Genomic DNA, 227,628 nt, shown 5'->3' with positions numbered 1-227,628 from the left:
GGTGCAGGTGGGGCTGCACCAGGAGTCGCCACCCCCGCCCCACTGCGGGTACCGGCCGGCGTGCAGCCGCTGCGAGTAGCGGGGGACGTCCAGCACCCGCCCACGGGCGGCGGACGAGGCGGGCGCCGACGCGTCGGTCGGGCCGGTCAGCGCGGGGCCGGTGGCGACCGCGCCGAAGCTGCGCAGCACCGGTCCGGTCGGGGCGCCGACCGGTCGGCACCGGGTCACCCGCGCCTGCCAACCGGTGACCATCGCACCGGCCACGACCAGCGTGTCGGTGTCGACGGCGGCGTCTCCGTCGCGCTGCCCGGGTATCGAGGTGCGTCGTACCGCCCGGTCGTCGGCGGCCCAGCGGGCCAGCCGATACCAGCCGGTGGCGGGGGCGTCGTCGTGCCAGCCGCGCAGCTCGACCTCGATCCAGCAGCCGTCCGGGGTGTCGGCGGTCCAGGACGGCACGACCTCGGCGACGGTGAAGCCCACCGGCACCGGAGGTGACGTCCAGGTGCTCCGCCCGTCGACACCGCCCTCGTCGCCGTCGAACGCGCCGTCGGCCGGCAGGTGGAAGACCCGGTACACGATGTCCCGCCGGGTGGGTGGTGCCGCGATCGTCATTCCAGGTCCGTCCGTCGCTCGGTGCCGCCGGACAGCATCGCGTACGCCGAGATGGTCCGCAACGCCGACCGGTGCGGGCGGCGAGGGACGATGGTTGCCGACCGGCACTAGGTTGTCGGTGGTCAGCAGCGAGGAGGCCGGGATGCGGGTACTGGTGGTGGAGGACGAGCGCAACCTCGCCGACGCGATCGCACGCGGGTTGCGCAAGCGGGGGATGGCCGTCGACGTGGCGTACGACGGAGACGCCGGGCATGAGGCGGCGTTCGTCACGCGGTACGACGTGGTGGTGCTCGACCGCGACCTGCCGGGAGTGCACGGTGACCAGATCTGCGCCGACCTGGCCGCCTCCGGCGCGCTGACCCGGGTGTTGATGCTGACCGCGAGTGGCACGGTGGCGGACCGGGTGGAGGGGTTGCAGCTCGGCGCGGACGACTACCTGCCCAAACCGTTCGCCTTCGACGAGTTGGTCGCCCGGGTGCAGGCGTTGGGCCGCCGGGCCACTCCGGCCGCTCCGCCGGTGCTCGAACTGGCCGACCTGGTGCTCGACCCGGCCCGTCGGGTGGCCACCCGCGCCGGCCTGCCGGTCGACCTCACCAACAAGGAGTTCGGGGTGCTCAGCGAGCTGCTCAAGGCTCGTGGCGCGGTGGTCTCCAGCGAGGAGCTGCTGGAACGGGTCTGGGACGCGAACACCGACCCGTTCACCACGATCGTCCGGGTCACCGTGATGACGCTGCGCAAGAAGCTCGGCGACCCGCCGCTGATCGAGACGGTGGTCGGCGCGGGTTACCGCACCGCCGAGGTGAGCTCGTGAGCGCGAGGAGTGAGCCGGGTCTGCGAGCCCCGCAGTCGCGAACGGAGGGCGCACGGTGAGCGCGAGGAGTGAGCCGGGTCTGCGAGCCCCGCAGTCGCGAACGGAGGGCGCACGGTGAGCCGCCGGTTGCGGCCCACCCTGCGACTGCGGCTGACACTGCTCAACGGGGTGCTGCTGATCGGGGCGGGGGCGATCCTGGTCGTGCTGGCGTGGCTGCTGGTCCGGGACGCGCTGCGGCCCACCGACGAGTTGCTGCCCGGCACGACGGTGGTGCTCGCCGACGGCGAGTCGATGGACGCGGCCCAGTGGCAGCGGCAACTCGTCGACGCCGCCTCCGGGGAGCTGCTGGCCAAGGGACTGGTCGCGCTGTTGGCGGTCAGTGTGGTCGGGGTGGCCGGCGCGTACGCGGTGGCTGGTCGGGCGCTGCGCCCGTTGCACCAGGTCACCGCGACCGCGCAGCGGCTCGGTGAGGCGACCCTGGACCAGCGGATCGGCTACTCGGGCGCCGACGACGAGGTGGCCGAGCTGGCCAAGACGTTCGACGCCATGTTGGACCGGATCGCGTCCGCCTTCGAGGCGCAGAAACGTTTCGTGGCGAACGCCTCGCACGAGCTGCGTACCCCGCTCGCCGTCATGCGGACCGAGATCGACGTGACGCTCAGCGACGACGACGCGGACGCCGCCGAATACCGTCGGATGGCGACAGTGGTCCGGGACGCCTCGGAACGCGCCAACGGCCTGGTGGACGCGCTGCTGGTGCTGGCCCGCAGCGAGGCGCAGGCCGGGCGGCAACTGGGTCGGCGTACCGAGTGTGACCTCGCCGCAGGGACCGTCAACGCCTTGTCGGCGATGCGCCGCGAGGTGGAACGGATCGGCCTGCGGGTGCAGACGTCACTGGAGTCCGCGCCCGTCGTCGGCGACCCGGGGTTGCTCGACCGGCTGGCCGGGAACCTCATCGAGAACGCGGTCCGCTACAACCACCTGCACGGCCGGCTCTGGGTGCGTACCGGCACCGACGGCGCCCGGTCCTGGCTGGTGGTGGGCAACACCGGGTTCGAGGTGGACCAGGCCGACGTGCCGGGCCTGTTCGAGCCGTTCCGGCGCGGTGGCCGGGAGCGCACCGGCGCCCGTGGTTCCGGCCTGGGGCTGTCCATCGTCCGGGCGGTCTGCACGGCGCACGGCGGGACGGTGAAGGTGATCGCGCAGCCCGGCGGTGGCCTGGAGGTGACCGTCACACTGCCGTCGGCGGACGCCCCGGCGGTGTCCGGGCCGGTGCCGACGGTCGGCTGAACGGGGTTGCGGGCGGCGCTCGGCCGATGGCAAGATCACCGGGTCGGCTCGGAGAGTGAAAGGGGGTGCGTCGATGTCCACCAGTCATGACTCCGCACCCCGGGTCTTCGCAGGCTGACCCCGGGCGGCGGAGCGTCCTCATCCGAAAGTGGAGGGACCACCCGTGTATCCACGGATCCGCAACATCAGTTTCGACTGTCACGACACGTACACCCTGGCCGGTTTCTGGTCGGCGGTGTTCGCCGGGTGCTGCGTGCTCCGCAGCGCCGGGGAACGTGTCGGCAGCACCACTGTGGAGGACCAGCCGTGAGTTCGATCATCCATAACATCAGCATCGACTGTCACGACACGTACGCCCTCGCGGGCTTCTGGGCGCAGGTCTTCGACTGCCCCCGGCAGCCCGACGACTTCCCCGGCGACCCGGAGGCGATGCTCCTGCCGCCGGGCGGCCCGGAGGTGCTGTTCATCGCGGTGCCGGAGGGCAAGACGGTGAAGAACCGGCTGCACCTCGACCTGCAACCCGCCGACCGCACCCGGGCCGAGGAGGTCGAGCGGCTGCTGGGGATCGGCGCGACGCTGGTGGACGACCGGGTCAGCCCGACCGGCGGCGGCTGGGTGGTGCTCGCCGACCCGGAGGGCAACGAGTTCTGCGTACTCGGCAACGAGGCCGAGCGGGCGGCGGCAGCGACGGCACGGGCCGCGGCGCACGGCCACGAGCCGGCCTGATCGTCGGCACGGGGCCCCGGCCACCCTCGGGTGGTCGGGGCCCCGGTCGTCGACGGCTCAGGAGCGCTGCTCGACCTGGCCCCGGATCGTGACGAACTCGGCCTTCGTCTGCTCGGCGGTCTTGAAGTACATGACCACCATGCCCAGGCTGCCCCGGTCGGCCCACACGCACACACCGAGCGGCACGCTCTCGGCCTTGCCGTCACCGCACTTCGCATCACCGCCGAGCGGACCAGGATCGACGGTCGCCAGGTTGGTCAGCGTCAGCTCGGTGGAGAGCCCGTTGATCGCGTCGTCCAGCTCCTTCTTCGGGTCCGTCAGCAGGCCGGACGCACCCGCGATCATTACGAGGTCCTGCTTGGCCGGGTCGCCGTAGAAGGCGCCGACGGTGCTGGTCTCGTTCTGCACCTCCGCCTTCATCTCGGTGACCAACTGGTCGGCGGCCGCCTGCAGGTCCGGCTCCGTGATCTTCGGCCGGCCGGCGAGGGTGGCCGGTGCGACCAGCCGGGTCTTGGTGGCGTCGACGACGTCGCCCACGTCGTCCTTGACCGTGAACCAGATGGCCGCCACGCCGCCGAGGCAGACCACCAGCAGCACGGCCAGCACGATCAAGATGATCTTGCCGACGTGCGACTTCTTCGCCGGCGGCGGGCCCGCGAACTGGCTGGGGTCACCGTACGGCTGACCCGGCTGTGCGGGCGGGAACCCCTGCTGCTGCGGAGGCGGCCAGCCACCGGGCTGCTGGGGCTGGCCCGGCTGCTGGGGCTGGCCCGGTTGACCGGGGTGCTGCGGCGGGTTGGAGGAATCGTGCGGCGGGCCGTAGGGACTGGCCGGCGGCTGGGACATTCAGTCAGCTCCAAGATGGGGGTGCGAAACGCGTGATCCTAACCCGTTGTGGAACACGGCGTTGTCCCTGCTGGAGGGCCCTTCCGGCGGTGAGCTGATCACAAACGGTCGCGGTGGTCGGGCCGCCCACGATGGACGGTCCGACCACCGCGACCGGTGGTGTGGCGTTCGGTCAGGCCGGCAGGCTCGCCGCCCCACGCGGCAGGAACCGCTGACCGGTGACCCGCTCGGCGGTGCCGGTCCGGTCCAGGTACGGCGTGACGCCGCCCAGGTGGAACGGCCAACCGGCGCCCAGGATCAGGCACAGGTCGATGTCCTGCGCCTCGGCGACGACACCCTCGTCCAGCATCAGCCGGATCTCCTGCGCGAGGGCGTCGAGCGCGTTCTGCCGTACCTGCTCGGCGGTCAACGGCTGGTCACCGACGACGAGCAGCTTGGCCACCTCGTCGTTGACCTGGTCGTCGACCACGATCGGCTGGCCCGAGTCGGCGATCCGCTTGAGGTTCTCGCTGGCGGAGAACCGGTCCGGGTACGCGGCGTGCAGCGTGCCGCCCACGTGGTACGCGACCCCCGGCCCGACCAGTTGGAGCAGGGCGAGCGGGCGCATCGGCAGGCCCAGCGGGTCCAGGGCGCTGTTCGCCACGTCCAGCGGGGTGCCGGCGTCGACGGCGGCGAAGACGGTGCCCAGGAACCGGGTGAGCAGGCGGTTCACCACGAACGCCGGAGCGTCCTTCACCAGCACGCTCGACTTCTTGAGCTGCTTGCCCACCACGAACGCGGTCGCGAGGGTGACGTCGTCGGTGCGCTCGCCCCGGACGATCTCCAACAGCGGCAGCACCGCCACCGGGTTGAAGAAGTGGAAGCCGACCACCCGCTCCGGGTGCTCCAGCTCGGCGGCCATCTCGGTGATCGACAACGAACTGGTGTTGGTGGCGAGCACCGCCTCCGGGGAGACGATCTTCTCCAGCTCGGCCCAGACCTGCTTCTTGACTCCCAGGTCCTCGAAGACCGCCTCGATGACGAAGTCCGCGTCCGCGAAGGCGCTCTTGTCGACCGAGCCGCTGACCAGGCCGTACAGCTTGGCGGCGGTGTTCTTGTCCATCCGGCCCTTGGTGACGGCCTTCTCGATCTGGGTGTGCACGTAGCCCACACCCTTGTCCACCCGGGACTGGTCGAGGTCGGTCATCACCACCGGCACCTGGAGGCGGCGGGCGAACAGCAGCGCCAACTGGCTGGCCATCAGGCCGGCGCCGACGATGCCGACCTTGGTGATCGTGCGGGCCAGGCCCTTGTCCGGCGCGCCGGCCGGGCGCTTGGCCCGCCGCTGCACCAGGTCGAACGCGTACAGGCCGCTGCGCAGCTCCTCCGAGAAGACCAGGTCCGCGAGGGCCTCGTCCTCGGCGGCGGTGCCGGCGGTGAAGTCGCCGTCCTTCGCCGTCTCCAGCAGGTCGAGAGCCTTGTACGCGGCCGGGACCGCGCCGTGCAGCCGCTGGTTGAGGGTCTCCCGGGCGAAGTAGAGCACGCCCGCCCACATGTCCTTGTCGACCTCCGGCCGGGTCACCGTGACCTGACCCCGGACCACCCCGGCGGCCCATTCCAGGGAGCGCTCCAGGAAGTCGACCGGCTCCAACAGGATGTCCGCGATGCCCAGCTCGGCGGCCTGCTTCGGCTTGAGCATCTTGTTCTGCATCAGCGGGTTCTGGATGATCACCTGGGTGGCGGCGGGGATGCCGATCAGGTTCGGCAGCAGTTGCGTGCCGCCCCAGCCGGGCACCAGACCGAGGGAGACCTCGGGCAGCGCCAGCGCCGCAGCGCCACCGGAGAGCGTCCGGTAGTGGCAGTGCAACGCCAACTCCAGGCCGCCGCCCATCGCCGCGCCGTTGACGAAGGCGAACGTGGGCACGGCGCTGTCCTTGAGTCGGGCGAAGACCCGGTGGCCGAGCCGGCCGATCTCCAGCGCCTGCGCCCGGTCGGCGAGCTGCGGCAGGCCGACGATGTCCGCACCCACGCAGAAGACGTACGGCTTGCCGGTCACCGCGATGAACGCCGGGTCGGCGGCGAGCGCGGCGGTGATCGCCTCGTCCAGACTGGCCAACCCGCCGGGGCCGAAGGTGTTCGGCTTGGTGTGGTCGAAGCCGTTGTCCAGGGTGATCAGGGCTGCGGGACGGTCCAGCCCCGGCACGTTCACCTGACGCAGCAGCGCCCTGGTGACGACCTCGTTCGGTGCCTTCACTTGTCGCCACCTTCCCAGTTCGGGTTCTCCCAGATGACAGTGCCGCCCATTCCGATGCCGATGCACATCGCGGTGAGGCCGTAGCGGACCTCGGGGTGCTCGGCGAACTGGCGGGCCAGCTGGGTCATCAGCCGTACGCCGGAGGAGGCCAGCGGGTGGCCGATGGCGATCGCGCCGCCCCACTTGTTGACCCGCGCGTCGTCGTCGGCGATGCCGAAGTGGTCGAGGAAGGCGAGCACCTGCACGGCGAACGCCTCGTTCAGCTCGAACAGGCCGATGTCGTCGATGCTGAGCCCGGCGAGGCGCAGAGCCTTCTCCGTCGAGGGGATCGGGCCGACACCCATCACCTCCGGCTCCACCCCGACGAACCCGAACGACACCAGCCGCATGGCGATCGGCAGACCCAGCTCGCGGGCGGTGGCCTCGTCGGCGAGCAGGCTCGCGGTGGCGCCGTCGTTCAGGCCGGCCGCGTTGCCCGCGGTCACCTTGCCGTGTGGGCGGAACGGGGTCTTGAGGGTGGCGAGCTTCTCCAGCGAGGTGTCCCGCGGGGCCTCGTCCACGGTGGCCAGACCCCAGCCGCCCTCGGCGTCGCGGATCGACATCGGCACCAGGTCGTCCTGGAGCTTGCCGTTGGCGTACGCCTTGGCGGTCTTCTGCTGCGAGGCGAGCGCGAACGCGTCGGTGCGTGCCTTGGTGATGTGCGGGACCAGGTCGTGCAGGTTCTCCGCGGTGGCACCCATGACCAGCGCGGACGGGTCGACCAGCTTCTCGGCGATGATACGCGGGTTGGGGTCGACGCCCTCGCCCATCGGGTGCCGGCCCATGTGCTCGACGCCACCGGCGATGGCGACGTCGTACGCGCCCATCGCGATGCCGCTGGCCACGGTGGTCACCGCGGTCATCGCACCGGCGCACATCCGGTCGATGGCGAAGCCGGGAACGGTCTTCGGCAGACCGGCCAGCAGGGCGGCGGTGCGGCCGATGGTGAGGCCCTGGTCGCCGATCTGGGTGGTGGCCGCGACGGCGACCTCCTCGACCCGCTCCGGCGGCAGCTGCGGGTTGCGCCGCAGCAGTTCCCGGATGCAGCGGATCACCAGGTCGTCGGCGCGGGTGTTGGCGTACATGCCACCCGCCTTGCCGAACGGGGTACGGACGCCGTCGACGAAGACGACATCCCGAACTTCACGGGGCACTTGAGCCTCCTTTTCGACCATGATTCGGCCTCAGCGCCGTCAGGCGGCACTCCGGACCGAATGAGGGTCGGCCGGCGCGGGCACGTTCCTCAGAATGCTACTTGCCAGTAACCAACCCCGTCCCGACCCCCCGCTGTGGCCCACCCCACACCGCAGGGAGTGCCCGACGCCGCGTTGATCATGAAGTTGTCGCCACCGGGTCGGCATGTCCCGACAACAACTTCATGATCAACGAGAGGGGAGTGGGGCGGGGGTGGGATGGGTCAGAGGGTGGGGGTCAGGGCCTTGGTCAGGTCCTGGATGAGGAGACCGATCTGCCACTCCCGGGCGTTGAGGCCGCGTAGGGTCTGCGCGACCGACTCCTCGGTCACCACCTCGGGCGGGGTCCACGCCAACCGGCGGATCGAATCCGGCGTGATCAGGTTTTCCGGCGGCAGGTTGTGCTCACCGGCGATGCGGATGACCACCTCCCGGCAGCGAGCCAGTCGACCGGCGGCCACCGGGTCCCGCTCGGCCCACCGGTGCGGCGGGGGCGGGCCCTCCACCGTCGGCGTGACCGGCAGCGAATCCTCCGCGAGCTGCCGGGCGTCGTCGAGGGCGGCGAGCCAGGTGCGGGCCAGTCGACGCACCGACCGACCGCCGAAACCGGGCAGGGTCAACAGGGTCTTCTCGTCCTTGGGGTCCAGCTCGGCCGCGGCGATGATCGCCGAGTCGGGCAACACCCGACCGGGCGCGGCGTCCCGCCGGGCCGCGATCTGGTCCCGGGCGTACCACATCGAGCGGACGCGGGCCTGGGCACGCGCGCCGCGCAGCCGGTGGATGCCGGACGTGCGGCGCCACGGCTCGGCGCGGACCCGCGGCGGGCGCGCCCCGGTGCGGACCAGCGCGGCGAACTCCTCGGCGGCCCACTCCGACTTGCCCTGCCGGGTCAGCTCGGCGTCGAGCGCGTCGCGCAGGTCGGTGAGCAGCTCCACGTCGAGAGCGGCGTACGTCAACCACGACTCGGGCAGCGGTCGACTCGACCAGTCGGCGGCCGAATGGTGCTTCTCCAGGGTGTAGCCGAGCAACTGCTCGGTCAGCGCGGCCAGCCCGACCCGCTCGAAACCAGCCAGCCGGGCGGCCAACTCGGTGTCGAACAGCCGGCGTGGCCGCAGCCCCACCTCGGCCAGGCAGGGCAGATCCTGACTGGCCGCGTGGAGCACCCACTCGGCGTCGCCGATCGCCGCGTCCAGCGTGCTGAGGTCCGGCAGCGGCAGCGGGTCGATCAGCGCCGTGCCCGCTCCGGCGCGACGCAGTTGCACCAGGTACGCGCGTTGGCTGTAGCGGTAACCGGAGGCCCGTTCGGCGTCCAGGGCGACCGGGCCGGTGCCCGCCGCGAAGCGGGCCACCACCTCGGCCAACTCGGCCGGGGCGGCCACCGGTTCGGGGGTGCCGTCACGCGGGGCGATCAGCGGAACGGGCCCACCGTCGGCCGGGGTGGCCCCCTCGCCTGCCAGCTGCGGCTGGGCCGACGGCGGGTGCTCGGGTGCGTTTCCCGGAAGGTCTTCGGCGGGCCGACGGCGCAGGGGTGGTTCGTCGGTCACCTGTCAACCCTAGTGCGCGTGGAGATCGAGCGGGTGCAGCCGGTCCGGCGTGTGTCGATCACGTGTCCAGAGGATGTCCGAGCGCAGTCGCCCCGACGCAGTCGATCATGGAGTCGTGGTGCCTCACAAATGCCGCGTCGAGGAGCAATCCACCCACCACAACATCATGATCAACCCCTCAGGCGGCGCCGGCGGGGCGGCGGTTGGGTAGCGCCGTCACACCGGGTGGGGGGAGGCCGGCCGTGTCGGCCAGGAGCACACACCAGCCGAGCAGGTGTGCGGTGAGGTTGTCGTCGACAGGCGTCCAGGAGGCGCGAATCTCGATGTCGCCGACCGTCGGTGGGCCCGCGAGGTCGCCGAACCGGGTCGACATGGTCTGCGTCACCGTGCCGCCGATCGCCCGGTGACGTGCGTCCTGGGCGTCCAGCGCGTCGGTCAGCCACGTCCAGCCGACCCCGGGCAGCAGCGGGTCGGCGGCCAGGTCGACCTCCAATTCGGCGGTCACATAGGTGACCAACCGCAGGGTGCCCTGCCACGCCTCGTGCCCGGCCGGGTCGTGCAGCAGGATCAGTCGCCCGGTCGCCACCTCGTCGCCGTCGCGCAGCACGGTGGCGGCGAGCGCGAACGCGTACGGGGCGAGTCGTTGGGGCGCCCCGACCTCCTCCAACGTGATCTCCGGCCGGGGTGTCGCCGATCGCAGCCCGGCGACCGCGCGGGCGAACGTCTCCGGGAGCGCGATCGGGGGGGCCATGTCGGCAGCCTATGCCGCCGTCCGTCGCCCGCTTCGACGGCGCGCCGACGCTCGTGAAGGGCACCGGGCGTAAGGAACGGTGCCCTTCCTCTCACCCCCACCCGGTCAGGGGTGGTGGGCGTGGCACGATTGCGGCGATGACCACGGACACCACGGGCACTGTCGCCCGAGACGGAGAATCCCGCCCCGGCGGACCTGCCGACTCGCCCTTCATCCGGGCCTGCCGACGCCGGCCCGGCCCGCACACCCCGGTCTGGTTCATGCGCCAGGCCGGTCGCTCCCTGCCGGAGTACCGGGAGATCCGGGCGACCGTGCCGATGCTGGAGTCGTGCCGCCGTCCGGACCTGGTCACCGAGATCACCCTCCAGCCGGTGCGTCGACACGGCGTGGACGCGGCCATCCTGTTCAGCGACATCGTGGTGCCGGTGGCCGCGGCCGGGATCGACCTGGACATCGTGCCGGGCACCGGCCCGGTCGTCGCCGAGCCGGTCCGCGCCGCCGCCGACGTGCAGCGGATCCGCCAGATCACCCGCGACGACGTGTCGTACGTCGACGAGGCCGTCCGGCAGTTGGTGGCCGAGCTGGGCGACACCCCGCTGATCGGTTTCGCCGGCGCGCCGTTCACCCTGGCCAGCTACCTGGTCGAGGGTGGGCCGTCGCGGACCCACGCGAAGACCAAGGCCCTGATGTACGGCGACCCCGAGCTGTGGCACGCGCTCTGCGGTCGGTTGGCCGAGGTGACGCTGGCCTTCCTGCGGGTGCAGATCGACGCGGGCGTGTCCGCCGTGCAGCTGTTCGACTCGTGGGCCGGTGCGCTCTCCGAGGCCGACTACCGCCGTTTCGTGCTGCCGCACTCGACCGCCGTGCTGAGCGGGCTCGCTTCCGCCGGGGTGCCGCGCATCCACTTCGGGGTGGGCACCGCCGAGCTGCTCGGCGCGATGGGCGAGGCCGGCGCGGACGTGGTCGGTGTCGACTGGCGTACCCCGCTGGACGTGGCCACCGGTCGGATCGGTCCGGACAAGGCGGTGCAGGGCAACCTGGACCCGACGGTGCTGCTCGCGCCCTGGCCGGTGGTGGAGGCCGAGGTACGCCGGATCCTGGAGCAGGGCAAGGCGGCCCCCGGGCACGTGTTCAACCTCGGCCACGGGGTGCTGCCGGAGACCGACCCGGAGGTGCTGACCCGGGTGGTCGCGCTGGTGCACGAGCTGTCCAGCCGCCGGGCCGACCAGGGCTGATCGGTGATGCGGCGGCCCTGGCGGGTGGCGGTGGTCGGCGGCGGGATCGCCGGGCTGGCCGCCGCGGTCCGCCTGCGCGACGGGGCGCCGACGGGCACCGAGATCACGGTGTACGAGCAGTCCGGCGCGCTGGGCGGCAAGCTGCGTACGGGTGAGTTGGCCGGTCAGCCGGTGGAGTTCGGCGCCGAATCGTTCCTGATGCGTGACCCGACGGGCGCCGAGAGCGCGGCGGTGGCCCTGATCCGTCGGCTCGGGCTGGCCGAGAGGATCGTGCACCCCACGGTGGGGCAGGCCGCGCTCGTCGTCGACGGAGGGCTGCGCCCCATCCCGGGCGGCACGCTGGTGGGCGTACCCGGGGATCTGGACCGGGTGACCACTGTCGCCCGCCCGCTCGCGGACGCCGACACCGACGGTGGTCGGCCGCTGGTCGGGCCGGACGCGGATGTGTCGGTGGGTGCCCTGGTCCGGTCCCGCTTCGGTGACGAGGTGGTCGAGCGGCTGGTCGACCCGATGCTCGGCGGCGTGTACGCGGGCCGTGCCGACGACCTGTCCCTGGTCACCACGATGCCGGCGCTGGCCCGCACGGCCCGGGTGGAGCACACCCTCGTCGGCGCGGTCCGGGCCGCGCAGGCCGCCGCGCCGCGCGCTCCCGGCGCGCCCGTCTTCGGCACCCTGGTCGGTGGGCTGAGCACCCTCGTCGAGGCCGCGGTGACGGCCGGCGGCGCGACGATCCGCCGCGACGCGGCCGTGCGCGAGCTGACCCCGACCGGCTCCGGCTCCGGCTGGCGGCTCACCGTCGGTCCGACCCGCGACCCGGAGTTCGTGGACGTGGACGCCGTGGTGCTGGCGGTGCCCGCACGCCCGGCGGCCCGGCTGCTCTCCGGCCCGGCCCCGCAGGCCGCGGTGGGTGTCGGCGAGTTGGACTACGCGAGCGTCGCGCTCGTCACCCTGGCGGTGCCGCAGCCCCGGCTGCCCGAGCTGTCCGGCTTCCTGGTGCCCAGCACCGAGGGCCTGCTGACCAAGGCGGCCACGTTCTTCACCACCAAGTGGGGGCACCTGCGCCGGTCGGACGGAGTGGCGTTGCTGCGCGCCTCGGTGGGCCGCTACGGCGAGGAGGCGCATCTCCAGCGCCCCGACGAGGACCTCGCGGCCACCGTGCACCGGGAGTTGTCGGCAGTGCTCGGCACCCCGCTGCCCGCCCCGGTCGACGGGCACGTGCAACGGTGGGGCGGGGCGCTGCCCCAGTACGCCCCGGGGCACGCCGACCGGGTCGCCGCCGCACGCGCGGCGTTGCGGGCCGCGTACCCCACAGTGGCCCTCGCGGGCGCCGGCTACGACGGCGTCGGCATCCCGGTCTGCGTCCGCTCCGGCGAGACGGCGGCCGAGGAGATCATCACAGCACTGGGAGGATCGGCGAGATGACCGAGCAGACCAACGCGGCCCGGTTGCGGGAGCTGAACGACAGCATCCGCTACACCATGTGGTCGGTGTTCCGGGCCGGCTCCCCGCTGCCGTCGCTGCGGGACAACGTCACCGGTGAGGTCGTCGCCCTCTTCGACGAGCTGGCCGGCAAGGACGTCGTGGTCCGGGGCGTGTACGACGTCTCCGGTCTGCGCGCCGACGCCGACGTGATGATCTGGTGGCACTCCGCGTCCAGCGACGCGTTGCAGGACGCGTACCTGCGGTTCCGCCGCACCACACTGGGTCGGGCGATGACCCCGGTCTGGTCGCAGATGGCGCTGCACCGACCGGCGGAGTTCAACAAGAGCCACATCCCGGCGTTCCTGGCCGGCGAGGAGGCCCGTCCCTACATCTGCGTGTACCCGTTCGTCCGCTCGTACGAGTGGTACCTGCTGCCCGACGCCGAGCGGCGCGAGATGCTCGCCGAGCACGGGAAGATGGCCCGGGGCTACCCGGACGTACGGGCCAACACGGTGGCCTCGTTCGCGCTCGGCGACTACGAGTGGATGCTCGCCTTCGAGGCCGACGAGCTGCACCGGATCGTGGACCTGATGCGGGACCTGCGCGCGTCCGGCGCCCGCCGGCACGTCCGCGAGGAGGTGCCCTTCTACACGGGCCGCCGCCGCTCGGTGGCGGAGATCGTCAACTGCCTGGTCTGAGCCGACCGTCTCGTCTGAGCCCCGCCGTCCGGCGCCGCACCCCCGCCCGGGTGCGGCGCCGGACGGGGATCAACTGGTCGTCGTGCAGGTGACCAGCGGAACCGGGTTGCTGCCGTTCCACGAGCCGAGGAACCCGAAGGTCGTGCTCGCTCCGGCGGCGAGACTGCCGTTGTTATTGGTGTTACGCGCGGTGACCAACGTTCCGCTGGTGCTGACCGTGGCGTTCCAGGACGACGTGACCTGTTGGCCGTTGCCGTAGTTCCAGCTCACCGACCAGCCCCGGGTCGCTGACCCGCCCGCGGTCACCTTCACCTCGGCCTGGAAGCCGCCGGGCCACTGACCGGTGACCTGGTAGGTAGCCGTGCACGCCCCGGCCGGCGGCGGCGTCGTCGGGGGCGGGGTGGTGGGTGGGGGAGTGGTGGGCGGCGGGGTGGTCGGTGGCGGCGTGGTCGGAGGCGGGGTGCTGGTTCCGCCGAAGTCGACGTCGCTGCACAGGTAGTACGACTGGTCCAGGTGGCTGGCCTGCCAGACGGTGTAGACGATGTGCCGTCCGCTGCGCCCCGGCGCGCTGACCGGAATCTGGATCGAGACGCCACCGCTGTCCTGGTTCCACTGCGAGGCCGGGGTGTTGCCGATCTGACCGGCCAACTCCAGGTCGCTCCAGCGCAGCGGCTGGGTGGCCGCGTCGAAGCCCTGCTTGGTCACGTACACCCGGATGTAGTCGGCGCCGTGGCGGGCCTGGTCGAGGAAGCGCAGCCGGAAGCTGCTCGCCACCGACGTGGTCTTCCAGGCGCCGATGGTGTCCATCGCGTTGTAGCGGGGGCTCTGGGTGCGTCCGCCGCTGCAGAGTTGACCGTCGGGCACGGCCGCCTGGTGGTTGCCCGCGACGCCCTCGCGGTACAGCCCGTTCCAGTTCCACATGGCGGACGGGTCGGACTGCCAGGCCTGCCAGCACATCGGGTCCTCGGTGGCCATCCGGGGGTTCTGGAAGTCGCTGCCCCAGCGCTGCCAGCAGCCGTAGTTACGCGACGCCGGGTCGACGACCGACCCGTGCGCCGAGGCGGGACGGGTCAGGGTGGTGGTGAGCGCGGTCGTCACCAGGAGCGCGGCGGTCGCCACGACGGCGAACAACCAGAGCGCACGTCGTGATCGGGTGAGGGTGGACATGGAGCCCCCGGGGGATGAGGTCGGACGACGACAACCGGACCGACGGGAGTTGCCCACTCCCGTCCCCACTCGCTGGCTCCTGCGATGGCTCTACCCGGCACCATGCCAGGTCGATCGTCAGGCGTCAATGGTTGGCGTCGTCGGCGCGGGGCCGCCCGGTGCGCCGCATCGGCGTGTGCGGGATGCCGTCCTCGACGTACTCCGGGCCGCTGACCGTGAAGCCGAAGCGCTGGTAGAAGCCGACCAGGTGCGACTGGGCGTCCAGCACGCTGGGCCGGTCGCCCACCACCTCCAGCGCCGCGGTCATCAACCGGCCGGCGTGCCCACCGCCGCGCGCCTCCGGCGCCACCACCACCCGACCGATCCGCGCGGTGCCGTCGGGGTCGGCCAGGATCCGCAGGTACGCCAGCGGCGCGCCGCGGTCGGTCAGCCACAGATGCCGGGTGCCGTCCTCGACGTCGCGGCCGTCGAGTTCCGGGTACGGGCAGTTCTGCTCCACCACGAACACGTCGATGCGCAGCTTGAGCAGGTCGTGGAAGGTGCGGGCGTCCAGGTCGGCGAAGGAGGCGGTCTGGATCTCGGTGGTCTGCGAGGGCACCCGACGATGGTAGGCCGCATCACCGGGTGCCCGGCCGAGGTGCCAGGTAGCTGACGGCCACCGCGCTGAGCAGCAGCACCCCGCCGACGATCACCGGAAGCGGCAGCGGCTCGTGCAGCAGCGCCACCGCCAGCGCCGCGGCGGTGAGCGGTTCGAGCAGGGTCAGTACGGCGGCCACGCTCCCCGGGGTGGTGCGCAGCCCGGCGTAGAACAATGCGTACGCCACCGCCGTGGTGATCACGCCGAGGTGCAGCAGCAGTGCCACGGTGTCGGGGCGTACCGGCACGCCGATCCCGGAGACCAGGGCGAACGGCGCCAGGGTGAGCGCGCCGATCACGGTGGAGATGGTGGTCAGTGTCATCGGCGCGGTGTGCTGTGACACCTGACGGCTGATCAGGGTGGTCACCGCGTACCCGAGGCCGGAGCCGGCCGCCGCGAGCACGCCGAGCAGGGGGGCGGGCGTCGCCGCGCCGGGATCCGCCGTCGCGGTGGTGATCAGAACGAGGCCGGTGACGGCCGCGACCAGCGTGCCGAGCCGCAGCGGGCCGGGGACCTGTCGGGCGCGGGCCGACTCCCAGGCCACGGCGAGCACCGGCGCCAGCCCCAGGCTGACGACGGTGGCCACGCTGACCCCGGCCCACGCCACGGCGGCGAAGTAGAGCGCCTGGTAGACGCCGAGGCCGACACCGGTGAGCAGTAGCGGTACGGGGGTCGCGCGCAGGGCGGCCAGGATGGCGCGGAGGTGACCGGCGGCGCACACCAGCAGGACGAGCGCGGCGATCGCGAGGCGGTGGAAGCCGATGCTCACCGGGCTGAGCCCGGTGCTGTCGTGCAGGAGTTGCACCGCCACGCCGGTCGTGCCCCACAGCACGCCGGTGACGGTGATCTGGATCAGGCCGGTGCGGGCCTGGTGGACGGCCGGCGCCGGGGCGGCCGGGCGCGCGGTACGGGAGAGGGACACGGATGCGCTCCGAAGGGTGAGCCGTTGACGGGGACGACGTCGACGGAGCGCGTACGGCGAGATGGCCGAGCGGGTCGGTCACCCGGTCGGCGAGGGGCGCGGCGCTCCGTTCAGGAGCGCGGCGGGGGAAGGACGCCCAGCAGTGGCCGCATGGGGACGACCGTACCGCAGGATCGTGCTCAGGCCGGGCGGGCGCCGACGGCGTCGCGGATCTCGGCGCCGACCTCGCCCTCGACTGCGCGGGCGCAGTGGCCGCAGCAGAAGAAGCGGCCGTTGACCTCGACGCCGTGCCCGACGATCTTGATTTGGCAGTGCTCGCAGATCGGTGCCAGCCGGTGGATCGCGCACTCGAACGAGTCGAAGGTGTGCACGTCGCCGCTGACCGTGCGCACCTCGAACGCCATCCAGTAGTCGTTGCCGCAGACCTCGCAGGTTGCCACGAGAACCTCCCATATCAGGACATGTACCCACAGACTGCTCTCGATCCGGTGGGCTGTGCGGCGGATTGCCGATGTTCGGGCCGGTGGGCGGCGTGTCGGCCTCGGCGTGTTGTCCGTTGTGCCGGGTGAACGGCCCGCGACCCCGGGAGGATGACAGTGATCAAGCGCAACCGGCTCTTCGGCACCCAGACCCGGGTCACCTTCTGCCTGCCCCGTGATGTTCCGCCCGGGCCGGTCAGTGTCGTCGGCTCCTTCAACGACTGGCAGCCGGGTCGGCACGAGTTGGTGGCCCGCCGTGACGGCACCCGGACGGTGACGGTGCGGCTGCCGCCGGGCGAGCACCGGTTCCGGTACCTCGGCAGCGGCGGAGTGTGGTTGGACGACGAGTCGGCCGACGAGGTCGACGACCGGGGCAGCCTGCTGCGACTCTGACGAAGAAAACCGTCAGCATCAATGTATTTATCGATCAGAGTCTTTACTGTTAACAATGTTTAAATTACCTTGAGGGCACCCCGCCGGACCCCGGAGAAGGAGCTGCCCCGATGCGTCGAAGAATCACCATCCCGCTGGTGGCGGCAGGTGCCGTCGCCGCCACCCTCACCGTCGCCGCCCCCGCGCAGGCGCACGGCTACGTCTCCGCCCCGCCGAGCCGCCAGGCGCTCTGCGCGCAGGGCCGGGTCCCCGACTGCGGGCAGATCAAGTACGAGCCGCAGAGCGTCGAAGGGCCCAAGGGCCTGCGCAGCTGCAACGCCGGAATCTCCCACTTCGCCGTCCTCAACGACGACAGCCGCGGCTGGCCGGCCACCTCGGTCGGCAGCTCACTGACCTTCACCTGGGTCAACACCGCCCGGCACGCCACCGCCAACTGGGAGTACTGGATCGGCGACACCCGCGTCGGCGTGGTCAACGGCAACGGTCAGCAGCCGGGCGCCACCGTCTCGCACACCGTCAACCTCGGTGGCTTCACCGGCCGGCAGAAGATCCTCGCGGTGTGGAACATCTCCGACACGGCGAACGCCTTCTACTCCTGCGTCGACGTGCAGATCGGCGGTGGAGGCTCGAACCCCACCCCGACGCCCACCCCGACGCCCACCCCGCGACCCACCCCGACCCCCACGCCGACCACTCCGCCCACCCAGGGCGGCACCTGGGCGAGCGGCCGCGCGTACCAGGTCGGCGACCAGGTCACCTACGGCGGAGCCACCTACCGCTGCCGGCAGGCGCACACCGCGATCCCCGGCTGGGAGCCGCCGAACGTACCGGCGCTCTGGCAACAGGTCTGACCGCGCGGGTGCGGCCCCCTCGGGTCGCACCCGTCGCCGCCCCCTCGCCTGAACGGAGCACCGGCATGCCCCGTACCCCTCTGGTGTCAGTGCTCGCGGCAGTGCTGCTCACCAGCGCCTGCGCCGGGTCGCCCGACCCGGGCGGGCCGCAACCGGCCCCCGCGCCCCCGGCCGGCTCCACGGTCTCCGTGGGTTCGGCCTCCGTGGGTGAGCTGAGCGGCATCGACCTGGTGTTCCTCGGCACGATGGTCGGGCACAGCGAACGCACCCTGCAGATCGTGCGGTTGTCCCGGGACCGGGTGCGCGACGACGCGCTGCGCACCCTGGCCGCCGCCATCGAGGCCACCGAGGCCGACGAGCTGGCCGCGATGCGGAGCTGGTTGCCCACCACCGGGCCGGGCGCCAGCGCGACCGCACACCATCACGGGCACGGCGACGACGCGGCGCTCGACCGGCTGCGCACCGCGCCCGCCCCGGACGTCGACCGGGTGCTGCGCGAGGTGCTCGCGGACCACCAGCGGTCGGCCGCCGACCTGGCCCGGGCCCAGGTCGGCGTCGGCCGCAACGAGCGGGTCCGCGACCTGGCCCGGCGCATCGAGCAGTCCCGGACCGCCGAGGTCGAACTACTCCGGGGTACGCCCTGAGCGGCCCTTCGGTTTTCTCGGGCCTTCTTGCTTGCGCCCTTGCCGCCTGCCCTTGCTGCTTGTTCCTTGCTCAGCGGGGTTCGAGGCGGACCGAGATGGAGTTGACGCAGTGCCGGGTGTCCTTCGGGGTGAAACCCTCACCGTGGAAGACGTGCCCGAGGTGACTGTCGCAGCGGGCGCACCGGATCTCCGTACGCGCCATGCCGAGACTGCGGTCCTCGATCTCCTTGACCCGGCCCGGGATGGCGTCGTCGAAGCTCGGCCAGCCGCAGTGCGAGTCGAACTTGGTGTCGCTGGAGAACAGCTCCAGACCGCAGGCGCGACAGTGGTAGACCCCCTGGGTCTTCGTGTCCACGTACTCGCCCGTCCACGGGCGCTCCGTGCCGGCCTCCCGCAGGACGTGGAACTCCTCGGGGGTCAGCCGGACCCGCCACTCTTCCTCGGTGCGGGGCAGATCGTTGTCGTCAAGACTCACCCCCCAACGGTACGTCGAACGTCGGGGGCGTGGCATATGGTCGCGAGATGGCGGGCACCAAGGCGGCGGTCACCGAGGTCGAGGTGGCCGGGCACAGCGTACGGCTGAGCAGTCCCGATCGGGTGATCTTCCCCGAGCGGGGGTTCACCAAGGCGGATGTCTTCCACTACTACCTCGCGGTCGGCGACGGCATCATGCGCGCCCTGCGGCAGCGGCCCACCACGCTGCAACGCTTCCCCGAGGGCATCGAGGGTGAGGCGTTCTTCCAGAAGCGGGTGCCCACCCGGGGGGTGCCGCCGTGGGTCACCACCGCGGAGATCACCTTTCCGAGCGGTCGGAGCGCGGCGGAGCTGTGCCCGGCCGACCTGGCCCACGTGGCCTGGGCGGCGCAGATGGGCACCATCGTCTTCCACCCCTGGCCGGTGCGGGCCGCCGACGCCGACCGCCCCGACGAGCTGCGCATCGACCTGGACCCGCAGCCCGGCACCGACTTCGCCGACGCGGCCCGGGCCGCCGGCGAGGTCCGGGCGCTCCTCGACGAGCTGGGCGTGACCGGTTGGCCGAAGACCTCCGGCGGTCGGGGCGTGCACGTCTACCTGCGCATCCAGCCCCGCTGGACGTTCACCGAGGTACGCCGGGCCACCATCGCGCTGGCCCGGGAGGTGGAACGCCGCCACCCCGACCTGGTGACCACCGCCTGGTGGAAGGAGGAGCGCGGCAGCCGCGTCTTCGTCGACTTCAACCAGATGGCCCGGGACCGCACCATCGCCTGCGCGTACTCACTGCGGGCCAACGCCCGGGCCACCGTCTCCACCCCGGTCACCTGGGACGAGCTGCCCGACGTCGACCCGGACGACTTCGACCTGCGCAGCGTCCCGGCCCGACTCGCCGAACATGGCGACCCGCACGCCGGCATCGACGACGCCCCCTGGGACATCACCCCGCTGCTCGAATGGGCCGACCGCGACGCCGCCGCCGGTCAGGGTGACCTGCCGTACCCGCCGGACCATCCCAAGATGCCCGGCGAACCCAAGCGCGTGCAGCCCAGCCGCGCCAAGCGCACCCCCGACGGTCCCTGACCTTCTGCGATCACGGGCACGGCTGGGCCGTCCGCGCGTTCACGGGCATGGCTGGGTTGTCCGCGCGTTCACGGCTGGCACGGCAACGGCGCTAGGCGAGTCACGCGCCCCACGCCCCACGCCCAAGATTCGGGCAAACTCCCCGATGTTGCTGCCTCTGATGCGTGCGAGGCAGCAACATCGCTGATGTTGTGCGGATCTTGGCGGCCCTCGGGGGGTGGTCGTTTCGGCTCCTTCGCGCGGCCGGTTTCTGTCGTACACCTGTTCTAGAATTTGCCTGTGATCGATGAGCTGGCGCGGATGGAGAGTGCGGTGGCGAGCTGCGCCGACGCCGCTGCCTGGGCCCTCTCCGAGCGCGATCTGATCGCGGCGCTCGACGCCACCCACCGGTTGCAACAGCGGCTGGCGGCAGTGCAGTTGGCGGTGGTCCGGGAGTTGGACGGGCGGGGCACCGCGGTCGCGCAGGGCGCGTCCTCGACGACAGTGTGGTTGCGCGATCGTCTGCGCCTCGACGTCGCCGCCGCGCGTCGCCTGGTCGGCCTCGCGGCCTCGGTCGACGTCGCACCGCCTGCGGTGCGGGAGGCGCTGGCGAGCGGGGTGGTCAGCGTGGAGCAGGCGCGGGTCATCGCCGACACGGCCACCACCGTGACGGTGACGGCGGGCGCCGAGGTGGCCGAGAAGGCCGTCGGCGTGCTGGTCGAGTGGGCCGGGCAGTTCGACCCCACCCTGCTGCGTCGGATGGGCACCCGCATCCTCGACCACGTCGCCCCCGACCTCGCCGACGCCGCCGCCAAAGCTGCCCTCGCCGCCGAGGACGCCCGCGCCACCCGCGACCGACACCTCACCCTGTCCGAGCAGACCGACGGGCGGCTGCGGCTCACCGGCATCCTCGACGCGGAGGCCGCCGGTCTGCTGCGCGCCGCGATCGACCCACTCAGCGCACCCGCCGGACCCGACGACGCCCGCAGCCCGGGGCAACGCCGCCACGACGCCCTCGCCGACGTCTGCCGACTCGCCCTGCGCACCGGCGACCTACCCGAGCACGGCGGCGACCCCGCCCAGATCGTCGTCACCACCGACTACGACACACTGACCCGGCAACTAGGCTCCGGGACGCTCGACATCGGTGTGCGGCTCACCCCCGACACCGTGCGCCGGCTCGCCTGCGACGCCACCATCCTGCCCGCCGTCCTCGGCGGCACGAGCCAGGTCCTCGACGTGGGTCGACAACGCCGACTCATCACCGGCCCACTGCGACGAGCCCTCGTGCTACGCGACGGCGGATGTGCCTTCCCCGGCTGCGACCGCCCACCACGCTGGTGCGCCGCCCACCACATCCACCACTGGGCCGACGGCGGCCCCACCAACCTCGACAACGCCGTCCTGCTCTGCGGCCACCACCACCGACACCTCCACCACAGCCAGTGGACAGTCCGCCTCGGCGACGACAGTCACCCCGAGTTCATCCCGCCCGCCTGGCTCGACCCCGACCAACTACCGCGCCGCAACCACTACCACCGACGGACGTAGGCCGACTCATGCCGGTTGCTCGGCATCACTCAGGTCGTGGCCTCGGCCCTCGCGCGCCTCTCGGTGTTCCGCCACCTCAGAGGCCAGCGGTGAGCAGCGGTGACCGGCAGTGACCAGACCCCGACCAGACCCCGACCAGACCCCGACGAGAGCCCGACCTCGTGTCGCTCGCCGTGGAGCGGGAAGGCCTGCCGTGGAGCGGGGGAAGGCCTGCCATGGAGCGCCGCCGCGGCGCATGCCGATCCGTCGCGCCACCGCCTGGCCGCGTTGGTCGCCGGGACGGTCTGGCGCTCGCGATGATCGATGTCGTTGACTTTCTCGATACTCTGCGGGGGTCGGTCGGGGGAGAGGTCGCTGATGCTCAAGGACGTCACGTCGGTACGGGTGGTCGCCTACTTCCCGTGTCAGCTGTCCGCCGAGGCCGGCTCCCGACGTGACGTGCCGGCGGGTTGGCGCGTCACTGACGGCCTCGACGACCTCGCGTTGCAGCCCTACGGTCAACGGCTTCTCGACGAGTTGCTCGGCAGCATGCCGCGGCCGACCATGGAGATCAGCGGTGGCCCGGAGGTCCTGCGGGCGGCCGGGGAGGAGATCGATCCCTCGCTGGTGCCCACCACCGCCTCAGGCGTGTGGCAGGTGGTCTCGGCCCGGGTCAGCCTCTGGAACGTCGACTGTGGCCTCGTGTGCGTCACGTACCAACTGCCGGACGGCATCGCCGGTGGCACCGGCGACGTGGTCGCCGAAGTCGCCCCGCCGGTGCAGCGGATGCTGCCCGCGGTGACCCGGCTCCTGCGGGCCGTCCTGCCGGCGCCGGCCGGTGCGGACGAGGTGTTCGTCCTCTGGGCCAACACCACCTTCGCCGTCCGGGTGGACCCGGACTGCGATCCGGTGCGCAGGCGCGCCATCGCCGAGCAGTTCACCCCGGACGGCGTGGACTGCACGCCCGACGGAGCCCGGGGTGGCGTGTTGCGGGTCGGCTCGCACACCACGGCGGTGGTCAACGACTTCGGGTCGCGCCCGGCCCTGCTGCTGGCGCGGTTGACCGGCGTGCACCACGTCTGCTGGGCTGCGGCCCTGCGCTACGACGCGGTGCTCTCGGCGGAGCTGTCCCAGATCGACCCGGGGCGCGCGGACCTGTCGATGAGTGCTCTCGAAGACCAGGCCAAGCGCATCCTGGGCGGCTACCACCGCATCCGCCTGTTCCGGCTCGGCTACTCGTCGGTGGAGGCGCACCTCGACGCGGCCGGCGGCACCGTCTGGAACGCGCTGGAGCAGCAGTGGAAGTTCCGGCTCGTCCTCACCACGCTGGACGAGCGGCTCGACTTCGTCCGAACGCTGCACCAGCAACTCGTCGGTCGACTCCAGGACCGTCGGTCCCGGCTGCTCAACGAGCTGGTGCTGGGTTTCACCTTCCTCAACATCTTCGCCATCGTGCTCGCCGCACTGACCTTCGTGGCACTACCGAGCCTGGACGTGGGACTCCTGGCCTCGGTGATCGGGTTGGTGATGCTGCTGGTGAACCTGAGCGCGTACCTCGCCTTCCGGCGTCAGATCAACGACCCGGGCCGCGACCGGAGCGCGTCCGCCGGCCCGTGACCGGCCGTCGGCGTGGAGAGCGTGCGGGTACGTCGGGTCACTGCGTCACCAGGCGGTGGACGAGCGCTCCCGAGAAGAGCGCATGAACAGCACGGCCGGTCAGGTGGGCGCTTCCGGCCCGGCCGATGTAGATCATCTCGTACTACTGGCTGCCGCATGGCCTTGCGACCGGACGACTTCTACGACCACGCGCTCGCCGCCGCGGACGGCGAGCGCCGCCTTCCCCTGGCACGGATGACGGGATGGGACATCAGCCCGTTCGACCCGGACGGACTTCGGGTGGCGCCGTTGCGGCCGCCGGTGCTGCCGGAGCCGGCCCGGCACGGCGAGGACCCGTCGGACTGCGATGCCTGCCGCGACCGGGACGAGGGGATCTGGTTCAACGAGCGCTGGCGGCTGACCCGGATCAAGGGGGTGGGCGTCCCGCTGGTGCTCATGCTGATGCCGCTCGAGCACCACGACATGGAGGATCTGCCCGACGAGCTGGCCGCCGAGCTGGGGTTGTTGAGCACCCGCATCGCTCGCCACGTGCAGGCGCTGCCGCACATCTCACGGGCCCACGTCTACCGCTTCGGCGACGGTGGCGCACACCTGCACATCTGGTTCTTCGCGCGGCCGGAGGGGCAGGCTCAGATGTTCGGGTCGTGGTTGGTCGCCTGGGACGACCTGCTGCCGGAGTACCCGGCGGACGTGGCCGACGCGGACGCCGACGCCGTGGCGGACGCGTTGATCGAGTCTCACGGTGGCCGCCGGTTGTCGTACCCGGGGGATAGCGTGCCGGCATGACGAGTGCCGAGCTGGCTGAGTTGGTCGTCGCGGACGCCGACGCGTTGCGGGCCTGGTTGTCGACCAACCACGCCTCGTCACCCGGCGTCTGGCTCGCTCTGACCAGGAAGGGCGGCACGGTCACGACGCTGACCTGGCAGCAGGCGGTGGACGAAGCCCTGTGTTTCGGCTGGATCGACGGGCAGGCCCGCAAACGGGACGAGGAGTCCTCGTGGATCCGGTTCACTCCGCGCCGGTCGCGCAGTTCCTGGTCGCAACGCAACGTGGCGAACGTGGCCCGGCTGGAGGAGCAGGGGCGGATGCGGCCGGCGGGTCGGGCCGCGGTGGAGGCGGCGAAGGCGGACGGGCGGTGGGCGGTGGCCTACGCCCCACCGTCGGAGGCGGAGGTGCCGGCCGATCTCCTCGCCGCCATCGCCGCCGAGCCCGCCGCGCAGGCGATGCTCGACGTGCTCACCAAGGCCAACCGGTTCGCCCTCATCCACCGCCTCAACGCGGTCAAGCGGGCGGAGACCCGCGAGCGGAAGATCGTCGAGTTCGTCGCCATGCTGGCCCGACACGAGACGTTCTACCCGCAGAAGGCCAGGCCGTTACCGGTGGACGACGGGGCCAAGGCCGGAGGCGCTAGCTCACGAGTCGATTGACTTTCGATAGCTAACGAGCGAAACTCGATGCATGGTTACGGAGCATCGAGCGGTAGCCGCTCTCAGGGTCTTTCTCGTGGTGCTGTTCGGGGTGCTGGTCGTGTTCCAGACCCTCTCGCTGCCCGGTCAGTTCGCGTACATGGCGCAGCAGTCGCCGGAGGACGCCCACCTCCGCTGGCCGGCGACCGCCGTGACGGTGTTCTGGGTGCTGTGCGTCCAGGTGGTCATCGTCGCGACGTGGCAGTTGCTCAGCCTGGTCAAGAACGACCGCATCTTCACCGAGGCGTCCCTCAAGTGGGTGGACGCGATCGTCTGGGCCATCGCCGCCGCCTGGGTGGTGCTCGTGGCCGTCTTCCTCTGGGTCGGCTTCAACGCGGACGACCCGGGAGTGCCCCTCCTGCTGTTCCTCCTGACGGTGGGCGTCACCGTTCTGGGGCTCCTCATGGTGGTGATGCGTGCGCTGCTGCGGCAGGCCACCACGCTGCGCAGCGACCTGGAAGCGGTGATCTGATGCCCATCGTCGTCCGCATCGACGTCGAGTTGGCCAAGCGCAAGATGAGCGTCGGCGAGTTCGCCGAGCGCGTCGGGCTCACGCCGGCCAACGTGGCGGTGCTCAAGAACGGCCGCGCCAAGGCCGTCCGCTTCAGCACCCTGGAGGCCATGTGCCGGGTGCTCGGCTGCCAGCCGGGAGACCTGCTGGAGTGGGTGGAGGAGGAGAGCCCATGAGGTACGCCCTGATCGCCGTCGCCCTCCTCGGGGTGGCGCTCGGCGTCGCCGCCGTCGTGCTCGGAGGGGCCGACGACTCCCCGGGCCTACAGGGCATCGGCGTCCTGCTGGTGATCGGCTCGGTGGTGTTCGGCATCCGCAACCTCCGACGCGGCACCTAGCCGCCCGGCTTCGACCGCACCTTCCCCGCAATAACGATCATGTAACGGGCGCGAACCTTTCCCCGGGGATGGCCTGTCTTGATGGTCGTCGGCCCGCCAGGGCCAGGGGAGGCATCGGATGAAGCTGGTGTGGAGGCGGGCCCGCGAGGCGCGAGGGCTGCTGGTTGCCGCGGTGATCGCCGCCCTCGTCGCCGTCGCGTTGGTCACCGGGCTGTCCGACTACAACCGCCGGGCGGTGGACGCCGGGCAGCGCGCCCTGGTCGCCGCCTCGCCGGCCGAGGAGCGTGGCCTCCTGGTCAGCGGCTCCGGTGGACGTGACGAGGCCGAGTTCGCCACCCGGGACAAGGCGGTCCGCGCGGAGTTCGCCGACGGGCTGGCCGGTGCCCCGGTCACCGTCGCCGCCGCCCGCTACGGCACCGGCCGGGAGCTGACCGGCGACCTCGGCCAGATTCCCCGCCCGGACGACGAACCGGTCTTCGCGAACCTGGCCACGCTCGAAGACCTCGCCGACCACGCCGAGCTGACCGGCGGCGCCTGGCCCCGCCCCGGCGCGCACCCCGTCGAGGTGAGCCTGCCGGAGCGGGTCGCGGGCGCGCTGGGCCTCACCGTGGGGGAACGCATCCCGGTGCGTGACCGGGCCACCGAACGACGCGGTGAGCTGGTGCTCGCCGGCACGTGGCGGCCCCGCGACGCCACCGACGCGTACTGGTTGCTCGCCCCCGGGGTGGGAACGGGCAGCGCCGGTTCCGGCACCTCGTACGGGCCGTTCACGCTCGACCCGGCGGACTTCGTCAGCACGTTCCCCGGCTCGGTGTCGGCGTCCTGGCTGGCCCGACCGGACCTCGGTGCCGTCGACACCGCCGACCTCACCGCCGTGCGGAAAGCCCTCACCGAGGCGGCGTCGGCGGTGCCCGAGGCCGCTCAGCTCGGCAGCTCCGGGCGGGTGGTGACCAAGATGGAGACGTTGCTGGACCGGATCGGCCGTGCCGACCTGGTGGGTCGTTCCTCGCTGGCCACTCCGCTGTTGCTGATCCTGGTGCTCGGCGGGTACGCGCTGGTGCTGGTCGCCGCGCTCCTGCACGAGGACCGCCGCCCGCAGACCGCGCTGCTGCGGGCCCGTGGAGCCGCCCGCCGGCAGTTGGCCGGCCTGGCCGCCCGGGAGGCGACCCTGGTGGTCGCCCCGGCCGCCGTGCTCGGTCCGCTGATCGCCGGTGAGGCGCTGCGGTTCGTCCGACCCGGCGGGTCGGCGTCCCTCTCCACCGCCGGCGGCAACACCACACTGGTCTGGGCGGCAGCGGCGGCCACCGCAGCCGGCTGCCTGGTCGCCATGGTCCTCCCGACGCTGCGCGGCGCCGGTACGTACGTGGCCGACATGGCCGCCCGATCCCGGCCGAACCGGGCGGCGAGCGTCCAACGCGCGAGCGTCGACCTGGTGCTCGTGGCGCTCGCCGTGCTCGCCTGGGTGCAGCTCCGCCGGTACGCCTCACCGTTGGCCGGCTCGGGTGGCCGGCTCGGGCTCGACCCACTGCTGGTCGCCGCCCCGACGCTCGGCGTGCTGGCCGGTGCGGTGCTGGTGCTGCGGATCCTTCCGCCGCTCACCCGGTTCGCCGAGCGGTTCGTCGACCGGCGGCCCTGGACGGCCACCATGTTCGGCATGTGGCAGGCCGGTCGGCGTCCCCACGCCGGCCCGGTGCTGCTGCTCGCCCTCGCCGTCGGCGGCAGCACCCTGGCCTGGTCTCTGATCAGCACCGGCGAGCGGTCCCAGGTCGAGCAGGCCGGGCACACGGTCGGCGCCGACGTCCGGGTCACCGAACGGGCCGGGGCCGCCCCGCCGACCCGAGCCGGTCAGCTCGCCGCGCTGCCGAGCGTGGACCGGGTGCTGCCGGTGTGGCGGGACGAGATCCGGGTCGGCCGCGAGGATCTGTCCGCCACGGTGATCGGCATCGACCCGGCCAGCGCCCCGGGTGTCGTCCGGCTCGCCGACCGCCTGGGCGACGGCTCGGCCGCGGAGCAGTACCGGAAGATGGTCGATGCGCGGGGAGTACCTGCCGGCGTCGAACTGCCCGACGGGGCGCGCGCGATCACCGGCACGATCCGTACCCCGGTGAGCAACGCCGCCCGGTCGGTGAAGGTTGCGGTGACGCTGCTGGTCACCACCCCCGACGGGCTCGCTCTGCGGCTGTCGGCGGCCGACGCCGACGGCGACGGCCGAGCCACCCCGTTCACCGTGCAACTGCCCGACCTGAGCCAGGGGCAGCTGCGGCTGACCGGCTTCGAGGCCGACGGCGGGCTGGCCGCGGGCGACTCCTACCGGCTTCAGGTGGACGGGCTGACGGTGGTGACGGCCGACGGCACGAGACAACCGGCCGACCTGAGCGGCGACTGGGCGATGACCGCGCAGGGGGCGAGAACCACACCGGTGTCGACCACCGCCACCGGCTTCGCCGCGGTCCGCGCGGTTGAGGTGATTCCCGGCGGGCAGTTCGCGTACCAGCCGTCGACCCGGTTCACCGTCGTGCCCGGCGGAGAGAACAAGCCCGTACCGGTGTTGATGACCCCCGGAGTCGTCAAAGCGCTGAGCCTGCGCGTCGGCGACACCATCGACCTGACCCTCTCCGGGGCCACGCTGCCGGTGCGCCTGGTCGGCGAGCTGGCCGCCGTGCCGGCCACCACCGGGGACGGTGTCCTGCTGGACCTCCCGGCCGCCGTCGACGCGATGATCCGCAGCAGCGGCGCGGTACGGCCCGTGCCGGAATGGTGGATCGGCGCCGACGACGCGAACGCCGCAGCCCAGGAGGCCGGTGCACTCCCAGGCGTCACCGTGCTCGACCGGGAGGCGGTGTACGAGGCGGCCGCCGACGACCCGTACTGGCAGGGCTCGCGTACCGGAATGCTCGCCGCCGCGCTCGGCGCGGTGCTGCTCGCCATCGTCGGCCTGATGGTGGACGTGTGGGCCACCGCCCGGCGGCGGCTCGGCGAGTTCGCGGTGCTGCACACCCTCGGCGCGACGCCCCGGCTGATGGCCCGGGCGCTCCTGGCCGAGCAGGCGTTCCTCGCCGGCATCGGCGTGGGAGTCGGGTTACTCCTCGGCGCCGCGGTCGGCGCGACCATGGCCCCACTGGTCATCCTCACCCCGGCCGCCGGCCGACCGGTACCCCCGGCGGCGTTCGCGTTGCCCTGGGTTCCGATCGGCCTGACCGCGGTCGGTCTGTTGCTGGCGGCGCTCGCCTTCAGCGCGTTCATCGCCACCGGCATCCGTCAGCGGGTGGCGGCGGTGCAGCTGCGAATCGGGGGAGAACGATGAGCGTCGGCGCGGCCGTCCGGCGGGTCCGGACGTACGGCGGGCAGTTCCTGCTCCTGGCGGTGTTGACCCTGGTGGTCACCCTGCTGATCAGCGGGGTGCCCCGGTTGGTGAACCGTCTCGCCGAACAGGGTTTGCGGGCGCAGTTGAGCAGCGGGACGGCCGAGAGCCGGGACATCTCCTACACCACCGGCAGGCAGGCCGCGACGTTCAGAAACACGGCCACGGGTGACGCGATGGCACGCTTCGACGCCCTGGCCGCCGACATGCCGCCGCAGGTGCGCTCGGCGGTGGCCGAGCGGTGGTACACCATCGAGACCCCGGCGGCCCGCGTGGTCGGGCCGGACCTCGCGGCCCGCAACCTGCTCGTCGACCTGGGCCTACGGGCCGTGCCCGACATCCAGGGCGCCAGCACCCTCGTCGAGGGGGCGTGGCCGAGCGAGACGTACGTGCCGGACCGGCCGATCGAGGTGGCGCTCGACGTCGACGTGGCCCGCAAGCTCAACCTGCGGGCCGGCAGCCGACTGCGGATCGGCAACGCCGACGACAAGGGCGACCTGACCGACGCCGCCCCGATGGTGGTGTCCGGGCTGTTCCGCCCGATCGACCGCGCGAACGGCATCTGGGACGGACTGCCACAGCTTCTGCAGATCATCGAACCGCTGGGGGACGGCCAGCCGTTCGTCATCGTCGGCGTCGTCGCCCCGTCGCCGCTGAACAAGCGGGTCGCCGCCGGTTGGCCGGTCCAGTCCACCTGGCGGTACCGGCTCGGCGCCGACACCATCGACGCACGCCACCTGGACGGGATGATCGACGGCCTGCAGGAACTGCAACGCCGCAAGCCGTCGGACCTCGCGGTGACGGTGGGCGTCGACGTTCCGTTGCGCGCGTTCGCCGCCCAGATCAACGCCGCCCGGACCCTGCTCGCGGTGATCGCGGCCGGCGTACTGGCCACCCTGGCGGGGCTCATCGTGCTCGCGGCCGGCCTCGCCATCCGCCGACGCCGCTCCGAGTTCGTGCTGCTGCGCGCCCGTGGTGGCGCGGCCACCGCCGGCGCCCGGCGCAGCTTCACCGAATCCGTGCTGGTGGTGCCCGTCGCCGCCGCGCTCGGCTGGTGGCTGGGCACGCTGTTCCCCGGCGAGCCCGACCCGACCGCGCCGTACGTCATCGCGGCGACAGTGCCCGTCACGCTGGCGCTGCCGCTGGCGACGATGGCCGTACCGGCCGGCGGGGCGGCCCGGCGGGACCTGATCCGGGTACGCCCGTCGGCTCGTCGGCTCACCGTCGAGGTCTCCCTGCTGCTGCTGGCCGGGCTCGCCGCGGTGCTGCTGCGCCGACGTGGCCTCACCCTGGGCGAGGTGGACCCGCTGTTGGTGTCGGTGCCGGTGCTCGTCGCGATCGCCGCCGCGGTGCTCGCGCTGCGCGCGTACCCCTGGCCGTTGTTGTTGGTCAGCCGGCTTGCCGCGCGGACCCGGGGCAGCGTCGCCTTCCTCGGCACGGCGCGAGCCGGTCGCGCTGCGGTCGCCGCCCCGCTGGTCGTGGTGGTGCTGGCGATCGGCACCGCCGCGTTCTGCGCGGTCGTCGCCGCCGGCGTCGACGCGAGCCGGGCACAGGCCGCCGAGCGGATCGTGCCCGCCGACGCGGTGATCCGGGGGGAGCGCTTCGCCCCCGACACCCTGGACGAGCTGGGTGGCCTGCCGGGTGTCCGGGCCGTCACGCGGGTGCTGGCCCAACCCGACGAGCGGCTGGCCGTCGACGAGTTCGGCACCGACGCCCGGATCGGGCAGGCGGACGTGCTGCTGGTCGACGGCTCGGGGTTGGACACCGTGGCCCGCGAATCCGGGGTGAACCTGCCGGTGCCGGCCGCGTTGCGCACCGCCCGGCCCGAGTCGGGGGCGCTGCCGGCGATCGTCTCCCCGGCGGTCGCCGCCGACCTGGCCAAGGCCGGCCTGGACGGCTCCGCCTTCATCTCCGTGCAGGGCGAGCGCTACGAGTTCCGGGTCGCGGGCACCGAGGAGAGCTTCCCGCTGGTGCCGACGGACAGCGGCCGGTTCGTGATCCTGCCCTGGCAGGCGCTGCCGAAGCGGAACACCACACCCGTGCCGAGCAGCCTGCTGGTCGCCGGGGACCGGCTCGACGCGGAGGTGTTGCGCCAGGCCGGCGACAAGGGTCAGGAGCGCTACCAACGTGGTGGGGCGGTGACCGGGCGGGAACGGCTGTTCGGCGTCACCGTCGACACCCGTGCCGACGTCCGCCGGGATCTCGGTGACGGCGGCGCGAACGGGGTGCTGGCGTTCGGGTTCGTGGCCGGCGCCGTGGGCGGCAGCGTGCTCGGGCTGCTCGCCATCGCGTTCACCGTGCTCGCCGGGGCGCGCGCCCGGGGCCAGGTGCTGTCCCGGCTGCGAACCCTCGGCCTGTCCCGCCGACAGTGGCGAGGGCTGCTGCTGGTCGAGTTGACCCCGCTGGTCGCGGTGTCGGTGCTGACCGGTGCGCTGGTCGGCGCGGTGCTGCCCCTGTTGCTCAACCCGGTGCTCGGCCTGTCCGCGTTCACCGACGGTGTGCCGGTCCGGGTGGCCTTCGAGCCCAGCCTGGTCGCCGCGGTGATCGCGCTCGGGGCGGTCGCCCTCGGCTTCGCGGTCGCCGTCGAGGCCCTGAACAACCGCCGGTTGCGCCTCGGAGAGGTGCTTCGGCTCGGAGAGGAGAGCTGAGATGACCGCTACCGCCCAGACTCCACTGGTGCCGGACCTGGCCGACCTGCAACAGCGGGCCGCCCAACGCGCCGCCGATCGGGCCGGCGGGCAGGACCGCCTGCGCGGGCACATCGTCTGCGACGGCCTGGTGCGCATCTTCAAGACCGAGGGGGTGGAGGTGGTCGCCCTGCAGGGGCTCGACCTGGTGATCGACCGGGGTGAGCTGGTGGCGATCGTCGGTGCGTCCGGCTCGGGCAAGTCGACGCTGCTCAACATCCTCTCCGGTCTGGACACGCCCACCGCCGGCATCGCCCGGGTGGCCGACTACGACCTGCTCTCGCTGTCCGCCAAGCGGCGGCTGAGTTACCGGCGGGAGCTGGTCGGGTTCGTCTGGCAACAGACCGGTCGCAACCTGCTGCCGTACCTCACCGCGCGGGAGAACGTCGAGCTGCCGATGGAGCTGGCCGGCAAACTCGGCCGCAAGGCCCGTCGGCAGCGGGCCGGGGAACTGCTCGACATGGTCGGCGTCGGCTACTGCGCCGACCGGCGGCCGGGGCAGCTCAGCGGTGGCGAACAGCAGCGGGTCGCCGTCGCGGTGGCCGTCGCCAACGACCCGGAGGTGCTCTTCGCCGACGAGCCGACCGGTGAGTTGGACGAGGCGACCGGCGCGGACGTCTTCGGGGCACTGCGCACCATCAACGCCGAGCTGGGTGTGACCATCGTGGTCGTCACCCACGACCACGCCGTGGCCACGCAGGTCCGCCGGACCGTCGCGATCCGCGACGGCCGGACCGCCTCCGAGGTACGCCGGACCGCTCGGATCGGCGCGGACGGCAACACCGAGCTGGTCAGCGAGGAGTACGCGGTGCTGGACCGCAACGGCCGGATGCAGCTACCGGCGGCGTTCGTCGACGCGCTCTCGCTGAAGGAACGGGTCCGGCTCGACCTGGAGCCCGACCATGTGCAGGTACGGCCCGGTGACCGGGCCACGGACGAGCGGGGAGCACAGGCATGAGCCGTCGGGACATGGTGGTGACCGGCGCGGCCGGTCTCGCGGGTGTGCCCTCGGAGCACTCCGATGAGGTGGTCCGGGTCAGTGGGGTGAGCCGCACCTTCGGCCGGGGTGAGCGCGCCGTACACGCGGTGCGGGACGTCTCGTTCACCGCCGGCCGTGGCGAGTTGGTAGCCATCCGGGGCCGGTCCGGGGCCGGCAAGACCACCCTGCTGAACATGGTCGGAGGGCTGGACCGGCCGGACAGTGGTCAGGTGGTGGTGGCCGGGCACGACGTCACAGCGGCCGGTGAGGCGGAGCTGCTGCGGCTACGCCGGGGCACCGTCGGGTACGTGTTCCAGACCTTCGGGCTGGTGCCGATCCTCTCCGCCGCCGAGAACGTGGGCGTGCCGCTGCGGCTGGCGCAGGTGCCGGCCGACGAGCGGGAACAGCGGGTCGCGGTGTTGCTGGAACTGGTCGGCCTGGGCGGGCACGCGGCGCAACGCCCGTACGAGCTGTCCGGCGGGCAGCAGCAGCGGGTCGCGGTGGCCCGCGCGTTGGCCAACGAGCCGGACCTGCTCATCGCCGACGAGCCCACCGGTCAGCTCGACTCGGAGACCGGCCGGTCCATCATGGACCTGCTGCGCGCGGTGGTACACGCCCGCGGCATGACGGCCCTGGTCGCCACCCACGACCCGGCCCTGATCGACCTCGCCGACCGGGTCCTCTTCCTGCGCGACGGCCGTTTGGTCGACGGCTGACGGAGGGTGCCGGCTGAGTGCTGCGGCTGACCGGTGGCGCTGGGCTTCAGGCGGCGGTGCCGGCTTCAGGCGGCGGTGCCGGCTGCTGGGGTTGGCGCGGTGGCGGGTGGATGGTATCCGCGCTCGCTGTGGACCTGATGTCGTAAACGAATCGGGGGTCGGTGAATCGTTTACGACATCAGCTCCACAGTGTCCGGGTGAAGGGTGCTGCCCAGGCCGGCATCGGCGCCGAATCCCGCGCGAACACGGCGGAGAGGCCAGCGAGCGGCAGCACCCGGGATCATCAGAGCCGTGCCGGGGGTGAGCACCGCGGTCAGAGTGCCAGCTTCATGCCCTCGTGACTGGCCACGAAACCGAGACCCAGGTAGAAGCGGTGCGCGTCCGCGCGGGTCTTGTCGGTGGTGAGCTGCACCAGTGCGCAGCCGCGCTGCCGGGCCTGGTCGATCGCCCAGGTCATCAGGTCCCGGCCCAGCCCTTGGCCGCGACGGTCGGAGCGGACCCGGACCGACTCGATCAGCGACCGCTCGCTGCCGTGCCGGCCGAGGCCGGGGATGTAGGTGATCTGTAGGCAGCCGACCATCTCGCCGTCCTGCTCGGCGACGATCAGCTGGTTACGCGGGTCGGCGGTGATGTCGGCGAACGCCTTCTCGTACTTTTCGTCGACCTCGGTGAAATCACGGGCCTTGCCCAGCACGTCGTCGGCGAGCAGGGCGATGACGGCGGGCAGGTCCGCCCGGACCGCCTCCCGGTAGATCACGTCAGTCATGCCGACCAGCCTCGCACAGTGATCATTTCGCTGGGCAGCGCAGGCCCTCCCGGGGGACGGTCAGGTCGAGCAGGTACGCGTCGACCGCGTCGGTGATGCAGGAGGTCTGCGGGTAAGCGGTGTGCCCCTCGCCCTCCCAGGTCAGCACCCGGCCGACGCCCAGCATCGAGGCCAGGCGCGGAGTCTGCTCGTAGGGCGTCGCCGGGTCGCCGGTGGTGCCGACCACCACGATCGGCGGCGCGCCGTTCGCCTTGCCGGTCGGGTACGGGTCCCGCCCGCCGGGCCATTCGACGCAGCTCAGCATGCCCACCGCGAGAGCCGGCCCGAACAGCGGATATTTCCCACGCCACTCGGACTGCAACCGCCGGATCTGCTCCCGGCTCGGCTTCTCCGTCTCGTCGGCGCAGTTGATGGCCAGGTTGGCGTCGAACAGGTTCGAGTAGTGGCCGTCGTCCTCCCGGCCGGCGTACGAGTCGGCGAGCCGGAACACGTCCTTCGGGTCACCCTGGCCCAGCCGGTCGATCGCCTGGGCCAGCTCCTGCCAGCCGGACTCGGTGTAGAGCGACGAGATGACCGCGTAGAACACCCAACCGGCGGTGGCCTCCCGGCCGTCGCTGCCGCGTACCGGAGAGACCTTGGCCTTGTCGATGGCCGAGGTCACCGCGGCGCGCGCGTCCGGCGCGATCGGGCAGCGGCCGGCGTTCGCCGCGCACCAGCGGGTGAAGTTCGTGAAGGCCCGTTCGAAGCCGCGGGCCTGGCTCTCCGAACCCTCCACCAGCCGCTGTTGCGGGTCGACCGCGCCGTCGAGCACCAGCGCCCGTACCCGCTGCGGGTAGAGCTGGGCGTAGGTCGCGCCGAGCAGGGTGCCGTACGAGTAACCGAGGTAGGTGAGCTTGTCGTCGCCCACCGCGGCACGCACCGCGTCCATGTCGCGGGCGGCCTGTTCGGTGCCGTACAGCGGCAACTGGTCGCCGTAACGGTCGCCGCAGCCGCGCCCGATCCGCTGACTCAGGCCGACGAAGTCGTCGAACGCCGCCTGGCTCGACGGATCCGGGTCGAAGCCGAAACTGGCGTCCAGGTCAGCGTCGGAGATGCACTTCACCGGGCTGGACCGGGAGACCCCGCGCGGGTCGAAGCCGACGATGTCGAAGCGGTCGGTGATGGAGGTGGGCAGCCCGCCGAACTGGGTGCCGAAGGACAGGTAGACGGCGGTGTCGACACCGGAGCCGCCCGGGCCGCCCGGGTTGACCACCAACGATCCGACGCGGTCGCGCTGCTTCGTCGACCGGGCACGCAGCAGGGCGATCTCGAAGGTCTGCCCGGTGCCCGGACCGGTCGTCGCCCCGGCGCCGGTGCCCCAGTCGCGCGGCACCGCGATCCGGGCGCACTCGTAGCGCATGTCCGGAGCACCGCGCCCGACCAGTTCGTCTGGCACGTCCGGGCAGGGCCGCCAGGTCGGCGCGCTGCCGGTCGGAGCCGCTTCGCCCTGCACCTCGGTGCGCGGCGCGAACGCCGGCAGAGTGCAGCCGGCGGTGAGCGACGCGGCGACGACGAAGGCGGCGAGGGTACGCCGGGCCCGGCGACGGGACGCCATCCGGAAGCGGTCGACGGTGCGGGTCACGTGATCCTCCGAGGTCGGGTCGACGGCCAGGCTACGCCGAGCCGGTGGCGGCCCGGTCCACGGTGGCCGTCGGGTCGCCACGCAGCACCTGGTCCACATCGAAGCGGATCGGGCGGTCGAGCTGGTCGTAGCGGCACGATCGGGGATCGCGGTCCGGGCGCCAGCGGACGAACTGGGCGGTGTGCCGGAACCGCTCGCCCTCCATCGCGTCGTAGCCCACCTCGACGACCAGCTCCGGGCGCACCGGCTCCCACTCCAGGTTCTTCGTGCCGGTCCACCGGCTCACCCCACCCGGGATGCGTTGGCCGCGCTCGTGGTCGCCGTGCACCCACGGGTGCTCGCCGCCGATGTCCCGGTAGGGCGCCAACTCGTCGAGCAACTCGGCCCGGCGGGCCATGCTGAACGACGCGCTCACACCCACGTGGTGCAGGACCCCGGAGTCGTCGTAGAGGCCGAGCAGCAGCGAGCCCACCACCGGGCCGGACTTGTGCCAGCGGAAGCCGGCCACCACGGCGTCGGCGGTGCGGGCGTGCTTGACCTTGAACATCAGCCGCTTGCCCGGCTCGTACGGCAGGTCGGCCGGCTTGACGATCAGCCCGTCCAGCCCGGCGCCCTCGAAGACGTCGAACCACCGGCGCGCGGTCTCCGGATCGGTGGTGACCTGGGTGACGTGCACCGGCGGACGCACCCCGGCCAGCGCCTCGACCAACCGCTCCCGGCGGCGCGGGTAGGACTGGTCGAGCAGCGCCTCGTCGCCGATCGCCAGCAGGTCGAACGCGACGAAGTCGGCCGGGGTGGTCTCGGCGAGCATCTTGACCCGGGACGCGGCCGGGTGCACACGCTGGGCCAGCAGCTCGAAATCCAGCCTGGGCTGGCCGGTCGGCCCGTCGCGCCGGATCACGATCAGCTCACCGTCGACGGCGCACCGCTCGGGCAGCTGCCGGCGTGCCTGCTCGACCACCTCGGGGAAATAACGGGTCATCGACTTTCCGCCCCGGCTGGACAGCTCGACCTCGTCGCCGTCGCGGAACACGATGCACCGGAAACCATCCCACTTGGGCTCGTAGGTCACCCCGGGCGTGGTGGGCAGCTTGGAAACGCTCTTGGCCAGCATCGGCTCGACCGGCGGGTTGATCGGCAGGTCCACGGCGACCAGTCAATCAGACGGCACCGACAGCCGTGAGGCAGATCACCCTGGGTCCGGGGGTGGCGTGTCCGCCGCTGTGCCTCTCGTCCCCACCGACCGAATCGAATACCTGCAGGTCAGAGCTACTTTCGCGAGGTGTCCGAGTGGGTCTGTGACTGCTGCGGGCGGTGGCGGGTGAGCGTCGAGCTGATCCGGGGCCGCTACCGCTACCGGCTGGCCCGCCGTTACCCGCAGCGGTTCGGCGGTGGCCGCGACGTGCTCGGCGAGGTCGGTTCGGTGGCCGAGCTGGAGGAGCTGCTGCGCCGGCGTACCCCGTTGAGCCTGGCCGACCTGCGCGAAGCCGCCTGATTCCGCGCGCCGCCGGACCCACGGTCCGGTCGGTGGTCGGCCACCCGGCGGATTCCGGTGTCACGATTCACCCGGCAGCCTCGTCGATATGCGTGGCGAGCGGCGACCGGCGCCGCCGGGGAGGGGACGCGATGCGGTTCGAGGCCGACACGGAGATCGACGCCGACGTCGAGCAGGTCTGGGCAGTGCTCGTCGACGTGCCGCGCTGGCCGGAGTGGACGGCCTCGGTGTCCCGGGCCGAGCGCGGTGAGCCGGGACCGCTCGCCGTCGGCGCGACGGCGCGACTGACGCAGCCGAAGCTGCGGCCGGCGGTGTGGCGGGTCACCGCGCTGACCGATCGGCAGGGGTTCGTCTGGGTCTCCGAGACGGCGGGCGTACGGACCACGGCGGAGCACCGGCTGCTGCCGCTGCCCGACGGGCGCACCCGCGTCGAGCTGGCCTTCAGCCAGTCCGGTCCGCTGGCCGGCCTGATCGGCCGGCTGTATGGCGGGATGCTGCGTCGCTACGTGCGGATGGAGGCCGACGGGCTCAGGCGTCGGAGCGAGCGGGGCTGACCACAGCCGCCCCCGGCACCGACCGGCGGCCCGTCCACGCCGACCGTACGCTGGCGGTGTCCGGTCGAGGTCGAGGGGGAGTGGTGGCCGAGCTGACGTACCCACAGGTGGGGGCGACCCGGCACGGGCCGCTGCCAGACGGCTACCACCAGCTGCGCCACCGGTGTCCGTTGCCGGCCGGCTGCTTCGAGACCGCCGCGAACGCGGTGCTGAGCTGGCGGCTGCACCGCGCCGCCGGTGTGCGGATGCGTACCGACGCACCGCGAGCCACCGAGGGGGTGCTGGTGACAGCCGGTCTGGGCGTGGGTCCGGCCCGTCTCTGGGGGCCGTGCCAGGTGGTCTGGAGCGAGGACTCCTCCACGCATGCCGGCTTCGGCTACGGCACGCTGCCCGGCCACCCGGAGCGGGGCGAGGAGGCGTTCGTGGTCAGCCGCGAGGACGACGGCGCGGTCTGGTTCGAGGTACGCGCGTTCAGCCTGCCGGACCGCTGGTTCACCCGTGCCGGAGGCCCGGCGGTCCGGGCCGTGCAACACACGTACGCGTGGTGGCTCGGCCGCACCCTGCGCCGCATCTGCGCGGGCCGCTGACGCACCACCTCGGGCCGACCGATGTTCGCCTCAGTAGCGGGCGAACGAGCGGATCGGCGCGCGTGGGCCGTACTTCGGGGCCTGGATGCCGGCTGCCTCCAGCAGCAGACACACCCGTCCCCGGTGGCCTCGGAACGGCTCCAGCAGGGCCAGCATGCGGGCGTCGTCGCCTCTCGGTTCGCCGGCGAGCGCCCAGGCGACAGTGTTCGGGATGTGATAGTCGCCGACGCTCACCGCGTCCGGGTCCCCGTACGCGATCCGGACCACCTCGGCGGCCGTCCACGGTCCGATGCCCGGGATGGTGGTCAGCCGACGGGTGGCGTCGGCGGCGTCGACGCTGCGCTCCAACCGATCGGCCAGTGCGGCGGCGCGCCGCAGCGTGTCGGCCCGGCGCTGCTCCACCCCGAACGGGTGGAACACCCAGTACGGGGTGGCGGCCACCGCGGTGGCCTCGGGCGGCAGCAGCAGCGGCTGCAACGGACCGGGGGCGGGCTCCCGGAAGTGCCGCACGGTCGCCGCGTACGCCCGGTATGCCTCCTTGCCGGTGACCTTCTGCTCGAAGATCGCGCGCAGCAGTCGGGGGAAGACCTGCCCGGTCGTCGGCATCCGGAGCCCGCGGTGCTCCCGGGCCAGCCGGGCGACGAGTGGGTGTGCCTCCGCCAGTTCGGCGAAGCCGGTCAGGTCGTCCCGGAGCCCGGCGATCGCGTCGGCCCGGTCCAGGACGTGCTCGGCGCCCGGCCCGTAACCCTCCGCGAGCAACTCGCCGCCGGTCGGTCGCAGAGCGAGGGTGGCCGGGCCGTCCGGGGTGCGGGTGGCCCACCAGAAGGTACCGGCGGCGACCCGGGCGCACGGGTCGTACGGACTGAACGTGAGCCCGCGCACCGAGGCTGCCAGCCGGTAGCCGACCGGGGGACGGAACACCCTGGTCGCGGCGGGGTCGGTAGCGGTCACCCGCCCACTCTGCCACGTGCCGGGCGGGACGCCGGCACCACCGGTATGCCGACGTCCCGCGTACGACCGGTGGTCGGCCGTGCCCTCCCCGGCGACGACCGACCACCGTGATCTCGTGGTGCGGGACTCAGTACGAGTAGCCCGAACCCCCGGCGTCGTTCGCACCGCTGTCCGACGGCGGCGCGACGGCCTTCGGCGTGGAGGTGGGCAGGCAGCTCAGGTTCTTCTTGCCGTCCGGCTGGACCACGAACCAGGTGCCACCGACCGCCTGGCCCTTCCACTGGCCGGGCTTCTTGTCGCCGATGTAGCGGTACACGGGCCAGCCGCCGATGGTGAGCTGACGGGTGCCGTCCTGGCGGGTCACGCTGCCGACCTTGTCGTCGGAGACGCCGGTGAGCTGCGGGTTGCCGTCGGTCAGCGCCGGGGGCCACACCTCGGCGCACTTGTCGACGCAGTTCGACGACGGCGGGTCGGCGGTGTCCTTGTCGAAGCGGTAGAGGATCCAGCCGTCCTCGTCGGTGACCACCTTGCCCATCCGGGCGACGCTCTTGCCGGTCAACTTCTCGGTCAGTTCGACGTCCGCGGGCGGCGCGTCGGCGGCCGGCGCCTCAGCGGACGCCGAGACCTCCGGTACGACCGACGCGGTGGGCTCGGCCGCGGCGACGGCGACCGGCTCGACCGCGCTCGAGTTCGCGGGGTCGTAACCTGCGGGAGCGCAGGCCGTTAGTGCGACCATCGCGCTCGCGACGATGACGGACCGCTTCATCTGTGCCACGTGCCCTCCTCATTCTCGGCAGTTCACCCATAGGTACGGGATCTGGGCTGTCAAGGTTGAAGAAGTAACAGTGGTCAATTTCACGTTCCTTGATTGAACCGAATCGGCTGGTGATCCGTACGCCCCTGCACGGAACTTTTCCCCCAACGACAGATCGGCACCGGTCATTGTCGTAATGACCGGTGCCGATACGGTTCGCGAGCTTACATGGGCACGGTGACCAGCGGACTCGCCACCCCGTTGGCGTCGACCGACTGCACCTGGAGCTGCTTGATGTCGCTCACCACGGCGGACGTGGTGGCGCTCAACTCCAGACCCTGCGGGCGGGCGTTGGTGCCGTAACCACCGTCCGGAACGGACCAGGTGGAAATCACCTCGGGGTCGGCGTTCTTGCGCAGCACAACCAACCGGCAGGTGCGCGGGCCGGGCAACTTCCGCAGGCTGAAATTGATCCGGGTGCCGTAGTCCCGTTTCACCAGGAAGACGGTCGTCTGGACACCCGTCGTCGGGTCGGTCGCGTCGAGCTGGTCACCCTCCTCCTCGGTGCCACCCACACCCGGGCCACTCGGCGGCGCCGTCGGCCCACTCGTCTGCGGGTCGGTCGGCGCGCTCGGCGTCGAATCGGCGAGCACCCCCGGCGCCGGATCGTTGCCCGTCACGCTGACGAACCCGTAACCGGTCAGACCGCCGAAGACCACGACCGCGGCGGCGGTCGCCAACATCTGACGAAACCGGGTACGCCGACGGTCGGCCCGGACCGCGCCCAGCGTCCGGTTCAACAGCGCCGGGTCGGTCGCGGTCTGCTCCATCGCCATCATCGTCTCGCCGTCGATGTCGGAGAGCAGCCCCACCACCGGAACCATCGTCTCCAACTCCGCAGCGCACGCCCAGCAGGTCGCGAGATGCTCCTCGAACCGCTCGGTATCCTGCTCGTCGAGCACACCGAGCGCGTACGCCGCGACGTCCATGTGGTCCGGCCGGCTCATTCTGTCACCCCCCGCTCCTGCAGAGCCGTGCGCAGCGCGCGCAGCGCGTAGTAGACCCTCGACTTGGCGGTGCCGAGCGGCAGCCCCAACTCCTCGGCGGCCTCCGGCACCGTCCGCCCCCGGAAGTACGTCGAGATCAGGATCTCCCGGTGCGACTGACTGAGCGTACGCAGGGCGTCCGCAACGGTCATCGTGCGCAGCACCCGGTCGGTGCTGTCCGCCTCGGCGAACGCGGTCAGGTCCCGGTCGTAGGTCTCCGGCGGTCGGGCCTCCTGGCTGCGGTGCTCGTCGATGGCGATCCGCCGGGCCACCGTGACGAGCCACGGTCGCAACGAGCCCTGCCCCTGCGTGCCCAGGCGGTGCGCGTTGCGCCAGGCCCGCAGCAACGTCTCCTGGACGATGTCCTCCGCGCGCTGCCGGTCCCCCCCGGTGAGACGCATGACGAACATCAGGAGTGGACCAGCGTGCTCGGCGTAGAGCAGCTTGATCAGTTGGTCGGAGTGGCTGGCCTCGGTTGACGTCGCCTGATGGCGCCCGGGCGCCGGTCGCGGCGTCACCGGACCATTCTGGCGAGACGTCGCCCTCGCGTCGACCCCTCGGGCAGACGAGGTCGGCCGCGACGAGGACCGTGCCGACAACCAGTCAGCGCGTACCGCGTCGCCATGCCAGCCGGCCGCCACCGCATGCATGCAGACCTCCGGGGTCTCCGTCACCAACGTCGGCCCGTGAGGCGGGCCGCCCGGTGGTACGCACCGCCGCCCCGAACGGATCAACGAACCCGGAAAAAAAATTCCGCGTCGTTGTCGGAGCGCACAGTCAGTGCGAGGTGGACGGTCAGCGGCGTACCGAGAAGAGGCCCGGAGGCGGGGGATCGGAGCCGGTCGCGTCGGCATCCCGGACCATCGGGGCACCACTGGTGAAGCGGTCCACCTCGTCGCCGGCCACCACCCGACCCGGGAACCAGTCGCCGGCGGCGCGCCGGGTCAGCTCCGGCACCGGCGGGGTGGTCCGCCCGGCCATCAGCACCAGGTTGCCGTAGCGGCGGCCCCGCAACACCGCCGCGTCGCCCACCAGACACGCCTGCGGTAGCACCGAGCGGACCGTGGCGACCTGCCCACGGGCGTACCGCAGCGGTGGACCGTCGGCCAGATTCGCCAGATACCACCCCGCGGGGCGCAGCACCCGGGCCACCTCCGCCGCGTACTCCACCGACGTGAGATGAGCCGGGGTACGCGCACCCGCGAACACGTCGGCGACCACCACGTCGAAGCTGGCGTCCCGGGTGGAGGTCAGCACGGCCCGGGCGTCCTGCACCCGGACCCGCAGCCGCGCGTCGGACGGCCACGGCAACGCCCGACGCACCAACTCCACCAGCGCACCGTCCACCTCGGACACCCGCTGGGTCGACCCGGGTCGGGTGGCGGACACGTACCGGGGCAGGGTCAGCGCACCACCGCCCAGGTGCAGCACCCGCAACGGCTCACCGGGCGGCGCGACCAGATCCACCGCGGCCGCCAGCCGCCGCACGTACTCGAACTCCAGGTGGGTCGGATCGGTCAGGTCCACATGCGACTGTGGTGCGCCGTCCAGCAGCAGCGTCCACGAACCCGCCCGGTCCGGATCCGGAACAAGCTCGGCCCGCCCGGTGTCCACCTGCTCGACCACCCGGTCGGCCGCCCGTTTACGTCCCATCGCGACAGGTGCCCCGTCTACCGCGCCGCGCGGGCCGCTGCGGTCAACGCGCGGTGCAGCAACCGGGAGTCACCGAGCAGGGCGCGCAACCGTCGTTCCAGGCCGGCGATCGGGATCAGGTTCTGCGGAGCCCGCGGATCCTTGTACGGCGTCGAGGCGAAACGCGGCAGGGTGACCAGCGACAGGTCGGCCAACTCGATGGCCGCCTCGACGGGCAGGTCGGCCGAGCACTCCACCCGGACGATGCCCGCCCACGGCGCACCGACAGCCACCGGCAGCCGCAGATACCACGACCAACCACCCCAGGCGGTGCCGAGCCGGAACACCGGCGAACGCTCACCCGACGCCAGACCGACCACCACCGCCGTCAGCCGCGCGTCGAGATACTGGCTGTGCTGGGTCTTGATGTAGCCCAACGTGCGCGGCAACTGCCGACGACTCCGCAACGGGCCGTCCACCACCAGCAGGTCACCGTCGACCCGGGCGGCGTCGGACACCGCCACCTCCAACGCCGTCAGCGGCGCCTGCACCGCCGCCGGCAACTTGCCCAGCTCACCGGTGCCACCCACCCGGTGCACCGGGTAGCGGATCGCACCCGCCACCACGTCCTGCGCCGACGGGCTCGCCGTGAACAGACCCCGACCCACCCGGGTGCCGGCCAACTGCGCCGCACCCCGGCCCAGGTCGCACCGCACCACCCCGGCCGCGTACGAGGCGGCCAGCCCGGGAAACGAACCGCCGTCGGCCTCCGCCGTCCAGATGCTCGCGTCGATCCGGCGAACCCCGTCGACGAGCAGCACCACGTCGGGAGCGCGAACCCCCGGGCGTACCCCGATCGCCCGCCAGTCCACCGCGGGCACCTCCGCGTCCGCGTCGACCTGCGCGCTGCTCGGCGCGGCCGGCCCGGAAGCGGACGCCTCGAACGACGCCCCGTACGCCGGATCCCACGAGTCGACGAAGAACGCGGCGTCGCCCCGCACGTTCACCGGCCGGTCCGTTCGATCCGCGACGAGCGCGCATCCTTGCGCACCTCGAAGCGGACCGGAATCCGCTCGGCCAGCGCCGGCACGTGGGTGACCACACCGACCATCCGGTCACCGCGCGCGGCCAGGTTCTCCAGGGTGGCGGCCACCGTGTCCAGGGTGGCCGCGTCGAGCGTGCCGAAGCCCTCGTCCAGGACGATCGACTCCAGACTCGCCGCCGTCGTCGACATCCCGGCGAGCTGCTCGGAGAGCGCCAACGCCAACGCCAACGACGCCTGGAACGTCTCACCGCCGGACAGGGTGCGCACGCCCCGGCGCAGCCCCGCGTCGTGGTGGTCGACGACGACGAACTCGCCCTTGTCGTGCACCAGCTCGTACTGGCCGGAGGACAGCTCCCGCAGGATCCCCGACGCGCCGTCGACCAGCAGGTCCAACGCCTCCGCCAGCAACCACCGCTCGAAGTTGTTGGCCCGCAGGTGCCCGGCGAGCGCCCGCGCCACCTGCGCCTCCCGCTCGTGCACGGCCCGCTGCTCGCGCAGCGTCCGGGCCTGCTCGCGGCGCTCGCGCAGCCGCCGCCGGTCGGCGTCCGCCCGCTCGACGGCGACGGTCGCGGCGTGCACCGGATCGTCACCGACCGGCACGTCGACGGCCGCGAACCGGGCGGCGAGGTCGCGCTGCACGGCCGCGGCCGCGGCTTCGGCCTCGGTCACCGCCGACGCCCGACCGGCCCGATCGGCACGGCGGCGGTCCGCCTCGGCCGTCGCCCAGCCGGTCAGCGTGGCCCAGGCCGCGGCCACGTCCTCCCGGTCGGTGGCCGGCGGACCGAACCGGGCCAACCCGTCGCGGGAGGTGTCGAAGGCCCGCCAGGCCGCCCGCAACCGCTCCTCGGCCGCATCCACGCCGGCGCGGGCCTGGCGCGCGGCCTCACGGCCGGCCCGAACCGCGGTGGCGGCCTCCTCCAGGGCGCCCCGCAACCGGGCGTGCTCGGCCAACTCCCGGCGCAACACGGCCGGTTCCGCCACGCCGTCGAGCTGCCCGTCCAGCTCGGTCAACCGGGCGTCCACCTGCTCCTGCCGGGCCCGCGCCTGCACCAGCAGCCGCTCCAGATCACGCGCTGCCGCGTCCCGTTGCTGCACAGCCGTCTGCGCCGCCTTGGTCGCGGCCCGCGCCGCCTTACCCGCCGCCGTCGCGGCCGCCACCGCCGAATCGGCGGGCACGTCCGGCACCCGCGTCACCGGCTGCTCGCAGACCGGGCAGGGCGCGCCGGCATGCAGGTGCACCCGCAGGCTGACCGCCAGGTCGGTGGCCTTCGCCTCCTCGTGCGCCCGGAAGGCCGCCTCCAACTCGGCGTCGGCCCGTTCGGCCGCCGTGCGAGCGTCGGCCAGCGCGGCCACCGCCACGGTGTGCTCCTCGTGCGCCGCGCCCACCGCCGCGCGGACCGTGGCCGCCTCACCGGACAACCGGTCCCGATCGTCGTACGCCCGAAGGAGTAGCCGCGCCGCGCTCTCGTCGCCGACGCCGGCCAGCTCCCCGCGTAGCTTCTCCTCCCGCTCCTCCGCCAACGACACGGCGGTGGCCGCCGCCTCCGCCTCCGCCCGCGCCTCGGTGACCGCGCGTGCCACCTCGGCCACCCCGCCCGGCGCGCGGACCCCGGTCAACACCCGCAGCTCGTCGTCGAGGGCGGTCAGCGCCGCCGCCGCCTCCCGCGCGGCGGTCCGAGCCGCCGTCAGCTCCGGTACCGCGGCCGTCACCGCCGCCGACAGCTCCGCCATCTGATCGACCCGGGCCTCGGCCTCGGCCAACGCCTCGTCGTCCACGCCGGTGAGCCCGGCGAGCACCTGGTCGACCGCGTCGAGTCTGGCGTCCGCCTGCGTGGCCCGCGCCGTCGCCCGCTTCTGCACGTCCTCGTAGACGCCCAGGCCCAGCAGGTTCACCAGGATCTGCTGCCGGGTCGCCGGCTTCGCGTGCAGGAAATCGGCGAACTGCCCCTGTGGCAGCACCACACAGCTGGTGAACTGCTCGTACGGCAGCCCCACCGCGTCCAGTACCGCCTGCTCCATCTCGGCCGGGGTGCCCGCCACCACCTCACCGAGGTCGTCCGGGCTCAACCCGGTGTCCAGTTTGGTGACGTCGAAACCGGCGGGCATCACCTGCAACCCGGCGTTCGCGGTCTTGACGTTGCCCCGGCCGTCCCGCCGGACCACCCGGGTCGCCACGTAGCGGGCCCCACCGGACTCGAAGACCAACCGCACCCGGGCCTCGGACGCCGACGGCGCGAGGGCGTTGGCCAGCCCCCGTGCCCCACCCCAGCGGGGCACCGTGCCGTAGAGCGCGAAGCAGATCGCGTCCAGCACCGTGGACTTGCCCGAGCCGGTCGGGCCGATCAGGGCGAAGAAGTCGGCGTCGGTGAAGTCGACTGTGGTCTCGTCGCGGAAGACCGTGAACCCGGCCATGTCCAGGCGCATCGGACGCATCAGTGATCGACCTCCTCGAAGAGCTCGTCGAAGAGTTCCTGGACGCCCTCGTCGGCGTGGCCCCGGCTGTCCAGGTAGTCGGCGAACAACTCCCGGGGTGAACGCCCCGACCGCTGCGCGATGCGCGCGCCACTGCCCGGCGCGGCCAACAGCTCCGGGTCGATCCGGATCTCCAGGGCCCGGGGGAGCAACTCCTGGACCTCCTCGCGCAGACCGGCGCGGGGTTGCTCCCGCACGTACACCCGCAGCCAGGCGTCCGGCGCCTCGATCTCGGCGAGCTGGGCCAGGGTGCCCCGCACCGTCCGCAGCGCGCTCGCCGCGGTCACCGGCACCTCCCGCACCCGGGCGGCGCTGCTGGCCGTCACCTCGACGATCGTCACCGACGGGACGTTCTCCTGCTCGCCGAAGTCGACGGCGAGCGGGCTGCCGCTGTAGCGCACCGGGCAGGGGCCGACGACCCGCTGCGCCCGATGCAGGTGACCCAACGCCACGTAGTGCGCGGTCGCCGGGAAGACGGTGGCCGGAACGGCGTAGCCCAGCACCGTGTGCGCGTCGCGTTCGCCGCCGCCGGTGGACGCGCCGGTCACCGTCAGGTGCGCGGTGACCAGGTGCACCCGGTCCGGTTCGGTGAAACCCTCGGTCAGTCGCTCCAGCACCCGGCCCAGGTGGTCGGCGTACGTCTGGTTGGTCTCCGCCGCGGTCAGCTCGTACATCTCCAGGGCGCGCACCGCGTACCGCTGGGACAGGAACGGCAGCGCGGCCAGCCGCCACCGCTCGCCGCCGGCGGTGGTGCCGTCGATCACGTGCTCGTCCGGATTCTCCCGTACCCCGCCGCGCAGCGTGATGCCGGCGGCCTCGGCCCACGGCCGCAGCGCGTCCAACGCCGGCCCGTTGTCGTGGTTGCCACCGATCGCCACCACGTCCGCGCCGGTACGCCGTAGCGCGGTCAACGCCCGGGTGACCAGACGGGTCGCCTCCGAGGTGGGCGCGGCGGTGTCGTAGAGATCACCGGCGACGATCACCAGATCCGGTTGCTCGGCACGGGCGATGTCGATCACCCCGGCCAGCACGGCCTTGTGCTCCTCGGCCCGGGACTGCCCCTTGAGCACCTTTCCCACGTGCCAGTCGGAGGTGTGCAGGATCTTCATGGGTGTGCCGGCCCCCAGCTAGAACGGGATGTCGTCGTCGGTGCTGCCGCCGCCGGAGCCCACCACGGCGAACGGGTCGGCGGACTGGGTGATCGAGCGCAGCGTCTCCGATGGTGCCCGACCCGCCTCGGAGACCCGGGTGGCCCAGGCCGGGAACGGGAACTCCAGGCAGAGCGGCACCGGGATGTCCGGCTGGTTGACGAACATGGTGCCCGGCTTGGCCAGCAGCGCCCGCTGACGCTGGGCGGGCGGGAGGAAGCCGTACTCCGGGCGGGACGCCTCGGCCGGGTCGAGCCGGCCGACCACCCGGATCGCCGAGTTCGTGACGATCCGCCGCTCCACCTCGCTCGCCGTCTGCTGCGCGCCGATCAGGATCACCCCGAGCGAGCGGCCCCGCTCGGCGATGTCGAGCAGCACCTCCTTGATCGGCGAGGAGCCCTCCCGGGGGGCGTACTTGTTGAGCTCGTCCAGGACGACGAAGAGCAGCGGCTTCGCGGTGCCGGCCTTCTCCTTGCGCTCGAACTCGCTCTTCAGCGTCACACCGACCACGAACCGCTGCGCCCGGTCCGGGAGGTTGTGCAGATCGACCACGGTGACCTGCGCGGACTCGCTGGTGTTGATCGAGTGCGGGCGGCGGGTCGCCAGGTCGCCACGGATCAGCCGGGCGAGGTCCTTCTTACTGCCGATCAACCGCCGGGCGAACGCGTTGACGGTGCCCAGACCGACCGCGCTGCCCGCCCAGTCGGAGCGGGTCTCGTCGTCGTTGAGTTGGTCGACGATGTGGTCCACCAGGTCGCCGTAGGAGCCGAGGCGCACCCCGTCGATGCTCACTCCGCCGTCGGCCGGCTGGGCGTAGCGGGCCAGGTGCGCCGCCACCGAGTGGACCACCATCGTGTACTGCTGGCGTTCGTCGTCGGCGTCGGCGAAGACGTACGGCAGGAGGCGGTCGGAGCAGAACTCGCTGAGCGTCCAGTAGAACGAGTCGACACCGGTGAGCCGGCTGCTCACATCCGGTGTGCCGGCCGCGTCGCCGACCCGGGGCGGGGCGTACACCCGCACGTCCGGGAACGCGCCGGCGTTGAGGCCCAGCTTCGCGTACGCCGCGCGGGTGGGCTCGTCCAGACGGGTGTTGGGGTGGTCGAGGAAGAGCAGGTCCTCGCCCTTGACGTTGAAGATCAGCGCCTTGGCGTTGACCGCGTCGCCTCCCAGCACGCCGGAGCGGAACACCGAGTAGAGCAGAAAGGTGGCGAAGCTGGTCTTCGTCGCCACACCGGAGATGCCGGAGATGGAGACGTGCGCGCCCCGGCTGCCGTCGAGGAAGTCGGCGTTGAGGTAGACCGGGACCCCGTCGCGGCCCATCCCCATCGGGATGCGTCGCTCCATCCGGTCGAAGTGCAGCGCGCGCGCCCGGGCGTCACCCTCGGCCCGGTGCACCACCATGCCCGGCGTCGGCGGCACGTACAGCTCCGGGTCGACGCGCGTGGTGGTGATCTCGGCCGCCTCCTGCACCTGCGCCGGCAGCGTGCCGTCGGCGATGGCGAAGACGTCCGAGTCGAACTGGGCGCCCTCGTGCCGGGCGCGGACCTGGGTGACCACCCCGGCGATCGTCACCGGCTCCCGGTCGGGCAGCTCCCGCCGGGTCACCACCACGTCGTCGAGCTGCAGGTAGCTGCCCGGCGCCACGGCCGTCCAGAACTGCAACGGGGTGGCGTCGGCGGTGCCCAGCACCCGCCCGACCGCCTCGCCGGGGCTGTCGAGGTCGGCGTCGGTCATCGGGCGAGGTGGGTCGGTCGGGCAGCATGGTGGGGAAGCATGCTGTGCATCCTGCCCGAGGAGTACGACAGGTCGCCACGCGACGCGGCGGACGACACCCTGGTCCGTCACACCCGCGACAGTGGGTGTGTGGCCGGGTGACGGCCCGTTACGGGCGGGCGTGGCGGAGCATGAGGACGCCGTCGTCGGCGGCGAGCACGTGGCGCAACGGCAGGTGCCGGGGTGGGGCGGTGTCGCCGGCGGTGATCCGGCCCGGCCCCGCTCCGGCGAGCAGGGGAGAGACGGTCAGACACAACTCGTCCACGAGGTCGGCGGCGGTGAGCGCGCCGAACAGGTGCGGCCCGCCCTCGCAGAGCAGTTGGGTCAGCCCGCGCCCGTGCAGCGCGGCGAGGCCGGCGGCAAGGTCGACCCGGTCGGTGCCGCAGCGCAGCAGGTCGGCGACGTCGGTGAGGCCGGGCGGTGGCTCGGCGTGGGCGTGGGTGAGCACGATCGGTCGGGTCGGCGCGTCGGCGAAGGCGGCCTGAGCAGGGTCCAGGTCGAGGGAGCCGGAGACGACCACCAGGGTCGGGTACTCCACCAGGCCGTTGACCCGACGCCAGGCGCGCCGGGTCTCGTTGAGGCGGATCGCCCGGTATCCCTCGTGGCGCAGCGTGCCGGCGGCCACCACCAGCGCGTCGCAGACCATCCGCAGCAGGCCGAACACGCGCTTGTCCGGCTCGCCGGAGAGCCCGGCGGAGTAGCCGTCGACGCTCACCGCGCCGTCCAGGCTGGAGACGAAGTTGACCCGCAGTCGGGGCTGGTCGTCGCGGCCGTAGAGGGCGGTCAACGTGGTGTCGTCGAGTGGCTGTGCCGACGGCTCGGGCCAGAGTCGGCGGATCGGGATTCCGACGGTCATTCGCCGGCCGGACCGGTGACCGGAGGGGTCGGTTCTTCGGTACGGTGCTGACAGTCGCACCAGTTCCGGCCCGGGCAGTCGTCGTGTCGCCGGGCCCGGCACGCGCGGCAGATCATGCTCGCAGCCTAAGCCGCGGGAGGACAGGACAGCATGCCGCGTCAGATCTTCCAGCTGAAGATGTCCCTGGCCAGCGTCCGCCCACCGGTGTGGCGGCGGGTGCTCGTGCCGGCCGGCTACACGCTGGACCGGCTGCACCGGGTGGTGCAGCACGCGATGGGGTGGCGGGACTGCCACCTGCACTCGTTCGAGATCGACGCCGTGCAGTACGGCGAGCCCGACCCGGACGGTGAGTTGGGGCTGCACGACGAGTTGGACGTGCGGCTGGACGCGGTGCTCGGCAAGGGCAGCCGGTTCTCCTACACGTACGACTTCGGCGACTGGTGGGAGCACGACCTGGTCGTGGAGGACGCGCTGACCGTCGACCCCGACGAGCGGTACCCGGTCTGTCTGGCCGGCGAGCGGGCCTGCCCGCCGGAGGGTATCGGCGGGCCGCTGGGCTATCGCGCGCTTCTGGTCGCCCTGGACGACCAGGCCGCGCCGGCCGATCTCGCCGACCCCCGGCTGGCGCTGCTGCGTGACTGGGCGGGCGCCACCTTCGACCCGTCCCGCTTCGACGCCGAGCGTTCGACCACCCTCCTCCGCCGCTTCTGCTGACCACACCCCGGGCGCCGACCGGTGTGCGTCCGCCCTGTCGATCAAGACGTTCGCGTCGGCGGCAGGGCGATTTCTGACCGAAATCCTTTGATCACCCGAGTTGAAAGGGCTGGTCAGGGTGGGCTTCGGTGGGGACGGGTGGGGCCTGTGAGGCGCGCGGTAACGATCTGGGAACGCTCCCATCGCCCTATTGACACTCCCGTTACCCGACGGCAATCTCATGGGAGCGCTCCCGGAGGTGGCATGGGTCACTCACGCATCCCCGGCCTGGCGCGATGAGACACCCCCCACCACAACCACCCAGCCTCACCACCGGAAAGAGGGGTCAGCGCATGAGTGTCACCACGCGGCGTACCCGCCTGGCGGCCGCTGCCCTGGCCGCGATCACCGCAATCGGCGGTCTCGCGGCCTGCGGCAAGGACGACGACGAGCCGGCTGCCGGCGAGAAGCCCGCCAAGCTGGTCGTCGACACCTTCAGCGAGTTCGGCTACGACGAGCTCGTCAAGCAGTACGAGAAGGAGACCGGCATCAAGGTCGAGCTGCGCAAGACCGCGCAGCTCAGCGAGTACCGGCCGAAGCTGGTCCGCTACCTGGCCACCGGCAAGGGCGCGGCGGACGTCACCGCCCTGGAAGAGGGCATCCTCAACGAGTTCAAGACGAACCCGCGCAACTGGGCCGACCTCAACCCGCTGGTCGCCGACCACTCGAAGGAATACCTGCCCTGGAAGTGGGAGCTGGGCAAGTCGCCCGACGGCCGGCTGATCGGCCTGCCGACGGACGTCGGCAGCCTCGCCGTCTGCTACCGCAAGGATCTGTTCCAGGCGGCCGGCCTGCCCACCGAGCGTGACCAGGTGTCGGCGCTCTGGTCGGACTGGAAGGGCTTCCACGACGCCGGCCTGAAGTACAAGCAGGCCACCGGCAAGGCGTTCGTCGACTCGATCACCGCCGTCTCCAACGGCGTGATGTTCCAGGGCAACGGTGATCTGTTCTACGACAAGGAGAACAACATCATCGCGGACACCAGCCCCGCGGTGAAGAACGCCTGGGACACCGCCACCTCGATGGCGGACATCTCGGCCAAGGCGCAGACCTGGTCGCCGGAGTGGTCGGGTGGCTTCAAGCAGGGCACCTTCGCGGTCACCTTCTGCCCGTCCTGGATGCTCGGCATCGTCTCGGACAACTCCGGTCCGGCCAACAAGGGCAAGTGGGACGTCGCGTCCGTGCCGGGTGGCGGCGGTAACTGGGGTGGCTCGTGGCTCGCGGTTCCCGAGCAGAGCAAGTACCCGAAGGAGGCGGCGAAGCTCGCCGAGTTCCTCACCAACGCCAAGAGCCAGGTGGAGGCCTTCAAGCTCAAGGGCCCGCTGCCGACCAACCTGGAGGCGCTGAAGAACGAGGCGTTCATCGGCTACACCAACGAGTACTTCAGCAACGCGCCGACCGGCAAGATCTTCGGTGAGAGCGTCGCCAAGATCCAGCCGACCCACCTGGGTCCGAAGCACCAGGCGGTGAAGGAGAACGCGTTCGAGCCGGCTCTGCGGGCGTTCGAGAACGGGCAGGCCGACAAGGCGAAGGCCTGGGAGCAGTTCACGAAGGACGCAAAGACTCAGGGTGCCTTCTGAGTGATTCCCCGCTGGTGGCGTCCGGGACTCCCCGGACGCCACCGGCCGGTCCCCTCCGCGTAGCGCCCTGCGCGAGGGCCCCCGGGCCTCGCTGGAAAAGGAAATTCGTATGAGCCTGTCGGCCACGACGGCGCCGCCGTCGCCAGCAGCACCGCCCTCTCCCGACGTCTCTTCCCGACGTAACCGGGGAAGGTTACTCAACCGTCTCGACGTCAAGTACTCGCCGTACCTCTACATCGCACCGTTCTTTGTGATCTTCGGCGTGTTCGGGTTGTACCCGATGGCGCGTACCGCCTGGATGTCGCTGCACGACTGGGACATGATCGGCGACCACTCGTTCATCGGCTTCGACAACTACACCCGGCTGGTGAACGACGAGTACTTCTGGAACGCGCTGGTCAACACGTTCGGCATCTTCGCCCTGTCGACCATCCCGCAGTTGTTGCTCGCCCTCTTCCTGGCGAACCTGCTCAACAAGACGTTCCTGCGTGCCAAGACCTTCTTCCGGATGGCCATCTTCGTACCGAACGTGGTGTCGGTGGCCGCTGTCGCGATCGTCTTCGGGATGCTGTTCCAGCGGGAGTTCGGCCTGTTCAACTGGCTGCTGAGCCTCGTCGGCGTCGACGCCGTCGACTGGGACTCGCAGCGGTGGAGCTCCTGGTTCGCCATCTCGACGATGGTCAACTGGCGGTGGACCGGGTACAACACCCTGATCCTGCTCGCCGGCATGCAGGCGATCCCGAAGGACCTCTACGAGGCCGCGGAGATCGACGGCGCCAGCCCGTGGCGGCAGTTCTGGCAGATCACCCTGCCCATGCTCAAGCCCACCTTCATCTTCGTGGTCATTCTGTCCACGATCGGCGGCATGCAGCTCTTCACCGAGCCCCTGCTCTTCGGCAACGGCAACATCCTCGGCGGCGACCAGCGGGAGTTCCAGACGCTGGCCATGTACATGTACGAGATGGGCATCGAGAACCTGAGTTCCGCCGGCTACGGAGCCGCGGTCGCCTGGGCGATCTTCATGATCATCGTCGTGGTGTCGCTGATCAACTTCCTACTCGTCCGCCGCTCGGCGAAGTGAGGAGCAAGCGATGACCTCGGCCTCTCGGCGCCTGTGGCGCACCAGCCCGCTGACCTACGTGGCGCTCGTCCTGGCGGCGCTGCTGTCGATCTACCCGTTCTACTACATGATCGTGATCGGCACCCGCAGCCTGGACAACATCAACGACGTGCCGCCACCGGTAACACCCGGCGGAGCGTTCGGCGACAACTTCCAGCGGGTGCTCGACAACGACGCCGCCAACTTCTTCACCGGCATGATGAACTCGATCATCGTCTCCTCGGTGGTCACCGTCTCGGTGGTGCTCACCGGGTCGCTGGCCGGGTTCGCCTTCGCCAAACTGCGATTCAAGGGCAGCAACGCCCTCCTGCTGGCGATCATCGTCACCCTGATGATCCCGACCCAGATGGGGCTCATTCCGCTGTGGGCCATCATGCAGGACCTCGGGTGGTACGACACCCTCTACGCGGTCACCGTGCCGTTCCTGGTCAGCGCCTTCGGCGTGTTCATGATGCGGCAGTACGCCAGCCAGGCGATCTCCGACGAGCTGATCGAGGCCGGTCGGGTCGACGGGGCCAGCACGTTCCGGATCTACTGGAACATCGTGCTGCCCGCGCTGCGTCCCGCCGCCGGCGTCCTCGGTCTGCTGACCTTCATGGAGACCTGGAACTCGTTCCTCTGGCCGTACGCCATCCTCACCCCGGAGAACCCGACCCTGCAGGTCTCGCTCGCCTTCCTCTCGTACGCCTACTACACCGACTACTCCCAGGTGTTCGCCGCCACGGCGATCGGCACCATCCCCCTGGTGGTCGTTTTCCTCGTGTTCGGCCGCCAGATCATCGGCGGGATCATGGAAGGTGCCGTCAAGTCGTGAGCAACCCCGCCAGCCCGCCCGCCGTCGGCGTCCTCGACGAGCGCCCCGGGCTGTCCTTCCCACCCGGATTCCTGTGGGGAGCCGCGACCGCGGCATACCAGATCGAGGGGGCGGCGGCCGAGGACGGCCGCACCCCGTCGATCTGGGACACCTTCAGCCACACCGACGGTCGGGTCGTCGCCGGGCACACCGGTGACGTCGCGTGCGACCACTACCACCGGCTCGGCGGCGACGTCGCGTTGATGGCCGAGCTGGGCCTGAAGTCGTACCGTTTCTCGGTCTCCTGGTCCCGGGTGCAGCCCGGCGGCGTCGGCGCGGCCAACCCGCAGGGGTTGGACTTCTACCGCCGACTCGTCGACGAGCTGCTGGCCAACGGCATCGAGCCGTGGCTGACCCTCTACCACTGGGACCTGCCGCAGCCGCTGGAGGACGCCGGCGGCTGGCCGGCCCGGGACACCGCGGCCCGCTTCGCCGACTACACGACCCTGGTGGCCGACGCGCTCGGTGACCGGGTGCGGTACTGGACCACGCTCAACGAGCCGTGGTGCTCGGCGTTCCTCGGCTACGGGTCCGGGGTGCACGCCCCGGGCCGAACCGACGGGGCGGACGCGGTCCGCGCCGGGCACCACCTGATGCTCGGTCACGGCCTGGCCGTGCAGGCGTTGCGGGCCACCCGGCCGGCCGCCGAGGTGGGCGTGACGGTCAACCTCTACCCGGTCGACCCGGCCACCGACGCCCCGGCCGACGTGGACGCGGCCCGACGGATCGACGGGCTGGCCAACCGGTTCTTCCTGGACCCGCTGCTGCGCGGGTCGTACCCGGAGGACCTGGTGGCCGACCTCGCCCCGGTGACCGACTTCGGCCACGTGCGCGACGGCGACCTGGCGACCATCTCCGAGCCGCTGGACCTGGTCGGGGTCAACTACTACAGCCGGCACGTCGTCGCCGCGGCGGTCGAGGGTGACCCGGTCGACCCGGCCCCCTCGTGCTGGCCCGGCAGCGAGGACGTCCGGTTCGTCACCCGGGGTGTCCCGGTCACCGACATGGGCTGGGAGATCGACGCCCCGGGCCTGCGCGAGACCCTGCAACGGGTGCACGGTTACACCGATCTGCCGCTGTACGTCACCGAGAACGGCTCCGCGTTCGTCGATTCGGTCGTCGACGGGCAGGTCGACGACGTCGACCGGCTGGCCTACTTCGACGCCCACCTGCGCGCGGCGCACGAGGCGATCGACGACGGAGTGCCCCTGCGGGGATACTTCGCCTGGTCGTTGATGGATAATTTCGAATGGGCCTGGGGTTACACCAAGCGGTTCGGCATGATCCACGTCGACTACGACAGCCAGGTTCGCATCCCCAAGTCCAGCGCCAAGTGGTACGCCTCGGTGATCCGGCGCAACGGTCTGGCCGCACAATAGGCTCGGGCCAGCCATCAGGACGGCCCCGGCGTACACCTCCCGCAGGTGGCGCCGGGTCCGCCCGCCGTCGGAGGAGCACACCATGACAACGCAGCGCACCCGGTCGCTCGGGCGCCCGACCCTCGACGCGGTCGCGGCGCGTGCCGGCGTCGGCCGGGGCACGGTGTCCCGCGTCGTCAACGGCTCACCCCAGGTCAGCCCGGAGGCCCGGGCCGCGGTCCAGCAGGCCATCGCCGAGTTGGGGTACGTGCCGAACCGTGCCGCCCGTGCGCTCGTCACCCAGCGCACCGACTCGGTCGCGCTCGTGGTGTCCGAGTCCGGCGACCGGGTCTTCACCGAACCGTTCTTCGCCTCGATCGTGCGGGGCATCAGCTCCGGGCTGCTGGAGACCCCGATGCAGCTCTGGCTGGCCATGGCGCAGTCGCCGGTGGAGCGGGAACGGGTCGAGCACCACCTGACCAACCAGCACGTCGACGGCGTACTGCTGCTGTCGTTGCACGACTCCGACCCGCTGCCGACGTTGCTGGAGGAGCGTGGGTTGCCCGCCGTGCTCGGTGGTCGGCCGGCCCGGATGCTGCAACCGGGCGCACAACCGGCCTGGTTCGTCGACGTGGACAACGTTGGCGGGGCGCGGCAGGCGGTGGAGTACCTGACCGGGCTGGGACGTCGGCGCATCGCCACCATCGCCGGTCCGCAGGACATGGGCGCCGGCCTGGCCCGTCTGGCCGGCTACACCGAGGCGGTCCAGGCCACCGGGGTCGGGGTGAACCCCGACCTGATCGCGTACGGCGACTTCAGTGAGGGCAGCGGCACGGCCTGCATGGCCCGACTGTTGGACGTCTGCCCGGACCTGGACGCCGTCTTCGTCGCGTCCGACCTGATGGCGTTCGGCGCGCTGCGTACCCTGCGCGAGGCCGGTCGGCGCGTGCCCGAGGACGTCGCGGTGATCGGCTTCGACGACGCGACGATCGCCCTCCAGTCGGACCCGCCGCTGACCACCGTCTTCCAGCCGGTGGAGGAGATGGGCCGGCAGATGGCTCGCCTGCTGGTCGCCCGCATCCGTGGCGAGGAGCTGCAGGCCCCGCACATCCTCCTGGACACCCAACTGGTCCACCGCGCCTCCGCCTGACCTCCCGCAGGACCGGGGGGTCAGGAGGTCCAGCGGCGGAGTTCGCGTTTGGCCAGGGAGTTGCGGTGGACCTCGTCGGGGCCGTCGGCCAGGCGCAGGGTTCGGGTCTGCGCCCAGAGGGCGGCCAGTGGGGTGTCCTGGCTGACGCCGGCGCCGCCGTACCCCTGGATGGCCTTGTCGATGACCCACTCCGCCATCGCCGGGGTACCGATCTTGATGGCCTGGATCTCGGTGTGCGCGCCCTTGTTGCCGACGGTGTCCATCAGCCAGGCCGTCTTGAGCACCAGCAACCGGGCCTGCTCGATGCGCACCCGCGACTCGGCGATCCACTCCCGGACGACGCCCTGCTCGGCGAGGGGTCGGCCGAACGCGACGCGCCCGAGCGCACGGTTGCAGAGCAGCTCCAATGCCCGCTCAGCCATTCCGATCAGTCGCATGCAGTGGTGGATCCGGCCCGGACCGAGCCGGGCCTGGGCGATGGCGAAGCCGGTGCCCTCGGCGCCGATCAGGTTCTCCGCCGGCACCCGGACGTCGGTGAAGTCGATCTCGGCGTGCCCGCCGTGGGAGCCGTCGGTGTAGCCGAAGACGGTCATTCCCCGGCGCACTGTCACGCCGGGCGTGTCCCGGGGGACCAGGACCATGCTCTGCTGACGGTGCCGGTCGGCCGACGGGTCGGTCTTGCCCATCACGATGAAGATCTCGCAGCGTGGGTCCATCGCTCCGGACGACCACCACTTGCGCCCGTTGATCACGTACTCGTCGCCGTCGCGGGTGATCCGGGTGGCGATGTTGGTGGCGTCGGAGGATGCGACGTCCGGCTCCGTCATGCAGAACGCGGAACGGATCTCGCCCTCCAGCAGGGGCATGAGCCAACGCTGTCGCTGCGCCTCCGAGCCGAACTCGGCCAGCAGTTCCATGTTGCCGGTGTCCGGTGCCGCGCAGTTGACCGCCTCCGGCGCCAGGTGCGGGCTGCGCCCGGTCAGCTCGGCGAGCGGAGCGTACTGGAGGTTGGTCAGGCCGGCGCCGTAGCGCGGATCGGGGAGGAACAGGTTCCACAGGCCGCGCTTGCGGGCCTCCGCCTTCAGCTCCGCCAACACCGGGGTACGCGACCACGGGTCACCAGCGGCCACCTGCTCGGCGTGCACCGCCTCGGCCGGGTAGACGTGCTCGGTCAGGAACCGGGTCAGCTCGTCGCGTAGCTCCTCGGTCCGGCTGTCGTATGAGAAGTCCATCACCGCTCCCTGGCGGCGGTCAGCCCGTGTGCGACCAGCGGTGCCACCATCTCGCCGATCCGGTCGAAGCCCTCGCCGAGCGTCTGCCCGAGCGTGTGCCGGTAGTGGATGCCCTCGCAGATCACGGCGAGCTTGAAGCAGCCCAGCGCCACGTGCCAGTGCAGTGGCCCGACGTCCACGTCGCTGCGCCCGGCGTACCTGTCGATCAGCTCGCCGCCGGTGGGGAAGCCGGCGCGCGGACCGAGACCGTCGGCGACCGGGTTGCCCGCGGAGGTCTCGCTGCCGCCCAGCACGTCCCAGTACGTCAGCAGCAGCCCCAGGTCGGCCAGGGGGTCGCCGAGGGTGGCCATCTCCCAGTCGAGCACCGCGTGCACGGTCACCGGGTCGGCCGAGGCGAGGAGATTGTCCAGCCGGTAGTCGCCGTGCACGATCCGGCCGCTGTTCGCGCCCTCCGGGGCGGTCGCCGCGAGCAGGTCACGCAGCTCGTCGATGCCGGGCAGGGGGCGGCTGCGCGAGCGGTCGAGCTGACCGGCCCAGCGGCGGACCTGCCGAGCCAGGTAGCCCTCGGGGCGGCCGAAGTCGCCGAGCCCGACGCTGGACGGCTCGACGCCGTGCAGCGCGGCGAGCGTGTCCATCATCGCCATGGCGAGGGCCCGGCGGCGCTCGTCGCCCAGCGGGTCGGTCTGCGCGCGGGTGCGGAACACCTCGCCGGGCATCCGTTCCATCAGGTAGAACGGCGCGCCGATCACCTCCGGGTCGGTGCAGAGCAGCAGCGCCCCCGGCACCGGCACGCCGGTCGGGGCCAGCGCCGAGATGACCCGGAACTCGCGAGCCATGTCGTGCGCGGTCGCCAGCACGTGCCCCAGCGGGGGACGGCGCAGCACGACCTCGCGGTCGCCGAGGTGCAGCAGGTAGGTGAGGTTGGACTTGCCGCCCGCGATCAGCTCAGCTCGCAGCGACCCGGCGGCCAGCTCCGGCCGGTGCTGCGCCAGGTAGGCGCCGAGGTGGTCCAGGGCCAGCCCGGCGGGGGAGTTGGGAACGGCCTCCGGCCGGAACGAATCGACGGCCGGATCGCTCATCCGACTAGTTGATGGCAGCCCGCTCACGTTGTCAAGGTCAGATTTTGCCCTCGGGACATGGCCCGGCAACAGGGACGAAATGGTCACCGACCAGGCTGGGTCCAGCCTGCCGGCCGCACTGTGGCCGGCCCGCCGAGCGGAGGGACAGACATGTTGCTGCGAGTTCGGGTCACCCTGCCGGACCGTCCGGGCACGCTCGGCCAGGTCGCCCGCACGCTGGGCGTCTCCGGTGCGGACATCGTCCAGGTGGTGGTCCTCGAACGACTCGGCGGGCGGGCGGTGGACGACTTCACGGTGGTCTGGCCGGGCGCGGCCCGGGTGGAGCGGCTGCTGGCCGGTCTGGCGGCGATTCCCGGGGTACGGGTGGACGGCGTGTGGCGGGCGATCGGCGCGCCCACCACCACCGGGCAGGACGCGGAGTTGCTGGCCCAGGTCGCGGCCAACCCGGCCGACGGGCTCGCCACCCTCGTCGACGCGGTGCCGGGCCTGCTGGCGGCCGACTGGGCCGTCGCCGCGGTGGTGCCCGTCGACTGGGCCTCGCGCACCGGGGGCGGAGGGGCGACGGTGGGGCACGCGAGCTGGCGTACCCCCGTGCCGTTGCGGTTGCCGGAGGTGACCCCGCTGCGCGGCAGGTCGATGACCACGCCCGACGGCACCCACCACGCGATCGCGCCGTTCGGCCGGGCGGGCCTGGTGCTGGTCGTCGCCCGCGAACACACCGAGACGCTCTGCGCCGCCGGGTTCCACAGCACCGAGGTGGATCGGCTCACCCAGCTCGTCCGGGCCAGCACGGTGATCCTCGGCGACCGGCTCGACCTGGTCGGCGCGCCCCCGGTGGTCACCGGCCCCTGAGCGGCTCGAGGAGTTCCCGGGTCGACACCGCCGAGCAACCGGGCGGCAACAGGCGAGGGTGAGGCTCTTACCGGGGAAGGGAGCCAACCATGACGTTGTGGCGGATCCGAGCGACGGTGGACGACCGGCCGGGTTACCTGTCGGTGCTCACGGCCAGCCTCGCGCTGCGCGGGGTCAACATCCTCACCGTGCAGGTGCAGCCCACCGAACAGGGCGCGGTGGACGACTTCCTGGTCGACGCACCGGACACCCTCGACGAGGCCGAGTTGGTCGCCGCCGTCGAGCGGGGTCGGGGTCGGGACTGCTGGGTGGCGCGCAGCGAGGCGCGCGGCCTGGCCGACCAGCCCACCCGGGTGCTCGGGCTGGCCAACCGGCTGGTGCGTGACCCGGACGCGACGGGTGAGGCGCTGCGGACGCTGCTCGGCGCCGACTCGGTCAGCTGGCGGCCGGCGTCCGTCGGCGTCGACCGGGGGATCACCGGAGCGAGCATGTCCCTTGCCGACCCGGCGGGCGGCTCGTTCGCGCTGCGCCGGGCCGCGCCCGCGTTCACCCCGGCGGAGTACGCCCGGGCGCAGGCCCTGGTCGAGTTGGCCGCCACCGTGGCTCGTCGGGCCGCCGAACAGGTCACACTGGTGCTGCCCGACGGTGTCGAGGTGGCCGTGCGACCGGCCTGCGCCGACGACCTGCCCGGCGTACGGGAGTTGCACGAGGCGTGCTCGCCGCGCAGCCGGCACCGCCGATACCTGGGTGGGGCGGCGCTGCCGCGACCGGACCGGCTGCGTCGGTTGTTGGAGCCGAGCCGAGGCGTGACCCTGGTCGCGGTCGCCACCGGGCCGGACGGTGCGGGCGAGTCGGTCGTCGCCATGGCGAACCTGCTCGGCGAGGGCGACGAGGCCGAGGTGGCGCTGCTGGTGCGCGACGACTGGCAGCGGCGTGGGCTGGGCACGGCGTTGCTGCGCCGGCTGGCCAAGCACGCCGACGAGGCCGGGTACGCGGCGCTGGTGCTGCACGTGCAGGCCGAGAACGCCCCGATGCTGCGTACGCTGCGCCGGTCGGGTCGGGTCGGCTCGACCGAATGTGACGGCGCGTTGCTCACCGTGACCGTCCCGCTCGCCACGCAGCGGAAGGGCACCCTGCTGACGCCGGGCGCGTAGCAGGGGCCCTTCCGCGTGCCGCGTCAGGTCGCGGGGTAGCTGCTGTAGTCGGGGAAGTTGCCGTAGAGCCGCCCGGCGCCGCCGACGGTGACGGCCTGGACGAGGAGGTCCCCGCCGACGAACGCGCCCTTCCAGGAGGCGCCCCGACCGCCGAACGGTTCGTCCCGGTCGCCCCGGGACCGTGGCTTGTTGATGCCCACCTTGAACGCCTGGAGGTCCTCGGCGAGCTTGCCGGCCTCCTCGATGTCGTCGCAGGCCAGCGACGCCACCAGCGCGCCGTTGGACGCGTTCATCGCGGCCAGCAGCTCGTCGGTGGTGTCCACCACGACGATCGTGTCGACCGGCCCGAACGGCTCGGCGTGCATCAACCGGGACCGGCCGGGCGGGGCGAGCAGCACCGACGGCGCGACGTACGCCGAGGTGTCCTGCCCGGGCAGGAACGGCGCGCCGGTGAGCTTGCCCCGGTGCAGGGGCACCGCGCCGCCGCGTACCGCCTCGTCGACCTTGCGGTGCAGCTCGTCGGCCTTTGCCGCGCTGATCAGTGGCCCGAAGTCCAGTTCGGGCAGCGGGTCGCCGTCCGCCCAGTCGTCGCCGACAGCGAGGGGGTGACCGAAACGGACCGAGCGGACGACCGGCAGGTACATGTCGAGGAACTCGTCGACCAGGTCGCGCTGCACCACGAACCGGGGGTACGCGGTGCAGCGCTGCTTGCCGTACTCGAAGCCCTTCTTGAGGTGCGCGGCGAGCAGGTCCCACTGGGAGAAGTTCCAGATGCCCCAGGCGTTGAGGCCCTCCTGCTCGATGAAGTGCCGCTTGTCGCTGTCGAGCAGGGCGGCGGCGACCTTGCCGCCGTTGGAGCGGCCGCCGACGAAGGCGACGGCACCGATCTCGGGTGCCCGGACCAGCACCTCGGACAGTTCCTCGCCCCCGCCGCTGACGAGGGTGGCGGGCAGGCCGGCGCGGCGCATCAACGCGTGCGCGACGGTCAGACAGACCGCGCCGCCCTGGGACGGGGTCTTGGCGATGACGGCGTTCCCGGCCAGCAGTTGTACCAGTTCGGCGTGGACCAGGACGCTCATCGGGTAGTTCCACGACGCGATGTTGCTGACCGGGCCGGTCAGCGGCGCACGGCCGTCGGCGAGCATCCGGTCGATCTCGCCCACGTACCAGCGGACGCCGTCGAGCGCCCGGTCCACGTCGGCGCAGGCCAGCCGCCAGGGTTTGCCGATCTCCCAGACCAGCAGCATGGCGAGCAGGTCGCGGTGGGCGGTGAGTGATTCCAGTGCCTCGCGGACGCGGGCCTGACGCTCGGCGAGCGGGGTCCGGGCCCACTCCCGGTGCGCGGCGGCGGCGTGCGTGACCGCGGCGCGGGCGGTGTCGGCGTCGAGTCGGGGCAGGTTGACGACGACGGTGTTGTCCACCGGGGTGTGGACCGGGGCGGGCCGGCCGACCGCCCGCCACGCGCCCTCGACCAGGTTGTGCAGGGTGGTGACGCCGTCGACTTCGGTGCCGAACGCCTCCGGGGTGGCGGCCACCGCGCGGGCCAGGATGTCGGACCAGGCGGTGCCGTCGGCGAGTCGTAGTGCCATCGTTCCTCCTCACTGTCGACCGGGAACGGCGGCGTCGATGGCACCGCTGGTGATCGGTACTGTCTCGCGCCCAGTAGCCGGTCAGCAACAGTACGTTTGTCTGGCTGGCCGCCGACGCGTCTGGGCGGCGCGAGAATCTCTTCCCGACCGTGCGTCGTGAGCTGCGGTGACGCCGACAATGAATCGACGTACATCGATTGTGTGAGATGGTCCGCATTGTTACTCGCGAGTACGGAAGTGCGTCCGCGCACGCCCGGCTCGGCCGACGGACTTCCCAACGGAGCACTCGCCCATTACATTGTCGGTTATCCATGGGAGCGCTTCCATGGCCTCCCGTGGCCACACCGCCACCCCCGCTGTCGCCGGTAGCCGTGCCGCCCGTACGCCGTCCCGCGTCGGTGCGACCGCCGGCGACGCCTCCGACAGGAGCCCGCCATGCGCCACCTGACCCGGCCGTTCAGCGGCCAGCCCGGCCGGTCACCGGCCGCCGACCAGCCCTGGCCGCGGCGGCTGCTGGCCGCCGGAGCGGCAGTGCTCACCGGTCTGTCCCTCGTGGTCACCGGGCCGACGTCGTCGCCCGCCTCGGCCGCGCCGGCCACCTACAACTACGCCGAGGCGTTGCAGAAGTCGCTGCTCTTCTACGAGGCGCAGCAGTCCGGTCGGTTGCCGGACTGGAACCGGGTCTCCTGGCGCGGCGACAGCGCCCTCACCGACGGTGCCGGGGCGGGCCTGGACCTCACCGGCGGCTGGTACGACGCCGGTGACCACGTCAAGTTCGGCTTCCCGATGGCGTTCAGCGCGACGATGCTCGCCTGGGGCGCGGTGGAGTACCGCAGCGGCTACGCCTCCTCGGGGCAGCTCCCGCACCTGCTCAACAACCTGCGCTTCGTCAACGACTACTTCATCAAGGCGCACCCGTCGGCGAACGTCCTCTACGGGCAGGTCGGCAAGGGCGACGACGACCACAAGTGGTGGGGCCCGGCCGAGGTGATGCCGATGGCGCGGCCCGCGTACAAGATCGATGCGAGCTGTGGCGGCGCGGACCTGGCCGGGGAGACGGCGGCGGCGATGGCCGCGTCCTCGATGGTGTTCCGGCCCACCGACGCGACCTACGCGGACAAGCTGCTCACCCACGCCCGGCAGCTCTACACGTTCGCCGACACGGTGCGGAAGTCGTACCACGAGTGCATCACCGACGCGACCAGCTTCTACCGGTCGTGGAGCGGCTGGCAGGACGAGCTGGTCTGGGCCGCGATCTGGCTGCACCGGGCCACCGGCGAGGCCGGCTACCTGGCCAAGGCCGAGAGCGAGTACGACAAGCTCGGCACCGAGAACCAGACCACCACCCGCTCCTACAAGTGGACGATCGCCTGGGACAACAAGCAGTTCGGCGCGTACGTGCTGCTGGCGAACCTGACCGGCAAGCAGAAGTACGTCGACGACGCCAACCGCTGGCTGGACTACTGGACCGTCGGTGTGAACGGGCAGCGGGTGCCGTACTCGCCCGGCGGGATGGCGGTGCTCGACTCCTGGGGCGCGCTGCGCTACGCCGCCAACACGTCGTTCGCGGCGCTGGTCTACAGCGACAAGACCACCGACACGACCCGCAAGGCGCGCTACCACGACTTCGCCGTCCGGCAGATCAACTACGCGCTCGGCGACAACCCGCGCAACTCCAGCTACGTGATCGGGTTCGGGGCGAACCCGCCGAAGAACCCGCACCACCGCACCGCGCACGGCTCCTGGTGGGACAGCCAGACCGTGCCCGTCGAGACCCGACACACCCTCTACGGAGCGTTGGTCGGCGGCCCGTCGTCGCCCAACGACGCGTACAGCGACAGCCGGTCGGACTACGTGATGAACGAGGTCGCCACCGACTACAACGCCGGATTCACGTCCGCGCTGGTCCGGCTGACCTCCGAGTACGGCGGCACGCCGCTGGCGAACTTCCCGGTCGCCGAGACGCCGGACATCGACGAGCTGACCGTGGAGACCACCGTGACGCAGGCCGAACCCCGGGCCACCGGGCTCAAGGTGATGGTCTACAACAAGTCGGCGTTCCCGGCCCGCGCGCTGACCGACGGCCGGTTCCGGTACTACTTCCGGCCCGACGGCACCGGCCCGGTGCAGGTGACCGCCGGCTACACCCAGGGCTGCCCGTCCCCGACCACGGCCAAGCAGTACAGCGGAGACATCTGGTACGTGGAGGTGGACTGCACCGGCCACACCATCGCCCCGGCCGGTCAGTCGCAGCACCGGATGGAGGTCCAGTTCAAGATCGGTGTGCCGGAGGGCGGCACCTGGGACCCGACGAACGACCCGTCGTACCAGGCCACCGCCGGGCCCAACCGCAAGGTGCCGCTCTACTCCGGCACCACCCGCGTCTGGGGCGACGAGCTCGGACCCGTCGTACCGGACACCACCGCACCGAGCGTGCCCGGCACGCCTGTCGCGTCCGCCGTCACGTCGAGCGGGCTCACGCTGACCTGGGCCGCGTCCACCGACACCGGCGGCAGCAGCCTGGCCGGCTACGAGATCACCCAATCGCAGACGGGCAGCGACGCGGTGCTGCGTACCGCCACCACCAACACGCTCGCGGTGACCGGGCTGCTGCCGGAGCGGACGTACCAGTTCACCGTGCGGGCCGTCGACGGCGCCGGCAACCGGTCGGCGTCGTCGGCCGCCGTCAGCGTCACCACGCCGGCCGGACCGGCGCCGGACACCACCGCGCCGAGCACCCCCGGCACGCCGGTCGCCTCGGCGGTCACCGCCACCGGGCTCACCCTGAGCTGGGCGGCGTCGACCGACAACGTGGGCGTCACCGGCTACCGGGTCTACCGCGAGGCCGGCGCCACCGACGCGCTGGTCGGCTCTCCGACCGGCAGCACGGTCGCGGTGACCGGGCTGACCGCGTCGACGGCGTACCAGTTCTACGTGGTGGCGGTGGACGCAGCCGGCAACACCTCCGCGGCGTCCGCGCCGGTCGCGGTGACCACCGCGGCCCCGCCGGTCGGTGGGGCCTGTTCGGTGGGGTACGCCACGACCGACTGGAACACCGGCTTCACCGCCACCGTCACGATCACCAACACCGGCACCACGGCGATCAACGGCTGGACCCTGCGGTTCAGCTTCACCGGCGGGCAGACCGTCAGTCAGGGCTGGTCGGCGGCGGTCAGCCAGAGCGGCACGGCGGTCACCGCGACGAACCTGTCCTACAACGGCACGCTCGCGCCCGGGGCGTCGGTGAGCTTCGGCTTCAACGGAACGCACGCCGGCACCAACCCGAAGCCGGCGGCCTTCACAGTGAACAACGCCGCCTGCGCCATCGCCTGAGCCACCGGATCCACGAGATCTTGGACAGTTGCCGTTCGCGGCCGGGAGCTGTCCAAGATCTCGCCGGTGCGTGCCCGGGGATAACCTGCCGGTTTCGCGAGGCTGGGACGGTTGACGCGAGGGCTCACGCCGCCGGGTGCCAACGTCGGCTCGTCACGGCAGCCGTGGTGACAGGAGGTGACGTAACCGCTCGTGCAGCTGCGGGGCGAGGCTGCGGGCGTACGTGGCGGTCAGGTGATGCGCGTCGCGGTAGACGAGCAACCCGCCGATGACGGCGGGGCACCGTTCGGTGGGGCAGATGAACTCGTTGAGGTCGGCCAGCCGGACGTCCGGCACCGCGGCCGCGGCGCGCTCCTGCGGTACGCCCCAGGCGAGGGCGCGCTCCCGGGGCTGCGCACAGGCGGTGAGCCGTTCGCGATGGGCCGACACGCACTCGGCGATGTCCACAGTGAACGACGGGGTGTCCCGGATGACCACCAGGGGCAGGCCGGCGGCGGTCACCTCGGACCAGGTCTCCGACAACGCCACCGTCTGCGCGTCTGCGGTCGCCGAGCCCGGCGGCGGCGTGCTGCCGCGTACCGACGGGATCTGGGTCACGCTGGAGACGATGAGCAGCCGGGGCCGCCGCTCGCCGGTCAGGGCCTTGCGCAACCTGCTGTTCCACTCCGTACAGCTCGGGTCCGACCGCCCGGCGACGGTGATCGGTGCCTTCAGGAAGGAACACGTGGTCTTGATGTAGGTGACCAGTCGCCAGCCGCGCTCCGCCGCGATGGCCTGGAGAGCGGGCACCCAGTGCGCCGCGTGTGAGTCGCCGGCCACCGCCACCTCCACCGCCGAATTCCGGTCACCGTAGGTGCAACTGCGCAGGCTGGCGTCCTGCGCCTGTGTGACGCAGTCGTCGCGGTAGACGTCGGGCAGGTCGTCCCGGGCGTCCAGGGGATCGGGCGTGATGCGGGCGAACCGGTCCACCGGCGCGGTGGCCCTGCCGTCCCCGGGTGGCGCTCCCGGCGAAACGGCGCCGGCGATTTCGGCAGGAGCGGGGCCGGGGGACGTGGGTGGCCGGACCGCCAGTTGCAGTCCGATTCCGGCGACGACTGTCATGCCCGTGGCGATCAGTCCCATGCGCAGCACGCGCGCTCTGGAGATCCGCGCGTACCGGAACGGGTTCTCCACCAGGTGGTACGTCAGCACGGCCGGCACCGCCGAGCAGAGGATCATCGCGAGTCCGGCGGACGTGTCCAGTGGGCCCCACCGCGCTTCCGCCACCACCAGCAGTGGCCAGTGCCACAGATACCACGAGTACGACACCGCCCCCACCGCACGCGTCGGCCGCCGGTTGAGCAGTAGGGCGGGCCCGTGTCGACCGGCGCTCGGGCCGGCCGCGATTATCGCGACCGCGCCGAGCGTGGGCAGCAATGCCAGGTGTCCGGGGTAGGCGGCCGTCTCCGGTCGGATCAGCATCGCGGCGAGGGCTACGGTGGCCATACCGGCCCAGCCGAGCGTGATCGCGGCGGGACGCGGCAGGCGGGTCAGGTGCCCACTGAGGATCGCCAGCCCACCGCCCAACGCCAGTTCCCACATCCGGGTGGTGGTGACGAGGTATGCCCGGGCGGGTTCGGTCTGGCTCAGGTGGATCGACCACGCCAGCGACGGGATGCCGACCACGGCGAAGGCGGCGAGCAGCCACGGGGCCGTCCGGTCGCCGAGGAACGGTCGGCGGTGTCGGCCCGGAAGGCTACGCGGGAGAGGACGCCGCGCGCCGGTACGCCGGGAGGTGCGGCGCGTGACGTATCGGGCGACGACGAGCAGCAGCAGCGGCCAGACCAGGTAGAACTGCTCCTCCACGGCGAGCGACCAGTAGTGCTGGAGGATGCTGGGGGCCTCCTCGGAACGCAGGTAGTCGGTCGACTGCTCGACCAGACGCCAGTTCATCGCGTAGGCGGCACTGGCCAGAGCGTCCCGTGCGGTCTCGGACCAGCGGATCGGAGGCAGGAACAGATAGGTGAGCAGGAGGCTCGCCACGAGGACGACGCTGGCGGCCGGCAGCAACCGCTTGGCGCGGCGGGCGTAGAAGTCGACGATGCGGACGCGGCCGGTCCGGCGGATCTCGTCGAGGAGTAGGCCGGTGATCAGGAAGCCGGAGATCACGAAGAAGACGTCGACGGCGACGAAGGCGGCCGGGAGGGCGGCGATGCCGGCGTGCCCGACCAGCACCAGGGCGAGCGCGAGCCCACGCAGCCCCTCGATGTCGCCGCGGAACCGGCCCGCGAGAACCGGACCGGCGCTCCGGTCTGCTGCTCTGATGTCCACGCCCACCAGAGCACGATAAGTCCGGTTTGGGCGTTACGGGGTAGATGCCGCGAACGGCAGTGTGGCTCGCATCTGCCGGGCAGGCGCGCCGGCACGGGTGCGCCTGCCCGCTCACTCCACCAGGTCGTCGGCGAGCAGATCCATCAGCAGGGCGTCGTGCCAGCGGCCGTCCTCGCCGCGCTCGTAGCGGCGCATGATGCCCACCGGGCGGAAGCCCACCTTGGCGTACGCGCGGATCGCGGCGCTGTTCGCCGCCGCCGGGTCGATCGTGAAGCGGTGGTGGCCGTACTCGTCGACGAGGTGCCGGGCCAGGGTACGGATCGCGTCCACCCCCAGGCCGGTGCCGCGTACCGCCGGGTCGAGGAAGACGTCCAGGCTGGCGTGGCGGTAGTCCGGGTCGGCCTCGGCGTACCACTGGATCGCGCCGACCACCTGCCCGTCGTGCTCGATGGCGTACACGTGCAGGTCGTCGTCGCCGAGGTCGGCGCGGACGGCACCGGTCAGGTCGTCGCCGCCCCGCCACCACCGGCGCACCTCCGGGTCGGCCCGGATCGCCGCGAGGGCCGGCACGTCCGTGTCCGTCGCCGGTCGCAGGGTCACCGCCCGCCCGTGCAGCATCGGCGTCAGCCCCGGACTTCCCCGTGCTCGACGCAGACCGCCGACCAACCCACCGGCAAAACCTGCACCTTCATCCGACGCCGACACCGGCGGCAGAACCGGGGCGGCTCCAACCGGCGGGCCGTGGCGCAGGCCGGGTGCGCGGTGGCCGTCGCCGGCTCACCGCACCTGTCGCACCACAGCTCCGTCGTCGTCATCGTCGTCACAGCGTCGCGGAGAGGGCCTTGACCGGCATCTTCAGCTCGTCCAGCAACTCCAGGTCGGCGGTCGCCGGTCGACCCAGCGTGGTCAGGTAGTTGCCGACGATCACCGCGTTGATGCCGCCGAGCAGACCGTCGCGGGTGCCCAGGTCACCGAGGGTGATCTCCCGGCCGCCCGCGTACCGGAGGATGGTGCGCGGCATGGCCAGCCGGAACGCGGCGATGGCCCGCAGTGCGTCCTTGCCCTCCACCACCGGGCGGTCACCGAGCGGGGTGCCGGGACGGGGGTTGAGGAAGTTGAGCGGCACCTCGTGCGGGTCGAGCTCGGCGAGCTGGGCGGCGAACTCGGCCCGCTGCTCGACGGTCTCGCCGAGGCCGAGGATCCCGCCGCAGCACACCTCCATGCCGGAGTCGCGGACCATCCGCAGGGTCTCCCAGCGCTCCTCCCAGGAGTGCGTGGTGACCACGTTCGGGAAGTACGACCGGCAGGTCTCCAGGTTGTGGTTGTAGCGGTGCACGCCCATGTCGACCAGGTCGTCGACCTGCTCCTTGGTGAGCATGCCCAGCGACGCCGCGACCTGGATGTCGACGGCCGCCCTGATGGCGGCGACGCCCTCGCGCATCTGCTTCATGAGCCGGGCGTCCGGGCCGCGCACCGCGGCGACGATGCAGAACTCGGTCGCCCCGGTGGCGGCGGTCTGCTTCGCCGCCTCGACCAGCGACGGGATGTCCAGCCACACCGAGCGCACCGGGGACGTGAACAGCCCGGACTGGGAACAGAAGTGGCAGTCCTCCGGGCACCCGCCGGTTTTCAGCGAGACGATCCCCTCGACCTCGACCTCCGGGCCGCACCAGCGCATGCGCACGTCGTGAGCGAGCTGAAGGGCGGCGGGGAGGTGCTCGTCGGGCAGGTTCAACACGGCGAGGATGCCGGCCTGGTCGAGGCCGACGCCGTCGCCGAGGACCTGGGTCCGGGCCTGGTCGAGGATCTCTGGCATGGCTCGTACCCTACAAGGCGGCCCGATCAGCCGGAATGACCTGGGAACCCCTACGCCGGCCAGCGAGTGGATCCGTCGGGGGTCGGCGGCGGGTGGTAATTTCGCCCGGCGGGTGTCGGGCTGACCGGCACGAACGGCGGTGAAGGGATGACGTGGCGGACTGGCTGGCGGCGCTCGACCGCCGCGCGGAGTTGCGGGCGAGAGCCGGGCTGACCCGGCGACTGCATCCGCGTCCCGCCGCCGACGGCATGACCGATCTGGCCGGCAACGACTACCTCGGCCTGGCCACCCACCCGGAGGTCACCGCCGCCGCCGCGGCAGCGCTGTCGGCGTACGGGCTGGGGGCGACCGGGTCGCGCCTGGTGCGTGGCTCCACCGACGCGCACGAAGCGTTGGAGACCGAGCTGGCGCGGTGGCTGGGCACCGACCGTGCCCTCGTCTTCTCCTCCGGCTACCTGGCGAACCTCGGCGCGCTGCGGGCGCTCGTCCGACCTCGGACGCTGCTGGTGTCGGACGCGCACAACCACGCGTCCCTGATCGACGGCTGCCGGATCTCCGGTGCGGAGACGGTGGTCACGCCGCACGGCGACGTGGACGCGGTGGCCGCCGCGCTCGCCGCCGCTCCGGGTCGCCCGGCGGTGGTGGTGACCGAGTCGGTGTTCTCGGTCGACGGTGACCTCGCCCCACTGGCCCGGCTGCACGCCGTGGCCCGCCGGCACGGCGCTCTGCTGCTGGTCGACGACGCGCACGCGCTGGGTGTGACAGGTCCGGCCGGGGCGGGCGCGGTGGCGGCGGCGAAGCTGGCCGGTGAGCCGGACGTGGTGGTCACCGCCACCCTGTCCAAGGCGCTCGGCGGCGCGGGTGGGGTGGTGGCCGGCCCGGCCGAGTTCGTCCGGCACCTGGTCGAGACCAGCCGTACGTTCATCTTCGACACGGCCCTGCCCCCGGCTGTCGCCGCCGGGGTGCACGCCGCGCTGCGGCTGACCCGGGGCGGCGACGATGTGCGCGTGGAGCTGGCCGACCGGGTGGCGTCGGCGGTCGGCCGACTGCGGGCGGCCGGGTTGACCGTCTCCGCGCCGGACGCGGCGGTGATCTCGGTGGCGGCTCCCAGCCCGGAGGCGGCGACCGCCTGGGCCGCCGACTGCCGGGACCGGGGCGTCGCGGTGGGGTGCTTCCGACCACCGTCCACCCCGGACAGCCGGTCCCGCCTGCGCCTGACGGTCAGCGCGGGAGTGCCCCGGGCGGCGTTCGAACGGGCCCTGGACGTCATCGTGCACTGTGCCCCCGTGAGCGCGAGGAGTGAGCCGGGTTTGCGAGCCCCGCAGTCGCGAACAAAGGTTTCACCGTGAGCGCGAGGAGTGAGCCGGGTTTGCGAGCCCCGCAGTCGCGAACAAAGGACCCGCAGTGACCGGGTGGGAGGGGCCGGTTCTGGTCACCGGGACCGACACCGAGGTCGGTAAGACCGTGGTGACGGCGACGATCGCGGCTGCCGCGCAGGCCGCCGGGTTGCGGGTGGCCGTGGTCAAACCCGGCCAGACCGGTACGGCGGGTGGTGAGCCGGGCGACGTGGACGCGGTGAACCGGTTGGCCGCTCCGCTGACCGGCCGGACCCTGGCCAGTTATCCCGATCCGCTGGCACCGTTGGCTGCCGCCCGGGTGGCCGATCTGCCGCCGTTGGAGTTGTACACGGCGGTGGACGCGGTGCGTGACGAGGTCGACAAGCACGACCTGGTGTTGATCGAGGGCGCGGGTGGGCTGCTGGTGCCGATGGGGCTGCGTCCGTCGGGGGAGCCGTGGACGATGGCCGACCTGGCGGTGTCGTTGGGCGCTCCGGCGGTGGTGGTGGCCCGTGCCGGGTTGGGCACGCTCAACCACACGGCGCTGACGCTGGAGGCGCTGGACCGGCGTGCCGTGCCGGCGGGTGTGGTGATCGGCGCCTGGCCGGCCCGGCCGGAGTTGGTGCACTGGACGAACCTCACCGACCTGGTGCCGAATCTGCTCGGCGCGGTGCCCGACGGCGCGGGTGCGATGGACCCGGGTGTGTTCCGGCGTTCCGCCCCGGGTTGGCTCACCCCGGCCCTGCACGGTGTGCTCGACGACTGGCGGGTCTGGGCCGAGGAGAGCGGCTGAACACCTGACTTTCGTCGGTGTCCGCGCAGGTCGGGCGTGGGTAGCCTGACCGCCGTGCGGATCCTCGACTACTGGCCGCCGGGTTGGTGGGACCGGCGGCGTCGCCTGCTGTCGGACGTGCTGCTCTGGGCGGTGGTGGCCGCCCCGGTGGGTTACGCCGGGTTCAGCCCGCCCTACGCGCCGTACGCGGTGCCGCTGACGCTGGCCAAGGTGTCGCTGCTCGGCGCGGCGGTGGCGGCGTGTCGACGTCAGCCGTTGGTCGCCCTCGTGCTGGTGGTGCTGGGGTCGGTGGTCGACGGCAACTTCGTGTTCGCGATTCCGGTCTTCAGTTACCTCGCCGGGCGGCGTGCCGCGTCGGTCGGTCCGGCGGCCGGGGTCTTCGTGCTGATCGTGGCCGGCGGCACGGCGCTCAACCTGGGGCTGCTCGGCACCGGCGCGGCCACCTGGTTCCTGCTCGCCTCGGTGCTGCTGTTCGCGGCGGTGTTCCCCTGGCTGGTCGGCCGGTACCGGCGTCAGCAGCAGGAATTGGTCGACGCCGGTCGACGGCACGTGGAGGCGTCGGCCCGGGAGCAGCGTGGTGCCGCCGAACGGATCCGGCTGCGGGAGCGGGCCCGGATCGCGGGGGAGATGCACGACTCACTCGGTCACGACCTCAGCCTGATCGCGTTGCGCGCCGCCGCCCTGGAGGTGACCGCCGACCTCGACGAGCGGCACCGGGCGGCGGCGGGGGAGTTGCGGGCCAGTGTCTCCGCTGCCACCGAGCGACTGCACGAGATCATCGGGGTGCTCCGTGAGGAGGGGGGCGCGTCGGTGCGTCCGAGCGGGGAGACCGTCGCCGAGCTGGTCGAGGGCGCCCGGGAGGCCGGCATGGCGGTGCGCCTGGAGGCGGCCCCGGCGGTCGCTGAGCTACCGGCGATGACCGGGCACGCCGCGCACCGGATCGTGCGGGAGGCGTTGACCAATGCCGCTCGGTACGCGCCCGGCGCTCCGGTCGAGGTGTCGGTGATCCGTACGGGTGACCGGGTGGAGGTGGCCGTCGTCAACGACGCCCCGACGGCGGGGCCGTTGCCCGCCCCGCCGTCGCAGGGCAGCGGGTTGCTCGCCCTCGCCGAGCGGGTCCGTCTCGCCGGTGGCACGCTGCGCGCCGGCTCCCGTACCGGCGGTGGTTTCGCCGTGCGGGCGGTGCTGCCGGCCACCGGGGCGATGGAGGGCCCCGCCGGGGTGAACCCGGCGGCACCTCTCGACGCGGCGGAGCCCGGTGCGGTGGACCGGCCGGTGGACGCGGAGCGGCGGTTGCACGACGCCCGCCGACGGGTGCGGCGCAGCCTGCTGGTGGCTCTGGTGGCACCGGCCGGGTTCGCTTTGGTGCTCTCGCTCGTCTACTACCCGGTGGCGACGGCGGGCACGGTGCTCGACCGGGCCACCTTCGATCAGATGCGTCTCGGTACGGCGCGCGCGGAGCTGACCGGCCTGCCCCGGCGGCCGTTGGAACGCCCGACGACGGCGAACCGGGACGGCTGTGAGTACTACACCGACGGCAACTTCCCCCTCGCTCAGCCGACCTGGCGGCTCTGTTTCACCGACGGCCGGTTGGCCAGCAAGGAGTGGATCGCGTAGTGAACAGCGACACGGCCGGGGCCGGGCCGGTCCGGGTGGTCCTGGCCGACGACGAGGCGATGATCCGTGCCGGTGTCCGGGCGATCCTCGCCACCGATCCCGGCATCGAGGTGGTCGCCGAGGCGGGCGACGGGCACCAGGCGGTGGAGTTGGTCCGCGCGCACCGACCCCGGGTCGCGTTGCTGGACATCCGGATGCCCCGGTTGGACGGGTTGGCGGCGGCCGCCGAGATCCGTCGGGTCGTGCCGGACACCGCGACGATCATGCTGACCACGTTCGGCGAGGACGACCACGTGGCGCGGGCACTCGGGCACGGCGCGAGCGGGTTCCTGCTCAAGGCCGGCGACCCTCGTGAGTTGATCGCCGGGGTGCACGCGGTCGCGGACGGCGGCGCGTACCTGTCGCCGACCGTGGCCCGCCGGGTGATCGAGTTGGGCGCCGGGCGGTTGGCCCGCCGACCCGTGGCGCGGGACCGGACGGCCGGGTTGACCGAGCGGGAACGGGAGGTGCTGGCCCTGGTGGGGGCGGGGTTGTCCAACGCCGAGATCGCCCGCCGGCTGCACCTGGTGGAGGGCACCGTGAAGAGTTACCTGACCAGCATCTTCACCCGGTTGGACGTGCGCAACCGGGTGCAGGCGGCGATCCTCGCGTACGAGGCGGGGCTGGTCGACGGCTGAGCGGGGGCCGGGCCGCCCCCGCTCAGCCGTGGTCGTCACGCGTCTCGGCGGCGCAGGGCGGCCCGGCCCAGCAGGAGCGCGGCGCCGGCCCATCCGGCGAGCAGGAGCAACCCGACCAGGCTGGGGTACGGCTCGGTGTCTCCGGCCAGGAAGTGATTGCCGGCCACGCCGGGGAACACGTCGGCGATGCGGGTCAGCACGTCGATGTCGGGTTCCTGGAGGGACAGCGGCACGATCATCAGGGTGGCCAGCAGCACGGTGAGCGTCAGGACCGCGCTGCGCAGCGCGGCGCCGAGGCCGAGCGCGAGCACGCCGACCAGCGCCAGGTAGACCGCCACCGCCACGATGTCGCCGATCGTCTCGGCGGCCGGGGCGCTGCCCCATTCGCCGAGCACCGGCCCGGCGACCAGGGCGCCGACGCCGCCGAGCAGCAGACCGAGGGCGAACGTGACGGCTCCGGCGACCACGGCCTTGCCCAGGAGTACGCGACCACGCGACGGAGTGCACTGCAACGTGGTCCGGATGGTGCCGCTGGTGAACTCGGAGGTGATCGCCAGCAGGCCGAGCGCCAACACCACGTACTGGGTCAGCTCGACCGAGTCGATCAGCACACTGCCGACGGTGACGACGCCGGCGTCGTCAGCCGGATCGTCGTTGGTGTTGCCGTTGGCGACGTAGATGGCCAGTTGGCCGGCGCCCGCTGCCGTCACCAGCAGCCCGGCCAGCGCCGTCCACCAGGTACTCCGCACCGAGGAGAGCTTGGTCCACTCGGCGGTCAGGATGCCACCACGGTTACTGGTGCTCATCGCGCGCCACCTCCGGTCGGTCCGCCCGCGTACTCGACGCTGTCGGCGGTGAGTTCCATGAACGCCTCTTCCAGTGACGCGCCGTGCGGGGTCAGCTCGTGCAGTCGTACCCCGAGTTCGTGGGCCAGGTCCCCGACCCGGTCCACGGTGACGCCGGTGACGGTCAGTTCGTTCCGGTCGGCGGCCGTGACCGTCGCCCCGGCGGCGGTCAGGCGCGCGGCGAGGGCGGCCAGGCCGTCCGGGTGCGGGCTGCGCACCCGGACCGCGACCGGGCTGCCGGCGATCACCTCGTCGGTGGGCGCGTCGGCGAGCAGCCGTCCCCGACCGATCACCACGAGTTGGTCGGCGGTGAGCTGCATCTCGCTCATCAGGTGGCTGGAGACGAAGACCGTCCGCCCCTCGTCCGCCAGTGAGCGCATCAGGTGACGTACCCAGCGCACCCCGTCCGGGTCGAGGCCGTTCACCGGCTCGTCGAACATCAGCACCGGCGGGTCGCCGAGCAGCGCACCGGCGATGCCGAGCCGCTGGCCCATGCCGAGGGAGAGGGTTCGCCCGGGCTTGCGGGCGGCCCGCGCGTCCAGGCCGACGGTGTCCAGCACCTCGTCCACCCGTTTGCTGGGGATGCCGTTGCTGCGGGCCATGCTCAGCAGGTGCGCCCGGCCGGACCGGGTCGGGTGGATGGCCCGGGCGTCGAGCAGTGCCCCCACCTCGTGCAGCGGTCGGCGCAACTCCCGGTACGCGCGCCCGTTGACCAGGGCCTGCCCGGCGGTGGGCCGGTCCAGCCCGAGGACCATCCGCATGGTGGTGGACTTGCCCGCGCCGTTGGGGCCGAGGAACCCGGTGACCCGGCCGGGCGCGATGTCGACTGTCAACGCGTCGACAGCGACCGTCGCGCCGAAGCGTTTCGTCAACCCACGTAATGTGATCATGCGTTGACGCTAGGCGAGCAGGCGGTCCGCGCACCGCGCCCGAACGGCACCTCCCGACCCTGACCTTCGTCATACCCCGGCGGTGTCAGGGCACGTAGTCCTCCAGCAGCGCCGGGGTGAGTCCGGCACGGTGGATCGCCTTCAACGCCGCGAGGAGGTCGTCCATCAGCGCCGGCCGGAAGTGCATGAGCAGCACGTCGCCGGGTTGGACCACCTTCTCCGGGGTCTGGTAGCGCACCCTCCCCTCGTGGACGGTCTCGGTCCAGTGGAAGACCGCCTTCGCGCCGCAGTCGTGGGCGGCCCTCAACGTGGTGCCGTCGTGCTCGCCGAACGGTGGGCGGAACAGGGTCGGGCGCTTGCCGAACAGCGCCTCCAGCTTGTCGGCGGCCCCGCAGATCTCCCGCTTCTGGTAGTCGTACGACCGACCGGCCAGCGAGTTGTGGTTGATCGTGTGGTTCTCGACGACCCCGCCCGCGACCTGGATCTGCCGGAAGTACTCGGGGTGCTCCTCGGCCGCCGGTGAGTTCAGGAACACGGTGACCGGGATTCGCGCCCGCCAGACGAAGTCGGCCACGTCGCTCGGGCGGGCCAGGCCGCCGTCGTCGATGGTGATGAAGGCGACCCTCTGGTCGGTCGGCAGGCGGTGCCAGAACGGGGCCGCGCCGGTCGTCGGCAGCGGCACCGGTTGCGGCGGTGGCGCCTCGGGGAAGGTCGGCACCTGCGCCAGGTACCAGTCCAGGCTCCCGGGTGCGGGCTGCACCGTCGTGGACGGCGAGGTGGACGGCGAGGCCGACGGCGCGAACGGCGATGCGGACGGGGTCGGCTGGTGCGCGACGATCCGTCGGACGTGCAGGGCCGGGCCGACTGTGCAGCCACTCAGCACCAGCAGGGCCAGAAGTGTCACGGCGGCGAGGATCCGGCGGGCAGGGGTCGCTGACACGCCCGGAAACCTACCGAAGCGGCGTCACTCCGGTGCGACCGGCGAGCGCCGGACGACGAAGGCGTCCGGCATCCGGAAGGTGAGGTTGTCCGGGCACCAGGGCGGACGGACCACCCGCACCCCGTCCAGCAGCGGCGTGGCCTCGGCCACCACCACGGCCGCCTCCATGCGGGCCAGCACGTCACCGACGCAGCGGTGCGCGCCCGCCCCGAACGCCAGGTGTCGACGGGACCCGCGCTGACCCGGCCGGAACTCGTCGGGCGACTCCACGATCGCGGGGTCCCGACCGGCGCGACCCAACCACAGCACCAGGCTGCTGCCCGCCGGCACCGCCGTCCCGCCCAGCGTGCTGTCCGTCGCCGCCACCCGCCGCCAGGTGACGATCGGCGGTTCCAGCCGCAGCCCCTCCTCGACCACGTCGGCGACGGCGACCTCGCCGGTGCGCAGACCGGCCCGTACCGCCGGCTCGCCGGCCAGCCGGTGCAGCAGCAGGGTGAGGAACTGAGAGGTGGTCTCCTGCCCGGCGACCAGCAGGAAGAAGAGCGCGCCGACCACCACGTCCGGCGGGTGCCCGGCCGCGCGCAACTCGGCCGCCAGGCCGCCGCCGGTGGCCGCGAAGTCCCGCAGTACGCGGTGGAAGCGGCCCACCTCGGCGGCGAGCGCCGCCTGCCGTTCGGTGTCCAGCGGTGCCCAGAACAACTCCAGCGCGGCACGGGCGAACTCCTTGACCGCGCCGACCGGGGCGTCCGGCAACTCCACCAGCCGGGCCAGCACCAGCAGCGGCAGGTCGGCGGCGAGGTCCGCGTACAGGTCGACCGACTCGTCGGCGTCGAGCGCGGCGGTGAGCCGGTCGACCCGCTCCCGGACCAGCGCGGTGAGCCACTGCCGTTGCGCGGCCACCCGGGCGGGGTGCAACGCGTCCGCGACGATCGCCCGGATCTGCGGATGGCTGACGCCGGAGTTGTTCGCCAGGGTCGGCGGTAGCCGGAACCGGTGCCCGGCGAGCACCCGCAGCGCGGTCACCGGCATCGGTGTCACCGCGTCCAGCGCGTTGTCCGGCCGGTAGGTGACCGGGTCGGTGAGGACCTGACGGACCAACGCGTGCCGGGTGACGACCAGGTGGGTGCCGCCGACGTGGTCCGACACCCGGGCCACGTCCGGCCATGCGGGGTCGGTCACCTGCGCCCAGCTGCGGAACAGCACCCGGACACGCTAGCCGGAGGCCCCCGGAAGCCCGGCCCGCAGTCGCCAGACGGTGGTGCGCTTCACCCGGACGCTCTCCAGCGCCTCCGGCACCGGCACGTCGTACACGGCCAACTCGTCGAAGCGGTCCCGGGGCAGGAACGCCCGACCGGGGTCACCGACCAGCACCGGCGCGCCGGCCCGGGTGGCCCGGAGGAGGAACCGCAGGAACCGGCGAGCCATCGCGTCGCTGTAGAAGACGTCACCGGCGAGCACCACCTCGGCGTCCCCGGCGTCGCCGTCGAGGATGTCGCCCAGCTCGGCGTCGACGCGTACCCCGTTGGCCTCGGCGTTGAGGGCGACGGCCGCGACCGCCAGCTCGTCCACCTCGACGGCCCGCACGGACGCCGCGCCGGCACGGGCGGCGGCGATGGCCACCAGGCCGGAGCCGGAGGCCAGGTCGAGCACCCGACGGCCGGTGACCAGCTCCGGGTGGTCGGTCACGTAGCGGGCGAGCGCCTGCCCACCGGCCCAGGCGAACGCCCAGAACGGTGGCGGCCGGTCGGTGGAGAACTGGCCCTCGGTCAGCTCCCACAGCCCGATCGGCTCGTCGGCCTGGTGCAGCCGCACCTCGGGGACGAACGCCACCGGGGCGAGCCGGGCATGCAGCCGGACGAACGTGCTGGAGAGCTCGGACACGTCGCCGATTGTCCCAGCGGCCCGACTCCGGGCGTGTCGTGGGGGAGTGGTGACCGGTTCACCACGGTCGGTGAAAAGCCCTCCCGTCCTTACCGCCCGGTGCGAACACACCCGTCTGGTCGGGCCCAGGCGGTGCTCCTAGCGTTGCCCAGTGGAGGCGACCGAACGGAGGGCGGCGGTGGTGACGGTGTGGCGGTACGCGGTGCGGGTCGGGGTGGTGCTGGCCTGTCTGAGCGGGGTGGGGCTGGCATCGGCCGCCCCGGCGCAGGCGGCGTTCACCACCGAACTGAGTGGGTTGCCGGCCCGCTTCACCGCCGGTGAGCAGGTACGCACGGTGTCCGCGGTCGTCTCCCGCACCGACCGGCGCGGAGGCTGTGTGAAGGTGCGCTGGTCGATGGTGTTGAGCGTGCAGGGCCTCCGACTCGACCAGGTCAAGATGGACCGGGTGGAGGAGGCCGGGGACTTCCCCCTGGACATCCGGACCGAGGGCGACGTGGCCCGGCTGACCGACCGGCAGCTCGACCCGGGCACCCTCTGCCCGGGCCGCACCGTCACCGCCCGCTATCGGGTGGCCTTCGCCGAGGACGTCACCCAGGGACGCGTCACCCTCGCCGCCGAGGCGTACGACGCCGACTCGCGTCTGCTGGCCCGGCAGACCGCCACCCGTTCGGTGGTGGGCGCGGGTGGCACCCCGACCAGCAAGCCGAAGCCGAGCGCCACGCCGCCGGAGCCCACCGATCCGCCGAGCGAGCCGGCCGAGGAGGAGAGCACGGCCGGGGAGGAACCGGTCGCCGACTACCCGGTCGACGCCGCACCGCCGGCCGGACGCCCGGTGTCGCAGTCCGGTGGGTTCGGCGCGGTGCAGGCCGCCTTCCTGCTCGGTGCGCTGCTGCTCTTCCTCGGCATGGGGTTGCTGCTGCGGCTGCGGCACCTGACCCGGGCTCCCGGTGACGGGGCCGACGGTGCCGACGGGGCCGACGACCCGCCGGTGGACCGGCGCTGGGAACGCCCCACGGTCGACCGGTGGCGGCCGGCCCGCCGCTGATCGAGGGCGGTGGGGGCCGGCGGCGGCAGCCGGCCCCCACCGCGTCACTTCGAGAACGCCTGGAACTCGGCGATCCGGACCTGGGCCCGGGCCGGGCTGGCGGTCGCGCAGTCCGTCGTCGTGGCCGGGTCGTCGTCCTGCTCGCCCGCGTACTGCGGACCGCCGGTGCACTGGCTGGCCAGCACCTCCAGCCGCAGGTGGGTGGCGAGGGTGGTGGGCACCGCGAACGTCCGCAGGTTGATGTCCCGGACGTACGCCCGGTACGCCCCGCCGGGGAACGCGTCGTCGGCGCTGGTGTAGATGCGCTTCCACCGCGCCGGGTCCGCGCAGTCGGTCGTCGTCGCGTCGCAGGCGGACACCGCGAACGAGCGCAGCGCGCTGAGCGCGTTCTGGCTGCCGGTGTCGGCGTCACCGGTGATCGCCGGGCGCAGCATCGCGCTGACGTTCACCCGCTTGACCGTCTGCGGGCCGTCGCCCGACAACGCCACGGTGAGCTGCCGGCCGGCCACCCCGTCCAGCGAGGCCCAGTTCGTCGCCTCGGTGTCGTCGGCGACCCGGTCCAGGTTGACCCCGTCGCCGGTGACCGTCGCCCCGGACGCGGTGGACGCCAGGTTGCGGCTCATCCGCAGGTCCAGGTATCCGTTCTGACCCGCCTTGACCGTCGTGCCGAGCCGCTGGTGCCCGAAGCCGGGAGCCACGGCCAGCAGGTCGTACGTGCCGGCCACCAACTCCACGGTGTCCGGGATCGATGTGGCCGGGTCGGTGTCCGCGATCGGCGTGGCCCGAGCCTCGTACGCCCCGACGTACACCCGGATCGGCGCGTCGGCGCTGTCCCCGCGCGGGCGCAGGGTGAGCGTCGCGTTGCCGCCGCGCGGTGAGGCGAAGCTCGGCGTCGGGTCGGTGTCGGCGGCGCCGTTGGTGGCGGCGTCCCGGCCCATTCCGGAGCGGGCGAACTCGGCCCAGATCAGATCCTGGTTGGCGCCGCCGAAGCGGAGCAGGTCGGCGGTGAGCATGTTGTCCCGCATGTCGAGCATGCTGACCTGGCTGGCGGCCTGGAGCAGGAACGAGTCGAACACCAGCTGCGACCAGCGCCGGTTGCCCGGGCACTGGTCGGCGGCCACCTTCCCCTGTGCGCAGTCGAGCTGCCGCTGACCGGTGCCGAGGCCGTACCGCTTCACCAGCGCGGAGCGGACCCGGAGGTTCGTGGCGCCCCAGATCTCCCCGTCGGCGTGCACGGCCGGGCCGCCGGTGTTGTAGCCGATGTCGGAGTAGTTCAGCGGGCTGCGGCTGGGGTCGTGGTTGCGGATGCCGCTGACCAGATTGCCGGTGACGTAGCCGCCGGTGATGAAGGGCGTCTCGCCGGGCGCGCGCAGCCCGTGCTGGAAGAGGTACTCGGCGGCGAGCAGGTCGCCCCACGACTCGCCCATCGCCCCGCCCTGGTGACCGCTGATGCCGCTGTCCGGACCGGCGATCATCCGGTTGGTGATCGCGTGGGTGTACTCGTGGCCGATCACCGTCATGTCGTAGTCGCCGTCCACGCACGGCGGGTACGGCCCGCCCGCCTGCGGCTGCCACAGGTACATGTTGGTGGTCGGCGGCAGCCCGTCGCGCGGGGTGCCCTGGTTGGCGTTGTTGCGGTTGCCGGTCAACGCGCCCTGCTGGGCGCGGCCCTGCTCGGCGTCCCCGCCCAGCCCGTCCGGGGTGAGGTTGACCGCCTGGAGGTTCCACGCCGACTCGGTGAAGCCCAACCGGTACGACCAGTCGTGCATGCGGTTGTGCATGGCGAACAGGTTGGCGATCGAGGCGTCCGCGTCGTTGCGCTGGGTGGAGGTGAACACCTCCGGGTTGCACTTCGCCTGGTGCCACTGGTCGGTGAACGGGTACTCGTAGCGGCGCTCCGGGCTGGTGGGGGCCGGGACGACCGGGGTGCCCGCACCCCAGGACAGCACCGTGTTGGCCGAGTTGCCGCGCGAGGTGAAGGTCGGCGTGCCGGTGGCCGCGTCGACGTCCCACGGCTGGCCGGTGGCCGGGTCGCGCCAGGCGGCCACGCACCCGGGCACCGGGTCGCCGCACCACCGCACCCGGGGGTCCTGCCCCGGCCCGAGGTCGCGGGGCAGGGTGGCCGGGAAGACCGCCCAGCTGGGGTTGTCGGAGTCGTAGTCGACCAGGTCCTCGCGGACCAGCACCGTGCCGGTGCTGCCGTCCACGTAGCTGGTGAACGCGGCGGGGTGCTCGGTGCCCCTGCCGATCATGGTGACCTCGTACGCGGCCCGGGGCCCGTCCAGCGGGGTGGGCACGGCCACCGCCCGGACGGTGTGGTCGGCCACCTCGTCGGCGGTCAGCCCGGCGTCGGCGAGCGCCGCCGCGTACGCCTGCTCGGGGGTGCGGGTGGCCGGTGCGGGGACCCTGTCGTCGCGGGCCAGCGACGAGCTGACCGAGAGCACCGCGCCCTTGGCGACCGCGACGGTGACGAGGCCGTCCGGTCCGGCGGGCAGGTCGCCGAAGCGTTGCCGGAGGGTGACCACGGCGCCGCTGCCGATCGGCCGGACCAGCACCCGTTCCATGGCGGCCACCGAGGTGGCGTCCAGCCCGAACAGGTCGCGGTTGGCGGTCAGGTAGGCGCGGGCAGCGGCCTCCGGGTCGGTGGGCAGCCCGGTCGCGAGAGGGGTGCGGCCGGGCCCGAGCGACTGCGGCGTGCCGAGCCGGTTCCACCGGACGTCGGGGTCGGCGGCGCGGGCCAACCCGCGCTGGCGGGCGTCGGGTGCGGCCGTACCGGTGCGGTTGTCGGCGTCGGCGGGCTCGTGGCCCTCGGCGAACGGTCCGGAACTGCGCTCGGCGGACGCCGTGTTGCCGGTGGGTGCCGCGGTGCTCACGCCGGTGGGGAGCAGCGCGGCGACCGTCGCCGTCGTCGCCAGGACGGCGATGAGCCGGCGTCGACGCCGGCTCATCGGGGGTGACCACTCCGGTTGTGGCACGGGACCTCCTCGTGGGAGCGGGATGGCCGGCGGTCGCCGACCGTCGAGGCGTGGTGACGCATGTGCATTCGTGGATATCAGTCGATCGTGGTGGCGGCAAGGTCCGGGAATGTCGACACGTCGCGGGATCGAGGAAAGACGAAGCCGCCCTCGGGGTGTCCCGGGGCGGTCGTGACGATCGGTGTGGGGAGGTGAGGCCGGTGGTCGGCCGGCTACGGGTGCGGCGTGGTCAGTCGCTCGCACGCCGGTGGCGTGGTCATTCGGTCGGCGCCCAGTCGGGGTCGCGGCCGAAGGCGGCCAGGAGGTGGTCCTGCGCGTCGGCGTCGTCGGGCACCCGTACCCCGGTCCGGACCAGGTTGTTGCGCCGGTAGTCGTCGATCTGCCCGGCGAACCACCGGGCGGCCACGTGCACCGCGTCCGGGTCCAGTCGGGGTTGCGCGCCGATCGCCACTGCCACGTCCCAGCCGTGGATCAGGTGCTCGGCGAGGAGTTGCCGGAGGTATTCCGCGGCCGGGGTCTCACCACTGGACAAGTGCACGGTGCGGTCGATCGTGCCGGGGTGGGTGGCGGCGATCTCCGCCTGGGCGGCTGCCTCGCGCGCGGTGGAGATCGGGTCGTCGCCCAGCACGTCGCCGTCGAATCGGTCGCCGACCTCCTCGAGGGTGCGGCCGGCGAGCAGCGGGACGCTCCACCGGGCCTCGCCGACCACGTGGTTGACCACGGTGCGGACGTCCCAGTCCGAGCAGGGTGTCGGGTCGGACCACTGGCCGGGCTCGACCTGTTCCACCCGGTCGACGAACTCGGCCAGGCTCCGGCGGTACGCCTCCAGCAGATCCATGCTGCCGATTGTTCCGGTCGGCGGGGCGGGCCGAGCCGTTTTGCCCGGTCTGGTGGGGGCTGAGACCGACTGCCCCGCTCAGTCCAGGTCGGCGGGGTCCAGGCCGAGCTCCCGGGCGGTGACCAGTCGGACCCACTCGCCGAACTGCCGGCGGGAGATCACCCGGTCGTGCACGGCGAGTTGGACCGCGAGGCCGTCCATGACCGCGCTGATCCGCCAGGCGGCCCCGTCCGGGTCGGCGCACTGGAAGGTGCCGTCGGCGACCCCGGTGGAGATCACCGCGGCCAGGTCCTGGCGCCAGCGCAGGTCGAGTCGGCGGGAGACCTTCTCCAGTTCCGGGGTACGCAGCGACTCGGACCATCCGTCGATCCACATGGACCAGGAGGTCGCGCGACCGGCCGGGGTGTAGAGCTTGAGGATCCTGCGGAGCTTGGTCAGTGGCGGGGCCGAGGAGCGGGTCACCGCGTCCAGTCGGGCCAGATCCTGCTCGACCGCGTACGCGAAGGCCTGCGCGAGCAACCGTTCCTTGGTGGCGAAGTGGTAGAAGACCAGTGCCTGGCTCACGCCGGCCGCGTTCGCCACATCCGCCGTTCGGGTGTTGGCCAGACCGCGCTCCACGATCACGTCGCAGGCGGTGCGCAGCAGGGCATCCAGGCGGATCTCGGCCGCACGTCTCGTCACGACCGTTACCGTAGCCCATCAGAGTGAACACGAACAGTTACCGCCGCGTGCTGAGCCACGCTGTGTCAGTCGGAAGCCGGACACTTCCCCGAGGTGCCGTCGGTCGTTCGGTAAGGAAGCATTCATCCAGGTCTGCCGCTGGAGCCGGCGTGCGGACGCGGTCACCGGCCGCCTGCGACGCGGTGATGACGATCGTTGCCCGCTGGTGTCGGAGGGTGACCGTCACCAGCAGGCCGAGACACCAGATCATCCTCCTAGGAAGCCCACGGGGTGGGGTGGTGACCTCGTCCGCCACGAGCGGGACGCGCCGGGGCGACCCCGAGTTGGCATGCGCTCACCGGCTCGGCTAAAGTTCTCATCCGTCACCCGGGAACGTCCGGGGGCGTGCGGACGTAGCGCAGCTGGTAGCGCATCACCTTGCCAAGGTGAGGGTCGCGGGTTCGAATCCCGTCGTCCGCTCGGAGCTGCCGCCACGCATGACGGGGGCAACCTCGGTGGGGTGGCCGAGAGGCGAGGCAACGGCCTGCAAAGCCGTGTACGCGGGTTCAAATCCCGTCCCCACCTCGGCAACAAGCACGGGCGATTGGCGCAGTGGGAGCGCGCTTCCTTGACACGGAAGAGGTCACTGGTTCAAACCCAGTATCGCCCACCACAGGGAGGACGGCCCGTCACCGGAACATCCGGTGGCGGGCCGTTTCGCATGTCACCGCCGGACCTCAGGTCACGCTGAGTCGGTAGCCGATGCCGCGTACGGTCTGGATGCCCAGGGTGGCGTCGGCGGTGCGCAGTTTGCGCCGCAACCGCTTGACGGCCGAGTGCAGGACCGAGGTGTCGCCGAGGTAGGCGCCGCCCCAGACCGATTCGAAGAGCCTCTCGTACGTCCAGACCCCGACCGGAGCGGTGGCGAGATGGGTGAGCAGGCGGTGTTCGAGGCGGGTCAGGGCCAGCGGCTGCCCGCGCCACGTCACCAGGTGGTCCAGGGCGTCGATCTCCAGGTCTCCGAGGGTGGTCCGGCCCGAGGCGGGGTCCGGGACCGCGGGGGGAGCGGGGGCCGCGGCCGGAGCGGGGGCGGCGGCGGACCCGGCGGCGGGGTTGACGAGCGGGGTCGGTCCGCCGATCCGGGGCGGGCCGATCATCGCCTGCAACTCGGCGAGATCGGTGCAGATCACCAGAGTGCCGAGCCCGTCCAGCCGCCGCACCATCCGCTCGCGCACCGACACGTCGGCGGTCACGCAGAACACGAGAGACACGCCATCGATCACTGTTGTACCTCCCCAGGTGCCAGTGAAAGACAACGCTGTCTGAACCGCATAGTCAATGGTTTCCGGCAGGTAGCCCTCGTGATCCACTCGGGTTCGCCGAAGACGCGCCCGCCCGGGCCGGTCGGCGCGCGGGACTCAGAACGTCAACACGCGGAACTCGCCCACCGGCCGGAAACCGAGGTGGCGGTAGACCGACTCGCCGATCGGCGACGAGGTGAGGGCGGCGGTGCGGACGCCCCGCTCGGCGGCCAGGCGGAGCGCCGCCCTGGTCATCGCCGTGCCGATGCCGCTGCGCCGCTGTTCGGGCTGCGTACCCACGAAGTAGAGCGTGACCAGGCCGTGGCTGAGCCAGGCGACGGCGGTTCCGACGACCCGGCCGTCGTCCAGCCGGCCGGCCAGTCTGATCACCGTGCCGTCACCGGAGAACGCCTTCTCCCGGTCGATCGTGGCCGCCACCCCGTCCGCGGGGATCCCGGACACCCGGGCGTAGGCGGGGACGAACGCGGCCAGGTCGGTGGTCTCGGCGATGTGCAGGCCGGCTGGGCCCGGACCGTCCGCTGTCTCGTCGATCGTCGCGGTCATGATCGGCAGGCGGGCGAACTCGACGGCCCCGAGGGAGACCAGGCTGTCGGCGGTGCCGGGGTCACTGTCCGGACCGACCCACCACACCCGGGGTACGCCGTGCAGGCGCTGCCGGGCCTCCCGGAGCGCGTCCTGCGGTGGGCGACCGGCCACCCGCAGCACGCCGTTGAGGGTCGGGTGCGGCACGTCGCTGCGGTAGGTGACCAGGTCCGGACCCCCGACCGCGCCGATGTTCCAACCGAGCAGGTACGCCCGGTGCGCGGCCAGCACCGTGTCCAGGGACTCCATGAGCTGGATCGTAACGCGGTGCCGGGAACCCCCTCGAACAGCCGAAACGGCGTCTGTCGGTCACCCGGTCGCGGAGAGCAGTGCCTCGGCGAGGTCGGTGCGGGCGCTGAGCAGTGTATGAGCCCTCAGCCGGAACGCGACGGACCGGCCTCCCTCGTCGAGGTGGCCGGCCCTTGAACGCCTGACCTGGCGGCTGCGCCGGTGACGAGAAGGTGTCGGGTCACATCGGCGGGGCGACGTCCCGCCGCTCCTCGACGTGGCGGTACTCCACCGGCTGCTCGGTGGTGGCGACCACCTGGCGACGGCGACCCCACACCAGCGTGGTCATGATCAGGCCGAGCACGCCGGCTCCCATCAGGATCCAGCCGACCACGTCGAGGTTGATGCCGCCGACGCTCGCGTCCAGGGCGAAGGTGAGGATCGCGCCGAGCGCGATCAGGAAGATGCTGGTGCCGATACCCACGACAGCCTCCTTAAGGGGGTGTGGTGCGCTGTCGAGCCCTTCAGTACCCCGGTGGCGACCAGCGCAATCGCCGACCGCCCAGGGTGCCGCGCCAGCGGATCTTGGCATCGGGTAGAGTTCACCTGTCGCCGACGCGAGTCGGGGGCGTGCGGACGTAGCGCAGCTGGTAGCGCATCACCTTGCCAAGGTGAGGGTCGCGGGTTCGAATCCCGTCGTCCGCTCGCGATCTGCCCCATCGGGGCCTGACTGCCGGGTTCGGCGGTCGCCACGGGCGATTGGCGCAGTGGGAGCGCGCTTCCTTGACACGGAAGAGGTCACTGGTTCAAACCCAGTATCGCCCACCATCTATTGCTGGATTCGGACCAGACCGGACATGATCAACGTCCGATCTGGTCCGTTTTCGTGGTGCACCTTAGGGCCGGTACTGGTCGGCGTACGTACCGGTATGCGGTGACGCCGTCGTGCCCTCGCGCGTCGGCGGCGTCCCGGTACGGGTGAGGTACGGGAATCGGCGGCGCCAGCCGGATTCCTAGTCTCCCGGATGTCCGATCAAAGAACGGACGAACCGAGGGAGAGAGTCGAATGCTCACGAAGACGCCCGGCCGTCGACGCCGGTCACTTCCCGCGCTGCTGCTTGCCGTACCGGTGTTCCTGGCCACCAGCGTCGCCATGGCCACGCCGGCTTCGGCCGCGCCGATCGACAACCCGAGCCTGGAGATCCCGGTCGGCTGCCCGGGTGCCCGTGCGGTCATCCAGGTCGAGTGGGAGGGCACCCGCACCGCCAAGGTGCACTGGGAACTCACCGACACCAGCTCGGACGGCAAGTCGCCATTGATCAAGATCGCCGCCCGGGACGACTCCGGCGACGGCCGGAGCTGGGTGTTCCGGAACGACGAGGTGGTGTTCGGCGTCGACGGCGGCTACGGCGCCTCCGCCAGCGGCGGCGGCATGTCCTGGGACCCGGCCGGGATCGCCCAGTTCAACCACCTGGAGGTGAAGGTCAGCAACGGTACGACCGAGCAGGGCACCGAGTGCTCGGTGACGAAGAAGACCTACAACTACACCCGGCTCGCCTACCAGTACGCCCTCAACCAGGACGGCAAGCCCTACGTCCTGGGCGCTGACGGTCCGGACGCGTTCGACTGCTCGGGCCTGGTCAAGTTCGCCTACGAGCGGGTGGTCAACTTCCCCGGCTGGGGCGGCGTCAGGTCATCGGCGCAGCAGTACGACTGGGCACGTTCGGAGGCCGACAACAACAATGCCGACCTCACCAACCTGAAGAGCCGCGACGCCATCCGGGTCAGCCGGAACCAGCTCAAGGTCGGGGACCTGGTCTTCTACGACGGCCACGTCGGCCAGTACGCGGGCGGTGGGCAGTTGTACTCGGCCATGTCCCCGGCGTCGGGGATCGGCTACATGAGCGTCGACTACAAGTCCCCGCTGGGCTACTACCGGCTGGTCGGCGTCACCGGTTAGTCGGGAGCCGGCGGGTCCGCCCCGACCGCCCTCGCCTCCGTTGCGAGGGTCCCGAACCCCAGGTCGTGGGCGACCCGCTCGGCCCGGCCGGCCTCGTGCCGCGCCGCATCCGGCTCACCGGCCAGCGCCAGGGCACCGGCCAGGCCCACCCGTGCCCTGGTCTCCAGATAGCGGTACGAGTGCCGCCTCGCCATCGCCACCCCGTCCCGGAGTACGTCGAGCGCCTGTGCGATCTCGCCGTTCTCCCGGAGCGCGTTTCCGAGCGTGCCGGCGGTCATCGTCTGGGCTCGCCGGTCGTACGTCTTGACCGCGAGATCGTGTGCCTGCCGGGCCAGGCTCAACCCGACGGCGAGGTTCCGCCGGTCGATCTCCAGCCGACTCATCTCGTCCAGGGTGGAAAGCTCGCCGCGCAGGTCGCCGCGCCGCCGGTGGCCGCGCAGGACGGTGTCGAGCTGCTCGGCCGCGTCGACGAGTTCACCACGCTGCCGGAGTACGCTCGCCAGGTTTCCCTGGTTGACAAGCGCGGAACGCGCGCGCCCCGTCGCCTTGTTGATCTCCAGCGCGGCGGTGAGGCTCGTCGCGGCGTCCTCGCAGCGACCACGGTCGAGCATGATCATGCCGATGCCGTTCAGGACCGCCGCGCGGATGTGCCCCAGGGGCTCGGACGCGGTCAGGTCGAGGGCTCGGCCGAACCACGTCTCGGCGTCGGCCAGCCGGCCGAACTCGTAGTACTGCCAGCCGACGTTGTGGGAGAGGTAGGCCGCCGCCGCGTCCCAGCCGCACTCCTGCGCCAGCCGCAGGGCGGTGAGCGCGTCCTCGAGACCTTCGAGGTCACGACCGACCATGCTCCGGACCTGCCCCCTGGACATCAGCATCGCCGCACGCGCCCGGCGGTCGGCCGAACGCTCCGCCGCCGACCAGCCGGCCCCGACGATCCGGGTCCAGCCGTCGACGTGCGGGTTGACCAGGAAGTAGCCGCGCAGCTGGTCGGCGATCCGCCAGGCGAAGTCGGCGAGCCCGTCGTCCCGGGCCGCCTGCTCGGCCAGCAGCACCAGCGCAGTCGTCTCGGCGGCGAGCCAGGCCGCCGCCGCCTTCTCGTCCGGGAACTGGCCCTCCGGCCGGGGATGGCCGGTGAGCCGGACCATCTGGGGCAGCACCCAGTCCATCGCGGCGGTCACCCGTTCGGCGTACGAGGCCAGCAACCGTGCGAAGGCGTCGTGCCGGGACCGGCTGATCTCCGTCTCGACCAGCTTGCCGGCGTAGAGCCGGAGTAGATCGTGGAACCGGAACCGATGCGCCGAGTACTGCAGCAGCATGTTGGCGTCGAGCAGTTCGTCCAGGATCCGCTCGGCCGTCGCGTCGTCCGTGTCGAGCAGGGCGCCGGTGGCGGTCACTCCGAAGTCCTGCGCGGGGTGCAGCGCGCAGAGCCGGAACGCCCGCCGGGCCGGCTCGCTGAGACTGTCGTAGCTGAGCTGGAAGCTGGCCAGTACGCTCGTCGACCCGTCGTCGAGCTGGGCGAGGCGGCCACTCTCGTCACGCAGCCGCTGCACCAGGTCGCCGATCGCCCACTTCGGACGGCTCGCCAGCCGCGCCGCCGCGATCCGCAACGCGAGCGGAAGGTGACCGCAGACGCCCGTCAGCTCCCGCGCGGACCGGGCGTCGGCGGCGACCCGCTCGCCGCCGGCCGCGGCCGCGATCATCTCGAGCGACTCGGCCGCCGTCAGGGTGCCGAGCGGCACCGAGGCCGCGACCTCCAGCCCACGCAGCAGCCGCCGGCTCGTGACCAGGACGTCACTTCGGCCGGTACCCGGCAGCAGCGGCAGCACCTGCGCCGCGTCGCTCGCGTTGTCGAGCACGACGAGCATCCGGCGCCCGGCCAACTCGGTACGCAACAGGGCCGAGTCCTCGACGAGGTCGCCACCGATGCGGTCGACGGGCACGCCGAGCGCCCGCAGGAACCGGCCGAGGATCGCCGTCGGGGAAGCGGGCTCGGCTGAGGCGCCGCCCAGATCGGCATAGAGCTGGCCGCCGGGATACCGCAGGCGCAGCCGGTGCCCGGCGGTGTGCGCCAGGGCCGTCTTCCCCGATCCGGCCGCACCGTGGACGAGGACGACCCGCGACGACGCGTGCCGCAGCTCGTGCCCCGTACGCGCGACGGCGGCGACGATGCGGGCGAGTTCCGGCTCCCGGCCGACGAACCCGGCCGGGGCGGCCGGCAGCTGCTGGACCACGTTGCGGGCCGCCCTCCCGGGTACCCGCGCGCGCTGCCGGAGCACACCTACGTGGGCGTCCCGGAGCAGCTCCCCGGGATCGAGCCCGAGCTGTTCGCGCAGGTTGGCCCGAACGCGCTGGTAGGCCGCCAGTGCCTCCGCCTGCCGTCCGCTGGCCGCCAGGGTGACGATCAGTGCGGTGTGCAGCGGCTCGTGGAACTCCAGCCGATGGGCCAGCTCACGCAGGCGCGGCAGCGGCCGCTCCGGCTCGCCGACGTCCCGGGCGACCTCGGCGAAGCGCCGCAGCAGGGTGGCGTACTCCTCGGTGACCGAGGTGAGCAGCGGGTCGCCGGCCAGCTCGTCCAGGTCGCACCCGCCCCGCCACAGCTCCGCCGCCCTGGCGAGGAGCGTGAGCGCGTACTCGGGCGACGCGTCGCGCGCCTGCGTCGCCAACTGCCGGAGTCGGGCCAGGTCGAGCTGTTCGGCGGTGGCGACGAGGCGGTATCCCGACGGGGTCGGGACGATGAGGCGCTGGCCCGAGGGCTCGACCAGCCGGCGTAGTCGGGTGAGGTGCGTACGCAGTAGCTTCGTCGCGTCGTCCAACGAGTAACGGCCCCGCAGCAGTTCGCGGAGGGAGTCCCGCGGGACCGGTTCCGGGGCGCCGAGGGCGAGCTTCGCGAGCAGGACCCGTTGGGTGGCCGAGCTGACGGCGACGGTTTCGTTCCCGCGTCGGAGTTCGAGCGGCCCCAGCACCCGGATCTGTACGGGCGCCCCGGGGTCGACCACCGGGCGCGGATCGTGCGCCCGCGTCGCTGCGGTGGCCGAGGTGTGCAGCGCTTCCCTGGCCCGGTCGTCGAGGCCGAGCGCTGCCGCGATAGCCACCACCGAGGCGTGTCTCGGCCTGGTGCTCCGGCCCTGTTCCAGGTCCCGGAGCGCGGCGATGCTGAGGCCGGCGCGGACCGCCAGCTCGCGCTGGGTCAGCCCGCTGTGCAGGCGGTACGTCCGGAGCAGCCGGCCCACCGTGGGTCGGCCGGACGGCGGTTTCGGGGCATCCGCCGAGGCCGTGCCGTTGCCCATGCGGCGATGGTAGGACATTGATCGACGCCCGACCATGTGCGCTCGGTGAAGGCAGCGCTACCCGTCCGCCGCACGGGTCGGGGCCGCTCGCGGCCGGTGAGCTGCGGCACCGCCGGCCCGCGGCTCCCGCTCACTCGCCGGCGCGGAGCACTTCGCTCAGCCGGTCGCGTCGCCGCAGCGCCGACTCGACGGGTACGACAGTGGTGGCCGTCGCCAGCAGCACCACGCCCACCAGGGCGAGCAGCCACCACGGCAGGACCGCCGCCGGGTCGACGCCCTGGCCGGTGAGCAGCCGCAGGTCGAGTGGGCCGAGCGTCAGGTGGGCGAGCAGGGCCCCGAGGAGTGGGCCGCACACCGCGGCGACCACGACCGGCGGCAGCACCTCGGCGGCGGCGACCCAGCGGGCGTCGCGTGGCCGCAGGCCGAGGGTGCGCAGCCGGGTCAGGGTCTGCCACCGCTCGGACGCACTCGCGGCGGCGGCGAGGGCGAGGCCGAGCAGCGCCAGCGCCAGCAGCACCGCGGCGGCCGTCCACGCCAGCCGGAGCAGCCCCGCGGTCAGTGGTGCCGCTCGCTGCGCCCGCAGGACGTCCGCGCGCAGGACGACGTCGGCGGCGACGCCGCTGTTCGACACGGCCCGCGCCGCGCCGGGGCCGGTCACCCAGACGGTGTTCGGCACGGCGGGCAGCCCGGCGGCGGCCACGGCCGCGGCGTCCACGATGACCACGTCGTCGGTGCCGCCGACGGAGGGAGCGGTACCGACCGCGACGAGACCGATCGCCGGGGCGTCCTGGCGGGGTAGTTGCAGGCGCGTGCCGGTTCGCAGACCACCGTCACTCGATCGGACCAGCGCGGGGACGTCCCCGGGGCCGGGTGGCGTGAGCCGGGCCAGTGCCGGCGCGTCGGGCAGCGGGGTGGTGGCCAGCAGGCGCTGGAACGCGGCGGTGTCCACGATGACCAGTCGTGGGGTGAACAGCGTCGATTCGCTGAAGAGGCGCGCGGAGTCGGTCACCTGCGCGACGACGACCTGCCCCACCCCGGGCGCGGCGGCGATGCGTTCGGCCAGAGCGGGCGTGGCGGCCTCGGCGTCGGCGCCGACGTCGAGACGGGCGTCGGCGCCCACGGTGCTCCACGCGCCGTCGACCAGACCCCGGGTGACGCTGGCTCCGAGGATCAGCGCGGACGACGCGAGCGCCGTGGCGGTGACCAGGACCAGCAGCGGCAACGCGCGACCGGCCGTGGTGGCTGCCCGCGCGGCACCGAACACGGCCAGCGGGCGACGCGACCGCAGGGCCTGCCGGAGCGCGAACCGCGCCCCGAGGGGCAGCAGCCGGAGCAGGACGAGCGCGCCGACGAGGGCGCCCAGGGCGAGGGCGCTGATCGGCAGGATCAGATCGCCGGTCAGCTCACCGGTGCCGTCGTCGGAGGCGACGGGCCGGAGCCCGCGCTGGTGCAGTGTGACGAAGGCGGCGACCGCGGCGATCAGGACGGCGGCCTCCAGGGCGGCGCGGCGCAGCCGGCCGGTGGCCCGGTTCCAACGCCGAGCGGCCGGGTTGGCGGGTTGACGTCGGTCGCGGCCGGCGCGGGCGGCGGCGAGAGTGCCGAACGCCGGCCCGGCGACGGCACCCGCGAGGACGACGGGAACGGTCCAGGCCCAGGAGACGCCGGGAACGGCCGCGCGGGCGAGCGCGAGCCCGACGGCGGCGGCCGACAGGGACACCACCGCGGACTCGACGATCAGTTCCGCGCCGAGGTCGGGTAGCGCCGTTCCACGCTGGCGGGCGACGGTCAGCGCCGGGGTACGGCGGCGGACCAGCAGATCGGCGGCGAGCAGCAGGACCAGCACCGTGGCGGTCAGCACCCCGGCGAGCAGGACGGCGGCCTGTGCGGAGGCGGCGCTGATTTGCGTACGGGCGTCGCGCAGGGCGGTGTCGAGCTGCGACTGCCACCGCAGGGACCGGTCGCGCTCGCTCGATGTGCCGGAGGTGGCCTTGAGCTTGACCACCTGGCTGGCGAGCGCCGTGGTGGCGTCCCAGGTGAGCGCGTCGGGTTCCGGGGCGAAGTGGACGGTGCCCCGCAGTTGGTCCTCGTGCACGGCGAGCCGGGCGTCCGGTAACGACTCGCGGGACAGCAGGCCGCCGAAGCGGGTGATGCCCACACCGTCGACGCCGGGCACCGGGCGCAGCAGCGCCGGGGCGAGGCGCCAGGCCGGGTCGTCGCCGTCCGCGGGTCGGTAGATCCCGCTGATCCGGATGTCCGTGCCGCGCCCCTGGTCGTCCTTGGTCGGGATCCGATCGCCGGGGCCGAGGTCGAGTGCGGTGGCGTCCGCCTCGGAGAGGCCCACCTGCACCGGCCAGGGCGGCCCGTCGTAGGGGGTCTCCACGTACTCGTCGGTGACGGTGGGGCCCGGCGCGCGACCGGCGATCCAGGTCACGTCCGGGCTGTCGAGGTCACCGGCCAGGTAGGTGAACTGGAAGGTCCGCGGCACGGTGCCGTCGGTGATGGTGAGGATCGGGCCGTTGACGACGGTGACCGGCGGGAGCAGCGCGGCGTCCAGGTCGGGTCCGAGGGCGTAGGTCGCCCGGGTGCGGAAGTCGTCGACCTCCTCGGCGAGGCGGGGCATCCGGACCCGCCCGCCGGTCGGGCCGTCGTCGCGTTCCCAGTCGGCGTGGGCGAGGACGTTGGAGTCCTGGCCGGCGCGGCGGACCGTGTCCTGCACGGCGCTGTCGGCGGCGGCGCGCAGCAGCGCCGGCACGGCTCCGGTGAGCAGCGCGACGGCCGCGATGACGGCGGCGGTGAGCAGCAGCGGTCCGGCGTCGGTGCGGCCACGGCCACGGACGCTGGGCCAGTGCGGTACCGGCCACCGGCGGGTCAGCCACCGCTTCACGGTGCCACCCGCAGGTGCGCGGCGTCGGCCCGACGGACCTGGACGGTGACCACGACGGCGACCGCCAGCACGCACCCGGCCAGCAGAACGGCGAGTAGTACGGCCTCGGCCGGCCACGGCCAGTGCGGTTGGGCGGCCGGCACGGGCGCGGCGCCGGTGTCGGCGCGTACGAGCGGGGGTGCGACGACGTGGGTGGCGAGCGCGCCGACGGCCGCGCCCACCGCGAGCACCGGCAGGAGGACACCGGCGTGTTGGCCGAGCAGCACGGCCCGGATTCCGCGTCGGGACATCCCCAGGCCACGCAACCGCGCCACCTCGACGGCGCGGACCTGTAGGTCACAGGTGACGTGCAGGACGACACCGGCGAGCAACAGCAGGGCCGCGGCCGGGACGATGAGCCGCAGCGCGGCCGGCAACCCGGCCTGCAGCGGGCCGCCGATGAGGCGGGCGGTCTCCGCCTCGCGGGTCGCGACGGTGCCCAGGTGCAGGGCCGTGGCCCGGTCGGCGGCACCGGGATCGGCCGGGTGGCCGACCCACCAGGCGTCGACCGGGTACGTCAGGTCACCCAGCACGGCGCGTGCGCGCGACAGCGTGTCCACGTCGGCCAGCACGGCGGCGGCGCCGGGAGCGGACGGTACGGTCGGCACGACCTCGGTGACGACGACCGGGACGGGGGTGGTGCCGACGGTGACGCTGAGCCGGCTGCCGCGGTCGGCGCCGACCTCGTCGGCGAAGCGGGCGGACACGGCGACGGGCACCCGGCCGGGGTCCGGGAAGGCGGTGGCGACGAGGGTCCGGGCGGCGTCCTCGGCGCCGCCGAGTTCGACGGTCGCGGCCATCCGCAGCGCGGTTCCCGTCGGCGTGGCGGACGTCGTGACGGTCGGGTCGAGCACCTTGCCCGGGACCGGCTGCGCGGAGGTGGCGGTCCAGTCCGACCCGTCGCCGGACCCGGCGGGCGGCACGGTGAGCGTGACGGCCATGTCGACGCGTCCGCCGACCGGGTCGGCGGTGACCGGCAGGGCGACCGCGACGAGGCGCAGCCCGTCGGCCGTCGCGCAGGCGGGCAGCCGGACCTCCTCGCCGTCGAGCGGTACGGCGGGGCCGGTGCAGGACGTGCGCAGGCCGGTGGCGTCCTGCAGCAGCAGTCGGGGCGTCACGGTGAGCGGACTGCCGCCGCCGGCGGTGCCGCTCAGGACGAGTGGGGCCCCGGTCGGGACGGCGAGGCCGATCGCCCGGGTGCGTGGCGCCAGCGCGGCGCCCACGTCCGCCCATTCGCGGTCGTGGTCCAGCCTTCCGCGCAGCAGCGCATCGGCGCGGGTGGCGTCGACGGCGACCAGGCGCGGCGCGTCGCCGGCGGTGCCGAGCCACTGTCCGACGGTGGTGCCACGGTTGAGGGCCGGACTCACCACGCCCGCGGTGGCCGCGCTGACGACCGTGCCGTCTCCGGCCACCGGCGCCCGGCCGAGGGTGAGGGCCAGGTCGGTGCCGACGGAGACGGCGGCCTGGTCACGCTGCGACTGGTGCCAGGTGGTGTCGAAGGCGAGGCCGAAGGTTCCGGCCGCGCAGGCCAGCCCGACGAGCAGTCCGGCGGCGACCGCCTGAGGTCGACGGGCGGCCTCGGAGACCGCCAGCGGAAGCGCCAGCCCGCGCGCGTGGTAGGCCAGCCGGTCGACGCCGCGCAGGGCGGGCAGCACCACCCGGAGCGCCAGGGCGGCACCTGCGACGAGCAGCAGCGTCGGCGCGAGCAACCGGACCGCGTCGACGCGGGGGTCGGCGGCGGTGGGCTGCGCGTACAGCTGCCACCATCCGGCGGCGGCGAACACCGCGAGCACGAGGTCGGCACCGGATCGGACGAGCAGTTCGCGGCGGGTGCGCCGGTCGCCGGCCGCCGGAACGGGTCGGATCGCCAGGACGGTGAGGACGGCGGCGAGCACCAGCGCGCCGCCGGCGACGGCGAGGACCTGAGCACCGATGACGGTCGGCCGCATGGTCAGGCCGGCGCCGTCCAGCGGCGGCAGGTGGGTCAGACCGGCGTGCAGGGCGGACGAGGCCGGTACCGCGAGCGCGGCGGCGACGGCGGCGACCAGCCCGGCCTCCAGTGTCGCGGTGGCGGCGAGTTGGCGACGGCTGGTGCCCAGCGCGGACCGCAGGGCGGTCTCGTCGGCGCGTATGCCCGCGGTCAGCCGGCCGGCCAGGACGAGCGCTGTCGCGGTCAGGGCACCGCCGAGGACGGCGACGGCGAGTACGACGGCGGCGGTGACGTGCCGTTGATCGTCGGCGTCACGCAGGGTCAGCGGCAGGTCGGAGGCGACACGGGCGAGCTGGACGCGGTCGCCGAGGGTGCCGGCCAGGAGGCGGTCCGCGTCGCGGAGGGTCCCGGCGACGGCCTCCAGGTCGCGGCGGTCGTTGCGGGACAGGTCGGGGTGGGCGGTGACCTCCATCCGGTCGACCGTGGCACCCGTGGTGACCAGATCGGCGAGGTCGACGAGGAACGGGCCGTAGGCGTTGACCGGCTGCATGAAGCGGCCGTCCCGGTAGCCGACGGCGGAGCCTGCCGCGGCCAGCGGGTCGCGGTCCCAGCCGCGCCCCGGCAGCGGGCGTACGACACCGACGACTGTCACGTCGATGGCCGCAACGGGTTGGTGGGCCAGCTCGGCACCGAGGCGCACCCGGCGACCGGGGGTGAGGTCGAGCAGGTGGGCGGTGGACTCCAGCAGCACCGCGTCGCCCGGGTGCTCCGGCCAGCGCCCGGTGACCAGCTCGGCTCGGGTCGGCAGGTCGTCCAGCCCGGACAGGTACGCCTGGGCCCCGACGGTGGTGCCCGGGGCGAGGGTGGGCGGCAGCGCCCGCAGCACCGTCGACGCCCGCGTGCTCGTCGTCACCGGAAACGGTGCGAGCGCGGAGGCCACCGCGGTGCGGGTGTCGGCGGCGACGGACGACGCGTCCGGGCCCTCGACCGTGCCGGTGTAGACGGTCACGTCGACGGCGGCCGGGGCGGCGCGGGCCAGGGCGACCTCCAGGGCCCGCTCGGCGGTGCGGGTGACCAGCAGGGTGCAGGTGCCCAGCAGGGTCGCGCCGATCGTGACGACCCCGAGGAGCGCCGCCAGTAACGGCCACTGCGCGCGGGCACGTCGGCTGACCAGCCTCAGCATCGTCACGTCACCTGACGTCCGGCACGGGCTGGTACGGCTGCCCGGCCGTCTGATCGTCGAGGTGCCCGTCCTGGATGCGGATCACCCGGTCGGCCAGGGCCATCATCACCGGGTCGTGCGTCGACACCAGCACGGTGACGCCTTCGGATTCCACGATGCCGCGCAGCAGGGCCATCACCGACAGGCCCGTCTCGGCGTCCAGTTGCCCGGTGGGCTCGTCGGCGAGCAGGAGCCGGGGCGACGCGGCCAGCGCGCGGGCGATCGCCACCCGCTGCTGCTGGCCGCCGGACAGCTCGGCCGGACGCTGCCCGGCGTGGTCGGTCAGGCCGACCAACTCCAGCAGCAACTCGACCCGTCGCTCGCGGTCGGCCGGGGCGGCGCGGGCCAGCCGCAGCGGGGCGGCGACGTTCTCCGCCGCCGACAACACCGGGATCAACCCGAAGCTCTGGAAGACGTACGACAGCGTCTCGCGCCGCAGCCGGGACAGGCCGTCCTCGTCGAGCGCGGTGACGTCGGTGTCGTTGACGTGCACGGTGCCGGCGTCCGGGCGGTCCAGGCCGCCGATGACGTTGAGCAGGGTGGTCTTGCCCGACCCGGACCGGCCGACGAGGGCCACCATGGAGCCGGCGGCCACGTCGAACGACACCCCGCGCAGGGCGTGTACGACGGTCGGCCCGGTGCGGAAGCGCCGGTGTACGTCGCGCACGCGCAGCAGCGGCTCGCTCCTCATTCGCCGGTTTCCGAGTCGGGGCGGATCGTGATGTGGTCGGGTTCCAGGGCGAGCCGGACCCGTCGGGTCAGCGCCAGCGCCTGGCGGAACTCGCGGGGCACCTGGACCCGCCCGGCCCGGTCCATGACGGCGTACTCCTCGGCGATCGTGTGCGTGTCGCCCGCCGCGTCGGTGGTGGTGCGGCGCAGCACCTCGCTGCTGGTGCGCCCGTCCCGGATCGCGACGGTCCGTTCGACCTGACCGCTGACCTCCGGGTCGTGGGTCACCACGACGACGGTGACGCCGTACCGCCGGTTGACGTCCCGCAGCACACCGAAGACCTCCGCGGACGTGGCGGCGTCCAACTCGCCGGTGGGCTCGTCGGCGAGCAGGACCCGCGGCTGGTTGGCCAGCGCCACCGCGATCGCGACCCGCATCTGCTGCCCCCCGGAGAGCTGCCCGGGGCGCCGGTCGGCGCAGTCGGCGACACCGAGGCTGTCCAGCAGTTCGGCCGCGCGTTCCCGGCGCTCCCCCTTCGCGGTGCGGGCCGCCGCCATCGGCAGGTCCACCATCTCCCGCGCGGTCAGGTAGGGGATCAGGTTGCTCGCCGTCTGCTGCCGGATGAACCCGACGGTGTGCCGCCGGTAGTCCACCCGGTCCGCGCGGGACATCGCCAGCAGGTTCCACCTGTCGACCCGGACCCGCCCGGCGGTGGGGGCGTCGATGCCGGCCAGGATCGACAGCAACGTCGACTTGCCCGACCCGGAGGCGCCGACGACGGCGACCAGCTCACCGCTCTCCACGACCAGGTCCAGCCCTTGCAGCGCCTGCACCTCGATGGAACCGGACTGGTAGATCCGCACCAGGCTCTCGCAGACGATGAGCGCGTCCCGGCCGAACTCGGGTGCCCGCGCGGATGGCTGCGGCAGGGACAGCGGTGTGCTGGACATTCCCAGCAGTTTCGCAACCGGCGGCGTCGTTGACCATGGCCCTGGGTGGCTTTTCCTGCATCCTGGACGGCGGTCAGCGGTTCTGCCACGAGCAGATCCGCTACCGGTGAACGGGGGTGTCCTCCTCCGGCCGTCGCGGGCAGGGTGGAGCCCATGAGACTGCTGGTGCTGGGCGGAACGGGTTTCGTGGGCGGCGCGACGGTCACCGAGGGCGTACGCCGCGGCTGGTCGGTGACGGTGTTCAACCGGGGGCTGCACGGCGCGGTGCCTCCCGGCGTACACCGGTTGCGGGGTGACCGCACCGCGCCGGACGGCCTGGCGGCGCTGGCCGGCGGTGGCTGGGACCTGGTGGTGGACACCTGGGACGGTGCGCCACGGGCGGCCCGCGACGCCGCCCGCGCCCTCGCCGGGTCGGTGCGCCACTACGTGTACGTGTCCAGCGGTTCGGTCTACCGCGACCCGTCGGCGCACGGGCTGAACGAGGACTCTCCGGTGGTGGACGCCGACGCGGACTCCGTCGACGGCGACTACCCGCAGCTCAAGGCCGGTGCCGAACGTGCCGTACGGGAGGTGTTCGGCGACCGGGCGCTGATCGCCCGGGCCGGTCTGATCCTGGGTCCGGGGGAGGACGTCGGCCGGCTTCCCTGGTGGCTGCGGCGCGTCGAGCGCGGCGGTGACGTGCTCGCGCCCGGGCCGGCGGACCTGTCGGTGCAGTACGTCGACGTCCGCGATCTGGCGGCGTGGATGCTGGACGCGGGCGCCCGGCGGGTGGGCGGCACGTTCAACGCGGTCGGCCGTCCGGCGCAGACCACGATGGGTGAACTCCTCGACGCGTGCGTGGCCGCCACCGGTGCGGACGCCCGGCTGCGCTGGACCGATCCGGCTCGGATCGTCGCCGCCGGTGTGCAGCCGTGGAGCGACCTGCCGATCTGGATGCCGACCGACCACCCGTACCGGGGGTTGCTGGAGCGGGACGTGACCCGTGCCCTCGCGGCCGGGTTGACCTGCCGGCCGGTCGCCGAGACCGTCGCCGACACCTGGCGGTGGCTACGCGCCGTCGGTGCGGTTCCGCCGCGCGCCGGGCGACCGCATCGCAGCTCGATCGGCCTGGACCCGGCCCGGGAGGCCGCACTGCTCGCCGCCTGAGCCTCAGCGTTCCCGGACCACCGCGACCGGGCAGTGCGAGTGCTGGATCAGTTGCTGGCTCACCGAGCCGAGCAGCATCCCGGCCAACCCGCCCCGGCCCCGGCTGCCGACCACCACCAGCCGCGCGTCGCGGCTCGCCTCGATCAGCGTCGCCGCCGGGCTGCCCGCGACGAGGTCGACGGTGATGTCCAGCGTGGGGAACGTCCGTCGCCACGGCTCCAACGCCGCCTCGACCGACGCCCGCTCGTCGGGCACGCCGGCCGCCCCGCCGGGGCCCGGTGTCCAGGCGTGCAGGACGCGCAGCGACACCTGCCGTCGGGCGGCCCGTTCGGCGGCGAAGCCGAGCGCCACCAGTGACGGGTCCGAGCCGTCCACGCCGACCGCCACCGGGCCGTCCGGCCCACCGGTCGTCCCGTCGCGGACCACCACGACCGGGCAGTGCGCGTGCGCGGCCACCGACACCGCCGTCGACCCGGCCAGCAGACCACCGAAACCGCCGTGCCCCCGGCTGCCGAGCACCAACAGGCCCGCGTCCGCCGAGCGTTCCTGCAACACCAGGGCCGGCGGCCCGTCGTAGACCTCGCCGGTGACCGTCAGACCGGGGTTCGCGGCGGAGGCGTCCGCCGCCGCGCCGCGGACCAGGTCGTCGACCTGTCGGCGGGCGGTGTCGTCCGGCCACACCCCGGGCGCCACGCCCGGTCCGACCCAGCCGGCGACGGTCAGCCACTCGAAGACGTACGCCAACCGCACCGGTTGGCCGCTGTGCCGAGCCTCCTCCAGCGCCCAGTCGAGGGCCACCGACGCGTCGGTGGAGCCGTCGTAGCCGACCAGGATCTCCGCGTCGCGCACGTCGTCCTCCTTCAGGGGTTGGTGGGGTCGGTTTCGCGGACCCAACGCCACTCGGCGACCTGGGGGTCGTCCTCGCCGTACCGGCGGGTGTAGTCGCGGGCCGCCTGCCGGGCGTCGACCATCTGCTGACGCAGGTGGGCGGCGCGGGCGGCCAGGCCGGGCACCCGGTCGATGACGTCGATGACCAGGTGGAAGCGGTCCAGGTCGTTGAGCATCACCATGTCGAACGGGGTGGTGGTGGTGCCCTCCTCCTTGTAGCCGCGCACGTGCAGGTTCTCGTGGTTGGTGCGGCGGTAGGTGAGCCGGTGGATCAGCCACGGATAGCCGTGGTACGCGAAGATGACCGGCCGGTCCGCGGTGAAGATGGTGTCGAACTCCTTGTCGGTCAGGCCGTGCGGGTGCTCGGTGTCCGGCTGGAGTCGCATCAGGTCGACCACGTTGACCAGTCGCACCTTCAACTCGGGGAGGTGTCGGCGCAGCAGCTCGACGGCGGCCAACGTCTCCAGGGTGGGCACGTCACCGCAGCAGGCGAGCACCACGTCCGGCTCGCTGCCGCCGTCGTTGCTGGCCCACTCCCAGATGCCGAGGCCGCGTCGGGTGTGCTGGATCGCCTCGGTCATCGTCAACCAGTTCGGGGCGGCCTGCTTACCGGCCACCACCACGTTGATGTAGTGCCGGCTGCGCAGGCAGTGGTCCATCGTGGCGAGCAGGGTGTTGGCGTCCGGCGGCAGGTAGACGCGTACCACTTCGGCCTTCTTGTTGACCACGTGGTCGATGAAACCCGGGTCCTGGTGGGAGAAGCCGTTGTGGTCCTGCCGCCACACGTGGCTGGACAGCAGGTAGTTCAGCGAGGCGAGCGGCTGCCGCCAGGGGATGGCCCGGGTCACCTTCAGCCACTTGGCGTGCTGGTTGAGCATCGAGTCGACGATGTGGATGAACGCCTCGTAGCTGGTGAACACGCCGTGCCGGCCGGTGAGCAGGTAGCCCTCCAACCAGCCCTGGCACAGGTGCTCGGAGAGCACCTCCATGACCCGGCCGTCGGGGGATAGGTGGTCGTCGCCGGGCACCGTGGCGGCCATCCACGCGCGGTCGGTCACCTCGAACGCGGCACCCAGCCGGTTGGACGCGACCTCGTCCGGGCCGAACAGTCGGAACGTCTGCGGGTTGGCGCCGATGACGTCCCGGATCCACGGCCCGAGCGCACCTGTCGCGCCGGCCATCGGTCGACCCGGCTCGGGGACCTCCACGGCGTAGTCGCGGAAGTCCGGCAGGGTCAGGTCGCGCAGCACCACGCCGCCGTTGGTGACCGGATTGGCGCTCATCCGCCGATCCCCGCGCGGCGGCAGGGTCCGCACCTCGTCGACCGGCGCGCCGGTCGCGTCGAACAACTCCTCCGGCCGGTAGCTGCGCAGCCACCGCTCCAACTCGGCCAGGTGGGCGGGGTTGTCGCGGACCCCCGCCAGCGGCACCTGGTGGGCGTGGAAGGTGCCTTCGACCTGGGCGCCGTCGACCTCGCGGGGGCCGGTCCAGCCCTTCGGCGTCCGCAGGACGATCATCGGCCAGCGGGGACGTTCGACGACGCCCTGGGAGCGGGCCCGCCGCTGGATCTCGGCGATCTCGTCCAGGGTGCGGTCCATGGTCGCGGCGAGGGCGCGGTGCACCTGGGCGGGGTCGTCACCGGCCACCACGTACGGCTGGTAGCCCGACCCGCGCAGGAGGTCGAGCAGGTCGGCCTCGGGGATCCGGGACAGCACGGTCGGGTTGGCGATCTTGTAGCCGTTGAGGTGCAGGATGGGCAGCACCGCGCCGTCGCGCGCCGGGTTGAGGAAGACGTTGGACAGCCAACTGCCGGCCAGCGGGCCGGTCTCCGCCTCTCCGTCGCCGATCACGCAGGCCACCACCAGGTCCGGGTGGTCGAACGCGGCGCCGTAGGCGTGGCTCAACGCGTACCCCAGTTCGCCGCCCTCGTGGATCGAACCCGGCACGTCCGCCGCGACGTGGCTGGGGATGCCGCCCGGGAAGGAGAACTGGCGGAACAGCCGGGACATCCCGACCTCGTCGCGTGCCACGTCGTGGTAGCGCTCCGACCAGGTGCCCTCCAACCAGGTGTTGGCCACGATCGCCGGGCCGCCGTGGCCGGGGCCGGTGACCAGCATGGCGTTGAGGTCGCGGGCCACGATCACCCGGTTGAGGTGGGCGTAGATCAGGTTGAGCCCGGGGCTGGTGCCCCAGTGCCCGAGCAGCCGGGGCTTGATGTCGTCGGCGGTCAGCGGGTCGCGCAGCAGCGGGTTGTCGAGCAGGTAGATCTGCCCGACGGTGAGGTAGTTCGCGGCTCGCCAGTAGGCGTGCAGCCGGTGAAGTTCCTCGTCGGTCAGAACGGTGTGGGTGTCGAGAGCGGTGTCCATGGTGCTGCCTCTCGCGGGTAGGGGGCCTCCGGGCTTCAGCCTCGCCGCTGCGGATGCCCCGGGGTCAGGGCCGTTGGTCCCGCGTCGGATGGGCGTCGGGCCCGGTCAGCGGCTTCTCGGCCAGGCCACGGACGACGACGACCGGAGCCGGTGAGTGGTAGAGCAGGGACTGGGCGACCGCACCCAACATGGCTCGGCCCGGTTCGTCGCCACGGGCGGCGACGAGCACCACCTGCGCCGAGCGGGACGCGTCGATCAGCACCTCGGCGGGGTCACCTCGCACGACACGGCACTCGACGGGCACCGCGCCGTTGCTGCCGACGTGCTGGGTCAACGCCTCGTTCAGCTGCTCGGCGACCGCGTCGGTGTCCTCGTCGTACTCCACCGCCCGCAGCGCCAACAGCCGGCCGTCCCGGCGGGCCGCGCACTGCAGGGCCCACTGCAGCGCGAGGTGTGAGCTGGGTGAGCCGTCCACCCCGACCAGCACCGGGCCCTGCGGCGGCGGCTCGCGACGTACCACGAGCAGGGGGCAGCCGGCCCGGGCGGCCAACTGCACGGCCGGGGTCTCGGCCGGTACGCACTGACCGCTGCCCGCCATCCCGCTGTCGCCGACGGCCAGCAGGAAGGCCGTCTCCGACCGGCGGATCAGGGTCGGCAGCATGGCGCTCTCGACGATCTCGCTGCGGACGGTCAGCTCCGGCTCGGTCTGGTGCGCGAGTTGGGCCGCCGTGGTGATCAGCTTCTCGGCCTCGTCGCGGGGTGCGGCGACGGTGTCCGCGGCGAAGGCCGCCTGCCAGTCGAACGTGTGCAGCAGGTGCAGTGCCCGGCGGTGGCCGGCGGCCTCCTGCGCGGCCTGTTCGACGACCGGGAGGTCGAGGGTCGACCCGAGGCCGACCAGCACCGCCGCGTCGGCGGGTACGGCCATCCGCTATCACCTCCCGGGCGTCGCGCCCGGCACGACCGCGCTGTCCCTCACCGAGGGTAGTCGGATGGTCGCGGCTGTGGGTCGATTGTGAGTTTGTGGGTTCTCCGCTCTGGCCGGGGCTGGGTTCGCCGGTGTGCTATGGGATCAATTCAGCCATGGAGAGCGCCTCGTCCAGCCGGCCGGCGGCCAGGTCGTCGTGACGGATCACGAAACTCCCGACGCTTCGGTAATAGAGGTCGCCGGCTACCGGAAAACGGGCGAGCGACATCCACTCGGCCGTCAGCCGGTGGGTTTCCCGCTCCACATGGGAATACCATTTCGCGACCGGGACGACGATCTCGCCGGTCTTCTCGCGCCACGCGAGGGTCTGCTCCGCGAAACTCTTGATCACCTCCGGGTCGGCGTACCCGCCGACGTAGGCGCTGGCGTACCCGTCGTCAGGCGGCCAGAGATCGTCGGCCAGAGCACGGAGTTCATCACGGTGCGGCAGGTCCCGCTCAAGGTCACGAGCCAACTGTTGCTGGAAGGGCGACAGGTCGTCCTCGTCCTCGTCCAGGTCCTCGACCGCCCCGAACCAGTCGGGGAGTTCCGCGCGCAGCGTCGCGCCGACGTCGTACTGCTCGTCGACGAACGGCTGGTCGGCGGATCCTGCCGGCACCGTGGTCTCGGTGCCGGCCGGCACATGCACGACGCGCCCGTACCTCCGCTCCCCGGTGGCGGCGGCCTGCTCGTGATCGAGGAAGAACAGCAGCGAGCCGTCTGCCGGCAGGCCGAGGCCGTCGACTCTCGGCAGCGCCGCGCAGTCGACCGAGAAGATGAACGGCAGCGGCCCGACCCCGTCGGACGGCCAGTCCATGCCAACCGGCAACCGGGGCAACCCGCCGAACCGCCCGGCCGGAACACCGCTGGATCCTGCGCTCAACCGGATCGACAGACGGAGGTGCTGGATGAACCGGCCGACCTCGTCGTCCGGGATGTCCAATGCGAGCGCCGTCCGACGAAACCGCCCCTCATGATCCATGGCGGAACATGGTGCCACGTGGGTGAGCCCGACGACCGGAGCCCCCACGGCCCGTTCCACGGGCGGGAGGTCGAGGGCCGCACGGTGGCGGGTGGGATCGGTTGCCCCGGCGGTCAGGTCGGTGCGGACCGGAGTGTGTCCACGACCGGACGCCGGGTGGCGACCATCGCCGGGATGGCGGTGAACGCGGCGATGGCGAGCAGGACTCCGAGCGCGGTGGCGAGCAGCGAGGAGTGGGGTGGGTACTGGACCTCGCCGGTGCTGACGAACGTCACAAGCCCGACGCCGGCCGGGATCCCCACGGCGACGCCGGGTATGGCGGGAAGTAGTTGCGCCACCGCCAAGCCCAGACCGGCCTGCGCGGGCGTCGCACCGAGCGTCCGCGCGACGGCCAGTGGTTGCCGGGCGTCGAGGACTGCGGTCCAAGCGCTCACGACGGCGTTGATGAGCGCGAGGACGCACAGCACGACGGTCAGCACGAGCGTGGCCTGCTCGCCCCGTTCCACCCGGGGATTGGCGAGTTCGGTGTAGCCGAGGTCGAAGCGCACCGCCTGGGAGTCGACCATGAGGATGCCGACGAGGGTGGTCGTGGTGATCAGGGTGTTGACGGTGACCAGCCGGGCGCGACGCGGCCGGCGCGCGTTGATGCGTACCCCGATCAGCAGAGCGGTGGGCAGCCGCCGCGACAGCCAGATGCGCCACCGCCGGCGACGCGGTGGCGTCGCGGCGTCAGCGAGCGCGTGAACGGTGCTGGTGGCGGCCGCGCGCAGCACCGGCACCAGAGTCGCCGCCACGGCGATCGCGAGGGCGAGGACCGTGACGGCGACCACCATGCGCAGCGCGGGAGGCTGGGCGTTGACGGAGCCGATGAGTCCGGCGCTGGGGCGGATCAGCGCGGGTGCGGCGAGCCAGCCCGTGACCAGTCCCGTCGCCGCGGCGGCAAGCCCGATCGCCAGATATTCGGCGAGGTGGACAACGGCGATCATGGCCGGTCCGGCGCCGACGGCTTTGAGTAGTCCCACTCGGCGACGCTGGCCGATGATCCGGCCCGCGACGATGCCGGCGACGCCGGCCAGCGCAAGGCCGTTGAGTAGCCAGCTGCCGACGAGCAGAGCGATCTGCGCGTCGCTGTACAGCCGACCGTTGAGGTAGCTGATCGCCTGCCAGGTGGTGAGTTGGTCGCCGATGCGGTACGTGCTGCTGGCCGCCGGGTCGGCGAGTTTGAGGTTGAGGGTGTACGACAGCGGCTGGCCGCCCGCCAGCGTGGCGATGTCGCTCTGGTCTACCCAAACCAGGCCGCCCCGCTCGACGAGGACGCTGCCGGGGTAGTGCCACCCGGCGTAGGGGTACGTCGCTCTCGCGGCGGTGACCGCGGTCCCGAGCACGCGCAACGGATGGCCGCCGATGTCGACCGTGTCGCCGGTGCGGACGCCGAGGGCGTCGGCGAAGGCGCGCTCGACGACCACGCCGCCGGGGCGTACCCAGGTGCCGTCGGTCACGGCGGGTCGGTCGAGCGACGCGGGTGTGGTGTCCCGGCCCGCTACCACGGTGTGCGCGGACGTGCCGCGGGCCGTCATCGTCAGGTAGGCGATCGGGAAGGGGCCGCTGTGATCGGTGACGCCGGCCCCGGTGGTCAGCGATGCGAGCTCGTCCAGTGCCGCCTGACCGGTGACCCGGGGTGTCACGATCACGTCTGGGCCGGCGGTGGCGGTCCGGGTCTGCTGGTACGGCCGGTCGGCGACCTCGTTGAGGGTGAGGCCGATGGTCAGGGTGGCGGTCGCCGCGGTGATCGCGGTCAGGAGCAGGATGGTTTCGGTTCGGCGGCGGCGCAGGTCCCGCATCAGCAGCCGGCAGACGAGCAGGAGGCGACCGGCCATGTCAGCGTCGCCCGTCGTAGAGGGTGCCGGTGGCGGCGCCGGCAAGCCGGTTGTCGTCGACGAACGCGCCGTCCCGCATGGCGATCACCCGGTCGGCGACCGCCGCGATGCGGGGGTCATGGGTGACCACCACCAGGGTCTGTCCTGCGGTGCGCAGCTCCTCGAACAGCCGCAGCACGTCCAGGGTGGCGGCGCTGTCCAGATTGCCGGTGGGTTCGTCAGCCAGCACGACCAGCGGCTCGTTGCTCAACGCACGGGCGATGGCGACCCGCTGGCGCTGCCCACCGGACAGCGCCGAGGGCAGGTGCCTGGCGCGGTCGGCCAGCCCCACCCGGTCCAGCAGGTACATCGCCCGCTTGCGGGCCCGCCCCGGCGACCGGCCGGCCAGCAGCGCGGCCAGCTCCACATTCTCCACCGCGGTGAGCTCGTCCATGAGCTGGAACGACTGGAAGACGAACCCGAGGTTGTCACGCCGCAACCGGGCCAGGGCGCGTTCGCTCATCGTGTCGATGCGGCGGTCGGCGAGCCACACCTGCCCGTCGGTCGGGCGTTGCAGCCCGCCGAGCAGGTACAGCAGGGTGGACTTGCCGCAGCCGCTGGGCCCCATCACCGCCAGCGACTGTCCGGCCGGCACGGTCAGATCGACCTCGTCGACCGCCCGGACCAGCGTGCGCTCGCCGCCGTACGACATGCTCAGCCCGCGCGCCTGCAACACCTTCGTCCCGGTCACGCCCCCGCCTTCCGCCCGGTCGGATCACTTTCAGCCCACACGCGTTCACACGCCTCCAGCCATGCCAGGTCGGCCCGCAGCCGCAACACGACACCCTCCAGCAGCAGCCCGGCAACCGGGTCCACCGACCGGTCCAACGCTGCCCGTTGGACGTCGCGCAGCCGGCGCAGCACCTCACGCCGCTGCGCGTCGACCAACGCCACCGGATCGGCCAGCCGGGCGGTCGCGGCAGCCACCAACTTGAGGTGGAACTCCGCGAGGTCCGGCTTCGGCCAGTTCACTTCGGCCAGCCAGGTGGCGACCCGCTGCTGCCCCGTCGGGGTCAGCGCGTACACCCGGCGTTCGGGCCGGTCCGGCAGGCCCTCGGCCCGCTGTGAGGTCACCAGCCCCGCCTTGCCCAGGCGGGTCAGCGTCACGTAGATCTGCCCGGCGTTCATCGCCTCGCCCAGCGGGCCGAGCGCAGCACGGAGTCGGCTGCGCAGCTCGTATCCGTGCGCCGGCTCCTTGGCCAGCATGGCCAGCACCACGTCCTGCACCACGCACGTCCTTCGTCTAGATCGTTAATGGATAACGGTTAGCTATGGCGCTGTCAAGTCGGTGAGGGGTCGGGGTGCGGCGGGCGGAACCCGATCGTCAACCGCAGTTGACACGGCTTGCAGTGTCAACGTATGTTGACGGCATGAGTCAGGCGACAGAACTCGCGGCGGCAGCCGGCAGCACCGACCCCCGGGTCGGGCTGCGCGCCGTCCGCGCGCTCCGCCGGCTGCTCGAGCGGCTCGAGGTGGTCCAGGTGGACAACGCCCGTCGACAGGGCTGGTCCTGGCAGGAGATCGCCGACGCGCTCGAGGTCAGCCGGCAGGCGGTGCACAAGAAGCACGCCGGGCGACCGGCGGTCAACTCATCCTGGGAGGCGTGATGTTCGAACGGTTCACCGACCGGGCTCGCGACACGGTACGACGGGCGTTGGAGGAGGCGCGAAGCGAGGGCCGACGGCCGGTGGGCACCGAGCACCTGCTGCTCGCCCTGCTCGCCGACGACGCGGGCCTGGCCAGCCGGGTGCTCGCCGACGCCGGTGTACGCGCCGACGACCTGCGCGAACGCGTACGCCGGCACACCGGCAGCGGTGGCGTCGGGCTCGGCGACGCCGACGCTGCGGCCCTGCGGGAGATCGGCATCGACCTGGCCGCCATCGTGGCCCGCATCGAGCAGTCCTTCGGCCCGGACGCCCTCCGCGAGGCCGTGCCGCAGCCACGCCGCCGCTGGGGGCGCAAGCGGTATCTGGGCGGCCCCTTCTCCCCCCGGTCCAAGAAGGCGCTGGAGCTGTCCCTGCGGGAGGCGCTGCGCCTGCGGCACAAGCACATCGGCACCGAGCACATCCTGCTCGGGGTGCTCCGCGAGGGGCACGGGCTGGGCGCGTTGGTGCTCACCGAGTCCGGGATCGACCTCGATGACCTACGCCGTCGGGTGGAGGTCGCGATCCGGGCGGCGGCCTGACGGGTGCGCCCGCGTTGAAACCTGTCTGTGGCGCTTCCGACGCCGACGGGCCGCCGGGTCGCTGAAGCCGTCCGGTTGCTGCACACTGGCGCCCGTGGATGCTGGACAGGACAGGCGGCCCTCGGGCGGCGACGGCGGGCTGCGCTCCGCCGTGGTGGTGAACCCGTCGAAGGTCGACGATCTCGACGAGCTGCGCCGCACCGTGGACGACGCCCTCGCCACCGCCGGCTGGCCCGAGCCGCAGTGGTACGAGACGACGGTCGAGGACCCGGGCCGAGGCCAGACCGAACAGGCCGTCAAGGACGGCGTCGACCTGGTCTTCGCGTGCGGCGGCGACGGCACCGTGATGGCCTGCGTCAGCGGGCTGGTCGGCACCGACGTGGCCCTGGCCGTGCTGCCCCAGGGCACCGGCAACCTGCTCGCCGCCAACCTGGGCCTCTCCACCGACCTGGCGGCCGGCCTGCAGGTCGCCGTCGAACGCGGGCGGCGACTGCTCGACGTGGGCGCCGTCGAGGACAAGTACTTCACCGTGATGGCGGGCATGGGCTTCGACGCCCAGATGCTCGAAGCCACCAACGAGACCACCAAAGCGCGCATCGGCTGGCCCGCGTACGTGATGGGCGCCGCCCGTCACCTGCGGGACCGGCCGATGCGGGTGCAGATCCGCATCGACGACCGCCCCCCGGTACGCCGTCGGGCCCGCTCGGTCCTGATCGCCAACGTCGGCCGGCTCCAGGGCGGCGTCACCCTGCTCACCGAGGCCGAGCCGGATGACGGTTGGCTCGACGTCGCCGTGCTCACCCCGCACAGCCTGCGGCACTGGCTCGCGCTCGGCTGGGCGGTGATCCGCCGCCGTGGTGAGGTGCCCCGGATGGAGGTCTTCCGGGGCAGACGCGTGGTGATCACCAGCAACCGGGCCCAACCGCGTGAGCTGGACGGTGACCTCATCGCCCCGGGCCGGCAGCTCCGGGCGGAGATCCGGCCGGAGGCGCTCTGGCTCTGCGTCCCCCAGCCGGAGGACGCCCCGGACCTGGCCGTCGACGCGCAGGGTGCCGGAGAGCGGGGCGAGCAGCTGATCGAGGAAGCGCGCCGTGAGTAGCACCCGGATCGTGCCGGAGACCCGGCTGATGGCCGACGAGGAGCTGTCCGCCGACGACGCCTGGCACACACTACGCGGGGAGGGCGGCTGGCACCTGCTGCGCGACGCGTTCATCAGGTTCCGCTACGGCGACGGCTTCAGCCACTCCCGGGCCTTCGCACTGCAACTCTGCCTCGCCGTCGTCCCGTTCCTGATCGCCCTCACCGGTCTGATCAGCGAGCTGGGCGTCGAGGAGGGCGGCCGGGTCGTCGCCGACACCGTGCTGGCGCTCACCCCCGGCCAGAGCGCCGAGGTCGTCGGCGAACTGCTCGGCGAGGGCGAACGCGTCGAGGACGCGGGGGAGCTGGCCCTCACCCTCGGTCTGCTCACCGGCCTGGTCGCGCTGACCACCACGATGGCCCAGATCGAACGGGGCGCCAACCGCATCTACGGCGTCGAACGGGACCGTCCGGCGCTGCGTAAGTATCTCCGCGCCGCCGTGCTGGCCGTCACCGCCGGCCTGCCCGCCCTCGCCGGCTTCCTGATCCTGGTCGGCGGCGGCGCGATGGGCCGCTCGGTGCGAGAGCACTACGAGTGGGGTGCGCTCGCCAACGTCATCTGGGACGTGGTCCGCTTCCCCCTCAGCCTCGGGCTGACCGTCCTCGCCGTCGCGGTGCTGTTCCGGCACGCCCCGCGGCGCAACCAGCCCGGCCTGTCCTGGCTGTTCTTCGGCGCCGGTATCGCCACGGCCCTGTGGTGGCTGGCCAGCCTGCTGCTCGCCGCGTACGTCAAGTTCAGCGACGGCTTCGGGCAGACCTACGGCGCGTTGACCGGGATGATGGCGCTGCTGCTCTGGGCCAACCTGACCGGGATGGCGCTCTTCGGTGGGCTGGCCTTCGCCGCCCAGTTGGAGGCGCTGCGCATCGGTGTTCAGGAGCCGGCCCAACCGGACCTGTGGGAGCCCGACACCGACCGGGCCGAACTGCTCGACACCGGGGACATGACAGCCCTGTAGCGGCGACCCGCGTGTACGCGTGACGCGGATCGGGTAAAGCGCCTCGCCAGAGCCGACAAGGGAGGTGCGGGGTGTCCGCGGTCAAAGAGGTGGCACGGCGCCCGATCGGGCACTTCGCCGAACGGAGCATCGCCGGCCTGGTGGCCGTCACCGGCGCCGGGGTGGCCTTCGGGCTGCTGTTGATGCTCGTACGGGTGCGGTGGAACCCGCTGCAGGACGCCGACCACGCCGCTGCCGAATGGTTCAACGGGCTCGTCGCCCCGCACCACGCGCTCGTCACCGTCCTCCAGGCGGTGACCGACCTGGGCGGTCGGCCGATCCTCATCTGGTTGGTCACCATCGCCGTGGTCGGCCTGCTGATCCGGCGCCAACCCCGGCTCGCCGTCTACCTGATCATCACCGGGGTCGGTGGCCTGATCCTGGACCCGTCCCTGAAGACGCTGGTCGGCCGGCTCCGCCCGGTCGTGGACGTGCCGATCGCCAGCGCCCCCGGCAACAGTTTCCCGAGCGGGCACGCGCTCGGCTCCTTCGTCGCCTACGGCGCGCTGCTGCTGGTGTTCCTGCCGGCGATGGCGCCCCGCTGGCGGAAGCCGGCGATCGTCGGCGTCGGCGTGCTGGTGGCACTGATCGGCCTGACCCGGATCGCGCTGGGCGTGCACTTCGTCTCGGACGTGCTGGGCGGTTGGCTGCTCGGCGCGGCCTGGCTGGGCGTCACCGCGTACGCCTTCCGGCTGTGGCGTCGCGAACGTGGGCGGCCGGTGCCGCCGCTCACCGAGGGCCTGGAGCCCGAGGCGGGGCACGACATCGCGCCCGCCCCGGCCGAGGAGCACGTGCTGGCCCACCCCCGCTCCGCGGTGGCCGAGCTGCTGGTCGGCTGGGTGCTCGTGTTCGGCGCGTTGTACGCCTTCGGCACCTACGTCAGCTACTACGCCAAGGGCACCTTCTTCGACACCCTCGACACCGACGTGCCACGCTGGTTCGCCGAGCGGCACACCGACACGTTGACCGAGGTGAGCTGGTGGTGGAGCAAGTTCGGGGACACCCACGCGATCCTGCTGATCTCGCTGGTGTTCTGTCCGCTGGTACTGGCGGTGTGGCGGCGCTGGCGGCCGGTGCTGTTCGTGGCGCTGGCGATGGTGGGCGAGCTGACCCTCTTCCTCGCGTCGGCCCGAGCCGTGGACCGGCCCCGCCCGGCGGTGGAGAACCTCGACGGACCGATGCCCACCTCGTCGTTCCCGTCCGGGCACATCGCCGCCACGATCTGCGTCTGGTTGGCGATCACCCTCATCGTGTTCCCGCGTACCGACCGGTGGTGGCGGTGGATCTTCGTGGGATTGGCGGTGCTCATGCCGGTCGGTGTCGCCACCTCCCGGATGTACCGGGGGATGCACCACCCGACCGACTTCATGGGCGCGATCCTGCTCTCCGCGCTCTGGATCGGGCTGCTCTACCTCGTGATCCGCCCCAACGCCGACCTGAAGGAAGGCAACCAGCCGACCATCGAGTCGGAGGACGTGGACACCCTCGACGACGAGCTGGCGCGGGCCGGCCGAGCGGACTGAACCCGCCGTGCTGCGGCTGATGACCTGGAACATCCGCACCGGTGGTCGGGACCGCGACGACCCCGACCGGCTGGACCGGGTGGTCCAGGTCATCGAGGAGCAGGCACCGGACGTGCTGGCCCTGCAGGAACTGCGCGGCTTCGACCGGCACGGGCTGATGGCGGACGTGGCGGGCCGGGTGGGCATGACCCCCCACCTGGCCCGGTCCTGCTTCGGGCAGCCGGTCGCGGTGCTGGTCCGGCCGCCGTACCGGGTCGTCGACGCGGGCCCCCTGCGTCGGCCCTTCCACCACGCCGCCGCCCGCGTCGTCGTCGACACCTCCGTCGGCCCGTTGACCGTCTTCGGCACCCACCTCCATCCGTACTCCGGCGGGCGGCGGCGGATGGAGGTCGACTGGCTGGTCGCCGCGATGCGACGCGCCCGGTCACCGCTGACAGTGCTCACCGGTGACCTCAACTCGCTCGACCCGACCGGCGACCACACCGCTCGCCTGGCCGGCATGCCCATGCTCTACCGGCGGCGGCACCTGCGTCGGGGCGGCGGCGCGGTGGACACCCGGGCGATCGCCCGGCTGCTCGCCGCCGACCTGGTCGACCTGTGGCCCGCCGTCAACGCCGGAGCGCCGGAGGCCGACGGCCACACCGTTCCCACCCGGCTGGGCGGGGCCGAGTTCGCCGGGATGCGCCTGGACTATCTGCTCGGCACTCGTGCCCTGGCGGCGCGGGTACGCGACTGCCGGGTGGTCCGTGGCGCGACGGTCGACACCGCCTCCGACCACTATCCACTCCTGGCCACCATCGACCTGTGACCGGAGCGGGCCCCCGCAGATGGCGCGGTCGGGCTACGGTGCCGACCGTGACCGACCGCCCCACCATCCGGCCGCCGCTTCCCGCGCCGCCGGTCGATCGTCCGGCGACACCGACGGTGACGCTCGCACCCCGAGCACCGTCCGCCGGACCCACGACCGAGCCGGCCACCGTCGAGTTTCCGCTCGTCGCGACCCTCGCGCGCGGCGTCGCGCTGGTCTTCGTGCTGCCGGTACGCCTGATCTGGGAGCTGATCGCCGCTACCGGCCGGCTCCTGCACCGACACCTGCTCAGCCCCGCTGGGCGGCTCCTGCGCGACTGGCTGCTGGCCCCGCTGGTCTGGGCCCTGCACCGGCTGCTCTGGCGGCCGCTGGTCTGGTGCGCCCACACCCTGCTCTGGCTTCCGTTGACCTGGGCAGCGCGCAATCTCGTCTGGCTGCCACTCGTGTGGCTCGGGCGGGGTGCCGCGTGGGTCGCTCGTACCCTCGTCTGGTTGCCGCTGGTGTGGTTGGGCCGGGGTGTCGCGTGGGTGGCCCGTACCCTCGTCTGGTTGCCGCTGGTGTGGTTGGGCCGGGGTGTCGCGTGGGTGGCCCGCACTCTGGTGTGGTCACCGCTGGTGTGGCTCGCGGTCGCCCTCGCCTGGGTGGTCCGCACGGTGGTCTGGTCACCGCTGGTGTGGTTGGCCCGCAACGGGCTGCGCCCGCCTCTCGTGGCTCTGGGCCGCGCGCTGGTCTGGCTCGTCGAGCACCTGGTCCGGCGGCCGCTGCGATGGGTTGGCGCGGCGCTCACCCCCGTCGGGCGGCTGCTGTGGCGCGGCGTCGGCCTGCTCGTCGGGGCGTCGGGTGCCGCGCTCGTCGGGCTGGCACGCGGGATCCGTTGGGTAGTCGTGGGGTTCGGCCGGCTGGTCGTCGCGGCGGTGGTCGGTGCGTGGCGGACCGCCGGCTGGGTGCTGCGGATGGTCTACCGACTGCTGCTGCGTCCGATCGGGCTGGCGCTGCGCTGGTTGTGGCGGCACACCGTGCGCCCGCTGCTGGTGGGCGTCCGCTGGGTCTGGTCGGTGACGGTGGTGCCGGTGGCGCGCGGCCTGCGCGCGGTCTGGCGGGCCACCGTCACGCCGGCGGCCCGTTGGACCCGCCGCGCGGTGCTCGACCCGGCGCGGGTGGCCTCCCGGGAGGTGCTCAGCGCACTGGGTCTGCGCCGCTGACCGCGCCTCACAGCACCAGGTTGACCAGGACGGTCAGCACCACCGAGGCCACGATCGAGAAAAGGATCATCAGGAGGCAGCCGAGGCCACCACCGAGCGGGCGGATCTCCGTGTTACCGAAGCGCATGGAGTTCACCTGTCCGTGAGTGCGGGCGGTGCGCCGAGGCCGGGCGGCCGACCCGTCGGCGGGTGGCTCACAGTTCGCGCAGCCGAGGCAGCAGATGATCCTGTGCCCAGTCCAGGAACATCGGCTGGCTCTCCCCACCGACCTGGATGATCGCCACGTGGGTGAAGCCCGCGTCGACGAACGTGCGGAACGCCTCGACGTGCACGTCCACGTCCGGGCCGCAGGAGATGCCCTCGGCGACGTCCTCCTCCCTGACGAACTGGGTGGCGGCGGCGAACGACTCCGGCCCGGGCAGGTCGGCGTTGACCTTCCACCCCAGGCCGAACCAGCGGAACTGGTCGTGCACGATCTTGCGGCACTCCGCCTCGTCGGGCCCGTAGCAGATGGCCACCTGCCCGTAGCGGGGCTGGCCGGCGCCGCCGGCATCGTCGTACATCTCGATGATGTGCCGGTCCGGTTCGGTGGAGATGAGGCCGCTGCCGTACTCGGCGGCCAACGTCGCGGACTGCCGACCGGACGCGGCGACGGCCATCGGCACCGGCCGCTCCGGGCGGTCCCAGACGTAGGCGTCGGGCACGTCGAAGTGGTTGCCGGAGAACGTCAGCGTCTCGCCGTTGAGCAGCGGCCGGATGATCTGCAGCGCCTCCTCGAACATCTCGTGTCGCTGCTGCACGTGGGGCCAGCCGCCCACCACGTGCTCGTTCAGGTTCTCGCCCGCCCCGAGACCCAGCGTGAAGCGGCCGTCCGACAGCGCCCCGATCGTGCTGGCCTTCTGCGCGACGACGGCCGGGTGGTAGCGGCGGATCGGGCAGGTGACGAACGACATCAGCTGCGCGCGGGAGGTCGCGTGGGCGACCGCGCCGAGCACCGACCAGGCGTACGGCGAGTGACCCTGGGATTCCAGCCAGGGGTAGTAGTGGTCGGACACCACGAGTTGGTCGAAGCCGGCGGCTTCGGCTCGGATGGCGTGGTCCACCAGTTGCTTGGGACCGGCCTGCTCGCTCATCAGGGTGTAGCCGACGCTGACCATCCTGTATCCCCTTCCCACCGACGGATCGTTCCCGGGATACCCAGGTCGGCAGCGGTCAACCCTCCCGTCCGGTTCGGCCCCGGTGATGCTTGACGGATCGCGGCGACCTGCCTACCGTCGCTCTTAACCGGTTAAGAGCCGGATGTGGCGCACATCCTGTGGTGGGGATGATCGCCCCGCAACGGCCTGCGCCCGCGTGGGCCGTTGCGGCTGTCCGGGCCTCGGGCCCTCCTACTGAACCGGTTGCGACGTCCGACCCATCGCCATACGCTGATGCCTGCGCTCCTGGAGTCGGGCGCGGCTGCCGGGCTGCAGCCGCCTTCCCCTGTCTCGTCCCACCCCTGTCGGGCACCGGGGGTCCTCCCTGAGGAAGGCCATGAAGACTCGACTCTCCGCGGTCGGCGCGGCGCTGCTGGCGTTGCTCGTCGCCGTGCTGGCGTTCGGTCAGCCGGCGCACGCCGCCGCCGGCTTCTCCGTCGCCGGCGGCAAGCTGTACGACGCCAACGGCACCGAATTCGTCATGCGCGGTGTCAACCACGCGCACACCTGGTATCCACAGCAGACCAGCTCGTTCGCCGACGTCAAAGCGCTCGGCGCGAACACCGTGCGGGTGGTGCTCTCCAGCGGTGACCGGTGGACCCGCAACACCAACGCCGACGTCGCGAACGTCATCGCACTGTGCAAGGCCAACCGGCTGATCTGTGTGCTGGAGGTGCACGACACCACCGGGTACGGGGAGCAGAGCGGCGCGATCACCCTCGCCCGCGCGGTCGACTACTGGCTCAGCCTCGCCGACGTCCTCGTCGGCCAGGAGCGGTACGTCATCGTCAACATCGGCAACGAGCCGTACGGCAATCAGAACTACGCGTCCTGGGTCACCGACAACGCGAACGCGATCAAGCGCCTGCGTACCGCAGGGCTGACCCACACCATCATGGTGGACGCGCCGAACTGGGGGCAGGACTGGTCCTTCACCATGCGGGACAACGCCGCGTCGGTCTTCGCCGCGGACCCGGCCCGCAACACCGTCTTCTCGATCCACATGTACGGGGTGTTCGACACCGCCGCCGAGATCAGTGACTACCTGGGCCGGTTCCGCTCGGCGGGGCTGCCCATCGTGATCGGTGAGTTCGGCTTCAACCACTCCGACGGGGACCCGGACGAGGACACCATTCTCGCGTACAGCCAGGCCAACGGAATCGGCTGGTTGGGCTGGTCATGGAGCGGCAACGGCGGTGGCGTCGAATACCTCGACCTGGCCACCTCCTTCAACCCGGCCGACCTGACCACCTGGGGTCAGCGGCTCTTCAACGGCGCCAACGGCATCCGGCAGACCGCCCGCGAGGCGAGCGTCTTCGGCGGCATCCCACCGCCGACCACGCCTCCGCCGACCACCCCACCGCCGACCACCCCTCCGCCCACGACGCCTCCGCCCACTGGCGGCTGCACGGCGACCTACACGGTCACCAACCAGTGGCAGGGCGGCTTCCAGGGCGAGGTCCAAGTGACCGCGGGCGCTGCCGCGATCACGGGCTGGACCGTCCGGTGGACGTTCGCCGACGGCCAGAGCGTCACCCAGGCCTGGAACGCGACGCTGACCAGCAGTGGAACCACGGTGACGGCACGCAACGCGGACTACAACGGTCGGCTGGCGGCCGGTGCCAGCGCCGGCTTCGGCTTCATCGGCAGCTGGACCGGCAGCAACACCCCACCGGCGCTGAGCTGCACCGCCGGTTGACCGACGGTAGATGGCGGTGGCCGGGTTCGCGCGGACCCGGCCACCGCGGTCCCGGCCGCCTGCGCTCGACATAGCTCATCGTCGATAACATCGCAAGGGCTGTCGATATGGGATTCCACACATCCCACAAGGGCGGTGGTGGAATTGATTGATCCCTAAGGTGAGCCTGCGGTTGCTTTCCGGTAACCGTTCAGCCCGCAGGGGCCACGGGGGTCCTTCATGTACGACTGTGCACAGTCGTGCCCGCACTCGACGGGCACGACCCGCTTCACCACGCCCGGAGCCAGCGCGCCGTGCTCGACAGCCGGCCAGGTGAGCGCGGTACGGCGTGTCCTCGCCGCGTTCCGACGCACGTCGCCCCAGGTGCGTGCCGCGCAGCGTCCCTGCCTTGTGATCCAGAGAGGATCATTAGTGTCATCGTCCTATCGACGGCGAGCGGCCCAGGCAGGCTTGCTCGCGGTAACCCTGGTGGCGGGGTTCCTCAACGCCTCGCCCGCCCAGGCTGTCACCGGCGGGACCGCCGTGACCGACGCGTCGTTCGGTTTCGTCGCCAAGGTCGACGTCGGCTCGCTCGAACGCTCGTGCAGCGGCTCGTTGGTCGACGCCTGGTGGGTGCTCACCGCCAAGAGCTGCTTCAGCTTCGACGGGCAGGCCGTGGTCGCGGGTACGCCCACCAAGCCGACGACTGTCACCGTCGGGCGACCCACCCTCACCGCCACGACCGGCGCTGTCGTTCCGGCCTTCCGGATCGTGCCGCACCCCGATCGCGACCTGGTCCTCGTGCGGCTGTCCGAGCGGGTCGACGTGACCCCGGTGGCGCTCGGGGCCGCACCGACGGTCGGCGAGCAGCTGACCGGCGCCGGCTTCGGCCGTACCGCCAGCGCCTGGGTTCCGGACCAGTTGCACAGCGGCTCCTTCGGGGTCGAGGCGGTCGGGTCGTCCACGCTGAACATCCTGGGTAGCGGTCAGGCGGGCATCTGCCGGGGCGACCTCGGTGGCCCCACCGTGCGCATGGTCAGCGGCAAGCCGCAACTGGTCGGCGTGCACTACAGCTCGTGGCAGGGTGGCTGCCTCGCCGAGACGGAGACCCGCCGCGACGCGGTGGACACCCGGGTCGACGACCTCGCGTCCTGGTTCGCCACGACCATGCCGCAGGGCGTGTCCACCGACACCTACGAGGACGTCAACTTCTTCTACACGTACGACCCGGGGCAGGGCGCCCCGATGACGTTCCCGGCGACCTCGACGGGCGGGTTCGGTGGCCCGATCGGCTCGTGGAAGAGCACCGAGACCAGGTACAACCGGGACCGGGTCAAGGTGTTCAACGACGACTTCGACGGCGACGGCATCAAGGACGTCGCGGTGTTGTCGACGGCTGCCGACGGCACCTTCGCCCTCGACACCTTCATCACCGGGCCGGACGGCAAGTACGGCGCACCGCTGCGGTCCTGGACGGCCCCGGCCGGCTGGGGGCACATCACCAGCATGAAGATGGCCTCCGGCGACTTCAACGGCGACGGCCGAGCGGACCTGACCGCCTTTTACGGCTACGAGCTGGGCAACGGCAAGGAGGCCTGGATCAACTGGATCGCCCGACCGGACGGTGGCTTCAACGCCCCGACCACGGTGTGGGAGGCGACCACGTTCGGCAACTGGAACAGCACGTCGGTGTTCGCCGGAGACGTCAACGGTGACGGCCGGGCCGACGCCTCGCTGTTCTACCAGTACTCCTCCACGAACAGCGTGGCCATGGCGATCATCACCTGGCCGGGTCTGGCCAACGGCGGGTTCGGTAACCCGTACAACTCCTGGACCACCCCGAAGGACAAGCCGTTCGGCGCGCTGTCCGAGATGAAGCTGATGGACGGTGACTTCAACGGCGACGGTCGCGATGACGTGGCCGTCCTCAAGTACGTCGGTTTCAGCAGCACCAGCCTGCACACCTTCACGGCCAAGGCGGACGGGACCTTCAACGCGCCCGCCGCGTCCTGGTCGTCGACCGCGTTCGGTCACTTCGCCAGCATGAAGCTGGCCGCCGGCGACTACAACGGCGACAAGCGCGACGACCTGGCCGTGCTCTACGTGTACGCCGACGACGGCCTGAGCATGAACACCTTCACCTCGACCACGAGTGGCGGCTTCAACGCGCCGTTCGGGTCGTGGGTGAACCGGCCGCGGACGTTCGGTTGGTGGCCCAACATGAGGTTCGACGGCGAGTAGGTCGTTACTGCACGATCGACGGGTCCCCCGCTTCCTGATGGGATGCGGGGGACCTTCCGTCTGATCAGTGCTCGCCGGTCAGGTTCACGATCACCACCCCGGCGATGATCAACGCGATGCCGACGAGCTTGGCCGGCCCGACCGGCTCGTCCAGGAACACCGCCCCGATCGCCACGATCGTGGCGGTGCCCAAACCCGACCAGAGGGCGTACGCGACGCCGACCGGGATCTCCTTGACCGCCTGGGCCAGCAGCAGGAACGCCAGTACGTAACCGGTCAGGCAGCCCACCGTCGGCCAGAGCCGGCTGAACCCCGCAGTGCTCTTGAGCAGGCTGGTCGCCAGCACCTCGGCCAGGATGGCGATTCCCAAGAGCACGTACGCCATGCGCTCTCCAGACCTGAATGCTCGACGGCGGATGTCGATGGTCAGGCTATCGCCGACTTCTGGCGGCGTTCGGCACCCGAGGCTGCCGTCGGCCGTGGCCCCACCACGCCCCGGGCCGGGTGCTGGCCCCGGTGCCCTCAACCGGATCGCCACCCGCGCCGCCGCAGGTGCGTCGTCCGGGCCGCCCGTTCCACCGCCACCGGGTCGACGGCGCGGGTGACGGTCAGGCGGCAGACGGCTTGAAGCGCGGACGGCGTGGGGCGCGGACGGCCTGGGGCGCGGACGGCCCAGGGCACGTGTCACTCGACTCCTGTGGAGCTGATGTCGTAAACGATTCAACTGTGCATTTCCCCGGCGACCGTAATTCTGGCCCTCGTCCCCTCCGGCCGTCCCCTCCGGCCGTCCCCTCCGGCCGTCCCCTCCGGCCGTCCGTGGCTCCGGCCGTCCGCGGATCGGGCGGTCTGCGGATCGGGTGATCTGCGCGTCATGTGGTCTGCGGGTTGGGCCCTCGCTTGTGGCCATCTGTCGGTGGGCCGGTCTGTCGGTCGGCCCGTCGCCGGTCAGCCCGTTTGCCCGTCGGCCTGTTCACGAGGTCGCCGCATGCCGGTCGGCGTACCCGGCGCGCGGTCGGGCTCGCTTGTTGAGCGAGATGCTCGTCCACTGGGTGAATCGTTTACGACATCAGCTCCATAGGCAGTCCGGGTGGTGTCATGCTCGCCCGCCGCCCGCCGCCCGCCGCCCGCCGCCCGCCGCCCGCCGCCCGCCGCCCGCCGCCCGCCGCCCGCCGCCCGCCGCCCGCCGCCCGCCGCCCGCCGCCCGCCGCCCGCCGCCCGCCGCCCGCCGCCCGCCGCCCGCCGCCCGCCGCCCGCCGCCCGCCGCCCGCCGCCCGCCGCCCGCCGCCCGCCGGTTGAATCAGTCCTCGGGTTGCGCTGGTGTTGTCTCGGCGGCGAGCCGGGCCGCTCGCATGGTCAGGTAGCGCTGCTCGGGAAGGCTGTTCGTGCGTGCGGCGGCAATGCGGTAGGCCACGACGGCCTGCTCCCGGTCGCCGGCCATCTCGTGCAGGTGCGCCCGGGCGGCGGTCAGTCGGTGGTGCCCGGTGAGCCGGGGGTCGTCGGCCAGCTTGTCGACGGCGGCGAGGCCGGCGGCCGGCCCGTGCACCATGGCGGTCGCCACGGCCCGGTTGAGTGCCACCACCGGGCTGCCGGCGAGCCGTTCCAGCACCTCGTAGAGCGCCAGGATCTGCGGCCAGTCGGTCGCGTCGGTGCTCGGTGCCTCGTCGTGCAGCGCGGCGATGGCGGCCTGTACCTGGTACGGGCCGACCGGCCCGCGGGGCAGAGCCCGGGTGACCAGCGCGACGCCCTCGGCGATCGCCGCCGCGTCCCAGCGGCTGCGGTCCTGCTCGGACAGGGAGATCAGTTCGCCGGACGGCCCGGTCCGCGCCGGGCCGCGAGCCTCCGTGAGGAGCATCAACGCCAGCAGCCCGGCCGACTCGCTGTCGTCGGGCAGCAGTGTGTGCAGCGCGCGGGTGAGCCGGATCGCCTCGGCCGCGAGGTCGATCCGCCGCAGGTCCGGGCCGGTGGTGCTGGTGTGCCCCTCGGTGAAGACCAGGTACAACACCTGCCGTACGGCCGCCAGGCGGTCGGCCCGCTCGGCCGGCTCGGGCATCCGGAACGGCAGCCCGGATGCACGGATGCGCTGCTTGGCCCGGCTGATCCGCTGTGCCATCGTCGCCTCGGGCACCAGGAAGGCGCGGGCGATCTCGGCGGTGCTGAGACCGCCGACGGCGCGCAGCGTCAGCGCCACCGCGGACGTCGGAGCGAGTGCCGGATGGCAGCAGAGCATCAACAGGACCAACGTGTCGTCCCGCCCGGCGGTCAACTCCTCGTCCGCGGCCGGTGCGTGCCGCTGGTCGTCCGGATCCCGCCGGGCGACCAGGTCCTCCCTTCGGCGTCGGGCCTGCTCGCCGCGGACCAGCTCGATCATCCGGCGGTAGCCGACCTGGATCAGCCAGCCGCGCGGGTTGTCCGGCAGCCCTTCGGTCGGCCACTGGGTCGCGGCGGCCAACAGTGCCTCCTGCACCGCGTCCTCGGCGGTGGCGAAGTCACCGAAGCGGCGGGCGAGCACGCCGAGGACCTGCGGCGCGAGTTCGCGCAGCAGGTCCTCGACGCGGGGTTCGGTGCTCAGCGCTCACAGCTCCTGTGGTGGCGCGGACATCACCGGGTGCACCTCGATCGGCATGTTCAGCGGACGGCCACCCGGGCCGGGAGCGGTCGAGATGTGCGCGGCCAGCTCCACCGCCCGCTGTGGGGTGTCGCAGTCGACGATCCAGAACCCGGCGAGGAACTCCTTCGTCTCGGCGAACGGCCCCTCGGTGACGACCGGCGCACCACCCTCACCAGCGCGGACGATCCGAGCCTGCTGCGGACCGCCGAGGCCCTGCCCGTCGACCCACTCCCCGGCGGCGGTGAGCTTCTCGTTGACCTCGCCCATGAACGCGATGTGCGCCTGGACCTCCGCCGGGGTCCAGGTGTCGATGCTCGGGAAGTCGGTCCCGGCGGCGCTGAACTGCATCAGCAGCATGTACTTCATCGTCTCGCTCCTCACGCCTGCGCACCATCCTCGGTGCTCTCACCCTGAGGTAGAAGCAGACGCCACCGTTCTCGACACCCCGACCAAAGAATTTCTAACCGGCCGCGACAACCTCCAGGACCAGGCTCTGCTCCGGGTGCAGGGCGGGCATCTGCAAACCCACCCGGGCCAACGCGGCACCGGTCAGGACGACACCGTCCGCCAACCAGGTCGGCGCCGACCGGTCGATGGACGCGGGCAACGGCACGTCCGACACCGGCCGTACCCGGTAACGGCGCTCCGGGTCCAGACCCGGCAGTCGGACCGAGCCCGGAGACTGCGTGGCGGAGGTGGCCAGCCGCGAGACCGCGTACACCCCCTGGGTCTTGTCGCCGTCGACCACGCCGTGCGCCCAGACGGCCGGGTCCGGGTGGTCGACCCGGACCGCCCGGCCGCCGTGCAGCAGCGGACGCAGCCGCTTGTGCAGCGCCACCCAGGCGGCCAATTCGGTCTGCTCGGCGGTGCTGATCGAGGCGATGTCCCACTCGATGCCATGGTGGCCGAAGAGCGCGGTGGCCGCCCGGAACCCGAGGTCGTGTACGCGGTTGGTGGTGTGTGAGCGCTGCGGGCCGATGTGCGTGCCGACGAGTTCCGGCGGGAGCAGCAGCCCGGTCCAGCGCTGGATGCTGAGCCGTTCCAGGGCGTCGTTGCAGTCGCTGGCCCAGACCCGGTCGGTGCGGGCCAGGATGGCCAGGTCCACCCGGGCCCCGCCGGACGAGCAGCTCTCGATCTCCACGTCGGGATGACGGCTGCGTAGGTCGTCGAGGAGCCGGTAGACGGCCAGGGTCTGCGCGTGCACGCCGGGCCGGCCGTGGTGCCCGGCCTCGGTGAGGTCCCGGTTCTGGTCCCACTTCAGGTACCTGATGCCGGGGTGTTCGGTGAGCAGGGCGTCGAGACGGTCCAGCACATGGGTGTACGCCTCGGGGCGGCCCAGGTCGAGCACCTGCTGGTTGCGCCAGGCCGGGGGCAGCCGCCCGGGCACCGCCAACAGCCAGTCCGGGTGCGCGCGGAACAGGTCCGAGTCGGGGTTGACCATCTCCGGCTCCACCCAGAGACCGAACTGCAGGCCCCGGCCGGTCACGTGGTCGATCAGCGGTTGCAGCCCGTCGGGCCAGACATCCTCGTCGACGTACCAGTCGCCGAGGCCCGCGGTGTCGTCGCGCCGACCGCGGAACCACCCGTCGTCGAGCACGAACCGTTCCACGCCGATGTGCGCGGCCCGGTCGGCGAGGGCCCGTAGCCGGTCCAGGTCGTGGTCGAAGTAGACCGCCTCCCAGACGTTGAGGGTCACCGGCCGGGGGGAGCGCGGGTGCCCGGGTCGGGCCCGCAGGTGCGTGTGGAGTACGTCGCTGAGCCCGTCCAGCCCGGTGTCGGACCAGACCGCGTAGAGCAGGGGGGTCTCGTACGACTCGCCGGGGCCGAGCCGGATCTCACCGGGGGCCAGCAGCTCGCCGCCCCCGAGTGTCGACTCGCCGGTGGGCCGGCGCTCGGCGACGGTGACGTGGTCGCCGCTCCACGCCGTGTGCACCGCCCACACCTCCCCGTGGCCGAAGCCGAACCCGGCGGTGCCGGCCACCAGCAGCAGCGTGGCGTCGTGCCCGGTGCGCCCGTGCCGTCCCTCGCGGACCCAGGCGCCGTGCTGCCACGGGTGCCGCTGCGGGGACCGTTCCCGGCACCACCGGCCGGTCAGGTCGAGCAGTTCGGTGGCGACCGCCGGCACCGGTAACACCGGGGTCAGCTCCCGCAGCTCGTACGCGCTGTCGCCGTCGTTGCGCAACCGGTGCCGAACGGTCAGCAGACCGTACGGGTCGAGCGTGACCTCGATGGTCAACGCCAGCCCGGCCTCCGGGTCCGTCGCCCGCACCGTCACCCGAGCCGCGCCGTCGGCGGCCTGGTCGACGTCCAACCCGTCGCGACGGAACGCGGTGGACCAGTCCCGTCCGTCGCGGTGCCCGGCCAGCCCTGGGCGACCGCTCCAGCCGGCGCTCGCCTCCGGCAGCAGCGACAGCACGGGCGGTTCGTCGAAGCTACTCGGCACCACCGGCGGTACCGTCGCGTCGGTGAGCTGGCGCAGGCCGTCGTCGTCGAGGTCGCCGACGTCGCCGCCCCAGTGCACGACCCGGGGCAGCCCCGGGCCGCGCGCGTCGAGCACCAGGCTGGTCCGCGCGCGGCGCACGTGCAGGATCGTCATCCCTTTGAGGCTCCCAAGGTCAGGCCCCGAACGAAGTGCCGCTGGAGCATGAAGAAGATCACGAGCGTGGGGATCGCGACGAGGACGCTGCCCGCCGAGACCAGGTTGTTGTCGGTGAAGAACTCGCCTCGCAGGTTGTTCAGCGAGCTGGTCACCGGGAACTTGTCGCCGGTACGCATCAGGACGGTGGCCCAGAAGAACTCGTTGTAGATCCAGGTCACCTCAAGGGTCGCCAGCGCGGCCAGCGCCGGTCGGCACAGCGGCATGGTCACCTGCCAGTACTGCCGCCAGATGCTCGCCCCGTCGACCATCGCCGCCTCGTACAGGTCCCGGGGGAGCGCCTTCATGTAGTTGCTGAGCACGAAGACGCAGAACCCGCACTGGAATGCGACGTTGATCAGGATCAGGCCCCAGTAACTGTCGTAGAGCAACTCCGAGTCACTCATGAACTCCGGCAGCGGCACCTCGGTGAACAACCGGAACAGCGGGATGAGCAACGCCTGTTGGGGCAGCAGGTTGGCCGCCGTGAACACCCCGAGCAGGACGATGTTGAGCTTCCAACTGAACCGGGCGATCACGAACGCCACACAGGACGCGAGGAAGAGGGTCAGCAGCACCGCCGGGAGGGTGATGTACAGCGAGTTGAGGAAGTGCTGGCCGAACTCCGCCGTCCGCCAGGCGGTGACGTAGTTGTCGACCGTCCAGCCGCCGAACGACACGTAACCGTTGGCGGCGGTGTAGTCGTACGAGCGCAGCGAGGTCAGGACCGCCCAGGCGATCGGGAAGAGCCAGGCCAGCGAGACGGCGATGAGGAAACCGTGCAGCAGTAGCCGTGGCGGGGTGAGCTTGCGGCGCCGGGCCGGAGTGTCGACGCTCATTCCCGGTTCTCCCTCATCACGGTCGCCAGGTAGATGGTGATGAAGACCAGCGAGACGACCAGCATGATCGTCGCCAGTGCCGAGCCGAACCCGATCCGGCTGGCCTCACCCACCACGTTCTGGGTGACCAGCGCGGAGAGCAGCTCCAATCCGTTGCGCCCCTTGTTGACCACCCAGACCAGGTCGAACGCACGCAGCGACTCGATCACGGTCACCACCAGCACGATGATGTTGATCGGCCGGAGCACCGGGAAGACCACCCGGAAGAACGTGCGGGCCTCGGAGGCGCCGTCGACCGCCGCGGCCTCCCGCAGCGACGGGTCGACACCCTTCAGCCCGGCCAGGTAGAGCAGCATGATGTACCCGACGTGCCGCCAGCCGGAGGCGACCAGGACCGCCCAGATGTTGACGTTCGAGTCGCCGTACCAGTCGACGTTGCTGTTGAACACCGCGTTGATCAGGCCCTGGTCGCGGGAGTACAGCAGTTGCCAGACGAAACCGATCAGTGCCAGCGAGAGCACCACCGGCAGGTAGAGCGCGGTCTGGTAGAAGCGGCTGCCACGCAGCTCCTTGTCGAGCAGGACGGCCAGGAACATGCCGAAGGGCGTGGCGACCACGAACAGCGCCGCCAACCAGAGCAGGTTGTGCTGGACCGCCGGCACGAACGGCGGGTAGATGTTCACCACGTCGTCGTAGTTGCGCGCGCCGACGAACTCGATCTCGTTGAGTGGGCCGATGCCGTCCCAGTCGGTGCCGGAGAGCAGCACGGTGGCCGCCGCCGGCAGCCAGACGAAGCCGGTGACGAGCAGCAGCGGCACGAGCACCATCAGCGTGATGACCACGCGGTCGGTGCGGGACAGGAGCCGTAGCCGCCGACGGCGACCACCTGTGGGGGTGGTCGTCGCCGGCCGCGGCACGGCGCGATCCGCTTGGATCAGGGGCAGGTCGGACACGATGTCCTCCCCCTTCCGCCGTCAGTCAGTGAAGATCGACTTTTTCTGGTTCTCGATGGACGAGGTGAGCCCGCTGATGTCCTTCGGGTCCTTGATGAACTGCTGGATCGCCGGGATGATCACCGTGGAGGCGAAGTCCGGTCGGGTGTCCCGGTCGAGGAACTGGGCGATCTCGGTGGCCGACCCGACCAGCTCGGCTGCCTTCTTCTGCAGCGCGGTGTAGCCGCCGACGTTGGCGCCGCTGTTGGCGACCAGGACGGCCGGGTCGTTCTTCAGCGTGATGTCCGCGGACTCCTTGCCGCCGAAGTACTCCAGCAGCTTGCGGGCGTTGTCCTCGTTCTTCGGCTTGCGGGCCATCATGTAGCCGTCGATCGGGGCGTCCAGCGCCTTGGCACCGATCGACGGGTCGATCTCCGGGAAGGTGAAGAAGTCGAGGTCGTCCTGCTCGTCGTTGCTGAACTGCTGGCCGACGAAGAGACCGAGCAGGTACATCCCGCTCTTCTTCTGCTGCAATGACTGGGCGGCTTCCTGCCAGGTGCGTCCGAGGCTGTCCGGCTGGTGCAGCGGGAGCAGACCGGCCCAGGTGTCGAAGACCTTCTTGACCTTGTCGGAGGTCCAGGCCTCCTTGCCGGCCATCAGGTCGACGTGGAACTGGTAGCCGTTGATCCGCAGGTTGAGGATGTCGAAGGTGCCCATCGCCGGCCAGCCGTCCTTGTCGGCGAAGGCGATCGGGATCAGCCCGTCCTTCTTCATCTGCGCGCCGAGGTCGGTGAAGTCGGTGATGGTCTTCGGCACCTGGTAGCCGTACTGCTGCCAGACCGACTTGCGGTAGAAGACCGCCCACGGGTAGTACGTCGCCGGGACGAAGTACTGCTTTCCGTCGTCACCGGTGGACGCCTTCTTGAACGCGTCGGAGAAGCCGGAGAGCTTGCTCCACACGTCGCTGATGTCGCCGGCCAGGCCCTTCTGGGCGAAGAAGCGCATCCGGTAGCCGGCGAACCAGGTGAACACGTCGTCCGGCTTGCCCTGTAGGTAGTTGTTGATGTTCTCCTGGAACGTGTTGTGGTCGACCGTGTTGATTCCAACCTGGACCCCGGACGCGGTCTTGAACCCGTCGGTGACCTTGACCAGGACGTCCTTGGGCTTCGGGTCGGACTGGTTCGAGCCGAGCGACACCTCCTTGGACGACCCGCCGGAGCCGGAGTCGTCGCCGCAGCCGGCGAGCAGACCGGTGCCGAGCAGCGCTCCCGTGCCGGCCGCGCCGGCCAGCAGCGAACGTCGGTTGATGCCGGCAACCGAGGGCGGTACGAGCCGAGCCAGGTACTCGGCCTGGGATTGGGGACGGGACATCTGTGCCTCCTGCGGATGAAGAGGTGCTAGTCCAAGAGCCATCAGGGGGTGGTGAAGGCGAATCCGTCGTCGTGATCACTCATCGGGATCCACCGAGAATCCACATTGGCGAACACGAACGGCCATTGGGGCATCAAGCTACCCGTCCGCAGGCCACTGTCAAGAGGCGCGTTCGCTTTCGATAACCCAGTCGTGACATGGCTGTTACCGGGTAAACGTTGAAAACAAAGTCGATGTTGGAACCTGTTGACTTGCGCGCTCCACCCGGTGCACCCTCAGCTGTCATGCGGCGATGGCACGGCGACGGCATCTCTTTCGGCGGCGACTACAACCCCGAGCAGTGGCCCGAGCAGACCTGGTCGGAAGACGTCGAGTTGATGCGCCGGGCCGGGGTCAACCTGGTCTCCGTCGGCATCTTCTCCTGGGCGCTGCTGGAACCAACGCCCGGCCGGTTCGAGTTCGGTCGGTTGGATCGGGTTCTGGACCTGCTGCACGACGGCGGCATCCAGGTCGATCTGGCCACCGCCACCGCCAGCCCGCCGCCCTGGCTGGCCCGCGCCCACCCGGAGACGCTGCCGCGACGGGCCGACGGAGCGATCCTCTGGCCGGGTGGCCGACAGGCGTACTGCCCCAGCTCCCCGGTGTTCCGGGAGCGTTCGCTGGAGTTGGTACGGGCGGTCGCCGGCCGGTACGCCGAGCACCCCGCCGTGGTGATGTGGCACGTCTCCAACGAGCTGGGCTGCCACAACGTGCACTGCTACTGCGACGTCAGCGCCGAGGCGTTCCGCGGTTGGCTGCGGGACCGCTACGGCGACCTGGACCGGCTCAACGACGCCTGGGGCACCGCCTTCTGGAGCCAGCGCTACGGCGACTGGGCCGAGATCAACCCTCCGCGCACCGCCCCGACCTTCGCCAACCCCACGCAGCAGTTGGATTTCCTGCGCTTCTCCTCGGATGAGCAGCGCGCCCAGCTGCGCGCCGAACGCGAGGTGCTGACGACGCTGGTCCAGCAGCCGGTGACCACCAACTTCATGATCGGCCTGGCCAAGAACATGGACTACCACTCCTGGGCCGACGACGTGGATCTCGTGTCCAACGACCACTACCTGAACGCGGCCGACCCGCAGGGGCACCTCGGGCTGGCGCTCGCCGCCGACCACACCCGGGGCGTCGCCGGTGGTGAGCCGTGGTTGCTCATGGAGCACTCCACCAGCGCGGTCAACTGGCAACCGCGCAACGTGGCCAAGCTGCCCGGCCAGCTCCGCCGCAACAGCCTGGCCCACGTCGCCCGGGGCGCCGACGGCGTGCTGTTCTTCCAGTGGCGTGCTTCCCGGGCCGGGGCCGAGAAGTTCCACTCCGCGCTGGTGCCGCACGCCGGTCCGGACACCAAGGTGTTCCGCGAGGTCTGTCGGCTGGGCGCGGACCTCAAGGCCCTCGCCGAGGTACGCGGCAGTCGGGTGGACGCCGACGTTGCCATCCTGTTCGACTGGGAGGCATGGTGGGGGGTCGAGTTGGATTCGCACCCCAGCGTCGACGTGACCTACGCCGACCGGCTCAACGCTCTGTACGGCGCGCTGTGGCGGGCCGGCGTGACCGCCGACATCGTGCACCCGTCGGCCGACCTCAGCGGCTATCGGCTGGTCCTGGTACCGACCCTCTACCTCGTCCGGGACGCCGACGTCGAGGCGCTGCACCGCTACGTCGAGGGCGGCGGCATCGCGGCCGTCACCTACTTCAGCGGCATCGTGGACGCCGACGACCACATCCGGCTGGGCGGCTACCCCGGCGCGTTCCGGGAGCTGCTCGGCGTACGCACCGAGGAGTTCTTCCCGCTGCGCGAGGGCGAGCAGGTCCGACTGGACGACGGGAGCACCGTCGACGTGTGGACCGAATGGCTGCACGCCGACGGCGCCGAGGTGCTGGCGTCGTACACCGACGGGCCCTTGCCGGGTGTGCCGGCGCTGACCCGGCACCGGGTCGGTGACGGTGCCGCCTGGTACGTCGGCACCCGGCTGGACGAAGCGGCAACCGACCGGCTGGTCGCCCGGCTCGTCGACGAGGCCGGCGTCCGACCGGCCGCGCCGGTGCCGACAGGTGTGGAGGTGGTACGCCGACGCGACGGCGACCGCACCTGGCTGTTCGTTCTCAACCACACCGACACGGAGGTACGCCTCCCGGCGAGCGGCGTCGAGTTGTTGACCGGTGCGCGGTGCGCCGATGAGCTGACGGTGCCCGCCGGTGAGGTGGCGGTCGTCCGAGAGGACCGGGCCTCCGCTGTGAAGGAGGTTCCCTGAGTTGCTCGCCCAGCAACGGCAGACCGCCATCCTCGACCTGATCCGCCAACGCGGTGGTGTGCGGGTGAGTCAGCTCGTCAGCCGGTTCGGTGTGTCCGACATGACCATCCGGCGCGACCTCGAGGTGTTGGCCGAGCGCGGCCTGGTGGACAAGGTGCACGGCGGCGCGACACTCGCCGGGCCGGGTTCCGCCGAGGAGCCCGGCTTCGCGGCGAAGTCGATCCGGCAGCAGGCGGAGAAACGGGCCATCGCCGAGCGGGCCGCGCGGATGGTCGAGCCGGGGATGGCCATCGCGCTCTCCGCCGGCACCACCACCGCCGCGCTGGCCACGCTGCTCTCCGACGTACGCGGACTGACCGTGGTGACCAACTCGATCCCGGTGGCCGACGCGCTCTACCAGAACCCGCGCGCCGACCAGACAGTCGTGTTGACCGGCGGCATCCGTACCCCGTCGGACGCGTTGACCGGGCCGGTCGCCGAGGCGGCGATCAGCGCACTCAACGTCGACCTGCTCTTCCTCGGCGTGCACGGGCTCGGCCCGCGTACCGGCTTCACCACCCCGAACCTGCTGGAGGCCGGCGTCAACCGGTGCCTGATCGGCGCCGCCCGCCGGTTCGTGGTGCTGGCCGACCACACCAAGTGGGAGACCATCGGCATCGCCACCATCGCCCCGTTGGAGGCCGCCGACGTCCTGATCACCGACGCCGGGCTGCCGGTCGAGGCCCGCACCACGATCGGCGAACAGGTCGGCGAGCTGGTCGTCGTGGAGGTCGACTAGACGCCCGCGGCCGGACCGTGATCGGCTCGGCGCAGCCTGAGGCGCGCACGGTTGATCGACTCCACTTCGCCGATGTGGCGGTATCCGTCGGGCGGGATACCGCCACATCGGCGATCTGGCGCGCAGCCGCCGGCGGTCCCGCGTGAGGACGCGGCGAGGGTCGATCAGGTGTCGTTCAGCATGAACAGCAGCGTGTGGTGCTCCAGATCGAGGAACGCCACCCGCCTACGCGGCGACGGCTGTGTCTCGTTGTAGGTCTGACTGTGCAGCCACTGGGGGTTGGCCGGGAGGAACGCCACGAGGTCCGGTCGCACGTCCGCAGGCGTGTGCGAGTGGGTCAGCTCAGCCGGGTCGATGGATGCGAACGGCACGAAGTCGAACTGTTCGGCCATCGTGCGCGCGTCCTCGGGACGTAGGACGATGACGCCCTGGTACTCCCAGTCCGTCGGGCCCGGCAGCCGTGAGCACGGATCGCCCAACGCGCGCCCCTGCCAGTGGATCTCCGCATAGTCGCCGATGAGCGGAAGCTCCTCCGCCCACTCCCAGCGGCCGACAAGGACCTTCGCCTCATCGGCGTGTCGTTGCTCCTGGCATTCACGCGTCTCGTCCACTGCTGCCGCGTCGCAGCCGACCACCCCCAGCAGCACGACCGCCGCAGCGAGCGCGGCTGCACGTGCCCGTCCCCCCGTCTTCACCGCCACGACAGTAGACGGCCGCACCAAGCTCCTGATCGACTCGGCTTCCTGGAAATCGGGGTGTCCTGGTCGCTCGGACGCCGCGATTTCCGGGATTCCGAGTTGATCACGGCGAAATGCGCGCCCAGCGCGACGAGTCGGCGTGGTTGCTGAGGGAGGCCGTGCACCGGCGTCGACCCGACCTGGAGGTCGCGCTCTTCGGTGAGCGGTGCGACCGCGGCCTGAGCCCCGCTCGGCGTTGATCCACTCCACTTCGCCGATGTGGCGGTATCCCGCGCGACGGACACCGCCACATCGCCGATCTGGTGCGCGCGGCCGATCTCGCGCCCGCGCGCCGACGCGCGAGGCCCGCCCCGCGCGCGCGCCGACGCGCGAGGCCCGCCCCGCGCGCTTCACAGCCATCTCACAGGGGTTCTGGATAGGGTGCGCGGTGAGTGAACGTCCGACTCCATCCTGGATCGGTCGGCTGTCGCACAGGAGTTCCGATGGTCTTCAAGAAGATGTTGAGCGCGTTCGGCGTGGGCGGTCCCAGCGTGGACACCGTGCTGACCAACCCCAACACCCGGCCCGGCCTGACCCTCGACGGGCAGGTCAACCTCGTCGGTGGCGATGCCGAGGCAGCCATCGAGCAGGTGGTGATCGGCCTGGTCACGCGGGTCGAGGTCGAAGGACACGACACCGAGTACGCGGGCACGATGGAGTTCCACCGGATGGTGGTCAGCGGCCCGCTCCAGCTCGCCCCGAAGCAGCAGCTGTCGATCCCGTTCCAGCTGCCGATCCCGTGGGAGACCCCGATCACCGACGTGTACGGGCAGCGCCTGCACGGCATGACGATGGGTCTGCGGACCGAGTTGGCCATCGCCCGCGCCGTCGACAAGGGCGACCTGGACCACGTGGCGGTGCACCCGCTGCCGGTGCACGAGCGGATCCTGGAGGCGTTCCAGCGCCTCGGTTTCCGGTTCAAGAGCGCCGACCTGGAGCGCGGTCACATCCGCGGGGTGCAGCAGACGCTGCCGTTCTACCAGGAGATCGAGTTCTTCGCTTCCCCGCAGTACGCGAACACCATCCGTGAGGTCGAGCTGACCTTCGTGACCAGCCAGTACGGCGTCGAGGTCATCCTGGAGTGCGACAAGCGCGGCGGGTTCCTCAGCGCCGGGCACGACGCGTTCGGCCGTTACCAGGTGTCGCACGCCGACGTCGACCGCGTCGACTGGGCGCAGGTCGTCGACGGTTGGCTGCGCGAGACCACGTCCCGCTACGGCAGCCTCCGCTCGCAGTACGGCCCGAGCCACGGCCACGGTCATGGCCGGGGCGGCATGGGCATGGGCGGCATGGTGGCCGGCGCGGCCCTCGGTGTCGCCGGCGGCATGATCGCCGGCGAGATGATCGAGGACGCGTTCGAGGGCGACTTCGGCGACTTCGGCGGCGACGAGTAGTCACCAGAAACGAGATGACAGTGGCCTCCGGGAAAGTCTCCCGGAGGCCACTGTTTCGACGCGACGCGTCAGTGCCTGCTTCGCTCCTTGCCGGACCGGCGGGCCGAGCCGGCCTTCGACAGACCACGGCTGACCAGGTAACCACCGGTCAGGATGGTCAGGAACAGCCACGCCTGGTTCGGGTTGTTGATGTTCAGGCCGTTGGTGGCGCTGCCCCGCCAGAACGCGGAGATCACCAGGAGCGCGACCGCAGCGGCGTAGACCCAGAATTCCGTCGTCAGGAACGCCTGCTTTGTCTCCGTGCCCGGCGACGGCATCGGGTCTCGGTGACCGTCCCGCATCGACGGCATCTGCTGGGTCTGCATGTCCCGCATCGAGGCGGGATTCTGCGGGTCGTTCATGGGCCGGTTCATCGGCCGGGTGGAAGCAGCCTGCGTGCTCATCTGGTCCTCCTCAGGATGCGATGAGTCGTACCTGCCTTCCCTCGCCCCGCTACCGCGTTTCGGCCACGGCACGGTTCGCTTTCGTGGCGGGGACAACCCCCGACTACCCGAGGCCCCGGAGCAGGTAACACCGATCGCCGGCCGGAAAAATCCGGCCGGCGTTCGGGTGTGCGTCAGGTCAGCGCAGGCCGTTGCGGATGGCCACGCTCACCAACAGGTCCGGGTCGTCGGTGATGATGCCGTCGACGCCGAGGTCGATGACCCGCTGCATCACCGCGGCGTCGTCGACGGTGTACGGGATCACCTTCAGGTCGTCGCGCGTCTGAAGGGTCCGGACGTCCGGTCCGTGGAAGTATGCCGGGTTCTCCCGCAGGTACCAGTCCGCCGAGGCGACGGTGCCCTGCTTCGGGTCGTGCACCTGCCAGTTGGCCGACACGGTGCCGGCGCCGGCGGCCCGGGTCAGCTTGCCCAGGTCCCGGTACTTCCACCAGTCCAGCCCGCCGGTCCACGGGCTCTTCACCGACGGGTCGCCGTACGCCGCCTGCAACGAGCACTCGTCGGCGAGGGTCTTGCACTCCTCCGGCCCGTACTGCCAGACCAGGGCTACGGTGCCGATCCGCCGGTCGAGCTTGCGGGCGTAGGTGATGGTGCGCCAGTCGAACGACTGGATGGTGGCCCGGTCGGTGAAGCCGGCGCGCTGGATCGCGTCGACCAGCTTGCGGGTGAAGCTGCGGTACGGCTCGGTGTCGTCCACCACCGGGCTGATCTTCGTCTCGATGTTCATCCCGATGTCACTGCGCCCACTCGCCTTCACCAGGGCGAAGACCTCGTCCAGGGTCGGGATCCGGGCACCCGGCGCGGGCACCTGCGCGGGCAGCTCGGGCAGCGTCTTCGTGCCGCAGTCCACGGTCTTGAGCTGCGCCAGGGTCAGCTCGTGCACGGGCTTGCCCACGTACGGGAACTTCGGGTCACCGCGGCGCACCGGCTTGGTGTCCACGCAGTGCGACCCGTTGACGGTGCGGTCGTGCAGCACCACGAGCTTGCCGTCGGCGGTCACACCGGTGTCCAGTTCCAGCGTGGAGATGGCCCGGTTGGACAGCGCGTTCGCGAAGGCGGGCAGGGTGTTCTCCGGTCGGGTGGCCCGACCGCCCCGGTGCGCCTGGATGTCGAACGGCGACGCGTACGCCTTCGGCAGCCGGTAGCCGCGCTGCGCCAGCAGGCCGCGCAGCCGGTCCGGGTAGTCGGTGATGATGCCGTCCACGCCGTCGTCGATGAGCTTGGCCATGGTCGGCACGTCGTCGACGGTCCACGGGATCACCTTGATCCCGTAGCGGTGCGCCTGGGCGACCATCTCCCTGGTGACGTACGGCTGGTAGCCGGGGTCGGTGACCGTGCCGTTCTGCGGCATGCCGTGCACGGGGGAGAAGGCGCTGGCGCCGAAGCTGCGGATCGCCGTGATCGGGTCGCCGCCGAAGTCGTCGATGTCCAGCCCGCCCAGCCACGGCGAGGCGCCGGGCTTGCCGGTCTGGAGGAAGTCGTAGTTGGTCAGGGCGACCAGCGGCAGCTTCGGCTCGACCTGGCGCATGCGCATCAGCGCGCCCCAGTCGAAGCTTTGGATGGTGACCTGCTTGAGCAGCCCGGCGGCGCGGATCTCGGCCGCGGTGACCTGGACGAACTGCTCGCGCGGCGCCGTCTCGGTGGGTGCACCGGCCTCGACCTTGGTCTCGACGTTGAGCTTCACGTCCTTCGCCCGGTAGCGGTTGACCAGGGCGAAGACCTCACGCAGCAACGGCATCCGGGCGCCCGGGGCGGCGACCTGCCCCGGCTTGTCGGCGAGCGTCTTCGACCCGCAGTCCAGCGTGCGTACCTGGGCCAGGGTGAGCGTGTTGATGTACTTCCCGACGTACGGGAACTCCGCGTCGCCCGGCGTCACCGCTGTGGTGTCGACGCACTTGGCGCTGCTGATCTTCCGGTCGTGGGTGACGACGGCCTGGCCGTCCTCGGTGATCTGCACGTCCAGTTCGAGGGTGGTCACCCCGAGTTGGAGGGCGTTGCCGAACGAGGCGAGGGTGTTCTCCACCCGCAGCCCGAGGCCGCCCCGGTGGGCCTGCACGTCGAATGTCCGGTCCGGTCGCGGCTTCGCCTGGGCGGGCACCGCGAGCCCGGTCGTCACCGTCGCGGCCACCAGAGCCGCGACTGCGGTACGGCGTACTGTGCGCACGCTGTCATCCCCTCCTGCCGGCGGGCATCTCCCACCGGTCGCCGGACAGCATGGACACCCCGCGCGGCGGGAAGGCGGCCAGTGGACGGCGTGCCGGTGAACCGCCGTGGACGACAGTGCCGGTCAGGACGGGTTTGGTCGGCCGGTGGCCGGGCACGCAGTCGGTTCCACAGCTTCTGCGAGGTGATGGACGTGCGTGAGGACGACATGCGGCAGGACGCCGCCCGCGAGGCCGAGGACCGGATCGCCGGGGGTGTGTACGGCAAGGGCGCCCTCGACGAGGTGACAGTGCCCCGCACCGATGTGGAGAGCCAGATCCAGCGCGACGACCCGTTCGATCCGGCGCGGGAACGGATCGACCCGCAGGTGTTGCGCGACGGCGGCCCGGTCGGCGGGCAGGGTGCGGTGACCACCACCGGTGGCACCGCCGGACCGGCGAGCGTACGCCGGGTGGCCCGCCAACCCGAGCGGCACCCGGGCAAGGTGGCCCCGACGACCACCGGCGACGCCACCACGGGTGGTTTGAGCACTCCGAGGGGCGGCGGCACCAGTGACCAGTCCACGTCGGCGACCGGCCCGGCGAAGTCCATCAGAGACAAATCCACCGACTAGCCCCACCCACCCACTTGGCGGCGTGATCATGAGGTTGACGTGGCGATCGGAGATCACAGTCCACGTCAACCTCATGATCGACCAGGGCGTCAGGTCCGGGACTCCGCGGGGCGGAGGATGCCCAGGCGTTGGGTGGCGCGGGTCAGGGCCACGTACAGGTCGCTGCGGCCCCGGGGTGACTCGGCCACCATCCGGTCCGGGTCGACGACGAGCACCGAGTCGAACTCCAGCCCCTTGGCCTGCGCGACGGTCAACACCACCACCCGGCTCTCCAACTCCGGGTGCTCGCCGACGGCGGCCTCCGGCAGGGCGGCGGTGACGGCCGAGCCCAACTCGCCCACCCGCCCGGCCGGCACGAGCACCCCGAGTCGGCCGTCGGTCAGCCCGGCGGCCTCGCGGGTGGCTTCGGCGACCAGTTCGGCCGCGAGCTGCTCGTCGGGCACCGTCCGGTCCCACGGGGGTACGCCGCTCGCACGCACCGAGCGCGGCGGACGCAGCGCCGGGTCGATCTCGGCCAGCACGTCGGCGGCGACCGCCATGATCTCGGCGGGCGTGCGGTAGCTGACCGTCAACTCGGTCAACCGCCACCGCTGCGCGACGTACGGGGCGAGGGCGTCGGCCCAGGAGGGTGTACCGCTGAGGGCCCCGGTCTGCGCGACGTCACCGACGATCGTCATGGATCGGCTCGGGCAGCGGCGCATCAGCAGCCGCCAAGCCATCGGCGACAGCTCCTGCGCCTCGTCCACGATGACGTGGCCGAACGCCCAGGTCCGGTCGGCGGCGGCCCGCTGCGCGGTGGTGAGGCGGTCGGCCTCCTCCTGCCGTTCCAGCAGCCGGTCGGCGTCGATCAGGTCGGTCACACCGAGGATCTCACCGCCCTCGGCCTCGTCCTCGACGTCGATCGAACGGGAACCCCGGGCGATCTCCAGCACACCCTCGGCGTACTCCCGCTCCATCATCCGGATGCGGTCCCGCCGGGCGGCGGCGGCCCGTTCGTCCTCGCCGAGCAACTCGGCGGCCTCGTCCAGCAGCGGTACGTCGGCCGGGGTCCAACCACCCGGCTCCCGCCGCAGCAGCGCGCGTTCGTCGTCGGTCAGCATCGGCGCGGCGGTGGCGATCCGGTCCGGGTCGGCGAACAGGTCGGCGAGCAGCCGCTGCGGGGTGAGCACCGGCCACAACCGGTCGAGGGCGGACTGGATCTCCGACTCCTCCCGCAGTTCCCGGCGGATCTCGGCCCGGTCCGCCTCGTCGAGGAGGTTGTCCCCGCCCAGCGGGTCGGCGCCGATCCGTTCGGCCACCTGCTCGGCGAGCGCGTGCACGATCTCCACGTCGAACAGCGCTCGCGCCAGGTTGTGCGGCCGTTCGGTCCGGCGTACCCGGTCCCGGGCGGCACGCACCGTCTCCGGGTCCAGGGTCAGCGTCTCCCGCTCGACCTCGATCTCCAACGGCTCGTCCGGCACCCACTGCCGGTCCCGCACGGCCAGCACCAGCACCTCGGCCAGCACCGCCCGGCCCTTCAGCGCGGCCGTCTCGGCCGGCTCGACGCGTTGGGCGTTCACCCCCGGAAAAAGATCACCCTGGGTACGCAGCAGCACGCCGGTCTCGGCCAGCGTCGGCAGCACCTGGGAGATGTAGCGCAGGAACGTCGCGTTCGGGCCGACCAGCAGCACGCCCCGGCTGGAGAGTTCCCGGCGGTGGGTATAGAGCAGGTACGCGGCCCGGTGCAGCGCGACAGCGGTCTTGCCGGTGCCCGGCCCGCCCTGGACGACCATGACGCCCGGGAGTTCCGCCCGGATGATCTCGTCCTGTTCGGCCTGGATGGTCTCGACGATGTCGCGCATCCGGCCGGTGCGACCCGCGTTGAGCGCGGCGAGCAGCGACGCCTCACCGGTCAGCTCCTCGTGGCCGCCGGGAGAGGCGCTGTCGATGTCGAGCACCTCGTCGTTGAGCCCGGTCACCTTGCGCTGCCGGGTGCGCAGGTGCCGGCGTCGGCGTACGCCCTGCGGGTTGGCGGCGGTGGCGAGGTAGAACGGGCGGGCGGCGGGGGCCCGCCAGTCCATCAGCAACGGGTCGTAGTCGCCACTGGTGTCGAAAATGCCGATCCGGCCGATGTAGTGGCGGGAGTCGTCGTCACCGTCGAGGCGGCCGAAGCACAGCCCGTTCTCCACGGCGGAGAACTGTTCGACCTGATCGGCGTACATCGCTACCGAGCTGTCCCGCTGCGAGCGGTCCTGGAGGGTCCCGCCGGTGTTGCGCAGCTCGGCGGTGAGCCGGTCGGCGGCCTGCTCACGCAGCCCGTCCAGCCGGTCGTAGAGCATCGAGACGTACTCCTGCTCGCGACCGATCTCGTCGTCGAGCGGCAATTCGCCGGAACCGCCGGAGTGCCTTGACAAGCCGTCTCCCTAAAGATTAGAATCCTTTGCAGGAACGGCTTTTAGCCGTTCTTTTTTGTGCCCTCGAACTGTTGAAGATAGCGCGTCCCGCCGGTGCGCACCAAGCCGGTCGGGTCGGCGCGCCGGTGAACGCGAGGTGGCGGCGGATGATCCTGCGGACCGGCCAACGGGTGGTCTTCATCGGCGACAGCATCACCGATTGCGGTCGGCGTGACATCGCCGCGCCCTACGGAAGCGGCTATGTCAGCCTCGTACGCGCCCTGGTCGACGCCCGGCACCCCGAGTTGCGGCTGGAATGGGTCAACCGGGGTGTGAACGGCGACACCGTACGGGACCTGGCCGCCCGCTGGGAGGCCGACGCCATCGCCGAGCGCCCGGACTGGCTCGCGGTGCTGATCGGCATCAACGACATCTGGCGGCGCTACATCGACCGACCGGACCAGGCCGTTCCCATCGACGAGTACGAGCGCACGCTGCGCGATCTGCTGCGTCGGGCGGTGACCGAGACCGGCTGTCGACTGATCCTGGGCGACCCGTTCCTCATCGAGGCCGACCGCGCCGACCCGCAGCGCGCCGACACCGACCGGTACGCGGCCGTGGTGGCGGGGCTGGCCGCCGAGTTCGACGCGGTGCACGTGGCCAACCAGGCCGCTTTCGACCGGGTGTTGGCGGTGAGCCCGGCGAAACGGTGGGCCGACGACCGCGTACACCCGCACCTGCCCGGCCACGCGGTCCTCGCCGACGCCTACCTCGACGCCCTCGGCGCGAACACCGCCTCCTGACCCGGGCAGCGAAACGCCGGGCCGACCGTCAGGCCGACCCGGCGTCGACACCGCGGGATCAGCCGCGGGCGGCCTCGTACAGCCGCTCCGGGGTGACCGCTCCGGCGAGCACCCGGCCGTCGTCGGTCAGCAGCACGCTGAACAGCCTGCTGGTGAGGAGTCGGCCGCTGCCCCAGTCCCCGTCGACGGCGGCCAGCCCGCCGAGGAACTTCGACACGTCCACGTCCGGCACGGAGCCGGCGGCCGGCGTCGCCGGGGCCTTTCCGTCCGCGAGCGGCCCGTCGAGGCGGGCGACCAGGACCGTCGTCCAGCCGGAGCCCACCGCGCGGACCTTCGGGTCACCCGCCGATTCGGCATGACCGGGCTTACCGGCCGTCGGCGGTCCGTCATGACCGTGCTTACCGGCCGTCGGCGGCTCGGCCTTCTCCTCGGTGACGGTCACACCGGGCGGAGGGTTGAAGGTGAACTGGTCGGCGTCCGGGCGGCGGTAGTCGACCTCGGTGAACGCCACCTCGAACGCCGGCCGGTCACTGCCCTTCGCGAGCACCTCGAAACGCAGCGGCACGTGCCGTTCGGCGTCGATGGCGATCCGCAGTTGGTGCACGAGCGAGGCCCGGTCGCGCGGCTGGAGCACCAGCTCGTACGCGTCCTGACCGGCGACGGTCGCCGACCGGCCGACGCTGACCTCGGTGCTCGGGTCGACCGCGCCCAACGCCAGGTCGGCGGCCTGCTGCGGGGTGGCCGGGAGGTTCGCCGCCGCCTCCGGAGCCGGCTTTCCAGCCCCGACGTCTCCGCTCAGGGTGCGGTGGGTGGCGGTGTTGGTGCGGCTCTGCCACGTCCACAGGTCCCGGCCGTTGCGGATCACGTCCTGCTCGCCCAGGGTGTCCAGCAGCGCGACCCGCTGCCGGTCCGGGCCGGAATACCAGACCCGCAGCGTGTGCGTGCCGGTCAGCATGGTGGTCAGCTCGTTGCCGGGGACCAGGCCGACGAGGGGCGGTAGGCCGAGGTCGGCGCGCTGCACGACGGTCCCGGACAACCCCTCCAGCCGGGAGGTCTGCAGGTCGACAAGGAGTTGGGCCGCGGTGCGTGGTGGCAGGCTCGGCTCGGCCTCGGCGGCGAACGTGCCGACGGCCGCGCCACCGCCGATCACGGCGACGGCGGCGGTGGCCGGGACCAGCCAACGAAGGACGGGACGGCTCCTCAGGACGGACATGGTGACACCTCCTGTACACATCCTGCCTGTTTGGTCCTGTGAGCGCGCTGAGGAAGCCGGACCGTCACGATTGACCCGGGTGGCACCCTTGAGTGGTGCGTTTGCTGGTGGTGGAGGACGAGGCCCGGTTGGCGGCTGCCCTGCAACGTGGCCTTCAGGCCGAGGGGTTCGCGGTGGACGTGGCGGGGACCGGCCCGGCCGGCCTGGACGCGGCCCGGCACGGCGGGTACGACGCGATGATCCTCGACGTGATGTTGCCCGGCCTCTCCGGCTACGAACTGGTCCGGCGGCTGCGGACGGAGCAGCACTGGCTGCCGGTGCTGATGCTCTCGGCCAAGGACGGCGAGTACGACCAGGCCGACGGCCTCGACTGCGGCGCCGACGACTACCTGACCAAACCCTTCTCGTACGTGGTGCTGCTGGCCCGGTTGCGGGCGCTCCTGCGCCGGGGCGCGCCGGAACGCCCGACGGTGCTGGCGGTCGGTGACCTGCGACTGGACCCGGCCCGCCGGCAGGTGACCCGGGCCGACGCCGAGGTGGTCCTGACCGGGCGGGAGTTCGCGTTGCTGGACTACCTGATGCGCCGCCCCGGCCAGGTCGTGTCCAAGACCGAGTTGCTGGATCACGTCTGGGACGCGAGTGTGGAGACCGCGCCGAACGCCGTCGAGGTCTACATCGGCTACCTGCGTCGCAAGCTCGGCCGCGACCGGCTGGAGACGATCCGGGGTGCCGGCTACCGGCTGGCCACGTGACCGGCCCGGCGGGTGTCCGCCGTTTCGGAAGCGGCCGGATTCCGGTGCTCGGGTTGCGGGCCCGGCTGCTGGCGATCGGAGTGCTCGGCCTCACGGTCGGCCTCGCCCTGGGTGGGGTGGTGGTGCTCGGCGCGCTCGGTTTCGTGCTCCAGCGAACCGTCGACACCGAGGCGTTCCGGACCGCCGACGCGGTCGCCCTGCTCGCCGCCGAGGACGCGTTGCCCGACCCGCTGCCGGTGGCCGGTGGTCAGGTGCGCGTCCAGGTCGTCGACGCGCAGGGGCGGATCAGGGCCGCCTCGATCGACGCCGACCGGCTGGTGCCGATGGTCCGCCCGGAGGGCCTGGACCACGACCGTCGGCAGCGACTGGAGGTGCCGGCGGAGCGGGTCGGGCTGGCCGGCCCGGTCCGGGTGGTTACCGTACCCGTCGACACGGCGGCGGGTCCGCTCACCGTGCTGGTCGCCCGTTCGATGGCCGACGTGCGGCACAGCACCCACGTGGTCCGGGCCATCCTGCTGGTGGCGTTCCCGCTGCTGGTGGCGGTGCTGGCCGTGGTGGCGTGGCGGGTGGTCGGCGCGACGCTGCGGCCCGTCGAGGCGCTGCGCCGGGGCGCGGAGGAGATCACCGGGCGGGCTGGTGCCGGCCGGTTGCCGGTGCCCGCGTCCGCCGACGAGATCCACCGGTTGGCGGTCACCCTCAACGGCATGCTGGACCGGTTGGAATCGGCCCGGGTCCGCCAGCGGGCATTCGTCTCCGACGCCGCACACGAGTTGCGCAGCCCGCTGACCAACATCCGGACCGAGTTGGAGGTGGCCGAGCGCCTCGCCGACCGGACGGACTGGGCGGCGGTGACCGGCAACCTGCTCGCCGACACCGATCGGTTGAGCCGGCTGGTCGACGACCTCCTGCTGCTGGCCCGCCTGGACGAAGCGCCACCGAGCCGAGGGGTCGGCCCGGTGGAGTTGGGCGCGCTGCTGACCGAGGTCGCTGACCGCTACCCGTCGCCGCCGGTGCGGGTGGTGCCACCGCCGGGCCCGTTGTGGACGACCGGCAACGCCGACGAGCTGCGTCGTGTGCTGGCCAACCTGGTCGACAACGCGATGCGGCACGCCGACAGCGCCGTCGTGCTCGCGACCTCGACGGCGGGGCCCGTGGTCGGGCCTGACGCTGGGGCGTACCACCTGGTGACGGTGACCGACGACGGCCCGGGGATCCCGGTCGCGGACCGGGAGCGGGTCTTCGATCGGTTCACCCGGCTGGACGACGGACGGGCCCGCGACGACGGGGGCGCCGGCCTGGGGTTGGCCATCGTCCGGGAGTTGGTGCGACGGGCGGGCGGCAGCATCGCCCTCACCGACGCGCCCGAGCGGCGCGGGCTGCGAGTGTGCCTGCTGCTGCCGACGTCCTCGGCCGAGGGCAGCCGGCCGCCGAAGTGAGGTCGGCAGGGCGCGCCGGCGGCCCGCGGTGGCGGTCGGAGGTGGCGCTCAGCGGCGGCGGGTGCAGACCTGCTCGGAGCTGGCGACGGTGTCGGTGGACCAGACGACCGCGACGGTGAAGCAGTAGTCGTTGGTGCGGTTGAGCGCGTAGACCACGTAGTTGGTGGTGCCGGCGGGCAGGGTCGCGAAGACGTTGCGGTCCTGGCCGGTGCGGCCACCCGCGATGACCACCGGGCCCTCGCTGCCGGCGGGGTAGGTCCAGTTCAGGGTGATGCTGTCCCGGGTGTCGCGCAACGTCACCGCGCCGGGCGGGCTGCCCAGCGGTGCCGCGGCGGCGCCCGACGTGGGCGGGGCGCCGGTCGGGGTGGGCGCGGTGCCGGCCGGTGCGGCGGTGGTGGGGGAGGCGGTCGTCGTCGGCGGGGTCGGTTCGTCGTCGCCCCCGCCGACCCGGGCCACCCCGGCGATCACCGCGGCGGCGCCGAGCAACACCACGACCACACCGGCCACCAGGACCGGTACCAGTCGGTTGCGCTGCGGGGACGGCGCCCGGTGCACCGGCACCGGCAGCAGACGCGACGGCGTGTACGGCTCGAGCGGCGCGTACGGGTCGGCCGGGCGGCGTAGCCGGTACACCCCGGACTGCTCCTCCGTGCCGCCGGCCAGCCCGACCACCGACGGGGGCACCGGAGCGTCGGTGGGGTACGGCGTCGGCTCGCTCGCCGGCTCCGGTGGCCACCCCGCCGACCCGACGGCTTCGTCGGCCGGCGCTCGGGGATTCGGAACCGTCCCACCCGCCGCCGTCGCGGTGTGGTGCGGTGGAGGCGTCGGTGGGTGATAGCCGGACTCGGTCGGGCCGTTGGCGTGCGGTGGGACGCGGGCGGCCGGCACGACCGGAGTGTCCTGGGCGGTGGGCGGGTTGTCCGCGCAGGCGTGGTCGGGATTGGCCGCCGCCCGGGCCAGGGTCGCCACCTGCGCCGCCAGCGGGTCGTCGGCGGGCAGGTGTTGCCGGCACAGCTCACGGGCCAGCGCCAGGTTGTCGTGTGCCTCGGCGAACTGCCCGCAGTCGCGCTGCATCGCCCCGAGCCGCGCCAGCATCTTGATGCCGCTGGGGTGCCCGTCGCCGTACACCTCGCGGTGCAGCTCCCAGGCGTCCTGGAGCCGGTCCCGGGCCACCGTGCACTGACCGCGCGCGTACTCGACAGTGGCCAGGTCGGCGTGTGCGGCCAGCACCCGCAGGGACTCCGGCCCGTCCTGCGCGGTCAGTTCGATGATGACTTCCTGGTAGAGCCGGGCGGCCCGGGAATGGCTGCCGACCCGGTGCAGCACCGCCGCCAGGGTCGCCGCGGCGGCCACCGTGCGCGGGTCGGAGCGGCCGTGCAGCCGGGTGGTCGCCGCGTACGCGAAGGCGGCCCATCCTCTGGCCGAATGCGGCTCACCGAGGGCGACGAGCACCCGTGCCTGGAGGCTGGCCGCCTCGGCCAGCTCGGTGGTGGCGTTGGCCGGGCGCGGGTCGGCGTCGGTGAGCGCGTCGGAGAGGAGCCGCTGCGCGCCGGCCAGATCGCCGGCCGACACGAGGTCGTGCGCCTGATCAGTCAGTTCACCGAAGCCGGAAGACACGCCCCATCGTGCTCATTCGGCGACGGTAAGTACAAGACCCGCGCCGGTGTCGATTGGTCAGGATCCGGTCAGGTGCTCGGCCAATGTCTCGCTGATCCGCCGCAGTTGGTCGACCTGGGCGGGGCTCAACGCGTCGAACAGGTGTCGGCGTACCCCCTCGACATGGCCGGGGGCGGCGGCCGCGAGGGTGGCGAAACCCTCGTCGGTGAGCAGCGCGATCTGCCCGCGTCGGTCGGTGGGGCAGTCCTCCCGACGCACCCAGCCGGCGGTTTCCAGTCGGGCCACGGCGTGCGAGAGCCGACTGCGCGACGACCCTGCGGCGTGGGCCAACTCGCTCATCCGTAGCTGGCGGCCGGGCGCTTCGGAGAGCCGGACCAGGATCTCGTAGTACGCGTGCGGCATGCCCGCGTCGCGTTGCAGCTCGCGGTCGAGCGTGTCCATCAGCGCCCGCGACGCGGTGAGGTACGCGCGCCACGTGCGCTGCTCGTCAGGGTCCAGCCAGCGCGTCATGACCGTCATCATATCCCATGTAGTTGAACGCTCAACAAAACCGCGTTAGCATCGAGTCATGGGTATTCACCGGCTCAACCACGCGGTCCTCTACGTGAGTGACCTCGCCCGCAGCGTCGCGTTCTACCGTGACGTGCTGGGCTTCAGCCTGGTGGCGATGACCCCGGACGGCTTCCGCGGCGCCACCTTCCTCCAGGCACCCGACTCCACCAACGACCACGACCTCGGCCTGTTCGAGATCGGCGCCGCCGCCGGGCGGTCCACCGCCGGGCGGTCCACCGTCGGCCTCTACCACCTGGCCTGGGAGGTGGACACCCTCGACGAGCTGGCCGCCACCGCCGAGCGGCTCGCCGCCGCCGGCGCGCTGGTCGGCACCTCGGATCACGGCACGACCAAGAGCCTCTACGGGCAGGACCCGGACGGCCTGGAGTTCGAGATCGTCTGGTTGGTGCCCGCCGACCTGCTCGACGACAGCGCCCTGGCCGCCCGCAAGCAGATCGGTCGGCTCGACCTCAACGCCGAGCGGCAGCGCTACGGCGGGCAGACCCGCGGTGGAGTGGGGATCTCCGTCCCGGTCTGAGGTGGCCGTACGGTAGAACGGACCGATGGCTACCGACCGGACCACCGACTTCCTCCGCGAGCTGCTGGTCCGCCAGTTGACGACCTGGCTGCCCGCGGCCCTGCGCCGCTCCCGGCGGGCCACCATCGCGCTCGCGGGCACGGACGCGGGCAGCGCGGAGGCGGCGCTGCGCCTGGTCGCCGCCCACGGCGACCAGGTGCGCGGCCGACAGGTGACAGTGCTGGTGTTGGCCGACAGCGCTGCCCTGCCGGCCCGACTCGGCCCGATCGAGGCGGAGTTGCCCGCCGAGGTCACCGTGCACCTGTTGTCCGGCGACCCCTACCGGCTTCCGGTCGCGGTGAAGGCCGCCGGGGCAGCCGGCGCCCCACTGTTCTCCTTCGTGGACCTTCCCGGCGCGGTGACGCCGAAGCTGCTCGCCGCCGCGACCAACGGTCGTACCGGGGAGGTGCTGCTGCGTACCGGTGACAGCGCCCGTGACGTGCTCACCGCGGCCGGTTTCCCCCTGGTCGCCGAGGTGGCACCGGTGCTGCCGGACGGCGAGGCCGCCGGAGTGATCGCTTTCGGCAGCCGCTCGGACCGGAGCCTGGAGGCGGTCCGGGACGCGCTCTGGGCGGTCGGCGCGGACGTCGACGTGCGCTACCGCGACCCGCAGGACCCGACGGGCGTCGCGGTCGACGTGGTCGACGATCCCGACCTCGAACCGCTGGCGCGTGAGTTGCTGGCCGAGCTGCACCGGGGCGGCTCCCGGTCGGTCGCCGACCTCCGTCGGCACACTCTCACCGCGACCGTCTACCGTGCCGCCGACGCCAACCGGGCGCTCACCGGCCTGCTCGACTCCGGTGACGTGCGCCGTGACCGCGAGGGCGGCAGGCTGGCCGGTGACGAGATCATCGCGCTGGCTGGTTGAGCGCGGCTCAGACGCCGAGCGGGGTGCCGGTGGAAGCCACCGGCACCCCGCTCGACTCCCGGGAGGCTACGACCGGGCCTTGTCCTGCTTCCAGGACAGCGGACCGGGCAGGTCGACTCGGTGCGCCCGCGCCTTGGAGTTCCAGGACCAGCGCCCGATCTTGATGCTCCACGAGGAGAAGCCGTTCTCGGTGAAGTTCAGGATGATCGGTCCGTACTTCTTCCGCTTACGAAACATGAGGCCCATCGGAGGTCTCCCCTCGTCACCGTTCCCTGCCGTGTCGAGATCGAACATTCCCGACCCGGCGACTTTTGAAACCCTCTCGCCGTCCGTGGTGGACGGTGCCGACGTGGCCTTCACGATCCGTGACGCGCGACGGTCAGCGGGGCTCCCACGCATCTGGCAGAGCGGTGAGCTTGCGGACGTGGGCGGGCAGCCGACCGCTGACGATCTCGGCGAGGCTCACCTCGTCGACGACCCGCCGCACCGCGGCACGCACCGCCACCCACAGGCCGGGCAGGTTCTCCGCCGAACCCTCGTAGCGGGTTTCCTCGGGGCGCAGCCCGCGTACCCCGGCCAGCGGGCCCTCCACCGCGCGCAGCACCGCGCCGACTGTCACCTCGCGTGGCGGGCGCGCGAGGGTGTAACCGCCCTCGGCGCCGCGCTGGGCGCGCACGATGCCGGCCCGGCGCAGGTCCGCCAGGACCGCCTCCAGGAACTTGCGGGGCATGTCCTGCTCCGCCGCGATGGCCTGCGTGGACAGCAGCGAGGGGTACGCGGTGGCGAGGCTCAGCGCTGCCCGTACCGCGTAGTCGCCGCGCGCGGAGATCTGCACAGTGCCATCATGCCCGGCCGGGGTCGCCCGTCGGCGCGCCGGGCGACCCGGGTCGCGTGGCGTGGCCACCGTTCGGCGTCCCGACCGCGCGGAATCTGCCGCTGTTGACACTGGTGGGCTCGGCCGGTGGGCGGGGCCGGACCACCCGGGCGGCCGGTTGGTCCCGGGCGGCGCGGAACGCGCCCGGACTGACCCCGACCTCGCGGGTGAAGAAGCGGCCGAAGTTCGTGGGTTCGGAGAAACCCAGGTGGCGGCCGATCTGCGCGATCGGCTGGTCGGTCGCGGCGAGGAGTCGGCCGGCCTGCAACGCGACCCGCTCATCGATGACCTGCTTGGCGCTGCGACCGGTGACGGCCAGGCAGGCCCGGGTGAGGGTCCGCACCGAGCAGCGGAGATTCGCGGCGTAGTCCTCGACCCGTCGGGTGTGCGGGTAGCCGTGCTCCACCTCCCGGCGGAACCGGTGGAACGTCTCGTCCTCGGGTCGCGGCGTCGACCGGTCGGGGTTCGCCAGGGCCAGCCGCAGCAGCAGCACCGCCAGTTGGTGGCGGAGCAGGGCGCAGGCGGTGAGACTGTCGGGGTGCCGTCGGCAGTCCACGCTCAGCTGGCTAACCTCGGTGATCACCGCGTCCTCGTCCTCGCCGGCCAACTGCCGCCAGGTCACCGGTGTGTCCAGCTCGACGCCGAAACCGCGCAGCGCCTCGGGTTCCCAGGCGACCACTGTCGCGTCGAACTGCCGGCCGGCGCAGCGCAGCACCTGCCCGGCGCGGACCCGCAGCAGCGTGCCGGGCCGACAGGGCAGCGGGTGGAAGTCGAGTTCCGCGTCGCCGTGCCCACGCGTGGTGAGGATCAGCAACTCCCGTTCGACGATCACCGGCCGACGCCAGCCCGGGGAACCGGAGAGGTCGGCCAGCGCGAACGTGGCAATCTCGTCGGGCACGGGTGACGCCGTTCCGATCGGTGACACGGGGGAGGGATCGGTGGAGACCATCGCCTGCGACGGTAGCCCGAACCGCAGGTCACCGCATCCCGGTCGGCCCGCCGGTCAGGATCAGCGCGCCGGCACGGGCTTGTCGTGATCCCGCGACCGGGCTACGTTACCCGGCGGTAGCGCCGTTCGGTCCGCGGTCCGCCCGGCGCACCGTCGGCCGGCCGACCGGCTGACGGCCCCCGCCGACTCGCGATGGGATGGGCATGACTCAACTGTTCTCGGTCGAAGGCAAGACGGTCCTGGTCACCGGCGGGTCGCGGGGGATCGGTCTGATGATCGCCCAGGGCTTCGTCCGCGCCGGTGCGCACGTGATCATCTCGTCTCGCAAGGCCGACGTCTGCGCGGCGGTCGCTGAGGAACTCTCCGCCGAGGGGCGCTGCGAGGCCATCCCCGCCGACCTGAGCGACGACACCGGCGCCGAGACCCTCGCGGCCGCCGTGCGCGAGCGCTTCGACCGGCTCGACGTGCTGGTCAACAACGCGGGCGCGACCTGGGGTGCGCCGCTGGAGAACTATCCGGGGGCCGCGTTCGACAAGCTCTGGGCGGTCAACGTCAAGGCCGTGTTCCGGCTCACCACCGCGCTGTTGCCGTCGCTACGCGCCGCCGCCGGCGCCGACGACCCGGCCCGCGTCATCAACATCGGGTCGATCGACGGCATCCGGGTGCCGTTCATGGAGGTGTACGCGTACTCGGCCACCAAGGCCGCCGTGCACATGCTCACCCGCAGCCTCGCCCACCAACTCGCCGGCGACCAGATCACCGTCAACGCGATCGCGCCCGGCCCGTTCGAGAGCAAGATGATGGCGTTCGCGCTGGACGACCCGGCCAGCCGGGCCGCCATCGAGCAGCAGGTTCCGCTGGCCCGCATCGGTCGTCCCGAGGACATGGCCGGCACCGCCATCTACCTCGCGTCGCGCGCCGGCGCTTACCTCACCGGCGCGGTCATCCCCGTGGACGGGGGCATCACCACGCACGGCTGAGCACCGGCCGACCCGGGTGAGGCTGTCCGCGTACCCCCGGGCCCGGGTGTGCCGGGGCCGCGCGGACTCGGCAGATCCGCGCGGCCCCGGGTTGGCCGGTGTTGCTCTTTCAGGCGGTCAGCGACCGGCGAGCAGCCGGTTCACCGCCGTGTCGACGTCCAGGTGCTCGGCCTCCCGGCCGCGCGGGACGACGACGTACGTCCGTCGAAGGAATCGCACCAGGACGCTGCGCGGCACCTCGAAGAGGGCGTTGCCGTCCGGTGACGAGAGGGCCAGCGCGACGAAATCGCCGCGCGGTGTGGCCCAGGGCCAGACCCGCACGTCCCCGATGCCGGCCGGTTCGTCCAGGCCGGTGACCAGAAGTTCGCGAGCGAACGACCAACTCACCGCCTCGCCCCCGGCCGATTCGGCATGGAACAGGACATGGACCGCATACGGGTCAGCAGGGTCGTAACGCAGACTGGCACGCACCGGCAAGGCGGTGGCGTCAGGCGCGACGAGCCTTAGCGACGTCTCGACCTCTACGGTCGTCGGTCGGATGACACTCATGGACGTTCTCCCCCCGGCACCGCTGCGGAACGCGCGTGTCCCGCTTTTCCCATACTCAGGTGCTACTCCTGGCTACGCTCCGCCATACGCTGACTTCACCCAGTGGTGGGAAGGGGGACGGAAAGGCCGCGTGAATGTGAGGATTCATGTAGGATTTCCGGTTCTGCCCAGTGCGTGATCCCGCCCGGCATCGGGTGGCTCAGTCGTCGACTTACTCCGGTAACGTCCAGTCGGGCATTGCAGTGACGGGCCCGAGCGACACTGGGGGGTGAAATGGTGGCGAAGCGATCCTCAGTGGATCCGGCGCCAGCGCCCGGCCCGCCGAACGTCGCGGTCCGAGTAGCCGAAAAGCGGGGGTACGAAGTGCCGATGGAACAGCCCGAACGGGCCGATCGGTCGGGCCGCGATGCCGGTCGTGCCGGTGGCGTCCTCGTCGTCGCGGACCCACCGCGCCGCCCACGCTGGCGTGAGCGGATCTCGATGACCCTCGACCTCATCCGAGCCAACCCCACCGGCCGCATCGCACTCAAGATCTTCATCTCGATCGCCGGGGCGCTCGTGGTGACCATCGGCATCGCCCTCATCCCACTACCCGGGCCGGGCTGGCTGCTGGTCATCGCCGGGCTGGGCATTTGGGCCGTCGAATACCACTGGGCGCGCAGGCTGCTCGGCTTCACCCGCCGCCATGTCCACGGATGGACGCAGTGGGTGACGCGACAGTCACTGGCGGTCCGAATCGTGCTCGGCTCCGTCGGCCTCGTCTTCGTCGCCACCGTGGTCTGGCTGTCCCTCAAGTACAGCCTCGGCATCGACGTGATCGCCGAGGCGATGCACTACCTCGCGACGCACTGACCCCGGATTTCCGGTCCGGTTCCACGATCGGGTAGAGTCAGTGTCGCTGAGGGCGATTAGCTCAGTGGGAGAGCGCTTCGTTCACACCGAAGAGGTCGCTGGTTCGATACCAGCATCGCCCACTCTCAGTTTGTGCAGGTCAGAAGCCCGTTGCCGGAGTCGCCGGTAACGGGCTTCGTTGCATGAGCGGCTTACATGGGGAGCAGATTGGGAGCAGGGCGGTTGGTTCTGGGTTTCGGACCGCCATAGGCCGCCCGGCTGAGTGGCCTGATTCGCGTCCCGAGCGGGGGCTGTCAGCTGGTCGAGGACTTGGAGCTACCGCTACCGGAACCCGTGTGACGAGAGGATGCCCCGAGCTATGGCTCACGGCCTGGCTGATGGCTGTCGGTCCGGTGGTCCGCCCACTCGCCGGTCCACATTGCGAGGTCGTTTACCAGATCTTCGCCTGTTCGGCGCTGTGGCTGCGGCGACGTACTGCCATGAGACGACACCCGTGAGATGGACCCGGACGATTCGTGACGATCGAAGAACCTCCCGGCCACGTTAAGGCCTAGGTTCGCCACCATGTCCGACCTGCGCTCGCGACCGCGTTCGCGGTCTTCAGCGTCCAGGATTCGGCATACCCTGTCCTTCGGCGTCGAGGATGCCGGCCGCTGCTGGTTCTTGGGGAAGGCCACCGGCTTCAGGCGCGGCGTTCGCTGATCCGGGCCACGCGAGTTTCACACCGCGGTCCAGCACCCGGCGATCATCCGCCCCGTGCAGGTTCTCGATGGTCCGGACGAGCCAGTGCTGGTCTACCCCTGGCACGCCGGCACAAATCTCAACCACGCCACCACGCACGGCTCGGACCGAGCCGCATTTGCCCGGTTCCAGCACAACCTTGACAGTCGGCAGATGTGCTCGTCGACCTGGACGAGTATGCGCCACGCCCCTCACCCTCGACGCTGACCGCCTGCCCTGATCCTGCCGCCACAAGGCCGCTGAAAAGTTCGTCCGTGGTGTCGTTATCGACCAGCTGACCAACGTGTACACCCTCGGCCGCATCATCCAGCACTTGCTCGATCCCCTCAGGGCTGGCGAGGCTCCTCGGTCCAAAGTCGGCTCGCGACCCACACCACTTGACCGCGCCCGAAGATCGGTACCCCGAGGTGACGACGTTGGTCGTCGCGTGGCGATCCACGCTCACGGCCTGAAACGGCACTGGTCGGCCTGGGCAGGGGCGTTGCGCAGCTGGCGGCCGCGGCACCAGCACCGACTCTGCGCTCAGTCTCCGTACCGGGCGTGAGGGCGTTGGTGCGGAGTTGATGCGGCGCTTACTCGCCGATCGGCCGGAACGGTGGGCGACCCTCGCAGCCAATCCCGCGTCGGCAGCTAGATGAATCTACGATCGAGCAGGGTGGCGGCAAAGTTGCGACGACGGCGCTGCCCTGGGGGCCGTCCATGGACCTGCTAATCCTGCCCCTGACCATGGTGGACGTCTGAGTGGGCGTACCTGCCGCCGACGGCGGCAGCCTACTACTATTCGCGCTGTGGCGTGACGACTCCTGCTGTGGCCGTCTCCTACACCATTCGCGCAGGCGTGACCCGGTTCAGCCGCCTTCGCCGCAGTCCTGCGCTTCTGACCTACCTGCTAAATCCTCCCGCAGTTCGGTGTAAGGGATGTTTGGCACTCCGCCCCGGGTGGTGGGGTACGGCACGGTCTTGGCTGGCCGAAGCCCTTGCTCAGATAGCACCCATCGGTCGAGGTTGTCCGTGAAGCGTAGTTCCCATACCGGGTCGGAAAAGCTGGCCAGGATGGCACCCGCCGCTTCATTGCTCATGTACGGTGGGATGCTGTACCGCACCACCGTGCATGGTGGGATATCGGATATGAAGAGCAGTAACGGCGCACCGGTATCTCCCAGCACCCAGTCATGCTGCTGGGGTAGAAAGAACTCCAAGCCCCGCAGCGGTACGGTGGACCGATTCTGCACCATTACCCGGTGGTCGTCCGCAGTGGGCGCATGCGTTTTTGCCCACCAGGCGACGCGGGACGCGTAGCGCTTGTGCTGCCTATCTTGAGTAGCGGTGTTGAGATCCAACTGGCTCTGATTGATTCGTTGTTGATCTTCGAGAGTGTCGACCGCGATGAGGAGCGCCCCGCCTGCGAATACTGCGGCGATGATAGCGCCGCCTGCTTGTATCCAGATCGGTGATCTTGATAGGTTCGGTAGATTTTGGAGTGCGGGATCGTTGCGCGGCGAGCCGCAGGCGTCGGGGGACCACCACATCATGATGACTTGTCGACAGCCCGATCCGGCCACGCTGCTGGCGACTGATTGCCGACGCTGCCATCAGCCCGGTCACGAGGTCAATCTATGCCTATACCGAGCTCACGGCCTGACTCATGTGAGGACGGGTTTCCGTACAGGTTGCCGTCGCCGCAAGGCCAGGTGCCGTTCGCGCCGACGGAGCACACCTTCCCAGGCCCGTTCCGCGAGATCTTCTCCGGAAACCTGTGTTGGTCACTCAACGGTCTGCCCGATCTGATGACAGCAGTCCGAGGATGGGTTGACGACGTGTTCCAGCGTTCGGTGTGGACGACCCGGATCACCTTCGACATGATCGGATCTCGCCTTGAGTGCCGATGCACACTCTGTGCTGACCGCGAGGACGCGTGCTCCAGACAGCCAGTCGACCATGGCCGTTAGCCGTAGGCAATTCCAGCGTGATCGAGTAGACGACACATATCGTGGAAACCCTCCGTGCATGCGTCGACGACAGCACCATGCCGGCCGGAGGTCTTCGCGTACTGCAACAGGAAGTACGGATCTACGAGGCCGGGGGCATAGATGTTGGCCTCGACGACCTCGCCGCTCACCGCGTTCTCGAACTGGCAGTGCTCTCCGTGCGGGAATAGGTACCAGGTCGCGTCGTGATATCGCACAGACTCGGGGGGGTCCGCGTCGTCGACGTCGCTCACAGGTGACGAACCGGCCTCCATCTGCTCGACGAGCGCGGCTGCTACCCGGCGGAACTCGGCGACAAGGTTCTCCAGAGGCAGGCGTACAGCGGTGGCTTCCGAGTCGCTGACTAGCTGCAGCACAGTGAGGATCGGCCCTTGGCGTCCCGCGGAGGCAAAGACCGCCATATCGGGCTGGAGCGCAACCCGTAACGCCCGCGCAGCGGCCGTGGCAGCCGGCATCGTGACGGTGTCGTTGAGGACGACGACCAGACCGCGACCTCGGGCGACCCGCCGACGAAGGTCGGCGGGGTCCGGTACTCCTGGGGCAATCGCGTCGGCCCCTGATTCCATCGGGCAATGCTAACCTCGGCCCTTCGGTAAGGGCTGTCCACGGGCTGGGCTGAGAACGAAGAAGTGCCTTCTGATCTGGGAAAATAGGGCTTGTCGAGAGTCCCATGTTCCTGTCACGGAAGGCACTTGCTGGGTGAAGGTTACCGCAACACGTCCGAAGATCATGGTGACCGGCGGCGGGCGGGGCGTGGTGGGTCACGTCGGTGCCCGGCTGCTCGCTGATCTGGCCGACACGACGGGGTTGACCAGCATGTTCAGTGACGTGCTCAATCCGCATCGCCGAGCCCGTGGCCAAGGGGTCAGGGTGGTATCGAAACACCGGCTACGGTCACGAGCCCATCATGCCAACTGTTGGTCACAGCCCCGACAGGGCTGCTGGTCCTACCACCTCGCGCACGCCTTCAGGCCCGGTTGGAGGACCGTCGATCTGGTGGGTTCGATGCCCGTCGGCGCCCTGTTTTGCCGCGACCCGCGGTCTATCTGTGGGGACTGAGCCTCGTCAGTCGGCGAAGGGGCTGATGAGACTGTCATTCGTCCTCTGTGCTGAACCGCTGCCGGCGAAGCCAACGTCCGCCTGCCGCCGTCGCCAGCCCGCACGCTGTGGGAGGGACGCGGGTGCGGACGACTGGGATCATGGGCCGATGATGCATTCGTTCCATCTCGCGCTGCTTCCGCCGGCCTTGACCTTGCGCACACTGCGTCGCAGGCCTCGGGCGGCTGGGCTGCGGCACGCCGAATGCCTCGCGCTCATGCGACTCGGCTCCCCGGCGTTGTCGGTGGAACGGATGCAGTTGCGACGCCTTGCGATGTTCGCCGAATGGGACGACGAATCGGCGTTGGAGCGGTTCCTCGCAGACGACGATCTAGGGCGGCAGCTCGACGACGGATGGCATGTGCGACTGCAGTACCTGCGGCGTTACGGCGAGGTGGCCGCCCTCGCCGGCCTGCCGGTGCAGGCGGGCCGGTGGGATCCGCAGGAGCCTATCGTGGCCGTCACCCTCGCCCGGCTCAAGGTTCTCGAACTACCCCGGTTCCTGAAGTGGGGGAGGCCCGTCGAACGCTTGGTCGCCGGTCACCCCGGCACCACGTTCGCCACCGCAGCGGTACGCCCGCCCCACACGTTTTCCACCTTCACGATCTGGCGCAGCGTCCGCGAGATGACCGACATGGTCCACGGCCGCAGCGCCGTCCCACAGGCCCATACACACACCGTCGCCATGGCTGAACAGCATCGCCGGGACTTCCACCACGAATCCGCGTTCATGCGGTTCCGCCCTCTGTCCGAACACGGCACCTGGGAGGGGCGCACCCTTCTCCCCTGAGCGACTCGAGAACCACGCTTGATCAGATGCACACACATGCCGCTGGTCGCGCGGTCACGCCGAAGGTCGGGCGCCTTGCCGGGCAGACGCATATCGGTTGTGGCGCCCGTGCACCATCAAGGCATGAGCGCGTTGATGGACCAACTGCCGGCTCTGCTCGGCGTCCTCGTCGGAACAGGCGGGACGATCCTCGCCACCTTGATCGCGGACCGCTCGCGGTGGCAGCGCCAGCAGGCGGCGCGGTGGGACGAGCGCCGGCTTCAGGCGTACGTCGAGTTCGCCAACGCAGTCAAGGAAGTGCACACGTACGCGCTCCGGATCGCCAACCTGAACGCGCTTCGTCACGGTGTGGATCGTGAACACGCCCTGGCCAGGATGGAAGAGGCCGACATCCGGCGCACAAAGACATGGGAGAGTGTCCTCCTCCTGGGCGACGCCACATCGATCACTGCGGCCCGCGAGTGGCGCGCCGCAGTGACGGACATCGCCCGTTACGCCCGCGGCATGACTTCCGCGGGGTTCGAGCTGGCTGCTGGGCTCGGCCATGCCAACGAGACACGCGATCGCTTCTACCAGGCGGCCCGGGCGAGTCTCGGCATCCGGGGATCGGCCGTGCCCCAGTCGGACTGGCTGGCGGGAAAGTTGGACATCCGCACACAGCAGGACGCCTGAGCGAGCGGTACGCGTCGGCTCTCGCCCTGGAGAGGCGGTCGGGATCGACTCTTCGTTGCGGCGGTCTCCTGCCTGAGGGCAGAGCGAGCAGCACGGCGGAGCACACCAGGTCACATACACGCTTCCGCCGCTGATAAGGCGCGGTGATCGTGGGTGTGCTTCCCGATCGACCGATGCGGCTGAGGGAGCCAGCGCTGGTGCCGACCGTAGCGTTGGGCCGGCAGGTCACGAGCGGTCGGCGGCCCGGTGCGAGCCCGGTCTAGGGGGAGCAGGTTGGGAGCAGTGGGGTGCCCTGAACAGCTTTGAACTGCATCCAACGGCATCGAACAGCACTCAACTGCACCCACCCCTGCCTGCGGCTCCACGTTCTCCCAGGTCAGAGCAGGTGTGGCGTCCTGTTTCCCGCGGAGTGCTCTGCGGTTTTGCGATGCATTCGATGGGTCTCTATGCCGGCTGGTAGGGGCGTGTGCGCAGGTCAAGGTGGTAAGGAGCCGATGGTTGGCCTGACCTTTCGACTGGGAGCAGATTGGGTGCAGGTTGGCGAAGTGGTCGCCGCGCCCGAAGCGCTCACCGACGCCGGTCGGAGAGGAGGGCGTTGACCTGTGGTGATGCGTTTGTCAACGCCGGCTGAACTTTGACCCCTCTGTTCCGGCCGAATTTTGACCCCCTCGCTGGTTGTTGATGTTCAGTCGTTGGTCTTGGTGGCTGCGGGAACGCGGCCGAGGTCGCGGTCTTTAAGCCGGTAGCTGTCGCCCTTCATCGAGATGACCTCGGCGTGGTGGACGAGGCGGTCGATCATGGCTGCGGCGACGACGTCGTCGCCGAACACTTCGCCCCAGCGGCCGAAGGGCTTGTTGCTGGTGACGATCAGCGAGGCTCGTTCGTAGCGGTTGGAGACGAGCTGGAAGAACAGGTTCGCCGCTTCGGCTTCGAAGGGGATGTAGCCGACCTCGTCGACGATCAGCAGCGGGATCCGGCCGAGCTTCACGAGCTCGTCTTGCAGTCGGCCGGCGTGGTGGGCGTCGGCGAGGCGGGACACCCATTGGGCGGCGGTGGCGAACGCGACCCGGTGTCCGGCCTGGCAGGCCCGGATCCCCAGGCCGATGGACAGGTGGGTCTTGCCGGTGCCGGGCGGGCCCAGGAAGACGACGTTCTCCTTCGACGCCACGAAGTCGAGGGTGCCCAGGTGGGCGATCGTCTCCCGCTTCAGAGAGCGTTGGTGCTCGAAGTCGAACTCCTCCAGGCTCTTGCGGGCGGGGAACCTGGCTGCCCGGATACGTCCCTCGCCGCCGTGTGCTTCGCGGGCGGCGACTTCGCGTTGCAGGCAGGCGGCGAGGAACTCCTCGTGCGTCCATGACTCGGCCCGGGCCCGCTCCGCCAGGCGTTCGACGGAGGCAGCGAGGGACGGCGCCTTGAGGGCGCGGGTGAGGAACGCGATCTCCGAGGCGACGTTGCGGCTGGTCTTGGCGGCCATCACGCAGCCACCTCGACGTCCAGGCCGAACATGCGGTCGTAGTCGCTCAACGGCCGGCGTTCGACCTGGGCGTCGACCGCGGTCGTCGGCTTGTGTTGGGCAGCGACGCGCAGGTCGGCGGCGGCTTGCCGGTGGGCAGGGTCGGTGATGCTCTGATGGCTTGCCCAGCAGCGGTCATGTCGGGCCACGGGCCGGCCGTCGGAGACCACCGTCACGTGGTCGCAGTCGGCGGTGACCTCAACCCGCCTGCCGACCACGGATGGGTGCACCGAGTAGTCGTTGCCGTCCAAGCGGACGTAGTGATCGCGGGGCAGCCGGGTGGCCTGGCGCCAGCCGACCACCGGCGCGACCGGTGGCAGTGACAGCATCGCGGCCCGGTCGGCGTCCCACCGGTCCAGCGGGCGGCAGCCCAGCATCCGGTGTTGGCGGTTGTTCGCCCGCACCAGCCAGTCGGTGAGCTGGGTGTTGAAGTCGCCGGGCGAGGCGAAACGGCGTCCGGGCAGGAACGAGGTTTCCAGATAGCCATTGGCCCGCTCGACCAGGCCCTTGGCCTCCGGGTCCGCCGGTCGGCACTGAATCACCTTGATGCCGAGGGTGCCGCGGAAGGCGTTCATCGCCTCGGTCAGCTGCGGCCTGCCAGCCCGCCACTGCCCGACGGCGGACTCGTTGTCCCACACCAACGCCTTGGGCACCCGTCCCCAGCCGGAGATCAGCGTCCAGTGCCCGACCAGCAAGTCCGGTGACTGCCGGGTCGGGATCATCACCGCTGACAGCCACCGCGAATACCCGGACACCATCACCAGCACCGGCGGCCGGCCGACCTGCCCGAAGCCCAACGGCACGTCCGCCGGCGGGAACCACAGATCACACTGCGCCAACTCGCCCGGCAGATACTCCGTCCGCTGGGCCGGGTCCGGGCGGCGGAACAACGGCCGCAACTGCTGCACCCGATCGGCGAACACCGTCTTGCCGCGGGCCCACCCAACCCGCTCCATGATCACCGTCGTCGGCATGTCCGGGAACTCCGCCAACAACGCCCGGATCTGCGGCTCGACCGCGTCCACGATCGAGCCCTTCGCCGCCCGCTGATAGCGAGGCGGCTCATGACTGGCCAAGGCCTTACGCACCGTGTTCCGCGAGACCCCCAGCCGGCGACAGATGGCCTTGATCGCCATCCGCTCCGCCCGGTGCAACCGACGGATCTCCGCCCAGTCCTCCACGCTCAGCACCTCCCGATGCTTCCGGAAGGGGTCAAAATTCAGCCGGAACCACGGGGTCAGTTTTCAGGCGGAGCCGACAGCGTTCGAGCGGTGCGGCGTGACCTCCCAGTAGGGGTCGAAGTGGTCAGGCGTTGATGCTCCCGGGATGGCTGGCGCCGGCCCGCGTCTCGGTTCGCCTAAGGCCATGTCTGCAGCCCTGCTGCAGATCGATGTGGAGCGTTGCGGGTGAGCTTGCTGCACCGCGCCGTAGTTCCGTCATTCGAGACACCGATCCCATGGGCGACGTCCTGAGCTGGCTCTTCAGGCTGGTGACCTCTACGGCGCGCCCGAAAGCGTCAGCACCGAAGATTTTCCGCTTCATGGGCCAGCGACGTCCGCTCATGCCGATGACCGTGCATCCGATCATCACCGTGAAGGTGTGACCTTTCAGCCGGGAACGATGGGCGGGCCGAGGTCGACCACCGCCGATTCTGGCGACGATGCCGGATCCGGTGTGTGTAGCGCTGGCGGAAATCGATGACGGCCTCCCGAGCATGTCCTGGTGGACTTCGATTTCGCCGTTGCCGGATGTGTCGAGTAGGTGGGCGGCGAGGCAGCCGACGCTGTTGGCGTTCGCGATGTCCTCGGTGACGCCGATCGCGGGGGCGAACATGCGGGCTGCGGCCGTTCCTGCGGTGGGCGAGAGTGCGTAGGTGAAGCAGCCGAGGTACCCGAGTCGGCGACACTCGGTTGCCAGTCGATCGAAGTCGGGCTGCATGGACAGCAGTGTCGGGTGATCCCGGACGGGGGCGAGAAGTCGTGGCGTGCCGGGCGAAGCGACCCGTAGGTCGGCGGCGATGTCCGTTCGCTGCAGGCCGAGGGCCGCGATGATGCCACCGCCGGTGGCGTCGGCGTGGTCCGCCAGGGCGATGACGCCTTGGTCGAACCAGACTTCGACGCCGTCGCGACGGCGGATGGCGGTCGTGGCGAAGGTGCGGCCTGCGGTGCGCTGGCGCCCGTGGTGCTCGGTCGCGCCGCTGCGGTGCAGCAGGACGGCTTGCGCGGCGATGGTGCCATGGCCGCAGTTCGTGAGTTCTCCGGCGCAGGCGAAGAAGCGCACCGTGGGCGTGTCCGCTGTGCTGGTGTCGATGAACGCGGTGTGGGAGGTGCCGGTCCTGCGGGCGGTGGCGTGCCGGTCGTCGTCGGTGAGCGTGGCGTCGTCGATCACGACCGCGGTGGGGCTGCCGCCCTGGCCGTCGCGGGTGCAGGCGTCCACCACTGCCATCGGTGGGCCGGCCATCAGGCGGTCGTGATGTCGGCGAAGCGGGGAGCGCCGGGCTCGAGGTCGACGCGAGCGGTGCGGGCGGCGAAGCAGATCGCGTGGTACCACCCGCACAGCAGGAGCACGTCGAGCAGTTGCCGTTCGTCGAGCAACTCCTGCGCGGATCGCCATAGTTCGTCGTCGACGTCGCACGAGTCGTGCAGGGCGTCCACCATCCGGATGAGCATGGCTTCGCGGCCGGCCGTCCAGCAGGGATCGTCAGGGGAGCCGCAGGTCAGCGAGGTGACCTCGGCCGGCGAGAGTTCGGCACGCTCAGCGAAGACCATCAGGTGGACGCCCCACTCGTATTCGCAGCCGCAGCGCGCGCAGGTGCGCAGGATGACGACCTCCCGCTCGCGGAGTGTCAGGGTCAGGTCGCGGCCGAGTTCGTACCTGCCCCAGTTGCTCATGGCGACGGTCATCGGCACGTTCTTGGCGAACGTCCGGAACAGGCCGATAGGAGGCATTCCGGCGGGCATCATCGATGCGAGTTGTGCCTCCACGTCCGGCGTGAACGGCGGTTCGAGCGCCGGGATGCGAGCCATGACCTCTCCAGATGATTCGGAATCAGAAGCACCGTAGCGATTCGGTTCACGAAGTGCCAGAGGTGGCCTTTCACGGAATCGGTTTTTCGTCGTCCTCATCCAGGGCCGAGGCCCACGCGTCGGACCAGCGGGCGAGCGGGCGCAGTGCCTGGTAGGCGCCGCGGCCCAGATCGGTGAGCGTGTAGGCCGCGTCCGACTGCTGGGCGACGAGGTGGGCGTCAAGAAGCTCGGTCAGTCGCTGCCGCAGGACGCTGGAGGACATGTTGTCGCAGCGCTGCTGCAACGCGCGGAACCCGACCGGTCCGTGCTGCAGCTCCCAGACGATGCGCAGGTTCCAGCGGCGGCCGAAGAGGTCGAGGGCGGCCATGAGGGGTCGCCCGGTACTCGATCCGCGTACTGGCCGGCCCGGCCGGGGTACCGTCATCGCCTGTGCCACCCCTCTTGATGCTTCGATCTTCGAGACAGTACCGTCTCGGGTGCTGATTCGATTTCCGAAGCGACAGGGATGGCATCGTGAGGCGTTTGCGCACTGCACTGTGCAACCGGTTGGGCATCGATCTGCCAATCGTGCAGGCACCGGTTGGTTCGGCGGCGGGACCGGAGCTGGTAGCGGCCGTGTCCGAGGCTGGCGGCCTCGGGATGCTGGCGTTGACCTGGCATACGCCCGAGCAGGCGCGCCTCAGCATCCGGCGGACCCAAGAGCTCACCACGCGGCCATTCGGCGCCAACCTGGTGCTCGACTTCCCGGTGGACGACCTGCTGACGGTGTGCCTGGACGAGGGCGTGCCGATCATGTCCACCTTCTGGGGAGATCCGTCACGGATGACCGCCCGGATCCGCGGGGCGGGCGCGCTGCATCTGCACACGGTCGGCGAGGTTGCCGAAGCCGTCCACGCTGTCGCGGGCGGTGTGGACGTCGTTGTGGCACAAGGCTGGGAGGCCGGCGGCCATGTCCGCGGCGGCACGACGACGCTGGCCCTGGTGCCGGCCGTCGTCGACGCGGTCGGTCCAATACCGGTTGTCGCTGCCGGTGGCATCGCGGACGGGCGCGGGATTGCGGCGGTGCTCGCGCTCGGCGCCCAGGGCGCCATGCTGGGCACCCGCTTCATCGCCACCAATGAGGCGGTCACACACGAGGTGTATCGGCAACACCTGGTCACCGCCACCGGGGTGGAGGCCGTCTACACCCGCTGCTTCGACGGCGGCTGGCCGCACGCGCCGCACCGCGCATTGCGCAACGCGACCCTCCGTGGCTGGGAAGCCGCCGGTGAGCCGGCAACACCACACCGGCCCGGCGAAGGTGACGTCGTCGCCGTCGACGCGGCCGGCCAGCACCACTGCCGGTACGCGGACCAGATACCGCTGCCGGGGATGACCGGCGACCTGGGCGACATGGCACTGTACGCGGGCCAATCGGTGAACCTCGTCCACGACGTCCTCCCCGCCGCCCGGCTTGTCCACGACATGGCCGAGCAGGCTGCGACCACGGTCGGCCTGCTGCACAGCCTGGCGGCGCGATGACCCTGCCGCCCCTGCCGGACGAGGACCACCACTGTGAATCGTGTGGTTTGCGATACGGCGACCTGACCCCGTCGGTGGCCCGCGGGCTGATCCGCAGCCATCCCGGGCGGTACCGGCGGCGCCTTCAGCACCTGCCAGTCGATGTCCTGCGCCGGCGGCCCGCGGCCGGGGTGTGGTCGGCGCTGGATTCCGCCTGCCATGTCCGCGACGTCTACGACGTCTACCACACCGGGTTCGCCGCACGCTGACCGAGCACGAGCCCACGCTCGAACCGGTGCGCAGCGACGAGCGCGCCGAGCGGTACGCCTACAACCAGCAGCCGCTGGCCGCCATACTGCTGGATCTCGAACGTAACGCCGACCGGTTCGTCGCCCTCACGAGCGAAATCCGTGAACCGCAGTGGAGCCGGACAGCTGTCCGGCTCCCTTGGGAACGCCGCACCGTCTTGTGGGTGGTGCGGCAGGTCGCGCACGAAGGGCTGCATCACCTCCACGACATCGGTGCGGGCACGAACGATAAGGCGGTGTCGTTCGACGTCGACGGCGTGCTCGTCGACTCGTACCCCGCGTGCCGCCGGATCTGGAGCCGATGGCCGACCACCGCAACCTCGACCCGGACCTGGTCTGGTCGCACACCCACGGCCGCCGGCCCGTCGACACCATCCAGGCCGTGGCGCCACACCTCGACACCGCCGCTGAATACCGGCTGATCAGGGAATTCATGGCGAACGAAGGCGACGGATTTCCCGTCTACCCCGACGCCGCCGCGGTGCTGCGCCTGTTGCATGACCGGCGGTGGGGCGTCGCTACCTCAGGCCGAACGCCCACCGTCCTGCAACGCCTGCGCGCAGGCGGGCTACCCGACCCTCCGGTCCTGGTCGACAGCAGCCAGGTCCGCTGCGGCAAACCGGATCCGGAGGGCTACCTACGCGCGGCACAACTCCTCGATGTGCCGGCGTCCGACTGCCTGGTGATCGAGGATGCTCCCGCCGGCGTCGAAGCAGGGCCAGCCGCTCCCCGACTCGATAGGCGACAGCGCTTCACCGACGAGTGGACCCACCGCGGCCTCGACGTTGTTCAGAGATTGATCGTGTGTCCGGCGAGGCCGTGGATCGCCTCTTTGACGGCTTCGCTCAGGGTGGGGTGGGCATGGGTGTTACGGGCCACCTCGGTCACGGTGAGGTCCCACTGCTGGGCCAGGGTGAGTTCAGGAAGTAGCTCAGTGACGTCCGGCCCGATCAAGTGTGCACCAAGCAGTTCCCCGTGCCGGACGTCGCTGAGGATCTTGACGAAACCGGTGGTGTCGCCGAGGCCGTGCGCCTTGCCGTTCGCGGTGAAGGGGAACTTGGCGACGCGGACGTCGAATCCCTGTTCGCGGGCTTGCGTCTCGGTGTAGCCGAAGCTGGCAATCTGCGGTTGGCAGTAGGTGGCTCGGGGGATCATCCGGTAGTTCAGGGTCATGGTCTCGGCCCTGGCGATGGTCTCGGCGGCGACGATGCCCATTGCTTCGGCGACGTGGGCGAGCATCAGTTTCGCTGTCACGTCGCCGATCGCGAAGATGTTCGGCACGCTGGTGCGGCAGTGCTCGTCCACCTCGATGGCGCCGGCGGTGGTCAGTCGGACGCCGGTAATGTCTAAGCCGTAGCCCTCGACCCGGGGTTGGAAGCCGATGGCCTGCAGGACCTTGTCGGCGACCAGAACGGAGCGCTCCCCCGCCGCGGGTGATCGTGACCTCGACCTTGTCGCCGCTTTCGTCGATCTGCTCCACCCGGGTGCTGGTGTGCACCCGGATGCCGAGGCGCCGGTACTGCCTGTGCAGCTCGGCGGAGACCTCCTCGTCCTCCAGCGGCAGAATCCGGTCCAGGAACTCCACGATGGTGACCTCGACGCCGTAGTTACGCAGGATGTACGCGAACTCGACACCGATGGCCCCGGCACCGACGATGACGATGCTGTGCGGCAGCGTGTCGCTGAGGATCTGTTCCTCGTAGCTGACCACGCGCTCAGGGTAGGGTGCCAGCGCGACTACTGTGGGCTTGGATCATCACCCCACCAGCGGGGCGAGCTCCGGTGGTTGCTCAGCCGCAGCAACCGCACCACCGGCAAGCTGGCCTTTTATCTGTGCTGGTCACCCCCGGTCAAGCCATGGCATCATGGCCGGGGTCTGCCAAACAAAGGACGGTGCAACTGGAGCGGGTTGGTGGGGGAGTGGGGCGGGCAGTTAAGCATCCTGATCGGCGCTCCCGCTGTGACGTTCTACAACTGGCCGTCGTTCTCACCGGCGTTCACCGCAGACATTCGCGGTGCCCTCGGCGGTCGCACCGGCGTTGTAGCCAGCCACTGGTGACGTAGCCCGACGCTCTCACGGGTGGACATCGTTGGCTGCGAATCATCACTGCGAAGTCTCCCCCAATGAGGCCCGTCCAGTTATCGCTGGACGCGCCCCCGGCCAGCTCCGTGAGCTGGCAGACATATACCGCTCGGGAAGCGGTCTGAGGGCTGCGGGACGGCGTCAGCCAGGACGGCTCGGGCAAGCAGAACCTCCGCGCGCAGCCGGGCGGCCAGCTCCGGATCATGCTGGGCTTGACCGACCAGGGCCCGGAACGCCGCGCCCGAGTCGGACACCTCGAGGAAGCGGACCAGCTCGTCGAGGTGGGCGCGCAAATCGGTGCGGAAGGCGCCGGTGTCGGGCAGCGTGAGCTCCTGGGCGCTGTCGGCGGTGAATGCGTCGATCAGGATGTCGGTCTTGGAACGCCACCACCGGTAGATCGTCTGCTTGGCGACGCCGGCCCGGGATGCGATGCCCTCGATGGTGACCTTGGCGTAGCCGATCTCGGCGACGAGGTCGTCCGCCGCCTGGAGCACGGCCTCGCGGGCCGCCTCGCTCCGGCCGTGCCGGTTGCCGCGATGCATCGGGCGCTCCCCAGCCGTGCACGACAACGGGATCGGGCACGTCACCACGACCGAGCTCAGCGCGACCAAGGTCAAGGCGGCCCGCGCCAATATCGAGGCGGCCGGGTTCAGCGACCTCGTGACAGTGCTCGAGGGGGATGCGCTGACCACCCTCGGCGCGGTCGGCGGCCCGATCGGCCTGGCGCTGCTCGACGGCTGGAAGGAGATGTGCCTGCCCGTCCTGCGCCTGATCGAGGACCGGCTCGCCACGGGCGCCCTGGTCGTCGGCGACGACTCCACGTTCGGGTCGATGAGCGACTACGTGACCTACGTCCGAGACCCGGGCAACGGCTACGTCAGCATCGACTTCCCGGTCGAGGATGGCACGGAGCTCAGCTGCTGGACGGGCCGCTGATCGAAGAGGTCAGACTGAGCAGATTGCCGCCGGGTGACGAGGCGATGGCACGGTGGCGGTGCTGCGCTGGCACGCCTGGGACAACTTCGCCGCTGAGTAACTGGCGGAAGTGTTGCGGGAACGGGGCGACCTCGACGAACGGAGGGCCGAGGCGCTAACGGATGGTGAAGGTCAGCGGGTTCGAGATGCCGAGGCCGCCGTGGGAATCGTGGACCCGCACGGTGAAGGTGGACGATGTGCCGGCCGACAGGGCCGTCTGGAACTGGTAGCGCTGTCCGCTGTCGGTCGGCGTCACGGCCAGCGGGGTCGCGCCGAGGTAGAGCTCCACCCGGCTGACGAGGTCCCCGGGATCGGTGTCGGCGACGTCGGCGACCAGCGTGACGGTCGTCGGCTCGAGGAAGTGGGTCTGCCCACCGGGGGTGCTCAACGCCACCGCCGGCGGGTGGTTGGTGCCGGTGGACGCCGGTGTCACCACCGTGACCAGCATCGGCGGCGCAGCGCCGGACAGCGACTGGTCGGTGCCGGCGGAGACGTACAGCACGAAGGTGGTGCTGGTGCCGGGCTCCCCGATCGGTGGTGTCCACAGCGCCTCGTACCTGTCACCGGTCGTCCTCACCCCCCGGGCCACCGTGACGCCGTCCACCCGGAACGACACCGAGGTGATGCTGTGTCCGCCTCCCACGGTCGCGGTCGCCGCCAGCGGGACGGTTCCCGGCGTGGTGTACACCGCGCCGGCGGTCGGGCTGAGCCAGGTGACGATCGCCGGGTAGTCAGCGACCGGCGGTGTGGTCGTCCGGGTCGGCGTCACGCTGGGCAGGACGCCGCCGGTGCACGTGACGCCGTTGAGCGTGAACGACGCCGGTATGGGGTTGCTGCCCGACCATGCGCCAACGAAACCGATGTTCGCGGAGCCATTGGTGCCCAGGGTCGCGTTCCAACCCAGATTGGTCGCGCTGACCTGCTGGCCCGCCTGTGCCCAGGTGGCGCTCCAGGTTTGCGTGAGCCGCTGGTCGACTGCCGGGAACGCGAACCGCAGCGTCCACCCGTTGACCAGGTCACCCAAGTTGGTGACCGCGATGTCGGCGTGGAAGCCACCGGTCCACTGGCTGGTGACGACGTAGTTCACCCGACACCCGGCCGCCGCGTTCGCCGCACTGGCGTGTGCGATCGCGGCCATCATCGCGACCATGGCAGCAGCGATGGCGGCCACAGCAGTCAGCGACTTCCGCATGGCACACCTCGCCGCAGATAGTTGAACGTCTATGAATATGTCGACTGTCCTGCCGCTCCGCCTTCCTGTCAAGGCACGCACGGCGACGATCCGCCACCGGTGGTGCCCGCCGACGGCGGTGTCGGCGGGCACCGTGATGGTGGTGGGCATCAGCTGGCGCAGCAGCCGCCGGTCTGCGTGTCGGCGGGTGCGGCGTCGAGGGTGAGCAGGGTCAGCGGCGCGGTGAGAAGCCCGCCGGAGATGCCGGTGGCCAAGCCCCGTCCGGAGGTCTGGGCGGTCGGGGCCGGGGCGCAGCAGCTGGCGCTGGTCGCGGAGTCCTCCGGGTTGCTGTTGCACACGCCGGTCTCGGGTAGGTCGAGTTGCACGTCGCGGGCGGCGCTCCAGTCGCCGGCGAGGGCGGCGACGACGGAGCGGACCTGCTCGTAGCCGGTGGCCATGAGGAACGTTGGGGCCCGACCGTAGGACTTCATGCCGACGGCGTAGTAGCCGGGCTCGGGGTGGGTGAGCTCGTTGACGCCGTGTGGGGGCACGGTGCCGCAGGAGTGCTCGTTGGGGTCGATCAGCGGCGCTAGGGCGCGGGTGGCGCCCATGATCGGGTCCAGGTCCAGGCGCAGCTCGGCGGCGATCGAGTGGTCGGGCCGGAAGCCGGTCGCCGCGACGATCCGGTCCACGGAGATGGATTCTTCGCTGCCGTCGGTGTGGCGGACTACCACGCTGACCCGGCCGTCGGTGGGGGTGAGGGCGTGCACGGCGAAGCCGGTGAGCAGGCGGATCCGGCCGGCGTCGACGTGCGCGCGTAGCCGGGAGCCGAGCGCGCCGCGTGCCGGGAGGGCGTCGGCGTCTCCGCCGCCGTAGGTGCGCGCCGGTGAGGTGGAGCGGATCGCCCAGGTCACCTCGGTGCCCGGCGTGGACTTGGCCAACTCGGCCAGGGAGAGCAGGGTGTTGGCGGCGGAGTGACCAGCGCCGACGACGAGGGTGTGCCGACCGGCGAAGCGGTCCCGGTCGACGCCGAGGACATCGGGCAGGGCGTGCTCCAGATGCCCGGCCACCTCGCGTTCACCGCGAGCGGGCAGTCCGGAGGCGCCGAGGACGTTCGGGGTGCCCCAGGTGCCGGAGGCGTCGATGACCGCGCGGGCGAGCACCTCCTGGCCGTCGACGAGGCAGATCAGGAACGGGGTGGTGTCGCGGCCGGCGGTGCGCAGCCGGTCCAGCCCGAGGCGGCTGATCGCCTCAACGCGGGCACCGTAGCGCAGGTGCGGCTTGAGCTGCGGCAGCTCCGCCAGCGGCTGGAGGTAGTCGCCGGCCAGCTCCGCCCCGGTGGGCAGGGCTTCCAGGTCCGGTGCGACCCACCCAGCCTCGTCGAGGAGCCGGCGGGCGGCGGAGTCGATGTTGTACCGCCAGGGGGAGAAGACCCGGACATGTCCCCACTGCCGCACCGCGGCGGCGGGGATGTCGCCGGCCTCCAGGACGAGGAACGGCAGGTCACGCTCGTGTAGGTGCGCGGCGGCGGCCAGGCCGACCGGGCCGGCGCCGATCACCACGACGGGCAGGCCATCCAGGGTGCTCATCAGGTATCTCCTCTGTGTCGAGACCTTGCGAATCAACAGGCAGACGAAGGCCGTGCGTCAGGGTCGAGGGTTGATCAGGTGATGACAGGGCGGCGGCAGCCTCGAGATGTCTGGCGAACCCGCCCGCCGTCGTGGGGCTGGTCTGGGAGTTCTCACCGCCTTCGCCTGATCTTCTGCCCTGCGTTGTGCTGTGTTGAGCAGTACTCTTCCCCCTGCGAAGCTTGTCTTGACGTCTGTCTAATCAGAGAGTTGCACGCTGATTAGACACCTGTCAACCTAGAGGAATGTCAAAGCAGGCCGCGTCGCTTCCCGTCATCGACCTCAGCGCCGACACGCCGTGCTGCCCGCCGTTGGCGCAGAGCCGGGTGCCGGCGCAGACCGCCGCAGTGCTCGCGCCGGCGTTCAAGGCGCTCGGCGATCCGGTGCGGCTGCAACTGTTGTCGATGATCGCCTCCGCGCAGGGCGGGGAGGCGTGCGTCTGCGACCTGACTCCGGCGTTCGACCTGAGCGGGCCGACGATCTCGCATCACCTCAAGGTGCTGCGCGAGGCCGGCCTTGTCGACGCCGAACGCCGCGGCACCTGGGTGTATTACCGGGCCCGGCCGGCCATCCTGCGCCAGCTCGCCGGACTGCTCAGCGTCGAGCCGACCGCCGTCGCGTGAGCCGCGCCAGCGGATCATGATGCTGTTCGCCCAGGGCGCCGAGTTGTCCGTCGGGCACGTCGCCGAGCGCGTCGGGATCAGTCAGGCGACCGCCTCGCAACAGTTGAACCTGCTGCGCCGGGGGCGGGTCGTGACCTCGCGGCGCGACGGCAAGACGGTCTACTACCGGGCGGACCGCGACGGCGCGCAGGCGGCGCTGGCCGAACTGCAGTCCTATCTCAACACCTGCTGCTGACCCGATTCGCTCCGACGGGCGAACACCCTCCGATCGGCCAACCATCACCGGCGGCCAACTGCCCCACGAAGGGCGGCGCCACCCCGGATCGTCAGGTGAGTCCGGCCCGACGCTGGTCAGCCCCATCGGCCGGGCCGCCCCGCGCACCGCCAGGTAGCTCTCAGTTGCCCCTGCTTGACACTCGCTGCTTATCTCAGCAACTATTGAGTCAATGATTACTGAGCTTGCTTCCCTGCAGGGGCGCGCCCGGATCCACGCCGCGCTCGGTGACCCGGCGCGCCTGGCGATCGTGGACGCGCTCACCCTCGGCGACGCGTCCCCGGGTGAGATCGCCCACGACCTTCAGATGCCCACGAACCTCATCGCTCACCACGTCAAGGTCCTCACCGAAGCCGGCCTGGTTACTCGGGACCGCTCCGAGGGCGACCGGCGCCGCACCTACCTGCGGCTGCGGCCCGAGGCCCTCGCCGCGCTGAACCCGGCACCGCTGACCGGGGTGCGGCGGGTCGTGTTCGTCTGCACCCGCAACTCGGCCCGCTCGCAACTGGCCGCCGCCCTCTGGTCCGATCGCACCCACACTGCGGCGGCGTCCGCGGGAACGAAACCCGCCCCGCGGGTCCATCCGCGTGCCGTCGCCGTGGCCCACCGCCACGGGTTGGCACTGAACCCGAACGCCACCTCGCACGTCGCTGACGTCGTACGCGACGACGACCTTGTCATCGCGGTCTGCGACAACGCCCACGAGGAACTCACGGGCCCGGTACGGCCCCGGCTGCACTGGTCGGTGCCCGACCCGGTCCGCCTCGACACTGACGACGCGTTCGAGACCGCGTTCGCCGACCTCGCCGCCCGTGTCGAGCGCGTCGCCCCCGTCATCAATCCCGCCATGGATCCGGGAGAGCACCGTGACTGACACCAGCCCTCACCGGCTTCAGGAGATCTCCGTCGACCAGCAGGTCGCCCTGCGCACTGCGGCCACCCGCCTCGCCGCCGAATTCGCCGGCATCTACGGCGCCGAGACCATCGAAGCGTTCCTGCGCTCCAGCTACGACCAGTTCGCCACCACTGGCAGCATCCCCAACTACCTGCCGCTGCTCGCCGAGCGGTTCGCCCGCCAGCGCCTGCGCGCGCTCGCCCGGGTCGAGGGTCACCACCGCGACGGCCGCCCGGTGGTGGTGTTCCTGTGCACGCACAACGTCGGCCGGTCCCAGATGGCGTTGGGCTTCTTCACCCACCTCGCCGGCGACAACGCGGTGGCGTGGTCCGGGGGGAGTGAGCCTGGCATCGAGGTCGATCCCGCGGCGAGCGCGGCGATGACCGAGCGCGGCATCGACATCACCGACGAGTTCCCCAAGCCCTGGACCGACGAGGTGATCGGCGCCGCCGACGTCGTGGTCACCATGGGCTGCGGCGACGCCTGCCCGGTCTTCCCCGGCACCCGTTATGAGAACTGGGACCTCGACGACCCCGCCGACCGAAGCCTGGCCGACGTCCGGCCGATCCGCGACGAGATCGAACGCCGCGTCCGCCGTCTTCTCGACGAGCTCCACGTTCCCGTTACCCGATAGACCCGCCGGGCCGACATCGGCTCGCACCGCTACCGCACTGGGAGAGAACACACTGATGACCATCGCACTCTGGCGGCGCCTGCTGGCCGAGTTCCTCGGGACCGCCCTGCTGGTCACCGCCGTGGTGGGCTCCGGCATCATGGCCACCACCCTCTCCCCGAACGACGTCGGACTGCAGTTGCTGGAGAACTCGGTCGCCACCGCGTTCGCCCTCGGCGCGCTGATCCTGATCTTCGGGCCGGTCTCCGGCGCCCATTTCAACCCGGTGGTCTCCGCCGCCGACTGGTTCCTCGGCCGCCGCGCCGGCACGGGTCTGACCGGCCGGGACCTCGGCGGGTACGTCGCCGCCCAGGTCGCCGGGGCGATCGCCGGGTCGGTGCTGGCGAACCTGATGTTCGACCTCGCCGCGGTCGACTTCTCCGCCAAGGACCGGGCCGCCGGTCACCTGTGGCTCGGTGAGGTCGTCGCCACCACCGGCCTGATCCTGCTCATCTTCGCCCTGGCCCGCTCCGGCCGCGCCGCCGTCGCACCGGCCGCCGTCGGCGCGTACATCGGGGCGGCGTACTGGTTCACCTCGTCCACGTCGTTCGCCAACCCGGCCGTGACGATCGGCCGCGCGTTCACCGACACCTTCGCCGGGATCGCCCCCACCTCCGTCCCCGGCTTCGTCATCGCCCAACTCGTCGGCCTCGCCGTGGGCATCGGCCTGCTGGCCACCCTCTACCCCGACGCCGGCAAGGCCGGCGACCAGGTCGTCGTTCCCGCTGACGACCGCGACCCGGCACTCGATCACCGCCCATGACCGTCACCGATGAGCACCGTCGCGGAGACCGGCCCCGCCGGGAGTTCCTCAACCCGGCTCGTCACGTGGCCAGTACCGGCTGCTCGACCGCAACAGCGACCCCGAGAGTTCCCGGCCCTCGAATCTCGACGAGGCGGCGGCCAACCGGCGCCGCGAACCGCACTGCCAGAAAGGCTCCTGATGTCCGACAAGCCCAGCGTCCTGTTCGTGTGCGTCCACAACGCCGGTCGCTCCCAGATGGCCGCCGGTTGGCTGCGCCACCTCGGCGGTGACGCCGTCGAGGTCCGCTCTGCCGGCTCCGCCCCGGCCGACACCGTCAACCCCGCCGCCGTGCAGGCCATGCGGGAAGTCGGCATCGACATCACCGACCAGACCCCGAAACTGCTGGAGTACGCGACTGCGGAATCCTCCGACGTCATCGTGACGATGGGCTGCGGGGACGCCTGCCCGGTCTTCCCCGGCAAGCGTTACGAGGACTGGAAGCTCGACGACCCGGCCGGCAAGGACGTCGAGTCCGTCCGCCCGATCCGCGACGACATCCGCACCCGGGTGGAGAAGCTCCTCACCGAGCTGCGCCTGAGCGCCTGACGCCACCCTCGCCGCCGCCCGCCGGGCCGGCTACCGGCGGGCGGTTCCACCCCTTCGAGCAGGAGCCCTTCGTATCCGACCCGCACCCGCTGATCATCATCGGCTCCGGACCTGCCGGCTACACCGCCGCCGTCTACGCCGCCCGCGCCAACCTCGGACCCCTGGTGCAGGTCGGCGAAGTGGTCACCGCGCCCGGAGTGCTCACCGACGCTGTGCCCGGCTGACCGGGCGACAGCGTCCGCCGGCTGGCACTACCCGCCGTGACCGCCGCCACCCGCGCCGACTACCTCTGCAGGGCACACTTGGGCCGTGGAACGTCACGAGTTCGGTGCCGCCGTGCGCCAGTTGCGGGAGGGCACCGCCCCGGAGAAGGTCGGCCTGCCGGTCGGCCGTCGACGGACGCGAGGGTTGCGGCGGGAGGAGCTCGGCGAGCTGGCCGGGATGTCCGCGGACTACGTACGCCGGTTGGAGCAGGGGCGCAGCCATCCGTCCGCCGGGGTGGTGAACGCGATCGCCCGCGCCTTACGAACCGGGCGGGCCGAGTACGAGCGGCTCTGCGCGCTGGCCGGGTACGCCGCTGCGGACGGGCAGGTGCCGACCGAGGTCGGTCCGGGTGCGATGCGGCTGCTCGAGCGGTTCACCGACACTCCGATGTTCGTCTCCGACGCGGCGATGAACCTGGTCGCCGTGAACGGAGCCTTCCTGGCCCTCGGGCACTGGGAACTCACCGGGGAGCCGTGGGAGTGGAACATCGCCTGGCGGTCGTTCTGCGATCCCTTCGACGGCTTCAAGCAGTCCGCGGCCGACGCGACCGATCATGAGGCGGTCCTGGTCGCCCGGCTGAGGAGCGCGCAGTTGCGCTACCCCGCCGACGTGTCGCTCGCCGCGCTGGTGGACGAGCTGCGGAGTCGGAGCCGCCGGTTCGACGACCTGTGGCGGGTGCCACGACCGGTGGCGGCCCACGAGAGCAGTGCCGCGTTCATCCATCCGGACGCCGGCGCGGTCACGCTGGTCGGCAGCATGCTCGCCATCCCGGGCGACGATCTGGCAGCGCTGATGCTCACCGCGGCGCCCGGCTCGGCCGATGCGGCGCGTCTCGCCGAGATCGTCGACGCTGCCGGCGAACCGACCATCCTCAGGGTGGGCCAAGCCGGCCCAGGTTAACCACGCCGGCTCCTGCCAGATTGGGAGACGTCCCCAGCGACGCCCAACGGAAGCAGGTTCAGCAATGAAGGCAGTGCGTTTTCACGAGTTCGGCGGTCCCGAGGTCCTGCGCTTCGAGGATGTCGACCGGCCCACCCCTGGTGCCGGTCAGGTCCGGATCCGGGTCGCCGCGACCTCGTTCAACGGTGTCGACGGCAACATCCGGGCCGGTTTCATGCAGGGACCGATCCCGGTCGAGCTGCCGCACACTCCCGGCCTCGACGTCGCCGGCACGGTCGACGCGCTGGGTGATGGCGTGGACGACGTCGCGGTCGGCGACCGGGTCGTGGGCTTCCTGCCGATGACGGGGGTCGGAGCGTCCGCGGAGTATGTGATCGCGCCGGCGGAGATCCTGACCGGGGCACCCGGGAACATCCCGTTGGCCGACGCGGCGGCGCTCCCGCTGGTGGGCCTGACCGCGTGGCAGGCGCTGTTCGACCACGGCAAGCTGACCGCCGGTCAGCGGGTGCTGATCAACGGCGCCGGCGGAGCGGTCGGCGGGTACGCCGTGCAGCTGGCCAAGGAGGTCGGCGCCCGAGTGATCGCCACGGCCAGCCCCCGCAGCGCCGACCGGGTCAGGACCGCTGGCGCGGACGAGGTGATCGACCACACCACCACCGACGTGACCGCAGCGGTGACCGAGCCGGTCGACCTGGTCCTCAACCTCGCGCCGGTCACCCCGGACCAGTTGGCTGCGCTGGTCACCCTGATCCGGGACGGGGGCACCCTGGTCAACACCACCGTCTGGATGCCCGCCCCGTCCGACGAGGGGCGCGGCGTACGCGGCATCGACCTGTTCGTGCGCAGCGACGCCGATCAGCTCGCCGACCTGGTCGCCCGCGTCGGCACCGGTGAGCTGCGTGTCGAGGTCGGCCAGCGGGTGCCGCTGGCCGATCTGCCGGCCCTGCACGCGCGGGCCGCCGAGGGTGAGTTGCCGGGCAAGACCGTCGTCCTCGCGCCCACGGCCTGAACCACTTCCGGAACGAGGACCTCACGTACGCGACGAAACTTCGAAGGAGAAACCAGGATGATCCCCGACGACGACCCGTCCCGCTCGCTGACCGTGGCCGACCCCGACGACCCTGGTACGACGTACATCTCGTTGGTGGGCAATACCTACGGCATGTTGATCACCGGCGAGCAGACCAACGGTAGGTATTGCCTGATCGACATGCGTGTCCCCGACGGCGGCGGGCCGCCGCCGCACCGGCACGACTTCGAGGAGATGTTCACGATCCTGGAGGGCGAGATCGAGTTCACCTTCCGGGGTGAGCAGCACACCGTACGGGCTGGCTCCACGATCAACATCCCGGCCAACGCGCCGCACCACTTCCGCAACGTCTCGGGAGCACCGGCCCGGATGCTCTGCATGTGCACCCCGGCCGGGCAGGACGAGTACTTCATGAGGATCGGTGACGTCGTCGCGGGCGGGGACGCGCCGCCGCCGCAGCTGACACCGGACGAGTTGGCGGAACGCCGCCGCCGCGCGGCGGAACTGGCCTCGACGTACCGCAGCGAATTCCTCTGAATTCCGGGCCGGCACCTGGAAATGCGCGGAGGTCGATGGCTGACTCCCTGCCCTCGGCAGCAGCTTCCGGCTCGGAGGGCCCGGTCCATTCGCCGGGCCCTCCGGTACGCCTGCTCATCCGACCGGCGGGCTGGACACCGCTGCGAGATCGCCGTCGTCTTCAGCGGTCAGCTGGCGGTCAGGTGGTGAGCGCGGAGCAGGCGGTGGCGATTGCGGGCGGCAGGCCGGTGTCACCGCAGTCGAGTCCCGCATGGGCGCGGCCCACGAACTGCCAGGCCCCGGTCACCTGCCGGAGGAAGAGTTGGGGTTCGGCGAGGACGCGGTTGCCGGCCGGTGCACTCGGCCGACGTGGTCGGGAGACCCAGGATGCGGTCGAGCGGGGGCGATCACATCGAGGAGGATCGTCCTGGCGGACAGTGTAGACACCTGCACACTCGGTCTACTGTCACGTCGCTCTCGCCTGCAAAGCGGATGCCGTCCGGGTGGGCGCGGGGCGGGTCAGGTGGACAGACGGCCGGGCGAGCGCCCTACGGCTTCAGCACGATCTTGCCCCGCGCGTGGCGGGACTCACTCAACTCATGGGCGGCCTTCGCCTCGTTCAGAGAGAACACGGCGGCGACCGGCACTGTGAAACGACTCCGCTGGGCGAGTTCGCCGGCGGCAGCGATTCCTTCGAGGGCCGGTGTGTCCGCGCCGGGGCCAGAGCCGCGGGACAGGTGCACGCCGTAGTCCGTTGCATTGATGTCGGCGATGCTCACCACCCTGTCCGGGCTCGCGACCAGGCCGACCAGGTCGGGCAGAGAACCAGAGCCGGCACAGTCGAGTGCGACATCCACCCCGCTGGGCAGCAGAGTGTGGACCCGCTCGGCCAGTCGGGGGCCGTAGGTGGTCGGGATCGCCCCGATCGAGGCGAGCAACTCATGGTTGCGCTCGCTGGCCGTGCCGATGACTGCCGCGCCGCGAGCGACCGCGAGCTGGATCGCGGTCGTCCCGACTCCACCGGCCGCGCCCTCGATCAACAGCGTAGTGCCTTCCTTGACGCCCAGCCGGTCGAGTACTCGGGTGGCCGTTTCGATGTTGCCCGCCGCGCCGCCGGCCTGCTCCCAGGTCAGGGCGGCCGGCTTCGGTGCCCAGGCGGCCAAGACGGCGTATTCGGCGTTCGCTCCGCCCATCTGGGCGTAGTCCGTTATCCCGAAGACCTCATCGCCCACCCGAGCGGTGGTCACCCCGTCGCCGACCTCGTCCACCACGCCGGCGGCGTCGACACCGGGCACGTGCGGCAGGCGGAGCGGAATCCACTCCTTGAATTGGCCGGCGCGGACGTATGTGTCGGCCGGATTGACACCCGAGGCCCGAACCACCACCCGTATCCGGCCGGGTCCGGCGTGCGGTTCCGGTGCTTCCGAAACCTCAAGAACACTCGCGGGACCGTACTTGGAGAATTGCAAAGCCCTCATGCAGGCGGACGCTAACGCACGCCGCCGTCCGCCTGGCTAAAGTGAGAGCCGTGACCGATCGTTTGCCTCACACTCTCCGCTCCGACGCCCTGAACAACCGCGAGCGCATCCTCGAGGCCGCCCGCGCGGTCTTCGCCGTGGACGGTCTGGATGTGCCCATGCGGGAGGTCGCCCGGCGCGCCGGGGTTGCGCCTGCCACCCTGTACCGCCGATTTCCGACCAAGGAGATACTGGTCACCGAGGCATTCGCGGAGCAGATGAACGCGTGTCACGCCGTCGTCGACGAGGGCCTTGCCGATCTGGATCCATGGCACGGTTTCTGTCTCGTGATCGAGAAGATGTGTGAATTGCACGCACATGATCGAGGTTTCACCGCAGCTCTCGTCTCGGCCTTTCCCAATGCGGTTGATTTCGAGGCACGCCGTGAATACGCGCTCAAAGCGATCGACGAACTGGCCCGCCGCGCCAAGGGAACGGGCCGCCTGCGCCCCGACTTCGTCCTGGACGACGTCCTTCTCGTGCTCATGGCCAACAGCGGTATCCACGCGACCTCGCCGACTACCCAGGTCACCGCCTCCCGGCGCTTCGCCGCACTCGCCATCTCGGCATTCCAAGCCTCCCCGGATGTCACGCCGCTCCCACCCGTGGTGCGGTTGGCGCCCCCGGCATCGGTATCCGGGCGCCGCCAGGTGGGCTAGGCCCTCGTCTCGCTCTCGGAGACCACCTGCCGGAGATCGCCGCTCACGTACCTGAAGGTGATTTCACCCGGCCGTCAGAGTGGGTCGATGCGGCGCCTGAGCAGGCAGAACTCGTTGCCTTCCGGATCGGCGAGAACGTGCCAGGACGCATCCGCGGGCTGGCCGATGTCGACGAGTTCGGCCCCGGCGGCCAGGAGGCGCTCAAGCTCGGCGTCCTGATCGCGGTCGGTGGGGTTGACGTCGATGTGCAGCCGGGCATGCCCGTTCTTCGGCTCGTCGTCGCGGATGAGGAAGAGCGTCGGCTGCGGGCCGCCGAACCCTTCGCGCGGACCGATCTCGATGTAGACGCCCTCTTCGCGATCAAGCTCTACGAAGCCCAGGACCTCGCGCCAGAATCGCGCCAGAACCTCGGGGTCGTGGCACTTGAGCACGAGCTCACCGATACGGCATGCCATTGACGAAACCTGCTCTCAGTATGGGAACAGCCGGGGCGGCCCGCATCCGGATCTCAGGGGCTCCCGGCAGTGACAACAAGCCCGCGACCATATCGCGCGTGGGTAGCGGGGCTGGACGAGGGTGCCCGTCGGGCTGAGCCCCGGCGGTCGTCAGCCTTCGCGCTGATCCCTCTCCGCCCAGAGGAGATCGCGGTCAAGGTCGAACGCGGCACAGCCGCGCTCATCGACGTGCTCGACCGTGGCGGCGTCACCGAATTGCTGGAGCCGCGCCGGCCCCCGTACGCCGGACGGTTCGGCCTGAACGTGCCGACCAGGATCACCTGGCGGCTTCCTGCCGCGATCGACGGGCCGAAGCGCGCTAGATCAGCTGGTGGACACGTATCGCGCACCCGCCGACCTGCTCGCCGTCGTGTTCGTGGCGTTGCATCGTCAGCGTTGCTCCACGATGGCGGGCCTGACGGTGCGTGACTCGCGGTGCACGCGGGTGCGGGCCAGCATAAGCAGGCTGGCGATCACTCCGGTGCAACCGAGCACGGTCAGCCGCGGATCTGACTCGGCCAGTCCGTAACCGCCCCAGCAGCCCAGCTCGCCGAGGGTGAGCAGCCAGGTTCCGCGGGAGATGCCGGTGGGTCGATGGGTTCGGTACGCGGTCCATACCGATGGCGTCACCTGAAGCACGAACGACAGGGTCAGCGCCGTACCGAGCCCGGCCGTGCCAGTCACCGCCCAGGCCACGGCGAGCAGGCCGGTCCAGCCTGTCACGATCGCGACTGGGCGGCGCCCGACGCCACCCGGGAGCAGTTGCACGGCGAGGACACCGGCGAGCACGGTCGCGGAAATCGACGGTACCAGCGCGATCCACATGCCGTTGAGCGCGAAGTACGCGGTCCACGCGCCGTTGTTGACGCTGGTCATAGCTGCCCAGGACCACGAGACACCGGCCACGTTGCGGGTTCGCCACACGCCGAGCAGTTGGGGCAGGAACTGCGGTACGCCGAAGACCCCCGCAGCGATCGGTAAGGCATCGATGAGCTCCATGCCTTGCGAGATTATGCCGATTGGGTCGTCACCTTCTGTCAATCTCTCGCGGTCACCGGTGGTCCAGTGAAAGGATCGTTCGCATGGACGACATCGATCGACAGATCCTTGCCGAGCTGCAGGTCGCGGGCCGGTTGACAGTTACCGAACTGGCCGACCGCGTCCGGCTCAGCGCGGGACCGTGTCACCGCCGGCTGCGCGAGCTGGAGCGGGTCAAGGTGATCACGGGGTATCGCGCGGTGGTGGACCCCGCCGCCGTTGGCCTCGGCTTCGAGGTCCTCGTCAACGTGACGATGGAGCGCGAGGATTCGACGACTATTCGTGAGTTCGAGACCGCACTGGTGGAGGTCCCGGAGGTACGGCACGCAGAGCGGCTGTTCGGGGATCCGGACTACCTGCTCCGCGTAGCCACGAAGGACCTCGCCGGATTTGCGGCGCTGCGTGACGAGAAGCTCGCGGCGCTGCCAGGGGTGCAGCGGCTCACGTCGACGATCGTGATGAAGCGGATCGTCGAGGACCGGCCTCTGCCGGTCGGCCGGGGCACGGGTACGCCGCGCACCCGGTCCCGCGGCCGGCAGTGAAGCACTGACTGACGGGCCGCCTCTCGCGGCACAGGACGCCGGCTGAGTCAGCCGCCGCCATGCGAGTGTCCGGGGCCGGCGTAGTCGCGAGCGTGGAGGCGGGTGTGACTGTCGAGCGCGGGGACAAGCGGGGTCACCCCGGTCCGCCAGTCGCGCTCGCCCCCGCCGGCCGGAGTCAGCGGGGGCGCATCTGTTCGCAGCATCGCGAAGCTACTGCTCGGCACCGACGAGGCTGGGCGAGTCGCCCTCCCCGGACACCTTCGCACTCACCAGTGAGGTGAGCACCGACAGCACCGCCGCACCGGAGGCGATGCCCCCGGCCGCTGCCCAGTCCGCCTGCCACGCGTTGAACACGACGTCGGCGCCCCAGTAGAGGAGCAGACCCTGCGCGGCGCTCTTCACCGCCCGCTCGGCGGTGGCCTTCCAGAACTTCGTGGTGAACATCTCGGTACCTCCAGGGGTAGGCTCATCGAACGGTCCATATCTCAAGAATGCCTGGTCAGAGCCGATTAGTGCTTGCCGTGCTGTCCGGGTGATCGTGGTCGTGGCCCTCCAGGCGCAACGGCTGCCCGAGCAGTGGATCGTCGACGCCGTGGCGGGCGGACCACACTGCGGCCTGCCCGTTCCGGCAGACGCTGCTGGTCTGCCTACCGCACCAGGCCGAGGGCAAGTAGCGATGAGGCAGCAACCTCGTGGTCCAGCCGGGCTGGCTACTGTGGCCGTCCGGCCATCAGGCGGAGGTGCCGTTCCGACAGTGCGGCGCGGCGCGTCAGCGGAAGGCGTTGATGTTGCGCGTCGCCCAGGCGGCGAAGGGGCGTGGTGACCGACCCAGGACCTCTGCGACGTCGGGGCTGATCCGTTGTTCGGCTTCGGTCGGCGCACCGAGGATCGCCAGCGTGCCCTCGACAACCGGGGGCGGCATGAACCGCATCATCTGTTCGCGGGCTTCGTCGGGCGTCTGGTCCAGGAAGCCGATCGGCTCACCGAGCGCGGCGGCGAGGTCGGCGACCCGTTCGCGTGGCGTGCTCAGGGCCGGGCCGGTCAGTTCGTAGGTGCGGCCGTCGTGCGAGTGGTCGAGCAGGGCGGCGGCCGCCACCTCGGCGATGTCGGCCGGGTCGACCACGGGCAGACCGACGTCCCCGAACGGTGCGGCGACCATCCGTTCTCTCCGGACCGGTTCCGCCCAGGCGAAGGCGTTGGAGGCGAAACCGCCCGGGCGCAGGATCGTCCAGCCGAGGTTGGATCGGCGGACGAGGTCCTCGATGGCGCGCAGCGGTGCGTGTGACGGCGAGTCCGGCCGTGTGACGACCGCCTGCGAGGACTGCAGCACGATGCGCTTCACGCCACCGGCTGCGGCGACCCGCAGGATCTCGCGCATGTCGAGATGGGCCCCGGCGCCCTCCACGAGCAGGTACAGCGCCTCAGCGCCGGCGAGCGCGGGCCGCAGGCTTTCCGGCCGTTCGAGGTCCGCGCGGCGGTGAAGAATCCCGTCTGGCAGGTCGATCGGGCGTCGTCCCCGCGATACCGCCGTCACAGCGGAACCCGAGGCTGCGAGAGTCGACGAGAGGGTACTGCCGACGTTTCCGGTGGCTCCTACCACGACAAACATGTTTGCGTCTCCAGTCCGGCCGCGTCGTTTGCGCGGCTGCCGGGAACGCTAGTAGCGTCGACATAGTAGGTACCTAGAGGATAGTAGTGGGTATGTGACGGAGGGCACGTGCAGCAATCGGCGGATCCTGAGCTGGCGTGCCCGGTCGCGCCGGTCGTCGACATCGTGTTCAGCCGGTGGACCACACCGATCCTGTGGGCTCTGCACGAATACGGTCGGCAGCGCTTCGTGGAGCTGGAACGCCGGCTGACCAGCATCACGCCCAAGGTGCTCACGCAGCGGCTCCGCCAACTCGAGCGCGACGGCCTTGTGACGCGCACCTACCACGCCGAGGTGCCCCCTCGAGTGGAGTACGAGATCACCGAGTTGGGTGCCAGCCTCGGCCCACTCTTCGCGCACCTGGCCACCTGGGCCGACGCCAGCCTCGGAGAGGTGGAACGAGCGCGGCGAGCCTACGATGCCGGGCACCGGAACCTGATCACGGAGGCAGTGTCCCGGTGATGTCCGGGCTGGCGTTGATGCTGGCGACGATCGGGGCTGGCAGCGGGTAGGCGTGTTCGGCAGGCAGGTGAGCCGCCGCCTGCTGTTCGTCGCCGCTACGCAGAAGGTCCCGGACGCGGTGCACGATGGGGGTGATGTCCGTGACGGACACCGTCCAGTCGTCGACGTACCGATCGACTGCCTCGCCGGACAACCCGACCTGTAGCGACCGGTACGGTAGTGCGGTGAGCTGCAGTGATCGTTCCGGATCCCACTGAATCCGTACGGGGCTGGTCTTCAACTGCCGTGACCAGGCTGCCTTGTCGCCGTGCAGGTCCCGGTCGTAGTGGCTCAGGCAGGCTCGCGCCAGCGCCCACTCGAATCCCTCCCGCGTGATGTCGATGGACAGCACACGCTCCTGTCCTGGCTTGGTGGCCCAGCCGCAGCGGTACATCATCCACAGGAACGAAGGTTTGATCCACGTCATCCGATCGCGCTTGAAGGGGGCCACGAAACGGCTGGCTGCCACCGCAGGCAGCGCGATCTGCGTGGAGTACGCCTGGTAGACGGTGATGGTGTCGGCCGAGTATCGGCCGCGGACCTGACGGGTGGGTACGGACACAGCTTGATCGTCACCGATCGGGACTCGACCGCTCAACCGGGATTCCGCCTAGGCGGCCCCGAGCCGAAAGAGTCTGTGGCTGTACGAGCTCTAGATTTCCAGCCGCAGCCCGGCCCACCGGTCGAGCCATCCTTTGGCCTGCACGCGGTGCCGTACCGTTGCGCGCCCCGCTGCGTCGTCGAAGGCCGGCGAGGGACGGACGACCATCCCCACCAGGTCGGTCAGGCCGTGGCAGGACACCAGGCGGATGGAGTCGCCCCGGAGGGTCACCGCGACACACGTCGCCGTCTCCGGCCAGCGGGATATGGCGTCCAGGGTGGAGGTGTAGGGCTGGTCGCCGTTGCGCAGATGCATTCGCGCCTGGTTGCGAATCTCCCACGGCACCTCGGGCAGGGCCGCTGTGGCTCGGGCTTCGGCACGGCTGTCCTCGCGGGGGTCCAGCCTCTCCGGGTCGAAGTAGGCGACATCCACGTCGCGCTCCGGCGAGACGGGGCGGCCGCTGATCGCGTCCCAGACGCGGTTGCGGACGAAGCCGGCGCCGATCCACCAGTCCGGTAGCCCCAGGTCGGCCGCAGCCCGAAGGACTTCCATCGCTTGCGGGTCGGACTCGATTACGCCCGTGACGTCCTGCGCACTCGTGACCATCTTCGTCCTTCGACGCACGCCTCAGCCGCGCAGCAGCTGCTTCTCGGGTGCTTCGGCGACCTGGCGGGCCACGCGCACGAAGGCCGCCACCGCGGGCGAGCGTGACTCGGCCGGCCAGGCCACCTTCAGCGTCACCGGATCGAGTTCCGGTACGGGCCGGAAGGCGGTGCCGGGCCGTGAGTACCGCCGAGCCACCCAATCCGGCAGGAACCATACGGCGGTGCCCACCTCGACCAGGTTGAAGATCTGCGCGAGGTCCAGCGGTCGCCGGTTGCCCACCATGCGGGCCTCCTCGGCCGGTGACCCGTCCGGGAGCCGTCGGCCGGTCAGATCGGCAAGTCGGATGGTCGTCCGCGCGGCCAGCGGGTCGGCGGCCGGCAGCGCCACCACGCTCGGCCCGGTCAGCAACAGCTCGCTGTCCAGCCCGTCTTCGTCTTCGAGCGCCGGGATGAGCGCCACGTCGGCACGCCCGTCGCGCAGCGCCGGCACCTGCTCGCCTCGCCCACCGAGCAGCAGTTCGACAGGCATGACGTCGTACGCCTCCAGGATCAGCGGCAGCAGCCCGCCGTCGTAGTCGGCCTTGAGTGCCAGCCGGAGGGCCGGTGTCTCCTGGCCGGCCCGGCGGGCCCGGCGCTGGGCGGCGCCGATCGCGTCCAGCGCCACCCTGGCGTCGGCCAGCAGGGTCTCGCCGGCCGGGGTCAACGCCACCTGCCGCGTGGTGCGGATCAGAAGCTGCACCCCGAGCTGCCGTTCCAGGTTGCGGATGGCGCGCGACAGCGGCGGCTGGGCCATCCCGAGCCGGTCGGCGGCCCGGCCGAAGTGCCGCTCCTCGGCGACCGCCACGAAGTAGCGGAGCTGCCGCGTCTCCAGATCACTCATATCGCCACGGTATCAATCCAGAGGGAGATGGTCTTTCCGCTTCGCAGCGGATCCGCGTTGACTGGGTACGTCAGTTTCCCCATGAACAGGGATGAAAGCCATGATTGTGGTAACCGCTCCGACCGGCAACATCGGCGGCCGTCTGGTCCAGGATCTGCTCGAAGCCGGCGCGCCGGTGCGGGTGGTGGCCCGTGACCCGGCGCGGCTGGCACCGGGCGTCGTCGAGCGGGTCGAGGTCGTCCGGGGTTCGCACGGTGATCCGGCCGTCGTGGCCGAGGCGTTCGCCGGTGCCTCCGCCGTCTTCTGGCTGGTGTTGGCCGACCCGCGGTCGACGAGCCTGGACGAGGCGTACTCCGGCTTCACCCGACCGGTGCTCGACGCGCTGGCCGCCGTCCCGCGGGTGGTCGGCATCTCGGCGCTGGGCCGTGGCACGCCGATGGCCGGCCGGGCCGGGCATGTCACCGCGACGCTCGCGATGGACGACCTGATCGCCGCGACCGGCGTGCCGTACCGGGCTCTGACCATGCCGTCCTTCATGGACAACGTGCTGTGGCAGCTCGCCCCGATCACCCGACAGGGCGTCCTGTACGGCACCACGGCGCCGGAGCTGTCCGCGCCCACCGTCGCCACCACTGACATCGCCGCGGTGGCCGCCCGCCTGCTACGCGACGACACGTGGACCGGCTTCGAGGAGGTACCTGTCCTCGGCCCGGAGGATCTCACCCAGAACGAGATGGCCGCCGTCATCGCCGACGTGCTCGGCCGTCCCGTCCGCTACCAGCAGGTCCCCGGTGAGGCATACCGGGAGGACATGCTGCGGGCCGGCCGCTCCGAGGCCATCGCGCAGGGCCTGCTCGACATGGCCGTGGCCAAGAACGAGGGCCTGGACAACGGAGTGACCCGCACCTCCGAGTGGAGCACGCCGACCACCTTCCGCCAGTGGTGCCTCGACGTGCTGAAGCCCGCTGCCGACGCCTGACAGGCGGCCCCGGCCAGGCCGGCCGCGGCGTCGCGGTGAGCGATGCCACGGCCGGTCGTCGTGTCAGTTCGTCGATCACGGCCCGTGCGCAGGCAACCGGTGGCGGCGTCGTGGTCAACCCCGACGACGACCGGACGGAGTCCGCCCCGCACCCGTTCCACACTCGGGGAGTCGAGAGCCTGCGTCCTCAAGTGTCCGTCTTGTCCGTGCGCGGCGCGGCGAGGTGGTACGACTGCTTCAGCGACAAGGCGACGAAGCGGGCGAAGCAGTGGCGACGAACAGAGTGGTCAATCCGCTGCGCAGGCGCGAGAGTCCGCAGCAGCCGACTTTTCTGGAACTGTTCTTCGATCTCGTGTTCGTCTTCGCGCTCACCCGGGTCGTGCACGAGTTGGTGTTGGACTACACCAGACCACCTCGCTCGCGGAGAACGGCGAGACCCTGCTGCTGTTGCTGGCCGTCTGGTGGATCTGGACCCAGACGGCATGGATGACCAGCAGATTCGATCCGTTCCGGCCCCCGGTCCAGTTCGTCGTCCTGTCGACGATGTTCGGGAGCCTGCTCCTGGCGGTCGCGATTTCGGGGGCTCTCGCCGAGACCGGCCTGCTCTTCGCGAGCACGTACGTCGCGATACAGGTGGGCCGCAGCCTCTTCCTCGTGGCCATCGTGCGGGGTCACGAGCTTCGCGGCGTCTACCTGCTGGCGCTCGTGTGGTTCGGCGCGTCTGCCGTGCCGTGGCTCGCCGGCGCCTTCGCGCCCGAGCTGACGCGTAATTCGCTCTGGACGCTGGCTCGTCGCGCTCGGCGAGACGATCCTGACGTCCGGGTCGAGTCTTCTCCGCGGTCCGATCGTGACCGAACGAATAGTGGCTCTCACCCTGTCGTTCCTCACCACGGTGATGCTGTGGCGAATCTACTTCTACCGAGCCGGCCAGATCCTGGGGGAGGCCGTCGCGGCGTCCGCCGACCCAGGCCGGCTCGGCCGGTTGGCCGAGTCCTCGCATCTGCTCATGGTGGCCGGCATCCTCGCCACCTCGGCCGGCTCCGAACTCGTCCTCATAGATCCACTCGGTGACGCCAAACGCGCCTGGGTCGGGGCGATCCTCGGCGGGCCCGCGCTCTACCTCGCCGGGCGCTCCGTCTTCGAGTACGTGGCCTTCGCCCGGGTGTCCTGGCCACGGCCGGTCGGGATCCTGGTCCTCGCGGCCATGGCGCCGGTGATGGTGGGCCTGCCGCCGGTGTGGGTCGCCGCCGCGGCTGTCACCGTCCTGCTCGGCGTCGCCGTCTCGGACACGATCCGAGTTCACGGACGCCCCCTGGAGCAGGCGTCTCCGCCCCGCTGAGGCGTTTCCCGCGGCGTCGACCACACCGGTCCGCAGCCGGCAGCGAACCCGGGCCCGCCGAGGCGGCACGGTCACCGGGTTCGACCGGCCGCCGTCGAGCGGGCCCGCCGCGCTGCCCGCGAGCACGTCGCGGTCATCACCAGCGTCGGCATCGATTCCGGGTACGCACCCGGGCGATCACCTCCGTCGCCGGTAGCGGAACGGTCCTTCCCGCGTCATCAGCGACCGCGTCCGGACCGCCGCCTGATGCAGCCCAGGATGGGGCCAGCGTGCCCCTCGCCGGAGCGAAGGCCAACGGCCCGAGTAACCGCCGCAGTGGGTCGGGCGGACGTGCGGTGCCGGGAGGCGGACGTGGACGGGTTCGCCGACGGCGATGACGCGGAACGTGCGGCCACCGATGCCGCCGGCGCAGTGGACGCAGCCGAGGGCGAGCAGGGGAGGCCGCGTACGCGCGACGGGCCAGGGCAGTGCGACATGAGGACGCGTAGACATGATCTCTCCAAGAACCTGACGGAAGGCACGGCAAAGGGGCCGACGGCGACGTCGGCGACCCGTGCGCGGGGGACGTGTCAGGTCTAGAGAGCGGGCGGCACGCGGGATGAGTCCTCTCGTGGGTGCGGCGAACCTCTTGCACGGTAGGCCGGAACGGGTCGGCGAGGCCATCCGTTTCGGCGCGGCACCGAGGCGGTCGTGAGCGAAAGGCGGCGAAACGTCGGCATTGGCGCGTGGTGAACGACGGGTATCCCGGGCGGCGGTTCTGCGCCGATCATTGCCCGAGATCGATATGAGTCATTCTCACCTCCGGGTGGAACGCCCGGGCGCGGAGGGCGAGACGTCGGCACCGCAGCCGGGCGAGACCGAACGGCCCGACTCCGCGTCCCCGGAGGATCGCCATGCCCCGTACCGCTCTCCGTAACCGGCTCGCGGCGTTCACCGCCGCCACCCTGACCGCGAGCGTCCTGACGGTCATCGCGCCGTCACCCGCGCCGGCCGCCACCACGTTCGCCGCCGACGACTACTGCGTCGGTCAGTGCGCCGACATCCTGCCCCCCGGGCAGAACGGCAACGCCACGCTCGTCGCCATCCTGGCGCACCAGGCCCTCGGCACCCGCCCGGCGCACTCCAGCGACCAACTCGACGAGTACGCGAACCTGGTCTACAACTACGCCGGGCTGACCGACGAGCAGATCGCCCACTTCTACAACGACGCCTCGTTCGGGGTACCGGCCGCGCAGGTCGAGAGCACCGTCTCGCCACGCGCGGACGTCACCATCGTGCGGGACAAGGCCACCGGCGTCCCGCACATCACCGGCACCACCCGCGCCGGCACCATGTTCGGCGCCGGCTACGCCGGAGCCCAGGACCGGCTCTGGGTGATGGACCTGCTGCGGCACGTCGGTCGCGGCAACGTCAGCTCGTTCGCCGGTGGAGCGCCCGGCAACCGGGAGCTGGAGCAGAGCGTCTGGGCCAACTCGCCGTACACCGAGGCGGACCTGCAGGCCCAGGTGGACGCGCTGCGCACCAAGGGCGCCCGGGGCCAGCAGCTCTACACCGACGTGGTCGACTACATCGCCGGCATCAACGCCTACATCGACAAGTCGATCGCCGAGGACAACTACCCGGGTGAGTACGTGCTCGCCGGGGCGGGCAAGCCGAAGCACTTCACCATGACCGACCTCATCGCCACCGCCGGTGTGATCGGCGGCCTCTTCGGCGGGGGCGGCGGCAGCGAGATGCAGTCCGCGCTGGTCCGGGTCGCCGCCCGAGCCAAGTACGGCGCCACCGAGGGCGACCGGGTGTGGGCGGCGTTCCGGTCGCAGAACGACCCGGAGACCGTGCTCACCCTGCACGACGGGCAGAGCTTCCCGTACGGGGCGACGCCGCCGGGCGCGACCAGCGCGGTGCTCCCCGACGCCGGAACGGTGGTCGCCGAACCCCTCGCCTACGACCAGACCGGCGGAGCCGCCGCCCGCACCGGCGCCAGCACCGCCACCAAGGAACTGCTCGGCGGCCTGTCCAACCTGCGCGCGCACGGCATGTCCAACGCGGTGGTGGTCTCCGGGCGACACACCACCACCGGCAACCCGGTCGCCGTGTTCGGGCCGCAGACCGGCTACTTCGCGCCGCAACTGCTCATGCTCCAGGAGTTGCAGGGCCCGGGCATCAGCGCGCGTGGCGCCGCCTTCGCCGGGCTGAACCTCTACGTGCTGCTCGGGCGCGGCCAGGACTACGCGTGGAGCGCCACCTCCGCCTCGCAGGACCTCACCGACACGTACGCGGTGCCGCTGTGCACCACCGACGGCAGCGCCCCGACGTTGCGCACCAACAGCTACCGCTACCACGGGCAGTGCCTCGCCATGGAGGCGCTGGAGCAGCGCAACTCCTGGTCGCCGACGCTCGCCGACTCCACCCCGGCCGGGTCGTACACGCTGCGCGCGCTGCGCACCAAGTACGGGCTGGTCGCCTATCGGGGCCTGGTGAACGGGCAGCCGACCGCGTTCACCAAGCTGCGCTCCACCTACCGGCACGAGGCCGACTCGGCGATCGGCTTCCAGGCGTACAACGACCCGTCGGCGATGGGCAGCGCGGCGGCCTTCCAGGCGTCCGCGGCCGACGTCGGGTACGCGTTCAACTGGTTCTACGTCAACTCGACCGAGGCGGCGTACTACAACTCCGGCTCGAACCCGGTCCGCCCCGCCACCGCCGACCCGAACCTGCCCACGAAGGCCGAACCCGCGTACGAGTGGGTCGGCTGGAACCCGGACACCAACGACGCCACGTACACGCCGTCGTCGGCGCATCCGCAGTCGGTCGACCAGGACTACTACGTCAGCTGGAACAACAAGCAGGCGCGGGACTTCGGGGCGGCCGACGGCAACTTCAGCTTCGGCTCCGTACACCGGGGTCAGCTTCTCGACGGGCCGGTGCGCGCCGCGATCGCCCAGCGTAAGCTCGGCCGCGCCGACGTCGTCAAGATCGTGGCGGATGCGGCGGTGACCGACCTGCGTGGCCAGCAGGTCCTCGGCGACCTGCTGCGGGTGCTGGACAGCACGTCGGTCACCGACCCGGCGCTGGCCGACGCGGTGGGCAAGCTGCGGGCCTGGCAGCAGGCCGGCGCCCGCCGCGTGGAGACGTCCCCCGGTTCCAAGGTCTACCAGCACGCCGACGCCATCCGGATCTTCGACGCCTGGTGGCCGCTGCTGGCCTCCGCGCAGTTCCGCCCCGGCCTCGGGCCGGACCTCTACGCCGCGCTGGTCGACGCCATGCAGGTGAACGAGGCGCCGTCGGGCGGCCAGAACGGCGGGCGCGACGGCACCGCGAACTGGGCGTTGCAGGGTCAGGCGCACAAGGGCTCGTCGTTCCAGCACGGCTGGTGGGGCTACGTCGACAAGGACCTGCGCACCGTGCTCGGCGACCCGGTGGCCGGCGGCCTGGGCCGCTCGTACTGCGGCAACGGCAACCTCGGCGCGTGCCGACAGGCCCTGCTCGACACGCTCGGACAGGCCGCCGCGGTGCCCCGCACCACCGTCTACCCGGGCGACAAGTCCTGCTCCGCCGGTGACCAGTGGTGCGCCGACTCGATCGCCCACTCCGGGCTCGGCGGCATCACCCACCCGGTGATCGCCTGGCAGAACCGCCCCACCTACCAGCAGGTCGTCTCGTTCCCGGCGCGCCGGGGCGACGACGTCACCAACCTGGCCCGGGGCCGCCCGGCCACCGCGTCGAGCACCCAGTTCCTGACCGGGCACACCCCGGACAAGGCCGTCGACGGCAGCTTGAGCAGCCGGTGGGCCAGCAGCTACAACGACAACCAGTGGCTCCGGGTCGACCTCGGCGCGGCCCGCACCGTCAGTCGGGCGGTGTTGCGCTGGGAGGCGGCCTACGGCACCTCGTACCGCATCGAGGTCTCCGGCGACGGCAGCTCCTGGACCCCGGTGTTCAGCACCACGACCGGCAACGGCGGCGTCGACAACGCCACCTTCGCGCCGGTCACCGCCCGCTACGTGCGGGTGTACGGAGTCAAGCGGGCCACCTCGTACGGGTTCTCGCTGTACGAGTTCGAGCTGTACGGGCGGTGAGCGCACCCGGAGGGTCGGCGGGCAACGCTCGTCGGCCCTCCGTGGCGTGCGGAAAGTGCTTGTCGGTAATGGCTCGGCCTGCCTAGCCTGCTGGCTGTGGACTCTCCCATGCGCCGGGTGTGCCGGTGAGCGGTCGTCTTCGTGAGATCGCCCGGCAGACGGTGGCGATCGCCGAGTCGGGGCGTTACCGCAACGGCAGCGGTGCCGAGGTCGTCATCGACGAGGCGGTGCGCGCCGCGGTCACCGGCACTCGTCATCACCTGCCCGACGAGGTGCTCGCGGTACCGGACGCGGAGCCCGGCGTCGGCACGGTGGAGGTGACACACGAGTCGACGTTGCAGGCGGCCCGCCGACTGGGGCCCGGTGCCGCGTGTCTGGTGTTCGCGTCGGCGAAGAACCCCGGCGGCGGGTTCCTGGGCGGGGCGAAGGCGCAGGAGGAGAGCATCGCTCGCGCATCGGCGCTCTACCCGTGTCTCCTCGCCGCGCCGGAGTTCTACGCATTCCACCGGGAGCAGGGGGACCTGCGCTACAGCGACCGGGTCATCTACTCCCCGCTCGTGCCGGTGTTCCGCAACGACAGGGGCGACCTGCTCGATCAGCCGTACGCGACGTCGCTTCTGACCGCCGCGGCACCGAACCTCGGCGCGATCGTCCGCAACCAGCCCACGCACGCCACGGACGTGCCGGCTGTGCTGGCCCGACGTGCCCGGCGGGTGCTGGAGGTCGCGGCCGCGCACGGGCACCGGACGATCGTCTTGGGCGCGTGGGGGTGCGGGGTGTTCCGCAACGATCCCGCCACCGTGGCGGGGGCGTTCGCCGAGGCGTTACGGGTGGTCGATCGGTTCGACCACGTGGTGTTCGCCATTCATGACGGTCTGCCGGGCACACCGGTCTATCGCGCGTTCGTGGAACGCTTTGCGGGCAGTGCCGGGGACTCGTCGCCGGCCTGATCCCAGTCTCGGTCGGCTGGTGGGTCCGTCGGGCACGCCGCTCGTCGTTCTTGAGAGGCACCTGGGCGGGTGCCGGTGACCCGCCGGAGGGAGGAGGGTTCACCCTGGCGAGGGAGGCCGCGCACCCGGTGGTGGTGCGATCGTCGGGTCACGACCGGTGGCCGCCGCGGGGTGAGGACGACGCCGGGCGGTGGCCGTGCAGGGGGCGGGGGTGACGATGACGGAACATGCGGTCCGGGCGGGACGGATGTTCGACGGCGAGCGGCTGGTGGACGGCGGGGTGCTGGTCCTGCTCGACGGCGGGCGCATCGCCGAGGTGCGCCGGGGTCGGGCCGAGGCACCGGAGGGCTGGCCGGTGCGCGAGGAGCCGCACGGCACGCTGCTGCCCGGGCTGGTCGACGCACACGTACACCTGTGCTTCGATGCCGGGCCCGACGCGCTCGGCCGACTCGCGGACCGCGCCGGGGCGGACCTCGACGCGGTCGTCGAGGCGTCACTGCGCGCGCATCTGACGGCCGGGATCACGACGGTACGGGATCTGGGCGACCGACGCGGCGCGGTGCTCCGCTGGCGGGCTCGGGGGGTACGTGACGACCTGCCGACGGTGGTGGCGTCGGGTGCGCCGGTCACCAGCATCGGCGGGCACTGCTGGTCGTTGGGGGGCGAGGCGAGCGGTGTCGACGGTGTGCGGGAGGCCGTGCGGCTGCGGGCGTCGGCGGGCGCCGACCTGGTGAAGATCATGGCCAGCGGCGGGGTGTTCACCCCTGGCACGGACACCACCCGGCCACAGTTCACCGACCTGGAGTCGGCCGCCGCCGTGAATCAGGCGCACGACCTGGGCCTGCCGGTGACCGCGCACGCGCACGCGCTCAGCGCGGTCGAGCAGGCGCTGCGCGTCGGGGTGGACGGCATCGAGCACTGCACCTGCGTGACAGCGGCCGGGGCTCGCGTACCCGACGACCTCGCGGACCGGCTGGCCGCGTCCGGAATCGCGGTCTGCGCCACGCTCGGCACCGATCCGGCCGTGGTCACGCCGCCGGAGGTGGTGGCGATGGCGGCGCGCGCCGGGCTCAGCGCGGCCGCGCTGGCTGCCGGAGCCTCCACCCTGCACCGCGCCGGGGTCCGTCTGGTAGCCGGTTCCGACGCGGGCCTCGGCCCCGCGAAGCCACACGGGATCCTGCCGGAGACCCTTGTCGAGTACGTGGCCTGCGGCATCCCCGCCACCACCGCCCTCGCCGCGGCCACCTCGGTCGGTGCCGAGGTGTGTGGCCTGGGGCGACGCAAGGGTCGCATCCGCCCCGGAGTCGAGGCCGACCTGCTGATCGTGGACGGCGATCCGACCCGCGACATCACCGCGCTGCGCCGCCCCCTCGCCGTGTACCGCGCCGGTGACCTGGTGAGCTGAGGCGGGCATGGCAGATCACCGACGGCGGCGGGCCATCCACTGCCAGATGTGGGTGCCGTTGAGACTCGGGTCGTTGCGGGCCACGTAGATCCAGGACCAGTGGCCGGGGAACTGGTACCCGTCCCACACCACGTTGTCGTACAGGCTCATCAGTGATCCCGGGATGAGGTCGTGGGCGTGGATCGTGTTGGTCTCGGGTGGCACGGTGTCGTCGTCGAGCGAGGTGACCAGCCAGGTCGGGGTGGCGATGGCCGTCAGTTCCGCGTCGGTGATCAGTGGTGGGCCGTCCCCGCCGAGCGGCTCGACGACGCCGCAGATCGGCACCGACGCGGCGAACAGGTCGGGATAGGCGACTGTCATCTCCAGCGACATGTAGCCGCCGTTGCTGCAACCGACCACGTAGATCCGATCGGGGTCGACATGCCTGCGGCGTACGAGGTCCTTGACGATCTCGCGGATCAGCGGGGCGAAGCGGGGGCCGTCCTCCATCCAGTAGGAGGTGCTCTGCGGAGCGACCACGTACGCGCCGGAGAAGATCCGTTGAGCCTCCGGGGTGGCGAAGCCCAGCGCGCCGCGGTTGGCGCGCAGCGTCGTCTCGTTGTCGTAGTAGTCGTCCGGCAGTGAGGCGCCCTCACCGCCGCCGTGCAGCCAGACGATCAGCGGTCGGCGACCCTGGCGGGGCGAACGCTCGGGGGAGTACAACCGGTACTTCAGGCCCGAGCCCGAGACGTGGTGGGTGAAGGCGTCCACCTCGGGGTTCGACAGCCGCCCCTGCACGAAGCGCGTGATGGTGACCGGTGAGCCGTGGCGTCGGACCAGCGGGGTGTTCTGCGTGATGGTGTAGACGAGGTCCAGTCGGACGTTGCGGCCCCTGCTCAGGATGTAGCCGAGGGTGCCGCCGCCGGGTTGGCCCTCGGCGTGGCTCAGCTCGAGCACGATCTTTCCGTGCCGGTCGAGCCGGGCCGCGGTCACCGTGCGGTCCAGGTCGTACTCGCTGAAGATCAGGTCACCGGGAGCGATCGGGATCGGGCTGGTCGCCTTGGCGTGCACGCTGAACGTGCCGGGGGTGAGCGCGGCCGGGTCGATCGGCCCGAGTCGGCTGGTGTCGAGGGTGACCGAGGTGACCTGTTCACCGCCGTCGAGCGTCCTCGCGTCGAGGGTGAAGCTCACGCCGCTCTCGTGGTGGCCACCGGCGAGGGCGGTGGAGCCGGGCAGCGCCAGGCCGAGGGCGGCGCCGGCGCCACCGGCCAGGACGGTACGGCGAGTGACAGGCGTGGACATACGGCCCCCCGTTTGTAGACAAACGTCGATGGGATCTCACCGTAACGGCGCGGAAATCAGCTGGCAACCGATGCCCGCCCCGCGCTCAGGGCGCCCCGGGTCGGTGGCCGCGCCGAACTGCAGCCACGGTGAGCATCCGCGCCGACCGGATGACAGCCCGGTGCGCCCGCTCAGCTCGCCACCCTGCCGCCCGGCCCCGGCTGCCGGTTTAGCTCGATAGACGGCGGGAATCTCCAGCAGCGCTCTGCGGTAGTCGGGTAACCGGTGGGGGGAGCTCATGCGCTGGAACCGGGCGTCCCGCGGCGCCACCACGAACGGAACGACCAGGACCCGCTCGCCGATCGGCGCGGAACGTGACCCCCGCCGGGTGGTCGCCTTCAGCGACGCCGTCACCGCGATCGCCATCACCCTGCTCGTCCTGGAGATCCGGCCACCGCGGGACACCGAACACCTCATGCGCGGGTTGCTCGACCTGTGGCCGTCCTACCTGGCCTACGGCGTCACCTTCCTGCTGATCGGCCAGATGTGGGTGAACCACCACGTCATGTTCGACCACATCCGCTCCGCCGACCGCCTGCTGCTGCTGCTGAACACGCTGCTCCTGATGGTGATCGCGTTCCTGCCGTTCGTCTCGTCGGTGCTGGCCCGCGCCTTCGAAGAGGGTCCCGGCAAGCGGACCGCGCTCGTCTTCTACGGCATCGTCTACGGAACCGCAGCCATCCTCTTCAACGTCATCTGGGAGTACGTCAGTAGGCGGTCACCGCCTACTGACGTCCACCACCGACGACGCCACCGCCAGGGCGATCAGCAGGCGGTTTCGACCCGCCCCCGCCTGGATCGCCGTCGGAACCGCGCTCTGCGTCGTTCACCCGATCGCCGGCCTGATCGTGGTGGCTGCCTTCATCCCCTTCTACTGGCTACCGATCAAGGGTGAGGTCGACAGCATCAGACGTACCCGGGCACAGGCCGTGCACGACGGCCCGGCGTGAACCCGGCCCTGCGGTACCAGCGGCATCCTTTCCTGCGACCAGCGCGCCTCAGCGGCCCTGTAGGCGCTTGACGTTGTCTCCGAAGGTCCAGCCCTTCGACCCGTCCCAGTTGGCCGACCAGGTCATCAGGCCCTTGAGGCCGGGCACGGAGTTCCAGGCCTGCGTGACCAACGACGTCGACATGTGACCACCGCCGGCCCCGATCTGCGCGGGCAGACCCGGGACCTGCTTGTCGTACGGCACCCGGATGGTGGTGCCCTGGATGGTGAGGCCGTTGTTCAGGCACTGCGTCTGCACCGTGAAGCCCTGCACGGTGCCCGCCGGGTACGAGTCACCGGAGCAGCCGTACATGCTGCCGTTGTAGTACTGCATGTTCAGCCACCAGAGCCGGCCGTTGTCCACGTACTTCTTGATGATCGGCAGGTAGGAGCCCCAGATCGAGCCGTAGACCACGCTGCCGCCGGTGACGTAGGCCGTCTCCGGTGCCATGGTCAGGCCGAAGTTCGAGGGCATCCGGGCCAGCACACCGTCGATGATCCGGATCAGGTTGGCCTGCGACGTGGACAGGGTGTTGATGCTGCCGCTGCCGGTCAGGCCGGTCTCGATGTCGATGTCGATGCCGTCGAAGTGGTAGTTCGTCAGGATCGGCACGATCGTCGCGATGAACCGGTCGGCGACCGCGGCGGAGCTCAGGTCGATGCCTGCGGCGGCTCCGCCGATCGACATGAGAATGGTGGCCCCGGCGGCCTTGGCCTGGCACATCTCGGCCGGGGTGGCGACCTTCACGCCGGCGTCCATGCCGTTCTCCCAGAGGACCGTGCCGTCCGCGCGGATCACCGGGAACGCCGCGTTGATCACGTTGTAGCCGTGCTGGGTGAGCCGGCCGTCGGTGATCGGGATCCAGCCGAGTCCAGGGTGTACGCCGTTGGAGGCACCGTCCCAGTTCTCCCAGTAACCCTGCAGCACCTTGCCGGCGGGCCGCGACTTCACCGCGCAGGTCCCGCCGGTCGGCGGCGGCGTGGTGGGGGGAGGCGTGGTCGGCGGCGGGGTCGTCGGCGGTGGGGTGGTGGGCGGCGGGGTGGTTCCCGAACACGCACCCAGGTCCCGCCACAGCGACGGGGTGGCGGCGGGGTTCCAGCCGGCGCCGGGGTGCGCGGTGTGGGTGACCAGCGCCTGGTAGAGGCGGCCGTTGTAGGTCACCTGGGCGCCCGCCTGGTAAGTGCTGCCCTCGGCCCAGGTCGGTGCGGTGCAGGCGACCATCGGCACGGCGGTCGCCGATGGCACCGCTGCCGTGCTGCTGGGGACGAAGGCGACGGTGGCCGTGACGGTCATCGCCGCCCCGGCCAGCACTGCGAAGATCCGGCGGCTTCTCATGGTTCACTCCCCAGGCTTCGACGACCCGTGACCTCCACATATTGACGTCCGTGGAGATTAATATCAAGGGTTGTTTACAGATCCCGGGAAGTCGTCACCATCCGCGCGGCATCAGGGTTGTCGCCGTCTCCGGCACGTCGGAGGCGGCAACAACCGGGAAGTCACGCGGATCTGGGGCCGTAACCGCCGCCGGACGGCGGAACGCCTACGGTTTGCGGGCGAGGAGCCCGACGAAGGTGTGATAGGTGTCGGTCTGCGCCGGAGCGGGTGCGTCCGGCTCGGGACGCCACTCGGCCAGCGGCACCAGCCCCGGCTCCAGCAGCGTCAGCCCATCGACGAACGAGAGGATCTCCTCGTCGGTGCGCCAGCGGCCGGTGCCCAACGACTCGTTGAAGACCCGCTCGACCTCGCGGGCCTTGCGGGAGCCCTCCGGGTCCCGCTCGCCCGGGTCGCGGAAGTGTGAGATCGCGATGTAGCTGCCGGAGGGCAGCGCGTCGATCAACTCGGCCGCCACCGCTCGCGGGTCCTCGTCGTCGCCCAGGTGGTGCAGGATCGCGAAGAGCAGCAACCCGATCGGCCGGTTGAAATCGAGGAAGCGGCGTACGTCCGGATGATCGAGGATCTCCTGCGGCGTCCGGATGTCCGCCTGGATCACCGTCGCGGTGCCGTCGGCGGCGAGCAGGGCCCGGCCGTGCGTCAGGACGATCGGGTCGTTGTCCACGTACACCACCTGAGCCTTGGGGTTCTGCTCGGTGGCGACCTCGTGCACGTTGCCCTGGGTGGGGAGCCCCGATCCGATGTCGAGGAACTGGTCGATGCCCGCCTCACTGACCAGGAAGCGGATCACTCGACGCAGAAAGGCCCGGTTGGCCTGGCCGGCTGCCGGCCCGTCCGGCGTGATCCGCAGCGCGTGCTCGGCGACCTGTCGATCGACTTCGAAATTGTCCTTGCCGCCCAGGAAGAAGTCATAGACCCGTGCCACGCTGGGAATGCGGGGGTCGATGCCGGGGGGGACCGCGTTGTCGCGGGTCACGGGCGTCTCCATTCGATTCGGACCAGCGCGGGCTGAGGTCTGTGGGCGGCACTGCTGGCGCTGCGGCGAGTGTAGCGATCGGGCGGGCTGAATTCGCGCCCCGAGTGGTACCGCTCCCAGCGAATCGCCTCCTCACCAGGGCACCCGACACCCAAACATCGAGATGGACGCCGACGGCGGCGGTTCGGCGTCCATTCTGGTCGGTCGAAGCCCACCGCATGGACAGGCGTCACGGTTGCGATCGGGTGAGTCTGGCGGCCACGGCGTCGAGCACCCAGTCCAGGCCGGTCGCGAAGGACGTCTCGGGGTCCACGTCCGTGCCGTCGTACACCGCCTTGGCCAGCGCCGGGAAGCGGCCCGTACGGCGCGGGCACCGTCGGCGGTGCCGGATCAGCAGGTTCGCGGCTGCCACGTCAGCAGCCGCGTCGTGCGGGCCGTGATCGGCATGCCGGCAATGGTGGTCACCGCGCCGACCGGATCGGCTCTGCCTGGCGTCGTCCCTCCGTCGGGTGAGGCGTCGGCCGGACGAGGCGTTCGCCGAGAGTCAGCAGCAGGGCGACGAGGCCGAGCAGGGCTCCGATCAGGACCGTGGCGTGTACGCCGTGGCTCGGTAGGACGAGGCCGCCGACGAACGCGCCGGCGGTGATGCCGACGTTGACCGCGGCGGAGACGGTGGCGGCGGCGAGGTCGGAGCGGCCGGGCGCAACCTGCAACACCAGGCCGCCGAGCGCCGCGGTGAAGGCGGTGAACGCCAGGCCGGCCACCGCGATCAGGCCGACGGAGACCGACGGCCGTTCGCCGAACGTGTACAACCCGAGCAGTGCCGCCGACTGCACCGCGACGGTGATGAGCAGGGCGTTCCACGGGCTGCGGTCCAGCAGCGGGCCGATGGCGAGGATGCCGAGCACGCTGGCGATGCCCCGGGCCAACAGGATGGCCCCGACCGACGAGGCGGCGAATCCGCTGACCTCGGTGACGAACAGGGCGACATAGGTGTACGCGGCGATGGCGCCCGCGGTCGCCAGGACGGCCACCGCCACCAGTAGCCAGAACCGTCGGGCGTCGGGTGTCGCACCTCGGGCGGCGTGTCCCTCTTCCGGCCGCGCCGAGGGCAGCAGCGCGGCGACCACGACGAGCACGACCGCGCCGAGGGCGGCCACCGCCAGGAACGAGGTCCGCCACCCGGCCCGCTCGCCCAGCCAGGTGCCTGCGGGCACTCCCAGGGCCAACGCGACGGTCCCACCGGCGAACACGACAGCGACCACCCGCCCGCGTAGTGCAGGCCGGAACAGCTCGGCCGCGGCCGGCACCACCACGGCCCAGAACAACGCGTGGGTCACCGCGGTGACCATCCTGGCCGTCAGGAGCAGCGTGAAGGTGCTCGTCAGCGCCGTGACGGCGGTGCTGAGGACGAAGCCGACCAGGAGCGCCGACAGCAGCCATCGGCGCGGAACCCGGCGGACCAGCGCCGTCAACGGAACCGAGGCGACCATCACCACCGCGCCGTACACGGTGACGAGCATGCCCACCTGCGGCGGTGACACCGCCAGGTCGACGGCCATCGGGAGCAGCAGCCCGATCGGCAGTGCCTCGGCGGTGGTGTAGAGGAACGTCCCGCCGGACAAGCCGATCAGCGCCCCCACTGCCCTCCCGCGACCCATCAGACCCTCCCGATGTTACCGGTTAAACCGTCTACGATGGAAACAGGCTAGTGGTGCTCTTCGATGGTGGTCAACTGGTAAAGTGGGTTTCGATGGAAACACTCGGAGGCGTGACGCGGATGCGCCTGGTGGGCGGCAGTCTCGCCCTGGAGTTCGTCAACACCCGCACCGGTCCGCCCGACGGGTCCCCGGACGACGACGTGCTGACCGGCTACCACGACCTGATCGCCTGGGGCGCGTACGCGAGTGCGCTCAGCGCACCGGAGGTGACGGCGTTGCGCCGGCTCGCCCACGACGACCCGGGCGCTTCCGAGGCCGCCTTCACTCGATCGCTGCGCATCCGCGACGATCTCGACGAGGTGTTCCGGGCGGTCGCCGCCGACCGCAGTCCGAGCGTGTCCGTGCTGGCCCGGCTGCGAGACGACGAAGCAGAGGCGCTCGGTCACGCACGGCTCGAGCGAGGGCGCACGTTCAGTTGGTCCTGGCGGGACGACCAGACGCTCGCCCGTCCACTGTGGCCGGTGGTGCACTCCGCGGTCCAGCTCCTCACCACCGGCACATTGGGCCGGATCAAGGGATGCGCCGGCTGCCGCTTCCTCTTCGTCGACGAGAGCAAGAACCGCAGTCGCCGCTGGTGCAGCATGGACGACTGCGGGACGTCCGAGAAGATCCGCCGGTACGTCGCCGCGCGGCGCACCCGCGCGACGGGTTGAGCACGGCGGATCTCACGTCCGGTGCTGGGCCTGCCGATGCCGTCACCCACCCGGCCGACCGGATGCCGAACAGTCCGGAGCCGTCCGGGCGGATGCCCGTTCGACGGAGATCCCGCTGGCGGATCATCGCGGGGGCGTCGCCCGTTGTCGGGACCCGAACCGTGCTCGCCCAGGCAGGCTGTCGAGCGATTCGCCTTGACGACGACAACGGTAAGTCGTAATCAGCCGGCCAGCCGTGTCGCAGCACCTCAAGGTGCTCAAGTGCGCCGGGCTGGTCGTCGACCAAGCGGTGGGAACGCGGCGCGTCTACCGGCTCAGTCCGGTGGGGTTGGCCGCGCTGCGGGACCAACTCGACACGTTCTGGCGTCGGGCTCTGGACGGTTATCAGGATGTCGTCGAAGAGACCGGAGAAAGCATCGGGCCGACCTGGCAGATCGAGACCGATCTGGACCTCACCAGCGAGGTGGAGGTCACCTTCGTCGCCGAGACGCCGGACCAGACCAGGGTCCAACTGGAGCATCGGCACATCGACCGGCACGGTCCGGGGTGGGAATCGGTCCGGGACGGGGTCGACACCGACTCCGGCTGGCCTCTCTACCTCGACCGGTACCAGTCCCTCATCGACGGGGCGGCCGGCGACGCGTGATCCGGCAGCTGCCGGTCGCTTCTAACGTCGGTGGGCGAGCTGGGCAGTGCACACGTCAGCGGCCTGGACAGCCCGGCGTACTGTTCCCGCCGTGCAAGAGCGATCAGGGCCAATGCGCCTTCGCTGGGCGATTCTAGGGCCGCCTCTCGCGGTGGGCCTCACGCTCGGCGTACTCGCAGCGATCGGCGTAGTGCGCGGGGTCGACCCGGCGGTGTGGTTGCGGCCGGCCGTGCTGACTGCGGGCGGCCCGTTGGCCCTGCTCTGGTGGCAGGTAGTGGTCCGCCCTCGGCACCGCTGGTGGGCGCTCGGCGCTGCCCTCCTGGTGATCGTCGTCGTGTACCAGGTGCTGCACCGGCTGGTCCTGGTCGGGCTGCCGTTCCCTTGGAACGGCGTGGTCAGCTTCGCGGCCGCCGGTTGGCTGGGCGTCTTCGCCTACGTGGCCGTCACTCGGCGACCCGCCGCGCCGTTCTCGCCCGGCGGGGCCGCCGAGGGCAGCAGGATCACCCCCGGGGAGGCGTACGAGGTGCGCTTCGGCCTCGTCCGCCGCGATCTCGTGCTGATGCCCGTCAGCGCGTTTTTCGTCGCTGTCGGCGTCCTGCTCTTCCCCGATGAGAAGCTTCCCGGCGTCGCCGCTGTCGCGTTCGGTGGCGGGTTTCTGCTGCTGCGACTCGTCTCGGTGCTGAGCCGTCGCGTCGCGCTGCGCGTCGACGCGGCAGGTGTCACTCTCAGCCACACGCCGCCCTGGCCGTCGTCGTCGACCGCGATGGTGCCCTGGTCCGACATCGAGATGGTGATGCTGTGGACGCAGCAGGTCGCCTGGACCACCGTTTCTTACGTCGGCCTGCAACGGCGTCGCGACCTGCCGCCGCTTCCTGGCTCGGCGCGCTCGCCCGGCCTGCGGCTGTTGAACCAGGCAGCCGTTCCGCACGTGCCGCCCGCCGTCCTGGCCGACAGCCGACCGGCGACCTTCTGGCGGCTGCACCGCCCGAGCTTCGAGGCCGCGGTCCGGCACTTCGCACCCACTGTGGAGTTCGTCGACAGGAGCTGAGGGCGGCCGGCTTCGTCCGGTGGCGGGCCGCCGCGTCGACGGCGACCTGGTGCGGTCGCCGCCGACGCGGCCCAACGTCAGAGCCGGGAGGTGAAGGTGGCCAGGAAACGGTGCGGGGTGACCGTGCCGGCGTTGTCGAAGCAGATGACGTCGACGTCGGCGTTCGTGGTGTACGTCCACGGCTGGGTCAGGTGGCAGTAGTTGCTGCCGGCGCCCTGCGCCACGACCTGGGCGTGGGTCTCCTTGAGACCGATCTGCGGGAAGGTCGCCAGGTAACGGCCGGAGGGCACCAGCGGCGCCACCGTGTTCGCGCCGACGCCGAGCACCGAGTTGTCGTTGGTCGGACCGCCGACGGCGGTGCCCAGGTAACCGAAGTACGACGGCGGGCCCAGGGAGCCGATCACCGGCCGCCGACGGTGGTACGAGAGGACGAAGTCGGTGTTGACGAACGCGCCGGCCTGGTCGAAGCAGAAGACGTACACCTGCACATCGCTGCCGACCGGGCTCCACGAGTAGACCTTGCACCGGCGGGGGCCGGCGTTCGGCTGTACGGCGGTCACCTGCACATTCCCGGCGAGCACACCGGCCAGCCCCACCCCGGGCAGCCGCACCAGGTACTGCCCGACGCCCACCGGCCCGACCGCGTTCACCACACCCGTGGAGTTGTACGACTGCACCAGCGCCCCGCCGCTCCACTGCGTGTACGCGTGGGAGGTGCCGGCCGGCAGCACGCCCGAACTGGTCGTCCAGAGCACCGTGAACGGGGTGTCGTCGCGCGTGCCGCCGGGCTTGTGGCACTGCACGTCGACGATCTCGTCGGCGCCGGACTGGAACCAGCGGACCACCTCGCAGTAGTGCCCGGTCCGGTTGACCGGGGTCACGTGCGGCACCCCGCGCGAGCCGGCACCCACCTGCGGGAAGCGAACCTGGAACCGGCCGGGCGCGAGCTTGATGCCGTCGGCCCAGGCGGCTGGGAACGCCGTCTTCCAGCTACCCCACTGCCGGCTGGTGTCCAGCACCGTCCAGACCGCGACGGTCGGGTCCTTGACGTACGCGAATCCCCAGCGATCGGCGGTGGCCGCGGTGGCCGGTGCCGTCGGCGCAAGCGCACCGGCGGCCAGGACGGCCGCCAGTGTTGCGGTGACGAACGATCGGAAACGCATGTGTTCCTCCATCAGACGGGAACGTGTCGGGGAGGAGTGTGCGGCCGGTTACAGCACGGTCACAGTCGGCTACCGCATGAGTTCGTGTCGGTTGTACGCCACGATCGTCCGGAGCACTCTGTCGGACCCGTGAGCGGGTGCTAGGCGCCGCCGACCCGCTGGGCCGGCTCGGCATCGGGTGAGGCCGGTGCGGGCCGGAGCCGCTGCCAGGGGTCACCGGAGGCCCCGGCCGTCAGGTGTCGCTCGTAGCTGTCCACCTTGCGGTCGATGAGGTCGAGGCAGTCGCGCAGCCGTGCGAGCTGCTCGGTGACGTGGCGCTGGTGCTCGCGCAGCAGATCGAGTCGCTCGGCCTCGTTGCCGGTGCCCTCGCGGACCAGTTGGGCCAGGCGGCTGATCGTCGCGTGTGGCATCCCGGAGGTCCGGAACTTCACGCAGTTGGTCAGCCACTCGACGTCCCACTCGCTGTAGACGCGCCTGCCGGACGCGTCACGCCGCACCTCGCCGGCCAGCAGGCCCGCACGCTCGTAGAGCCGAAGGGTGTGCACGCTCAACCCGGTGCGCTGCGCGACCTGCCCGATGCTCAACCCGTCGCCCGCCATGGCATCGACCGTATCCGCTTGACCTAGACCTCGGTCCAGCACCTAGCGTCCGCGGCATGACCAGCGACACGACCCACACCATGTTCGGCGCTCACCGCACGACCGGAGACGTCCTCGCCGGAATCGACCTCACCGGGAAGACCGCTGTCGTCACGGGCGGCTACTCCGGCGTCGGTCTCGCCACGACCCTCGCGCTCACCCGGGCCGGGGCCCGGGTCGTCGTGCCGGCCCGCAGGCCGGAGGTGGCGCGGCAGGCGCTCGCCGACGTCGCCGGGGTCGAGGTCGGCCCGCTCGACCTCGCCGACCTCGCCTCGGTCCGCGCGTTCTCCGAACGCTTCCTGCACAGCCATTCCGCCCTCGACACCCTGATCGCCAGTGCCGGGATCATGGCCTGCCCCGAGACGCGGGTGGGACCCGGCTGGGAGGCGCAGTTCGCGACCAACCACCTCGGCCACTACGCGCTGGTGAACCTGCTGTGGCCCGCGCTCACCGCGTCCGGCTCGGCTCGCGTCGTCTCGGTCGCCTCCGGGCGCGACGCCGCGTGGCACATCCGGTGGGACGACGTGCAGTTCGAGCAGGGCTACGACAAGTGGGAGGCGTACACCCAGTCCAAGCTCGCGAACATCCTGTTCGCCCGCCACCTCGACCTGCTCGGCCGACCGCACGGCGTCCACGCCTTCTCCGTCAACCCCGGCTGGATCCTCACCCCCCTGCAACGACACCTTCCGGTCGAGGAGATGGTCGCCGCCGGCTGGATCGACGCGGACGGGACCCCGACGCCGGGTCTGTTCAAGACCGCCGACCAGGGTGCGGCGACCCAGGTCTGGGCCGCCACGTCACCGCAGCTCGACGGGCGCGGCGGCGACTACTGCGTGGACTGCCGGGTCGTCGACGGCGATCCCGCCGACAACACTGCGGCAGCCCGACTCTGGGCGCTGTCGGCCGACCTCACGGGCGTCGACCTCGACGAGTGAGCCGGGGCCCCGGGGTCACCGGGGAAGGTCGGAGTTGTGGGCGTCGGCCTGTTGCTCGTCCGCCAGGTCGCGGACGGCCAGTTCCCTTCGGGCCGCCGCGACGAACCGTCGCTCCGCGGCCTACTGCGCCGTGCCGGCGAGCAGCCACCGCCGGACGGGGATCTCCAGCAGCACTCGATCGCCGTCCGGGGTGCCCTGCCTGCCGATGTCCCACCCGTCGTACTTGGCGGCGAACGCCTCGACGACCGTGTCCGGGAAGTCGTCTCGGTGCACCCGGGCGGTGCCCTCTGCCACCACGGGGGCGTCGCCGCCTTCCAGGGCCAGGGACACCCGTGGGTCGGCCGTGACGTTGCGGACCTTGACGCTGCGGCCGTCGCTGCCGATCCACCAGGTACCGGCGACGTAGACGAACCAGACCGGCGTCAGGTGCGGGGAGCCGTCCCGCCGCAATGTGCACAGCCAGACGTTCGATTCCCGGGCCAGGCGTGCCTGGACGTCCGTCGGTGGGGCGGGGAGGGGTTCGGTCACCCTGCCAGTCGATCACAGCCGGAGCCGGTGGGCTGCGCCAAGGTGACGATCGTCGCCGCGGGCGCTTGATTGGATAGAAACCGCACGACATCGACGGCCAGTGGTACAACCGCACCTGGCGTCCGCAGCTCACCGACCTGAAGCTGGGCTGGGAGAGTTACGGCGACGGGGCCGACACCCTCTGGTACGACGACGTCGCGCTCGGGTCCAGCCGCATCGGCTGCTGATCGTCACTGCTGCCCGCACCGCTGTGCTCTTGAGCGGTATACCTCAGAGTCATATTCATACCTCTGAGGTATACCGCTCATCACCGCATCCGCCCCGACGGAGGTGACCGACGGTCACCGCAGGGCGGGCTGCTTCGCCCGCTGCGCGGCACTCCACAGCGAACCCGGGTTGATCCGACGCGGATGCCTGTCGAGCATCGCGCGGTACAACTCCTCGGCGGTCGTGGTGTCGGCGTCGAGTTGGTTGAACTCGCGAAGGTAGGCCGCCGTCTCGGCGAGGATCCGGGGATCGTCGGGCCGGTCCGGATTCTTGTGGGCGGCCACCACCGCGGCCGGGTCGAGCTCGCCGAGCCGGTCGAGCGTCGCGGCCCACTCCCGACGCGTCGCGGTGGTGCTCTCGGCCAGGTACGGGTGGGTGTCGTTGTAGGCGACGTCGCCGGCCGCGATCAACCGGAGGGCCGGCACCCAGACGACTGTGCTTCCTGCCGTGTCGGTGAAGCCCGTTTCGACCATGTCCAACCGCTGTCCTTCGAGTTCGAGGTGGTCGTCACCGAGCGGCTCCGGGACGGTCAGCCGGTCGGGGATCTGCCCCGGGAACAGGCGCTGCCAGAACGAGGTCAGCATGTCCGGCGTCACCTGAGCCTCGGCCCCCGCCGCCGTCGCGTCGGTGGCCACCGCGCGTACGCCGGGAAACGCCTGCGCGATCTGACCCAGGCCGAAGAAGTGGTCACCGTGGCCGTGGGTGACGTAGACGTGGGTCAGCCTGCGCCCGAACGACCGCACCCAGTCGATCAACTGCTGGTTCTGCTCGGCGGTGACGAAGGTGTCGATCAGTACCGCGTCCTGCTCACCCATCACGAGGGTCGCGGTGTTGGTGACCCAGAAGAGGTCCTCCGGGCCGTACGGCAGGTCCCGGGTCAGACCCGGCCGGCGTATGTGATGAACGGCGTACTGCATCGTGGTTCTCCAGCGGTCAGCGGGCTGCCCGTGTCGGCCGCCTTCTCGACCACCTCGGCGAGTTCAGCGTAGATCCGAGTCAGCCGACCGCGCGGGGTGTTGCGAATCCGGGCCGACGCGCCGGCGTGCCGGGAGAGGAGCTGACGCATGACCAGATCCTCTCGGCGAGTCCGGTAATTATCTAATGACGAATGACCATTACGTTCTATCGCCCGAGACGCGACCCTGTTCCCCGCGTCGGCCGCCGCGGTCGTCGACCTGCTCAACTCCCGGCCACACGCCACGCCGGCCCTGCCGGACACCTTTGACGACCCCGGGCGGGCGGGCGAGATCCTCAGCCCGTTCGACCCCGCCGGGCGCCGCGTCCCGACCCCCGAGCGGATCGAGCGGGTCCGCGCCATCCGTGATCATCTCGTGGCCGTGCTGGCGGCTGGCACACCGGCACAAACCGCCCAGGCGTGGACGCTGTTGACCGAGGACGGGAGCGAACTCACCTTCCGGCAGACCTTCACGGCTGCCGGGCGACCACAGCTTCAGCAGGTGACCGGCGATCCCGTCGTCGGCCGGATCGTGCTCGCCGTCGCCGACCTCGTCACGGCGGGCACCTGGTCGCGGCTGCGCATCTGCGGTAACGAGAGGTGTGCCCACGTCTTCTACGACACGACCCGCAGCCGCACCCAGCGCTGGCACTCCTACGAGGTGTGCGGCAACCGCACGAACGTCGCCGCCTACCGCGCCCGCGCCCGCAGCGGCCGCGCCAGCGACGGGTAGGTCGGCGCCGCCGCCGCCTCGCCGGGCGGGCTAGCGGAAACGGTCCGCCAGCTTCGTCAGCTTGCTGACGTACGCCGGCCAGTCGTAGCCGTCGGGGACACCGGCGCTGTCCGGCCGCCGCCCGATCACCGCGTCGTGCTGCTCGCGCATCACGTCCATGTGACCGGCGTGCCGGGCGAGGTCGCACGTCACGTGGATGATGATCTGGTGCAGTGTGGTGGCCTGCCTGCCGGGCTGCCACCAGGGCACCTGCCCCGGCGCGTCGAGTGGAAGTCGGTCGATCGTCTGGTCGGCGAACACCCCGACCCGGCGATACAGCTCGATGAGCCCGTCCTTCGTCTCGTCCTCGCGGGCGTACCAGTCCGCCTGCGGGTCCTCGTCGAACGCGTGTATCGGCACGAGGTCCTCGGGCGTCGGGAACTCGCGCCCGAAGGTGAGCCCGAAGTAGCTCGCTTCGACGTTGAGACAGTGCTTGAGGGCACCGAGCAGGTTGTTGCCGGTCGCGGTACGCGGGAGCCGGGCATCGCGTTCGCTCAGCCCCTCCAACTTCCAGATCAGGGCCCCGCGTGTCTCCTTGAGGTAGTGGTGCAGCGCAGCCTTCACATCGTCCGGGTCAGACATGTCGGCCAGTCTCCCGGATCGAAGGCCAGGCCGCTGACCCGTGACCGACTCGTAAATGCGTTGGTGGCGTGCCGGGCGATACCTACCATCAGGTCATGCGTTCGCACCTGCTGGCAGTCACCGTCGAGTCCGCCGATCCGGTTGCTGCGGCGCGGTTCTGGGCAGCGCTGCTGAATCGTGACGTCGTCGACGACGCCGGTGCCGTGTTTCTTCCCGGCGACGACGCCCAACTCGGTCTCCGGTTCGTTCCGGGCCGCGCGGGCCGACTCGGCGCGAACCGGATGCACCTGCACCTGACCAGCGCCGATGTCGACGAGCAGCAGCACACGATCGCGACGGCGCTGAAGCTGGGTGGCGACCACCTCGACGTCGGGCAGCGGCCCGAGGAGGGGCACACCGTCCTGGCCGACCCGGCGGGTTACGCGTTCTGCGTGATCGAGCCCGGCAACGCGTACCTCGCCGGCACCGGCTTCCTCGGTGAGCTGACCTGCGAGGGCACCCGGGAGGTGGGCCTGTTCTGGAGCAGGGCGCTGGGTTGGCCGCTGAAGTGGGACCAGAACGAGGAGACGGCGATCCAGTCACCGCGCGGCGGCACCAAGGTCGCCTGGGGTGGCCCGCCGGTGGCGCCGAAGGAGGAGCCGAACCGGCAACGCTTCGAGCTCGTCCCGGCCGCCGACGACCAGCAGGCGGCGGTCGACGAGTTGGTCTCCCTCGGTGCCGTTCGACTCGATGTCGACGAGGACGGCGCGGTCGTGCTGGCCGATCCGGACGGCAACGAGTTCCGTGTCCGGGGTGCCGGTCACCGCTCCGCGTAGCAGCGGCCTGGGCTCACCGGTCCTTCGCGACCGCCGCGATGGCGACGTGCGGGCGCTGGTCGCCCTCTCCGGCCCGTCGGAGGCGTTCGACCTCCACGAAACCGGCCCGGCTGAGTCGTTCCGAGATCTCGTCGACCGGCCATCGGTAGGCGGTCACGACCTTGTGGTCGAAGGGGCCGACCTCGTCGTGGTCGAACATGCCCAGCACCAACGCGCCACCGGGGGCCATCACTCGCCGGAACTCGCCGAGCACCCCGTCGAGCTCCTCCGGTGGCAGGTGGATCAACGAGTACCAGGCCAGGATGCCCGCGACCGAGCCGCCGACGACGTCGAGGCTCTCCAGCGAGCCGATGTGGAACGCGACGTCGGGGTGGGTCGCCCGGGCGTGGGCGATGAACTCGGGGACGAGGTCGATCCCCGTCGCGTCGACGCCCAGCGACCGTAGGTGACCGGTGAGGTGGCCGGGGCCGCAGCCCAGGTCGAGCACCGGACCTGTCCGGGTGGCCAGGTGTCGCCCGATGAGGGCGAGGTCGTCGGGGTCCACCCGCTCGCGGGTGCCGAACAGCTCGATGTACAGATCCGCTACCGACGCGTACGCCTGCCGAACCTTGTCCCTGTCCACGGCGGCACTATACGAGTGACGCACCGTCCGCTCAGTGTGCCGGGGCCGGCCGACGTGGTTCGACGGGTACTCGCGTGGTGGCCCACCAGCGGCGCGACGCCAGCGCGGCCAGCCCTGCCCCGGCCGCGTTGAGCAGCACGTCGTCCACCGACGACACCCGGTCCAGCCGCAGGAGGTACTGGGCGGCCTCGACCAGGACGGAGCAGGCCGCCGCGAGCGCGAGAATGCGCGGCACCGACGCCAGCGCCGCGAACCGTAGCGGGGCGAGGAACCCCAGCGCCGCGAACACCAGCAGGTTGCCGACGACCTGGACCGTCGCGGTCACCGGCCCTCCGTCGGAGACGATCGTGAGCAGGTCCCGCAGGGGCACCAGGCTCACCCGACCGGGGGCGACACCGGCCTGGTCACCCGGCAACATGATCATCCAGACCCACGGCACCGTGCCGTAGACGATGCCGACCTCGGCCAGCGACATCCGCAACGCCGTGCTTCTGTCGGCCCGGCGACGGGCCAGCGCCCACACCACCAGTGCGGCAAGCGGCAGCACGGCGATCGTGATGAGGACGACGCCGTTGAACGTGCCGAACCAGCCGTGCCACCCCTTGACCATGAGGCATCCCCTTCCCCGCCGGGTGAAAGCTACCGGGCCTGGATCGGGATTTGGGCAGCACGCCCGTGATCCGTTTGCGGAACCCGCGCGTCGGGCAGAGAAAGGCCATGACGAATGGACGGGGCAGAGCAGTCGGCGGTTACTTCCTGCGACTCCTCGGTGGAGTGCTGGTCATCCTCGGCATCCTGGGGTTCTTCAGCAGTCTGACGCAGGGCAACCCGGTCGGGTTGATCCTCGCCGTCATCTTCGTCGCCGGCGGAGCGGTCATGCTCAAGCGCTCCGGCGGGGCCGGCCGACGGGGAGGCGTGGCCTCCACGCCACCGGGTACCCGCTGACACCGACGCGGGGAGGATCGTGATGCCGGGACGTACCCAGGTCCTGTTGATCCAGGGCGGCGGCGCCGGCGTGCACGACGAGTGGGACGACAAGCTGTTCGACAGCTTGAGTCGGGAGCTCGGCGACGCCTACGAGGTCCGCTACCCGCGGATGCCGAAGGAAGCCGACCCCGATTACGCCACCTGGAGCGTGGCCATCCGGCGGGAGATCGCTTCCCTGGAGGACGGGGCGGTCGTCGTGGGCCACTCGGTGGGCGGGACGATCCTCGTCAACACGCTCGCCGAGCGGCCACCGGAGCGGCAGCTCGGCGCCATCGTGCTGGTCTCCGCCCCCTTCGTCGGTGCGGGCGGCTGGGAGGCCGGTGGGTTCGAGGTGCCGTACGACCTCGGCGCGAGGCTGCCGCGCGACGTGCCGGTGCACGTGTTCCACGGCCTCCGGGACGAGACCGCCCCACCGTCGCACGCCGACCTGTACGCCGGCGTCATCCCGCAGGCGCGGCTGCATCGGCTGCCCGGCCGCGATCACCAGCTGAACAACGACCTGGGCGAGGTGGCGAGAGTCGTCGAGGGCGACGCCCGAGGGTCGGCTGACCAGGCTGGTCGCTGACGGCGGCCGACCTTCACCCCGGCCCGCCCGGGCCGACGATCGGTGAGCTGGCTGTGGATATGCTCGTCCGCGAAGCCTGGTGCGTCCCCGTTCCGGGCAGGATGTGATTCGAGGGCGGTCCATGAACATCGGCGAGATCGCCCGCCGGGCGGGGGTGTCCCGCAGCACCGTGTCGTACGTGTTGAGCGGGAAACGGGCGGTGTCGGAGGCGACCCGGCAGCGGATCCAGGCCGTCATCGACGAGCTGGACTACCGGCCGAACGCGAGCGCCCGAGCGTTGAAGGAGGGGCGGACCCGCACCCTCGGCCTGGTGATCCCCCCGGCGAGTCAGCGGCTGACCGACATGCAGTTGGGTTTCGTCGCCAGTGTCGTCGAGGCGGCCGCCCGTCACGACCTTGATGTGCTGCTGTCCCCGTCCGGCGGTGACCACGACCGGTCGTTCGAGCGGATCGTCACCGGGCGTCGGGTCGACGGCGTGATCCTGATGGAGATCCGCCTGGAGGACGACCGGGTGACCCGGTTGGCCAAGGCCGGTCTGCCCTTCGTCACGATCGGTCGGACGGCGGAGCCGCACGGCATGAGCTGGATCGACATCGACTACGCCGGCCTGATCGCCAGGTGCGTGCACCACCTGGCCGATCTGGGTCACCGGCAGGTGGCGCTCGTGAACCGCTCGGCCGAGTTGGTGGCCGCGGGGTACGGCCCCAGCCACCGGGCGCTGGCCGGTTTCCGGGCGGCCGCGGCGGAGCGGGGCCTGACCGGGGTGGAGGTCTGCTGCGGCGACGACACCGCCTCCGGCGAGGCGTGTGTGGAGCAGTTGCTCGCAACGCACCCGGACGTCACCGCGGTGGCGACGATCAACGAGGCCGCCCTGCCCGGGATGCAGCGGGCGTTGACCGGTGCCGGGATGGCCGTGCCGGGCGACTTCTCGGTCACCGGGGTCGCCGCCCAGCACTGGGCGGAGGACTTCCGCCCCCCGTTGACGGCGGCCGACGTGCCGATGGTCGAGATGGGTGCCGAGGCCGTGTCGTTGCTGCTGGAGACCATCGCCGAGCGTGGCGCCGTGCCACGACACCGCCTCTACACGCCGCCCATCTCGTTGCGGTCCAGCACCGGCCCGGTGCCGACGCGCTGACTCCGGCCTACCCGCCGGTGCCACGCCGTTGTTCCTGGGCGGCCGCCAGGATGAGGTAGCTGCTGGCCGTCCAGGTGTACGCGCGGTCCCGGAGGCCGGCACCGGTCTCGGCGTCGAAGTTCTCCGCGAAACCGGACTTCTCGCACAGCGCGAGGAACCGTCGACTGATCTCGTCGGCGATCCCGGTCTGCCCGGCCCGCCGCAGACCGTCCTCGACCAGGACGGTGGAGGGCGCCCAGATCGGGCCACGCCAGTAGCCGTCGGCGAGGTAGTGGGCCGAGTCGGTCGGCTCGGTGGCCGGCCCGTGCGTGGTCAGGTGCGCTTCGACGCCGCGCGCCAGGGTCGCGGCGACCGGCGCGGGCAGGTCCGCGCCGAGTGCGATGGGCATCAGGTCGAGCAGGCTGCGGCTCGCCCGCCGCTGACCGGTGTGCGGGCTGCGGGCCAGGAACCGTTCGCCGTCCCACAGGTCGTGCAGCATCGCCGCGCAGATCCGGTCGGCCTCCCGGGACCACTCGTCGGCGGGCTCACCCAGCTCGCCGGCGAGGTCGGCCAGGCAGCGGAGCTGCGCGACCAGGAATGCGGCCAGGTCGGCTGTCTGGAGGACCCGGCCGTCGTCGAAGGTGGTCGCGTTGTCCCAGCCGCTGTCGTTGCCGTGCTGGTAGTGGGGTAGGTCCTGACCGGGTGCCCGCCGTGCGTCGAGCCAGAACCGGGTCCAGCGGGCCAGCCGGTCGTACGTCTGGGCCAGCGCCGCCCGGTCCGGTTGCTGCGGGAGGAGTCGACGCAGGTGGCGCAGCGCCCAGCCGTGGATGGGGGGCTTGACGTAGTTGTGCAGGACCTCGGAGTGGGTGATCGAGTCGGGTAGGGCGCCGGCCTCGTCCTGGTGGTCGAAGGGCAGGTGGAACTGGTGCCAGGCCAGCTCGGGCTCTCCGGCGGCCAGGGCGATGGCGTTGAAGCAGTGGTCCCAGCTCCACACCTTGTCCATCCAGTGCTTGGACATCAGGACGGCCGGGCGGCCGACGAAGCCCGCCGGGGCGACGGTCGCCGACCACAGGACGTACGCGGCCAGTTCCGCTGCCGGTGTGTCCGGGCTCCGCCACGGGGCGATCGCGTCGACGAACGTGGTGAACTCCGTCAGCCGGTCACGGCACAACCGCTCGAACGGGACGGACCCGTCGTACCGGCGGCGGGCGGTCGCGTACTCCTCGATCGCGATCTCCCAGGGCTGGTCGGCGGGGAGGTCCAGGGACCGGTCGGCGGTGCCGAGCGCCTCCACGCCGTCGGTCCGCGCGAGGGTGCCGGAGAGCACGGTGACCCGGTAGCGGCGACCGGTCTCGTACGAGGTGAACACGTGTGACCCGTCGACCGGGTCGAGATACAGGTAGGTGCCGCTGAACGGGGTCAGGGTGCCGGCCGCCGCGGCCACCCGCAGACCGAGCCGCCGTCCCCGGATCCGCAGGGTGTCCGGCCCGTCGTAGACGGCCTCGATCCGGTCGCCGCCGCTGCGCCAGGTCAGCAGCGCCGGGGTGGCGACGACAGTGGTGTCGGGGACCGTGGGGGCGAGGCGCAGTACGGGGTGCAGACCGGTCTGGTGGGAGACCAGGTGCAGATCGTCGGCGTACGTCTTCTCGGCTACCACCGGGGAGAGGTTGAACCAGGATCCTCGGTAGCTGAAGGGGATGTCCTGGATTCCGAACTCCGGACCGGACGGGGCGACGGTCATGGGTGGCGGGTGCCTTTCTGTGGTGCGGGTGGTCAGTCCTTGACGGCGCCGGCGGTCACGCCCATCGAGACGTAGCGCTGGGCCAGGACCAGCAGCGCGGCGGCGGGGATGGAGGCGACGACAGCGGTCGCCATGATGGCGTTCCACTGCTGGTTGTTGTTGCCGATGTAGTGGTAGATGCCGAGGGTGATCGGCTGGTGGTCGCCGCCACCGGTGAGGGTCGAGGCGAAGATGAAGTCCGACCAGGACCACAGGAACGCGAACAGTGACACCGTGACGATCGAGTTGCGGCTGACCGGCAGTACGACGGACCAGAAGGTCCGTAGCCGGCCGGCGCCGTCGACCACGGCGGCCTGGAGCAGTTCGTCGGGGATGCCGGACATGAAGGCCGTGAAGATCAGGACAGCGAACGGCACCGCGAGTGTCGTGTCGGCCAGGATCAGGCCGGGCAGCGTGTTCAGGACGCCGAGGCTGAGGTAGATGGCGTAGAAGCCCATCGCCATGATGATTCCCGGGATCATCTGGGCGATCAGCAGCACGAAGCTCAACGCCGGGCCGCCGGGAGGCCGGAGCTTCGCCAGCGCGTACCCGGCCGGGGCGGCCAGCGCCAGGGTCAGCGCGACGGTGCCGAGGCCGACCAGGAAGCTGGTGCCGAGGTAGGGCAACTGTTGGTCGAGCACCGCCCGGTAGCCGTCCAGGGTGCCGTTGGTGGGGATCAGGTGCGGGGGAGTGGCCCGCATGTCCTGGTCCCTGGTGAACGACACGTTGATCATCCAGTAGACGGGGAAGAGCATCAGCCCGGTCAGGACCAGGCCGACGCCGGTCTTCCACCAGGCCCGTGGCGTTGGTTGGGTCATCGCAGGTGCTGCCTTCGCTCGATCCGGATGTAGACGAGCCCGGCGATCAGGGCCATCACGATGAGCAGGTTGCCGACGGCCGCTCCCGGTCCGAACTCGGGCAGCAGGTTGCCGAAGCCGAGCCGGTACGACCAGGTGGCGAGCGTCGCGGACGAGCCGGTCGGTCCACCCTTGGTCATGATCCAGATGATGTCGAAGACCTTCAGCGTGTAGATCAACCCCAGCAGCAGCGTGATCGCGGAGACGGGGCGCAGCAACGGAAAGGTGATCGCCCAGAACCGTTGCCACCCGGTCGCGCCGTCGAGGGCGGATGCCTCGTACACCTCGGCCGGGATCGCCTGCAGCCCGCTGTAGAGCACCACCAGGTTGAACGGGATGCCGATCCAGATGTTCGCGATGATCACCGAGGTGAGCGACCAACCCGGCGAGGTGAGCCAGTTGACCGGGTCGACGCCCACCACGCCGAGCGCGGAGTTGACCAACCCCGAGTCGCTGTTGAGCAGCCACGACCAGGTCGACGCCGACACGATCAACGGCAGCAGCCACGGTACGAGGAACAGCGCCCGCAGGGTGCGCGACAGCGGGAAGTGCTGGTGGAAGAAGAGCGCGAGGGCCATGCCGATGGTGAACTGGAAGGCGAGTGACGCGCCGGTGAAGACCACTGTGTGCGTCAGCGTCGGCACGAAGGCCGGATCGGTCAGCACGGTCCGGTAGTTGTCCAGGCCGGCGAAGGGCGCGCCGCCCTGCACGAACGAGCGGACGGTGTACTCCCGCAGACTCAACTCGACATTGCGGTAGAGCGGGTAGGCGTAGAAGGCCGCCAGGTAGACGGTCACGGGTGCCAGGAAGCCCCATGCCGGCCACCGGTTTCGCCGGCGGACTCGGGACGGGGGAGACCCGGGTGGGGCGGCGGTCGCCGCCTCACCCTGGCCTCGTACGGCGGTGGGGGTCTCTGTCGTGGGGGCCATGGGGTCGCTTCGGCTCGCCTACTTGTTCGTGGCTGCGGCCTGCGCGGCGGCCAGCGCCTCTCCCGGTGACTTCCCGCCGCTGAGGGCCGCCTGCACGGCGGTCCACAGCGATTCGGAGATCTTCGGGTACTTCGTGCCGAGGTTGTCGCCGGTGCGGCCCTTGGCCGCCCGAACCGCCTCGACCCAGACCTTGAGCTTGGGGTCCGCCGTCGCCTGCCGATCCTGGACGGCGGCGACGGGTGCGACGTAGGAGAGGGTGGTATCGGTGGTGAGGAGGTTGTCGGCGCTGGTCAGGCAGGCGACGAGCTTCTGCGAGGTGTCGTACCGTCCGGTGTTCTCCTGCACCGGGATGGAGACGAACTCACCGCCGGTGGGTGCCGGGGCGGGCCCGCCCGTGCTGGCCGGGATCGCGATCGTGCCGTACGCGAAGCCGAGCTTCTCCGCGTTGGCCAGCTGCCAGGTGCCGTTCTCGGCGAAGGCGTAGTCGCCGGTGGCGAACTCCTGCCAACTCGTGGTCTGGGTGTTGTTGATGACCGAGTTCGGTGCGTGGCCCTGCTTGAGCCAGTCCGTCCAGAGGGTCAGCGCGGCCACCGCCTGCGGTGAGTCCAGACTGGTCAGTTGGGCGCCGGATCCCCAGAACCAGGGCAGGAACTGGAAGCTGCCCTCCTCGGTGCCGATCGCGGAGAAGGTGATGCCCTTCTTCCCCTTGGCCTTGACCTTGCCCAGCGCCTCGTTCAGCGAGGCCCAGTCCGTGACGGCGGCGGGGTCGACACCGGCGGCGGTGAGGACGTCCTTGTTGTAGTAGAGGGCGAGGGTGTTCGCGCCGATCGGCACCCCGTACGTCTTGCCCTCGCTCTGGCCCGCGCCGAGCAGGTTCTTCTCCATCGACGACACGTCGAGCTTGTTGTCGTCGGTGGTGGTGAGCGCGCCGGCCTCGGCCAGTGTCGAGATGACCGGGTTGTCGACGATCAGCACGTCCGGCGAGTTTCCCTGCTGGGCGGCGAGCAGCGCCTTGTTGGTCAGGTCGGTGGTGTCGTAGCCGGTCCGCTCGACCGTCACACCGGCCGAGGTGCCGCACTTCTTGAGCAGCGCGACCCACTCGGAGTCGTCGGCGAACTGGGGGTACGGGTCCCAGACGAGGTAGGCCCCGCCGTCGGCGGGCTGATCCGAGGATGACGAGCAGGCGCTGCCGGTCGCTGCGGCGAGGGCTATCACGGCGACGGCGGCCAGGCGCCGCCGACGACTGAGTCCGGTCATGTGGTGCCTCACTTCGAGTCGATCGTCAGGGGGCGGGGTGGTGTGACAGTCGCGGGCCGGGCGGGGCCCGACCAGGAGGCGAATCGATTCGACGAATCGGTTCGCACGAAGATAAGGCGGTCCGCAACCAGTGGTCAAGAGCTATGCGGGTGGACGCGGAAACACAGCCGTCATCCGGTTGTCAATTCATTGACACGGTTCAGTGCCCGGTCCTACGATCCCTGCGAATCGATTCGCAAGTGCTGCCTCCGGAGAGCGTCCCCCACGCCCCACCAAGGAGCCGCCCGTGAAAACCCCGTCCCGCGGCAGGTCAGGACGAGCCGGTGCGATCGTCGCCCGACTCGTGGTCGGTCTGCTCGCCGCCACGACCGCCGTCGCCGTCGCCCCGTCCCCCGCCCAGGCCGCCGACGAGTCGATCAGCGTCAACTTCTCCTCGACCAGCGGTGCGCCGACCTACCGCGCCTCCGGCTGGATCTACGGCATGACCGAGAACGCCGGCGGTCCGGCCGACCACTTCTACCGGGACGTCGAGTTCCAGTACATGCGTGCCGGCGGCGCACAGCTCCCGGGCAGCGGCTGGGTCGGCGGGACCTACGACCGCCGCTGGAACTCCACCCTCGCCCAGGCGCGTCGGACCAACGCCCTCGGCGGGCAGTTCATCATCCTGCCGCACGACCTGTGGGGTGCCGACGGCGCGGGGATCTCCCGCTTCCCCGGCGACAACGGCAACTGGACCGACTACGACAACTTCCTGACCCGCCTGATCGGCGACGTCCGGGCGTCCGGGCTGTCGGTGCAGTGGGACATCTGGAACGAACCCAACATCACCATCTTCTGGAACCGCCCGATCTCGCAGTACCTCGAACTGTGGCGCCGGACCTACCAGCGCATCCGGGCGGAGTTCCCCAGCCAGCTCATCGTCGGACCGAGCTGCGCCTGCGTGCCGTCGACCACGCACACCTTCTGGAACCAGTACCTGGACTTCGTTCGCTCGACCAACACGGTGCCGGACATCATCAGCTGGCACTCGCTGCCGGGCGACCCGGTCGCGAACGTCGCCGCGGCCAACGCCACCCTCGACCCGCGCGGCATCGCCCACCCGCGTCCGTACCAGATCAACGAGTACGGCGCCCCCGACGAGCAGAACCCGGCCGACGGCGCGTGGTACATCGCGCGCCTGGAGCGGGCCCGGGCGGACGGCCTGCGAGCGAACTGGGCCAGCGGGGGCAGCCTGCACAACGACCTCGGCAACCTGTTGATCCGTAATTCGGCCGGACAGCACCAGCCCAAGGGCGAGTGGTGGAACTACCGCTTCTACGCCTCGCAGACCGGGCAGATCGTCGGTGTGACCCCGAGTCAGTCGTTCGACGCGTACGCCACGAAGACGACCGGCTCGGCGAAGGTCCTGGTCGGTGGTGGTCGTACCACCGGGAACCTGACCGTCAACCTGCAACGCCTGGACACGACCAGCGGCATCGTGCAGAACAACCAGGTCCGGGTGCTCACCCAGCGCATTCCGCACAACAACGGCGGTGCCGTCCAGGGGCCGGTCACGGTCTCCAGCAGCGTGGTGAACGTGTCCAACAACAACGCCACCGTCACCCTGCCGTACTCCAACCAGACCGACACCTACACGCTCACACTGCTGCCACCCTCTGAGGGTGGCTTCCAGTCGGTGGCCGTGGCGCAGCACTCCCAGCAGTGCCTGAACAACCCCGGTCTGAGCGCGGCCGACGGCAACGTCCAGCAGCAGAACATCTGCGACGGCGGTGACCAGCAGCTCTGGAACTTCCGGCCGGTCGCCGGAGTGGCCAACACGTACACCGTGGTCAACCAGCAGAGCGGCAAGTGCCTCGACGTCAGCGGCGTGTCCACCGCCGACGGCGCGGCCGTGCACCAGTGGACCTGCCTGAACAGCTCCAACCAGCAGTTCACGCTGCGCAAGGTGACGTACTCGGGCAACGACTCGCACGACTACCAACTCGTCGCCCGACACAGTGGCAAGTGCGTCGATGTCAACGCGGTCTCCACGGCGGCCGGCGCGCTGGTCCACCAGTGGCCCTGCCGAGCGGTCAACCAGGGCAGCCCGTTGAACCAGACGTGGCGGCTGCTGGGGCGGTAGATGCCTCGGGGGAGGTGATGCGTCGGCCGCTCGTCGGGCGGCCGGCGCATCTCCCGCCAACAGCATTCATTGACATGAATGAAATAAAGATCCTACGATTTCTTGCGAATCGATTCGCCGACACCACCCTCGCCCTGGCGCGTCGACAACCCCCCACCTCCGCGACTCCGAGGAGCACCTCGTGCGAACCCCGTCCCCCGATGGGCCCGCAACGGGCCCCGATCCCGTCCCGAGACGCCGCCGCGTCCGACGTCTGACCTTTCTGGCCGCTGCCCTGGTCGGCGTCCTCGTCAGCTACGGCAGCATGCCCGCCACCGCACCCTTCACCACTGAGGCCGCCGCGGCCGTGGCCGCGGCGATCGAGCCGGGGCAGAGCAGCACCATCGTCGGTACGCAGTCCGGTCGCTGCCTGGAGGTGCCGAACTCCAGCACCACCAACGGCACCCAGACCCAGCTGTGGGACTGCAACGGCAGCGCCGGACAGACCTGGACCTGGACGTCGAGCAGGCAGCTCACGGTGTACGGCAACAAGTGCCTGGATGCCAACGGCCGGGGCACCACCAACGGCACGCAGGTGATCATCTGGGACTGCAACGGTCAGAACAACCAGCAGTGGAACGTCAACAGCAACGGCACCATCACCGGCGTGCAGTCCGGGCTCTGCCTCGACGCCAACGCCGCCGCCACCGCGAACGGCACCAAGATCATCCTCTGGGCCTGCAACGGCGGCGCGAACCAGCAGTGGAGCTCGCCGAGCACCCCGCCGACGACGCCACCGCCGACCACCCCACCGCCGAGCGGCGCGCGCCCGTGCGACATCTACGCCTCCGGCGGCACCCCGTGCATCGCGGCGCACAGCACGACGCGGGCCCTCTTCGCGGCGTACTCCGGGAACCTCTACCAGGTGCGGCGCTCGTCGGACAACACGACCCGCAACATCGCGGTGTCCGCCGCGGGCGGCACCGCCGTCGCGGCCACGCAGGACTCCTTCTGCGCCGGTACCACCTGCGTGATCACCGTCGTCTTCGACCAGTCCGGTCGCGGGAACGACCTCTGGTACCAGGGATCCAGCGTGGTGCCGGGCTCACCGCAGAGCAAGCCGGCGATCGCCACGTCGGAGTCGCTGACGGTGGGCGGGGCCAAGGCGTACTCGCTCTACATCAACCCGGGCAACAGTTACTGGCGCGACGGGCACCTCACCGGAGTGCCGACCGGCGCCGCTCCCGAGGGCATGTACATGGTCACCAGCGGCACCCACGTCAACAGCGGGTGCTGCTTCGACTACGGCAACAGCGAGACGACGCGCAAAGCCGACGCCGCCGGGGCGATGGACGCCATCAACTTCAGCAAGCAGTGCTGGTTCGGCGGCTGCTCCGGCAGCGGCCCATGGGTGCAGGCGGACCTGGAGTGGGGCCTCTTCCCGGGTGGCAGCCAGACCTGGAACCCGAATCAGCGCGCGTTCACCAGCAAGTTCGTCACCGCGACGCTGAAGAACAACGGCACCACCCGCTTCGCCATCAAGGGCAGCGACGCGCAGTCCGGCAGCCTCTACACGCTGTACGACGGCTCGCTCCCGGCCGGGTACAGCCCGATGAAGAAGCAGGGCGCGATCATCCTGGGCAGTGGTGGTGACTGCTGCAAGCCCGACGGCGGCGCGAACCTGAGCGCCGGCACCTTCTACGAGGGCGCGATGGTCGCCGGTTATCCGTCCGACGCGACCGAGAACGCGGTGCAGGCCAACGTGGTGGGCGCCGGTTACCGTTGACCCGGCGACGCCGGAACGAGTCGTGCGCCGGTCACCACGCAGGTGGTGACCGGCGCACGGTCTCGTCGACGCCGGCCCGGTCTCAGGCGATCCGGCTTGGTTTCAGGCGATGGCGCAGGACGCACCGTTGAGGGCGAACGAGGACGGCCGGCCGTTGTTGCCGCTGTGGACGGCCTGGAAACCGATCGTCACCGAACCGTTGACGGGGATACCGCCGTTGTAGGCGACGTTGCGGGCCGTCACCTGCCCGGAGTTGGGCGAGTAGGTGGCGTTCCAGCCCGAGGTGATCGTCTGCCCGCTCGGCAGGGTGAAGACCAGGGACCAGCCGTTGACGGCACTGGTGCCGGTGTTGGTGATGGTGATGTTCTCGGTCAGGCCGTTGTTCCAGGCGTTGATGGCGACGGTCACCCGGCACGCGCCGTTGGTCGGCGGCGGCGTGGTCGGGGGAGGGGTGGTCGGGGTCGGGGTGGTCGGCGGCGGCGTCGTGGGGTTGGTCAGGCCGAAGAACTGCAGGGCGGCGGCTGCCATCCCGCCGGACGGCAGGCTGTGCCCGGCACCCTGGATGCTGTACGCCTCGACCTGCACGGTGCCGCTGGTGTCGGCGTACCGACGCCGGTTCCAGTTGGCCTGGGGAGTGTCAGTGGAGGTGGGTGTCTGGCTCAGGCCGAACACGTTCGTCCACTGCTCGATCGTCTCCTGCAGCAGCGAGTACGGCACGAGCGTGTCGTTGGTGCCGTGCCAGAGCTGGACGCGTGGGCGAGGTCCGGAGTAGCCGGGGTACGCCTGGCGCACGGCGTCGCCCCACTGCTGCGGCGTACGGTTCATGTTCCCGCCGGTGCACTGGCTGCTGCCGGGCGGGTAGTCCGCCGCGTTGGCGAAGCAGTTGAACGGCACGCCCATGAACGCGGCGCCGGCCTTGAACACGTCGGGGTAGAGCGCCAGCATGTGGTTGGTCATCATGCCGCCGGACGAACTGCCGGTGGCGTAGACGCGGTCCGGGTCGGCCGCGTACTGCTGCTGCACGTACCGGATCATGGAGATGATCGACACCGGGTCACTGCCCCCACCACGCCGCTTGGCGGCGTCCGACCAGGTGTCGAAGCAGTTGCCGAAGCCGGCCTGCTGGGTGGCGGACGGGTAGATCACGATGTACCCGTAGCGGTCGGCGAGGCCGGCGAACTCGCTCCCGGAGTAGAAGCCGGGGCCGGAGCCGCCGCAGCCGTGCATGGCGACCACTGTCGCCGGCCTGGCCGGGCGGTTGTCCGGCACGTAGACGTGCATGCGCATCCGTCCCGGGTTGTCCCCGAAGCTGGTCACCTCGGTCAGCGACGCCGCGTACGCGGGTCGGAACGCGGGGACCACCAGGCCGGCCGTCACCAGTGGCACGGCGAGCGCGAGCAGCAGTTTTCTCTTGATTGTCAACGGACGACTCCTTCGATTGCCGGTGCGGCTGGGATTGGTCGCGCGATCCGCCGGCGGGTGCGCCCGGTGCCCGCCTGATCGCGCCTGCCCGCTACCTGTGGTCTGCCCTGCCTCTGCCCGGCTCCGGACGGCATTGCATGGCAATTAGTGTTCCCCTCGGACCGACAAGTGTCAATCGAAGTCTCTCTATCGCGGGGCCGGTCCCGGGAGTCGGCCCGGCGGTGCTCCGTCTACAGTCGTCACACCGTCCCTGAAGAGCACGGAGCGCCTGTGGCAAGCCCGTTCGACATCGACGAGATCTATCCGGACGACGGAGATCACGAGCTCCGGCTGCCTCGGCGGCAGGCCGGCAACTCACCCCAGGGGGTCGCCGTGACCCTGCTGGCGGACTACACCCTGCGGACCCGTGTCCCGCTCCCGTCCGCCGCCATCGTGGCGCTGCTCGGGGAGACCGGCGTGACGACGGCCGGTGCGCGCACAGCGATCAGCCGGCTGGCCCGCCGCGGTGTCCTGGAGGGCAGTCGACTGGGACGCCGCAGCTCGTACCGGCTGAGCCGCGGCGCGGCTGCCAGCCTCTCCGCGGGGGCGCACTGGATCCTCACCTCCACCACCTCGACGGTGCGATGGGACGGGTGCTGGACCGTCGTCGCCTTCTCGCTGCCGCAGGAGTTGAGCGCACGACGGCGGGCCCTGCGGGCGCAACTGCGATGGCTCGGCTACGCGCCGTTGTACGACGGGCTGTGGATCTCACCACGCGAGCTGAACGGTCCGGCTCGGGCGCGACTCGACCAGCTCACTCTCGGTGCCGTGACGGTGTTTCGCGGACGGCAGGTTCCGCTCGGCTCGGCCATTCACCGTGCCCCGATCGAGGCCTGGGACGTCGAGGCGATCAGCCGGAGCTACGACGCGTTCCTCCGACGCTGGACGCCGCTGCTGCCCGGCGTGGTGTCCGGGGAGGTCGACGGTGCCGCCGCGGTGCGGGCCCGCACCGAGATCATGGACACCTTCCGGCGGTTCCCCGTACTGGATCCGCAGTTGCCGGTGGAACTCCTTCCCGAGGGGTGGCTCCGGCGGCCGGCGCAGGAGTTGTTCGCGGCCGTCTACGACGGCCTCGCCGCACCCGCCGAGCGACACGTCCGTGCGGTGGTCGCCCGGTTCGCCGACGGTACGCAACCCGGCATTCGGGCGCACACCACGGCCGACATGCTCGCCGGGGTACGCGTCGAGGCGAGCCTGGCGGAGCGGGGGCACGGCGGCGCCGCCGGCTGACGAGAGCGTCGTGGAGCTTGCCGCCGCATCGTGCCTGACACTCGACGTCGCTGCCGACCGCGCTCGGTCTCGCTTGCTAGCTGTGAGCGATAACAGGGCCACCCTCAGGCGTCTTCCGGTGGTGTCGCAGCGTGGCCGTTCCGGCAGGTCGCGCGGCGGATGACGCCGATCCTCGCAGGCGGTCGGTGGTGGGCGAGGCGAGGAGTTCCGGCGCGTCGGCGTGAACGGCTCGTTTCGTCTTGACGAACGGCATGTTATCGCTCACCCTCGATATCGAGGATTGTCGTTTCGTGGGGTTCACCGGGCGAGCCCTGCGGGTCGTACCTCGAATCTCGGCGTCCCCTCCGGGCCGGTGGACGTCACCTCAGGGCTCCCGGCTGCGCCGGCGAACGCCTTCCCCGACCGCGTGCGCCGCACCAGGCGGCCGTCCTGATCGAAGTGGCACATCACCACCACCGATGCAACCACTGAAAAGGAACGACATGAAATCACGCAGAACGTTGCTGGCCGCGGCGACCCTCGCCGTCGCCCTCACCACCGGTATGACCGTGGCGCTGACTCCCGCGGCCGGTGCCGGCACGACCCTGAAGGCTGCCGCCGCCGAGAAGGGCCGCTACTTCGGTGCGGCCGTCGCCGTCAACAAGCTGTCGACAAGCGCGTACACGACGATCCTGAACCGTGAGTTCAACGATGTCGTGGCCGAGAACGAGATGAAGTGGGCCTCCAACGAGCCGCAGCAGGGCGTGTTCAACCACTCCAGTGGTGATCGTCTGGTCAGTCATGCGCAGGCCAACGGCATGAGCGTGCGCGGTCACACGTTGTTGTGGCACGCGCAGCAGCCGGGGTGGGCGCAGGGTATGTCGGGCAGCGCGTTGCGCAACGCGATGATCAACCACGTCACCCAGGTGGCGACGCACTACCGGGGGAAGATCCATTCGTGGGATGTGGTGAACGAGGCGTTCGCCGACGGTGGTTCGGGTGGGCGTCGTGACTCGAATCTGCAGCGTACGGGTAATGACTGGATCGAGGCGGCGTTCCGGGCGGCGGACGCGGCGGATCCGGGTGCGAAGTTGTGTTACAACGACTACAACACCGACGGGATCAACGCGAAGTCGACGGGGATCTACAACATGGTGCGGGACTTCAAGTCCCGTGGTGTGCCGATCGACTGTGTGGGGTTCCAGTCGCACCTGGGCACCTCGTTGGCGTCCGACTACCAGGCCAACCTGCAGCGGTTCGCCGACCTCGGTGTGGACGTGCAGATCACCGAGTTGGACGTGATGACCGGTGGCAACCAGGCCAACATCTACGCTGCCGTCACCCGCGCCTGCCTGGCCGTCTCCCGCTGCACCGGCATCACCACCTGGGGCGTGCGCGACTGTGACTCGTGGCGTGGCTCGGACAACGCGCTGCTGTTCGACTGCAACGGCAACAAGAAGGCCGCGTACAACGCCGTCCTGGACGCCCTCAACGGCGGCTCCACCCCGCCCACCACGCCCCCGCCGGGCTCCGGCGTGGACACCAGCGCCTGGTACGTGTTGCTCAACCGGAACAGCGGCAAGGCGCTGGACCTGTACGCCTCGGCGACCAACGACGGCGCGCGGATCAGCCAGTGGTCACGGAACAACGGCACCAACCAGCAGTGGCAGTTCGTCGACTCGGGGAGTGGCTACTACCGGCTGAAGTCCCGGCACTCCGGCAAGGTGCTGGACGTCTACAACTTCTCCACCGCCGACGGCGCGGCGATCGTGCAGTGGAGTGACGGTAACGGCACCAACCAGCAGTTCCGCATCGCCAACTCGTCGGACGGTTACCTGCGTCTGCTCAACCGCAACAGCGGTAAGGCCATCGAGGTGCAGGGCGCGTCCACCGCGGACGGCGGCAACATCGTCCAGTACGCCGACTGGGGTGGCACCAACCAGCAGTGGCAGTTGGTCCGGATCGGATAGCGATCGGACGAGTCAGGTGACAAGGACGGCGGCCCGCCCCCACCCGGGGCGGGCCGCTCTTTGTGCCCGCTGGGGAGGTGCCGCTCGCCCGATCGGCGTCGCCCCACCGTCCATCGACTGTGAGCGATAACAAGAGCTACGTCAAGTCACTGCTCCGTCGCGGCGCGAAGCTCGCAGAGCTGCTACCAGCGCCCATGCTGCCGGCCGTGGAGAACCTCGCGAAATCGATGCCAATCGTTTGACGTATGACGTCGTTAACGCTAATTTTCACCCGCGGACCACCTGGCAGCCCGGAGCCGGAGGGTGCCGCGCACCCGGCGCGGGCCTGCTCCACATTCGGTCCGTGGCCTGGGCCACGGCCGCTCGGCGGCGGCCGCGTCTCGTCCGCATACCCCTCAGACGTGCTGACGCCACCACCAGTCGCCGGCACGCACCCCAGGGCACTCCCATGCGTTCTGCTCGTGGGCGGCCCCGATCGAAGGAGTGGACCATGAAGGTCATCGGTGAGGCTCGTCCCGCCTCCCCAGCACGGCATCGCTGGCGGTCAGGGTTGGCCACCGCGGCGGCCGCGGTCATGGCGGCCGGCGCGCTGGTCGCGGTCAACCAGGCCCCCGCGGCGGCGGCCACCGTGGACACCAACGCCTGGTACGTCCTGGTCAACCGCAACAGCGGCAAGGCGCTCGACCTGTACGCCTCGGCCACCAACGACGGCGCGCGGATCAGCCAGTGGACCCGCAACAACGGTGCCAACCAGCAGTGGCAGTTCGTCGACTCGGGAGGCGGCTTCTACCGGGTGAAGTCCCGGCACTCCGGCAAGGTCCTCGACGTCAGTGGTTTCTCGACCGCCGACGGCGGTGCGATCGTGCAGTGGTCCGACCTCAACGGGACCAACCAGCAGTTCCGGCTGGCCGACTCGGACGGCGGCCATGTGCGACTGATCAGCCGGCACAGCAGCAAGGCGGTGGAGGTGCAGGGTGCCTCCACGGCCGACGGCGGCAACATCGTGCAGTACGCCGACCACGGCGGTGCCAACCAGCAGTGGCAGCTCGTCCGCACCGACGGCGGCACCACCCCGCCACCGACCGGTGGCAGCGGCTGCGGCAAGGCGCCGACCCTGTCCAGTGGTACGCACACGATCCAGAGCAACGGCAAGAGTCGGACGTTCACCCTGCGGGTGCCGGCCAACTACGACAACAGCAACCCCTACCGGCTGATCTTCGCGTTCCACTGGCGGGGCGGCACCATGCAGGACGTCTCCTCCGGCGGCACCAGTGGAACGCCGTGGTCCTACTACGGGCAGCAGGAGCAGTCGAACAACAGCGCGATCCTGGTCGCGCCCCAGGGCTTGGGCAACGGCTGGGCCAACTCCGGCGGTGAGGACATCGTCTTCGTCGACGACATGATCAGCCGGATCGAGAGCAGCCTCTGTGTCAACCCGCGGCAGCGGTTCGCGCTCGGCTTCAGCTGGGGTGGGGGCATGAGCTACGCCATCGCCTGTGCCCGGGCCACCGTCTTCCGGGCCGTCGCGGTCATCTCCGGCGGGCAGATCAGCGGGTGCAGTGGCGGGACGCAGCCCATCGCGTACTTCGGCCTGCACGGCATCTCGGACAACGTCCTGAGCATCTCCCAGGGCAGGGCGCTGCGCGACACGTTCGTGCGCAACAACGGGTGCACCGCCCAGAACCCGCCCGAGCCGGGGGCGGGCAGCCGCACTCACATCACCACCGCCTACTCGGGCTGCCGCTCCGGGTACCCGGTGCAGTGGGCCGCGTACGACAACGGCCACATGCCCGGCCCGGTGGACGGCACCTACGCCGAGAGTGGGATCACGACCTGGACCAAGGGTGAGATCTGGAGGTTCTTCTCGCAGTTCTCCTGACCCCGGTCGCCGGCGAGTCCGGCGCTGACGTCGGCGGCAGCGTCCGCTCCCGTGCCGGGGGTGTGGCGCTGCCGCTCAGCGTTGCAGACGAACCGGCTTGCCCGAACCGCTGCGGCGGACCAACCAGGCTTCGGTGATGTGGGTGAACATCGCCTCGGCGGCGCCCTCGGAGTCGTGGGCGGCGATGCGCTCGTAGATCCGCCGGTGGCCCCTGTTGGACGCCACGCACAGGGAGCGCTCGGTGCGGCCCATGTAGCTGGCGGTGTTGATGACCTGGCTCTCCAGCGCG

Annotated in this window: 214 protein-coding genes and 6 tRNA genes (2 of these 220 only partly in view); 108 read left to right on the top strand and 112 right to left on the bottom strand. The window is 71.4% G+C overall.

Translation table 11 applies throughout. The annotated features are described in order from the left end of the window. On the bottom strand, positions 1-612 hold the 5' portion of the coding sequence (locus O7617_RS04380; protein WP_282261668.1) for a peptidase C39 family protein. It extends 507 nt beyond the left edge of the window; 612 of the gene's 1,119 nt are visible here — the first part of the coding sequence; it begins with the start codon at positions 610-612; the stop codon falls past the left edge of the window. Between the two features lie 142 nt (positions 613-754). Here O7617_RS04380 and O7617_RS04375 point away from each other — a divergent pair, with 142 nt between their 5' ends. The 4 genes from O7617_RS04375 to O7617_RS04360 all read left to right on the top strand — a co-directional run bounded on the left by O7617_RS04375 (position 755) and on the right by O7617_RS04360 (position 3,439). Continuing rightward, a complete protein-coding gene (locus O7617_RS04375) occupies positions 755-1,423 on the top strand; it encodes a response regulator transcription factor (protein WP_282261666.1) in 669 nt (222 codons plus the stop codon). A 114-nt stretch (positions 1,424-1,537) separates the two neighbouring features. Then, positions 1,538-2,713 carry a HAMP domain-containing sensor histidine kinase gene (locus O7617_RS04370; protein ID WP_282261665.1) on the top strand — a complete coding sequence of 392 codons (1,176 nt, stop codon included), beginning with the start codon at positions 1,538-1,540 and terminating at the stop codon, positions 2,711-2,713. A gap of 163 nt (positions 2,714-2,876) precedes the next feature. Then, a complete protein-coding gene (locus O7617_RS04365) occupies positions 2,877-3,023 on the top strand; it encodes a hypothetical protein (protein WP_282261664.1) in 147 nt (48 codons plus the stop codon). Continuing rightward, a complete protein-coding gene (locus O7617_RS04360) occupies positions 3,020-3,439 on the top strand; it encodes a VOC family protein (protein WP_282261663.1) in 420 nt (139 codons plus the stop codon). Before O7617_RS04365 ends, O7617_RS04360 begins: the two co-directional genes overlap by 4 nt. 57 nt (positions 3,440-3,496) lie before the next feature. On the opposite strand, the gene O7617_RS04355 is transcribed toward O7617_RS04360, so the two are convergent. From O7617_RS04355 to O7617_RS04335, 5 genes are all read right to left on the bottom strand, one after another. Then, positions 3,497-4,285, bottom strand: coding sequence for a hypothetical protein (locus O7617_RS04355; RefSeq protein ID WP_282261662.1), 789 nt, complete (start codon positions 4,283-4,285; stop codon positions 3,497-3,499). Positions 4,286-4,457: 172 nt separating this feature from the next. Beyond that, positions 4,458-6,518: a 3-hydroxyacyl-CoA dehydrogenase NAD-binding domain-containing protein gene (locus O7617_RS04350; RefSeq protein WP_282261661.1), complete on the bottom strand. Its 2,061-nt coding sequence runs from the start codon at positions 6,516-6,518 to the stop codon at positions 4,458-4,460. Then, a complete protein-coding gene (locus O7617_RS04345; protein ID WP_282261660.1) occupies positions 6,515-7,711 on the bottom strand; it encodes a thiolase family protein in 1,197 nt (398 codons plus the stop codon). The genes O7617_RS04350 and O7617_RS04345 overlap by 4 nt, the downstream gene beginning before the upstream one ends. Before the next feature lie 263 nt (positions 7,712-7,974). Then, a complete protein-coding gene (locus O7617_RS04340) occupies positions 7,975-9,294 on the bottom strand; it encodes a ribonuclease D (protein ID WP_282261659.1) in 1,320 nt (439 codons plus the stop codon). Between the two features lie 178 nt (positions 9,295-9,472). Then, positions 9,473-10,045: a DUF3000 domain-containing protein gene (locus O7617_RS04335; RefSeq protein WP_282261658.1), complete on the bottom strand. Its 573-nt coding sequence runs from the start codon at positions 10,043-10,045 to the stop codon at positions 9,473-9,475. A 137-nt stretch (positions 10,046-10,182) separates the two neighbouring features. Here O7617_RS04335 and hemE point away from each other — a divergent pair, with 137 nt between their 5' ends. The 3 genes from hemE to hemQ are packed head-to-tail and all read left to right on the top strand — an operon-like array spanning position 10,183 to position 13,400. Continuing rightward, positions 10,183-11,280 (top strand): uroporphyrinogen decarboxylase, encoded by a 1,098-nt coding sequence (hemE, locus tag O7617_RS04330; protein ID WP_282261656.1) that lies wholly within the window; start codon positions 10,183-10,185, stop codon positions 11,278-11,280. A 6-nt stretch (positions 11,281-11,286) separates the two neighbouring features. Then, positions 11,287-12,702, top strand: coding sequence for a protoporphyrinogen oxidase (gene hemG / locus O7617_RS04325; RefSeq protein WP_282261654.1), 1,416 nt, complete (start codon positions 11,287-11,289; stop codon positions 12,700-12,702). Beyond that, on the top strand, positions 12,699-13,400 hold the full coding sequence (gene hemQ, locus O7617_RS04320) for a hydrogen peroxide-dependent heme synthase (RefSeq protein ID WP_282261653.1): 702 nt from the start codon (positions 12,699-12,701) through the stop codon (positions 13,398-13,400). The genes hemG and hemQ overlap by 4 nt, the downstream gene beginning before the upstream one ends. A gap of 69 nt (positions 13,401-13,469) precedes the next feature. Here the strand turns inward: hemQ and O7617_RS04315 are convergent, their stop codons facing one another. The 4 genes from O7617_RS04315 to O7617_RS04300 form a co-directional block, all read right to left on the bottom strand. Beyond that, complete coding sequence (locus O7617_RS04315) at positions 13,470-14,567, bottom strand: lytic polysaccharide monooxygenase (protein ID WP_282261651.1); 1,098 nt, start codon at positions 14,565-14,567, stop codon at positions 13,470-13,472. 124 nt (positions 14,568-14,691) lie between these two features. Continuing rightward, positions 14,692-15,165 (bottom strand): GNAT family N-acetyltransferase, encoded by a 474-nt coding sequence (locus O7617_RS04310; protein WP_282261650.1) that lies wholly within the window; start codon positions 15,163-15,165, stop codon positions 14,692-14,694. Positions 15,166-15,184: 19 nt separating this feature from the next. After that, positions 15,185-16,126: an EamA family transporter gene (locus O7617_RS04305; protein ID WP_282261649.1), complete on the bottom strand. Its 942-nt coding sequence runs from the start codon at positions 16,124-16,126 to the stop codon at positions 15,185-15,187. Positions 16,127-16,305: 179 nt separating this feature from the next. Further along, a complete protein-coding gene (locus O7617_RS04300) occupies positions 16,306-16,566 on the bottom strand; it encodes a Prokaryotic metallothionein (protein WP_145784868.1) in 261 nt (86 codons plus the stop codon). A gap of 156 nt (positions 16,567-16,722) precedes the next feature. Between O7617_RS04300 and O7617_RS04295 the strand changes: the two genes are divergently transcribed. From O7617_RS04295 to O7617_RS04285, 3 genes are all read left to right on the top strand, one after another. After that, entirely contained in the window at positions 16,723-16,998 is a 276-nt protein-coding gene (locus O7617_RS04295) for an isoamylase early set domain-containing protein (protein ID WP_278151217.1), read from the top strand. A 110-nt stretch (positions 16,999-17,108) separates the two neighbouring features. Next, on the top strand, positions 17,109-17,849 hold the full coding sequence (locus O7617_RS04290) for a lytic polysaccharide monooxygenase (RefSeq protein ID WP_282261647.1): 741 nt from the start codon (positions 17,109-17,111) through the stop codon (positions 17,847-17,849). 65 nt (positions 17,850-17,914) lie between these two features. Next, entirely contained in the window at positions 17,915-18,493 is a 579-nt protein-coding gene (locus tag O7617_RS04285; protein WP_282261646.1) for a DUF305 domain-containing protein, read from the top strand. Positions 18,494-18,563: 70 nt separating this feature from the next. Here the strand turns inward: O7617_RS04285 and msrB are convergent, their stop codons facing one another. After that, positions 18,564-18,968 carry a peptide-methionine (R)-S-oxide reductase MsrB gene (gene msrB, locus O7617_RS04280; RefSeq protein WP_282261645.1) on the bottom strand — a complete coding sequence of 135 codons (405 nt, stop codon included), beginning with the start codon at positions 18,966-18,968 and terminating at the stop codon, positions 18,564-18,566. A gap of 47 nt (positions 18,969-19,015) precedes the next feature. Between msrB and ligD the strand changes: the two genes are divergently transcribed. The 12 genes from ligD (at position 19,016) to O7617_RS04220 (ending at position 33,230) form a co-directional block, all read left to right on the top strand. Next, positions 19,016-20,047, top strand: coding sequence for a non-homologous end-joining DNA ligase (gene ligD / locus O7617_RS04275; protein ID WP_282261643.1), 1,032 nt, complete (start codon positions 19,016-19,018; stop codon positions 20,045-20,047). Between the two features lie 279 nt (positions 20,048-20,326). After that, complete coding sequence (locus tag O7617_RS04270) at positions 20,327-21,577, top strand: HNH endonuclease signature motif containing protein (RefSeq protein WP_282261642.1); 1,251 nt, start codon at positions 20,327-20,329, stop codon at positions 21,575-21,577. 357 nt (positions 21,578-21,934) lie between these two features. Continuing rightward, on the top strand, positions 21,935-23,173 hold the full coding sequence (locus tag O7617_RS04265) for a hypothetical protein (RefSeq protein WP_282261640.1): 1,239 nt from the start codon (positions 21,935-21,937) through the stop codon (positions 23,171-23,173). 156 nt (positions 23,174-23,329) lie between these two features. Beyond that, positions 23,330-23,959, top strand: coding sequence for a hypothetical protein (locus O7617_RS04260; protein ID WP_282261639.1), 630 nt, complete (start codon positions 23,330-23,332; stop codon positions 23,957-23,959). After that, positions 23,956-24,600, top strand: a complete 645-nt coding sequence (locus O7617_RS04255) for a YdeI/OmpD-associated family protein (protein WP_282261638.1) — start codon at positions 23,956-23,958, stop codon at positions 24,598-24,600. Before O7617_RS04260 ends, O7617_RS04255 begins: the two co-directional genes overlap by 4 nt. A 76-nt stretch (positions 24,601-24,676) precedes the next feature. Beyond that, a complete protein-coding gene (locus O7617_RS04250) occupies positions 24,677-25,111 on the top strand; it encodes a DUF2975 domain-containing protein (protein WP_282261637.1) in 435 nt (144 codons plus the stop codon). Next, positions 25,111-25,326 carry a helix-turn-helix transcriptional regulator gene (locus O7617_RS04245; protein ID WP_282261636.1) on the top strand — a complete coding sequence of 72 codons (216 nt, stop codon included), beginning with the start codon at positions 25,111-25,113 and terminating at the stop codon, positions 25,324-25,326. The genes O7617_RS04250 and O7617_RS04245 overlap by 1 nt, the downstream gene beginning before the upstream one ends. Then, entirely contained in the window at positions 25,323-25,487 is a 165-nt protein-coding gene (locus O7617_RS04240) for a hypothetical protein (protein WP_282261635.1), read from the top strand. The genes O7617_RS04245 and O7617_RS04240 overlap by 4 nt, the downstream gene beginning before the upstream one ends. A gap of 118 nt (positions 25,488-25,605) precedes the next feature. Next, positions 25,606-28,791, top strand: a complete 3,186-nt coding sequence (locus tag O7617_RS04235) for an ABC transporter permease (RefSeq protein WP_282261634.1) — start codon at positions 25,606-25,608, stop codon at positions 28,789-28,791. Then, positions 28,788-31,496, top strand: a complete 2,709-nt coding sequence (locus tag O7617_RS04230) for an FtsX-like permease family protein (RefSeq protein ID WP_282261632.1) — start codon at positions 28,788-28,790, stop codon at positions 31,494-31,496. Before O7617_RS04235 ends, O7617_RS04230 begins: the two co-directional genes overlap by 4 nt. Before the next feature lies 1 nt (position 31,497). Further along, entirely contained in the window at positions 31,498-32,493 is a 996-nt protein-coding gene (locus tag O7617_RS04225; protein ID WP_282261631.1) for an ABC transporter ATP-binding protein, read from the top strand. An 11-nt stretch (positions 32,494-32,504) separates the two neighbouring features. Then, a complete protein-coding gene (locus tag O7617_RS04220) occupies positions 32,505-33,230 on the top strand; it encodes an ABC transporter ATP-binding protein (RefSeq protein WP_282264628.1) in 726 nt (241 codons plus the stop codon). Positions 33,231-33,543: 313 nt separating this feature from the next. Here O7617_RS04220 and O7617_RS04215 read toward each other — a convergent pair whose 3' ends face one another. The 3 genes from O7617_RS04215 to O7617_RS04205 are packed head-to-tail and all read right to left on the bottom strand — an operon-like array spanning position 33,544 to position 36,764. After that, a complete protein-coding gene (locus O7617_RS04215; RefSeq protein ID WP_282261630.1) occupies positions 33,544-33,996 on the bottom strand; it encodes a GNAT family N-acetyltransferase in 453 nt (150 codons plus the stop codon). A gap of 22 nt (positions 33,997-34,018) precedes the next feature. Further along, the gene (locus O7617_RS04210; RefSeq protein ID WP_282264627.1) at positions 34,019-35,590 is read right to left on the bottom strand and encodes an alpha/beta hydrolase; all 1,572 of its coding nucleotides are present in this window, start codon (positions 35,588-35,590) and stop codon (positions 34,019-34,021) included. A 58-nt stretch (positions 35,591-35,648) separates the two neighbouring features. Continuing rightward, positions 35,649-36,764: an ATP-dependent DNA ligase gene (locus O7617_RS04205; protein ID WP_282261629.1), complete on the bottom strand. Its 1,116-nt coding sequence runs from the start codon at positions 36,762-36,764 to the stop codon at positions 35,649-35,651. A gap of 135 nt (positions 36,765-36,899) precedes the next feature. Between O7617_RS04205 and O7617_RS04200 the strand changes: the two genes are divergently transcribed. From O7617_RS04200 to O7617_RS04190, 3 genes are all read left to right on the top strand, one after another. Then, positions 36,900-37,112: a hypothetical protein gene (locus tag O7617_RS04200; RefSeq protein ID WP_282261628.1), complete on the top strand. Its 213-nt coding sequence runs from the start codon at positions 36,900-36,902 to the stop codon at positions 37,110-37,112. Positions 37,113-37,243: 131 nt separating this feature from the next. Continuing rightward, a complete protein-coding gene (locus O7617_RS04195; protein WP_282261626.1) occupies positions 37,244-37,666 on the top strand; it encodes an SRPBCC family protein in 423 nt (140 codons plus the stop codon). A gap of 83 nt (positions 37,667-37,749) precedes the next feature. Continuing rightward, complete coding sequence (locus tag O7617_RS04190; RefSeq protein WP_282261624.1) at positions 37,750-38,253, top strand: DUF1990 domain-containing protein; 504 nt, start codon at positions 37,750-37,752, stop codon at positions 38,251-38,253. 30 nt (positions 38,254-38,283) lie between these two features. Here the strand turns inward: O7617_RS04190 and O7617_RS04185 are convergent, their stop codons facing one another. The 10 genes from O7617_RS04185 to O7617_RS04140 form a co-directional block, all read right to left on the bottom strand. Beyond that, positions 38,284-39,204 carry a DNA-3-methyladenine glycosylase 2 family protein gene (locus O7617_RS04185; protein WP_282261623.1) on the bottom strand — a complete coding sequence of 307 codons (921 nt, stop codon included), beginning with the start codon at positions 39,202-39,204 and terminating at the stop codon, positions 38,284-38,286. Between the two features lie 127 nt (positions 39,205-39,331). Next, positions 39,332-39,979, bottom strand: a complete 648-nt coding sequence (locus O7617_RS04180) for a hypothetical protein (RefSeq protein WP_282261622.1) — start codon at positions 39,977-39,979, stop codon at positions 39,332-39,334. 203 nt (positions 39,980-40,182) lie between these two features. Then, positions 40,183-40,965 (bottom strand): zf-HC2 domain-containing protein, encoded by a 783-nt coding sequence (locus O7617_RS04175; protein ID WP_282261620.1) that lies wholly within the window; start codon positions 40,963-40,965, stop codon positions 40,183-40,185. Beyond that, complete coding sequence (locus tag O7617_RS04170) at positions 40,962-41,654, bottom strand: sigma-70 family RNA polymerase sigma factor (protein WP_282261618.1); 693 nt, start codon at positions 41,652-41,654, stop codon at positions 40,962-40,964. The genes O7617_RS04175 and O7617_RS04170 overlap by 4 nt, the downstream gene beginning before the upstream one ends. Positions 41,655-41,799: 145 nt before the next feature. Further along, on the bottom strand, positions 41,800-42,657 hold the full coding sequence (locus O7617_RS04165; RefSeq protein WP_282261616.1) for a fused MFS/spermidine synthase: 858 nt from the start codon (positions 42,655-42,657) through the stop codon (positions 41,800-41,802). Positions 42,658-42,674: 17 nt separating this feature from the next. Then, positions 42,675-43,637, bottom strand: coding sequence for a hypothetical protein (locus tag O7617_RS04160; protein WP_282264626.1), 963 nt, complete (start codon positions 43,635-43,637; stop codon positions 42,675-42,677). 2 nt (positions 43,638-43,639) lie between these two features. Beyond that, on the bottom strand, positions 43,640-46,114 hold the full coding sequence (locus tag O7617_RS04155; protein WP_282261614.1) for an SMC family ATPase: 2,475 nt from the start codon (positions 46,112-46,114) through the stop codon (positions 43,640-43,642). Continuing rightward, positions 46,114-47,262 (bottom strand): exonuclease SbcCD subunit D, encoded by a 1,149-nt coding sequence (locus O7617_RS04150; protein ID WP_282261612.1) that lies wholly within the window; start codon positions 47,260-47,262, stop codon positions 46,114-46,116. The genes O7617_RS04155 and O7617_RS04150 overlap by 1 nt, the downstream gene beginning before the upstream one ends. 18 nt (positions 47,263-47,280) lie before the next feature. Further along, the gene (locus O7617_RS04145) at positions 47,281-49,035 is read right to left on the bottom strand and encodes an ATP-binding protein (RefSeq protein WP_282261610.1); all 1,755 of its coding nucleotides are present in this window, start codon (positions 49,033-49,035) and stop codon (positions 47,281-47,283) included. A gap of 148 nt (positions 49,036-49,183) precedes the next feature. Next, a complete protein-coding gene (locus tag O7617_RS04140) occupies positions 49,184-49,930 on the bottom strand; it encodes a pyrimidine reductase family protein (RefSeq protein WP_282261608.1) in 747 nt (248 codons plus the stop codon). 150 nt (positions 49,931-50,080) lie between these two features. Between O7617_RS04140 and O7617_RS04135 the strand changes: the two genes are divergently transcribed. The 6 genes from O7617_RS04135 (at position 50,081) to O7617_RS04110 (ending at position 56,744) form a co-directional block, all read left to right on the top strand. Continuing rightward, on the top strand, positions 50,081-50,644 hold the full coding sequence (locus O7617_RS04135; protein ID WP_282261607.1) for a plasmid pRiA4b ORF-3 family protein: 564 nt from the start codon (positions 50,081-50,083) through the stop codon (positions 50,642-50,644). 332 nt (positions 50,645-50,976) lie between these two features. Next, a complete protein-coding gene (locus O7617_RS04130; protein ID WP_282261606.1) occupies positions 50,977-52,263 on the top strand; it encodes an extracellular solute-binding protein in 1,287 nt (428 codons plus the stop codon). A 109-nt stretch (positions 52,264-52,372) separates the two neighbouring features. Beyond that, on the top strand, positions 52,373-53,344 hold the full coding sequence (locus O7617_RS04125; protein ID WP_282261605.1) for a sugar ABC transporter permease: 972 nt from the start codon (positions 52,373-52,375) through the stop codon (positions 53,342-53,344). 10 nt (positions 53,345-53,354) lie between these two features. Then, positions 53,355-54,197 (top strand): carbohydrate ABC transporter permease, encoded by an 843-nt coding sequence (locus tag O7617_RS04120; RefSeq protein ID WP_282261604.1) that lies wholly within the window; start codon positions 53,355-53,357, stop codon positions 54,195-54,197. Then, positions 54,194-55,615, top strand: coding sequence for a GH1 family beta-glucosidase (locus O7617_RS04115; protein ID WP_282261603.1), 1,422 nt, complete (start codon positions 54,194-54,196; stop codon positions 55,613-55,615). Before O7617_RS04120 ends, O7617_RS04115 begins: the two co-directional genes overlap by 4 nt. Before the next feature lie 82 nt (positions 55,616-55,697). Then, positions 55,698-56,744 carry a LacI family DNA-binding transcriptional regulator gene (locus O7617_RS04110; RefSeq protein ID WP_282261602.1) on the top strand — a complete coding sequence of 349 codons (1,047 nt, stop codon included), beginning with the start codon at positions 55,698-55,700 and terminating at the stop codon, positions 56,742-56,744. Between the two features lie 20 nt (positions 56,745-56,764). Here O7617_RS04110 and O7617_RS04105 read toward each other — a convergent pair whose 3' ends face one another. Further along, complete coding sequence (locus O7617_RS04105) at positions 56,765-57,976, bottom strand: acyl-CoA dehydrogenase family protein (protein ID WP_282261599.1); 1,212 nt, start codon at positions 57,974-57,976, stop codon at positions 56,765-56,767. Beyond that, the gene (locus O7617_RS04100; protein WP_282261597.1) at positions 57,976-59,055 is read right to left on the bottom strand and encodes a phosphotransferase family protein; all 1,080 of its coding nucleotides are present in this window, start codon (positions 59,053-59,055) and stop codon (positions 57,976-57,978) included. The genes O7617_RS04105 and O7617_RS04100 overlap by 1 nt, the downstream gene beginning before the upstream one ends. A gap of 150 nt (positions 59,056-59,205) precedes the next feature. On the opposite strand from O7617_RS04100, the gene O7617_RS04095 reads away from it, so the two are divergent. Both O7617_RS04095 and O7617_RS04090 read left to right on the top strand, forming a co-directional pair. Further along, entirely contained in the window at positions 59,206-59,907 is a 702-nt protein-coding gene (locus tag O7617_RS04095; RefSeq protein WP_282261596.1) for an amino acid-binding protein, read from the top strand. An 89-nt stretch (positions 59,908-59,996) separates the two neighbouring features. Next, positions 59,997-61,061 (top strand): GNAT family N-acetyltransferase, encoded by a 1,065-nt coding sequence (locus O7617_RS04090; RefSeq protein ID WP_282261595.1) that lies wholly within the window; start codon positions 59,997-59,999, stop codon positions 61,059-61,061. A gap of 23 nt (positions 61,062-61,084) precedes the next feature. Here the strand turns inward: O7617_RS04090 and O7617_RS04085 are convergent, their stop codons facing one another. Continuing rightward, positions 61,085-62,650, bottom strand: coding sequence for an aldehyde dehydrogenase family protein (locus O7617_RS04085; RefSeq protein WP_282261593.1), 1,566 nt, complete (start codon positions 62,648-62,650; stop codon positions 61,085-61,087). A 435-nt stretch (positions 62,651-63,085) separates the two neighbouring features. Here O7617_RS04085 and O7617_RS04080 point away from each other — a divergent pair, with 435 nt between their 5' ends. Continuing rightward, the gene (locus O7617_RS04080; RefSeq protein ID WP_282261592.1) at positions 63,086-65,983 is read left to right on the top strand and encodes a glycoside hydrolase family 9 protein; all 2,898 of its coding nucleotides are present in this window, start codon (positions 63,086-63,088) and stop codon (positions 65,981-65,983) included. Between the two features lie 153 nt (positions 65,984-66,136). Here O7617_RS04080 and O7617_RS04075 read toward each other — a convergent pair whose 3' ends face one another. From O7617_RS04075 to bioB, 4 genes are all read right to left on the bottom strand, one after another. After that, a complete protein-coding gene (locus O7617_RS04075) occupies positions 66,137-68,299 on the bottom strand; it encodes an acyltransferase family protein (protein WP_282261590.1) in 2,163 nt (720 codons plus the stop codon). A gap of 105 nt (positions 68,300-68,404) precedes the next feature. Beyond that, positions 68,405-68,911: a GNAT family protein gene (locus O7617_RS04070; protein ID WP_282261588.1), complete on the bottom strand. Its 507-nt coding sequence runs from the start codon at positions 68,909-68,911 to the stop codon at positions 68,405-68,407. A gap of 5 nt (positions 68,912-68,916) precedes the next feature. Then, positions 68,917-69,108: a hypothetical protein gene (locus tag O7617_RS04065; protein WP_282261587.1), complete on the bottom strand. Its 192-nt coding sequence runs from the start codon at positions 69,106-69,108 to the stop codon at positions 68,917-68,919. A gap of 5 nt (positions 69,109-69,113) precedes the next feature. Continuing rightward, entirely contained in the window at positions 69,114-70,109 is a 996-nt protein-coding gene (gene bioB, locus O7617_RS04060) for a biotin synthase BioB (protein WP_282261585.1), read from the bottom strand. A 152-nt stretch (positions 70,110-70,261) separates the two neighbouring features. Here bioB and O7617_RS04055 point away from each other — a divergent pair, with 152 nt between their 5' ends. Genes O7617_RS04055 through O7617_RS04040 form a run of 4 tightly spaced genes read left to right on the top strand, consistent with a single transcriptional unit; the run spans position 70,262 to position 74,533 of the window. After that, positions 70,262-71,458, top strand: a complete 1,197-nt coding sequence (locus O7617_RS04055) for an 8-amino-7-oxononanoate synthase (RefSeq protein WP_282261584.1) — start codon at positions 70,262-70,264, stop codon at positions 71,456-71,458. Between the two features lie 55 nt (positions 71,459-71,513). Continuing rightward, the gene (gene bioD / locus O7617_RS04050; protein ID WP_282261583.1) at positions 71,514-72,239 is read left to right on the top strand and encodes a dethiobiotin synthase; all 726 of its coding nucleotides are present in this window, start codon (positions 71,514-71,516) and stop codon (positions 72,237-72,239) included. 36 nt (positions 72,240-72,275) lie between these two features. Continuing rightward, positions 72,276-73,856 (top strand): histidine kinase, encoded by a 1,581-nt coding sequence (locus O7617_RS04045; RefSeq protein ID WP_282261581.1) that lies wholly within the window; start codon positions 72,276-72,278, stop codon positions 73,854-73,856. Then, a complete protein-coding gene (locus O7617_RS04040; protein ID WP_282261580.1) occupies positions 73,856-74,533 on the top strand; it encodes a response regulator transcription factor in 678 nt (225 codons plus the stop codon). The genes O7617_RS04045 and O7617_RS04040 overlap by 1 nt, the downstream gene beginning before the upstream one ends. Before the next feature lie 35 nt (positions 74,534-74,568). Here the strand turns inward: O7617_RS04040 and O7617_RS04035 are convergent, their stop codons facing one another. The 5 genes from O7617_RS04035 to O7617_RS04015 form a co-directional block, all read right to left on the bottom strand. Beyond that, a complete protein-coding gene (locus tag O7617_RS04035; protein WP_282261579.1) occupies positions 74,569-75,339 on the bottom strand; it encodes an ABC transporter permease subunit in 771 nt (256 codons plus the stop codon). Then, positions 75,336-76,268 (bottom strand): ATP-binding cassette domain-containing protein, encoded by a 933-nt coding sequence (locus O7617_RS04030; RefSeq protein WP_282261578.1) that lies wholly within the window; start codon positions 76,266-76,268, stop codon positions 75,336-75,338. Before O7617_RS04030 ends, O7617_RS04035 begins: the two co-directional genes overlap by 4 nt. Positions 76,269-76,353: 85 nt before the next feature. After that, positions 76,354-77,208, bottom strand: a complete 855-nt coding sequence (locus tag O7617_RS04025; protein WP_282261577.1) for a polysaccharide deacetylase family protein — start codon at positions 77,206-77,208, stop codon at positions 76,354-76,356. Positions 77,209-77,232: 24 nt separating this feature from the next. Beyond that, complete coding sequence (locus tag O7617_RS04020; RefSeq protein ID WP_282261576.1) at positions 77,233-78,411, bottom strand: cytochrome P450; 1,179 nt, start codon at positions 78,409-78,411, stop codon at positions 77,233-77,235. 9 nt (positions 78,412-78,420) lie between these two features. Further along, entirely contained in the window at positions 78,421-79,089 is a 669-nt protein-coding gene (locus O7617_RS04015) for a 50S ribosomal protein L11 methyltransferase (protein WP_282261575.1), read from the bottom strand. A gap of 151 nt (positions 79,090-79,240) precedes the next feature. Here O7617_RS04015 and O7617_RS04010 point away from each other — a divergent pair, with 151 nt between their 5' ends. Further along, positions 79,241-80,134: a hypothetical protein gene (locus tag O7617_RS04010; protein ID WP_282261574.1), complete on the top strand. Its 894-nt coding sequence runs from the start codon at positions 79,241-79,243 to the stop codon at positions 80,132-80,134. A 44-nt stretch (positions 80,135-80,178) separates the two neighbouring features. On the opposite strand, the gene O7617_RS04005 is transcribed toward O7617_RS04010, so the two are convergent. The 3 genes from O7617_RS04005 to O7617_RS03995 form a co-directional block, all read right to left on the bottom strand. Next, positions 80,179-83,109, bottom strand: a complete 2,931-nt coding sequence (locus O7617_RS04005; RefSeq protein ID WP_282261573.1) for a M36 family metallopeptidase — start codon at positions 83,107-83,109, stop codon at positions 80,179-80,181. 256 nt (positions 83,110-83,365) lie between these two features. Further along, complete coding sequence (locus O7617_RS04000; protein ID WP_282261572.1) at positions 83,366-83,947, bottom strand: TIGR03086 family metal-binding protein; 582 nt, start codon at positions 83,945-83,947, stop codon at positions 83,366-83,368. 78 nt (positions 83,948-84,025) lie between these two features. Beyond that, the gene (locus O7617_RS03995; RefSeq protein WP_282261571.1) at positions 84,026-84,628 is read right to left on the bottom strand and encodes a TetR/AcrR family transcriptional regulator; all 603 of its coding nucleotides are present in this window, start codon (positions 84,626-84,628) and stop codon (positions 84,026-84,028) included. 386 nt (positions 84,629-85,014) lie between these two features. Between O7617_RS03995 and O7617_RS03990 the strand changes: the two genes are divergently transcribed. The 3 genes from O7617_RS03990 to O7617_RS03980 all read left to right on the top strand — a co-directional run bounded on the left by O7617_RS03990 (position 85,015) and on the right by O7617_RS03980 (position 85,280). Continuing rightward, positions 85,015-85,087 (top strand) — tRNA-Gly (locus tag O7617_RS03990). Positions 85,088-85,121: 34 nt separating this feature from the next. Further along, a tRNA-Cys gene (locus O7617_RS03985) sits at positions 85,122-85,192 on the top strand. Between the two features lie 13 nt (positions 85,193-85,205). Further along, positions 85,206-85,280: transfer RNA gene (locus O7617_RS03980), tRNA-Val, on the top strand. A gap of 64 nt (positions 85,281-85,344) precedes the next feature. Here the strand turns inward: O7617_RS03980 and O7617_RS03975 are convergent. The 3 genes from O7617_RS03975 to O7617_RS03965 form a co-directional block, all read right to left on the bottom strand. Beyond that, on the bottom strand, positions 85,345-85,848 hold the full coding sequence (locus O7617_RS03975; protein WP_282264625.1) for a winged helix-turn-helix domain-containing protein: 504 nt from the start codon (positions 85,846-85,848) through the stop codon (positions 85,345-85,347). Positions 85,849-86,025: 177 nt separating this feature from the next. After that, positions 86,026-86,760 (bottom strand): GNAT family N-acetyltransferase, encoded by a 735-nt coding sequence (locus O7617_RS03970; protein ID WP_282261570.1) that lies wholly within the window; start codon positions 86,758-86,760, stop codon positions 86,026-86,028. A 220-nt stretch (positions 86,761-86,980) separates the two neighbouring features. Next, positions 86,981-87,223: a DUF6458 family protein gene (locus O7617_RS03965; protein WP_282261569.1), complete on the bottom strand. Its 243-nt coding sequence runs from the start codon at positions 87,221-87,223 to the stop codon at positions 86,981-86,983. A 148-nt stretch (positions 87,224-87,371) separates the two neighbouring features. On the opposite strand from O7617_RS03965, the gene O7617_RS03960 reads away from it, so the two are divergent. From O7617_RS03960 to O7617_RS03950, 3 genes are all read left to right on the top strand, one after another. Continuing rightward, a tRNA-Gly gene (locus O7617_RS03960) sits at positions 87,372-87,444 on the top strand. A gap of 48 nt (positions 87,445-87,492) precedes the next feature. Then, a tRNA-Val gene (locus O7617_RS03955) sits at positions 87,493-87,567 on the top strand. A 238-nt stretch (positions 87,568-87,805) separates the two neighbouring features. Next, a complete protein-coding gene (locus tag O7617_RS03950; RefSeq protein ID WP_282261568.1) occupies positions 87,806-88,699 on the top strand; it encodes an NlpC/P60 family protein in 894 nt (297 codons plus the stop codon). On the opposite strand, the gene O7617_RS03945 is transcribed toward O7617_RS03950, so the two are convergent. The 5 genes from O7617_RS03945 to O7617_RS03925 all read right to left on the bottom strand — a co-directional run bounded on the left by O7617_RS03945 (position 88,696) and on the right by O7617_RS03925 (position 99,681). After that, on the bottom strand, positions 88,696-91,986 hold the full coding sequence (locus tag O7617_RS03945) for a BTAD domain-containing putative transcriptional regulator (protein WP_282261567.1): 3,291 nt from the start codon (positions 91,984-91,986) through the stop codon (positions 88,696-88,698). The two genes, O7617_RS03950 and O7617_RS03945, sit on opposite strands and share 4 nt — an antisense overlap. A gap of 130 nt (positions 91,987-92,116) precedes the next feature. Further along, positions 92,117-94,870, bottom strand: a complete 2,754-nt coding sequence (locus O7617_RS03940) for an FtsX-like permease family protein (RefSeq protein ID WP_282261566.1) — start codon at positions 94,868-94,870, stop codon at positions 92,117-92,119. Further along, the gene (locus O7617_RS03935; RefSeq protein WP_282261565.1) at positions 94,867-98,022 is read right to left on the bottom strand and encodes an FtsX-like permease family protein; all 3,156 of its coding nucleotides are present in this window, start codon (positions 98,020-98,022) and stop codon (positions 94,867-94,869) included. Before O7617_RS03935 ends, O7617_RS03940 begins: the two co-directional genes overlap by 4 nt. Before the next feature lie 7 nt (positions 98,023-98,029). Beyond that, positions 98,030-98,752 (bottom strand): ABC transporter ATP-binding protein, encoded by a 723-nt coding sequence (locus tag O7617_RS03930; RefSeq protein ID WP_282261564.1) that lies wholly within the window; start codon positions 98,750-98,752, stop codon positions 98,030-98,032. After that, the gene (locus O7617_RS03925) at positions 98,749-99,681 is read right to left on the bottom strand and encodes an ABC transporter ATP-binding protein (protein WP_282261563.1); all 933 of its coding nucleotides are present in this window, start codon (positions 99,679-99,681) and stop codon (positions 98,749-98,751) included. Before O7617_RS03925 ends, O7617_RS03930 begins: the two co-directional genes overlap by 4 nt. A gap of 153 nt (positions 99,682-99,834) precedes the next feature. Here O7617_RS03925 and O7617_RS03920 point away from each other — a divergent pair, with 153 nt between their 5' ends. After that, complete coding sequence (locus tag O7617_RS03920) at positions 99,835-100,827, top strand: NAD-dependent epimerase/dehydratase family protein (RefSeq protein WP_282261562.1); 993 nt, start codon at positions 99,835-99,837, stop codon at positions 100,825-100,827. Between the two features lie 3 nt (positions 100,828-100,830). Here the strand turns inward: O7617_RS03920 and O7617_RS03915 are convergent, their stop codons facing one another. From O7617_RS03915 to O7617_RS03885, 7 genes are all read right to left on the bottom strand, one after another. Further along, entirely contained in the window at positions 100,831-101,676 is an 846-nt protein-coding gene (locus O7617_RS03915; RefSeq protein WP_282261561.1) for a universal stress protein, read from the bottom strand. An 11-nt stretch (positions 101,677-101,687) separates the two neighbouring features. Continuing rightward, complete coding sequence (locus O7617_RS03910) at positions 101,688-104,081, bottom strand: phosphoketolase family protein (protein WP_282261560.1); 2,394 nt, start codon at positions 104,079-104,081, stop codon at positions 101,688-101,690. Positions 104,082-104,145: 64 nt separating this feature from the next. Next, on the bottom strand, positions 104,146-105,006 hold the full coding sequence (locus O7617_RS03905; protein ID WP_282261559.1) for a universal stress protein: 861 nt from the start codon (positions 105,004-105,006) through the stop codon (positions 104,146-104,148). 136 nt (positions 105,007-105,142) lie between these two features. Next, positions 105,143-106,027, bottom strand: coding sequence for a DUF1963 domain-containing protein (locus tag O7617_RS03900; RefSeq protein ID WP_282261558.1), 885 nt, complete (start codon positions 106,025-106,027; stop codon positions 105,143-105,145). A 113-nt stretch (positions 106,028-106,140) separates the two neighbouring features. Further along, the gene (locus O7617_RS03895; protein ID WP_282261557.1) at positions 106,141-107,904 is read right to left on the bottom strand and encodes an FtsX-like permease family protein; all 1,764 of its coding nucleotides are present in this window, start codon (positions 107,902-107,904) and stop codon (positions 106,141-106,143) included. Position 107,905: 1 nt separating this feature from the next. After that, positions 107,906-108,634 carry an ABC transporter ATP-binding protein gene (locus tag O7617_RS03890; protein WP_282261556.1) on the bottom strand — a complete coding sequence of 243 codons (729 nt, stop codon included), beginning with the start codon at positions 108,632-108,634 and terminating at the stop codon, positions 107,906-107,908. Next, positions 108,631-109,170 (bottom strand): PadR family transcriptional regulator, encoded by a 540-nt coding sequence (locus tag O7617_RS03885; RefSeq protein ID WP_282261555.1) that lies wholly within the window; start codon positions 109,168-109,170, stop codon positions 108,631-108,633. The genes O7617_RS03890 and O7617_RS03885 overlap by 4 nt, the downstream gene beginning before the upstream one ends. 143 nt (positions 109,171-109,313) lie before the next feature. Between O7617_RS03885 and O7617_RS03880 the strand changes: the two genes are divergently transcribed. The 7 genes from O7617_RS03880 (at position 109,314) to O7617_RS03850 (ending at position 115,793) form a co-directional block, all read left to right on the top strand. Then, entirely contained in the window at positions 109,314-109,550 is a 237-nt protein-coding gene (locus tag O7617_RS03880) for an HTH domain-containing protein (protein WP_007457155.1), read from the top strand. Continuing rightward, positions 109,550-110,128 carry a Clp protease N-terminal domain-containing protein gene (locus O7617_RS03875; RefSeq protein WP_282264624.1) on the top strand — a complete coding sequence of 193 codons (579 nt, stop codon included), beginning with the start codon at positions 109,550-109,552 and terminating at the stop codon, positions 110,126-110,128. Before O7617_RS03880 ends, O7617_RS03875 begins: the two co-directional genes overlap by 1 nt. 94 nt (positions 110,129-110,222) lie before the next feature. After that, complete coding sequence (locus O7617_RS03870; protein ID WP_282261554.1) at positions 110,223-111,227, top strand: diacylglycerol kinase family protein; 1,005 nt, start codon at positions 110,223-110,225, stop codon at positions 111,225-111,227. After that, positions 111,220-112,221, top strand: coding sequence for a YihY/virulence factor BrkB family protein (locus tag O7617_RS03865; RefSeq protein WP_282261553.1), 1,002 nt, complete (start codon positions 111,220-111,222; stop codon positions 112,219-112,221). Before O7617_RS03870 ends, O7617_RS03865 begins: the two co-directional genes overlap by 8 nt. A gap of 71 nt (positions 112,222-112,292) precedes the next feature. Then, positions 112,293-113,783: a phosphatase PAP2 family protein gene (locus tag O7617_RS03860; protein ID WP_282261551.1), complete on the top strand. Its 1,491-nt coding sequence runs from the start codon at positions 112,293-112,295 to the stop codon at positions 113,781-113,783. 7 nt (positions 113,784-113,790) lie between these two features. Beyond that, on the top strand, positions 113,791-114,591 hold the full coding sequence (locus O7617_RS03855) for an endonuclease/exonuclease/phosphatase family protein (RefSeq protein ID WP_282261549.1): 801 nt from the start codon (positions 113,791-113,793) through the stop codon (positions 114,589-114,591). Positions 114,592-114,638: 47 nt separating this feature from the next. Further along, positions 114,639-115,793, top strand: coding sequence for a hypothetical protein (locus O7617_RS03850; protein ID WP_282261547.1), 1,155 nt, complete (start codon positions 114,639-114,641; stop codon positions 115,791-115,793). Between the two features lie 194 nt (positions 115,794-115,987). On the opposite strand, the gene O7617_RS03845 is transcribed toward O7617_RS03850, so the two are convergent. Then, positions 115,988-116,950, bottom strand: coding sequence for a TIGR03557 family F420-dependent LLM class oxidoreductase (locus O7617_RS03845; protein WP_282261545.1), 963 nt, complete (start codon positions 116,948-116,950; stop codon positions 115,988-115,990). A gap of 376 nt (positions 116,951-117,326) precedes the next feature. Here O7617_RS03845 and O7617_RS03840 point away from each other — a divergent pair, with 376 nt between their 5' ends. Then, entirely contained in the window at positions 117,327-118,688 is a 1,362-nt protein-coding gene (locus tag O7617_RS03840; RefSeq protein ID WP_282261544.1) for a cellulase family glycosylhydrolase, read from the top strand. Between the two features lie 468 nt (positions 118,689-119,156). Then, positions 119,157-120,908: an FG-GAP-like repeat-containing protein gene (locus tag O7617_RS03835; protein ID WP_282261543.1), complete on the top strand. Its 1,752-nt coding sequence runs from the start codon at positions 119,157-119,159 to the stop codon at positions 120,906-120,908. Between the two features lie 64 nt (positions 120,909-120,972). On the opposite strand, the gene O7617_RS03830 is transcribed toward O7617_RS03835, so the two are convergent. Continuing rightward, a complete protein-coding gene (locus tag O7617_RS03830) occupies positions 120,973-121,293 on the bottom strand; it encodes a multidrug efflux SMR transporter (RefSeq protein ID WP_282261542.1) in 321 nt (106 codons plus the stop codon). Positions 121,294-122,003: 710 nt separating this feature from the next. Here O7617_RS03830 and O7617_RS03825 point away from each other — a divergent pair. Beyond that, complete coding sequence (locus tag O7617_RS03825) at positions 122,004-122,204, top strand: hypothetical protein (protein ID WP_282261541.1); 201 nt, start codon at positions 122,004-122,006, stop codon at positions 122,202-122,204. A gap of 1 nt (position 122,205) precedes the next feature. Here O7617_RS03825 and O7617_RS03820 read toward each other — a convergent pair whose 3' ends face one another. The 6 genes from O7617_RS03820 to O7617_RS03795 form a co-directional block, all read right to left on the bottom strand. Next, on the bottom strand, positions 122,206-123,477 hold the full coding sequence (locus O7617_RS03820; RefSeq protein WP_282264623.1) for a sigma-70 family RNA polymerase sigma factor: 1,272 nt from the start codon (positions 123,475-123,477) through the stop codon (positions 122,206-122,208). 3 nt (positions 123,478-123,480) lie between these two features. After that, complete coding sequence (locus O7617_RS03815) at positions 123,481-123,882, bottom strand: YciI family protein (RefSeq protein WP_282261540.1); 402 nt, start codon at positions 123,880-123,882, stop codon at positions 123,481-123,483. A gap of 94 nt (positions 123,883-123,976) precedes the next feature. After that, positions 123,977-126,112 carry an alpha-galactosidase gene (locus O7617_RS03810; RefSeq protein WP_282261539.1) on the bottom strand — a complete coding sequence of 712 codons (2,136 nt, stop codon included), beginning with the start codon at positions 126,110-126,112 and terminating at the stop codon, positions 123,977-123,979. Continuing rightward, a complete protein-coding gene (locus O7617_RS03805; RefSeq protein WP_282261538.1) occupies positions 126,109-126,990 on the bottom strand; it encodes a carbohydrate ABC transporter permease in 882 nt (293 codons plus the stop codon). The genes O7617_RS03810 and O7617_RS03805 overlap by 4 nt, the downstream gene beginning before the upstream one ends. Further along, positions 126,987-127,943, bottom strand: coding sequence for a sugar ABC transporter permease (locus O7617_RS03800; protein WP_282261537.1), 957 nt, complete (start codon positions 127,941-127,943; stop codon positions 126,987-126,989). Before O7617_RS03800 ends, O7617_RS03805 begins: the two co-directional genes overlap by 4 nt. Positions 127,944-127,964: 21 nt before the next feature. After that, positions 127,965-129,293 carry an ABC transporter substrate-binding protein gene (locus tag O7617_RS03795; protein WP_282261536.1) on the bottom strand — a complete coding sequence of 443 codons (1,329 nt, stop codon included), beginning with the start codon at positions 129,291-129,293 and terminating at the stop codon, positions 127,965-127,967. 284 nt (positions 129,294-129,577) lie between these two features. On the opposite strand from O7617_RS03795, the gene O7617_RS03790 reads away from it, so the two are divergent. Continuing rightward, the gene (locus O7617_RS03790) at positions 129,578-131,587 is read left to right on the top strand and encodes a beta-galactosidase (protein WP_282261535.1); all 2,010 of its coding nucleotides are present in this window, start codon (positions 129,578-129,580) and stop codon (positions 131,585-131,587) included. A gap of 1 nt (position 131,588) precedes the next feature. After that, positions 131,589-132,365, top strand: coding sequence for a DeoR/GlpR family DNA-binding transcription regulator (locus O7617_RS03785; protein WP_282261534.1), 777 nt, complete (start codon positions 131,589-131,591; stop codon positions 132,363-132,365). Positions 132,366-132,529: 164 nt separating this feature from the next. Here O7617_RS03785 and O7617_RS03780 read toward each other — a convergent pair whose 3' ends face one another. Beyond that, positions 132,530-133,060, bottom strand: coding sequence for a hypothetical protein (locus O7617_RS03780; protein WP_282261533.1), 531 nt, complete (start codon positions 133,058-133,060; stop codon positions 132,530-132,532). A gap of 485 nt (positions 133,061-133,545) precedes the next feature. On the opposite strand from O7617_RS03780, the gene O7617_RS03775 reads away from it, so the two are divergent. Further along, entirely contained in the window at positions 133,546-134,496 is a 951-nt protein-coding gene (locus O7617_RS03775) for a sporulation protein (RefSeq protein WP_282261531.1), read from the top strand. Positions 134,497-134,564: 68 nt separating this feature from the next. On the opposite strand, the gene O7617_RS03770 is transcribed toward O7617_RS03775, so the two are convergent. Beyond that, complete coding sequence (locus O7617_RS03770; RefSeq protein ID WP_282261530.1) at positions 134,565-134,939, bottom strand: hypothetical protein; 375 nt, start codon at positions 134,937-134,939, stop codon at positions 134,565-134,567. Between the two features lie 178 nt (positions 134,940-135,117). Continuing rightward, entirely contained in the window at positions 135,118-137,160 is a 2,043-nt protein-coding gene (locus O7617_RS03765) for a glycerophosphodiester phosphodiesterase family protein (RefSeq protein ID WP_282261529.1), read from the bottom strand. A gap of 192 nt (positions 137,161-137,352) precedes the next feature. Here O7617_RS03765 and O7617_RS03760 point away from each other — a divergent pair, with 192 nt between their 5' ends. Then, entirely contained in the window at positions 137,353-137,772 is a 420-nt protein-coding gene (locus O7617_RS03760) for a hypothetical protein (RefSeq protein ID WP_282261527.1), read from the top strand. 89 nt (positions 137,773-137,861) lie between these two features. Here the strand turns inward: O7617_RS03760 and O7617_RS03755 are convergent, their stop codons facing one another. Further along, positions 137,862-140,165, bottom strand: coding sequence for an ATP-binding domain-containing protein (locus O7617_RS03755; RefSeq protein WP_282261525.1), 2,304 nt, complete (start codon positions 140,163-140,165; stop codon positions 137,862-137,864). Between the two features lie 146 nt (positions 140,166-140,311). On the opposite strand from O7617_RS03755, the gene O7617_RS03750 reads away from it, so the two are divergent. Then, positions 140,312-140,947, top strand: coding sequence for an SGNH/GDSL hydrolase family protein (locus O7617_RS03750; protein ID WP_282261524.1), 636 nt, complete (start codon positions 140,312-140,314; stop codon positions 140,945-140,947). 58 nt (positions 140,948-141,005) lie between these two features. Here O7617_RS03750 and O7617_RS03745 read toward each other — a convergent pair whose 3' ends face one another. Beyond that, a complete protein-coding gene (locus tag O7617_RS03745) occupies positions 141,006-142,160 on the bottom strand; it encodes a sigma-E factor regulatory protein RseB domain-containing protein (protein WP_282261523.1) in 1,155 nt (384 codons plus the stop codon). Between the two features lie 95 nt (positions 142,161-142,255). On the opposite strand from O7617_RS03745, the gene O7617_RS03740 reads away from it, so the two are divergent. After that, positions 142,256-142,912, top strand: a complete 657-nt coding sequence (locus O7617_RS03740) for a response regulator transcription factor (protein ID WP_282261521.1) — start codon at positions 142,256-142,258, stop codon at positions 142,910-142,912. 68 nt (positions 142,913-142,980) lie between these two features. After that, on the top strand, positions 142,981-144,348 hold the full coding sequence (locus O7617_RS03735) for a HAMP domain-containing sensor histidine kinase (RefSeq protein WP_348774185.1): 1,368 nt from the start codon (positions 142,981-142,983) through the stop codon (positions 144,346-144,348). Between the two features lie 48 nt (positions 144,349-144,396). Here the strand turns inward: O7617_RS03735 and O7617_RS03730 are convergent, their stop codons facing one another. Then, a complete protein-coding gene (locus O7617_RS03730; RefSeq protein ID WP_282261518.1) occupies positions 144,397-145,965 on the bottom strand; it encodes a tetratricopeptide repeat protein in 1,569 nt (522 codons plus the stop codon). 57 nt (positions 145,966-146,022) lie between these two features. Next, positions 146,023-146,484 (bottom strand): MarR family transcriptional regulator, encoded by a 462-nt coding sequence (locus O7617_RS03725; RefSeq protein WP_282261517.1) that lies wholly within the window; start codon positions 146,482-146,484, stop codon positions 146,023-146,025. Positions 146,485-146,533: 49 nt separating this feature from the next. Here O7617_RS03725 and O7617_RS03720 point away from each other — a divergent pair, with 49 nt between their 5' ends. Both O7617_RS03720 and O7617_RS03715 read left to right on the top strand, forming a co-directional pair. Beyond that, positions 146,534-147,055, top strand: coding sequence for a VOC family protein (locus tag O7617_RS03720; RefSeq protein WP_282261515.1), 522 nt, complete (start codon positions 146,534-146,536; stop codon positions 147,053-147,055). 25 nt (positions 147,056-147,080) lie between these two features. Beyond that, on the top strand, positions 147,081-147,962 hold the full coding sequence (locus O7617_RS03715) for a hypothetical protein (protein WP_282261513.1): 882 nt from the start codon (positions 147,081-147,083) through the stop codon (positions 147,960-147,962). Positions 147,963-148,028: 66 nt separating this feature from the next. Here the strand turns inward: O7617_RS03715 and O7617_RS03710 are convergent, their stop codons facing one another. The 3 genes from O7617_RS03710 to O7617_RS03700 form a co-directional block, all read right to left on the bottom strand. Beyond that, positions 148,029-148,208 (bottom strand): DUF4236 domain-containing protein, encoded by a 180-nt coding sequence (locus O7617_RS03710; RefSeq protein WP_088990736.1) that lies wholly within the window; start codon positions 148,206-148,208, stop codon positions 148,029-148,031. 133 nt (positions 148,209-148,341) lie between these two features. Continuing rightward, positions 148,342-148,797: an Rrf2 family transcriptional regulator gene (locus O7617_RS03705; RefSeq protein ID WP_030333674.1), complete on the bottom strand. Its 456-nt coding sequence runs from the start codon at positions 148,795-148,797 to the stop codon at positions 148,342-148,344. Positions 148,798-148,804: 7 nt separating this feature from the next. Continuing rightward, positions 148,805-149,785 carry an AraC family transcriptional regulator gene (locus O7617_RS03700; protein ID WP_282261510.1) on the bottom strand — a complete coding sequence of 327 codons (981 nt, stop codon included), beginning with the start codon at positions 149,783-149,785 and terminating at the stop codon, positions 148,805-148,807. 203 nt (positions 149,786-149,988) lie between these two features. Here O7617_RS03700 and O7617_RS03695 point away from each other — a divergent pair, with 203 nt between their 5' ends. Further along, the gene (locus O7617_RS03695) at positions 149,989-150,765 is read left to right on the top strand and encodes a glucose 1-dehydrogenase (protein ID WP_282261509.1); all 777 of its coding nucleotides are present in this window, start codon (positions 149,989-149,991) and stop codon (positions 150,763-150,765) included. 117 nt (positions 150,766-150,882) lie between these two features. Here the strand turns inward: O7617_RS03695 and O7617_RS03690 are convergent, their stop codons facing one another. Next, positions 150,883-151,314, bottom strand: a complete 432-nt coding sequence (locus tag O7617_RS03690; protein WP_007457244.1) for an SsgA family sporulation/cell division regulator — start codon at positions 151,312-151,314, stop codon at positions 150,883-150,885. Between the two features lie 273 nt (positions 151,315-151,587). Here O7617_RS03690 and O7617_RS03685 point away from each other — a divergent pair, with 273 nt between their 5' ends. Together O7617_RS03685 and O7617_RS03680 are read left to right on the top strand one after the other, a co-directional pair. Next, the gene (locus tag O7617_RS03685; RefSeq protein ID WP_282261508.1) at positions 151,588-152,166 is read left to right on the top strand and encodes a TIGR02611 family protein; all 579 of its coding nucleotides are present in this window, start codon (positions 151,588-151,590) and stop codon (positions 152,164-152,166) included. 50 nt (positions 152,167-152,216) lie between these two features. Beyond that, positions 152,217-152,288: transfer RNA gene (locus O7617_RS03680), tRNA-Val, on the top strand. A gap of 1,467 nt (positions 152,289-153,755) precedes the next feature. Here O7617_RS03680 and O7617_RS03675 read toward each other — a convergent pair. Both O7617_RS03675 and O7617_RS03670 read right to left on the bottom strand, forming a co-directional pair. Beyond that, a complete protein-coding gene (locus O7617_RS03675) occupies positions 153,756-154,439 on the bottom strand; it encodes a hypothetical protein (RefSeq protein WP_282261507.1) in 684 nt (227 codons plus the stop codon). A 413-nt stretch (positions 154,440-154,852) separates the two neighbouring features. Further along, a complete protein-coding gene (locus O7617_RS03670) occupies positions 154,853-155,461 on the bottom strand; it encodes a hypothetical protein (RefSeq protein WP_282261506.1) in 609 nt (202 codons plus the stop codon). Between the two features lie 641 nt (positions 155,462-156,102). Between O7617_RS03670 and O7617_RS03665 the strand changes: the two genes are divergently transcribed. Together O7617_RS03665 and O7617_RS03660 are read left to right on the top strand one after the other, a co-directional pair. Beyond that, positions 156,103-156,783: a hypothetical protein gene (locus O7617_RS03665; protein ID WP_282261504.1), complete on the top strand. Its 681-nt coding sequence runs from the start codon at positions 156,103-156,105 to the stop codon at positions 156,781-156,783. A 123-nt stretch (positions 156,784-156,906) separates the two neighbouring features. Continuing rightward, on the top strand, positions 156,907-157,455 hold the full coding sequence (locus tag O7617_RS03660) for a hypothetical protein (protein WP_130399902.1): 549 nt from the start codon (positions 156,907-156,909) through the stop codon (positions 157,453-157,455). Positions 157,456-158,140: 685 nt separating this feature from the next. Here the strand turns inward: O7617_RS03660 and istB are convergent. The 5 genes from istB to O7617_RS03635 all read right to left on the bottom strand — a co-directional run bounded on the left by istB (position 158,141) and on the right by O7617_RS03635 (position 162,361). After that, a complete protein-coding gene (gene istB, locus O7617_RS03655; protein ID WP_013730719.1) occupies positions 158,141-158,929 on the bottom strand; it encodes an IS21-like element helper ATPase IstB in 789 nt (262 codons plus the stop codon). Continuing rightward, a complete protein-coding gene (istA, locus tag O7617_RS03650; protein WP_282257169.1) occupies positions 158,929-160,158 on the bottom strand; it encodes an IS21 family transposase in 1,230 nt (409 codons plus the stop codon). The genes istB and istA overlap by 1 nt, the downstream gene beginning before the upstream one ends. Before the next feature lie 115 nt (positions 160,159-160,273). Then, a complete protein-coding gene (locus O7617_RS03645; RefSeq protein WP_282261503.1) occupies positions 160,274-161,413 on the bottom strand; it encodes a PhzF family phenazine biosynthesis isomerase in 1,140 nt (379 codons plus the stop codon). A gap of 14 nt (positions 161,414-161,427) precedes the next feature. After that, positions 161,428-161,994: a carboxymuconolactone decarboxylase family protein gene (locus O7617_RS03640; protein ID WP_282261502.1), complete on the bottom strand. Its 567-nt coding sequence runs from the start codon at positions 161,992-161,994 to the stop codon at positions 161,428-161,430. Between the two features lie 70 nt (positions 161,995-162,064). Further along, positions 162,065-162,361 carry a helix-turn-helix domain-containing protein gene (locus O7617_RS03635; protein ID WP_282261500.1) on the bottom strand — a complete coding sequence of 99 codons (297 nt, stop codon included), beginning with the start codon at positions 162,359-162,361 and terminating at the stop codon, positions 162,065-162,067. A 146-nt stretch (positions 162,362-162,507) separates the two neighbouring features. On the opposite strand from O7617_RS03635, the gene O7617_RS03630 reads away from it, so the two are divergent. The 3 genes from O7617_RS03630 to O7617_RS03620 are packed head-to-tail and all read left to right on the top strand — an operon-like array spanning position 162,508 to position 164,224. Further along, a complete protein-coding gene (locus tag O7617_RS03630) occupies positions 162,508-163,515 on the top strand; it encodes a nitronate monooxygenase (protein ID WP_282261499.1) in 1,008 nt (335 codons plus the stop codon). Then, the gene (locus O7617_RS03625; RefSeq protein WP_282261498.1) at positions 163,512-163,763 is read left to right on the top strand and encodes a DinB family protein; all 252 of its coding nucleotides are present in this window, start codon (positions 163,512-163,514) and stop codon (positions 163,761-163,763) included. Before O7617_RS03630 ends, O7617_RS03625 begins: the two co-directional genes overlap by 4 nt. Positions 163,764-163,789: 26 nt before the next feature. Then, complete coding sequence (locus O7617_RS03620; protein WP_282261497.1) at positions 163,790-164,224, top strand: hypothetical protein; 435 nt, start codon at positions 163,790-163,792, stop codon at positions 164,222-164,224. A gap of 367 nt (positions 164,225-164,591) precedes the next feature. On the opposite strand, the gene O7617_RS03615 is transcribed toward O7617_RS03620, so the two are convergent. Further along, positions 164,592-165,185 (bottom strand): FAD-dependent oxidoreductase, encoded by a 594-nt coding sequence (locus tag O7617_RS03615; protein ID WP_282264622.1) that lies wholly within the window; start codon positions 165,183-165,185, stop codon positions 164,592-164,594. Here O7617_RS03615 and O7617_RS03610 point away from each other — a divergent pair. After that, positions 165,184-165,861, top strand: a complete 678-nt coding sequence (locus O7617_RS03610) for a hypothetical protein (RefSeq protein ID WP_282264945.1) — start codon at positions 165,184-165,186, stop codon at positions 165,859-165,861. The two genes, O7617_RS03615 and O7617_RS03610, sit on opposite strands and share 2 nt — an antisense overlap. An 80-nt stretch (positions 165,862-165,941) precedes the next feature. Here the strand turns inward: O7617_RS03610 and O7617_RS03605 are convergent, their stop codons facing one another. Next, positions 165,942-166,427 (bottom strand): TetR/AcrR family transcriptional regulator, encoded by a 486-nt coding sequence (locus O7617_RS03605; protein ID WP_282261496.1) that lies wholly within the window; start codon positions 166,425-166,427, stop codon positions 165,942-165,944. A 16-nt stretch (positions 166,428-166,443) separates the two neighbouring features. On the opposite strand from O7617_RS03605, the gene O7617_RS03600 reads away from it, so the two are divergent. After that, positions 166,444-166,821 (top strand): class I SAM-dependent methyltransferase, encoded by a 378-nt coding sequence (locus O7617_RS03600; RefSeq protein ID WP_282261494.1) that lies wholly within the window; start codon positions 166,444-166,446, stop codon positions 166,819-166,821. A 154-nt stretch (positions 166,822-166,975) separates the two neighbouring features. Here O7617_RS03600 and O7617_RS03595 read toward each other — a convergent pair whose 3' ends face one another. Further along, complete coding sequence (locus tag O7617_RS03595) at positions 166,976-168,052, bottom strand: cellulose binding domain-containing protein (RefSeq protein WP_282261493.1); 1,077 nt, start codon at positions 168,050-168,052, stop codon at positions 166,976-166,978. A gap of 149 nt (positions 168,053-168,201) precedes the next feature. Next, positions 168,202-169,620, bottom strand: coding sequence for an FAD-dependent oxidoreductase (locus tag O7617_RS03590; RefSeq protein ID WP_282261492.1), 1,419 nt, complete (start codon positions 169,618-169,620; stop codon positions 168,202-168,204). 284 nt (positions 169,621-169,904) lie between these two features. Between O7617_RS03590 and O7617_RS03585 the strand changes: the two genes are divergently transcribed. From O7617_RS03585 to O7617_RS03545, 9 genes are all read left to right on the top strand, one after another. Next, a complete protein-coding gene (locus O7617_RS03585) occupies positions 169,905-170,282 on the top strand; it encodes a metalloregulator ArsR/SmtB family transcription factor (RefSeq protein ID WP_282261490.1) in 378 nt (125 codons plus the stop codon). Continuing rightward, positions 170,176-170,517: a helix-turn-helix domain-containing protein gene (locus O7617_RS03580; protein ID WP_282261488.1), complete on the top strand. Its 342-nt coding sequence runs from the start codon at positions 170,176-170,178 to the stop codon at positions 170,515-170,517. Before O7617_RS03585 ends, O7617_RS03580 begins: the two co-directional genes overlap by 107 nt. Positions 170,518-170,728: 211 nt before the next feature. After that, entirely contained in the window at positions 170,729-171,430 is a 702-nt protein-coding gene (locus tag O7617_RS03575; RefSeq protein ID WP_282261487.1) for a helix-turn-helix domain-containing protein, read from the top strand. Then, positions 171,423-172,085, top strand: a complete 663-nt coding sequence (locus tag O7617_RS03570) for an arsenate reductase ArsC (RefSeq protein WP_348774170.1) — start codon at positions 171,423-171,425, stop codon at positions 172,083-172,085. The genes O7617_RS03575 and O7617_RS03570 overlap by 8 nt, the downstream gene beginning before the upstream one ends. Before the next feature lie 55 nt (positions 172,086-172,140). Next, positions 172,141-172,887 carry an MIP/aquaporin family protein gene (locus tag O7617_RS03565; protein WP_282261486.1) on the top strand — a complete coding sequence of 249 codons (747 nt, stop codon included), beginning with the start codon at positions 172,141-172,143 and terminating at the stop codon, positions 172,885-172,887. A 180-nt stretch (positions 172,888-173,067) separates the two neighbouring features. Then, positions 173,068-173,475, top strand: coding sequence for an arsenate reductase ArsC (locus O7617_RS03560; RefSeq protein ID WP_282261485.1), 408 nt, complete (start codon positions 173,068-173,070; stop codon positions 173,473-173,475). Positions 173,476-173,784: 309 nt separating this feature from the next. After that, complete coding sequence (locus tag O7617_RS03555) at positions 173,785-174,639, top strand: helix-turn-helix transcriptional regulator (protein ID WP_282261484.1); 855 nt, start codon at positions 173,785-173,787, stop codon at positions 174,637-174,639. Between the two features lie 64 nt (positions 174,640-174,703). Continuing rightward, positions 174,704-175,648, top strand: coding sequence for an NADP-dependent oxidoreductase (locus O7617_RS03550; protein ID WP_282261482.1), 945 nt, complete (start codon positions 174,704-174,706; stop codon positions 175,646-175,648). Positions 175,649-175,705: 57 nt separating this feature from the next. Next, positions 175,706-176,206 (top strand): cupin domain-containing protein, encoded by a 501-nt coding sequence (locus O7617_RS03545; RefSeq protein ID WP_282261481.1) that lies wholly within the window; start codon positions 175,706-175,708, stop codon positions 176,204-176,206. A gap of 527 nt (positions 176,207-176,733) precedes the next feature. Here O7617_RS03545 and O7617_RS03540 read toward each other — a convergent pair. Then, positions 176,734-177,663 (bottom strand): NADP-dependent oxidoreductase, encoded by a 930-nt coding sequence (locus O7617_RS03540; RefSeq protein WP_282261480.1) that lies wholly within the window; start codon positions 177,661-177,663, stop codon positions 176,734-176,736. Positions 177,664-177,713: 50 nt separating this feature from the next. Between O7617_RS03540 and O7617_RS03535 the strand changes: the two genes are divergently transcribed. After that, entirely contained in the window at positions 177,714-178,361 is a 648-nt protein-coding gene (locus tag O7617_RS03535; protein WP_282261479.1) for a TetR/AcrR family transcriptional regulator, read from the top strand. Positions 178,362-178,435: 74 nt separating this feature from the next. On the opposite strand, the gene O7617_RS03530 is transcribed toward O7617_RS03535, so the two are convergent. Next, a complete protein-coding gene (locus O7617_RS03530) occupies positions 178,436-178,816 on the bottom strand; it encodes a VOC family protein (RefSeq protein ID WP_282261478.1) in 381 nt (126 codons plus the stop codon). 429 nt (positions 178,817-179,245) lie between these two features. Beyond that, positions 179,246-179,854: a hypothetical protein gene (locus O7617_RS03525; RefSeq protein WP_282261476.1), complete on the bottom strand. Its 609-nt coding sequence runs from the start codon at positions 179,852-179,854 to the stop codon at positions 179,246-179,248. Positions 179,855-179,937: 83 nt separating this feature from the next. Between O7617_RS03525 and O7617_RS03520 the strand changes: the two genes are divergently transcribed. After that, positions 179,938-180,435 carry an Lrp/AsnC family transcriptional regulator gene (locus O7617_RS03520; RefSeq protein ID WP_282261474.1) on the top strand — a complete coding sequence of 166 codons (498 nt, stop codon included), beginning with the start codon at positions 179,938-179,940 and terminating at the stop codon, positions 180,433-180,435. Between the two features lie 210 nt (positions 180,436-180,645). Here O7617_RS03520 and O7617_RS03515 read toward each other — a convergent pair whose 3' ends face one another. Together O7617_RS03515 and O7617_RS03510 are read right to left on the bottom strand one after the other, a co-directional pair. Next, complete coding sequence (locus O7617_RS03515; RefSeq protein WP_088990712.1) at positions 180,646-180,879, bottom strand: holin; 234 nt, start codon at positions 180,877-180,879, stop codon at positions 180,646-180,648. 325 nt (positions 180,880-181,204) lie between these two features. Continuing rightward, positions 181,205-182,044, bottom strand: coding sequence for an NAD(P)H-binding protein (locus tag O7617_RS03510; RefSeq protein ID WP_282261472.1), 840 nt, complete (start codon positions 182,042-182,044; stop codon positions 181,205-181,207). A gap of 108 nt (positions 182,045-182,152) precedes the next feature. Here O7617_RS03510 and O7617_RS03505 point away from each other — a divergent pair, with 108 nt between their 5' ends. Then, on the top strand, positions 182,153-182,545 hold the full coding sequence (locus O7617_RS03505; protein ID WP_282261471.1) for a helix-turn-helix domain-containing protein: 393 nt from the start codon (positions 182,153-182,155) through the stop codon (positions 182,543-182,545). Here the strand turns inward: O7617_RS03505 and O7617_RS03500 are convergent. The 3 genes from O7617_RS03500 to O7617_RS03490 form a co-directional block, all read right to left on the bottom strand. Continuing rightward, complete coding sequence (locus O7617_RS03500) at positions 182,523-183,146, bottom strand: DUF4291 domain-containing protein (protein ID WP_282261470.1); 624 nt, start codon at positions 183,144-183,146, stop codon at positions 182,523-182,525. The genes O7617_RS03505 and O7617_RS03500 overlap by 23 nt on opposite strands. A 90-nt stretch (positions 183,147-183,236) precedes the next feature. After that, complete coding sequence (locus O7617_RS03495; RefSeq protein WP_282261469.1) at positions 183,237-183,737, bottom strand: nucleotidyltransferase family protein; 501 nt, start codon at positions 183,735-183,737, stop codon at positions 183,237-183,239. Positions 183,738-183,812: 75 nt separating this feature from the next. Continuing rightward, positions 183,813-184,670 (bottom strand): LysR family transcriptional regulator, encoded by an 858-nt coding sequence (locus O7617_RS03490; RefSeq protein WP_282261467.1) that lies wholly within the window; start codon positions 184,668-184,670, stop codon positions 183,813-183,815. Positions 184,671-184,770: 100 nt separating this feature from the next. Here O7617_RS03490 and O7617_RS03485 point away from each other — a divergent pair, with 100 nt between their 5' ends. Further along, positions 184,771-185,649 carry an NAD(P)H-binding protein gene (locus tag O7617_RS03485; RefSeq protein WP_282261466.1) on the top strand — a complete coding sequence of 293 codons (879 nt, stop codon included), beginning with the start codon at positions 184,771-184,773 and terminating at the stop codon, positions 185,647-185,649. A 187-nt stretch (positions 185,650-185,836) separates the two neighbouring features. Here the strand turns inward: O7617_RS03485 and O7617_RS03480 are convergent, their stop codons facing one another. Beyond that, positions 185,837-186,034 carry a hypothetical protein gene (locus tag O7617_RS03480; RefSeq protein WP_282264944.1) on the bottom strand — a complete coding sequence of 66 codons (198 nt, stop codon included), beginning with the start codon at positions 186,032-186,034 and terminating at the stop codon, positions 185,837-185,839. Between the two features lie 462 nt (positions 186,035-186,496). Here O7617_RS03480 and O7617_RS33420 point away from each other — a divergent pair, with 462 nt between their 5' ends. The 4 genes from O7617_RS33420 to O7617_RS03460 all read left to right on the top strand — a co-directional run bounded on the left by O7617_RS33420 (position 186,497) and on the right by O7617_RS03460 (position 193,422). Continuing rightward, a complete protein-coding gene (locus tag O7617_RS33420; protein ID WP_348774169.1) occupies positions 186,497-186,988 on the top strand; it encodes a low temperature requirement protein A in 492 nt (163 codons plus the stop codon). A gap of 893 nt (positions 186,989-187,881) precedes the next feature. Further along, entirely contained in the window at positions 187,882-191,067 is a 3,186-nt protein-coding gene (locus O7617_RS03470) for a penicillin acylase family protein (RefSeq protein WP_282261465.1), read from the top strand. Positions 191,068-191,192: 125 nt separating this feature from the next. Beyond that, the gene (locus O7617_RS03465) at positions 191,193-192,017 is read left to right on the top strand and encodes a TIGR02452 family protein (protein WP_282261464.1); all 825 of its coding nucleotides are present in this window, start codon (positions 191,193-191,195) and stop codon (positions 192,015-192,017) included. Between the two features lie 217 nt (positions 192,018-192,234). Continuing rightward, positions 192,235-193,422, top strand: coding sequence for an amidohydrolase family protein (locus O7617_RS03460; protein WP_282261463.1), 1,188 nt, complete (start codon positions 192,235-192,237; stop codon positions 193,420-193,422). Between the two features lie 15 nt (positions 193,423-193,437). Here O7617_RS03460 and O7617_RS03455 read toward each other — a convergent pair whose 3' ends face one another. Further along, positions 193,438-194,703: a PHB depolymerase family esterase gene (locus O7617_RS03455; RefSeq protein ID WP_282261462.1), complete on the bottom strand. Its 1,266-nt coding sequence runs from the start codon at positions 194,701-194,703 to the stop codon at positions 193,438-193,440. A 277-nt stretch (positions 194,704-194,980) separates the two neighbouring features. Between O7617_RS03455 and O7617_RS03450 the strand changes: the two genes are divergently transcribed. Further along, positions 194,981-195,637, top strand: coding sequence for a TMEM175 family protein (locus O7617_RS03450; protein ID WP_282261461.1), 657 nt, complete (start codon positions 194,981-194,983; stop codon positions 195,635-195,637). Between the two features lie 103 nt (positions 195,638-195,740). Here the strand turns inward: O7617_RS03450 and O7617_RS03445 are convergent, their stop codons facing one another. The 4 genes from O7617_RS03445 to O7617_RS03430 form a co-directional block, all read right to left on the bottom strand. Next, positions 195,741-197,066: a glycosyl hydrolase family 18 protein gene (locus tag O7617_RS03445; RefSeq protein ID WP_282261460.1), complete on the bottom strand. Its 1,326-nt coding sequence runs from the start codon at positions 197,064-197,066 to the stop codon at positions 195,741-195,743. 205 nt (positions 197,067-197,271) lie between these two features. Further along, positions 197,272-198,099, bottom strand: coding sequence for an SAM-dependent methyltransferase (locus O7617_RS03440; RefSeq protein ID WP_282261459.1), 828 nt, complete (start codon positions 198,097-198,099; stop codon positions 197,272-197,274). A 229-nt stretch (positions 198,100-198,328) separates the two neighbouring features. Beyond that, positions 198,329-198,511 (bottom strand): hypothetical protein, encoded by a 183-nt coding sequence (locus O7617_RS03435; RefSeq protein WP_282261458.1) that lies wholly within the window; start codon positions 198,509-198,511, stop codon positions 198,329-198,331. Between the two features lie 49 nt (positions 198,512-198,560). Continuing rightward, positions 198,561-199,760: an MFS transporter gene (locus O7617_RS03430; RefSeq protein WP_282261457.1), complete on the bottom strand. Its 1,200-nt coding sequence runs from the start codon at positions 199,758-199,760 to the stop codon at positions 198,561-198,563. Positions 199,761-199,852: 92 nt separating this feature from the next. Between O7617_RS03430 and O7617_RS03425 the strand changes: the two genes are divergently transcribed. The 3 genes from O7617_RS03425 (at position 199,853) to O7617_RS03410 (ending at position 202,167) form a co-directional block, all read left to right on the top strand. Then, complete coding sequence (locus tag O7617_RS03425) at positions 199,853-200,473, top strand: ABATE domain-containing protein (protein ID WP_282261455.1); 621 nt, start codon at positions 199,853-199,855, stop codon at positions 200,471-200,473. A 235-nt stretch (positions 200,474-200,708) separates the two neighbouring features. Next, the gene (locus tag O7617_RS33415; RefSeq protein WP_348774168.1) at positions 200,709-201,119 is read left to right on the top strand and encodes a hypothetical protein; all 411 of its coding nucleotides are present in this window, start codon (positions 200,709-200,711) and stop codon (positions 201,117-201,119) included. Positions 201,120-201,270: 151 nt separating this feature from the next. Beyond that, the gene (locus O7617_RS03410; RefSeq protein WP_282261454.1) at positions 201,271-202,167 is read left to right on the top strand and encodes a hypothetical protein; all 897 of its coding nucleotides are present in this window, start codon (positions 201,271-201,273) and stop codon (positions 202,165-202,167) included. A 77-nt stretch (positions 202,168-202,244) separates the two neighbouring features. Here O7617_RS03410 and O7617_RS03405 read toward each other — a convergent pair whose 3' ends face one another. Further along, on the bottom strand, positions 202,245-203,330 hold the full coding sequence (locus tag O7617_RS03405; protein WP_282261453.1) for a hypothetical protein: 1,086 nt from the start codon (positions 203,328-203,330) through the stop codon (positions 202,245-202,247). Between the two features lie 140 nt (positions 203,331-203,470). Next, positions 203,471-203,929, bottom strand: coding sequence for a MerR family transcriptional regulator (locus O7617_RS03400; RefSeq protein ID WP_282261452.1), 459 nt, complete (start codon positions 203,927-203,929; stop codon positions 203,471-203,473). Positions 203,930-203,985: 56 nt separating this feature from the next. Here O7617_RS03400 and O7617_RS03395 point away from each other — a divergent pair, with 56 nt between their 5' ends. Beyond that, a complete protein-coding gene (locus O7617_RS03395; protein ID WP_282261451.1) occupies positions 203,986-204,903 on the top strand; it encodes an oxidoreductase in 918 nt (305 codons plus the stop codon). Between the two features lie 120 nt (positions 204,904-205,023). On the opposite strand, the gene O7617_RS03390 is transcribed toward O7617_RS03395, so the two are convergent. Then, positions 205,024-205,431, bottom strand: a complete 408-nt coding sequence (locus O7617_RS03390; RefSeq protein WP_282261450.1) for a TIGR03618 family F420-dependent PPOX class oxidoreductase — start codon at positions 205,429-205,431, stop codon at positions 205,024-205,026. An 89-nt stretch (positions 205,432-205,520) separates the two neighbouring features. Between O7617_RS03390 and O7617_RS33410 the strand changes: the two genes are divergently transcribed. Beyond that, entirely contained in the window at positions 205,521-205,658 is a 138-nt protein-coding gene (locus tag O7617_RS33410) for a hypothetical protein (protein ID WP_348774184.1), read from the top strand. 114 nt (positions 205,659-205,772) lie between these two features. Here the strand turns inward: O7617_RS33410 and O7617_RS03385 are convergent, their stop codons facing one another. Next, positions 205,773-206,615, bottom strand: a complete 843-nt coding sequence (locus O7617_RS03385; protein ID WP_282261449.1) for an MBL fold metallo-hydrolase — start codon at positions 206,613-206,615, stop codon at positions 205,773-205,775. Beyond that, the gene (locus tag O7617_RS03380; protein ID WP_282261448.1) at positions 206,576-206,764 is read right to left on the bottom strand and encodes a hypothetical protein; all 189 of its coding nucleotides are present in this window, start codon (positions 206,762-206,764) and stop codon (positions 206,576-206,578) included. The genes O7617_RS03385 and O7617_RS03380 overlap by 40 nt, the downstream gene beginning before the upstream one ends. Before the next feature lie 265 nt (positions 206,765-207,029). Here O7617_RS03380 and O7617_RS03375 point away from each other — a divergent pair, with 265 nt between their 5' ends. Further along, a complete protein-coding gene (locus O7617_RS03375; protein ID WP_282261447.1) occupies positions 207,030-207,386 on the top strand; it encodes a CGNR zinc finger domain-containing protein in 357 nt (118 codons plus the stop codon). Positions 207,387-207,416: 30 nt separating this feature from the next. On the opposite strand, the gene O7617_RS03370 is transcribed toward O7617_RS03375, so the two are convergent. After that, positions 207,417-208,016 carry a DinB family protein gene (locus O7617_RS03370; RefSeq protein ID WP_282264620.1) on the bottom strand — a complete coding sequence of 200 codons (600 nt, stop codon included), beginning with the start codon at positions 208,014-208,016 and terminating at the stop codon, positions 207,417-207,419. A gap of 86 nt (positions 208,017-208,102) precedes the next feature. Between O7617_RS03370 and O7617_RS03365 the strand changes: the two genes are divergently transcribed. Beyond that, positions 208,103-208,822: a VOC family protein gene (locus O7617_RS03365; protein WP_282261446.1), complete on the top strand. Its 720-nt coding sequence runs from the start codon at positions 208,103-208,105 to the stop codon at positions 208,820-208,822. 13 nt (positions 208,823-208,835) lie between these two features. On the opposite strand, the gene O7617_RS03360 is transcribed toward O7617_RS03365, so the two are convergent. Further along, the gene (locus tag O7617_RS03360; protein WP_282261445.1) at positions 208,836-209,444 is read right to left on the bottom strand and encodes a class I SAM-dependent methyltransferase; all 609 of its coding nucleotides are present in this window, start codon (positions 209,442-209,444) and stop codon (positions 208,836-208,838) included. Positions 209,445-209,475: 31 nt separating this feature from the next. Continuing rightward, a complete protein-coding gene (locus O7617_RS03355; RefSeq protein ID WP_282261444.1) occupies positions 209,476-210,054 on the bottom strand; it encodes a VanZ family protein in 579 nt (192 codons plus the stop codon). A gap of 107 nt (positions 210,055-210,161) precedes the next feature. Here O7617_RS03355 and O7617_RS03350 point away from each other — a divergent pair, with 107 nt between their 5' ends. The 3 genes from O7617_RS03350 (at position 210,162) to O7617_RS03340 (ending at position 212,131) form a co-directional block, all read left to right on the top strand. Further along, complete coding sequence (locus tag O7617_RS03350) at positions 210,162-210,389, top strand: hypothetical protein (protein ID WP_282261443.1); 228 nt, start codon at positions 210,162-210,164, stop codon at positions 210,387-210,389. 22 nt (positions 210,390-210,411) lie between these two features. Next, entirely contained in the window at positions 210,412-210,996 is a 585-nt protein-coding gene (locus O7617_RS03345; RefSeq protein WP_282261442.1) for an alpha/beta fold hydrolase, read from the top strand. Between the two features lie 121 nt (positions 210,997-211,117). After that, positions 211,118-212,131, top strand: coding sequence for a LacI family DNA-binding transcriptional regulator (locus tag O7617_RS03340; RefSeq protein WP_282261441.1), 1,014 nt, complete (start codon positions 211,118-211,120; stop codon positions 212,129-212,131). A 7-nt stretch (positions 212,132-212,138) separates the two neighbouring features. On the opposite strand, the gene O7617_RS03335 is transcribed toward O7617_RS03340, so the two are convergent. From O7617_RS03335 to O7617_RS03320, 4 genes are all read right to left on the bottom strand, one after another. Further along, positions 212,139-213,851 (bottom strand): trehalase family glycosidase, encoded by a 1,713-nt coding sequence (locus O7617_RS03335; RefSeq protein ID WP_282261440.1) that lies wholly within the window; start codon positions 213,849-213,851, stop codon positions 212,139-212,141. A gap of 32 nt (positions 213,852-213,883) precedes the next feature. Beyond that, positions 213,884-214,708, bottom strand: coding sequence for a carbohydrate ABC transporter permease (locus O7617_RS03330; protein WP_282261439.1), 825 nt, complete (start codon positions 214,706-214,708; stop codon positions 213,884-213,886). Then, positions 214,705-215,553: a sugar ABC transporter permease gene (locus tag O7617_RS03325; protein WP_348773880.1), complete on the bottom strand. Its 849-nt coding sequence runs from the start codon at positions 215,551-215,553 to the stop codon at positions 214,705-214,707. Before O7617_RS03325 ends, O7617_RS03330 begins: the two co-directional genes overlap by 4 nt. 141 nt (positions 215,554-215,694) lie before the next feature. Next, the gene (locus tag O7617_RS03320) at positions 215,695-216,933 is read right to left on the bottom strand and encodes an extracellular solute-binding protein (RefSeq protein WP_282261437.1); all 1,239 of its coding nucleotides are present in this window, start codon (positions 216,931-216,933) and stop codon (positions 215,695-215,697) included. A gap of 286 nt (positions 216,934-217,219) precedes the next feature. Between O7617_RS03320 and O7617_RS03315 the strand changes: the two genes are divergently transcribed. Beyond that, positions 217,220-219,055 carry an RICIN domain-containing protein gene (locus O7617_RS03315; protein ID WP_282261436.1) on the top strand — a complete coding sequence of 612 codons (1,836 nt, stop codon included), beginning with the start codon at positions 217,220-217,222 and terminating at the stop codon, positions 219,053-219,055. 181 nt (positions 219,056-219,236) lie between these two features. After that, positions 219,237-220,820 carry an arabinofuranosidase catalytic domain-containing protein gene (locus tag O7617_RS03310; protein ID WP_282261435.1) on the top strand — a complete coding sequence of 528 codons (1,584 nt, stop codon included), beginning with the start codon at positions 219,237-219,239 and terminating at the stop codon, positions 220,818-220,820. Positions 220,821-220,922: 102 nt separating this feature from the next. Here the strand turns inward: O7617_RS03310 and O7617_RS03305 are convergent, their stop codons facing one another. Continuing rightward, positions 220,923-222,242, bottom strand: a complete 1,320-nt coding sequence (locus O7617_RS03305; protein WP_282261434.1) for a PHB depolymerase family esterase — start codon at positions 222,240-222,242, stop codon at positions 220,923-220,925. Between the two features lie 270 nt (positions 222,243-222,512). Between O7617_RS03305 and O7617_RS03300 the strand changes: the two genes are divergently transcribed. From O7617_RS03300 to O7617_RS03290, 3 genes are all read left to right on the top strand, one after another. Then, positions 222,513-223,511: a PaaX family transcriptional regulator C-terminal domain-containing protein gene (locus tag O7617_RS03300; RefSeq protein ID WP_282261433.1), complete on the top strand. Its 999-nt coding sequence runs from the start codon at positions 222,513-222,515 to the stop codon at positions 223,509-223,511. A 482-nt stretch (positions 223,512-223,993) separates the two neighbouring features. Further along, entirely contained in the window at positions 223,994-225,460 is a 1,467-nt protein-coding gene (locus O7617_RS03295; RefSeq protein WP_282261431.1) for an endo-1,4-beta-xylanase, read from the top strand. A gap of 490 nt (positions 225,461-225,950) precedes the next feature. After that, positions 225,951-227,339: an RICIN domain-containing protein gene (locus O7617_RS03290; protein ID WP_282261429.1), complete on the top strand. Its 1,389-nt coding sequence runs from the start codon at positions 225,951-225,953 to the stop codon at positions 227,337-227,339. A gap of 75 nt (positions 227,340-227,414) precedes the next feature. On the opposite strand, the gene O7617_RS03285 is transcribed toward O7617_RS03290, so the two are convergent. Further along, positions 227,415-227,628, bottom strand: the 3' end of a protein-coding gene (locus O7617_RS03285) for a FadR/GntR family transcriptional regulator (RefSeq protein WP_282261428.1). It continues 557 nt past the right edge of the window; the window shows 214 of its 771 coding nt (coding positions 558-771); the start codon falls outside the window, past its right edge; its stop codon occupies positions 227,415-227,417.

Origin of the sequence: Micromonospora sp. WMMD1155 (assembly GCF_029581275.1) — a bacterium.
Lineage (GTDB): Bacteria > Actinomycetota > Actinomycetes > Mycobacteriales > Micromonosporaceae > Micromonospora.
This window is presented reverse-complemented; position numbering and strand designations above follow the sequence as displayed.

Coding starts and splice junctions, on each gene's coding strand:
- O7617_RS04375 (WP_282261666.1), top strand. CDS start 755: ATGCGGGTACTGGTGGTGGAGGACGAGCGCAACCTCGCCGACGCGATC.
- O7617_RS04355 (WP_282261662.1), bottom strand. CDS start 4,285: ATGTCCCAGCCGCCGGCCAGTCCCTACGGCCCGCCGCACGATTCCTCC.
- O7617_RS04335 (WP_282261658.1), bottom strand. CDS start 10,045: ATGGCCCCCCCGATCGCGCTCCCGGAGACGTTCGCCCGCGCGGTCGCC.
- hemE (WP_282261656.1), top strand. CDS start 10,183: ATGACCACGGACACCACGGGCACTGTCGCCCGAGACGGAGAATCCCGC.
- hemG (WP_282261654.1), top strand. CDS start 11,287: ATGCGGCGGCCCTGGCGGGTGGCGGTGGTCGGCGGCGGGATCGCCGGG.
- hemQ (WP_282261653.1), top strand. CDS start 12,699: ATGACCGAGCAGACCAACGCGGCCCGGTTGCGGGAGCTGAACGACAGC.
- O7617_RS04315 (WP_282261651.1), bottom strand. CDS start 14,567: ATGTCCACCCTCACCCGATCACGACGTGCGCTCTGGTTGTTCGCCGTC.
- O7617_RS04290 (WP_282261647.1), top strand. CDS start 17,109: ATGCGTCGAAGAATCACCATCCCGCTGGTGGCGGCAGGTGCCGTCGCC.
- O7617_RS04285 (WP_282261646.1), top strand. CDS start 17,915: ATGCCCCGTACCCCTCTGGTGTCAGTGCTCGCGGCAGTGCTGCTCACC.
- ligD (WP_282261643.1), top strand. CDS start 19,016: ATGGCGGGCACCAAGGCGGCGGTCACCGAGGTCGAGGTGGCCGGGCAC.
- O7617_RS04265 (WP_282261640.1), top strand. CDS start 21,935: ATGCTCAAGGACGTCACGTCGGTACGGGTGGTCGCCTACTTCCCGTGT.
- O7617_RS04260 (WP_282261639.1), top strand. CDS start 23,330: ATGGCCTTGCGACCGGACGACTTCTACGACCACGCGCTCGCCGCCGCG.
- O7617_RS04255 (WP_282261638.1), top strand. CDS start 23,956: ATGACGAGTGCCGAGCTGGCTGAGTTGGTCGTCGCGGACGCCGACGCG.
- O7617_RS04245 (WP_282261636.1), top strand. CDS start 25,111: ATGCCCATCGTCGTCCGCATCGACGTCGAGTTGGCCAAGCGCAAGATG.
- O7617_RS04240 (WP_282261635.1), top strand. CDS start 25,323: ATGAGGTACGCCCTGATCGCCGTCGCCCTCCTCGGGGTGGCGCTCGGC.
- O7617_RS04235 (WP_282261634.1), top strand. CDS start 25,606: ATGAAGCTGGTGTGGAGGCGGGCCCGCGAGGCGCGAGGGCTGCTGGTT.
- O7617_RS04230 (WP_282261632.1), top strand. CDS start 28,788: ATGAGCGTCGGCGCGGCCGTCCGGCGGGTCCGGACGTACGGCGGGCAG.
- O7617_RS04225 (WP_282261631.1), top strand. CDS start 31,498: ATGACCGCTACCGCCCAGACTCCACTGGTGCCGGACCTGGCCGACCTG.
- O7617_RS04220 (WP_282264628.1), top strand. CDS start 32,505: ATGGTGGTGACCGGCGCGGCCGGTCTCGCGGGTGTGCCCTCGGAGCAC.
- O7617_RS04215 (WP_282261630.1), bottom strand. CDS start 33,996: ATGACTGACGTGATCTACCGGGAGGCGGTCCGGGCGGACCTGCCCGCC.
- O7617_RS04210 (WP_282264627.1), bottom strand. CDS start 35,590: ATGGCGTCCCGTCGCCGGGCCCGGCGTACCCTCGCCGCCTTCGTCGTC.
- O7617_RS04195 (WP_282261626.1), top strand. CDS start 37,244: ATGCGGTTCGAGGCCGACACGGAGATCGACGCCGACGTCGAGCAGGTC.
- O7617_RS04175 (WP_282261620.1), bottom strand. CDS start 40,965: ATGAGCCGGCCGGACCACATGGACGTCGCGGCGTACGCGCTCGGTGTG.
- O7617_RS04170 (WP_282261618.1), bottom strand. CDS start 41,654: ATGCATGCGGTGGCGGCCGGCTGGCATGGCGACGCGGTACGCGCTGAC.
- O7617_RS04165 (WP_282261616.1), bottom strand. CDS start 42,657: ATGGGACGTAAACGGGCGGCCGACCGGGTGGTCGAGCAGGTGGACACC.
- O7617_RS04155 (WP_282261614.1), bottom strand. CDS start 46,114: ATGCGTCCGATGCGCCTGGACATGGCCGGGTTCACGGTCTTCCGCGAC.
- O7617_RS04150 (WP_282261612.1), bottom strand. CDS start 47,262: ATGAAGATCCTGCACACCTCCGACTGGCACGTGGGAAAGGTGCTCAAG.
- O7617_RS04145 (WP_282261610.1), bottom strand. CDS start 49,035: ATGACCGACGCCGACCTCGACAGCCCCGGCGAGGCGGTCGGGCGGGTG.
- O7617_RS04140 (WP_282261608.1), bottom strand. CDS start 49,930: ATGACCGTCGGAATCCCGATCCGCCGACTCTGGCCCGAGCCGTCGGCA.
- O7617_RS04135 (WP_282261607.1), top strand. CDS start 50,081: ATGCCGCGTCAGATCTTCCAGCTGAAGATGTCCCTGGCCAGCGTCCGC.
- O7617_RS04130 (WP_282261606.1), top strand. CDS start 50,977: ATGAGTGTCACCACGCGGCGTACCCGCCTGGCGGCCGCTGCCCTGGCC.
- O7617_RS04125 (WP_282261605.1), top strand. CDS start 52,373: ATGAGCCTGTCGGCCACGACGGCGCCGCCGTCGCCAGCAGCACCGCCC.
- O7617_RS04120 (WP_282261604.1), top strand. CDS start 53,355: ATGACCTCGGCCTCTCGGCGCCTGTGGCGCACCAGCCCGCTGACCTAC.
- O7617_RS04110 (WP_282261602.1), top strand. CDS start 55,698: ATGACAACGCAGCGCACCCGGTCGCTCGGGCGCCCGACCCTCGACGCG.
- O7617_RS04105 (WP_282261599.1), bottom strand. CDS start 57,976: ATGGACTTCTCATACGACAGCCGGACCGAGGAGCTACGCGACGAGCTG.
- O7617_RS04100 (WP_282261597.1), bottom strand. CDS start 59,055: ATGAGCGATCCGGCCGTCGATTCGTTCCGGCCGGAGGCCGTTCCCAAC.
- O7617_RS04095 (WP_282261596.1), top strand. CDS start 59,206: ATGTTGCTGCGAGTTCGGGTCACCCTGCCGGACCGTCCGGGCACGCTC.
- O7617_RS04090 (WP_282261595.1), top strand. CDS start 59,997: ATGACGTTGTGGCGGATCCGAGCGACGGTGGACGACCGGCCGGGTTAC.
- O7617_RS04085 (WP_282261593.1), bottom strand. CDS start 62,650: ATGGCACTACGACTCGCCGACGGCACCGCCTGGTCCGACATCCTGGCC.
- O7617_RS04080 (WP_282261592.1), top strand. CDS start 63,086: ATGCGCCACCTGACCCGGCCGTTCAGCGGCCAGCCCGGCCGGTCACCG.
- O7617_RS04070 (WP_282261588.1), bottom strand. CDS start 68,911: ATGCTGCACGGGCGGGCGGTGACCCTGCGACCGGCGACGGACACGGAC.
- O7617_RS04065 (WP_282261587.1), bottom strand. CDS start 69,108: ATGACGACGACGGAGCTGTGGTGCGACAGGTGCGGTGAGCCGGCGACG.
- bioB (WP_282261585.1), bottom strand. CDS start 70,109: ATGCCAGAGATCCTCGACCAGGCCCGGACCCAGGTCCTCGGCGACGGC.
- O7617_RS04035 (WP_282261579.1), bottom strand. CDS start 75,339: ATGAGCACCAGTAACCGTGGTGGCATCCTGACCGCCGAGTGGACCAAG.
- O7617_RS04030 (WP_282261578.1), bottom strand. CDS start 76,268: ATGATCACATTACGTGGGTTGACGAAACGCTTCGGCGCGACGGTCGCT.
- O7617_RS04000 (WP_282261572.1), bottom strand. CDS start 83,947: ATGGATCTGCTGGAGGCGTACCGCCGGAGCCTGGCCGAGTTCGTCGAC.
- O7617_RS03970 (WP_282261570.1), bottom strand. CDS start 86,760: ATGGAGTCCCTGGACACGGTGCTGGCCGCGCACCGGGCGTACCTGCTC.
- O7617_RS03950 (WP_282261568.1), top strand. CDS start 87,806: ATGCTCACGAAGACGCCCGGCCGTCGACGCCGGTCACTTCCCGCGCTG.
- O7617_RS03945 (WP_282261567.1), bottom strand. CDS start 91,986: ATGGGCAACGGCACGGCCTCGGCGGATGCCCCGAAACCGCCGTCCGGC.
- O7617_RS03935 (WP_282261565.1), bottom strand. CDS start 98,022: ATGCTGAGGCTGGTCAGCCGACGTGCCCGCGCGCAGTGGCCGTTACTG.
- O7617_RS03930 (WP_282261564.1), bottom strand. CDS start 98,752: ATGAGGAGCGAGCCGCTGCTGCGCGTGCGCGACGTACACCGGCGCTTC.
- O7617_RS03925 (WP_282261563.1), bottom strand. CDS start 99,681: ATGTCCAGCACACCGCTGTCCCTGCCGCAGCCATCCGCGCGGGCACCC.
- O7617_RS03920 (WP_282261562.1), top strand. CDS start 99,835: ATGAGACTGCTGGTGCTGGGCGGAACGGGTTTCGTGGGCGGCGCGACG.
- O7617_RS03910 (WP_282261560.1), bottom strand. CDS start 104,081: ATGGACACCGCTCTCGACACCCACACCGTTCTGACCGACGAGGAACTT.
- O7617_RS03905 (WP_282261559.1), bottom strand. CDS start 105,006: ATGGCCGTACCCGCCGACGCGGCGGTGCTGGTCGGCCTCGGGTCGACC.
- O7617_RS03900 (WP_282261558.1), bottom strand. CDS start 106,027: ATGGATCATGAGGGGCGGTTTCGTCGGACGGCGCTCGCATTGGACATC.
- O7617_RS03895 (WP_282261557.1), bottom strand. CDS start 107,904: ATGGCCGGTCGCCTCCTGCTCGTCTGCCGGCTGCTGATGCGGGACCTG.
- O7617_RS03880 (WP_007457155.1), top strand. CDS start 109,314: ATGAGTCAGGCGACAGAACTCGCGGCGGCAGCCGGCAGCACCGACCCC.
- O7617_RS03875 (WP_282264624.1), top strand. CDS start 109,550: ATGTTCGAACGGTTCACCGACCGGGCTCGCGACACGGTACGACGGGCG.
- O7617_RS03845 (WP_282261545.1), bottom strand. CDS start 116,950: ATGGTCAGCGTCGGCTACACCCTGATGAGCGAGCAGGCCGGTCCCAAG.
- O7617_RS03840 (WP_282261544.1), top strand. CDS start 117,327: ATGAAGACTCGACTCTCCGCGGTCGGCGCGGCGCTGCTGGCGTTGCTC.
- O7617_RS03830 (WP_282261542.1), bottom strand. CDS start 121,293: ATGGCGTACGTGCTCTTGGGAATCGCCATCCTGGCCGAGGTGCTGGCG.
- O7617_RS03825 (WP_282261541.1), top strand. CDS start 122,004: ATGCTCGCCCGCCGCCCGCCGCCCGCCGCCCGCCGCCCGCCGCCCGCC.
- O7617_RS03815 (WP_282261540.1), bottom strand. CDS start 123,882: ATGAAGTACATGCTGCTGATGCAGTTCAGCGCCGCCGGGACCGACTTC.
- O7617_RS03810 (WP_282261539.1), bottom strand. CDS start 126,112: ATGACGATCCTGCACGTGCGCCGCGCGCGGACCAGCCTGGTGCTCGAC.
- O7617_RS03805 (WP_282261538.1), bottom strand. CDS start 126,990: ATGAGCGTCGACACTCCGGCCCGGCGCCGCAAGCTCACCCCGCCACGG.
- O7617_RS03795 (WP_282261536.1), bottom strand. CDS start 129,293: ATGTCCCGTCCCCAATCCCAGGCCGAGTACCTGGCTCGGCTCGTACCG.
- O7617_RS03790 (WP_282261535.1), top strand. CDS start 129,578: ATGCGGCGATGGCACGGCGACGGCATCTCTTTCGGCGGCGACTACAAC.
- O7617_RS03775 (WP_282261531.1), top strand. CDS start 133,546: ATGGTCTTCAAGAAGATGTTGAGCGCGTTCGGCGTGGGCGGTCCCAGC.
- O7617_RS03770 (WP_282261530.1), bottom strand. CDS start 134,939: ATGAGCACGCAGGCTGCTTCCACCCGGCCGATGAACCGGCCCATGAAC.
- O7617_RS03750 (WP_282261524.1), top strand. CDS start 140,312: ATGATCCTGCGGACCGGCCAACGGGTGGTCTTCATCGGCGACAGCATC.
- O7617_RS03745 (WP_282261523.1), bottom strand. CDS start 142,160: ATGTCCGTCCTGAGGAGCCGTCCCGTCCTTCGTTGGCTGGTCCCGGCC.
- O7617_RS03725 (WP_282261517.1), bottom strand. CDS start 146,484: ATGACGGTCATGACGCGCTGGCTGGACCCTGACGAGCAGCGCACGTGG.
- O7617_RS03720 (WP_282261515.1), top strand. CDS start 146,534: ATGGGTATTCACCGGCTCAACCACGCGGTCCTCTACGTGAGTGACCTC.
- O7617_RS03715 (WP_282261513.1), top strand. CDS start 147,081: ATGGCTACCGACCGGACCACCGACTTCCTCCGCGAGCTGCTGGTCCGC.
- O7617_RS03710 (WP_088990736.1), bottom strand. CDS start 148,208: ATGGGCCTCATGTTTCGTAAGCGGAAGAAGTACGGACCGATCATCCTG.
- O7617_RS03700 (WP_282261510.1), bottom strand. CDS start 149,785: ATGGTCTCCACCGATCCCTCCCCCGTGTCACCGATCGGAACGGCGTCA.
- O7617_RS03695 (WP_282261509.1), top strand. CDS start 149,989: ATGACTCAACTGTTCTCGGTCGAAGGCAAGACGGTCCTGGTCACCGGC.
- O7617_RS03690 (WP_007457244.1), bottom strand. CDS start 151,314: ATGAGTGTCATCCGACCGACGACCGTAGAGGTCGAGACGTCGCTAAGG.
- O7617_RS03685 (WP_282261508.1), top strand. CDS start 151,588: ATGGTGGCGAAGCGATCCTCAGTGGATCCGGCGCCAGCGCCCGGCCCG.
- O7617_RS03675 (WP_282261507.1), bottom strand. CDS start 154,439: ATGATGTGGTGGTCCCCCGACGCCTGCGGCTCGCCGCGCAACGATCCC.
- O7617_RS03670 (WP_282261506.1), bottom strand. CDS start 155,461: ATGGAATCAGGGGCCGACGCGATTGCCCCAGGAGTACCGGACCCCGCC.
- O7617_RS03665 (WP_282261504.1), top strand. CDS start 156,103: ATGATGCATTCGTTCCATCTCGCGCTGCTTCCGCCGGCCTTGACCTTG.
- O7617_RS03660 (WP_130399902.1), top strand. CDS start 156,907: ATGAGCGCGTTGATGGACCAACTGCCGGCTCTGCTCGGCGTCCTCGTC.
- istB (WP_013730719.1), bottom strand. CDS start 158,929: ATGGCCGCCAAGACCAGCCGCAACGTCGCCTCGGAGATCGCGTTCCTC.
- O7617_RS03645 (WP_282261503.1), bottom strand. CDS start 161,413: ATGGCAGTGGTGGACGCCTGCACCCGCGACGGCCAGGGCGGCAGCCCC.
- O7617_RS03640 (WP_282261502.1), bottom strand. CDS start 161,994: ATGGCTCGCATCCCGGCGCTCGAACCGCCGTTCACGCCGGACGTGGAG.
- O7617_RS03635 (WP_282261500.1), bottom strand. CDS start 162,361: ATGGCCGCCCTCGACCTCTTCGGCCGCCGCTGGAACCTGCGCATCGTC.
- O7617_RS03625 (WP_282261498.1), top strand. CDS start 163,512: ATGACCCTGCCGCCCCTGCCGGACGAGGACCACCACTGTGAATCGTGT.
- O7617_RS03610 (WP_282264945.1), top strand. CDS start 165,184: ATGGCCTGCAGGACCTTGTCGGCGACCAGAACGGAGCGCTCCCCCGCC.
- O7617_RS03605 (WP_282261496.1), bottom strand. CDS start 166,427: ATGCATCGCGGCAACCGGCACGGCCGGAGCGAGGCGGCCCGCGAGGCC.
- O7617_RS03595 (WP_282261493.1), bottom strand. CDS start 168,052: ATGCGGAAGTCGCTGACTGCTGTGGCCGCCATCGCTGCTGCCATGGTC.
- O7617_RS03590 (WP_282261492.1), bottom strand. CDS start 169,620: ATGAGCACCCTGGATGGCCTGCCCGTCGTGGTGATCGGCGCCGGCCCG.
- O7617_RS03585 (WP_282261490.1), top strand. CDS start 169,905: ATGTCAAAGCAGGCCGCGTCGCTTCCCGTCATCGACCTCAGCGCCGAC.
- O7617_RS03575 (WP_282261487.1), top strand. CDS start 170,729: ATGATTACTGAGCTTGCTTCCCTGCAGGGGCGCGCCCGGATCCACGCC.
- O7617_RS03565 (WP_282261486.1), top strand. CDS start 172,141: ATGACCATCGCACTCTGGCGGCGCCTGCTGGCCGAGTTCCTCGGGACC.
- O7617_RS03560 (WP_282261485.1), top strand. CDS start 173,068: ATGTCCGACAAGCCCAGCGTCCTGTTCGTGTGCGTCCACAACGCCGGT.
- O7617_RS03550 (WP_282261482.1), top strand. CDS start 174,704: ATGAAGGCAGTGCGTTTTCACGAGTTCGGCGGTCCCGAGGTCCTGCGC.
- O7617_RS03545 (WP_282261481.1), top strand. CDS start 175,706: ATGATCCCCGACGACGACCCGTCCCGCTCGCTGACCGTGGCCGACCCC.
- O7617_RS03540 (WP_282261480.1), bottom strand. CDS start 177,663: ATGAGGGCTTTGCAATTCTCCAAGTACGGTCCCGCGAGTGTTCTTGAG.
- O7617_RS03530 (WP_282261478.1), bottom strand. CDS start 178,816: ATGGCATGCCGTATCGGTGAGCTCGTGCTCAAGTGCCACGACCCCGAG.
- O7617_RS03525 (WP_282261476.1), bottom strand. CDS start 179,854: ATGGAGCTCATCGATGCCTTACCGATCGCTGCGGGGGTCTTCGGCGTA.
- O7617_RS03520 (WP_282261474.1), top strand. CDS start 179,938: ATGGACGACATCGATCGACAGATCCTTGCCGAGCTGCAGGTCGCGGGC.
- O7617_RS03515 (WP_088990712.1), bottom strand. CDS start 180,879: ATGTTCACCACGAAGTTCTGGAAGGCCACCGCCGAGCGGGCGGTGAAG.
- O7617_RS03510 (WP_282261472.1), bottom strand. CDS start 182,044: ATGTTTGTCGTGGTAGGAGCCACCGGAAACGTCGGCAGTACCCTCTCG.
- O7617_RS03495 (WP_282261469.1), bottom strand. CDS start 183,737: ATGGAAGTCCTTCGGGCTGCGGCCGACCTGGGGCTACCGGACTGGTGG.
- O7617_RS03490 (WP_282261467.1), bottom strand. CDS start 184,670: ATGAGTGATCTGGAGACGCGGCAGCTCCGCTACTTCGTGGCGGTCGCC.
- O7617_RS03485 (WP_282261466.1), top strand. CDS start 184,771: ATGATTGTGGTAACCGCTCCGACCGGCAACATCGGCGGCCGTCTGGTC.
- O7617_RS03470 (WP_282261465.1), top strand. CDS start 187,882: ATGCCCCGTACCGCTCTCCGTAACCGGCTCGCGGCGTTCACCGCCGCC.
- O7617_RS03460 (WP_282261463.1), top strand. CDS start 192,235: ATGACGGAACATGCGGTCCGGGCGGGACGGATGTTCGACGGCGAGCGG.
- O7617_RS03455 (WP_282261462.1), bottom strand. CDS start 194,703: ATGTCCACGCCTGTCACTCGCCGTACCGTCCTGGCCGGTGGCGCCGGC.
- O7617_RS03450 (WP_282261461.1), top strand. CDS start 194,981: ATGCGCTGGAACCGGGCGTCCCGCGGCGCCACCACGAACGGAACGACC.
- O7617_RS03445 (WP_282261460.1), bottom strand. CDS start 197,066: ATGAGAAGCCGCCGGATCTTCGCAGTGCTGGCCGGGGCGGCGATGACC.
- O7617_RS03430 (WP_282261457.1), bottom strand. CDS start 199,760: ATGGGTCGCGGGAGGGCAGTGGGGGCGCTGATCGGCTTGTCCGGCGGG.
- O7617_RS03425 (WP_282261455.1), top strand. CDS start 199,853: ATGGAAACACTCGGAGGCGTGACGCGGATGCGCCTGGTGGGCGGCAGT.
- O7617_RS03405 (WP_282261453.1), bottom strand. CDS start 203,330: ATGCGTTTCCGATCGTTCGTCACCGCAACACTGGCGGCCGTCCTGGCC.
- O7617_RS03400 (WP_282261452.1), bottom strand. CDS start 203,929: ATGGCGGGCGACGGGTTGAGCATCGGGCAGGTCGCGCAGCGCACCGGG.
- O7617_RS03395 (WP_282261451.1), top strand. CDS start 203,986: ATGACCAGCGACACGACCCACACCATGTTCGGCGCTCACCGCACGACC.
- O7617_RS03385 (WP_282261449.1), bottom strand. CDS start 206,615: ATGCAGTACGCCGTTCATCACATACGCCGGCCGGGTCTGACCCGGGAC.
- O7617_RS03380 (WP_282261448.1), bottom strand. CDS start 206,764: ATGCGTCAGCTCCTCTCCCGGCACGCCGGCGCGTCGGCCCGGATTCGC.
- O7617_RS03365 (WP_282261446.1), top strand. CDS start 208,103: ATGCGTTCGCACCTGCTGGCAGTCACCGTCGAGTCCGCCGATCCGGTT.
- O7617_RS03355 (WP_282261444.1), bottom strand. CDS start 210,054: ATGGTCAAGGGGTGGCACGGCTGGTTCGGCACGTTCAACGGCGTCGTC.
- O7617_RS03350 (WP_282261443.1), top strand. CDS start 210,162: ATGACGAATGGACGGGGCAGAGCAGTCGGCGGTTACTTCCTGCGACTC.
- O7617_RS03345 (WP_282261442.1), top strand. CDS start 210,412: ATGCCGGGACGTACCCAGGTCCTGTTGATCCAGGGCGGCGGCGCCGGC.
- O7617_RS03340 (WP_282261441.1), top strand. CDS start 211,118: ATGAACATCGGCGAGATCGCCCGCCGGGCGGGGGTGTCCCGCAGCACC.
- O7617_RS03335 (WP_282261440.1), bottom strand. CDS start 213,851: ATGACCGTCGCCCCGTCCGGTCCGGAGTTCGGAATCCAGGACATCCCC.
- O7617_RS03330 (WP_282261439.1), bottom strand. CDS start 214,708: ATGACCCAACCAACGCCACGGGCCTGGTGGAAGACCGGCGTCGGCCTG.
- O7617_RS03320 (WP_282261437.1), bottom strand. CDS start 216,933: ATGACCGGACTCAGTCGTCGGCGGCGCCTGGCCGCCGTCGCCGTGATA.
- O7617_RS03295 (WP_282261431.1), top strand. CDS start 223,994: ATGAAATCACGCAGAACGTTGCTGGCCGCGGCGACCCTCGCCGTCGCC.
- O7617_RS03290 (WP_282261429.1), top strand. CDS start 225,951: ATGAAGGTCATCGGTGAGGCTCGTCCCGCCTCCCCAGCACGGCATCGC.